We start from the raw sequence: 228,409 nt of genomic DNA on the forward strand, positions 1-228,409 counted from the left end.
TGCCGTCGGCTCCGGTGATGCCGTCGGCTCCGGTGACCGCGGTGCAGAGCACGTAGGCCGGCCGGGTGGCCGTCGGCTTGTTGGTGAAGGTGATCGTCCGGCCCGCCAGCGGCGCACCCGAGGCGTCGACCAGCTTGGCCCGCACGTACCCGTTCTTCGCCGGGATCCCCTCGCCGGCGACGTAGGACGGCWGACCCGGCAGGATCTTCGTCGCCTGCTGGCTCACGTTCTGGGTGAACGAGGCCGAGGTGCTGTTCGCGAACACCGTGTCACCGGAGTAGACCGCGGTGATCGCGTGCGCCCCACCGGTCAGGCCCGACACSGTCGCGGTGGCCACCTGCTCGCCACCGACCGTGCTGATCGTGCCGGTACCCAGGACGGTCGAGCCCTCCTTGAAGGTGACCGAACCGGTCGGCTCACCCTGGGCCGGAAGGGACTCCGACACCGTCGCCTTCAGCGTCACCGGGCTCCCGAAGGTGACCGGGTTGGCCGAGGACGAGACCCCGGTCACCGTGGGCACCCGACCCACCGACACCGAGGTCTGACCCTCGGCGCCGGCGAAGTTGAAGTTGCCCACGTACTCGGCCCGGACGGTGTGCCCGTTCGGGGTCAGCGTGCTGGACACGAACTCGGCCGTGGCCGTGTTGCCCGAGGACGCCGGGGTCAAGCTGTTCGAGCCGAGCAGGACGTCGCCCTCCCAGAACCGGACCACGCCCGACGGCTTGCCGGTCGCCGGGGCGACCGCGCTCACCGTCGCGGTGAACGTCACCGGAGCGTTGTAGGCCGGCGTGGCGGCGTCCGTCGACAGCGACAGCGAGGTCGCGGCCTGGTTGACCGTCTGACCCATGCCCTGGTCGAGCAGGCCCGAGCTGCCGGCGAACCGGGTCTCGCCGCTGTAGACGGCCTTGACCTTGTACGTGCCCGGCGTCAGCCCGATGAACGAGGTGCTCGTGGCCGACCCGTCGACCAGCGTGCGCGCGCCCCCGACCGGGAGGCCGTTGACCGTGAACTGGACGGTGCCGGTCGGGACCCCGGCACCCGGGGCGACCGGGGCCACCACCGCGGTGAACGTCGCTCCCTGACCCGTGAGGGCCGGGTTGTTCGACGAGGTCACCACCGTGGTGGTCTGCGCCTTCTTCACCGTCTGCGCCGCCGACCCGTTGCTGGTCTGGAAGCTGCCGTCGCCGCTGTACGTCGCGGTGATGGCGTGCTGGCCGACCGCCAGGTCGTCGGTGGTGAAGGTGGCCTGGTACGCCGAGCTCAGCGGCACCGTCGCCAGCACGGTGGAGCCGTCGGTGAAGACGACCTCGCCGGTCGGGGCGCCTGCGCCCGGGGCCAGGACCGACACCGCGGCGGTGAAGGTGACCGGCTGGCCGAACACCGAGGTCGGGACGTTGCTGGACAGCACCGTCTTGGTGGCGGCCTTGTTGACGACCTGGGTGTCGCTGTCGGAGCTGGTGGTGAAGTTCAGGTCACCCGACAGGTACGTCGCGACGACCGAGTGCGAACCCACCGACAGCGAGCTGATCGAGGCCGTCGCCGCGCCGCCGACCGTGTCGACGTACAGGTCCTGGCCGCCGTTGTTGACGCCGCCGTCGATCCGGAACCGGATCGTGCCCTCCGGGCCACCGGTCGCCGGAGCGTCCGGGATGACCTCGGCGTGCAGGGTCACGGCCTGACCGAACACCGACGGGTTCGGCGAGGTGGTCAGGGCCGTCGTGGTGTGCGCCGGCGCGATGGCCTGGGTCAGCGACTTGTTGGAGCCGCCGAACCGCGAGTCGCCGAGGTAGTTCGCGGCGATCTGGTGGCTGTACACCTTCAGGTTGGTCACCGGCGAGGTGGCCTGGCCACCGACCAGGTTCACCGGGGCGCCGAGCGCGTCGCCGTCGACCGTGAACTGCACCTGACCGGTCGGGGTGCCGGCGCCCGGGGCGACCGGAGCCACCACGGCGGTGTAGGTCAGCGGCTGGCCGGAGACCGCGGCCGGGTCCGAGCTGGTCAGCGCCAGGCTCGTGTTCGCCTTGTTCACGCCGTGGGTCAGCGGCGCCGACGAGCTGGTGTTGAAGTCGGCGCTGCCGTTGTAGACGGCGACGACGTCGTGGTTGCCCGGCTGCAGGTTGCTGACCGTCAGCGACGCGGTGTCACCCGACAGCGCGACGGCCGTGCCGAAGGGCTGACCGTCGACGTTGAACTGCACGCCCCCGGTCGGGTTGCCCGCGCCCGGCGCCTGCGCCGCCACCTGGGCCGTGAAGGTCACGGCCTGACCGCTGACCGTGCCGCCGTTGGGCGACCGGGTCAGCGTGGTGAGGACGTCGGCCTTGCCGACGACCTGCGTCCTGCTCGCCGAGGTCTGGCCGGAGATGTTGGAGTCACCGGAGTAGACCGCCACGACGGTGTGGCTGCCCGTGCTCAGGCTGTCGGTCGGCTGCGAGGTCACGGTGCCGCTGCCCACGTCGACCGGAGACCCGAAGTCCTGGCCGTCGACCTTGAACTGGACGGTTCCGGTCGGCGTGGAGCTGCCGGTCACCGCGGCCACGGTCGCCGTGAAGCTGGTCGGCTGACCGTGCACCACCGGCCCCGGCTGCGCCAGCGTGGCGGTCGACGCGTTCTTCTGCACGTCGAACGGCACGTTGATCGTCTTCGCCGCCCAGAACGAGGTGCCGGCGTACGTGACGCTCAGGGTGGCACCGGAGCGCGGCGGGCCGGCGATCGGCAGGTTCACCGAGATCTGGCCCTGCGCGTTGCTGGTGCCGGTCACCGAACCACCGCCGGTCAGCGCCACGCTCAGCGTGAACCCGGACAGCGGCGCGTTGGCGTTGTTCGGGTCGGTGAGCGTGAAGGAGAGCGGCACGGTGGTGTTCTGCGGCGCCGACGTCGGGCCGGTGTAGGTGAACGCCACCGTGTTCTGGATGGTGATGTTGGCCGTGTTCGTCACGGTGTTGTTGCCGCAGAACAGCGTGCCCGTCCGGTTGCGGATGTCCGTCTGCACCTTGTACGCGCCGTTCGGCAGCGTGTGGGTGTCGACGGTGTACAGCGCCGCACCGGTACCGGACTTCGTCTGGTTGAAGACCGCGGTGTTGGCCGAGTTGAACAGCCGGACCTGCGTCTGCGGGGCCGAGCCCGAGATGCACGCGGAACCGTCGGTCGCTCCGGTCTCGTTCATCGTGAGGATGCCGCCCACCGTGGCCCCGTTGCTCGGGGTCGTGATGGTCGCACCTGCCGGGGCAGCCACGAGGGCGAGCCCCAGGGCCGTGGCGGTAGCCGCTGACGCGGCGATCAATCTACGCACGTTGATTCCTTTTCTCCGGGTAGCGCCGGTCACTTGATCGTGCTTCCGGTGTCGGACGAGCCCAGGTAGTTCGCGCTGCCCGCGTAGGTGGCCTTGTAGCCGCCGGCGAGGGTGAGGGCGAGGAGCTGGGGCAGGGCGTTGCAACCGGCGACACCGGCGCTGTCGGTCGTGCTGGTGCAGACCGTGGTGGTGCCGATGGTGAACACGACCGGCTGACCGGCCAGCGGACCGGCCGGGGTGGTGAGCCTGGCCTGCAGCCAGCCCAGGTTCAGCCCCAGGCCACCGGTCAGCTTGACCAGTGCTGCGTCGGCCTTGAGGGTGGTCGCCTGCTTGGCCACCGTCACCGTCGTCGGCGCCGAGGTGCTGCCGGCGAACGCGGTGGCACCCGAGTACACCGCCTTGACGGTGTGCGTGCCGGCACCGAACGCCGTGGTGAACGACGCCTTCGCGGTGCTACCCACCGCCGCGGCCGGGACCGTCGCGAGCGTGGTGCCGCCCTCGACGAACGCGATCGTGCCGGTCGGGGCACCCAGCGCGTTGGACGCCGGGGTCACCGTCGCCGTGAACGTCACCGAGCCGCCGTACGTGGTCGACGCGCTCGACGCGGTCAGCGCCGTGCTGGTCGCCATCAGGCCGACCTGCTGGGTGAGCGTCGCCGACCCCGGGACGAAGTGCCGGTCACCGGAGTAGACGGCCGTGACCGCGTGGTCACCCGGGGTGAGGGTGGCGACCGACGGGCTGGTGGCCTCGCCGGCGCCGTTCACCGCCACGGCACCGCCGACCGGGGAGCCGTCGACCCGGAACTGGACGAAGCCGCCCGGGGTCCCGGTGCCGTCGCTGGCCGGGCTGACGGTCGCGTGGAACGTGACCGCCTGGCCCTGGTCGCTGTGCGCGTCCGACGAGGTCAGTGCGACCGTCGCGGAGGCCGCGTGCACCTCCTGGGTGAGCACGTCTCCGCTCAGGGCGTAGCCGCCGACCGGGACGTAGGCCGCGATCACGGAGTGGTCGCCCGGCTCCGGGGAGCCGAAGGTCGCGCTCTCGGCGTTGCCGTCGGCGTCGAGCTCGACCGGAGCGCCCATCTCGGCGCCGTCGACGGAGAACTGCACCGCACCGGTCGGGGCGCTGCCGTCCTCGGCCACGACGTGCGCGGTGAACCCGATGAGCTCGCCGAAGGTCGACGGGTTCTTCGAGGAGGCCACCGTGGTGGTGGTCGCCACCACCGAGGTCGCCTGGATCACCTTCTGCTCGACGGCGTCGGAACCGCTGGCGATGAAGTCCACGTCCCCGCCGTAGGACGCCGTGACGTCGTACGTGCCGGGCGCGAGCGTGTCGATCTGCAGGGTCGCCTGGTTGGTGCCGTCGACCTGCTCGAGGGCGGCCGCACCGATGCTGGTGCCGTTGGCGAAGAACTGCACGTTGCCGGTCGGCGAGCCGGAGCCCGGAGCCTCGGCGGCCACGGTCGCGGTGATCGTCACCGTCTGGTCCTCGACCTGGGGCGAGGGACCGCTGATGACCGAGGTGGTGGTGTCCGCCCGGGTGACGAGCTGGCTCTTGGAGGCCGAGCCCGACTTGTAGCGGTTGCTGCCCGGGTAGCTCACGGCCAGGGTGTGGTTGCCCGCACCGAGGTGGGTGAGCGCCGGGAAGGTGGCCACCCCGCCGGTCAGGTCGACCGGGTCGCCGAAGGCGGCGCCGTCGACGAGCAGCTGCACCGCACCGGCCGGCACGCCGACGCTCGGGCTCTGGGCCGCGACGGTGGCGGTCACGTTGACCGACTCACCGCTCACCGACACCTGCGGCGACCGGGTCAGCGTGACGTCCACGTCCGCCTTGGCGACGTGCACCAGGGACGGCGCCGACGCGCTGACGGAGTAGTGCTCGTCACCGGAGTAGGTGGCCACGATGCTGCGGTCGCCGAAGTCCAGGTCACCGGTCTCCAGCGAGGCGTTGCCGCTGGCGTCCAGCCCGACCTCGCCGAGCACGGTGCTGCCGTCGGTGAAGACGACCGAGCCGGTCAGCGGGTCGCTGCCCGCGTCGTGCCCGACGTGCGCCGACAGGGTCACCGGCTGGCCGGCGACCGCGGTGGCGTCCGAGGTGGTCAGCGTGGTGGTGCTGGCCGACCGCGGGGCGCGGATGCGGAACTGCGTGGCACCCGTGCTGCCGACGTACACGGTGCCGGAGGGTGCGTAGGTGGCGCTCACGTTGTGGAACCCGAGATCACCCGTGACGTAGGCGGCGCTGGTCGCGGTGCCGTTCGAGAGCGCGACCGGCGCACCGAAGTTGGCGCCGTCGACCTGGAACTGGACCGTGCCCGGCAGGTTCACCGCGGCGTCCGGGGTGACGGTGGCGACGAACGTGACCGGCTCGTTGGCGTCCTGGGTGCCCGGGTTCGCCACGACACCGGTCGTGGTGAGCACCTGGTCCACCGCGAAGGGCGCGCTGGCCGAAGCCGCGTCGATGGTGGAACCACCCGCGAACGAGGCCGTGATCGTCGCCGTCCGCTTGCCACCGGTGACCGGGAGCGTCGCCGTGGCGACGCCCTGCGCGTTCGTGGTGGCGTCGACGGACGCGCCGCCGGACAGGCTGAACGTGACCGTCCTGCCGGCTGCCAGGCCCGAGCTCGCGGGGACCGCGAGCTGCGCCGACACCGTGACCGACGAGCCGGAGTCACCAGCGGTGGCACCGGTGTAGGCGATCGAGGAGCACGTGTTCGGGGCGACCACGACCGTGGTGGCGCCGATGGCGCCCGGGGTGCTGAGGAAGACGCCCCAGCTGGCGCGCGCCGGCTGGGCGCCGGTCTTGTTCAGGTTGTCGCTGGCGACTCCGGTCGGCAGCGAGACGGAGAAGGATCCGCCGGCGCCGGTGGTCGCCGTCGCGGTCGCACCCTGGCCCGCAGCGATCTGCGACTGGTCCAGGCGCGCGGTCACGGTGACCCCGGCTCCTGCGCCGGCCACGGTGCCGCTGAGCGCGACGTTGTTGGCGCAGCTGTAGACGGCGGGGGCGGAGATCGCGTTGCCGGACGGCAGCACCGCCGAGGTCAGCGTGCTGGTCCGGGTGTAGACCGGGCCCTCGTTCAGCGGCTGGCGCCAGATGAACTTGGCCTCGTTGCCGTACTGCGGGGACCAGTAGGACTCGCGGTAGAGGCCGTTGGCGTCGCCCTGGACGATCTTCTTGACCGGGAGGTTCGCGTTGCCCGCGGCGTTGACCGTCGTGCTGGTCACGTTCACCGGGCTGTTGCTGAACGTGCGCGGCCCGCCGCTGTTCGCCGAGTTGTACGGCGTGCTGGCCGAGCCGACGACCGGCGCGGTGTAGGAGTAGCCGCCGTTGTAGGCCATCCCGGCGCTGGCGGTCCAGCCGTCACCGGCGTTGAGCGGGAAGTCGAACATCTTCCAGCCGGTGCCGGTGGGCGTGTAGGTCATGTCGATGCTGATGTCGACGCTGACCGTGATGCCCGCGTTGGCGGTCGCGGTCATGTCCATGTGCTGGTAGTCCTGCAGCAGCGCGAGGTCGGAGACGCGGACGTACCGGGTACCGGTGATGCCCTGCGTGCCGGACTTGTTCTTGCAGCCCGAGACGGTCGCGGAGCTGCCGCCGTTCACGGCGGGGCCGGAGCAGCCGTCGATCGAGCCGGTGACGTTGAGCTTGTAGGCGTCCTGGCCCAGGAACGTCTGCCGGCCGACCACCTCGTAGCTGATCGTCTCGTTGACGTTCATGTTGGTGCCGTTGGGGTCGTAGTCGTTCATGACGTCGGTGTAGGTCCACTTGGACCCGGTCTGCCAGACGGGCACGTTGTCGCCGGACGCCGTCGACTGCGCCGCGGTCGCGGCGGGTACGCCGGCGACCACGGTCAGGACGGATCCGGCGACCAGCGCCAGGACGGTGGCGACCGAGAGACGCGCCCCCACGCGTCCTCCTGCCGCCGTTCGATGTGTGCTGCCTACGCGCATTACCAAGCCCCTCGTGGGTGAGCAGTGACGTGTGACGGCGGACACACATGTGCCCGCGCGGGGCGATGTCTAGCAGTCGAAAACCGGCGGTCACCACAAAGGAACTGAAACTTGTCCGCGGCTAGGTAATCGCGGTTACGCAAGCCGAAACGGGCATTCTCGGACCATGTGGACGGCGGCTGAGCGGCGATAGAACTCGTTCTCGTTTTCCGGGCCCGTAAAAGAAAGTTGCGACTGGTCCACGACCGGTCTAGTCTCTCGATGGAACGAAACCGTTCCGTTTCATCGCAGGAAAGGGGGGCCCACATCGTGATGACGAGCCTCACCAGGAACCGCCCTCGCGTGGAGGGCCAGCGCGAGGACGAGATCCTCGACGCCTGCGTCGAGCTGATCACCGAGGTCGGCTACGACCGGCTCACCATGGACGCGGTCGCCAAGCGCGCCCGCGCCAGCAAGGCCACGCTGTACCGCCGCTGGGAGACCAAGGCCAGCCTCGTCGTCGAGGCGCTCGTCCGGGCCAAGTCCTCCCCGCACATCGGCGACCACGACACCGGCACCCTCCGCTCCGACCTGCTCTCGACGTTCTGCGGGCACGACGGGCTCAACAAGGCCGGCACCGTGGTGATGGGCTCCGTGCTCACCGCCGTGGCCACCGACCCGGAGTTCGCCACCCTGTTCCGGGAGAAGTTCGTCGCCCCCAAGATCGCCGTCACCCAGGCGATCTACCAGCGCGCGCGGGAACGCGGCGAGATCGGCGCCGACGTCGACCTCGAGGTCATCGGACCCGCACTCGCCGGGATCCTGCTGCACCGCAGCTTCGTCCTCGGCATCCCTCCCGACGACGCGACCATCGAACGCGTCGTCGACCACGTGATCCTCCCGGCCGTCCAGCACCCCTCGTGCGACCGGGACCAGTAAAGGCAAGGAAGACCTCATGACCGACACCTCCGCAACCCAGGCGGACACCACCGGGACCGACCCGCAGTCCCAGAACGGTGGGCACACCCACCTCGGATGGGCGCTCGTGCTCATCTGCGTCGCCCAGCTCATGGTGGTGCTGGACAGCACCATCGCGAACATCGCGCTGCCGTTCATCGGCAAGGACCTCGACATCTCGGCCGGCAGCCTGCAGTGGGTCGTCACCGGCTACGCCCTCGCCTTCGGCGGTCTGCTGCTCCTCGGCGGCCGGCTCGGCGACCTCTACGGCCGACGCCGGATCTTCATGACCGGTGTCACGATCTTCGCCATCGCCAGCGGCCTCGGCGGCCTCGCCCAGAACGAGCTGATGCTGCTGGGCTCCCGGGGCCTCCAGGGCCTCGGCGCCGCGCTGGCCTCCCCCACCGCGCTCGCGCTGATCACCACCAACTTCCCGGCCGGCCCGCGCCGCACCCGCGCCTTCTCGGTGTACGCCGCCATGTCCGGCATCGGTGCCGCGATCGGCCTGCTCCTCGGCGGCTGGCTCACCGGCCTGACCCCGACGCTGTTCGGTGTCGACATCGACGGCTGGCGGCTCACCTTCCTCATCAACGTCCCGATCGGCCTGGCGGCGGCGTACTTCGCGCCGAAGCTCCTCGCCGAGTCCGAGTCACACCCCGGCGAGCTCGACCTGCCCGGCGCGATCACCGGCACCTTCGGCCTGATCTCCCTGGTCTACGGCATCAGCCGCGCCGGCCAGCAGCAGTACGGCTGGAGCGACCCGGGCACGATCATCTTCCTCGCCCTCGGCCTCGGCCTCCTCGCGCTCTTCATCACCGTCGAGCGCCGGGTGGAGCACCCGCTGCTCCCGTTGCGGATCCTCACCAACCGGACCCGCGCGACCGCGTTCGTCACGATGATGATCGTTCCCGCGGCGATGTTCTCGATGTTCTTCTTCCTCTCGCTGTTCGTCCAGAACGTGATGGGCTACACCCCGCTGCAGGCCGGCCTCGCCTTCCTGCCGTTCCCGTTCGCGATGGTGATCGGCGCGACGATCGCGTCCAAGCTGATGGCCAGGCTGGACCCGCGCTTCCTCGCCGGGACCGGCACGTTCCTGGCCGGTGTCGCGCTGTTCAACTTCAGCCGCATCAACGTCGACGACTCGCCCGTCAACCTGCTCCGGCAGATCGGCGCGCAGGCCAAGGACCCGACCACCACCGTCTACCTCGGCGACACCGTGAACTACTGGACCGCGATCTTCCCGTTCATCGCCCTGATGGCGTTCGGCATGGCGCTGACCTTCATCCCGATGACGCTCTCGGCCGTCCACGGCGTCGACCAGCGCGACTCCGGCATCGGCTCCGGCGTGCTCAACACCATGCAGCAGGTCGGTGGTGCGCTCGGCCTCGCGACCCTGTCGACGATCGCGGTGCACTTCACCAACGACAAGTTCGCCGACCTCGGTGCGGCGATCGCGAAGGTCGGCGGCGGCGCCGTGCCGGAGAACGTCAAGGAGGCCTCCGGCCACATCCTCGGGCAGGCCGCGTTCACGACCGGCGGCACGATGGCCTTCCTGGTCGGCGCCTTCATGATCTGGACGGCCTCGCTGATCGTGTGGATCTTCCTCAACGTGTCCCACGAGGAGCTCGCGACCGACGGCGCCGACGCCCCCGAGGGCGTGCACGTGGGCTGAGATCCTCCAGCCCTGGTTGACGAAACCGGTCTCGAGACAGGCCTTCGGCCTTCCTCAACCACCGGAGAGCGCGGAGGCGCTGGTTCTCACGAGAGCCAGCGCCTCCCGTGCGTATCCGGGGGTCGCGCCGGCCAGACCGCAGGCCGGGGTGAGGACCAGCCGCGGCGCGACCTCCTCGGGGTCGAAGCCCAGCATGTCCAGCAGCCGCAGCACCTTCTCCACGACCTGGCGGTCGGCTCCGCGGCGTACCGGGTCGACGGAGTCGACGACGCCGAGCAGCACCCGCTCCCCCGCGTCCAGCGCCGTGCCGAGCTCGTCGTACGACGCCGCCGCGAGCACCGCGAGGTCGAGCGAGACCGCCTGCGCGCCGGCCCCGCGCAGCAGGCCGATCGGGACGTCCGCGGCACAGCAGTGCGCGACCGGGACGGCACCGGACGCCAGCACCGCGTCGAACACCCAGCCCAGCGCCTCGGAGGCGCGCGGGAGGTCCACCGAGCGGTGCCGGCCGAAGCCGGACGCGGTCGGGACCTGGGCCGCCAGGACGGCCGGGAGCGCGGGCTCGTCCACCTGGACCAGCAGTCGTGCCCCGGGCACCCGGCGCTTCACGTCGGCGAGGTGCACGCGCAGCCCCTCGGCCAGCGCCTGGGCGAGCTCGCGCCGGGCCCCGAAGTCGGCGAGCAGCCGGTCGCCGCGTGGGCGTTCGACGGTCGCGGCGAGCGTCCACGGCCCGGCGACCTGGACCTTGAGCTCGCCCTCGTAGCCCTGGGTCTGCTCCTCGAGCACGTCCAGGTCCTGGGCCAGCAGCGAACGCGCGCGCCGGTGGTCGATCCCCGGCGCGTCGGTCAGCCGCCATCCCGCGGGCTGCAGGTCGAAGCCGAGCTCCGCGACCACGGCGAGCGTGCGCCCGGTCATCGCGGCGACCGCCCCGCGGGCCGGCAGCTCCGGCAGGTACGGCAGGTCCGGCAGCTCGCCGAGCACCGTCCTGAGCGCCTCGGCGAAGTCCTCGCCCGGCATCGAACCCACCCCGGTCGCGACAGTCACCCCGTGACCTTACGGCCCGGTCCCATCCGTCCGGCCCCCGGCACCGAATCCCTGCTGTGCCCCGACTCCCGCGTCCCACCGTCCTCGGTGCTGCCCACGCCTTCGCCGGCGTCCTGGCCGCCTCTCTCGGGATGGCCGCGGCGCACCTGACCGCCGCCCTGACCGACCCGCAGTCCTCCCCCGTGCTCGCGGTCGGCAGCACCGTCATCGACGCCACGCCGACCCCGGTCAAGGAGTGGGCGGTCCGCAACTTCGGCACCGCCGACAAGACCATCCTGATCGGCAACGTGCTGGTGGTGACGCTGCTGCTGGCGGCCCTCTCCGGCGTCGTCGCCGCCCGCCGGCTCTCCGTCGGGGTGGCGATCCAGGTCGGGCTGGTGGCGCTCGCCGCCACCGCCGCGCTGCGCCGGCCGGACGCGGCGCTGAGCGACGTGCGGCCCGCCCTGGTCGCCGCGGTGGTCGGTCCGCTCACCCTGATGTTCCTGGTCCGGTCGCTGCGTCGCGCGGGAGGACAACCCGACGCAGCGGCTCCCTCGAGCGGCGGGCCCGGCAGCTCGCGCCGAGGGTTCCTGATCGGCTCCGGCCTCGCGCTCCTCGGCGCGGCGGCGGCGGCCGGAGCCGGTCAGTGGATCGTGCGGGCCCGCGCCCGCATCTCCGACATCGTCCTGCCGACCGCCGCGGCCCCCCTGCCCCCGCTCCCGGCGGGGCTGGAGGAGCAGCACCCCGGGATCTCCCCGTTCCGGACGCCCAACCGGGACTTCTACCGCGTCGACACCAAGCTCGCCGTCCCGCTCGTCGACCAGAACTCGTGGCGGCTGCACGTCGACGGGATGGTCGACCGCGAGCTCTCCTTCACCTACGACGAGCTGATGGCGATGGCCGTCGAGGAGCACGACATCACCCTGACCTGCGTCTCGAACACCGTCGGCGGCAAGCTCGTCGGCGCCGCCCGCTGGCTCGGCCTCCCGGTGAAGGTCCTGCTCGACCGCGCCGGGGTGTCCCCGGACGCGGACCAGGTGCTGTCCACCGACGTCGAGGGCTTCCGGATCAGCACGCCGATCCAGGCGCTCACCGACGGCCGGCCGGCCCTGGTCGCGATCGGGATGAACGGCCAGGCCCTGCCCCGCGCGCACGGCTTCCCGGCCCGGCTGGTGACCCCCGGGCTCTACGGCTTCGTCGGCGCCACCAAGTGGCTCGAGCGGCTCACCGTCACGACGTACGACGCGGAGCGGGCGTACTGGACGAAGCGCGGCTGGGCGACCGACGCCCCGATCAAGATCTCCAGCCGGATCGACACCCCGCGACCGCTGGCCGACCTGAAGGCGGGACGGACCGCGATCGGCGGCGTCGCCTGGGCGCAGCACCGCGGGATCTCCGGTGTCGAGGTGCGTATCGACGGCGGCCCGTGGCAGCCCGCGACCCTCGGCCCGGACGCCGGCGTCGACTACTGGCGGCAGTGGTACCTCGCCTGGGACGCGAAGCCGGGTGCGCACATGATCGCGGTCCGCGCGACCGGCCTCGACGGGACCGTGCAGACCCCGGTCCGCGCCAACTCGTTCCCGGACGGCTCCAGCGGCGTCCAGGAGATCGCCGTCACGGTCTCCTGAGAAAAAAGCTCGTGGCGGCCCCATCCGCCCGGGCCGTGGCTCCGAATCACTCCCGACAGAGCACCACCGCCCGAAGCACATCGGAAGGCCTCCTCCATGAACTCGCACCTGATCCGCCGCACCGGCGCCCTCGCCACGGTCGCCGCCGTCCTCGCCCTCGGCCTGAGCGCCTGCGGCAGCGACGACACCGACACCAAGTCGGCCGCCGACCCGACCCCCTCGACCGCCGCCGACGCGATGACCAACGCCGGCGCCGACACCTTCGGCGCGGGCTGCAAGCTGATCCCGGCCGACGGCAAGGGCTCGTTCAACGGCATGGCGACCGACCCGGTCGCCACCGCGGCGAGCAACAACCCGCTGCTGAAGACCCTCGTCTCGGCCGTCGGTGTCGCCGGTCTCGGCGACACCCTGAACTCCGCCGACGCGATCACCGTCTTCGCCCCGACCGACGACGCGTTCGCCAAGATCCCGAAGGCCACCCTGGACAAGGTCCTGGCCGACAAGCCGACCCTGACCAAGATCCTGACCCACCACGTGGTCGCAGGGAAGCTGTCGCCGGAGCAGGTCGCCGGCACGCACAAGACCCTCGCCGGGGACACGATCACCGTCACCGGCGACGCCATGGACGGGGTCAAGGTCGACAATGCCGGCGGTCCTGCCACCGTGCTCTGCGGCAACATCCCGACCGCGAACGCGACCGTCTACGTCGTCGACTCTGTCCTGATGCCGGCGTCCTGACCCAGACTGGTCACGACGTACACAGAGAAGGACCTGAACCGTGTCGCACCTCAGCCCCGTTCCCTCCGGCGCCCCGGCGTCGGGGGGAACGGGCACGAGCACCCTCGCCGACCTGCTCCGGCAGGCCGCCCGAGGCGATGAGAGCGCCTTCGCCCGGCTCTACGACGAGACCTCGGCGCGGGTCTTCGGACTGGTGCTGCGGGTCGTCCGTGACCGGGCCCAGGCAGAAGAGGTCACCCAGGAGGTCTACCTCCAGGTCTGGCGCACCGCGAGCCGGTACGACGAGACCAAGGGCAGTGCCCTCTCCTGGCTGATGACCCTCGCCCACCGCCGGGCCGTGGACCGGGTCCGCGCCGCGGAGGCCGTCAGCCGCCAGGACACCGCGTACCACCGCGGTAGCCACCAGGTCGACCACGACGCCACCGCCGAGGCGGTGGAGGCGTCGATGGAGGCCAGGAGGGTCAGGTCCGCGCTCGCGGAGCTGACCGTCGTCCAGCGCGAGGCGCTGGAGCTCGCCTACTTCGGGGGGTACACCCACACCGAGGTCGCCACCCTGCTCGACCTACCGGTCGGCACAGCCAAGACCCGCATCCGCGATGGACTCATCCGGCTGCGTGACGCGATGGGAGTTGGGTCGTGAACACATCCGGGACCCCTCACGAGATCCACGCCCTCTCCGGCGCCTACGCGGTCGACGCGCTCGACGCCGACGAGCGGGAGCGCTTCGAGGAGCACCTCGCCGCGTGTGCCGAGTGCCGCGCCGAGGTGGCCAGCCTGACCGAGGCCGCCACCCTGCTCGGTGAGCTCGCCACCGCGACGCCCGCACCGGCGCTCCGCGACCGGGTGCTCGCCGACATCAAGACCGTCCGGCCGCTGCCCCCGCTCGGCCAGACCGACGGGCCCACCGACGGGCCCACCGACGGGCCCACCGACCGGCCCACCGACGGGCCCACCGACGAGCTCGCCGCCCGGCGGCGCCCGCGCTGGACGCGGGTCCTGGCGGCCGCTGCCGCCGTGGCCGTGATCGCCGGCGGTGGCGCCGTGGTGCTGCAGCAGGTCAACGGCTCCGACAGCTCGGAGACGCTGAGCGCCGCGGACCGGATCGTCCGTGCCGCGGACGCGAAGCGGGTCGTGCTGGACCTGCCGAACGGAGGCCGGGCGACGGTCTACCGCTCGGTCTCCCAGGGCAAGGCCGCGCTCGTCACCCGCGACATGCCCCCGGCACCCAGCGGCAGCGTGTACCAGCTCTGGCTCCAGAAGGACGGCGTGATGGTGCCGGCCGGTCTGATGCCGCGGGCGGCCGACCAGGCCGTCGTGCTCGACGGCAACGCCGACGACGCCACGGCTGTCGGCATCACGGTCGAACCGGCCGGAGGCTCCGAGCACCCGACCACCGCCCCGGTCGCGGTGTTCGCCTTCGAGCAACCGGCATGAGCCCGCGCCCCCGGAACGTCGCTGTGATCGGCAGCGGCGTGGCTGGCCTGACGGCCGCCTACGTGATCTCGGCCGACGCCGAGGTGACCCTGTTCGAGGCCGACGGCCGCCTCGGCGGGCACGCGGACACGCACACCGTGCCGACGCCCGCGGGACCGGTCGCGATCGACACCGGGTTCATCGTGCACAACGAGAAGACCTACCCGACGCTGCTGCGGCTCTTCGCCGAGCTCGACGTCCCGACGCAGCCCTCGGACATGTCGATGTCGGTCCGCTCCGACCAGGCCCACGGCGGCCGAGGGCTGGAGTGGGCGGGAGCGCTCGGGCCCGCCGGGCTGTTCCCGACCTGGCGCAACGCCGCGCGGCCGGCGTACCTGCGGATGCTGCTGGAGATCCCCCGCTTCCACCGCCGCGCGCGGCGGCTGCTGGCGACCTCGGAGGCCGAGGGCGACCAGACCCTGGCGGAGTTCCTGGCCGCCGGACGCTTCACGGCGTACTTCCGGGAGCACTTCATGGCGCCGCTGGTCGCCTGCGTCTGGTCCTGCGACCCGGCGATCGCGCTGGAGTACCCGGCCCGCTACCTGTTCTCGTTCCTGGAGCACCACGGCATGCTCGGCGTCTTCGGGTCGCCGCAGTGGCGGACCGTCACCGGCGGCTCCCAGGTGTACGTCGACCGCGTCGCCGGGACCCTCCGTGCCCGCGGCGGCACCGTGCTCCTCGACACCAAGGTCACCTCGCTCGCCGAGACGGCCGACGGCGTCGAGATCACCGACGGCAACGGGGTGGTGCACCGTTTCGACGCCGTCGTCGTCGCCACGCACCCGGACCAGGCGCTCGGGATCCTCGCCGAGCCGACCGACCTGCAGCGCGAGCTGCTCACCGCGATGCCGTACTCGCAGAACACCGCCCAGCTGCACACCGACAGCACGGTGATGCCGCGCCACCGGCGGGCCTGGGCGTCCTGGAACCAGTGGGACCGTCCCGGGGAGCGGGCGGTCACCGTCACCTACGACATGACCCGGCTGATGCGGCTGCCGGTCGCCGAGGACGGCACCCGGTACTTCGTCACCCTGGGCGCCGCCGACCTCGTCGACCCGGACCAGGTGATCGCGCACCGCGACTACGCCCACCCGATCTACAACCCGACCTCGGTCGCGGCCCAGCGCCGGCTGCCGGAGATCGACTCCGGGCGGCTCGTCTTCGCCGGCGCCTGGCACGGCTGGGGCTTCCACGAGGACGGGGCCTGGTCGGGGGCCCGGGCGGCCGAGCGGCTCGGCTTCTCCTGGCCGACCGCTCCGGACCGTGCCCGTCGCGACGACGACGTGACCACGCCGCGGATCTACGACAGCGTCGTCCGGCACACCCGGCGGACCCCGCTCAAGCACCGGTTCCGGAACCGCACGCACCTGTGGCTCGTCGACCTCGACGCGCTCCCCGACCACGGGGTGCTGGCGCGCTTCGAGGCCCGCGACCACCTGGGAGACCCGGCCCGTCCGATCCGCGAGAACGTCGAGGCGTTCCTGGCCGGTGAAGGCATCCGCGTCACCGGTGGCCGGATCCTGATGGCCGCCAACGCCCGGGCCCTGGGCTACTGCTTCAACCCGATCAGCGTGTTCTGGTGCTTCGACGCCGCCGGCGACCTCGCCGCCACCGTCGTGGAGGTGCACAACACCTACGGCGACCGGCACGCCTACCTGGTCCACCCCGACGAGGCCGGCCGGGCGCGGGTCGCCAAGCAGATGTACGTCTCGCCGTTCCACGGCGTCGACGGACACTACGAGCTCGTCGTCCCCGTCCCCGGCGACGACCTCACGATCTGCGTCCGCCTGATCACCGCCGCCGGCGAGGTGTTCGACGCCTCGCTGCGGGGTACCGCGAGCGCGTCCGGCCCGCTCCGGTCCGCCCCGGCGGCAATCCGGGGGGCCGTCCTGATCCGAATGCACGGTGTCTGGCTCTGGGCCCGCAGGTTGCGGGTCCGACCCCGCCCGCCGCACGCGCAGCCCGAGATCCAAGAAGGTGTCCGATGACCTCCACGCTCGTCACTCCGGTCCAGGACCGGTGGGCCGACATCAGCCCGCTGCGCAACGGCCCGAAGGCGGCCGTCTCGGCCGCGATCGCCCGGCGGATCTTCCTCCGGGTCACCGACCGCCTCGGCATCACGGTCTCCCTGGACGGGTCGCCCGCGGACCTGGTGATCCACCGTCCCGCCGAGTTCTTCAACCGGCTCGGGAACGACGGGCTGATCGGTTTCGGCGAGTCCTACATGACCGGGGCCTGGGACGCCGAGGACCTCGGCGCGACGCTGTCCGTGCTGTGCGCGGAGATCGGCGAGCTCGTCCCGGCCTGGATGCAGAAGCTGCGGGCGGCGTACGTCGCCCGGCCGCCGCGGCACCACACCGGCAGCGAGCAGAACACCCGCCGCAACATCGCGCACCACTACGACCTGTCGAACGACCTGTTCGCGACCTTCCTCGACCCGACGCTGAGCTACTCCTCGGCGATGTTCGACACCGACTCGGTGACCGACGGCCACCGCGTCACCCTGGCGCCGCCGGCCCCCGGCTCCGACCTCGAGGCCGCCCAGGGCCGCAAGATCGAGAGCATCCTGGACGCCGCCGGGGTCCGGGCCGGCAGCCGGGTCCTCGAGATCGGCACCGGCTGGGGCGAGCTCGCGATCCGGGCGGCGCGCCGAGGCGCGACCGTCCGCTCGGTGACGCTCTCCAGCGAGCAGCAGGCCCTGGCCCGTGCCCGGTTCGCCGACGCGGTCGCCGCCGAGGGGCTGCGTGCCGACCTCGTCCAGGTGGACCTGCTCGACTACCGGGCCGTCGAGGGGACCTACGACGCCGTCGTCTCGGTCGAGATGATCGAGGCGGTCGGCCGCGAGTACCTGCCGAGCTACTTCGGCGTCATCGACCGGGTCCTCGCGCCCGGCGGGACGGTCGCCCTCCAGGCGATCACGATGCCGCACCACCGGATGCTCGCGACCCGGCGGACGTGGACCTGGATCCACAAGTACATCTTCCCCGGCGGTTTCCTCCCCTCGACCGAGCAGCTGGACCAGGTCACCCGCGAGCACACCGCGCTGCGGCTGGCCGGACGGACGACTTTCGGCAGCCACTACGCCGAGACGCTGCGGCAGTGGGACGAGGCGTTCACGGCGGCGCACGACCGGGTCCTGGCGCTGGGCTTCGACGAGACCTTCCTGCGGATGTGGCACTTCTACCTGGAGTACTCCCGGGCCGGCTTCGCCTCGGGCTACATCGACGTCCAGCAGCTCACGTTCACGCGCGACTCCCTGGCCCTCGAGCCTGGCGAGATGGCGTGACGGACATGACCACCGCAACCTCTACCACCACCCCCGCCACCGGCGCCGCCCAGGAGATCGAGCGCGTCCTGCGTCCCTTCGCCGGCGGCGACCTCCCGGTCCGGCTGCGCGCCTGGGACGGCTCCGAGGCCGGGCCCGAGGACCCCGCGGTGCCGCTGGTCCTGCTGAACTCCCCGCAGGCGATCACCCGCCTGCTCTGGAACCCGGGCGAGCTCGGTGCCGCCCAGGCCTACGTGACCGGCGAGATCGACGTCGCCGGCGATCTCGACACGGCACTGAGCCACGTCTGGTCGGAAGTGTCGGCGCGCGGGCTGACGGGGGTCCGTCCCGGCCCGGCGTCGTTCGCGCGGGCTGCGCGCACGGCACTCCGGCTGGGCGCGCTCCGGGGGCGCCCGCCGGCTCCCGCCTCCCAGGCCCAGGTATCGGGCCGGCTGCACAGCCGGAGGCGGGACCGGCTGGCGATCAGCCACCACTACGACTTCTCCAACGAGTTCTACGCCGCGGTCCTCGACGAGCACATGGCGTACTCCTCGGCGTACTGGACCCGCGAGGACCAGACCCTGGAGGAAGCGCAGGCCGCCAAGCTGGACCTGGTCTGCCGCAAGGTCGGCCTGGCCCCGGGGAAGACCTTCCTCGACGTCGGCTGCGGCTGGGGCTCGCTCTCCCTGTACGCCGCCGAGCACTTCGGCGCCCGGGTCCTCGGCGTCACCATCGCCGAGGAGCAGAAGCGCTTCATCGACGACCGGATCGCCGAGCGCGGACTGCGGGACCGGGTCGAGATCCGGCTCTGCGACTACCGCGACGTCGCCTCGGCCGCCCCGGAGCCGTTCGACGCGGTCGCCTCGATCGAGATGGGCGAGCACGTCGGCCAGGCCAACTACCCGACGTACGTCGAGGTGCTGCACGACGCCGTCCGGCCGGGCGGCCGGGTGCTCGTCCAGCAGATGTCCCGCGCCGGCACCGGCGGAGGCGACCACCCCGGCGGGGGCCCGTTCATCGAGTCCTTCATCGCCCCCGACATGACGATGCGCCCCGTCGGCGAGACCGTCGACTTCCTGGAGGCCGGCGGCCTGGAGGTGCGCGACGTGCACGCCCTGCGCGAGCACTACGTGCGCACCGTGGACGCGTGGGTCGAGCGCTTCGAGGCCGCGGTCCCGCGGCTGCGCACGCTGGTCCCGGAGGAGTACCTGCGGGTCTGGCGGCTCTACCTGGTCGGCGGCCGGATGGCCTTCCGGGACGGCAGGATGGGGGTCGACCAGATCCTCGCGGTGCGCCCCGGCGCCCCGCACGACCTCCCGGCGGTGCGTCCCTGGTGACCGACTTCCTCGTCGTCACGGCGGCGGCCGCCGTCGTCTGCGTCCTCGCGATGGCGATCACCGCGTACGCCGCCCGCGTCACCGGCCGGGTCTCGGTCGTCGACGTCACCTGGGGAGTCGCCCTGGCGGCGGTCGCCCTGGTCTGCGCGCTCCTCGGCGAGGCCCCGGCCTGGCGGCGCTGGCTGCTGGTAGCCCTGGTCGCGCTCTGGGGCCTGCGGCTTTCCTGGCACATCCTGCGGCGGTCCTTCGGCCACGGCGAGGACCCGCGCTACACCGAGCTCCTCGGCTCCGGCCGCGGCGGCCCGCTGGTCCGGGTCTGGATCCCGCAGGGCGGCGCCATCTGGCTGGTCTCGATGCCGGTCCAGGTCGCGGCCGTCGCCGGGGACGGGCTCGACGCCGTCGTCGTCCTCGGCGTCGCCCTCTGGCTCCTCGGGGTCGTGTTCGAGTCCGTGGGGGACGCCCAGCTGGCGGCGTACAAGAGGGACCCCGACCGCGGCCCGGTGATGGACCGCGGCCTGTGGCGCTACACCCGGCACCCGAACTACTTCGGCGACGCCTGCGTCTGGTGGGGCATCTTCTTGGTCTGCGCCTCCGCCTGGCCCGGCGTCCTCACGATCCTCTCCCCCGTCGCGATGACCTACTTCCTCGTCTTCGCCACCGGCGCCAAGCTGCTGGAGAAGACGATGATGCAACGCCCCGGCTACCCCGAGTACGCCGCCCGCACCAGCATGTTCTTCCCCCTGCCTCCGAAGAACTGAGCGGAAAGGGGCCGACCCGCCCGCGGCGGCGTTCGGCCTCCAGCCCGATACTTACGCTTCCAGCCCGAAGCATCGGGCTGTCCGGGCGGAATCACCTCTCCCCTTGGGAAACCGACGCCGCTCACCGCTAACGAGCCGTGCCCGCGATCGTCCCGCTGCCGACCACCCGGGTCCCGTCGTACACCACGCACGCCTGGCCGGGGGCGATCCCCGACGCGGGGTCGAGCAGGGTCACCGAGAAGCCGTGCTCGCCGGGGAGCACGACCGCGCGGTGCTCCTCGCCGTGCGCGCGCAGCTGGACGGTGCACTCCAGCGGCGCGGTCGGCTCGGTGCCGCACCAGAGCGGCTTGACGCACTCCAGCCCGGTGACCGCCAGCTCGGCGCGGGTACCCACCGTGACGGTCCCGGTGACGGGCTCGATGTCGAGGACGTAGCGCGGCTTGCCGTCCGCGGCCGGGGTGCCGATCCGCAGGCCCTTGCGCTGGCCGATGGTGAACCGCCACGAGCCCGCGTGGCTGCCCAGCACCTCGCCGCTCCCGGACTCGACGATGTCGCCGCCCCGGTTCACCACGTGGCCGCGCTCGGTGAGCTTCTCGTCGAGCCAGCCGCCGGTGTCGCCGTCGCTGATGAAGCAGATGTCGTGGCTGTCCGGCTTGGCCGCCACCTGCAGGCCGCGGCGCTCCGCCTCGGCCCGGATCTCCGGCTTGGTGGTGTCGCCGAGCGGGAAGAGCGAGTGCGCGAGCTGGTCCTGGGTGAGCACCCCGAGCACGTAGGACTGGTCCTTGGCGCCGTCGACCGCCCGGTGCATCTCGATCAGCCCGTCCGCTCCGGTGCGGAGCTGGGCGTAGTGGCCGGTGACGACCGCGTCGAAGCCGAGCGCCAGCCCGCGCTCCAGTACGGCGGCGAACTTGATCTTCTCGTTGCAGCGCAGGCACGGGTTCGGCGTCCGGCCGTCGGCGTACTCGGCCAGGAAGTCCTCCACGACGTCCTCGTGGAAGCGGTCGGAGAGGTCCCAGACGTAGAAGGGGATCCCGATCACGTCGGCCGCGCGGCGGGCGTCGTTCGAGTCCTCGATCGTGCAGCAGCCGCGCGCGCCGGTTCGGTACGACTGCGGGTTGCGCGACAGCGCCAGGTGGATCCCGGTCACCTCGTGTCCGGCCTCGGCAGCCCGGGCGGCGGCGACGGCCGAGTCCACGCCGCCCGACATCGCGGCCAGGACCCTCACGAGGGCACGGACCTCGAGGTCTGGCCGGCGGCGCGGGCCCGCTCGACGACCGGCCCGATGGCGGCCACCAGCGCCTCCACGTCGTCCGGCGTGGAGGTGTGGCCGAGGGAGAACCGCAGCGAGGCGCGCGCCTGCTCGTCGTCGCAGCCCATCGCCAGCAGGACGTGCGAGGGCTGCGGGACGCCGGCGTTGCAGGCCGACCCGGTCGAGCACTCGATCCCGCGGGCGTCGAGGAGCATCAGCAGCGAGTCGCCCTCGCAGCCGGGGAAGGTCAGGTGGGCGTTGCCGGGGAGGCGGTGCGCGACGTCGGAGACCGGGTCCCCGTTGTACGACGCCTCCGGCACCACGCCGCGCACACCCGCGACCAGCTCGTCGCGCAGGGAGCTCAGCCGGACCGCCAGCTCGGACTGGTGCTTCACGGCCAGCTCGCACGCGGTCGCGAACCCCGCGATCGCGGGCGCGTCGATCGTGCCGGAACGGACGTCGCGCTCCTGGCCGCCGCCGTGCAGGAGCGCGGTCAGCTGGACCTCGCGCCGTACGAGCAGGGCGCCGACGCCGTAGGGGCCACCGATCTTGTGGCCGGTGATCGTCATCGCGTCCACGCCCGAGGCGGCGAAGTCGACCGGCACCTGCCCGATCGCCTGGACCGCGTCGGTGTGCACCGGGATGCCGTACCGGTGCGCGATCTCGACGACCTCGGCGATCGGCTGCACCGTGCCGACCTCGTTGTTGGCCCACATCACCGAGACCAGGGCGACGTCGTCGGGGTTCGTCTCGACGGCGGCCCGGAAGGCCTCGACGTCCAGGCGGCCCAGGCGGTCGACGCCGACGAGCTCGACGCGGGCGTCCTCCTCCTCGGCCAGCCAGTGCAGCGGGTCCAGGACGGCGTGGTGCTCGACGGTGGTGGCGAGGATCCGGGTCCGGGCCGGGTCCGCGGCGCGGCGCGACCAGAACAGGCCCTTGAGCGCGAGGTTGTCCGCCTCGGTCCCGCCGGAGGTGAAGACGACCTCGCCGGGACGGCAGCCCAGGGCCCGCGCGATGGTCTCGCGGGACTCCTCGACGACCCGGCGCGCGGCACGCCCGGAGGCGTGCAGCGAGTTGGCGTTGCCCACGCTGCCGAGCTGCGCGGTCATCGCCGCAGCGGCTTCGGCGAGGATCGGCGTGGTCGCCGCATGGTCGAGGTACACGGTCATGGCGGGTCCAGCCTACTTCCGTGGCCCTCGGGGGCGCCCGCGCAGGCGGTTCACCGGACGATCCGGGCGAGCAGCGCACGGTGGTCGGTGCCGTCCACCTCGGCCGTCGCGGTGCTCGCGACGTCGAAGTCGGCGCTGTGCAGCACGTGGTCGATGGCCATCAGCCCGACCGGGCTGCGGTACTTGGTGACCTGCCGGGTGGGCCAGGTCGGCTGCCAGCCGGCGTTCGCGGTGCGGGCGGCGTCGGCGAACCCGGCGTCGAGCAGGCGGCGTACCGGGCGGTGGTCGAGCGTGGCGTTGTAGTCACCGACGACGAGCCGCGGCCCGGCCTGGGCCCGCACGGCCCGGTCGAGGGCGTCCCAGTCGCGCTCCCAGCGCGCGGGACCGTGCAGCGGCTGGCTGGTGTGCACGGCGAACAGCGTGAACGGCTCCGACGCCGCCACCTGCACCCGCCAGGCGCCGTTGCGGACCGGGAGCCGGGTGACGCCGCTGAGCGGGTAGGCGGAGAAGACCATCGTCCCGGACGCGGTCACCGACGTGGAGCCGGCGGCGTGCGGCAGCAGGGCGTCGAGCCCGGCTGCGCGCAGCCGTTCGCGTGCGGACGGGGTCACCTCCTCCAGCACGAGCACGTCCACGCCGTGCTCGCGGGCGAGTGCCACCGCCCGGGCGGCGTCGGCCTCGCCGAAGCGCAGGTTGAGCGTCATCACGCTGAGGTCGGGCCGCCCGCCGGCGGCCAGGGCGGCGTGCGCGCCGGTGAAGGCGGGCGCGACGAGCAGGGAGTGGAACAGCAGGCCGGCGACGGCGACGGCCGCGGCCGTACCGAGACCGCGCCGCAGCCCGCCGGTGCTGCGCCGGCGCAGCAGGAGCAGGAGTACCGCGCTGAGGGCGTAGCCGAGCACGGCCAACGGCACCAGCGCGGTGAAGGCGACGAACCAGACGGCCGACGGCGTGGTCACCCGCATCAGGGTGAGAACGACCGAGCCGGTCAGGGCGCCGACCGCGATGCTCGCGGCGGCGACCCTGACCGGCCCAGAGGTCAGCACGGTGATGCTGCTCAGGTTCAGCAGGTCAGCCCTTGCGCTGGTTGATCTCCGAGGTGACGGCGGGGAGCACCGAGTGCAGGTCCCCGACCACACCGAAGTCGACCAGCTCGAAGATCGGCGCCTCTTCGTCCTTGTTGATCGCGATGATCGTCTTGGACGTCTGCATGCCGGCACGGTGCTGGATCGCACCGGAGATGCCCGCCGCGATGTAGAGCTGCGGGGACACGGTCTTGCCGGTCTGACCGATCTGGAAGGTGTGCGGCTTCCAGCCGGAGTCGACGGCCGCGCGCGAGGCGCCGACAGCGGCACCCAGCGAGTCGGCGAGAGCGTCGACCGACGAGAAGTCGCCACCGGTGCCACGGCCGCCCGAGACCACGATCGCGGCCTCGTTGAGCTCCGGGCGGCCCGAGGACTCACGCGGCTGCGAGGCCACGATCTGCGCCTTCTTGGCCGAGTCGGAGATGGTCGCCGCGAACTGCACGACCTCGCCCGCGCCCGCGGTCTCCTCCGGAGCGGCCGCGTTCGGCTTCACGGTGATGATCGGGGTGCCCTGGGTGACCTTCGCCTGGACGGTGAAGTTGCCCGCGAAGACGGACTGCGTGGTGACCGGCCCTGAATCCGGGCCGGCCTGCACGTCGACAGCGTCGGTGATCAGGCCCGACTCGAGCTTGACCGCGAGACGACCCGCGATCTCCTTGCCCTCCGCGGAGGAGGTGATCAGGACGGCGCCCGGGTTCGCCTGGGCGGCGATCTGCTGCAGGACCTCGGCCTTCGGGGCGACCAGGTAGCCCTTCACCTCGGTGTCGTCGACGACGTAGACCTTCTCGGCGCCGAACTTCTTGACGGTCTCGGCGACACCGGCGGCCTTGTCGGCGGCACCGATGAAGACGGCCGACGGCGAACCGAGGCGCTTGGCGATGGTCAGGAGCTCGTTGGTCGGCTTCTTCACCGCACCGTCGACGTGGTCGACGAGAACCAGAATCTCACTCATGTCTGCTGTTCCTTCCTGGCTCAGATGAACTTCTTGGCGGCGAGGAACTCGGCGAGCGCCTTGGCGCCCGAGCCGTCCTCGTCGGTCACGATCTCGCCGGCGGTGCGCGGCGGGCGGGCCTCGGTGGACTCGACGGCGGTCCACGCGGCCGAGAGGCCGACCTGACCGGCGTCCAGGCCCAGGTCGCCGAGCGACCAGGCGTCCAGCGGCTTCTTCTTCGCGGCCATGATGCCCTTGAAGGACGGGTAGCGGGCCTCGCCGGTCTGGTCGGTGACCGAGAGGACCAGCGGGGCGACCGCGCCGATGACCTCGGTGGCGGCGTCGCCGTCACGCTTGATCCGGAACTGGTTGCCCTGCGACTCCACGACCGAGGCGAACGTCACCTGGGGCAGGTCGAGACGCTCGGCCAGCATCGCCGGGACGACCGACATGGCGCCGTCGGTGGAGGCCATGCCGCAGACGACGACGTCGACGGAGCCGATCTTCGAGACGGCGGCGGCGAGCACCTTGGAGGTGGCCAGCGCGTCCGAACCGGCGATCGCGTCGTCGACCACGTGGACACCGCTGTCGGCACCCATCTGCAGGGCCTTGCGGATGGCGTCAGCGGCGCCCTCCGGGCCCACGCTCAGCGCGGTGACCGTCACGGAGTCCGGGTTCTCGTTCTTCTCCTTGAGCTGGAGAGCCTGCTCCACGGCGTACTCGTCCAGCTCGGACAGCAGGCCGGGAACGGCGACACGGTCGACCGTGTTGTCGGCCTCGAAGGCCTGGTCCGCGGTCGCGTCGGGTACGTATTTCACACAGACGACAATGTTCATGCTGGTCACGGCTCCGGGGAGCCCCTCCTGAATCAGAGTGTTGAGTTCGCAAGAGACTACTAGCGAGTTAGGTCTGCTCCCACACCGTCTCGCGTGGGTTCAGTCACAGCAGGAAAAGCCCCGGACCCGGGCCGTGAGGACCCCGGGGGGAAGCCACGAGGAGACCTTACGTCGGGGTCCCGAGCGCCCCGGTCAGCGACCCGGTCAGCGACCCGGTCAGCGGGCCGATCTCGGGGCGATCCAGCGCTGCGCGAGCCGGCCGAGCGCGAGCCAGCCGATGGCCGCGATCCCCCAGTTCACCACCGCGTCCTTGGTCTGGGCGTTCTCGCCGTGGAAGGCGAAGACGCCGTTGTCCGGGCTGAACGGCCCGTCGATGACCTTGGCGAAGTCCAGGACGAACTTGACCAGCACGTTGTCCGGGCTGACCACGTCCTGGGCGGCCACCAGGAAGGCGGCGAGCGCGAGCACGACCGAGAAGACCAGGCAGATCACCCGGACGACCTTCGCCAGCGTCGTCCGGATCTGGTCGATCTCCGCCTGCCGGGTCGTGGCGTGCTCGGGGAGCGGCTCGTCCGACTTCACAACTCTCGCCACGCCAGGCTCTCCTCGGGTGCGTCCGTCCGCAGCCGGTCGGCGCGGGACTGGGATGCAGGTTAAGGGATGGGTACCCGCCGCGTCCGGCTCAACGCCCGACGAACTGAGCCTTTCCGGGGCCGTTCTCGACGAACGAGCCCATCCCGATGCTGCGGTCCTCGGTCGCGAACAGGGCGGCGAACTGCTGCCGCTCGATCTCCAGGCCGGTCTCCAGGTCGACCTCGAGACCGCGGTCGATGGCCTCCTTGGCCGCGCGGACGGCGTACGTCGCCGCGTTCGCGAACTGGCTCGCCCAGGCGACCGCCTCGCCGTAGACGTCCTCGGCGGGGACGACCCGGTCGACCAGGCCGATCGCGAGCGCCTCGTCGGCCTTGACGAACCGGCCGGAGAAGATGATGTCCTTCGCCCGGCTCGGGCCGACCAGGCGGCTCAGCCGCTGCGTGCCGCCGGCGCCGGGGATGATCCCGAGGAGGATCTCCGGCTGGCCGAGGGTGGCGTTGTCGGCGGCGATCCGGATGTCCGCGCAGAGCGCCAGCTCGCAACCGCCGCCGAGGGCGTAGCCGTTGATCGCGGCCACGACGGGCTTGGGGATCCTGGCCACCGCGGTGAACGCGGAGGTCAGGCCGGAGGAGCGCTTGATCATGTCCGTGTAGGACATGTCGGCCATCTCCTTGACGTCGGCGCCGGCCGCGAAGACCCGCTCGCCGCCCCAGACGACGACCGCCTTGACGTCGTCGCGCTCGGTCGCCTCCGCGGCAGCGGCCCGGATCTCCTCCTGCATGGCGGCGTCGAGCGCGTTCATCTTCGGCCGGTCCAGCCGGATCGTGCCGACCCCGTCGGCGACCTCCAGACGCACGAACTCACCCATGTCAGACCTTTCCGTCGAAGCGTGTGAGGTGACCCTAGTGGGCCCCCTCAGAAGGTGATCCCACGGGCCGCGAACCGGGCCTTCACCGCGGCCGCCGCCTTCGCGCCGTCCCGCTCCAGCGCGGTCTGGTACGTCGCCTTCGCGGCCGCCGAGAACGACGTGTCCGGGGCGTACCGGAACTGCGAGGCCACCAGCGTGGTGTCCCAGGCGCGGGTGCCCTTGCGGAGCCCGACGTAGTCGCCGCGGATCTCCCAGAGCGCCTGCGACCAGATCTGCCCGTCGAAGTGCACCTCGCCGATCTTGTCGGCCACGGTCAGGCCGGCGGCGAAGCTGCGGATGCAGTGCGGCGCGTCGGTGTAGGAGGTCGAGTCCCAGTCCATCGGGCAGGCCGGGTTGGCCTTCACCGGCCAGCCGAGCTGCTGCGCGGCGTCCAGCCCGACGGTGACGCCGAAGTAGTCGCCCCACGCCTCGCCGATCGACCCGGCCTCCTCGCTCGCCCCGAAGCCCGGCACCTGGTCGGCGTGCACCGCGTGGCCGTACTCGTGCACGATCACCTCGGCGTCCTCGGCGTCGTCGACGCCGCCCTTGCCGAGCCGGATCCGGAAGGGCTTGTCGGTCTGGTAGGAGTTGTCGCCGCCGTACTGGTCGACCTTGACGTCGAACGGCCGGGCCAGGACGGCCGGCAGGGTGGAGCCGAAGCCGAGCGACTGCAGGTAGGTCTGGGCCCGGTCGACCCAGTAGTACGCCATCACCTGCTCGAACTGGTCCTGGCTGCGGTCGTAACGGAAGTCGTTGCTGGCGCTGTACGCCGGGGTGCCGGTCGCCGACGCCACCACGGCCCACTTCCCGCGCAGGTAGCCGGAGCCGTCGAGGTTCGCGAGCGGCGCGATCGTGTACGCGCTGGCCGGGACCGCGGCGGCGGAGTCGTCGTCGTCGGTGAGGGACTGGTCGCCGCTCGACTGCACCGGGTTCACCATGAAGATCCGCGCCGTCCCGGTCGACGGTCCGGACGGTTTCGCCGCGCCCGCCGGCTGCGGCGCTGCGATCGCCGTGAGCGCGAGCACGCTCGCGGCCGCGGCGGTGAGGACGGACGTGCTGACGGTGCGGGTCGATCTGGTCATGCGTGCCCCCTGGTCCGAGTAGGGGGGCGAGGAACCGCCCCCGGGCCATCCTGCGCGAGAAGTCGGCCCCGGCGCCAGGGGGCGGCGGCACCGGTCGGCGGTCCCTGCGATGATCGACCGCGTGGCGCACGAGATCTGGAAGTGGACCAGCCCCGAGCAGACCGCCCCGGTGTGGCCAGGGCGGAGCTGGCCGCTGGGCGCGACCTGGTCGGAGGAGTCCACCAACTTCGCGGTGAGCGCGCCCGCGGCGACCGCCATGTGGGTCTGCGTCTTCACCGACGACGAGGACGGCACCGAGCGCGAGACGGCGTACCAGCTCACCGAGCACTCCCTCGGGATCTGGTACGGCGCCGTCCCCGGGATCGCGCCCGGCACCCGGTACGGCTTCCGTGCCAACGGGCCGTGGCAGCCGTCCCAGGGGTTGCGGTTCAACCCGCGCAAGCTGCTGCTGGACCCCTACGGCCGGGCCGTCTCGGGCAGCGTCGTCCCCGGACCGGCGGTCTTCGCGCACGACCTCGAGCACCCGGAGAGCCCGAGCCAGCTCGACTCCGCGCCGTCGGTGCCGCGCAGCGTCGTGGTGCACGACCCCTTCGACTGGGGCCCGGACGGCGACCCGCCGCAGCGGCGCCGCTGGCGCGACACCGTCATCTACGAGCTGCACGTCAAGGGGTTCACCGCCCTGCACCGGGAGATCCCGGAGGAGCTGCGCGGCACCTACGCCGGCCTCGGCTCCCCCGAGGTGATCCGCTACCTGACCGAGCTCGGCGTCACCGCCGTCGAGCTGCTGCCGATCCACCAGTTCATCTCCGAGCCGCACCTCGCCGAGCTCGGGCTGAGCAACTACTGGGGCTACAACTCGATCGGCTTCTTCGCCCCGCACGGCGCGTACGCGGCCAGCGGCGACCGCGGCCAGCAGGTCACCGAGTTCAAGCAGATGGTGAAGAACTTCCACGCCGCCGGGATCGAAGTCATCCTCGACGTGGTCTACAACCACACCGCCGAGGCCGGCGCGCTCGGTCCGACGTACTCCTTCCGCGGTCTCGACGACCGCGGGACGTACCACCGGGTCGCGCCCGGCGACGGTGACGACGAGCTGCCGGCGCACGCCCGCTTCGACGACACCTACTGGGACGTGACCGGTTGCGGCAACACCGTCGCCGCGACCAACCCGCAGGCGCTCCGGCTGATCCTGGACTCGCTGCGCTACTGGGTCACCGAGATGCACGTCGACGGCTTCCGGTTCGACCTGCTCTCCGCGCTGACCCGCTCCGGCTACTCCGTCGACATGACCGGGCACCTGCTCACCACGATCGGCCAGGACCCGGCGCTGCGGCACGCCAAGCTGATCGCCGAGCCCTGGGACGCCTCCGGCGACGGCTACCGGGTCGGCGAGTACCCCCCGCCGTGGGTCGAGTGGAACGACCAGTTCCGCGACACCGTCCGCGACTTCTGGCGCGGCCACTCCGACGGCATCCGGACGATGGCCACCCGGCTGGCCGGCTCCTCCGACCTGTACGCCGACGACGGGCGGTCGCCGTACGCGTCGGTCAACTTCGTCACCGCTCACGACGGCTTCACGCTGCGCGACCTGGTCTCCTACGAGCACAAGCACAACGAGGCCAACGGCGAGGACAACCGCGACGGCACCGACAACAACCGGTCGCAGAACTGCGGCGTCGAGGGGCCGACCGACGACGCCGCCATCGTCGAGCGACGCCAGCGGATCGCGGCCAACCTGATGGTCACCCTCTGCCTCTCCAACGGCGTCCCGATGATCACCGCCGGTGACGAGCGCGGCCGCACCCAGGGCGGCAACAACAACCCGTACGCCCAGGACAACGAGATCTCCTGGGTCGACTGGAGCCCCGAGGACGCCTGGCTGGGGATGTGGGAGATCACCCGCGCCGCGCTGCGGATCCGCCGCGAGCACCCGGCGCTGCGCCAGCGGCACTGGTTCGAGGGCCGGCCCGCGATCCTGGGCGGCCCGAAGGACCTCGCCTGGATCCATCCCGAGGGCCGCGAGATGTCCGGCGACGACTGGCACGACGGCGACCTCCGCGTCGTCGGCATGTTCGTCTCCGGCGACCCCCTCCGCTCCCCCGGCCCCCGCGGCGAGCAGCAGCGCGACGCGTCGTTCCTGATCTGGTTCAACGGGTCCACCGAGGACTGCGAGGTCAGCCTCCCCGAGAACGCCTGGGTCCAGTCCGGCGAGGTCGTCCTCTCCACCGACTCCTCCCTCCCCCTCGGCACCGAGCTCCGTGCCGGGGAACGCTTCGTGCTCGGCGCGGAGTCTGTGGTGGTGCTGCAGCAGGGGTGAGGGGCGGCGGTTTCCCAAGGGAAGAGGGGAATCCGACAGAACAGCCCGAAGCATTGGGCTGGACGCGCATGTTTCGTACTGGACGTCAGCGCCGGCGCCGTCCGACCATCAGGAACTCCTGGACCCGATTCGCCGTCGCGGCCTGAGCGTAGAGGTCGTTCCAGATGAGCCGGATCATCCGCCAGCGGGTCACTTCACGGAGTCGGTCCTCCCGGACCTTCTCCCGAAAGACCGCATCCCCCGCCGACTCCCCCGGCCGGAGATAGCGCCCGTACTTGACCCGCCCGTCGAACTCGCCGAGCGCGCCGTACTCGGGCCAGGCGAAATCGCTGATGCCGACGAGATCGCCTCCGTCGTACACCGGGAACTGCAGCTCGGGTTTCGGAATGCCGTGCGCCCAGAACAGGTACCGCGCGCGCGACTCGCCCACGGATCCAGCTCCAGGAGAGGCGAGCCGCAGCGTGACCTGGAGCCGCGCCGTCCCCGGCCAGCCGCGCATGCCGTCGAACATGCCACGAAGCGAGTCCGGGTCGCACAGTCCGAGGCGGTACGCCGAGTCGAGCGCGACCATCCCGCTCTCGACGCTCGAGAGCGCCGCGGTCCCGAGAGCACATCTCGCGGGCCCCAGTACGGGCGAGCCGCCGATGGTCATGATGTCGCCTCCGCTCGACCCGTCGTGGTAGGCAACGTCCGTGTGTTTCCGGGACGCGCCGGCGCCGATTCGCGTGACGTGGACCCGGCGGAGATCGCTGCCCCACAGGCTCATCCCGTGCAGCGCCGCCCCGGACACGTGACTCAGCGCCACATCCCCGCCATGCGTCAGCATCACCGCATGCGCATGCAGGACGTGCCGCTCGAGGTCCGACAACCCTGTCCACCGATCGGCGGCGACGTACGCGCCGTGGCGGATCCTTTCGACGAGGCCCAGCGACAGCCAGTGCCGCAGGTCGCGATCGTGGTACCCGAATCCCAGTGCCTCTCGGCGTAGAAAGACACCGTGCTCGTGCAGTTCGAGTAGCTCGTGCATGCCTCGACGATCGCCGGGCCCCGGTCCGACCGCTGGAACGCCGACGAGCCATGTTGACAACCTGATCGGCGCGAGCGGTTGTGGATGGTCGCCCAGCCCAATACTGACGCTTCCGACCCGACGCATCGGGCTATCGGGTCGGATTCCCCTCTCCCCTTGGGAAACCGACCGCCCTACGCGAGCGTGACGAGGCCCAACTCCGCCACCGAGACCAACCCCGGGTGGCGGGGCAGGACGCGGACGGTGTAGCCGAAGGCACCGGGGCGGTCGAGGACGAGGTGGCCCTCGAAGCGGTGCCGGCCGCCCTCGTAGCTCTCGGCCAGGGCGAGCGGGGTGACGCGGATGTCGCGGAGGTGGTCCTCGCCCTTGACCCGGCCGTGGACGACCTCGACGGTCACGTCGTCCGGGGCGAGGGCGCCGAGGGAGACGAAGACCCGCAGGTCGAGGGCGCCGCCGACCGCAGGCGTCTCGGAGACGCCGGAGGACTCGACGTGGTCGATGCGGACCTCGTTCCAGCCGGCCCGGACCCGCTGCTTGAACGCCGCGAGGTCGCGGGCGCCAGCAAACGAGGAGTTGATCGCGTGCGCCGAGCCGGCGGCCGGGACGTAGAGCCGTTCGACGTAGTCGCGCAGCATCCGCGTGGAGAGCACCTTCGGGCCGAGCGACTTCAGGGTGTGGCGCACCATCTCGATCCAGCGCACCGGTACGCCGGAGGCGTCGGTGTCGTAGAACCGCGGCGCGACCTCGTTCTCGATCAGGTCGTACAGCGCGTTCGCCTCGATGTCGTCCCTGGCGTGCTCGTCGGCGATGCCGTCGGCGGACGGGATCGCCCAGCCGTTGTCGCCGTCGTACCACTCGTCCCACCAGCCGTCGAGGATGGACAGGTTGAGCGCGCCGTTCAGGGCGGCCTTCATCCCGGAGGTGCCGCACGCCTCGTACGGGCGCAGCGGGTTGTTGAGCCAGACGTCGCACCCCGGGTACAGCGGCTGCGCCATCGCGATGTCGTAGTTCGGCAGGAAGACGATCCGGTGCCGGACCGCGGCGTCGTCGGCGAACCGGACGATCTCCTGGATCAGCGCCTTGCCGCCGTCGTCGGCGGGGTGCGCCTTCCCGGCGATGACCAGCTGGACCGGTCGGTCCGGGTGGAGCAGGATCCGCTTGAGCCGCTCGGGGTCGCGCAGCATCAACGTCAGCCGCTTGTACGACGGCACCCGGCGCGCGAACCCGATCGTGAGCACGTCCGGGTCCAGGGCCGAGTCGATCCAGCCGAGCTCGGCCGGTGCCGCGCCGCGTCGTTCCCAGGACCGGCGGAGCCGCCCGCGGGCGTCGTCGACGAGCCGGCTGCGCAGCGCGCGCTTGGTCGCCCAGAGCTCGTCGGCGGGCACCTTGTCGACGACCGACCAGACCTGGTCGCCCACCTCGCCGTCACCCGTGGAGGAGACGTCGGCGCCGAGCCGTGCGGCGAGCTCGAAGACCTCGCGGGCCACCCAGGTCGGGGCGTGCACGCCGTTGGTGATCGACGCGATCGGCACCTCGTCGGCGTCGAACGCCGACCAGAGCCCGTTGAACATGTCGCGGCTGACGTGCCCGTGCAGCTCGGAGACCCCGTTGGCCCGCTGGGCGAGCCGGAAGCCCATGACGGCCATGTTGAAGACGCCCGGGTCGCCGCCGTCGTAGTCCTCCGCACCGAGGGCCAGGACGTCCTCGACGTCGATGCCGGGGACGGGGCTGTTCGCACCGAAGTACTGCGCGATCAGCTCGCGCGGGAACCGGTCGATCCCGGCGGGGACGGGGGTGTGCGTGGTGAACACGGTGCCGGCGCGGCTGACCTCGAGCGCGGCGGCGAAGTCGAGGTGCGGCCCGCCCTCGGCCACGCTGAGCTCGCGGATCCGCTCCAGTCCGAGGAAGCCGGCGTGACCCTCGTTGGTGTGGAACACCTCCGGCTCGGGGGCGCCGGTGATCCGGGACCAGGCCCGGAGCGCGCGCACGCCGCCGACGCCCAGGAGCAGCTCCTGACGGAGGCGGTGCTCGGCGGTGCCGCCGTACAGCCGGTCGGTGACCTCGCGCAGCGGCAGCGGGTTGGCCTCGACGTCGGAGTCGAGGAGCAGCAGCGGGACCCGGCCGACCTGCGCGACCCAGATCCGGGCGAGCAGCGGCTGGTCGCCGGGGACGGCGAGGGAGATCTGGGCGTGGCTGCCGTCGGCCTCGCGCAGCGGCGTGATCGGCAGGCCGTCGGGGTCGAGAACCGGGTAGGTCTCCTGCTGCCAGCCCTCGCGCGAGAGCGACTGCCGGAAGTAGCCGTGCCGGTACAGCAGCCCGACGCCGACGATCGGGATGCCGAGGTCGCTCGCGGTCTTGAGGTGGTCGCCGGCGAGGATGCCGAGACCGCCGGAGTACTGCGGGAGCACGGACGTGATCCCGTACTCGGGCGAGAAGTAGGCGATCGCGCGCGGCCGCTCGCCGCCGTCCGCGGGGAGCTTCTGGTACCAGCGGTCGCCGCGCAGGTACTCCCCCAGGTCGGCGTGCGTTGCGGCGAGCGACGCGAGGAACTCCGGGTCGGCGGCGAGCTCGTCGAGGCGCTCGGCACTCAGCGCGCCGAGCAGCTTGACCGGGTCGTGAGCGGCCGCCTCCCACGCGTCGGGGTCCATGGCCGCGAAGACGTCCTGGGTCGCGGGGTCCCACGACCAGCGCAGGTTCGTGACGAGCTCGAGGACCGGCGCCAGGGCGGCCGGGAGGACGGGACGGACGGTGAATCGTCGGATCGCTCGCACGGAACGACCGTAACCGAACTCGACTTGATCGTTCCAATTCCGTGCGCGGAAGTTCAACCGTCGACCAGCGAGACCTCCGCGGCGCGCCCGTCGTCCAGGTGCAGCACCGCGCTCTCCCGGCCGTCCAGGCTCCGGTGGGTCACCATCAGCACGGCGCGGGTGCCGTCGAGGAGGGTGTCGAGGACGCGGGCCTCGGTGGTGCGGTCGAGGGCGCTGGTGGCTTCGTCGAGGACGAGGAGCTCGGGGCGGCGGACCAGGGCGCGGGCGATGCTGAGGCGCTGCTGCTCGCCGCCGGAGAGCTCGGCGATCTCCTGGAGCCGGGCGTGCAGGCCGCCGGGGAGGGCACGGACGACGTCGTCGACGGAGGCGGCCCGGAGGGCGTCCCAGGCGTCGCCCTCGGTCAGGGTGCGGCCGGGCTGGAGCGACCAGGCGAGGTTCTCGAAGACCGTCCCCGGGACCAGCACGGTCTGCTGCGGGACGTACCCCAGGCGGGCCCGCCAGGCTGCCAGGTCGGTGCGCGGCAGACCGTCGACGAGCACCTGGCCGGCCTGCGGTGCCCGCAGTCCCAGTACGACGTCCAGCAGGGTGCTCTTGCCCGAGCCGCTCGCGCCGGTGATCGTGACCAGCCCGCGGGCCGGCACGTCGAGGTCGACGTCGCGGAGCACCTCCGATCCCGGTGCTCCGTCCTCGTCGTAGCTGACCCCGATCCCGCGCAGCGAGAGCAGCACCGGCGCGCGGCGCTTGCCGGCTCCCTCGACGACGACCGCGGCCGGGACCGCGCTCTCGGGGACGCGCTCGGGGTGGGCCAGCACCTCGGCGTGGAACTCCTCGAGCCGCTGGACGGCCGGCGAGTCGTTCGCGAAGGCCTGGGCCGAGCCGAGCAGCGTCTGGGCCGAGCCGAGGAGCCGGGTCGCGACGACGGCGAGGGTGGCCAGCTCGGCCAGGGAGAGCCCGGCCTCGCGGCCGAGCAGGATCATCGCGAGCACCGCGAACACGGCCGCGACGCCGAGCGTCGAGGAGATCGCGGTGCCGCGGGCGACGAACGCGCGACGGGTCTCCCGGACCCGGGCGGCCTCGGTGCCGACGAGGGTCGACCAGGCGCCGGCGGCGTCGTGGGCGCGCATCACCCGGACGGAGGCGAGCGAGTCGGTGAGTGCCGCGCCGAAGCCGGCGAGCCGGTCGGTCATGGTCCGGCCGAGCGCCGCGGCGCTGCGGGTCGACCGGGACGCGAGCGCGGCGACCACGACGACACCGCCGACCGCGATCAGCCCGATCACCGGGGCGAGCAGGACCGCGACGGCGCCGGTGGCGAGCAGGATGAGCGTCCCGACGATGAGCCGGAAGACCATCGCGAACGCGCTGTGCGCGCGCTCGACGTCGGTGGTGAGCTGCTGCACGACGTGGCTGCGCCGCTGGCCGGAGAGGTAGGACCACTCGGCGGCGTACAGGTCGTCGAGGAGGCCGAGCCGGAGCCGGTCGACGGTGGCGAGCCGGACGTCGGTGGCGAGCACCGCCGAGGCCCACTGGCCGAGGGCGCGGAGCAGGACGACGGCCACGACGAGCGCGAACGCCTCGGGCAGCGAGAGGTGCAGGTCGAACCCGGGCAGCGACAGGGAGTCCTCGCCGCCGAGCGCCTGGATGACCGGGACGATGAGGACGAGGCCGGCGGCTTCGAGGACCGCGACCACGAACTGCAGCGCGAGCAGCACGCCGATCCGGGCCGGTCCGACGGTCTGCACCATCAGGGCCAGGCAGCGGCGGGCGCGCGCGATCACGGCGCGGACCCCACCGTCGTGGGCTCCTCCGCGGCCGGAGCGGACGCCGGGGAGGAGTCCCGGCGGAACCAGGCCAGCACCCGGCGCCGGGTCCGGCCGAGCCGGGCCAGCAGCGCCTTCGGGACGCCGGTCCAGGCGCTCCCGGCCTCGACGCCGAAGACGACCTTCTCGGGGAGCAGGGTGGCGACCGCGGCGTGCGCGAGGTCGCGCGGGGTCGCGCTGGCGACGACCATGTAGCGCAGCTGCTGGAAGGTCTCACGTCCCGGCGCCGGGCCGTCGGGGTCGACCGGCCGGTCCTGGGCCCGGATCCCGACGGCGACGAGGCGCTCGGGGACGCGGTCGACCCGGGCGAGCACGTCTGCCGGCACCCCGGGGGGCAGCCCGAGGGAGCGGCGGGTCACGGCGAGGGTCTCGATCTCGAGCCGCCCGGGTGGGCGGGTGCGGCCCTCCCAGGTCTGCGGCATCCCGGCGAGCCGGTGCACGTCGACCAGGCTGCGCAGCCAGCGCCAGTGGTCCTTGGCGGCGTGCGAGGCCGAGTGCGGGAGGAGATCGACGTACCCGAGGGTCTCGACCTGGACGCCGCCGATGTCGACGCGCGCGCGGCGGTCCCAGACCTCGGCGAAGCCGGGCAGGCCGTCGAGGGTCGGGTCGAGCCGCCAGTGCAGGTCGATTTTGGAACCGGGGCCCTCGAAGGAGAGCGAGGCGCTGGACCGGAGCACGTGCCGCCAGGCCCAGGTGCCCGGCCGGAGCACCGCGGCGTCCGAGCGCAGCCGGTAGCCGAGAGCGCCCAGTGCGTCGGAGGTGGCCGCGACCTCGGCCGGGTCGACGAGCACGTCGAGATCACCGACCCCACGAGCCCCAGGGTCCCCAGTGGTCTGGACCGCCAGCGGCAGTCCCTTGAACACCAGCGACCGGATCCCGGCCCCGGTGAGCGCGGTCTGGACGTCGCCGATCTCGAGCACCTGGATCATCCGCCGACGGCGGTCGTGGTCGCGCAGCGCGGCCAGCGCGGCGCTCAGGTCGGGGTCGAGGGAGAGCGCCCCGGCGTGCTGCGCGAGCACGTCGACCACGCGGTGCCGCGCGACGACAGCCAGGACATCGCGGGTGCTTTCGGGCATTTCGACGGCCTCCGGTCGCCGCCCGCCCTCGACGACGAGCGCGGCGCGCACGAGGGCGCGGACCCGGTCGTGGGACCGGTCGTGGGACCGGTCGTGGGCCCGGTCGTGGGCGGGAGGGGCGGGAGGCACGCGAGAAGGGTAGGCAAGCTCGGGGGCCGGAGTACCGGAAAGTCCAAGTTCACCCGCGCGTCGCCCCGGCAGGTTGCGCGCGGGCAACGGGCGGGCAACGGCGGGCACCGCGTGACCTCGGTACGGACAGGTCGTTGATGTGGCCGAGAAGGGATCTACCGACAGGAGCACCAACATGATTGGTTCCGCCAAGGCCTACAGCGCACCTCGTCTCGAGACGCTCAGCCTCCGCGAGACCCGTGGCCTCGACATCAACATCGGCGGCGCGGTTCACGTGGGCATCGACCTGTTCCCGGGTCTGGGCAGCTGAAGCAGGCCTAGCCCTTATCGGGACACCTCCGGGTGTCCACCTGGGGCCGCACACCATGGGACTCGGACGCACGGTGCGTGGTTTCGTCCATCTCGGACGCAGGGACCAGTTCCGCCTCGTCGCGGCCTGGTCCCTGTTGGGTTTCTGCCGCCTTCTCATCCTGGTGGTCCCGTTCCGCGTCGTACGACGCCTGCTCGGCGACCACGAGGGCACCGGAGCCGCGAGCCGTGCCGCACCGGCCGCCGAGCGCCCCCTCACTGCGCAGGACTCCGCCCGGGCCCGCCGGATCGGCGTGGTCGTCGACGCGGCCGCCGAGCACACCCCGTGGAAGTCCGAGTGCTACCCGCGCGCCCTGACCGCCCGCGCGTTCCTGGTCGCGAGACGTATCCCACACCGGGTCTGTTTCGGCGTTCGCCGGGACGGGAGCGCGCTGGTGGCTCACGCTTGGGTCGTGGCCGGCGACAGCACGGTCACCGGCGCCACCACGAAGGTGTACGCCGAGGTGGGTTCGTTCGCGTGGAACCCCCGATGAACCGATGAACCAGATCCGAGGGACGCGGAGGGAGGAGCGGTCGTGAGCAGCTGGCGGCGCTACTCCTGCTACGGCCTCCTCATCGACAGCGAGATCCCGCTCCCGGACCTCGGGCCCGCCGCCCGGATCGACACCACCGCCGACGCCAGCGGCGCGGACGTCACGATCCGCCTCGGCACGCTCGACGCCGCCGAAGCGGCGGACCTCTCCCCGCTCGGCCTGTGGCGGCGCGGCGATGTCTGCGGGATCGAGGTCCCCGACGTCGGCCGCTACGAGGCCCGGCGCGGCACCGAGATCGTCGTCGACCCGCTCCCGGACGCGGACCCGAAGGCCGTCCGCGTCTTCCTGCTCGGCAGCGCGATGGGCGCGACGATGATGCTGCGCGGCGCGCTGGTGCTGCACGGCAACGCGTTCCGGATCGGGGACGCGTGCGCGGTCGTCGTCGGCCACTCCGGCGCCGGCAAGTCGACGCTGGCCGCGGAGTTCGACCGGCGCGGCTTCGACGTGCTGTCCGACGACGTGGTGCCGGTGGACGGCGCCGGGCTGGCGCTGCCCGGCTACCCGCGGATCAAGCTGTGGGAGGACGCGCTGGACCGGCTCGGGCGCTCCACCGCCGACCTCGAGCGGATCCACGACGCGCACGAGAAGTTCCAGGTCCCGCTCGAGCGCGGCGCCCTCGCGCCGCTGCCGCTGCGCTGGGTGTTCGTGCTGGAGAAGCACGCCGGCGACGATCTCCGGCTGGAGCCGGCGCACGGCGCGGTGGCGTTCTCGCTGCTGCACGAGCACACCTACCGCAACGACCTGGTCCTCGGCGACGGCGCCGCCGCGCACCTCCAGCAGTGCGCCGCCCTGCTCGGCCGGGCCCGCCTGACCCGGGTGCTGCGACCCGCTGCGACGATGACCGCCGAGTCCACGGCGGCGGCGATCCTCGCCCTCGTCGACGACGACCTCTCCCCCGCCCTCACGTCCCAGGAGACCGCATGACCGACAGCCCCCGCTACCTCCGCCGCCCGGACCTGCGGGCCGTCGAGATGGACGGCGAGCTGGTGATGATGGGCCTGGACCAGGGCGAGTACTACGGCCTGAAGGACGTCGCCGCGTCGCTGTGGAACCACCTCGCCGAGCCGCGCACCGTCGAGGAGCTGGCCGGCCTGGTGGCCGCCGAGTACGACGTCAGCACCGAGGTCTGCCGGCCCGACATCGAGTCCTTCCTCGCCGAGCTCGTCGGCAAGGACCTGGTGCGCACTTCCTGACCGGGACCTGCCTGCGGATTCAGTTGCGTCACGACTGACTCGCGGCGGATACTGCCGTCGATCCCACATTCGACGACGTATCCCGTCACGGAGGCACCCGATGAGCATCACCCAGGACATCCCGGCGGTCGGCGGGCCGGAGCTGCCGCAGGAGCGCCGCCTGGTCACCGAGATCCCCGGGCCCGCGTCGCGGGCGCTGCACGAGCGTCGTACCGCCGCCGTGGCCGCGGGCGTCGGGAGCGTGCTCCCGGTCTACGTCGCCGCCGCCGGCGGTGGCGTGGTCGTCGACGTCGACGGGAACTCGCTGATCGACCTCGCCTCCGGGATCGCGGTGACCACGGTCGGCAACGCCGCCCCGGAGGTCGTCTCGCGGGTCTCCGCGCAGGTCGCCGCGTTCACCCACACCTGCTTCATGGTCGCCCCGTACGACGGCTACGTGGAGGTCTGCGAGCGGCTCGCCGACCTCACCCCCGGCGAGCACGCGAAGAAGGCCGCCCTGTTCAATTCCGGCGCCGAGGCGGTGGAGAACGCGGTCAAGGTCGCCCGGGTGCACACCGGGCGCAGCGCGGTCGTCGTGGTCGACCACGCGTACCACGGCCGCACCAACCTGACGATGGCGATGACCGCGAAGAACATGCCCTACAAGCAGGGCTTCGGGCCGTTCGCCGGCGAGGTCTACCGGGCGCCGATGTCCTACCCGTTCCGCGACGGCCTGGACGGCCGGACCGCCGCGGCCCGGACGATCGACGTCGTCGACAAGCAGGTCGGCGCGGAGAACGTCGCCTGCCTGGTGATCGAGCCGGTGCTCGGCGAGGGCGGCTTCGTCGTCCCCGCGCCCGGCTACCTGGCGGCGCTCGCGGACTATTGCCGCGACCACGGGATCGTCTTCGTCGCCGACGAGATCCAGTCCGGGATGTGCCGCACCGGCGCCTGGTTCGCCTGCGAGCACGAGGGCGTGGTCCCGGACCTGGTCACCGTGGCCAAGGGCGTCGCCGGCGGGCTGCCGCTCGCGGCCGTGGTGGGACGCGCCGAGATGATGGACTCCGTGCACGCCGGCGGCCTCGGCGGCACGTACGGCGGGAACCCGGTCGCGTGCGCCGCGGCCCTCGGGGCGATCGCGACCATGGAGCAGCTCGACCTGAACGCCCGGGCCCGTGAGGTCGAGGCGCTCCTGACCGGCCGGCTGCGCGAGCTCGCGGCCACGTTCCCCCCGATCGGCGAGGTGCGGGGCCGCGGCGCGATGATCGCGATCGAGGTCGTCGAGCCCGGGACCACGAACCCGGACGCGGCGACGGCTTCGCGGCTGAGCGCGGGGTGCCACCAGGCCGGCGTGCTGACGCTGACCTGCGGCACCTACGGCAACATCCTGCGCTTCCTGCCGCCGCTGGTCGCGCCGGACGCCCTCCTCCACGAGGCCATGGACGTCCTCGCGGAGGTGGCCTCGACGGTCGGCTGACCCGGGCAGCCGGGCTCAGGCCGCGGCCGGCTCCGTGGGCGGAGCGGCGCCGCTGGTGGCGGAGCCCTCGCGCAGCGCCATGCCGATCAGCACCAGGACGACGCCGAGGACCGCGGCCATGAACGCCACGCCGAAGGCGACCACCGAGGTGAAGAGCGACGCCTGCAGGAACGAGCTGGTCATCGCCGTCGAGCGGTTCGGGTCGTCCTGGGCGAGCTCGGCGTAGGTCTTGCCGCCGGTGATCTTCTTGGTGTGCTTGTCGATCACCCGCGCCTGGCAGTACGCCGTGAACGGGCCCTTGACCTCCTTGTTCGGCAGGCAGGCGTCCTCGGACGTGGTGATCTTCTGGTCGGCGAGCGTGTTGCTCACCACGACGTAGACCACGATCCCGGCGACGACCATGACGGCGCCCACCACGATCGAGACGATCGATGCCAGCCTGCGCTTGTCCATCTCCGACTCCGTTCCTCAGCGGACCCGGCCGTCCGGACCCTGGGTCGAGCATCACCGGTGCAGCGGCGGACGGGGCTCACCCGGTTGGGGTGAATCCGGGTGGCACGGGGCCGCTGGAGCACCCCAGCGGCCCCGCTGTCCGCGGGGGTCCGGGGCTACAGGCCGTCGGTCGCGCTCAGCAGCGTCACCGAGCTGCCGTTGATGCGGATCTTCGCGGTCGCGGAGTTGTTGTTCTCGTTGGTCTCGGCCCACAGGTGCTGCCAGTCGGCGGTGACCCGCACCGTGTAGTCGCCGTTCGGGATGCCGGTGATGTCGATGGCCTGGTCCGGCAGCGTCGAGGGGTACGTGTCGGACCAGCCGACCGAGAGCCCGTGCTGGATGTTCGTCGCCTGCGGCTGGCCGACGTTGCAGATCGCCGGCGGCACGTAGACCGGGTTCGCCGGGGACGCCGGGTGCGCCGAGTTGCCCGGCCAGTTGCGGTAGGAGGTGTTGTCCTCGAAGCAGAAGCCGTGCTTCTCCCCGACCTCGAGCACCGTGCCGCTGGAGTTCAGCAGCTCGTAGCTGTCGAAGTCCTTGATGTGCCAGTGGTTGTGCCCGTCGCCGCCGAAGACAAAGGTGGCGGTCGGCGACGGCGGCAGCGTCGTGGTGCTGCCGTCGGTGTTCCGGACGAACTGGGTGCCGACCCAGTCGGTGCTCGACGAGGTCGACCGGACCCCGCGGATCTCCAGCGGTCCGTCACCGACGTTCGCGGTGACGGCGGGGAACTTCAGCAGCTTCTTGCCGGCGAACTGGCCGCTGGTCGGGAACGCGATGCTGAACAGCCGCAGCGTCCGCATGCCGACGTCGGGCAGCAGCGGCGTCCCGCCGCCGGTGTTCCCGTTGATCGTCACGGTGTCGCCGACCTGCGCGCGGGCCTTGAGCCAGGCGCGGCTGGTGCCGTGGCCGGACAGGACGTAGCCGCCGGCAGGGATCGCCATGTTGCCGACGCCGTCGGCGACCTGGGTGACCTTGCCGTTGACCACCGCGGCCTCGAAGCCGTACTGGTTGGTCCCCGTGCTCGCCCCGAACGCCGGGGTGTACATCACCAGGAAATTGCTCGCCCGGTAGACGTCCTGGCCGTCGACCGTGCGGGACGACCCGTCGATCGAGACCGTGGTGACGCCCGGCGCCGCGAGAACCGGACTGTTCGCGCCGCTCATGCCGATGACGACCGCGGTCGCCGCTGCGACGAGTGTCGCCAGCAGGCGCAGCCGTGCCTTGCGGGTAGTCGTGTCCCGTCCCATGGCCTTCCCCTCGCTCAGTGCCCCACCTCACCAACGTAGGAAGCCGGGCCGACAGGGACCTCCCCTGGGAGGGTGACTTCGCTACGCCATTTGGGGGTACGCCGTGCCCTGGTCCGCCCCGGCGCGGGTCACTGCTCCCGGATGCCCCAGGGTGCGCCGTACGCCGTCAGCAGGTCGAGGAACGGAACCGCGTCGAACGCCTCCGGCCCGAGGACGCCGGAGCCTGCCCACACCCCCGTAGCGAGCAGCTCCAGCGCCACGACCGGGTTGACCGCCGTCTGCCAGACGACGCACTGGTGCCCGTACTCGGTCATCGTCCACGTGTTGTCGACCACGTGGTACAGGTACGTCGACCGCGGCCCCGTCGGGTTGCCGTCGGCGTCCTTGCCCGTCCCGGTCACCCAGAGCCCGGCACAGGTCTTGCCGCGCATCCGCGGGCCGACGGTCGCCGGGTCCGGCAGCACCGCCGCGACCACGTCGCGCGGACTCACCTCGCAGTGCCCACCGGAAGCGGCCTTGACCCGGACCTTCTCGGTGCTGTCGAGGCCGAGGGTGTGCAGCACCCGGAGGATGTTGATGAACTCGTCGCCGAGGCCGTACTTGAAGGTGGCCCGCCGGCAGTCCACCCAGCGCGGCATCAGGAGCACCTCCTCGTGCTCCACGTTGACGCACTCGACCGGCCCGATGCCCTCGGGGAAGTCGAAGACCTCGGGCTCGCTGAACGGGGCGGTGGTGAACCAGCCGCGCCCGGCCTCCCAGATCACCGGCGGGTTCAGGCACTCCTCGATCGTGGTCCACATCGAGAACGACGGCGCGAAGATCTCGTTGCCGTCGTCGTCGGTCACCACCAGGTTCGCGCCGTCGCGGGTGCCGAGCTCGTCGATCTCGGCGAAGAGGTGGTCCGCGGCGTACCGGGCGAACACGTCGGAGAGACCCGGCTCGACGCCGATGCCGACCAGGGCGAGCCGGCCGGCGTCCACCCAGTCGTCGGCGACCGCGAACTGCTCGTCGCCGAGCTTCACCCCGCACTGCTCGTACGGCAGCTCGGGGTGCGGCTTCGACAACGACATCGCCATGTCGAGGTAGTCCGCGCCGGCGGCGAACGCGCCGGAGAAGACCGGCATCGTGAACACCGGGTCGACCGCGTTCATCACGTGGGTGATGCCGTGCTCGCGGCAGAGCGCCGAGACCGAGTCGGCGTCGGAGGCGTCGACCTGCGCGGCGACGAACCGGCCGTCGGCGGCGGCCGCCTTCTCCGCCCGCGCCAGGTCGTAGTCGGCGACCACGATCGCCTCGTAGAAGTCGCGCCGCGCGGCGATCGCCGTGAACGCGCCGCCGACGCCGCCGGCGCCGACCAGCAGGATCCTCATGGCAGAAACCCCGGCCCGTGAGCGTCGTCAGGTGCGGTGCATCGCAAGGCGGAGGAGCGCGGGCGTCCTTCAGCGGAGCGCAGCGGAGCGGACGTCGAGCGACGACAACGCAGCGAGGTGCCGTACATGGCGGCGCTCACTCGCCGATGTAGGACATCACGTGCTTAACCCGGGTGTAGTCCTCCAGGCCGTACATCGACAGGTCCTTGCCGTAGCCGGAGTGCTTGAAGCCGCCGTGCGGCATCTCGGAGACGAACGGGATGTGGGTGTTGATCCAGACGACCCCGAAGTCGAGGCCCTTCGACATCCGCATCGCGCGGGCGTGGTCCTTGGTCCAGACGCTGGAGGAGAGGCCGTACTCGACGCCGTTGGCCCAGCGCAGCGCCTCGGCCTCGTCGGTGAACTTCTGCACGGTCATCACCGGGCCGAAGATCTCCTGCTGGACCTGCTCGTCGTCCTGGCGCAGGCCGGAGAGCACGGTCGGGTCGTAGAAGTAGCCGGTGCTGCCGTTGCGGGACCCGCCGGTGACCAGGCTGGCGTGGTCCGGGAGCCGGTCCACCATCCCGGAGACCTTCTCGAGCTGGGCCTGGCTGTTGAGCGGGCCGTAGTAGGTGTCCTCGCTGTCCGGCATCCCGGTCGGCATCCCCTGGGCGGCCTCGGCCAGCGCCGCCACGAACTCGTCGTGGATCCCCGGCCCGACGAGGACCCGGGTGGCCGCGGTGCAGTCCTGGCCGGCGTTGAAGAGACCGGCTCCGGCGATCCCCTCGGCGGCCTTGGCGATGTCGGCGTCGTCGAAGACGATCACCGGCGCCTTGCCGCCGAGCTCGAGGTGGACCCGCTTGAGGTCGGTGGCCGCCGACCCGGCGACCTCCATGCCGGCCCGGACGGAGCCGGTGATCGCGACCATCTGCGGGATCTTGTGCTCGACCAGCGCGCGGCCGGTGTCGCGGTCACCGCAGACGACGTTGAGGACCCCCGGTGGCAGGAACTCCTGGCAGAGCTCGGCGAGCAGGGTCGAGCTGGCCGGGGTGGTGTCGCTCGGCTTGAGGACGACGGTGTTGCCGGCCGCGAGCGCCGGGGCGATCTTCCAGATCATCATCAGCAGCGGGTAGTTCCACGGGGTCACCTGGCCGACGACGCCGACCGGCTCGCGCCGGATCCAGGAGGTGTGGTCGGCCATGTACTCCCCCGACGAGCGGCCCTCGAGGACGCGGGCGGCGCCGGCGAAGAACCGGAAGTGGTCGGAGGCGTACGGCATCTCCTCGCTGAGCGTCAGGTGCAGCGGCTTGCCGGTGTCGCGGCACTCCACCGCGTTGATCTCGTCGGTGCGCGCCTCGATCGCGTCGGCGATCCGGAGCAGCGCGCTGGCGCGGTCCTGCGGCGTGGTGCTCCCCCACGACTCGAAGGCGGCGGCGGCCGCCCGGTAGGCCCGGTCGACGTCCTCCTCCGAGGACATCGGCGCCTGCGCGTAGACCTCCCCGGTGCTCGGGTCGACGACGTCGTACGTCGCTCCGTCGGCCGCACTCACGGCCTCGCCGTTGACGATGTTCGAGAAGGTCAGGTCAGACATGGGGCAAGTCAAACGACTCACCCGGGACCCGTCAAGCACTCACAACGAAATCCGTTGCACAGAGGTCGTCAATCTCTCGAAAGCAACCCTCAAATGCGCCGTCGGGTGCGGATTCACTTGCATCGGCTCGGGGCGCCTTGGCACACTGAGCCGCAGCGAGTGCCCGGCGCCGAGATCCGGCGCGGCCCGCGAGGGAGCAGATCGAGATGACCGACCAGAACACCAGCAGCGACGACGCGGCCCGCCAGCAGGCGGCCCGGGACCACCTCTGGATGCACTTCACCCGGCACTCGTCGTACGACAAGGCCGACATCCCCACCATCGTCCGCGGCGAGGGCGCCTACGTGTACGACGCGCACGGCCGCCGCTACCTCGACGGGCTGGCCGGTCTCTTCGTCGTCCAGGCCGGCCACGGCCGCACCGAGCTGGCCGAGGCCGCCGCCAAGCAGGCCGCCGAGCTCGCCTTCTTCCCGATCTGGTCCTACGCCCACCCGGGCGCGATGGACCTGGCGGCGCGCCTGGYCGGCTACGCGCCCGGCGACCTGAACCGGGTCTTCTTCACCACCGGCGGCGGTGAGGCCGTGGAGTCGGCCTGGAAGCTGGCGAAGAACTACTTCAAGCTCACCGGCAAGCCGACCAAGCACAAGGTGATCAGCCGCGCGATCGCCTACCACGGCACCCCGCAAGGGGCGCTGTCGATCACCGGCCTGCCCGGGATGAAGGCGCCGTTCGAGCCGCTGGTGCCGAGCACCTTCCGGGTCCCGAACACCAACCTCTACCGCGCGCCCGAGCAGTTCCAGGGCGGCCCGGGCGGTCCTTCCGCGGCCGACGCCGAGGCCTTCGGGATCTGGGCCGCGGACCGGATCGCGGAGATGATCGAGTACGAGGGCCCGGACACCGTGGCCGCGGTCTTCCTGGAGCCGGTGCAGAACTCCGGTGGCTGCTTCCCGCCGCCGCCGGGCTACTTCCAGCGGGTCCGCGAGATCTGCGACGAGTACGACGTGCTGCTGGTCTCCGACGAGGTGATCTGCGCGTTCGGCCGGCTCGGCCACATGTTCGGCGCCGACCGCTACGGCTACCAGCCCGACATCATCACCTGCGCCAAGGGCCTCACCTCGGGCTACTCCCCGCTGGGCGCGATGATCGCCACCGACCGCCTCTTCGAGCCGTTCAGCAAGGGGACGGAGTCGTTCATGCACGGCTACACCTTCGGCGGGCACCCGGTCTCCACCGCGGTGGCGATGGCGAACCTCGACATCTTCGAGCGCGAGCAGCTCAACGAGCACGTCCGCGACACCGAGGGCGCCTTCCGGGCGACCCTGGAGAAGCTGCTCGACCTCCCGCTGGTGGGCGACGTCCGCGGCGACGGGTACTTCTACGGGATCGAGCTGGTCAAGGACAAGGCGACGAAGACGACCTTCGACGACGCCGAGTCCGAGCGGCTGCTCCGCGGCTTCCTGTCCAAGGCGCTCTTCGACGCCGGCCTGTACTGCCGTGCCGACGACCGCGGCGACCCGGTGATCCAGCTGTCCCCGCCGCTGATCTGCGACCAGGAGCACTTCGACGAGATCGAGAGCATCCTGCGTTCGGTGCTGACCGAGGCCGAGAACCTGCTCTAGCCCGCCGGGTCGATGGCCCTTCTTGACTATGGGCAACCGCGGCCGGGGCCCGCGAGGATGCGAGGGAGTCGAGGGGGAACGCCCCCGCGACAGACGCGTGCGTCCGAGGGGGTGCAGTGAGCGTCGAGACCGCAGCACCCACGGGCTTGGTCGGGACCATCAGGTCCGCCGTGTCCGGGACGGGCGCGTCGATCGGGTCGGTGTTCCGCAACCGGAACCTGCGCCGGATCCAGCTCGCGTTCGCCGGGTCGAGCATCGGCGACTGGGCCTACTCCACGGCCGTGATCGTCTGGGCCTACGACGTCGGCGGCGCGAAGACGGTCGGCATCTGGGGCGCGATCCGGCTGCTGCTGATGGCGGTGGTCTCCCCGCTCGCCGCCGGGCTCGCGGACCGGCTCCCCCGCAAGCAGGTGATGATCGCCAGCGACCTGATCCGGGTGGTCCTGGTCTGCGCGGCGACCGCGTGCCTGTACGCCGGCACGCCGCCCGCGCCCGTGTTCGTGCTGGCCACCCTGGTCGCCCTGATCGGGTGCGCGTTCCGGCCGGCCGAGGCCGCGCTGATGCCGTCGCTGGTCGACGGCCCGGAACAGCTCACCGCGTCCAACGGGGTGTCGAGCACCATCGAGAGCCTGGCGTTCTTCGTCGGCCCCGCGCTCGGTGCGCTGATGATCGCGCTGACCGACGTCGAGACCGTCTTCCTGCTCAACGCCGCGACCTTCGGGCTGTCGGCCCTGCTCGTCCTCGGCGTCCGTCCGCTCCCGGGCGCCACCGCCGCGGACCCGGACGAGCCGGGCGACGAGCCAGGCGAAGGGCCCGGCGAAGGGCCCGGCGACGACGGGAAGCCCGGCGTGCTCGCGGAGATGCTGGCCGGGTTCTCGACGATCGGGCGCAGCGGCGACCTGCGGCTGGTCGCGTTCATCATCGCCGCGCAGACCCTGATCGCGGGCGCGTCGCTCGTGTTCACCGTCATCCTCGCCGTCGAGGTCTTCGCGACCGGGGCGGAAGGCGTCGGCTACGTGAACTCCCTCTTCGGGGTCGGAGCGGTCCTCGGCGGGCTGGTCGCGATCGCGAGCGCGCGGCGCAACCGGCAGGCCTCCGACCTGGCGTTCGGCACCCTGCTCTGGTCGCTGCCGCTGCTGCTGGTCGCCTGGCAGCCGGTCACCGCGGTGGTCGTCGTCACGATGTTCCTGCTCGGGCTGGGCAACCCGCTGGTCGACGTGGCCTTCTACACGATCGTGCAGCGCATCACCCCCGACGAGGTGCTGGGCCGGGTCTTCGGTGCGTTCGAGGGCGTGCTGATCGGGTCGATGGCGCTCGGCGCCGCGCTGATGCCCTGGGCCGTCGACCAGCTCGGGTTCAAGACCGCCCTGGCCGTGCTCGCGCTCGTCGTCGGCGTCCCGGTCCTGCTGCTGCTCCCGGCGACCCGCCGGCTCGACTCCCGGCTCCGCCCGCCCGAGGGCCTCGACCTTCTGCGCGGCGTCCCGCTGTTCTCCCCGCTCGGGCCGGCGACGCTCGAGTCGCTCGCGCGCCAGCTGGAGCGCACCACGGTGCGGCCCGGCGACGTGGTGCTCCGCGAGGGCGAGGACTCCGACCGCTTCTACGTCATCGAGTCCGGCGCGGTCGAGATCACCCAGGACGGCGCCGTCCTGCGGCAGGAGCACGCCGGTGACTTCTTCGGCGAGATCGGCCTGCTGCGCGACGTACCGCGCACGGCGACGGTCACCGCGACCGAGGAGACCGTGCTGGTCGCGCTGACCCGGAGCGTCTTCCTCGGTGCGCTCGCCGGCAGCGACGAGTCGCGGGTCGCCGCGGAGGACATCGTCTCTCGTAGGCTGGCCACATGACGGCTGCGGGCAGCTGCCGGTCGTGCGGTGCGGGAGGGCTCGCCGAGGGCGCGAAGTTCTGCCACGAGTGCGGCGCGCCCACGTCCGCCGCCTGCACCTCCTGCGGCGAGGTCCTCCTCGCCGGCGCGCGCTTCTGCAGCAGCTGCGGTGCGAGCCAACCGGTCGCGGCCGGGGCCGGGGCGGGCGCGACGGCCACCGCGCGACCCAGCGCCCAGCCCGTGCCCGTCGCCGCACGGCGGGTGACCAGCGTGCTCTTCGCCGACCTGGTCTCCTTCACGACGCTCTCGGAGTCGCGCGACACCGAGGACGTGCGCGAGCTCCTCTCCTCCTACTTCGAGGACTGCCGGCTGATCGTGGAGCGCTACGGCGGCACGATCGAGAAGTTCATCGGCGACGCCGTGATGGCCGTCTGGGGCGTGCCGACCGCCCACGAGGACGACGCCGAGCGGGCCGTGCGCGCGGCGCTCGAGCTGACCACGGCGGTCGAGGCGCTCGGCGAGCGCCAGGGCGCGCCCGGGCTCTCCATGCGCGCCGGCATCGTGACCGGCGAGGTGGCCGTCACCATCGGCGCCACCCACCAGGGCATGGTCGCCGGCGACGCCGTGAACACCGCCTCGCGGGTGCAGACCGCCGCGGTGCCGGGCCAGGTCTGGGTGGACGAGACCACCCGGCTGCTGACCTCCTCGGCGATCACCTACGTCGACGTCGGGTCCCACACACTGAAGGGCAAGGCCGAACCGGTCCCGCTGTGGGCCGTGCGGGCCGTGGTCGCGAGCATCGGCGGCGCCCAGCGGGCCGACGGCCTGGAGGCACCGCTGGTCGGACGGGACCGCGAGCTGCGGCTGGTCAAGGAGCTCTTCCACGGCGCCGCCGAGAGCGGCGGCCCCGCGCTCCTCGTCATCGACGGCGAGCCCGGCGTCGGCAAGTCCCGGCTCGCCTGGGAGTTCGAGAAGTACGTCGACGGCCTGACCCAGCTCACCTTCTGGCACAGCGGGAGGTGCGTCGCCTACGGCGAGGGGGTCGCCTTCTTCGCGCTCGCCGAAGCGTTCCGGGTCCGGCTCCAGGTGCTGGCCCGCGACGGCAGCGACGCCAGCGGTGACGAGCCCGAGGACCCCGAGACGGTGCTCGAGCGCGGCCTGGCCGGCCTCGAGCTCCCCGACGAGGAGCGCGTCTGGATGCGGCCCCGGATCGGCGCCCTGCTGGGGGTCGGGTCGGTCGGCACGTTCCCGCGCGAGGACCTGTTCTCGGCCTGGACCACCTTCCTCGAGCGGGTCTGCGCCTCCGAGCCCGACGGCCAGGTCGTGCTGGTCGTCGACGACGCCCAGCACGCGGACGAGGGCCTGCTGCAGTTCCTCGAGCACCTGCTGGTCGCCGGTTCGTTCCCCTGCCTGGTCGTGCTGCTGACCCGCCCCGGGCTGCTGGAGGAGCACCCGCGGCTGGCCACCAACCGGCGGGCCACCGTCGTACACCTGCCGAAGCTGACCGACGCCGACGCCTCGGCGCTGCTCTCGGGGCTGGTGGTCGGGCTCCCCGAGGAGGTCCGTCAGGGGCTGGTGGCCCGGTCCGAAGGCCTCCCCCTCTACGCGATCGAGACGGTCCGGTCCCTGATCGACCGGGACCTGGTCGTGCCGCGCGGCGGTCAGTACGTCCTGGCCGACCCGGACGCGCTCGACCTGACCACGATCGGCGCCCCGGCCTCGCTGCAGGCCCTGATCGCCGCCCGCCTCGACTCGCTCTCCGCCGACCAGCGGCTGGTCCTGGACCACGCCAGCGTGCTGGGGGTCTCGTTCCCGCGGGCGAACATCGAGGCGCTCTGCGCCGGCGTCGAGGACCTGGACGGCGTCCTGGCCGGGCTCGTCCGCCAGCAGCTGCTCGGCTACGTGTCCAGCCGGCTCTCCGCCGACTACGGCGAGTACCGCTTCGAGCAGACGGCGGTCCGGCAGGTGGCGTACGCGATGCTCGGCCGCCGCGACCGCAAGGCGCTGCACCTGGCGGTCGTCGCCCAGTACGAGGCCGAGGCCGACGCCGCCGGGGACCTGGCCCCGTTCATCGCCCAGCACTACCTGGACGCGATCGAGGCCGCCCCGGCCGACCCCGACGTCCCGCAGCTCAAGGAAGCCGCCATCGCCCAGCTGACGCGCGCGGCCAGTCGCGCCCGCGGCCTGGGCGCCCAGCAGGACGCGGCCGGCCACCTCCGGGCGGCCCTGCGGCTCTCCCCCGACCCCACCTCGACGGCACGGCTGCGCCTGCAGCTCGCCGACGCGCTGCTGATGGCCGGCGACTACGACGCCGTCGCCGAGCACGCGACCGCCGCCGCCGCCGCCTTCGACGCCGAGGGCGACGACGTGTCGGCCGGCCGCGCCGTCGGCCTGCACGGCATGGCCCTGGCCCGGCAGGGGGACGTCACCGAGGCCCAGGCGCTGGTGCTGCCGCGGTGGGAGGCGCTGTCCGGCCGGGCGGATGCCGCGCACGCCCTGCTCGGGCTCGCCTCCGCGATGACGGCGATCAAGACCTCCCTCGGGCAGAGCCCGCGGGAGTTCGCGGAGGCGCGGCTCCAGCTCGCCCTCCGGCTGGGAGACCAGCAGGAGTACTGCGCCGCGCTGACCCCGCTGGCCGGGCATTTCATCGTCGTCGGGCTGCCGTCGGTGTGGCGGACGCTCACCCAGGCCGCCGCCGACGTGGCGCGCGAGCACCACCAGCCGGCAGCCCTGGCCCGCGCCCTCGGCAACCTCGCGGCCGGCAACCTCGACGTCGACCTGCAGCAGGCGCTCGACCTGGCCCGGGAGACCCGCGCCGTCGCCCGCACGGTCGGCGACGACTCGATGCGGCGCAACGCCGACGTCAACGTCATGATCGCCGCGTTCGCGGCCGGCGAGTGGGCCCAGATCGACGCGGACGTCAGCGACGCCGAGGTGACCTCGCACCCGTACGTCGTCCCGATCTGGGCGGCCCTCGACGGCTTGATGCGCCAGGCCCGGGGACTCCCCGCCGCCGTCGGGCCGGAGATCCCGGACACCGAGGACGTCGGCCTGAACGCGTGGGGAGACCACGCCAAGGGCATCCACGCGCTCGGGGCCGGACAGCTCGGGCGGGCAGCCGAGCTCGAGCTGGCGGCGGTGCAGACCATCCACGGGCTCTCCGGCCTGAGCGACGACTTCCCGATCATGTTCCAGACCGGCGTCGAGACCGCCCTCGCCGCCGGTGACGACACCGCGCTGGCCACCCTGCTGGAGATGGTCCACTACGACGACGACACCGACCACAGCCTGTCGCGGGCGATCCGGGGGCACTGCGCCCGCACCCGCGGGCTGCTCGCCGTCCGCGCCGCGGACCCGGACGCGGCGGAGCCCGCCTTCCGGCAGGCGATCGAGCACTACCGGGCCTGGCGGTCCCTCCTGTACCAGCGCCGCAGCGAGGCCGACCTGGCCGTCCTCCTGGTCGCGACCGGGCGGCTGGAGCAGGCGACACCGCTCCTGGAGGAGGTCCGCGCCTGCTACGCCGAGCTCGGCGCCGCCGCCTGGTCGGCCGAGCTCGACGCCCGGCTGCCGGCGTCGGTCGCGCCCGGCGGCTGAGGGCGCACCGGCCGGGTACACCTAGGAGTCGAAGCCGAGCCCCAGCCGGGACATCGTCCGCAGCCAGAGGTTCTCCCGGCCGCCGTTCGCGTCCGCCTTCGCCAGCGACCAGCGGGTGGCCTGGATGCCGGCCCAGCGCAGCGGTTCGGGCGGGAACGGCAGCGGTCGCTCCCGGACCAGCCGCAGCGCGGTCCGCTCGGTCTCGGCGCCGGCGACCTGGTCGAGCGCGACCTCGGCGGCGAACCGGGTCGCGGCGACCCCGAGGCCGGTGAACCCCAGGGCGTAGGCCACCTCGCCGTCGTACGCGGTGCCGTGGAACGCGGTGAACCGGGTGCAGGTGTCGATGACGCCGCCCCACTGGTGGGTGAACCGCAGCCCCTCGAGCTGCGGGAAGGTCTCGGCGAAGTGCTCGGCGAGCAGCGCGAAGGTCTCCGGGCGCTGGTCGTGCTCGGGCCGCAGGCCGCTGGCGTAGTGGTAGATCGCGTCGTACCCGCCCCAGAGGATCCGGCCGTCCCGGGTGGTCCGGTAGTAGTGGAACTGGTTCGTGCGGTCGCCGATCCCCTCGCGGCCGGCCCAGCCGATCGCGGCACGCTGCTCGGCGCTCAGCGGCTCGGTCATCAGCGCGTAGTCGTAGACCGGGACCGTCATCAGCCGGAGCCGCCGCAGCAGCGGGCGGAACGCGTTCGTCGCCAGCACGACCCGGCGCGCCGACACGGTGCCGCCGGTGGTCCGGACCTGCATCCGGCCGCGCACGGTTCCATGCTCCGCGCGCCCGAGACGCAGCGCCCGGGTGCCCTCGTGGATCTTCACCCCCCGGCGCAGGCAGGCCCCGCGCAGCCCCCAGGCCAGCCGGGCCGGTTCCAGCACGGCGGAGTCCGGGTCGTGCAGCGCGCCGAGGTAGGTCGGCGAGTCCACCCGGGCCCGCACCTGGGCCGCGTCGAGCAGCGTCAGCCGGTGCCCGTACGCCGCGGCCTCGGCCTGCTCCTCGGCGAGCCCGGCCACCTGCTCGGGGAGGGTCGCGACGCTGAGCGCGCCGGCGTGCACGAAGTCGCAGTCGATGCCCTCCTCGGCGATCGTGCGCCCGATCGCCTCCAGGTTCTCCCGGCCCAGCCGGAGCAGCGTGCCGAGCTCGTCGGGCCAGCGGGACAGGCCGTTGCCGAAGCCGTGGGTCAGGCTGGCCTCGCAGAAGCCGCCGTTGCGCCCGCTGGCCGCGTGCCCGCAGGTCTCCGCCTCGATCAGGGTCACGTCCCGGCCGGGCTCGCGGGTGACCGCGAGCAGCGCCGTCCAGAGGCCGAGGTAGCCGCCGCCGACGACGAGCAGGTCGGTGCCGGTGTCGCCGGCGAGCGCCGGCAGCGGGTCCGGGCGGGCGGGGTCGTCGAGCCAGTACGGCACCGGCGAGGCGCCGGCCAGCGCCCGGGCTGCCCGGGCCGCGGGCTCCACGGCCGGGCTCATCGAGCGAGCGCCTTGGCCTGCCTGCGGTTGTTCCACTCGCCGCCGAGGACGATCATGATCGCGATCAGGAACATCAGCGAGCCGATGACGTTGACCTGCATCGGCACCCCGCGCTGGGAGACGCCCCAGACGTACATCGGGAAGGTGACCGTCTGGCCGGCGTTCAGGTTGGTGATGATGAAGTCGTCGAAGGACAGCGAGAAGCTCAGCAGCGCGGCCCCGAGGACGCCTGGCAGCACCAGCGGGAACGTCACCTTCCAGAACGTCTGCGACTCGGTCGCGTAGAGGTCCATCGCGGCCTGCTCCAGGTTGGCGTCGAGGCCGTTGAGGCGCGCCTTCACGGTGACGATCACGAACGACAGGCAGAACATCACGTGCGCCAGGAAGATCGTCCAGAAGCCCAGCGGGATGAAGTTGGTCGCCACGAAGAGCGCCAGCAGCGAGGAGCCCATCACGATCTCGGGCGAGGCCATCGGCAGGAAGATCACCAGGTTCGCCCCGGAGCGGCCCCGGAACCGGTGCCGGACCAGCGCGAACGCCGCCAGGGTGCCGATGATGGTCGCCGCGAGGGTGGCGAGCAGCCCGATCTCGATGCTGCGCGCGACCGCCGAGCACATCCCGGACGGCTTGCACGGGTGCAGCCAGTTGTTCAGCGTGAACTCCTGGAACCGGTACAGGTTCCGGGACTTGCTGTTGTCGTTGAAGCTCATCAGCAGGACGACCGCGATCGGGACGAACATGTAGACGAGGACGAGCAGCCCGAGGATCAGGATCAGGTGGTCGCTCAGCCAGAGCCGGAACCGGCCGAAGGTGCTCACACCAGGTCCTCCGTCCCGCTCTTGCGGACGTAGACCAGCACCATGCCGACGATCACGACCATGAGGATCACCGAGAGCGCGCCGGCCGCGGCGTAGTCCTGGTTGGTGGTGAACAAGTCCTGGATCACGTTGCCGACCATCCGCTGGTTCGGGCTGCCGAGCAGCGTGGCGTTGATGAAGTCGCCCGCCGCCGGGATGAAGGTGAGCAGCGTCCCCGCGACCACACCCGGCAGCGACAACGGCCAGGTGACCTTGAAGAAGGCCCGGATCGGCGAGGCGTAGAGGTCGCCGGCGGCCTCGATCAGGCGGTGGTCGATCTTCTCCAGGCTCGCGTAGAGCGGCAGCACCATGAACGGCAGGAAGTTGTAGGTCAGGCCGGCGATCACCGCGACCGGGGTGGCCAGCAGTCGGCCGTTCGCGCCGAGGAGGTGCACCGCCTGGAGCGCGTTCACGATCCAGCCGTCGTCGGCCAGGATCAGCTTCCAGGACAGCGTCCGGATCAGGAAGCTGGTGAAGAACGGCGCGATCACCAGGACCAGCAGCAGGTTGCGCCAGCGGCCGGCCTTGAAGGCGATCGCGTAGGCGAGCACGTAGCCGAGCACCAGGCAGATCAGCGTCGCCAGGCCGGCGTACCAGAGGGCACGGAGCAGCGGCTGCCAGTAGTCACGGAGCGCGTCCGGGAAGTTCTGCCAGTGGAAGGTGACCTTGTAGCCCTCCAGCACCGAGCCGGTCGGGTCGTACAGGCTGGTCGCCAGCAGCGAGTAGAACGGGATGACGAAGAAGATGCCGAGCCAGAGGGCCGCCGGCAGGATCAGCCAGTAGCCGGTGAGCTTGCGCCTCGGCGCCGGCGGCGGACTCGCCTGCGGGCTGGCCGTCGGGGTCGGGGTGACCGTGTCGGTGGCCACGGTCTACGCCTCCTCGATCCCGGCGTTCACGTCCTGGCTGGCGTCGAGAAGGAAGGCGAACTCGGGGCGCCAGGAGACGTCGACCCGGGTGCCGGGGGCGATGATGCTGCGGGTGCCGGTGTTCTGCTCGAACGCCATCAGCTCCTGGCCCCAGGGCATCCGCACCAGGTACTGGGTGCTGACCCCGACGAAGCTGACGTCGGTGACGTGGCCGCCGCTCATGTGGTTGCCGGGCGCGTCGATCGGCTCCCCCTCGGGGGCGATCATCACCTTCTCCGGGCGGATCCCGACCCAGCCGTCACCGTGGTCGGCGTGCGCCCGGTCGGCGGGGATCGAGACCATCGTCCCCTCCATGTCGACCTTGACCACGTCGCCGTCGCGGCCGGCGATCTTGCCGGCGATCAGGTTCGACTGGCCGAGGAAGTTCGCCACGAAGGTCGTCGCCGGGTTCTCGTAGAGCTCGGTCGGGCTGCCCATCTGCTCGATCACCCCGGCGTTCATCACCGCGATGGTGTCGGCCATCGTCATGGCCTCCTCCTGGTCGTGGGTGACGTGCACGAAGGTGAGGCCGACCTCGGTCTGGATCCGCTTGATCTCCAGCTGCATCGACCGGCGCAGCTTCAGGTCGAGCGCGCCGAGCGGCTCGTCGAGCAGGAGCACCTCCGGGCGGTTGATCAGCGCCCGGGCCAGCGCGACGCGCTGCTGCTGGCCGCCGGAGAGCTGCGCCGGCTTCTTGCGGGCCTGGCTGGTGAGCTCGACCAGGTCGAGCATCTCGCCGACCTGCTTCTCGACCTCCCGCGACCTGCGGCGGCGCAGCCCGAAGGCGACGTTCTCGTAGATGTCGAGGTGCGGGAAGAGCGCGTAGCTCTGGAACACGGTGTTGACCGGGCGCCGGTACGGCTTCTCGTAGGTCACGTCGAGGTCGCCGAGGTGGATCGACCCCGAGGTCGGCGTCTCCAGCCCGGCCACCATCCGCAGCGTCGTGGTCTTGCCGCAGCCCGAGGGGCCGAGCAGCGCGAAGAACGAGCCCTGCGGGACGACGAGGTCGAGCGCCTTCACCGCGGTGAACGTCGCGAACTCCTTGGTCAGCGCGGTCAACCGCAGGTCCCGCGACGCGGACGCCTGCCGTGCGGCGGCCTGTGCCTCAGCCACTTGTGACATCGGAGTACTCCTTGCCGTAGCGACGGTTCTGCTCCTCGTTGAGCGCCATGAACGTGTGCGTGACCGCGAGGGTCTTGTCGGTCGGGAAGATCAGCTCGTTGCTGACGAGGTCGGGGTTGACCTTCTCCATGGCCTGCTGGGCGCCCTTGACCGGGCAGATGTAGTAGACGTACGCCGCCAGCCGGGCCGCGACCTCGGGGTCGTAGTAGTAGTTGATCCACTGCTCGGCGTTCGCCTGGTGCCGGGCCAGGTTCGGGACGAGCATGTTGTCGGCCCAGATCATGTGACCCTCCTCGGGCGTCACGAAGACGATGTCCTCGCTCTCCGCCGCGGCCACGTCGCCGGACCAGGCCTCGCAGGCGAGGATGTTCCCGGCGGCCAGGTCCTGGATGTACTCGTTGCCGGTGAAGGCCCGGATCTGCCCGGCGCCGCGGGCCTTGCGCAGCGTGTCCAGTGCCGTCTCCCACTCGGCGTCGGTGAACTTCGCCGGGTCCGAGCCGTTCATCAGGAGCAGGAAGCCCATCGTGTCCCGCAGCTCGGTGAGCAGCGAGATGCGGCCACGGAGGTCGGAGCGGGTGAGCAGCTCGGTGAAGGACCGGACCTCCTTGACCTTCTTCTTGTTGTAGGCGATGCCGGTCAGGCCGCTCTGCCACGGGGCCGAGGACTTCCGCTCGGGGTCCCAGCCCACGTGCGCCAGCGAGTCGATCAGGTTGGCGTGCAGGTTCGGCACCTTGGCGGCGTCGAGAGGCTGGATCCAGCCGGACTGGATCATCCGGGCGGCCATCCAGTCGGTGAGCACGAAGAGGTCCCGGTCCGAGGACTGGCAGGCCCCGAGCTGGTTCTGCACCTTGGCGAAGAACTCGTTGTTGTCGTTGACGTCGGCGGTGTAGGAGACGTCGATGCCGGTCTGCTTCTGGAAGGTCTGCAGCGTGGTCGGCTCGTCCTCGTCCATGTAGCCGGGCCAGTTGGAGACGATCAGCCTCTTCTCCTGCGAGGAGAGGTCCGTGGCCGTGCAAGTCGCCGGGTCCTGGTGCTTGCTCGGTGTCCCGAACAGCGGAAGGACAGCCAAACTGCCGGCGGCGAACACCGCTCCGCCCGCAGCCCCCTTGAGAACCGTCCTCCGGCTGAGCCGAGAATCCTCTGCCACGAAACCTCCCCTGCGCTTTGCGACGCATCGTGACACGGCAATCAGCCCCGGACAAGGGATTCCGTCGTCACGATCTTGTTTCGCAACGAAAACCGGCACTGAAACTTGCCTGACGCGTCCGGAACCGCCACCATGGCGCCATGTCCGAGACCGAGCAGCACCAAGCCCGCCGGAACACCCCGCTGGACGACGTGTCCAAGGCGATCATCGAGCAGCTGCAGCAGGACGGCCGCCGCCCGTACGCCAAGATCGGCCAGGCCGTCGGGCTCTCCGAGGCCGCGGTCCGGCAGCGGGTCCAGCGGCTCATCGACTCCGGCGTGATGCAGATCGTCGCCGTCACCGATCCGATGGAGCTCGGCTTCGCCCGCCAGGCGATGATCGGGATCACCGTCGAGGGCCCGCTCGAGCCGGTCGCCGACGCGCTCGCGGAGATGGACGAGATCGAGTACGTCGTGATCACCGCGGGCGGTTTCGACGTCCTCGCCGAGGCGGTCTGCGAGAGCGACGCGCACCTGCTCGGCGTGCTCTCGAACCAGATCCGCGCCATCCCCGGCGTCCGCGCCACCGAGACCTTCGTCTACCTCAAGCTCCGCAAGCAGACCTACTCGTGGGGCGTGCGCTGAGCGTCTCGCTCTGGCAGGACACCCTCGGCGAGCCGGTCTCGCCGCGCAGGCCGCTGCCCGGCCCCGCGTCGTACGACGTCGCCGTGGTCGGCGCCGGCTACACCGGGCTCTGGACGGCCTACTACCTGCGCCGCGCCGACCCGCGGCTGCGGATCGCGGTGCTGGAGGCCGAGCACGCCGGCTTCGGGGCGTCGGGGCGCAACGGCGGCTGGTGCAGCGCGCTGTTCCCGACGTCGTGGTCGCGGCTGGTCGCCGCCTCCTCCCCCGCCGAGGCGCTGCGCCTGCACCGGACGATGGCCGGCACCGTCGAGGAGGTCGGCCGGGTCTGCGCGGAGGAGGGCATCGACGCCGGTTTCGTCCGCGGCGGCACCGTCACGCTGGCCCGGTCCGGGCCGCAGGTCACCCGGCTGCGCGCCGAGCTCGCCGAGGCGCACGGACGCGGCTTCACCGCGGAGGACCTGCGCTGGCTGGACGCCGGCGAGGCGGCCGACGTCCTGGTCGCGCGTGACGTCCGGGGGGCGCTGTTCACGCCGCACTGCGCCCGGATCCACCCGGCCCGGCTGGTCCGCGGCCTCGCCCGGGTCGTCGAGGCCGCCGGCGTGGACGTCTTCGAGCAGACCCCGGTCCGCGAGCTGCTCCCCCGCGCCGTGCGCACCGACGCCGGGACGGTGACCGCCGACGTCGTCGTCCGCGCCACCGAGGGCTGGACGGCCCGGCTGCCCGGGGCGCGCCGGGCGGTCGCGCCGGTGTACTCGCTGATGGTCGCCACCGAGCCGCTGCCGCCGTCGGCGTGGGACCGGATCGGACTGGCCGGACGAGCCACCTTCACCGACGGCCGGCACGTGATCGTCTACGGCCAGCGCACGGCCGACGACCGGATCGCCTTCGGCGGCCGCGGGGCGCCGTACCACCTCGGCTCCCGGATCGAGCCGCGGTTCGACGCCGAGCCCGCCGTCTTCGCGATGCTGCGCGACACCCTGCGCGACCTGCTCCCCGGGCTCGGGGCCGACGTGGCCTTCACGCACGCCTGGGGCGGCCCGCTCGGCATCGCCCGGGACTGGGCGGCCTCGGTGGGGCTCGACCGGCGTACCGGGCTGGCCTGGGCGGGCGGCTACGTCGGCGACGGCGTCGGCACCAGCAACCTGGCCGGCCGCACGCTCGCGGACCTGGTCACCGGCCGGGACAGCGACCTGGTCACGCTGCCCTGGGTGGGGCACCGCAGCCGCCGCTGGGAACCGGAGCCGCTGCGCTGGCTCGGGATCAACGCCGGCCTGCGGGCGATGCGCCTGGCCGACGCCGAGGAGCACCGCACCGGCCGCCCGAGCGTGGTCGCCCGGGCGATGTCACCCCTGGTTCACGGCTGAGGGCGCCTCGGGCGCTCCCGACACCCCGGCGGCCTCGGCCTCGGCGGCCTTCTTCGCCTTGAGCGCGGCCCGGGCCGGACCCGAGCCGGGGATGTAGCCGGCCCGCCGGGCCGGGTTCCCGGCCCAGATCTCGTAGGCGCCGGTGCTCTCCCGCAGGACCGAGTTGGCGGCCACGATGGTGCCCTGGCCGACGGTCAGGGTGCCGCGGGCGCTGAGCAGCACCGCGCCGGCGCCGAGGATCACGTCGTCCTCGAGGACGAAACCGCCGAAGTCCGGCTGCGGCTCGTCCCAGATGTCACCGCGGCCGAGCGTGACGCCGTGGAACAGGGTCACGTTCTTCCCGATCACCGTGCGTGCGTGGATCGTGATCGTCCCGATGTGCGGGATGTACGGCGGGTGCTCGGGGGCGTAGCTCCACGGCCCGATGGAGACGCCCCGCCAGCGCAGCCACTGGTGGATCGGGTACCCGATGAAGCGCTTCTGCTGCATCCGCAGCGCCCACATCGTGATCCGCTCCGGGGGACCCGTCGGAGACCGGAAGTTGCGTTCCATGGCCGGAAGGATAGGTCACCCGTTTGCAACCGTGGCCGGAGTTCGCAAGGGTTGAGCCATGGTCGGACGTATCCCGGTACTCGACGTGACCCCCGTGGTCCAGCACGGGCGCCGGCCGGCCAAGGCGGTCACGGGCGAGACGTTCGAGGTGACCGCGCTGGTCTTCCGCGAGGGCCACGACCAGCTCGGCGCCGAAGTCGTCCTCACCGCGCCCGACGGCAGCCGCCGCGCGCCGGTCCGGATGGCGCCGGTGGAGGGCGAGGTCGACCGGTACGCCGCCGAGGTCACGCCCGACGCCGAGGGCGACTGGACCTTCGCGGTCGAGTCCTGGAGCGACCCGCTGGCCACCTGGCTGCACGACGCCGGGATCAAGATCCGGGCCGGTGTCGACGTCGAGCTGATGTTCACCGAGGGCGTGCTGCTGCTGGAGCGGATCGACATCGGCGACGACACCGCGGCCGCCGCACGCGTCCGGGACGCGGTCACCGCGCTCGGCGACACCGACCGCCCGGTCGAGGCCCGGCTGGCGGCCGCCGAGGACCCGGCGCTGGTGGCCGTGCTGGCGGCGTACCCGGTGCGCGACCTGCTCACCGTCGAGGGCCCCTACCCGCTGCGGGTCGACCGGCCGCGGGCGCTCTTCGGCAGCTGGTACGAGTTCTTCCCGCGCTCTGAGGGGGCCGTGCGCAAGCCCGACGGCACCGTGGTCAGCGGCACGTTCAAGACCGCCGCCAAGCGGCTCGACGCGGTCGCCGCGATGGGCTTCGACGTCGTCTACCTGCCGCCGATCCACCCGATCGGCCAGGTCAACCGCAAGGGCCGCAACAACACCCTGACCCCCGAGCCCGGCGACGTCGGGTCCCCGTGGGCGATCGGCTCGGAGCACGGCGGCCACGACGCGGTCGCGCCGGAGCTCGGCACGCTGCGGGACTTCAAGGCCTTCGTGAAGCGGGCGACCGCGCTCGGCCTCGAGGTCGCGCTCGACCTCGCGCTGCAGGCCGCCCCCGACCACCCGTGGGTGGCCAAGCACCCGGAGTGGTTCACCACCCGCGCCGACGGGACCATCGCCTACGCCGAGAACCCCCCGAAGAAGTACCAGGACATCTACCCGGTCAACTTCGACAACGACCCCGAGGGCATCTACCGCGAGGTCCTCCGCGTCGTCCGGCACTGGATGAAGCAGGGCGTCCGGATCTTCCGGGTCGACAACCCGCACACCAAGCCGGTGGCGTTCTGGGAGCGGCTGCTCGACGAGGTCCACCGCACCGACCCCGACGTGCTGTTCCTCGCCGAGGCGTTCACCAAGCCGCCGATGATGCGGACGCTGGCCGAGATCGGCTTCCACCAGAGCTACACGTACTTCACCTGGCGCAACACCAAGCCCGAGGTGGAGTCCTACCTGCGCGAGGTCGCCCGCGACACCGGGCACGTGCTGCGGCCGAACTTCTTCGTCAACACCCCCGACATCCTGCACGAGTTCCTGCAGCACGGCGGGCCGGCGGCGTTCCGGATCCGGGCCACCCTGGCGGCCACCGGCTCCCCGAGCTGGGGCGTGTACGCCGGCTTCGAGCTCTACGAGCGGATGGCGGTCCGGCCCGGCAGCGAGGAGTACCTGGACTCCGAGAAGTACCAGGTCCGGGTGCGCGACTGGGCCACCGCCGAGGCCGAGGGACGCTCGCTGGCGCCGTACCTGACCCGGCTCAACGAGATCCGCCGGGCGCACCCGGCGCTGCAGCAGCTGCGCGACCTGACCGTGCACCGCAGCGACGACGACAGCATCGTGGTCTTCAGCAAGAGGGCCCGAGCGCTGCCTTCCTCATCGCCCGGCGACGACGTCGTGATCGTGGCCGTGAACCTCGACCCGTACGCCGCCCACGAGACGATGGTCCACCTCGACCTCGGCGCCCTCGGCCTGCCCGCGGACGCGCCGTTCGAGGTCCACGACGAGCTCACCGGCCAGGTCTGGTCGTGGGGAACCGACAACTACGTGCGCCTCGACCCGGCCGAGCAGGTCGCGCACGTCCTGACCGTGAGGGGGCCGCGTTGAGCACGTCCGAGGAGCGCGCAGCAGAGGTGGCGAGCCAGCCCGAGTGGTTCAAGACCGCCGTGTTCTACGAGGTCCTCGTCCGCTCGTTCAAGGACTCCGACGGCGACGGCGTCGGCGACTTCCGCGGCCTGACCGAGAAGCTCGACTACCTGCAGTGGCTCGGCGTCGACTGCCTCTGGATCCCGCCGTTCTTCACCTCGCCGCTGCGCGACGGCGGCTACGACGTGGCCGACTACACCGAGGTGCTCCCCGAGTGCGGCACCGTCGACGACTTCCACGCCTTCCTCGACGCGGCGCACAAGCGCGGCATCCGGGTGATCATCGACTTCGTCATGAACCACACCAGCGACGCGCACCCGTGGTTCCAGGCCAGCCGCGAGGACCCCGACGGCCCGTACGGCGACTTCTACGTCTGGTCCGACACCGACGATCTCTACTCCGACGCCCGGATCATCTTCGTCGACACCGAGCCGTCGAACTGGACCTGGGACCCGGTCCGCCAGCAGTACTTCTGGCACCGGTTCTTCTCCCACCAGCCCGACCTCAACTTCGACAACCCGAAGGTCCACGAGGCGATGCTGGACGCGATGTCCTTCTGGCTCGACATGGGCCTGGACGGGTTCCGCCTGGACGCGGTGCCCTACCTCTACGAGCGTCCCGGCACCAACGGCGAGAACCTGCCGGAGACGCACGACTTCCTCAAGATGGTGCGCCGCTTCGTCGACGAGAAGTACCCCGGCCGGGTCCTGCTGTGCGAGGCCAACCAGTGGCCGACCGACGTCGTGGAGTACTTCGGGCCCGAGGTGCAGCCGGACGGCCGGGTGCTCGGCACCGAGTGCCACATGGCGTTCCACTTCCCGGTGATGCCGCGCATCTTCATGGCGGTCCGGCGCGAGTCGCGCTACCCGATCTCGGAGATCATGGAGCAGACCCCGGAGATCCCCGAGAACTGCCAGTGGGGCATCTTCCTGCGCAACCACGACGAGCTGACCCTGGAGATGGTCACCGACGAGGACCGCGACTACATGTGGGCCGAGTACGCCACCGACCCGCGGATGAAGGCCAACATCGGGATCCGCCGCCGGCTCGCCCCGCTGCTCGACAACGACACCAACCGGATGGAGCTCTTCACCGCGCTGCTGCTGTCGCTGCCGGGCTCGCCCGTCCTGTACTACGGCGACGAGATCGGGATGGGCGACAACATCTGGCTCGGCGACCGCGACGGCGTCCGCACCCCGATGCAGTGGACCTCGGACCGCAACGCCGGCTTCTCGGTCGCGAACCCGGGCCGGCTGCACCTCCCCCTGGTTCAGGACCCGGTTTTCGGGTACCAGGCGGTCAACGTGGAAGCCGAGCTCGACAACTCCTCCTCGCTCCTGCACTGGACGAGGCGGATGGTGCACGCCCGCAAGCAGCACCCCTGCTTCGGCCTGGGCACCTTCTCCGACCTGGGCGGCAGCAACGCCTCGGTGCTCTCCTACGTGCGGGAGTACCAGTGGACCGACGACGACGGCGTGCAGCACAGCGACACCGTGCTCTGCGTGAACAACCTGTCCCGGTTCCCGCAGCCGGTCGAGCTCGACCTGCGGCGCTGGGAGGGCCTGGTGCCGGTCGAGCTGCTCGGCGGCGTCCGGTTCCCGGAGATCGGCGAGCTGCCGTACCTGCTCACCCTCGGCGGGTACGGCTTCTACTGGATCCGGCTCCCCGAAGCCGCCGGCAACACCGACGAGGAGGAGACCACGACGTGAGCGCACATCCGCAGCGGGAGGCCTTCCTGGCGAACCAGCGCTGGTTCGCGGGAAAGGGACGTGACTTCGAGATCACCGAGGTCACCGTGCTGGCCCGGCTGTCGGAGCAGGTGCGCCTCGAGCTCGTCGAGGTCCGCTACGCCGAGGGGTCGCCGGCGACCGAGACCTACCAGATGCCGGTGGTCGCCTACGCCGAGGCGCAGGACCGCCTCGGGCACGCGCTGGTCCGCGAGGGTCCAGGAGAGCGCGGGCCCGAGTGGACCTACGACGCGGTCCACGACCGGGACGCGATGGCGGTGTTCCTGGAGGCGTTCCACCACGGCCGCGACGTCGACGCCGTCGAGGTGCACCGCCTCGCCGGGCACGACCTCGACACGACCACGCACTCGACCGTCTTCGGCGGCGAGCAGAGCAACTCCTCGGTCGCCTTCGGCGACGACAGCCTGCTCAAGGTCTTCCGCAAGGTCACCCCGGGGACCAACCCGGACGTCGAGATCCACGAGGCGCTCACCCTCGCCGGCAACACCCACGTGGCGGCGCTCTACGGCTACCTGACCGCGCACGACGGCGAGCTGCACCTCGGCATGCTCCAGCAGTTCCTGCGCACCGCCAGCGACGGCTGGGGTCTCGCGCTGTCCAGCGCCCGCAACCTCTTCGCCGAGGGCGACCTGCACGCCGACGAGGTGGGCGGCGACTTCGCCGCCGAGGCGCACCGTCTCGGCGCGACCGTCGCCGAGATCCACGGCGTGCTCGCCGAGGCGTTCGGCACCAGCACCGTGGACGGCGGCTTCGTCGCCGACCAGATGTCCGCTCGGCTCGACGCCGCCGCGGTGGTCGTCCCCGCCCTGGCCGACCACGTGCCGGCACTGCGCCGCCGGTTCGAGCTGCTCCGCGCCCAAGGCGTGATCGGCGCGCAGCGGGTCCACGGCGACCTGCACCTCGGCCAGACGCTGCGCACCTCGCTGGGCTGGAAGCTGGTCGACTTCGAGGGCGAACCGGCCAAGCCGCTGAGCGAGCGCCGGCTGCCGGACTCGGCGTGGCGCGACGTCGCCGGCATGGTCCGCTCGTTCGACTACGCGGCCGCCTCGATGGCCCGCGACCTGGAGGCCGGCGAGTACGACGCCGCCCAGATCGACTACCGCGCCCACGAATGGGTCGAGCACAACGTGCGGGCGTTCCTCGACGGGTACGCCGAGCAGCGCGGCACCCCGATCACCCCGGACGAACGCGCGCTGCTGGACGCGTACGTCCTGGACAAGGCCGTCTACGAGGCGGCGTACGAGGCGCGGAACCGGCCGGACTGGCTCACGATCCCGCTGGCCGCGCTCGCGGACCTGGTGAAGCAGGAGGACTGACGTGCAGACCGCGGACTCCCTGGGCGAGATCGACCTCTACCTGATCGGCGAGGGCACCCACCACCGGTTGTGGGAGGCGCTCGGCGCGCACGTGCTGCCGGCCCCAGAAGATGGCCCAGAAAATGGCCCGGGAAGCGACCCGGAGCAAGGCCCGGAAGGAGGCGGGGTCCGGTTCAGCGTCTGGGCGCCGCACGCCCGCTCGGTCCGGCTCGTCGGCGACTTCAACGGCTGGGACCGCGCCACGATGCCGATGACCCGGCACGCCGACTCCGGGGTGTGGGAGCGGCTGGTCCCGGAGGCGGTGCCCGGGCAGCGCTACAAGTACCTGGTCGAGGGCGCCGACGGCGAGTGGCGCGACAAGGCCGACCCGATGGCCACCCACACGGCCGTCCCGCCGGAGACCCACTCGGTGATCTTCGCCAGCACCCACACCTGGTCCGACCAGGACTGGATGGCGAACCGCCCGGTCGACCTGAGCGACCGGCCGATGTCGGTCTACGAGGTCCACCTGGGCTCCTGGCGCAAGGGCCGCTCGTACGACGACCTGGCCCGCGAGCTCGTCGAGTACGTCGTGGACGCCGGGTTCACCCACGTCGAGCTCCTGCCCGTGATGGAGCACCCGTTCGGCGGGTCGTGGGGCTACCAGGTGACGTCGTACTACGCACCGACGGCGCGCTTCGGCGACCCGGACGGCTTCCGCCGGCTGGTCGACGCGCTGCACCGCGCCGGGATCGGCGTGATCCTCGACTGGGTGCCGGCGCACTTCCCCAAGGACGACTTCGCGCTCAGCCGGTTCGACGGGACCCCGCTGTACGAGGACCCGAACCCGAGCCGCGGCGAGCACCCGGACTGGGGCACGCTCGTCTTCGACTTCGGCCGCCTGGAGGTCCGCAATTTCCTGGTCGCGAACGCGCTCTACTGGCTCGAGGAGTTCCACGTCGACGGGCTGCGCGTCGACGCGGTCGCCTCGATGCTCTACCTGGACTACTCCCGCGAGCCCGGGACCTGGCAGCCGAACGTGCACGGCGGTCGGGAGAACCTGGAGGCGGTGGGCTTCCTGCGGGCGCTGAACGCGGCCGTCGCCGAGCGGGTCCCGGGCGCGCACGTGATCGCCGAGGAGTCGACGTCCTGGCCGGGCGTGACGGCACCCGCCGACCACGGCGGCCTCGGCTTCGGCTTCAAGTGGAACATGGGCTGGATGCACGACACGCTCGGCTACCTGGAGCGCGACCCGATGTACCGGTCGCACCACCACCACCAGCTCACCTTCAGCCTGGTCTACGCGTTCTCCGAGCGCTACGTGCTGCCGATCAGCCACGACGAGGTCGTGCACGGCAAGGGGTCGCTGCTGCGCAAGATGCCCGGCGACCGCTGGCAGCAGCTCGCCGGGGTGCGGGCCTTCCTGGCCTACCAGTGGGCGCACCCCGGCAAGCAGCTGCTCTTCATGGGCTCGGAGTTCGCCCAGGACAACGAGTGGTCCGAGGCCGGTGAGCTGGACTGGTGGCTCCTCGACCACGGCGACCACCAGGGCGTCCGCCGGCTCGTCGGCGACCTCAACGGGCGGTACCGGGAGACGGCGGCGCTGTGGGAGCAGGACATCACCGGGGCGGGGTTCAGCTGGCTGTCCGCCGACGACGCCGCCGCGAACGTGGTCGCGTTCGTCCGGTGGGCGCGCGACGGCCGGGCCCTGGTCTGCGTCTGCAACTTCTCCGGCCGCCCGCACGAGGACTACCGGCTGCCGCTCCCCTTCGCCGGCGACTGGCAGGAGGTCGTCAACACCGACGCCGGCCACTACGGCGGCTCCGACGTCGGGAACCTCGGCACCGTCCACGCCGAGCAGCAGCCGTACGGCGACCAGCCGGCCAGCGCCTCCCTGCGGCTTCCCCCGCTCGGCACGTTGTGGCTCGTCCCCGCCGCCGGGTGACGGACGCGCGCCCGATCCGTGGTCCGGGACCCTAGGCTGGCCCCGTGTCCGCTGAACTCGTCCCCGTCAGCCCCGGCGTGGTGCGCCTGACCTGGTCCGCCGAGCTGCAGGCCGAGGGCCTCGGCCCCACCGTGGAGGCGGTCCGGGTGGTGATCGAACAGGGCTTCGCGGCCGGCCACGAGCGGATCGAGACGCTGGTCGACCCGGCCGACGAGGCCGCCCAGCGGGTGGCCACCTTCTCCGGCCTGATGCGCGAGGGCGTCGCCCGCCGGGTCATCGAGGGCGCGGACCGGATCGTCTACGCCCGGCTCGCCGACGACACCCCCGTGGAGGAACCGATGGGCTTCCGCCGGCTGCTCAACTCGTTCCTGCCGCGCAAGCGCGCGATCAGCCAGATGCTGATCCGCGCCGACGGCGGCGGTGTCGGCGACGACGGCGGGGTACGGGTGCTGCTCTGCCAGCTGACCTACAAGAAGGACTGGGACCTGCCCGGCGGCGTCGTCGAGGTCTCCGAGTCCCCCCGGCTCGCGGTCTCCCGCGAGGTCGAGGAGGAGCTCGGGCTGAGCATCCCGGCGGGACCGCTGGTGCTCACCGACTGGCTGCCGCCGTGGGGCGGCTGGGACGACGCCGTCTGCCTGGTCTTCGACGGCGGCGTCCACGAGGAGTCGCTGGTCGACGGCATCGTCCGCGAGGCCCGCGAGATCCGGTCGGCCCGGTTCTGCACCCTCGAGGAGGTGCACGAGCTCTGCGCCGACTTCACCGCCCGCCGGATCGTCGCGGCGCTGCGCAACCTGTCCGACGCCCCCGGGCCGGCGTACACCGAGAGCGGTCGCTGATTCCCGTTGATTGGGGAGTTCCGGTCTGTCGAGTTGGGAGTTCCGGTGGGTCGAATCTTGCGGCCTCGCCGAAAACTCAACGCGCGCGAAGTCCCCACTGAACGCGCCGGAACTCCCCATTCAACGGGTCTGGGGAATCAGCCGAAGCGGCCGTTGACGTAGTCGGAGGTGCGCTCGTCGCGGGGGGCGTTGAAGACCTGGTCGGTGTCGCCGGCCTCGACGATGTGGCCGGGCTGGCCGGCGGAGGCGAGGAAGAACGCGCACTGGTCCGAGACCCGCTGGGCCTGCTGCATGTTGTGCGTGACGATCACGATCGTGACGTCGTCCTTGAGCTCGCGGATGGTCTCCTCGATCCGGTTCGTCGACGTCGGGTCCAGCGCCGAGCAGGGCTCGTCCATGAGCAGGACCTGCGGCCGGACGGCGAGCGACCGGGCGATGCAGAGCCGCTGCTGCTGGCCGCCGGAGAGCGCGCCGCCGGGCTCGCGGAGCCGGCTGCTGACCTCCTTCCAGAGGCCGGCCTTGGTCAGGCTCTCCTCGACCAGGTCGTCCCGCTCGCCCTGGCCGATCTTGCGGCCGGTGAGCTTGAGCCCGCTGACCACGTTGTCGTAGATCGACATCGCCGGGAACGGGTTCGGCTTCTGGAAGACCATCCCGACCTTGGCCCGCGCGTCGGTCAACCGCAGCGACCGGTCGTAGAGGTCCTGGCCGTCGAGCCGGACCTCGCCGGCCAGCGACGCGCCGCGGATCAGCTCGTGCATCCGGTTCAGCGTCCGCAGGAAGGTCGACTTGCCGCAGCCCGAGGGGCCGATCAGCGCGGTCACCTGCCGGGCCGGCATCTCCAGCGAGACCCGCTCGAGCACGTGGTGGTCGCCGAACCAGGCCGAGACCTCGACGGCCTCCAGCGTGGCCGCCGCGCTGCCGGCGAGCGGGGCGGAGTCCAGGCCGCGCACGACCATCGGCTCCTCCGGGGCGGCGCGGCGGCGGCCGACGGGAGGCTGCTCCGCGATCGCGGCGGCGACCGGGCTGAGCTCGGTGGTGTGGTCGGTCAGGTCAGTCATCTCGTTCTCTCTCACAGCAGGCGGATCACAGCAGGTTGGGCAGGAGCTGGGCGACCAGGCCGGCGACCTGGAAGCCGATGAAGCCGACGACCGGCACGGCGACGATCCAGGACTGCCAGCGCCCCCAGACCGAGCGGACCCAGACCATCCCGGCGACGACCAGGAGGAGGAGCTGGGACCAGAGCAGCAGCGGCAGCAGTGCCCCGGTGTCGCCGGACATCGCCTGCTCGCTCTTCGGCAGCATCGCCGGGGTGATCGGGCGGGCGCTGGCGGCGAAGACCGGGGAGACCAGCTCGGCGTCGACGCGGAGCGCGTCCGCGGGCAGGTACGGCGTCCCGTCACCGGTGATCAGGGTCAGCCGGCCGGCGTTCGGGTCCTTGATCGTGAGCCGGTCGCCGGCGTGCCGGATCCCGGTCACCTTGAACAGCCGGCTGCCCTGCCCGGTGGTCACCGCGATCTCGGCCCCGACCTCCAGGTCCTTGATCCCGCCGAACGGTCCGCCGTACGTCGCCTGGCGTCCCATGATCACCGACGTCCCCGGCTGACCGGGCAGCGGCGAGTCCCGCCGGTGCCCCGGCCCGCTCATCAGGACGCCGGAGGTGGTGCCCTCGGTGACGACCTCGCGCAGGTGCAGCGACGGGATGGTGAGCAGCGCGACCGGCGCGCCGAGCGCGAGCGGCTTGCCGTCCGCGTCGAGCTGGCCGGTCGGGGCGACCGCGTCGGCCAGCTGGCTCCGGAAGTCCTGGTAGAGGACGCTCTGGTCGCGCGCGTGCCGGACCGGCCCGAGGACGGCCATCTCGGCGACGAAGACGAGCAGCATGATCGTCAGCGCGGTGAGCACCGAGCCGGCGATCTCCCCGGCGAGGCGGCCGCGCCCGCCGGCCCCGGGAGCGTCGGCTCCCGGGGCGGCGGTCGTCGCGACCGTTGCCGTGGTCGGTGGCGGAGAGGTCAGGGTCACGCGATCTTCTTCGCGGCCGAGGTGGCGGAGCCGGTCAGGTAGCCCGCCTTCACGGTGGTGACCCGGCAGGAGATCTTCTTCCCCTTGTCGGCCTTCACCGTCTTGTAGGTGGACTTCGTCCTGCCGGCGAGCGGCTTGCCGTTGCGCAGCCACTGGTACTTGTACGACGTCGCCGCCGGCGACCAAGTGCCCTTGCCGCAGGTGAGCAGCTTGCCGACCTTGAGCTTGCCGAGGACGACCGGCTTGACCCGGGCGACCGGAGCGGCGCCGGCGGCGATCGTCACGGCCGCGCTGGACCGGGTGACGGCGTTCGGGGCCTTGGTCGAGGTGAGGTCGCAGCTGATCGAGGCGCCCAGCCAGGCGGCCGGGACGGCGACGGAGGCCGCGGTGACCCCGGTGCTGGCCCCGTTCTTCTTCCACAGGTAGGTCTGGATGCCGCCGGTGACCGCCGAGCAGGTCAGCGTGCCGCCGACCCGGGCCGAGCCGGAGATGCCGGTCGGTCCGGCGACGACGAACCCGGTCCTGGTGCCGGTCGAGGTGCCGTACGCGTTCAGGTCGGCGGGCTGGAAGACGGCGCTCAGCGTGCCGGCGCCGGCCGGGAGCACGGCGTTGTTCAGCGTCGCGGTGCCGGCGGAGACCGGTGCGGTGCCGACCACGGTGGCGCCGCTCTTGAACTGGACGTTGCCGGCCGCCGCCGACGGCGTCACGGTCGCGGTCAGGGTGACCGGGGTGCCCGACGCGATCGGGTCGGTGGCGCTGACGGCCAGGGCGGTCTGGGTCGCGGTCGAGGTCGGGTCCGAGGTGTAGGTGCCGTTGCCGGCGCCGGTGGTCGCGGTCCAGTGCGTGTCGATCCGGAACTCGCCGCTGACCTGGCCCATCGTGTCCAGGCACTGCAGCCGGATCGTGTAGGTGCCGCTCGGGGCGGTGACGCCGTTCTCGGTGAAGACGCCGTCCATGGTGCGTCCGGCCGGGGTGAACAGGTTGCCGTTCGGGCCCTGCACCTGGTTGTAGTTGGTGTTGCCGTTGACGATGCCGGGCTGGTCGTCGGTCATGGTCTGGCCGGTCACCAGGACCTGGACCGCGTCGGTGCCGGCCGCGCACTTCTGCCCGGACAACGTGCTGAAGTCCACCTGCGAGCCCTGGTTGCCGCTGGCCGGGTTGATCTTGAGCGGTCCGAGGACCGGGATGACGGCGGCGTGCGCCTGCGGCGCGAAGCCGAGGACGGCCAGCGGGAGCGCGGCCGCGGCGATCAGGGCCGGGAGCCGGCGGGACGTGATCTTCATCAGTTCTCCTCGTGAGGGTGGTGCAGGTGGGTGGGAGGGTCGGTGGTCAGGACGGGTCACGCTCGGGAGCGCCGGAAGAGCAGCACCCCGGTCGCGGCCAGGACGGCGACGCCGCCGCCGACCAGCCACCAGTTGGTGCCGTCCGCGGACGTGGACGCGTCGGGTTCCTGGACGCCGGCCAGCTCGGCGGCCCGCTTCTGGGCCTCCTTCTGGGCCGCCTTCTGGGCAGTCTCGAGCTCGGCCTGCGACGGCGCTCCGGCCGCACCGGGTGCCGCCTGGGCGCGCTGACCGCCGCCCGCCTTCGCGTCCGAGGGATCGCCCGACGGGGCCTTGGCGCCGTCGTCGCTGCCGGTGGTGACCGGTCCCTTGGCCGTGGTCAGCGGCGGCTCGGCCTTCCAGTGGTGCGGGTCGGTGAAGCGGATCGCGAAGACGTAGTTGCCGGTCCGCTTCTGCAGGTCAGCGGAGACGCAGCGGAGCTCGATCTTGTAGACGCCCGCGAGCGGGGCCGGGTGCGGCTGGGTCGTGATGATCTGCGCCATGGTGCTGACCAGCGGCATCCGGAACGCGCCCCGGGAGTCGACGCCGGCGTCACCGTTGCCGACCACCACGCCGCCCTCCTTGGGGAAGCCGTTGCCGTAGGCGAAGGCGACCACGTTCGTGCCGGGGAGCGGGCAGCCGCCCGTGGTGAGGATGTCGAACGGCGCGTTGTCGGTCCCGTGGTCCACCGACGGCCGGCCCTGCCAGACGTCGCCGGTGTCGGCGGCGGCGGGACCCGCCGGCCCGAGCAGCACGACCCCGAGGGTCGCGAGCACGACGGCGCCGGCGCCGGCCAGCGCCCGGGTCAGGCCGCGGACGAGCACCTGGTCGCTGTCGGGACGGCTGTCCGGGCTGGCCGGGGCCCGGTACTTGCCGCCGGTCTGGGCCTTCGCCTGCTTGCGGGCCAGGTAGCGCCGGCGGCCGACGTGCCAGCCCGCGCCGCCGAGCAGGAACAGCGCGATCACGAGCGCGATCAGCAGCCAGGGCCAGGCGGAGAACGAGGTGGTCGCGGTGGCGTCCTTCACGGTGATGTCCTTCAGCTTCGTGTCGATCAGGCGGGGGTGCACGCTGACGTGGGCCTTCATCGGCCCGGTCCCGAGCACGCCGTGGACGACCTGGCGGACCTGGACCGACCCGCCCGGCTGGATCTCCTTGATCGCCGGGGCGGTGGCGTCGATCGACGGGAGGCCGAGCGCGCGGGTCAGGCTGATGCCCTGGGTGGCGGACAGCCGCAGGTTGCCGGTGTTGGTGACGGTGTAGGAGACGGTGGTGTCGCCGCGGCCGAGCACCGAGCCCGGGCCGTCCCAGTCGGCCTTGAGGCCGGTGACGGTCAGCGCGGGAGTCAGGTCGCCGGGAACCCGGAGCAGGACCCGCAGGCCGACCCGGTGGTCGACCACGATGGTGCCGCCCTTCGGCTTGGGCTCCTTCGCGAGCAGCGACACGACGATGGCGCCGGCGTGGTCGCCGGGCTCGGCGTCGGCGGGGGTCCCGATCTGGAACGGCACGACGACCTCGGAACGGGCCGGGACGGTGATGCGGGTCTTCTGCGGCACGATCCACGAGCCCACGTCGGTCGGGGCCTCGTCGGAGGTCTGCACCGCGTACGCCGACCCGGTGGTCGTGGTCGCGTCCTTGCCGAAGAGCCGGACGGTGACCGGCTCGAAGCGCAGGTTGGAGATCGCCACGTAGTCGATCACCTTGCCGCGGGGCGGGATCTCGTACTCGAAGTAGGGGCGGGACGCGTCGCCGCCCTTCGCGGTGGCCGGACGGAGCCCGACGGAGATGCCGTTGTCGTCGGCGGTCGCGGCCGGGCCGAGCAGGACGAGCACTGCGGTCAGGCAGAGCCCCAGCAGGGCGGTCAGGCGCTTCATCGTGGATCTCTCTCGTCTCTCGATCTGCCGGCGGATCGGGGTTGCCCGGTGCGGACCGGGCAACCCCTCCCCGTCGTACGGGTGCTGCGGTGGAGCGGTGGAGCTGCCTCAGATCACGGTCAGCGTGAGGGTGGCGCCGTAGACGCCCGCCGGCACGTCGGTCGGGATGTTGAGGTCGAGGTGCGCACCCAGGCGCGCGGTGCCGTTGCCGGAGTTGTCCGGCGCGACGCCGAGCGTCCGGGAGGCCTTCAGGCCGACGGCCGAGCTGCCCGGGGTGCTGGAGGGGGTGGCCTCCGTGCCCGCGGCGACGGGGCTGCCGAGGACGAACGCCCCCTGCTGGTTGGCCGACAGGCCGACGGACGGGCCGCCGACGATGCTCGGGGTCCAGCCGAGGTTGAAGCCGTTCACCTCGTCGGTGCCGTGGGCGAAGTTGGTCACGATGCCCGACGCCGTCCAACCGGGGTCGCCGGCGCGGGTGTCGGTGATCTTGACCGGGTCCATCTCGCCGGAGGCGGTGAGCTTCTCGCCCGCCGCGTCCATGCTCGCGGTTCCGAGGTCGACGTTGCCGTCGGCGTTGCCGTCAGGGGCGCTGCCGGGGGTGGTGTCGATGACCATCGTCAGGGCACCCGCCGGCACCTCGACGATGACGTGCTCGGTCACGCTCGCGCCGGCGAACGCGGTCACGTTGTGCGTGACCGTGCTCGAGTCGGACGGGTCCACGGCGGCCGGGTTCGACGGCACGAAGCTCGCCGTCACCGAGTGCGGGCCGCCCGCGAGCGAGGTGGTGCTGAAGGTGGCGGTACCCGACGCGACCGGAGCCGAGCCGAGGGTCGCCGCACCGTCCTTGAACGTCACCGTGCCGGCAGCCGCCGGGGAGACGGTGGCGGTGAAGACCGCCGGCGCGTACTGCGCCGTCGGGCCGTTGCTCGACAGCGTGGTGCTGGTGCTGAGCTTCGACACGGTGTGGGTCAGCGTGTTCGACGACGACGCCGTGAAGTTGCCGGTCGGGGTGTAGTCCGCGGTGATGCCGTGCGAACCGACCGACAGGCTGCTCGTGGTGTACGTCGCCACGCCGCCGGCACCGACGGTGCTGGTGCCGAGGGTGGTCGCGCCGTCCTTGAACGTCACCGAACCGGTGGCGTTGCTGGGCGACACCGTCGCGGTCAGGGTGATACTGCCGCCGGCGACCGAGGTCGTCGGGCCGGACAGCACCGTGGTGCTGGCCGTCGGCGGGACCGCGGTGGCGTAGCTGCCGTTGAAGTTGCCGCCGGTGGCGGTCCAGGTGGTGACCGCCGTGAAGCGGCCCGTCTCCTGGCCGTTGCCGTCGAGGCACTGCAGGTTGTACTGGTAGCTGCCCGACGGCGAGGTGATCGCGTTGTCCGCGAACACCGACGCCATGGTGACGCCGCCCGGGACCGAGTCGTTGTTGCTCGGGTGGGCCACCAGGCTGTAGTCGGTGCTGCCGGTGATGATGCCCGGGTTGTCCTCGGTGAGGGTCTGACCGGTGATGATCACGTCGACGCTGGCGGTGCCGGCGGGGCACTTGACCCCGTTCGGCGTGCTGAACGTCATGGCGCTCGACTGGGTGCCGTTGAGCGGGCTGATGCTCAGCGCGCCCAGCACGTCGCCGGCCGCCGCGTTCGCGGCGCCGACGGAGACGAGTCCGGCAGTGGTGGTGGCGACCGCCGTGGCGGCCACGAGGCTGAGGAGCCTCCGCTTGTTACTCACGACCTGTGTTTCCTTTCGATGGGGGATCAGGTGTTGGTCGTTCCGTGGAGCAAGGCGCGTCAGTTGACCGAGAGGGTCGTGCTGCCGCAGGAGGCGATCGGCGCGAAGCCGAACTTCTTGATGACGTCGGAGCGCTGGCAGACCAGCGACGTGTTCACCGACGGGCTGCTGTCGGTGTCGACGAAGGCGAGGACCGCGAGCGGGTTCTGGCCGGCGCCGGCGTTGACGGTGGAGCGGGGCAGCACGTTGTAGACCGTGCGGGTGCCGGCGAAGTTCTCCGCCGGGACGCCCACGTCGCCGTAGGTGTCGTTGAGCACGATCGGGTACGAGACGGCCGGGTCGGTGGCAGCGGTCGACTTGATCGTGCCCATCACCGCGGCACCCTGGACGTCGGTCAGCGCGCCGCCCTTCTGGGCGATCCACTGCGCGATCGACACCGGGCCGATGGCGAAGTTATTCACCGCGCGGGAGTCGTGCTCCTGGATCGGGTTCGAGTTCGGGTCCGACGCCGGGCGACGCTGGGCGAGGTCGAACTGGTCGGTGACGCACGGGTACAGACCGGCGGTCAGGTCGGCCTCGGTGATGCCGACGAGGTTCAGCCAGTCCTTGCGGGTACCCGAACCGGCCTGCGGGATCAGCGCCTTGAAGTTGGTGGCGCTGGCCGGGTTGGTGTTGTTCTTGAAGTTGGAGAAGGTGCAGTGGTAGGCACCCTGCAGCTGGGCCTTGGTGAGCTGCTTGGCGACCAGGCTGGAGCTGGTCCGGACGAAGGTCAGGCCGTCGGTGGCCAGCGGCACGCCGTACACGCCGACGGTGCCGAGGTTCGAGGCGCCCGGGGCGCTGGAGGAGCGGGAGAAGTCGAGGCAGCCGAAGGTGGAGTCACCCGCGGTGAACGCGTCGCGCAGCGCCTTCTGGCCGTTCCCCGAGCCGTTGGCGCGGGCGCCGTGGCCGTAGACGGAGTTGTCCGGCGTCGGGTTGCCCGTGTAGGTGCAGTTCGAGCCGGCCGGGGTGTTGGCCGCGCTCCGGGAGGTGAAGCCCTGGGTGCTCTTGGCGTCCCACGAGGCGATCAGCTTCTTGGTGCTGTCGTTCGGGTCGACGACCACCTCGGAGAGGGCGTTCATGACGCCCTCGATGGTGTCCGAGCCCTCACCCTGCAGGGGACGGTCGTACGCGTTGCCCCCGCCCGGGACCACCGGGTCGGCGTTGGCGACACCGGTGCCGATGAGAGCTGCTGCCAGCCCCACGCCGAGGACGGCGAGAAGACGGCGCTTTGGTACCTTCATCAGAACTCCTTGTTTCGAGTTCGTCATGCGCGGGCGCACATGACGTCTCCGGAAGGCATCCACCGCCTGCCGGAAGTCTGGAATCGCTTCAGGGGACACGCGTCCCCCGCTTGAGCAGGAGGTGACGGACCAACGGCGTGGCCGCCTTCGTGGCCGCGACCCCGACACCGAGCACGAGAGCGGCGAGCAGGAGGTACCTTGCGCCCCCGGCCGGGGCTGACGGCGTCCGGCTGGACACGGGGACCACCGTTCCGGCAGCAGGCGCTCCGACGGGGACCGAGGTGCCGGGCTGACCGGCGCTGGTCACCGACGGGGCGCTTGTTGCGTTCCCGGTGCCCGAGCCCGCGGCGYCACCGCCCTTGCCCTTGTCCCCCGCCGCCGCCGGCGCTCCGCCGCGCGCCGCGATCAGGGTCGCGGCGGCCGCGGCCTGCTTGCGCATGGCGGCGGGCAGCGGCAGGTAGCCCTCCGGCAGCCTGCCGGGCGCRATGCCGGGCACCTGGCCCTGGGTGGTGATGTAGCGGAGCAGCCGCGAGTAGGCCTTCGCCTCCGGAGCGGTGAGCTTCGCCGGTGCGGTGACGGCGTACGAGACGCCGGTCAGCGGGTACGCCGCGTCGTCGCCCTCGTACGTCGGGTCCATCGCCTGCACGCCCGGCACCGCGGTGTTCTTCAGGCCCTTCAGGCCCGCCTGCAACGATGCGGTGGTCGGGGCGACGAACTCCCCCGAGCCGTTCTGCAGCGACGCCATCGGGAGCTGGTAGCGGGCCGCGGTGGCGGTGTCGACCAGCGCGAGGACCTGCCGCTCGCCGGAGAGCTGCAGCGGGTTCTTCTTCCACTGCTTGGGCGGGCTCGGGTCCCAGGTGCCGCGCTCGAGGGTGTCGCCGCGGGCGGCGGCCCGGCCGGCGTCGTGGAAGTCGGCCGCGTAGGCGAGGGCGTCCAGCGGGCAGGACGGGCTGTCCGGGTCGGGGCCCGGCCGGCAGCCGAGGTCGGCGCGCGGGAAGTCGTCGCGGTCCAGCGACATGCCCTGGTAGTTCGGGTTGACGACCATCCCCCACTTGTCGGGCTTGCCGGCCAGGAAGCGGCGGGCGTCGCGGTCGGACGCGATCCAGGCCCAGACCGCGCGGTTCGCGTCGGAGAGGCCGAGCGGGTTGGTGATCTGGCGGATCTTGAGGAACGCGAGGTCGCGGGCCCCGTCGGAGCCGACCTTGAACTCCGGGTTGAGGTCCCAGAACTCGGGGTCCTCGGTCAGCGTCAGCGGGTTGCCGGCCATCGCGTCGGGCCGGCTCAGCGCCGCCAGGTTGTAGGACTGGGTGAGCAGCTTGGCCACCAGGCGCTGGTTGAGGTTGAGGTGGAGCACCTTCGAGCCGCGCTGCTGCTGGACCGCGTCGGGGGCGTCCGAGCTGGGCTGGCGGTCGATGTTGACCGCGATGCCGATCCCGTTGATCCCGACCGGCGCGTAGGCGAGCTTGCGGCCGTCGGTGAGCGCGTCGGTCGGGATCGGGTCGTTGACGATCGACATCCACGGGTCGTCCTCGCGGGCCACCCGGTTGCGCGCCAGGCTGTCGCTGAGCTGGGAGTAGCCGAAGATCGACCCGGTCGCGTTGCACAGCGCCGGCTGCCAGCGGGTGACGGCCTCGACGATGTCCTCGTTGCCGAGCAGGCGCTGCTCCTCCCCCAGCGGGCAGGAGACGGCGAGCGGGTCGAAGCTGAGCTTGAACGCGATCCGGTTCTGCCAGTTCGACGCGCTCAGCGGCGAGGTGACCAGGCGGCGGTCCTCGGTCTGCTGGACCTCCTTGCCGTTGACCTCGACGTCGTCGCGGGGCACCACGACGAGCCAGCAGGACCGCGGCCCGCTGGACGTCTGCTGGCCGCAGCCCAGGCCCGGCGCCTCGCGCCCGGTCTGCACCTCGAAGTAGTCGGTGCCGGTGCCGTCGCCCGCGGTCCGGGCGTACGGGATCTCGTTGGTGCTGTACTGGTCGTAGAACTCGTTCTTGACCGCGTCGGTCGTCGTGCCGTTGACCGCCTCGAACGGGACCCGCACGGCTTCGAACACGCCCGGCGCCTGCCGGTAGGTCTCCTGCGGGTCGACCAGGTTCGCTCCGTAGCTGACCTGCCGGCTCGAGGAGTACGAGCCCCCGCGGGTGTCGTTGATCAGGCCGCCGAACTGGCAGGTCTCCCGGCGCGGACCGTCGGTGCCGCCCCAGCACTGCATCACCTGCAGGTAGTCGGTGTTGAAGTTTCCGGTGAGCTCGGTGGTCTGCCGGCCGCCCTTCCAGTCGAGCCGGACCACCTGGTTGCGCAGGTGGGTGCTCTGGCTGAGGGTCACCTTCAGGTCCGCGAACCGGCCGGTCCCGGACTCGGTGACGGCCCCGGACGCCCCGGACGCCGTGGACGCCGCGACGGCCGTGGTCGGCGTGCCGAGGGCGAGCAGCGGCAGGGCGAGCGCGCCCAGCACGAGGGCGCCGACGGTGACCCGGACCGAGGTCCCGCGGCGGCTCATGCCTTCCTCCGCGCCAGGACCTGCGCGAGCAGCGGCGGCAGCAGGATGACCAGCAGGAGCACCAGGCCCGCGGTGGCCATCAGCGCGACCTGCATCGAGGTCGAGAAGCCGGCGCCGAGGTTCTGCGGCGTGGCCGCCAGCGGCGTCGTGTCCGTGACCGGCCCACCCGCGACGGCGAGCCCGGTGTCCGGGTCGACGGCGGCGGCCGCCGGCGCCTCCCCGGGCGCGGGTGCCCCGGGTGAGCCCGTGGTGGTGCCGGTGGTGGTGGCGCCGGTGCCGGTGCCGGTGGTCCCGGTCGCGCCGCCGCCGGCCGTGGCGGTCGGCTTCTTGTTGCCGCCGGTGCCGGTCGAGCACTGGGTCGCGCCGATCTTGTCGCACGCCGGCGGGTACGGCGCCGAGGCCGCGAGCAGGTTCTTGCCGCTCGCCGAGAACGTGGGGTTGCGGCACTTCGAGATGTCGATCGACTGGACGTTGACGCCCGGGATCTTGCGCACCTGGGAGAGCCCCGCCTGGACCAGGTTGATCGGCAGCGGCGAGTAGCCGAGGTCGGGCGCCTGCCGCTGACCCTCGCAGAGGAAGTAGTAGGCGAAGGCGCCGAGGGTCTTGCCCTTGGCGGTGTTGAAGGACCCGGTCGCCTGCGTCGGCACGACCATGTAGCTGTAGCTGGACAGCGGGTAGGCGCGCTTGTCGGGGTTGTCGTAGACGCCGTCGAGGATCTGGGTCAGGTACGACGGCGACGACGGGGTGTTGTCGATCTGCGCCTTGAGCAGGCCGACCGCGACGTTCTGCGCCGTCGGCTCGACGTAGTAGCCGGACTTGTTGAGCAGCTTGACGACCGGGAACCCGGTGTTGAGCGCGTAGGAGTACTCGACGTAGGTGATCGTGCCGTCGTTCTGCGCCTGCGAGACGTAGCCGGAGACGCCGAGCGAGCCGGACTGCGCGGTGAAGCCGCTGCCGGAGACGACCGGGAAGCTCGAGGTGATGCCGCAGGGGGTCGGGCGGCCCGCCTTCTTGCAGTACGGGTCCCACAGCGACTGGTAGCGCTTGCTGAGCCAGGTGGTCAGCTGGGCCGTCGTACCGGATCCGTCGGAGCGGACCACCGGAACGATCCGGCGGGCGGGCAGCGCGAGCCCCGGGTTGTCCTTCTTGATCGCCGGGTCGTTCCACATCGTCGCCTGGCCGGTGAAGATCCGGGCGACGTTCTGGCCGGACAGGCGCAGGTTGGTGACCCGCTTGCCGGCGATCGACAGGTTGTACATGAACGAGGTGCCGCCGGCCACGATCGGCATGTAGGCGTACGACCGCTCCGGCGGGAGGTCCTTCACGCCGCCGTCGGTGAGCCCGTAGGGGATCTCCGAGACCGCGAAGTCGACGGTGCCGTTCTTGAACTGGTTGCGGCCGTCCGAGGAGCCGGTGCCCTGGTAGTTGACCTGCATGCCGTACTGGTTGACGTTGCGCCGCCACTGGTCCAGCGCGTTCTGCGACCAGGTCGAGCCGGCGCCCGAGATCGGCACGTAGTTGTTGTCCGCGGCCTGGGCCGGGGTGCTCGGGTGCAGCGCCACCGCGCCGATGAGTCCGACCGCCAGCACCGCCGCTCCCGCGCGCGCAGCGAACCGCTGGGCGTCCCGCGCCGAGCGCCTGGCGATGGCCTTGCGCTGGCGCTTGGTGAGCTGTCCCGGCCCGCGGCCGCCGATGACCCGGGCGATCACGAACAGCACCAGCACGAGCACGAGCAGGAACGCCGCGGCTCCGAACCCGCGGACGATCATCGTCTCCTGCGGGGACTTCACGGACATGAATGCCTGGAGCGGCAGCGACACTTGAGGGCCCTTTGCTGGGTTGGCGTTGGTGGCGTTGTTGAAGCCGGCGGTGAGCAGCACCGGCGAGGTCTCGCCGATGCCGCGGGCGGTGCCGAGGATCACCGCGGTGGTCAGGCCGGACCGGGTGGTCGGCAGCACGACGTGCCAGACGGTGCGCCACCGGCTGGAGCCGAGCGCGTACGACGCCTCCTTGAGGTGGCCCGGCACCAGGCGCAGCACCACGTCGGAGGCGCGGATGATGATCGGCAGCATCATCACGCTGAGGGCGAAGGCGGCCGCGTAGCCGGACTTCTCGTTGCCCAGGGTGATGATCCAGGTGGCGTAGATGAACAGACCGGCGATGATGCTCGGCAGCGCGGTCATCGCCTCGACGATGGTGCGCACGAACCGGGCGAACTTGCCCGGGAACTCGTTGAGGTAGATCGCGCAGAGCACGCCGAGCGGCACGGTGAGGATCAGCGCGATGGTGATCTGCTCGATCGTGCCGATGATCGCGTGCCGGATGCCGCCGACGCCGAGCGGGTCGAGCGGGCCGGCGTCGGACATGTCCTGGAGGTAGAAGTTCCAGTGCAGCATCGCCGGGATGCCGCGGTAGAGCGTGTAGCCGACGACCAGCACCAGCACCGCGAACAGCGAGGCGGCCAGCGTGCGGATCACCGCGGCCGCGAGGCGCGCCCGGACCACCTGGGCGCTCTCGTCGAAGGCGACCAGGGTGCCGTAGAGCACCAGGAACAGGGTGTAGCCGAGCGCGACGGCGGCGATCGGTCCGGTGATCGGCAGGACGCTGGTCAGCGCGGCCGTGGTGCAGACGGCTGCGGCGCCCGCGCCGCAGAGGGCCAGCACGTCGCTGCGCCGCACGGTGGAGAGGTTGCGCCGGGGCTGCGGCGCCGGGGCCGCGGCGGGCGGTCGGGGTGCCTGCGGCGCCGGGGCCGGGACCTCGGCGGTGGTGGTCGGATCGGGGATCGTGGTGGTCATCAGCTCTCCGCTCCCGAGCGGCTGCGCGCCACGATCGTCGAGGCCGCGAAGTTGATCGCGAGGGTCAGCACGAAGAGCGAGAGGCCGGCGGCGAAGAGCGCCGAGATGGAGAACGCCCCGGCCTCGCCGTACCGCAGGGCGATCAGCGAGGAGACCGTGCTGCCGCCGTTCTGGAAGATGTGCGGCTGGAAGCCGGGCACCACCGACAGGATCATGTAGATCGCGATGGTCTCGCCGAGCGCGCGGCCCAGGCCGAGCATCGAGCCGCCGATCATGCCGCCCTTGCCGAACGGCAGCACGACCGCGGTGATCATCCCCCACTTCGTCGCGCCCAGCCCGTACGCCGCCTCGCGCTCGCCGACCGGCGCCTGCGAGAAGGCCTCCCGCATCACCGCGCACATGATCGGCGTGACCATGAAGGCCACCACGATCCCGGCGATGAACGTCGAGGAGGTGAACACGGTCGCCTGGGTCAGTGCGCTGCCCTTCTGGTAGCCCGCGGAGTCGATGCCGAACCCGGGGATCCAGCCGAGGTGCTCGGAGAGCCACTGCGCGAGCGGGACGACCTTGTACTGGAGCAGGAAGAAGCCCCACAGGCCGTAGATGACGCTGGGGACCGCCGCCATCAGGTCGACCAGGCTGATGCAGGTCCGCTCGATCCGCGGCGGGCAGTACTCGGAGATGAACAGCGCGGTCGCGGTGGCCAGCGGGACGGCGATGGTGACGGCGACCAGGCCGACCAGGATCGTGCCGGTCAGCACGCCGGCGATGCCGAACTTGTGGGCGTCGGGCTGCCACTGGGTCTCGGTGAGGAAGTCGAAGCCGGCGATGTGCAGCGCGTCGAAGGCACGCAGGGCGAGGAAGCTGCCGACCAGCAGCATGATCACCAGCACCGCGACCGCGCTGGCCGTGGTGATCTGCAGGAAGGCGAAGTCGGATCCGGTCGGTCGCGACCTCAGCGATCGCTTCTGCTGCGGAGCACGGGGCTCCGTCCCGGCCACTTGCACCGCGGTCGACACACAAACCTGCCTCAGGGTCACGCTTCAAGACGGGTCCGAGTCCCGGGAGCGAAGGGCTGCTCCGGGGCAAACAGTGGAGTTCACGCAGGACCGGACAGCCGATTCCAGGTGAACGGCAAACGAATGCCCGTGGAGCAATCGACGATCCGAGCGGCAGATCGTGGAGGAACCTGTGGAAAGCCACCTTTTCGCCCTGGTGCTGCTTGCCCATGGCTAGCGCGACCAGGCGCTGCGGCTGCGGATCTGCGGGAGAGGTGACGATCAGCGTTGCAAATATCGAAGTTCGTCGATACGTTCGAGACATCGACAGTGGTCGATATCCTGCGAACCCAAGGAGCACCAGATGAGCACCACCCTCCCGGTCGTGATCGTCGGCGCCGGCCCGATCGGGCTGGCTGCCGCCGCGCACGCTCAGTCCCGCGGCCTGGCCACGACCGTCCTCGAGGCCGGCCCCCAGGCCGGTTCAGCCGTGCGCGCGTGGGGTCACGTCCGGCTGTTCTCGTCGTGGAACGAGCTGGTCGACAGCGCGGCCGAGAAGCTGCTCGCGCCGACCGGCTGGACCCGCCCCGAGGGCGCCGGCTACCCGACGGGCCGGGAGTGGGCCGACGAGTACCTGGCCCCGCTGGCGAGCGCGCTGGACGCGACCGACGAGGTCGAGGTCCGGTTCGACCACCGGGTCGTCGGCGTCGCCAAGCGCGGCCGGGACCGGATGGTCGACTCCGGCCGCGAGGAGGCTCCGTTCACGGTGCACGTCGAGGGCCCGGACGGCGCCTACCTGCTCGACGCCTCCGCGGTCGTCGACGCCTCCGGGACCTGGGGCGGGCCGAACCCGCTGGGAGCCGACGGCCTGCCCGCGCTCGGTGAGCGCGACCACGCCGCCCGGATCAGCTACGGCATCCCCGACTTCGAGGAGCCGGAGACCCGCACCCGGTACGCCGGCAAGCACGTCGTCCTCGCCGGCACCGGCGCCTCGGCCCAGAACACGCTGGTCGGCCTGACCGAGCTGGCTCGCGCGCACCCGGGCACGCGGGTCTCGTGGCTGGTCCGCCGCGGCGAGACCGGTGCCGCGTTCGGCGGCGGCGACAACGACCAGCTCGAGGCGCGCGGCGCGCTGGGCACCCGGGCCCGCCGGGCGGTGGAGAACGGGCCGGTCGACCCGGTCACCGGTTTCCGCACGGCCGAGGTCGCCGACGACCCCGCGCACCCCGGGTCGCTTCGCCTCACCGGCGTGGACGGGCGCAGCGTGGACGCGGTCGACGAAGTCGTCGTGGTGACCGGTTTCCGCCCCGACCTGTCGTGGCTGTCCGAGGTCCGCCTGGACCTCGACCCGGTGCTCTCCGCCCCGCGTCGGCTCGCCCCGCTGATCGACCCGAACGTCCACTCCTGCGGCACCGTCTACCCGCACGGCGCGGCGGAGCTGGAGCAGCCCGAGCACGGGCTCTACCTTGCCGGGATGAAGTCCTACGGCCGCGCACCGTCCTTCCTGGCGCTCACCGGCTTCGAGCAGACCCGCAGCATCGTCGCCGCGATCGCGGGCGACCACGAGGCGGCCGCCCGGGTCGAGCTGGTCCTGCCCGAGTCCGGAGTCTGCGGCGGCTCGGGCCTCTTCGACGGGCAGCCGAGCGAGGCCGCCGGCGGGGGCTGCTGCACCCCGGCCTCCGGCGACCTGCTCACCGTCGGCGCCAAGCCGACCTGCGGCTGAGGTGGCCGAACCGGCCGCCGGCCCGGAGACCGGCCCGGAAATCGGCCCGGAAACCAGCCCGGAGACCGGCCCGGAGACCGGCACTGTCCGGCGCGAGCACCACGGGCTCGCGCCGGACGCGCTGCGCCAGGTCGTCGCGGTCCTGTGCACCACGCAGATCATCTCGTGGGGCACGCTCTTCTACACGCTGCCGGTCCTCGCCCCGACGATCGCGCACGACACCGGCTGGTCGCCCACCCTGGTCGTCGCAGCCTTCACCGGGGCCCAGGTCTTCGCCGCCGCCGGCAGCATCCTGGTCGGACGCACGATCAACGCCCGCGGCCCACGCGCGGTGATGGCACTCGGCGCCGGGGTCGGCACCACCGGCCTGGTCGGCGTCGCCGTCGCACCGAACCTGGCGCTCTTCGCGGTCGCCTGGGCGGTCGCCGGCTCGGCGATGTCCGCCGTCCTCTACCCGCCCGCGTTCGCCGCGCTCACCGAGTGGGGCGGCGACCGGCGCGTCCGGGCGCTCACCGCGCTCACGCTCGTCGCCGGGTTCGCCTCGACCGTCTTCGCGCCGCTGGCCGGCTTCCTCGTCGACCCGCTCGGCTGGCGCACCACCTATCTGGTGATGGCCGCGGTGCTGGCGTCGACGGCACCCCTGCTCTGGCTGACCCTCGACCACCCCTGGCACGACCGTCGCACCCTGGTCGCCGCGGATCCCGGAGCGGAGCCGGAAGGGCCGACCTGGAAGAGCCCGCGGTTCCTCCGCCTGGTCGGTGCGATGAGCCTGGTCGGATTCAGCCAGTGGGCGGCCGTCTTCCTCCTGGTTCCGCTGCTGACCTCACGCGGCATGAGCACCGAGCTCGCCGCGATCGCCCTCGGGGTCGGCGGGATCGGCCAGGTCTGCGGCCGCCTCGCCTACGCGCGCATCGAACGCGCCTCCGGCGTCACGGCGCGCACCCGGCTCGTCTTCGCGAGCGTCGCGGCCACCACCCTGCTGCTCGCGCTGGTGCCCGGGCCGGACCCGGCGCTGTTCGTCCTCGCCTTCGCCGCCGGGATCGCCCGCGGCATCTACACGCTCGTCCAGGCGACCGCCGTCAGCGACCGCTGGGGAACCGCGTCGTACGCCAGCCTGAACGGCATCGTCTCCGCCACCCTCGTGCTCGCCGGGGCGGTCGCCCCGTGGGTCGGCACCGCGGTCGCCCGCGCCACGGACAGCTACGCCGTGGTGTTCGGGCTGCTCGCCGCGGTAGCGGCCGCCGGCATCGTGGCGCTGCCGCGCGGCGACTGAGCCGCGGCGGAGGTTCACCCGATGTTCACCTGGGCCGTTCGCGCCGAGACATCGACAAGTGTAAGTATTCACCTATGTCGAACTCTGCCCTCGAGCTCACGCCGGTCGAGACCGTGGCCTGCTGCTCGCCGCTCACCAAGGAGCCGCTGTCCGCGGACGCCTCCGAGCGGATCGCGCCGCTGCTGAAAGCCCTCGCCGACCCGGTCCGCCTCCGGCTGATGTCGCTGGTGGCCTCGCACGCCGACGGCGAGGCGTGCGTCTGCGACCTCAACGACGCCTTCGAGCTCTCCCAGCCGACGATCTCCCACCACCTCAAGGTCCTGCACGAGGTCGGTCTGCTCGACCGGTCCAAGCGCGGGGTCTGGGTGTACTACCGCGTCAAGGCCGAGGCCCTGACCGACCTCGCCCTGCTCCTCGGCGGAGTGGCCCGGTGACGCTCGGACGCCGGGTGGCGGCGGAATTCGTCGGGACCGCGTTCCTGGTCGCAGCCGTGATCGGCTCCGGCATCGCCGCGAGCCGGCTCTCCCCGGACGACATCGGGCTCCAGCTCCTCGAGAACAGCCTCATCACCGGCGCCGCGCTCGTCGCCCTCATCCTCGCGCTGCAACCGGTCTCCGCCGCGTTCAACCCCGTCGTCACGGTCGCCGAGGTGATCCTCGGCCTGGTGCGCAAGGAGGACGCCCTGCCGGTGATCGCGGCGCAGTTCGCGGGCGGGTTCCTCGGCGCCGTCGTGGCGAACCTGATGTTCGACCTGGACGCCGTCACCATCTCCACCCACGAACGCACCGGCAGCGACCTCTGGCTGGGCGAGGTCGTGGCCACGCTCGGACTGCTCCTGGTGATCTTCGGCTCCGTGCGCTCCGGCCGCACCGACACCGTCGCGTACGCCGTCGGCGGCTACATCACCGCCGCGTACTGGTTCACCAGCTCCACCAGCTTCGCCAACCCGGCCGTCACCGTGTCCCGGATCTTCTCCGACACCTTCGCCGGCATCGCCCCGTCCTCGGTCCCGGTGTTCGTGCTGATGCAGCTGGTGGGCGGCGCCCTCGCGGTCGTGGTCGTCCGGGCCCTCTATCCCCGCGAAACCCTGCACGCCCTCGACGCCACCCAGGAGACCGCAGCATGAGCACCGACACCACCCCCCGGAGCAAGCCCACCGTCCTGTTCGTCTGCGTCCACAACGCCGGGCGCTCGCAGATGGCCGCGGGCTTCCTCCGCCACCTGGCCGGCGACCGGATCGAGGTCCTGTCCGCCGGCTCCCAGCCCGCGGACCAGATCAACCCGGTCGCCGTGGCCGCGATGGCGGAGCTCGGCATCGACATCGCCGCCGAGCAGCCGAAGGTCCTCACCACCGAAGCCGTCCAGGAGTCCGACGTGGTCATCACGATGGGCTGCGGCGACGAGTGCCCCTTCTTCCCCGGCAAGCGGTACGAGGACTGGAAGCTCGACGACCCCGCCGGCCAGGGCATCGAGTCGGTGCGCCCGATCCGGGACGAGATCCGCCGCAGGATCGAGGCCCTCATCGCCTCGCTCGACGTCGCCGCCTGAGCGGGTCCCCTGCACGGCCCCCTGGCCGGCCTTCCGGCCGGAGAGCACGGTGAGCAGGACCCCGGCGAGGACCACCAGCCCGCCGAGGGCCTCGGCGGCGTTCGGCACCTGGTCCAGGAACAGCCAGGCGCTGGCCATCGCGACCGGTGGCGCGATCAGCACGAACGGCACCACCGAGGACGCCGGGTACCGGGCCAGCAGCCCGTTGAAGATCGAGTAGCCGACGAGCGAGGCCAGGCCCGCGGTGTAGATCGTGGAGAGCAGCGCGTGCCAGCCGAAGGCGTCCACCGCGCCGGCCACCGCGCCGGGTCCGTCGAGCACCAGGCTGAGCAGCACCAGCGGGACCGGGACGACCAGCGAGGACCAGACGGCCATCGACAGGCCGGAACCGGTCGCGTTGCCGGGCCGGGCGGCACTCGCGCTGCGGGAGATCACGTTGCCGATCCCCCAGGAGAGCGCCGCCGCGAGGCACAGCAGCAGTGCCCCGAGCGGGACGTGCCCGCCCCGACCGGCGCCGACGACCACCAGACCGGCCGCGCCGACGAGGATGCCGGCGAGCTGGCGGGCGGTCGGGCGCTCGTGCAGTGCGGTGGCGGCGATGAGGACCGTGAAGAGCACCTGGGCCTGCAGCACCAGCGCGGCCAGCCCGGGCGGCATCCCGGCGTGCATCGAGGTGTAGAGCAGCCCGAACTGCCCCAGCGACATGAAGAGGCCGACGCCGACGACCGAGCGCCACGGCGCGTCCGGGCGGGGCACCAGGAAGACGGCCGGCAGGACCACCGCCGTGAACCGCAGCGCCACGAAGATCAGCGGCGGGACGTCTCCCATCCCCCACTCGATCACCACGAAGTTGACACCCCAGATGGTGGCGACCAGCACCGCGAGAAGGGCGTGCGGGGCCGAGAGGCGGTGACTCATGCCGACCAGTCTGCGGAGCAGGATGATGAAGGTCCAGCGATATAATCTTCATGCTTCCATGTAATCTGCCTACATGATGGATCTCGCCGCCCTCCGGTCGCTCGAGGCGGTGCAGCAGCACGGCTCGGTGGTCGCCGCCGCCGAGGCGCTCGGCTTCACCCCCTCCGCCGTCTCCCAGCAGATCAAGCGCCTGGAGCGCCAGTCCGGGGTGACCCTCCTCGAGCGCGTCGGCCGCGGCGTCATCCTCAGCGGCCCGGGCCGGATCCTGGTCACCGAGGGCGCCCGGATCGCGGCCGACCTGGAGCGGCTGGAGACCGACCTGCACGCGCACGCGGGCGCCGTCGCCGGAGAGATCACCCTGGTCGGCTTCTCCACCGCGATGCGCGGCCTGATCGGCCCCGCGGTCGCGCAGGTCGCCGCCGCGCACCCGGCGCTGCGCGTCCGGCTCGCCGAGCTCGAGCCGTGGGACGCCGTCGAACAGGTCGCCACCGGTCAGGCCGACGTGGCCCTGGTGCACCGCTGGGGCGACGTCGTCCTGGAGATCCCCGACCACCTCGACCGCCGAGTCGTGCACCACGACGAGGCCGAGGTGATCGTCCACGAGGACCACCCGCTCGCCGGCCGGGGCCGGGTCACCCCGCACGACCTGGTCGCGGAGCGCTGGATCGCCACCCCGGCCGGGACGATCTGCCGGCAGTGGCTGAGCCGGATGTACGCCGGCACCGGCGGCCTCCCCCGGATCGAGCACACCGCGATGGAGTTCGCCTCGCACCTCCGGCTCGTCTCCGCCGGGCTGGGGATCGCGCTGGTCCCCCGGCTCGGCCGCGGCCCCCTGCCCGCGAACACGCGCGCGGTCCGCGTCCACGACCCGGTGCCGTCCCGGGAGACGCTCGCGGTCTGGCGGCACAGCCTCGGCCGCTCCCCCGCAGTCACCACGCTCGTCGACGTCCTGGAGCAGGCCGGCTCGGTCACGCCGTCTGGAGCACGTACCCCCGCTTGATCACCGTGCGCACCAGCGGCTGCTGGCCGGCGTGCCCGCTGAGCGACTCCCGCAGCCGGGCGACCGCGACCTCCGCGGTGTGCGGGTCGGCCGACTCCCCCGGCAGCACCTCCAGCAGCCGGTCGCGGCTGACCACCTCGCCGGGCCGGTGCGCCAGGCAGCGCAGGATGGCCAGCCCGTTCGGCGACAGCGGCAGCACGTCGTGGTCCAGCGTCGCCGCCGACGCGCGGACGTGCAGCACCCCCGACGGGGTCCGCACGCTGTGCGCCTCGTCGCCCAGGGTCAGGATCACCAGCCGGACCAGCGCACCCATCCGGGAGCGGTCCGGGAAGACGGGCGCGAACCCGGCGTTGACCAGCGGGTCCGCGGTGACCGGGCCGACCGCGGCGATCAGCAGCCGCTGCTGCGCGACCAGGTCGCGGACCACGTCGGTGACGCCTTGCCGGTCGAGCTCGGCCAGCCAGGCCGCGGCGGCCGGCGCCGAGGTGAACATCACCGCGTCGAAGCCGCCCGACGCGACCTGCAGGGCCGTCTCGGCGACCGCCTCCGGGTTGGCCGGCGGACCCCAGCGGTAGACCTCCAGCGGCACGACGGACGCTCCGGCCCCGGTGAGCATCGCCTCCAGGTGCGGGTCCCCGGCGCCGTGGTGCTGCACCGCGATCCGGGTGCCCTCGACGCCCTCGGCGAGCAGGAACTCGACGATCTCCGCGGACGTCTCCGACTCCGCGACCCAGTCCGCGACCAGGCCGGCCGCCTGGAGCGCGCCGCGCGCCTTCGGGCCCCGCGCGACGATCCGGACCTCCGCGAGGACGGCGAGCAGCTCGTCGTACAGGCCCGCGGTCTCCGCGGTCTCCATCCAGCCGCGGAACCCGATCCCGGTGGTGACCACGACGGTATCGACGGGGGCGTCCAGGATCTCGCGGGTGCGCGCCAGCAGGGTCTCCTCGTCGATGTGCGGGACGACGCCGAGGGTGGGCGCGACGGTCACGTCGGCGCCGCGGCGCACGAGCGCGCTGGCGAGCTCGTCGGAGCGCCGCTGCGCGGTGACCAGGATGCGGGTGCCGGCGAGGACCGGGGTGAGAGCGGTCATGTCAGGCCTCGTCGTCCTAGGCGACCAGGGCGGCCGGTGCCACCGGCACCGGGTGCACGTAGACGACGCCGCCCGCGATCCAGGTCCGGTAGACCGGCAGCCGTCCGGTCGGGTCGGTGAGGCACTCCCCGGTCCGCAGGTCGAAGACGTGCTTGTACATCGGCGACGCGACGGTGTCCCGGTGCCCGTCCTTGTCGGCGACCGAGCCTACGATGCCGCGCGCGATCACGTTCGCGTCGGCGAACGGGTCCCGGTGGCCGACCGCGTGCACGAACTCGCTGCCGTCCGGTCCGGTCACCCGGAACAGGGCCACCTGCTGGTCCTTCACCAGGACCGCGACCCCGCGCTCCGGGATCAGCTGGCGCTTCGTGCACACCGCGACCCAGTCGTTCGCTCCGGTCCTCGTCGTCATGCGGGCACCTCTTCCTCGTCGTCCTGCACCAGGGTCCGCGTGGCCAGCCGCGGTCCCGCGATCAGCGTCCCGCGCTCCGCGGCCGTCGCCGGGCGACGCTGCCCGCGCTCGGTCACGTACGCCAGGTCCGGGTCGCTCGCCTCCGGGTCGTTCACGAACGACACGAACTGGGCGAGCTTGTCGGGGTCGGCCAGCGTCGCCGCCCACTCGTCGCGGTAGCTGTCCACGTGCACCGCCATCGCCGCGTCCAGGTCCGCGCAGATGCCGAGCGAGTCCTCCATCACCACCTGGCGGATCGCCTCGATGCCGCCCTCGTGCGCCTCCACCCACGGAGCCGTCCGCTGCAGCCGGTCGGCGGTCCGGATGTAGTACATGAGGAACCGGTCGATGGTCCGCACCAGCGTCTCGGTGTCCAGGTCCTCGGCGAAGAGCCGGGCGTGCCGCGGGGTGAAGCCGCCGTTGCCGCCGACGTACAGGTTCCAGCCGTTGTCGGTGGCGATCACCCCGACGTCCTTGCCGCGCGCCTCGGCGCACTCCCGCGCGCACCCGGAGACGCCGAGCTTGATCTTGTGCGGCGCCCGCAGCCCGCGGTAGCGCAGCTCCAGGTCGACCGCCATCCCGACCGAGTCCTGCACGCCGTAGCGGCACCAGGTCGAGCCGACGCACGACTTCACCGTGCGCAGCGACTTGCCGTAGGCGTGCCCGGACTCGAAGCCGGCGTCCACCAGCCGCTTCCAGATCGCCGGCAGCTGCTCGAGCCGGGCGCCGAACAGGTCGATCCGCTGGCCGCCGGTGATCTTGGTGTAGAGCCCGAAGTCGGCCGCCACCTGGCCGATCGCGATCAGGCCCTCCGGGGTGATCTCGCCGGCCGGGACCCGCGGGACCACCGAGTAGGTGCCGTCCTTCTGCAGGTTGGCCATCACGTGGTCGTTGGTGTCCTGGAGCCGGGCCTGGTCGGTGTCCATCACGTGGCCGGTGCCGAGCGAGGCCAGGATCGAGGCCACCACCGGGCGGCAGATGTCGCAGCCGCGGCCGCTGCCGTGCTGGCCGATGATCTCGGAGAAGCTGCGCAGCCCGGTGACCGAGATGATGTCGAAGAGCTGGGCCCGGCTGAACGCGAAGTGCTCGCAGAGCGCGTTGCTGACCGTGACGCCGGCCTTCTCGAGCTCCGTGGTCATCAGCGACTTCACCAGCGGCAGGCAGGACCCGCAGGAGGTGCCCGCCTTGGTGCACGCCTTCACCCCGGCCAGGTCGGTGCAGCCGTCCTCGGTGACCGAGCAGCGGATCGTCCCGGCGGTCACGTTGTTGCACGAGCAGACGTTCGCCGCGTCCGGCAGCTCCCCGGTCACCGGCGCGCCGCCTCCCAGTGCCGATTCAGGGGGAAGCAGCCAGGCGTTCGGGTCCGAGCCCAGCTCCGCACCGACCATCGGCCGCAGCGCCGCGTACGCCGACGCGTCGCCGACGAGCACGCCGCCCAGCAGGGTGCGGGCGTCGTCGGAGACGACCAGCTTCTTGTAGACCCCGGCCACCGGGTCGGCGTACACGACCTCGAGGCTGCCGGGCGCCTCGGCGAAGGCGTCGCCGAAGGAGGCCACGTCCACGCCGAGGAGCTTGAGCTTGGTGCTGACGTCGGCGCCGGGGAAGGTCGCGTCCCCGCCGAGCAACCGGTCCACGACGACCTCGGCCATCGTGTAGCCCGGGCCGACCAGACCCCAGGTGCGCCCCTGGATGCAGGCGACCTCGCCGACGGCGTACACGTCCGCGGCGACGCTGAGGCAGCCGTCGTCGACGACGACCCCACCGTGCTCGCCGATCACCAGGCCGGCCTCGCGGGCGAGCTCGTCGCGCGGCCGGACCCCGGTCGCGAACACGACCACGTCGGCGTCCACCACGGTGCCGTCGGCGAACTCCATCGACGCGACCTCGCCGGTGCTGCCGGCGTGCAGCGCAGCCGACGCCGTCGCGGTGCGGACGTCGACACCCATCCCCTCGACGATCCGGCGCAGCGCCGCGCCGCCGCCCTCGTCGACCTGGAGCGGCATCAGCCGGTCGGCGAACTCGACCACCGTGGTGGCGACGTCCAGGCCGCGCAGCGCACCGGCCGCCTCCAGCCCGAGCAGGCCGCCGCCGACGACGACGCCGGTGGTGGTCAGGCCGCGCTCACGGCGGCCGTGCACCCAGGCCTCCAGGTCCTGCACGTCCTGGACGGTCCGGTAGACGAAGGCGCCCGGGAGGTCGGCGCCGCTGACCGGCGGCACGAAGGCCGACGACCCGGTGGCCAGCACCAGCGCGTCGAAGCCGCTGGTGCCGGCAGCGGTGGTGATCGTGCGGGCGGTGGTGTCCACCGCGGACACGGCGCTCCCGAGGTGCACCGTGACACGGGGGTCGGCGCCGAGGTCCTCCTCGCCCAGGGTGAGGTCGTCCGGCGTCTTCCCCGAGAAGTACGACGTGAGCGCGACCCGGTCGTAGGGGGCCCGCGGCTCCTCGCAGTAGAGGTCGACCTCCCAGATCTTCTCGGTGTCGCGGTCGAGCAGCGCCTCGACGAGGCGGTGGGCGACCATGCCACCGCCGACGACGACGAGCCGGCGGGGGGTGGCCAGCGGGTGAGTACTGGACATGGCGGGCACCTTATTTCCTCGATTCAACGGGCATGTTTCGCTCTGTTACAGGCGTGCTAACAGCTGCGGGCGCAGCGCCGGGATCGCTGGCGTTGAGCCAGTCGACGAGGCCGCAGACGACCTCCTTGCAGCCACCGCAGCCGGTCGTCGCGCGGGTCGCCCCGGCGACGGCGTCGACGGTGGCCGCGCCCTCCTCCCAGGCGGTGACGATCTGCTTCTTCGTCACCCCGGAGCACCGGCAGACGGTGGTCGAGCCCGGCATCCGCATCGGCGACGGCGACTCCTCGACGGCACCGCCGGCGCTCGCCGGGACGAGCAGCGCGAGCGGGTCGACCGGCAGCGGGGTGCGGCGGTCGTAGGCCAGGGTCAGCGCCGCGGAGACGTCGGGGAAACCCAGGCAGGTGACTCCGACGAGCTCGCTGTCGCCCCGCTCGTTCGGGCGCAGCACCAGGTCGGCGTGCCGGTTGCCGCCACCGTCGCTGACGCTGACGACGCGGTCGTGGTCGCCCGCCTGCGAGGCGCGCACGCCCATCGTGACCAGGTCGACGCCGGCGGCCTTGAGCTTCACCGGTTCCGCCCTCGGCGGTTGAGGAGGTTGCGCGGCAACCGTCCCGAAGCCCCCGAGGAGGCATCCGGCCAGGTCCTCGGCCTGGCGCCAGCCCGGCGCCAGCAGGCCGGACATCCCGCCGGGCGGCTGGGCGCAGTCGCCGACGGCGAACACGTGCGGGTCGGAGGTGCGCAGCTCCTCGTCGACGACGATGCCGCGGTCCACCGTGATCCCGGCCGCCGCGGCCAGGCCGGTCTCGGCCCGGATGCCGCAGGAGACGATCATCAGGTCGGCGGCGAGCAGCCGGTCGTCGGTGAGGCGGACGGCGACGATCTCGTCGTACGCGCTGATCACCTCGGCCACGCTGGTCCCGGTGACGACGTCGACGCCGAGCGAGCGGAGCCGCGCCGCGAGCATCCGTGCCGGCGGGCCGTCCAGCTGGGTGGCCATCAGGTGCGTGTCCAGGTCGACCACGGTGACCGGGACACCGCGTCGGCGCAGGCCGCAGGCGGCCTCCAGGCCGAGCAGGCCGCCGCCGAGGACGACCGCGTGCTTGGCGTTCATCGCCCGGGCTGCGACGTTGCGGGTGTCGTCCAGCGTGCGCAGCACGTGCACGTGCTTCGGGTCGCTCTGCCCGTCCGGCCGGGCGAGCCCGGGCAGCGGCGGCACGAACGCGCGGGCACCGGTGGCGAGGACCAGGTGGTCGTACGACGCGCGGCCGCCGTCCGAGAGCAGCACCTCCCTGGCGGCGGTGTCGATCGCGTCGGCGGCGACGCCGCGCCGGAACAGCACCCGGTCCGCGTCCGGCAGCGGCAGCCCGAGCGCGCGCAGGTCCGCGCGGCCGGCGAGCACCTCCGAGAGCAGGATCCGGTTGTACGGCTCGTACTCCTCCGCACCGATCAGCTCGATCTCGAACCGGCGGTCGGCGTCGCCGCGGACCAGCTCGTCGACGAAGCGGTGGCCGACCATGCCGGCCCCCACCACGACGACCTTCGTGCGGTCGGTCATACCAGCACCTCCTCGGTGAGCGGGGTGACGAGGTCGGCGCGCGCGAGCGTGACCGCGCAGACCTTGAACTCGGGCATCCCGGAGATCGGGTCGGTGGCGTCGTTGGTGACCGCGTTGGCCATCCCGTCGCCGGGCCAGTGGAACGGCATGAAGACCGTGTCGGGGCGGATCGTGGTGGTGATCCGCGCCCGGGCGATCGCGGTGCCGCGCACCGAGGTCACCGCGACGTCGTCGCCGTCGTCGATCTGGTGCAGCCGGGCGAGGTGCGGGTGCAGCTCGACGAACGGAGCCGGCGCGACCGCGTTCAGGGCCTCGACGCGGCGCGTCTGGGCGCCGGACTGGTACTGCGCGAGCACCCGGCCGGTGACCAGGTACACCGGGGCCTCCCGGCGCAGGTCGTCGGCCGGCGCGCCCGGCGACGTCGCGACCATCCGTGCCTTCCCGTCGGGGTGCGCGAACCGCCGGGCGAAGAGCCGCGGCGTGGGGTTCCCGCCGGCCGGGGCCGGCCAGTGGTGCGCCCGGCCCTCCCCGTCGGCGTCCTCGGCGTCCAGCAGTGCGTGCGAGAGACCCGAGTAGTCGGCCTTCCCGCCGGCGCTGGCCCGGGCGAGCTCGTCGAAGACGACGGCCGGTTCGGTGTCGAAGTGCACGGCGGAGCCGAGAGCGCGTGCCAGGTCGGCGAGGATCCGCAGCTCGCTGCGTGCCTGCCCCGGGGCGTCGAGGGCCTTGCGGCGGCGGAGCACCCGGCCTTCCAGGCTGGTCATGGTGCCCTCCTCCTCGGCCCACTGCGTGACCGGGAGCACGACGTCGGCGATCCGCGCGGTCTCGCTCGGCACGAAGTCGCAGACCACGAGCAGGTCGAGCGCCTCCAGCCGGCGGCGGACCGCGGTCGCGTCCGGGGCACTGACCAGGACGTTGGCACCGTGCACGAACAGCGCCCGGACCTCGGTGCCGAGCTTCGCGAGCAGCTGGACGGCCGGGACGCCCTTGCCGGGCAGGGTCTCCGGGTCGACGCCCCAGACGCCGGCGACGTGCGCGCGGGCGGCCGGGTCGTCGATCATCCGGTAGCCGGGGAGCTGGTCCGACTTCTGGCCGTGCTCGCGCCCGCCCTGCCCGTTGCCCTGGCCGGTCAGGCAGCCGTAGCCGCTGGCCGGGCGTCCCGGCAGGCCCAGCGCGAGGGCCAGGTTGATCGCCGCCGTCACCGTGTCGGTGCCGTCGGAGTGCTGCTCGGAACCGCGCCCGGACAGGATCATCGCGCCGCGGCCGCCCCGGGCCGGCGAGGCGGCGGCGAGGATCGCCACGGTCCGGCGCAGCTGTGCCTCCGGGACGCCGGTGATCGCGGCGACGCGTTCGGGCCACCAGAGCGCCACCGAGCGGCGCACCTCGTCCCAGCCCGTGGTCCGGGCGGCGAGGTAGGCCTCGTCGGTCAGACCCTCGGCGACGACGAGGTGCAGCAGACCCAGCAGCAGGGTCTGGTCGGTGCCGGGCAGCGGCTGCAGGTGCAGGCCCGCCGTGGAGTTCGACCCGGAATCGGTGAGCGAGGCGGTCGCGGACCGGCGCGGGTCGACGACGACCAGGCCGCCGCGCTCGCGCACCCCGGCGAGGTGCTGGACGAACGGCGGCATCGTGTCGGCCACGTTGCTGCCGAGCAGCAGCACCGCGTCGGCGGACCCGATGTCGGCGACCGGGAACGGCAGCCCGCGGTCGATGCCGAACGCGCGGTTGCCGGCCGCGGCGGCCGAGGACATGCAGAACCGGCCGTTGTAGTCGATGTGCCGGGTGCGGAGCACGGTCCGGGTGAACTTGCCGAGCTGGTAGGCCTTCTCGTTGGTCAGGCCGCCACCGCCGAAGACGCCGATGGTGTCGCGTCCGTGCGCCTCCTGGAGCGCGAGCACCCGCCGGGCGACGTACGCGAGGGCGTCCTGCCAGGTGGCCGGCTCGAGCTCGCCGGAGGCACCGCGGACCAGCGGCTCGGTGATCCGGTCGGGGGCCCGGAGCACCTCAGCGCTGGTCCAGCCCTTGTGGCACAACCCGCCCTTGCTGGTCGGGAACGCGCGCGGGGTGACCCGGAGATCGACGCTGCCATCGACGCTGACCCCCTCCTCGGTGGAGGGAGTCAGCGTCATCGCGCACTGCAGAGCGCAGTACGGGCAGTGGGTGGAGGTCACACGCGCGCCTTCGCCATCGTGGCCTTCGGACGGAGGTAGAAGAACCAGGTGACGACCATGCAGATCACGTAGAAGCCGGCGAAGACACCGAACGCGCTCTTGACCGCCTCGACCGGGTCGGACACCCACGGGGCGCCGAAGGTGATCGGGATCAGGAAGCCGCCCAGAGCACCGATCGCACCCACGATGCCGAGCACCGCGGAGGCCTCCTTGGTCGCCTTCGCCTCGGCGTCCTGGCGGGCCGTCGAGCCCTCGGGACCGGCGGACTTCGCGTAGGTCTTCCAGATCGCCGGGATCATCCGGTACGCCGACCCGTTGCCGATGCCGGTCGCGGCGAAGATGAACAGGAACGCCACCAGGAACCACGGGAACAGGTCGGAGTTGTGGTTCACCGCGTCCACCACGGCCGGCGGGAAGCCCGGGAACGAGCTCGGGTCCTTCGCCCACGCGGCCAGCTTCTCCGGCGGCGCCGTGGGGACGGTCTCCAGCCGGGTCAGGGTGAACAGCACGCCCAGGGTGCCGAGCAGCATCCCCACGAAGGAGGCGAGGGTGACCCGCGCGCCGCCGAGACGGTCCGCGAGCCAGCCGCCGAACGGACGGGCGATCGAGCCGACCAGGGCGCCGAGGAAGGCGTAGTAGGCGAAGTTGATGCCGATGGACTCCGTCGGGATCGGCGAGCGGAAGAAGTTGATCTTGATCAGCAGCGGCATCGCGGCGGAGAAGCCGATGAACGAGCCGAAGGTGCCGATGTAGAGGAACGCCATCACCCAGGTGTGCTGGTAGCGGACCACGGCCATCTGCTCGCGCGGCCGGCTGTAGGCGGCCCGCAGGTTGTTCATGAACCAGTAGGCGCAGAGCGCGGCGACCACCGCGAGGGCGGCGTACAGGTAGCCGGCCCGCTCCAGGACGATGCCGCTCTCGCTGGCCTTCACCAGCCCGAAGATGCCGGCGCCGCCGACGATCACCGGGAAGAAGAGCTGGACGACCGCGACGCCGGCGTTGCCGCCCGCGGCGTTGAGGCCGAGCGCGGCACCCTTCTTGTCGGACGGGTAGAAGAAGTTGATGCTCGCCATCGACGAGGCGAAGTTGCCGCCGCCGACACCCGCGGTCGCGGCGACCAGCACGAACACCCAGTACGGCGTGTCCGGCCGCTGCACGATGAAGGCGAAGAGCAGCGTCGGGACCAGCAGCAGCAGCGCGCTGACCACGGTCCAGTTCCGGCCGCCGAACTTCGGGACCGCGAAGGTGTACGGCAGCCGGAGCAGCGACCCGACCAGGTTCGGCACCGCGACCAGCCAGAAGAGCTGCTGCGGGGTGAAGTCGAACCCGGCCTTCGCGAGCATCGCGGCGCTCACGCTCCAGAACAGCCAGACCGAGAAGCCGAGGTGCTCGGCGAGGATCGAGAAGGCCAGGTTGCGGCGCGCGGTGGTGCGCCCGGTCGCCTCCCAGAAGGCCGGCTCCTCCGGCTCCCAGTGGTCGATCCAGCCGTTGCGCGGCGCCGCCGGGATCGGCGTCGCCGCTCCCGGTGCGGCCGGGGCGGCCGTGGTGGTCTCGGTGGCGGACATCGGGACTCCTTCGCATCACGGATCCGTGGCTGGATCGTGACCCGAAGGTGTCACCGGGATGTTTCGCGGCGATCACAAGCGCGATTGCCCGAAGGTAAAGGGTTTCTCGCAGTCGGGGTCAGCGGCCTGTGAGGTGCGTGCCTCGGCTCACACGGACGGGTTCCGGTCGTGAGATCCGCGTAACACCACGGCCTCCCGACGCGCTCAGAAGAGCGCGGAGGTGAGGTCCCGGCGGGCGCGCTGCACCCGCGGGTCGTCGTTCCCGACCGCACCGAAGAGCCCGATCAGGTGGGTGCGCGCCCGGTCCCGGTCCCCCTCGGAGGTGCGGCGGACCAGCTCGATCAGCCGGTTGAAGGCGTCGTCGACGTGGCCGCCGAGCAGGTCGAGGTCGGCCACCATCACCTGGGCGGCGACGTCGTCGGGCGCGGCGGCCGCGGCCGCCCGGGCGGCGTTCAGGTCCACGCCGTCGGTCCGGTGCAGCAGCTGGGCCATGGCCAGGCCGGCGGCGGCCTCGGCGTCGGCCGGGTTGGCGTCGACGAGCTTCTGGTACTCGGCGACCGCACCCGCGATGTCGCCGCGCTCCAGGGCGTCCTGCGCCGGGGCGTAGCGCGGGTCGAGCAGCGCCTCGCCGGTCTCCGCGTCGACCTCGCCACCGGCACGCGGCTGGTGCCGCCCGGTGAAGCCGCCCTGGGTGAGCTGGGCGAAGACCTGGTTGATCGCGGCCCGCAGGTCCTCGATCGGGGCCGCGTTCTGCAGCAGCGGGACCGGGCGGCCCTGCGCCACCAGGATCACCAGCGGGACCGACGGGATCTGCATCGCCTGGGCGATCTGCGGGGACGCGTCCACGTCGACCCGGCCGAGCAGGAACCGGCCCTCGAACTCGTTCGACAGCACCTGGAGGTCGTCGGCCAGCCGGACGCTCTCCGGCGAGCGGGCGCTGGAGAAGACCAGCAGCACGGCCGCGTTCATCGAGCTCTCCAGGACGGTCTGGAAGTTCTGCTCGTCGACCTGGACCGTGTACGCGCCGCTCACGCCGGCGGGCCCGCCCGGGGCTGCGCCGGGACTCGTTCCGGGCGCCTGCAGGCCGGAGAGGTCCACGGCGCCGGGACGGGAGAAGGGCTGCTGGGGCTGCTGCGTCATACGGCCCATTGTGTCGGACCGCCGTACAACCGGCCCATCCCGGGCCTACGGTGGTGGGCACGGGCCCCGCCCAGGACCGGAACCGGACCTGTACCGGACCTGTATCGGGCCCGCGCCTGCCGACGATGGGGGAATCGTGGCATCCAGCGAGAACAGCACGGCCGGACCGACGCGGGGGCGCCGGGCGGTGCGCCTCGCCCTGGGCACGACCCTCTTCCTGCTCACCGGGTACGCCGGCCGCGCGACCGTCCTGCACGACGGCGGCGCCAGCCTGGTCTGGCCGGCGATCGGGGTCGCGGCGCTCTGGCTCGGCAGCGGCAACCGCCGCACCTGGCCGGCCGACGTGACCGCCCTCGTGCTCGCCTCGGTGGTCATCTACCTGACCACCGGCGTCAGCGTGGCCTACACGGTCGTCTTCCTGGTGATGACCCTGGTCCAGCTCTTCGTCTTCATCGCGCTCGTCCGTCGCCAGGTGCCCGGGCTCTGGGGCTTCGGGGGCGCCGAGCCCCTCCAGCGGGTCGGCCAGCTCGGCCGGCTCGCGCTGGCGGCCGCACTCTCCGGCCTCGCCGCGACCGCCGTCGGCGGCCTCGTCGCCACGCTCGTCTCGGGTCGGCCCGATGCCGCCACCCTCGGCGTGCTCTGGGGCCGCAACGCGGTCGCGCTCGTGGTGGTCACGACCCTCGGCGTCCTGATCGGCCAGTCGCTCGCCGGCAGCGGCAGCATCGGCGGCGCGCTCCGGCGGACCGGGGCGGCCCTCCGGCCGGCGACCCCCGGCCGCCTGCTGGAGGCGCTGGCCCTGGTGGCGACCACTGTGCTGCTCTCCGTCGCCATCTTCGCCAGCGGCGCCGAGGTGGCCGAGGCGCTCGCGTTCCTGCTCCTGGTCACCTCGGTCTGGGCCGGCCTGCGCTTCTCCCCCGTCGCCGTCGCGCTCCAGGGCCTGGCCCAGGGCATCTTCGGGGTCGGCGCCACCCTCGCCGACGACGGCCCCTTCGCGGACATCTCCTCGGTGCACACCCGTGGCCTGGTCGCCCAGCTGTTCGTCGCGATGACCGTCCTGACCGGCCTGGCGCTGGCCTTCAACCGCGGCGAGCGCGACCGGGCCGACGTCCGGCTCGCCGAGGCCGAGCAGGCGTCAGCCGACCGCGCCCGGCTGCTCGACGCCGTGCTGGAGTCGATGACCGAGGGTCTCGTCGTCACCGAGGCCGGCGGGCGGGTGATCGTCCGCAACGGCGCCGCCCGGAGCCTGGTCGGGCTCGACCCGGACGCCGCGGAGGAGATCCTCCGGGCCGACGCGTACCACCTCTTCCACGCCAACGGCCTGCCGCTGCTCGACGAGGAGATGCCGGGCAGGCGTGCGCTGGCCGGCGAGGTGGTGCCGCCCGAGGACTTCCACGTCCGCAGCGAGGCGGTGCCGCAGGGGCGGGTCGTCGAGATCAGCGCCCATCCGCTGACCCAGAACGACCCGGACGCGCCGCGGCGCGCGATGGTCAACATCCGCGACGTCACCCTCGACCGGCAGCACAGCGACGCTCTGGCCTCGTTCGCCGGCGTGGTCGCGCACGACCTCTTCAACCCGCTCAGCGTGGTCGGCGGCTGGACCGAGGCACTCGAGGACGAGTTCGCCACCGGCAGCGTGCCGGGCGCGGTCGGGCTCCCCATGATCGCCCGGATCCACGAGGCGACCGCGCACATGCGGGTCCTGATCAGCGACCTGATGTCCTACACGGTGGCGCGCGACCAGTCGGTGCGGGCGCAGTCGGTCGACCTGACCGCGACGGTCCGCCAGCTCGCCCGGCTCCGGGCGGACAGCGCGAGCGCGCCGGTGATCGCTGTCGACGACGACCTGCGGGTCTGGGCCGACGAGGGCCTGGTCCGCCAGCTCTTCGACAACCTGCTCGGCAACGCGGTCAAGTACGTCGCGCCGGGCGTGCGCCCGGCGGTGGCCGTGACCGGACGCGAGGACGACCTGCACCGGCTGGTCGTCCGGGTGACCGACAACGGGATCGGGATCCCGGCGGGCCAGCGCGAGGAGGTGTTCAACTCCTTCCACCGCGCGCACCGCGACGGGTACCACGGCACCGGGCTGGGCCTGGCGATCTGCCGCCGGATCGTCGAGCGGCACGGCGGCACGATCCTCGTCGAGGAGGGCCCCAACGGGATCGGGACGACGTTCGTGCTCCAGCTGCCGGCGACCGCGGAGGCGTTCGCGCGCCGCGGCCTGTCCGTGCCGGTGGTGCAGCCGGAGGCCTGAGCCTCCCAGGGCTCAGAAGCGGGCGGGCTCCCGGTACTCGCCCCACTCAGCACGGAGCGCGTCGCAGATCTCACCGAGCGAGGCCTCCGCGCGGACGGCGTCGAGCATCGCCGGGATCATGTTGCCCTCGCCGCGGGAGACGTCGACCATCCGGCCGAGCGCCTCGTCGATGACGGCCTGGTCCCGGGCCGAGCGGCGGTCCTTCAGCACCCGGACCTGCTCGACCTCGACCTCGTGCGAGACCCGCAGGATCTCCAGGTCGGTGGTCACCGAGTCGAGGTGCACGTTGACGCCGACGACCTTCTTGTCGCCCTTCTCCAGCGCGGTCTGGTACTGGAAGGCGGCCTCGGCGATCTCGGACATGAACCAGCCGTCCTCGATGCCGCGGAGCAGGCCCTTCGTGATCGGGTTCTCGCCGGCGGCGGTCGCCCTCGCCAGGCCGGCGTGGTCGGCGGCGGTGAGCGTCGAACCGCCCATGGCGAGGATCCGGTCGAAGATCGCGTTCGCCTCGGCCTCGATCTTGTCGGTCAGCGCCTCGACGTACCAGGAACCGCCGAGCGGGTCGGCGACGTTGACGACGCCGGTCTCCTCCATGATCACCTGCTGGGTGCGCAGCGCGATCTCGGCGGCCTGCTCGCTCGGCAGGGCCAGGGTCTCGTCGAGCGCGTTGGTGTGCAGCGAGTTGGTCCCGCCGAGGACCGCGGCCAGCGCCTCGACGCCGGTGCGGACCACGTTGTTGTACGGCTGCTGCGCGGTCAGCGAGACACCGGCGGTCTGGGTGTGGAACCGCAGCCACTGCGCCTTCTCGGTCTGCGCGCCGTACACGTCGCGCATCCAGCGCGCCCAGATCCGGCGGGCGGCGCGGAACTTGGCGATCTCCTCGAAGAAGTCGAGGTGGCTGTCGAAGAAGAAGCTCAGGCCGGGGCCGAAGACGTCGACGTCGAGGCCGCGCGACAGCCCGAGCTCGACGTACCCGAAGCCGTCGGCGAGGGTGAACGCGAGCTCCTGCGCGGCCGTCGAGCCGGCTTCGCGGATGTGGTAGCCGGAGACCGAGAGCGGCTTGTAGTCCGGGATGTTCTCGGCGCAGTACTCCATCAGGTCGCCGATCAGGCGCAGGTGCGGCTCGGGGCCGAAGAGCCACTCCTTCTGCGCGATGTACTCCTTGAAGATGTCGGTCTGCAGGGTGCCGTTGAGGACACCGGTGTCGACTCCCTGGCGCTCGGCGGCGACGAGGTACATGCAGAAGATCGGCACCGCCGGCCCGCTGATCGTCATCGAGGTCGTGGTCTCGCCGAGCGGGATGCCGTCGAAGAGGATCTCCATGTCCGCGGCGGAGTCGATGGCGACGCCGCAGTGGCCGACCTCGCCGAGCGCCTTCGGGTCGTCGGAGTCGCGGCCCATCAGGGTCGGCATGTCGAAGGCGACCGAGAGGCCGCCGCCGCCGCGGCCGAGGATCATCTTGTAGCGCTCGTTGGTCTGGTGGGCGTTGCCGAAGCCGGCGAACTGCCGGATCGTCCAGGTGCGGCCGCGGTTGCCGGCCGGGTAGAGACCTCGGGTGAACGGGAACTCGCCGGGCCACTCGCCGTCGTCGGTGCCGTACGCCGGCTCGACCTCCATCCCGGAGAGGGTGGTGAAGTCGGCCTCGCGCTTGCGGGAGGCGGCGTAGCGCTCCTGCCAGCGCTCGCGCGCGTTCTGGGTACCGGTGTTCTCGTCCTGGCCGGAGGTTGAGCTCGTCGAAACCATGGCTAAATACTAGGACGTCCAACTAAATATTGCGAGAACGCCCGGGTGGCGCCGGTCACATCCGGCCTCAGAAGTCGCCCGCGGCGGAACGGACCGGGCGCAGCAGCTCGGAGAGCTCCTGCAGGCTGTCCTTGTCCAGGGTGCCGAGGCCGAAGTCCGCGGCCACGAGGTCGGCGGTCGCCTTCTCCACCAGGGCGCGACCCGCCGGCGTGATCTCGGCGAGCACGGCACGGCCGTCGTCGGGGTGCCGGCGACGCTCCACCAGGCCGGCCCGCTCCAGCCGGTCGATGATCGAGGTGATCGAGGTCGGGTGCACCTGCAGGCGCTCCCCCATCTTCCCGAGCGGCAGCGACCCGCGGGAGGAGAAGGTCAGCAGCACCAGCGCCTCGTAGCGGGCGAACGTCAGCCCGTGCGGCTTGAGGATCGCGTCGAGCCGGGCGAGGACGAGCTGCTGCACCCGCATCAGCGAGGTGACGGCGTGCATCTGCGGCACGCCGTCCCAGCGCAGCGCCCACTGCCGGGCGGCTTCGTCGATCGGGTCGAAGGGAAGCATCGGGTCCTCGGGCTCGTACGGCGTTCAGTTGACCTTCGGCCCGCGCAGGCCCGCGCGCTGGACGACCCGCTGGATCGCCAGGTCGCGCTGGTCCGGGCTGCCGACGAAGCGGATCTCGCGGAGCCCCTGGTCCTGGGCAGCGGACTCGAAGGTGAAGTGACCGTACCCGAGGACGCGACCCGACATCGGCTTGACCACCGTGATGTCGAGGATCCGCCCGAGCGGCATCGTGGCCAGCGACCGGGCCAGCACACCGTGCACCCGGAAGACCCGCATGTTGGTGATCACGAACCGGTCGACGTTCGCCGCCAGTGCCCGCCAGCCGCCCCAGGCGAGCAGGCCCAGGCCGAGCGCGAGCGGGACCCAGGCCAGGTCGATGTCGGTGAGCGGGAAGAGCACCAGGAGCGCGAGCCCGGCGAGCCCGATCAGCGCCGGGACGACATAGACGACCCAGTGCTTGCGGACCTCGTCGACGATGACCTCGCCCTCCTCGCGCAGCAGGTGCCGGCCGATCTCGGGATCGGTGAGGAAGCGCGGGAGCAGCGGCATCGCGGGCCGGGCCGGGTCAGGACTTGATCGCGTCGATGAAGTCGATGAGCGCGCCGAACAGCGAGGTCAGCGCCTCCCAGAGCGCGGCGGCGCCGTCCTTCGCGGTCTGCGCCAGGCCGCTCGGGTCGGTGAACATGTAGAAGCCGATGAACACCAGCACGAGGAGGACCGTGCCCTTCTTCAAGGCGCCTGCCATCGTGCTCTCCGTTCGTCCGTGCGGTCCGGGCACGGCCGAGTTCCGCACCCCGGGACTTTTGTACCTCGGAGGGCGGCCCGGATCGGGGAGGCGCGCCTGAGCCCGGCTCAGCCCGCCTTGAGCGCGTCGTAGAAAGCCCGCATCTCCGGGCCGATCCGGGCGAGCTCGACGTACGGGACGCCGGCGTGCGCGCCGTCCAGGTACGCGAACTCCATGCCGCCGCCCATCATCGAGCCGGCCTGGACGACCTCGACACCGGCCTCCCGCGCGGACTCGAGCGCGACCGCCATGTCGTCGACCTCGAAGCAGAGGTGGTGCAGCCCCGGCGGGGAGACCGCCAGGAACTCGGTGTAGATCGACGTCCCGCTGACCGGCTGGATGATCTCCAGCTGGAGGTCACCGGCGTACCCGAGCGAGACGTGCACCGTGAAGTCGGCCGGCTCCCCGCGCAGGGTGCAGGCGTCCGGCCCGAAGCGGATGTCCGGCAGCCGGGTCCAGGCACCGACTCCGAAGTTCGCCGACAGGAACCGCTCGGTCGCCTCGATGTCCTCGGTCACCCAGCACAGCTGGGTCACGGGTCCGGTCGCGATCGTCATCGGCGCTCCTGCCGTCGGGCCCGCGCGGTCAGTCCGGGAGCGGACGTTCCGTGTACGTCGCGAGCAGCTCGTCGGCGGCAGCGTACGGGTCGGACTCCCCCGCCACCACGCGTTCGGCCAGGTCGTCCAGCTCGGTCCGGGCGTGCACGTCGCCCCAGCGCTCGCGCAGCGCGGTGACCGCGATCGCCTCGATCTCCTCGCGCGCCCGCCGGGCACGCCGCCGGGCGAGGTCGCCGGAGGACTCCAGGTGCGCCCGGTGCTCCTCCAGCGCGTCCACGACGTCGGCGACGCCCTCGCCGGTCTGCGCGACCGTCTTGAGGATCGGCGGGTTCCAGGCGCCCTCGGGACGCTCGCTGAGCCCGAGCATCGAGCGGAGCTCGCGGCGGACCTGGTCGGCGCCGTCGCGGTCGGCCTTGTTGATCACGTACAGGTCGCCGATCTCCAGGATGCCGGCCTTGGCCGCCTGGATGCCGTCGCCCATCCCGGGCGCGAGCAGCACCACGGTGCTGTCGGCCATCGAGGCGATCTCGACCTCGCTCTGGCCCACGCCGACCGTCTCGACGAGGATCACCTCGCAGCCGGCGGCGTCGAGCACCCGCAGCGCCTGCGGGGCCGCCCAGGACAGGCCACCGAGGTGGCCGCGGGAGGCCATCGAGCGGATGTACACCTCGGGGTCGAGCGCGTGGTCCTGCATCCGGATCCGGTCACCGAGCAGCGCCCCGCCGGAGAACGGCGAGGACGGGTCCACGGCGAGGACGCCGACGCGCTTTCCGCGCTTGCGGAACTCCCCGACCAGCGCGTTGGTGGAGGTCGACTTGCCGACGCCGGGCGACCCGGTGAGACCGATGACGTGGGCGCCGCCCGCGCCGGTCTCCTTCTTCAGCCTCGCCAGGCCGGCCATCACCTCGCGCAGCAGCGGCGAGGCGTCCTCGACCAGCGAGATCAACCGGGCGACGGAACGGGCGTCCCCGGACCTGGCCTTCTCGACCAGTCCGGGGACGTCCGCGGCGATTCCTCTACGACTCATGGATTTCGAGACGGTCGCAGGACGACCTCCTCAACCTCTTCGCTCCGCTCAGGCCTTGGGGACGCGCACGATCAGGGCGTCGCCCTGGCCGCCGCCACCGCAGAGCGCGGCCGCACCGGTGCCGCCACCGCGGCGCTTGAGCTCGAGGGCGAGGTGCAGCACCACGCGGGCACCGGACATGCCGACCGGGTGGCCCAGCGCGATCGCGCCGCCGTTGACGTTGACCTTCGACTCGTCGAGGCCGAGCGCGCGGGTGGACTCGATGCCGACGGCGGCGAACGCCTCGTTGAACTCGATCAGGTCGAGGTCGGTCGGGGCGATGCCCTCCTTGTCGCAGGCCGCCTTGGTGGCGTTGGCCGGCTGCATCTGCAGGCTCGAGTCGGGGCCGGCGACCATGCCGTGCGCGCCGATCTCGGCGAGCCACTCCAGGCCCAGCTCCTCGGCCTTGGCCTTGCTCATCACGACCACGGCGCAGGCGCCGTCGGAGATCTGCGAGGCGGAACCGGCGGTGATGGTGCCGTCCTTGGCGAAGGCCGCGGGCAGCCGGCCGAGCGACTCGGCGGTGGTGTCGCCGCGGACGCCCTCGTCGGCGGAGACGACGATCGGGTCGCCCTTGCGCTGCGGGATCGTGACCGGCACGACCTCCTCGTCGAAGACGCCGTTCTTCCAGGCCTCGGCGGCCTTCTGGTGCGAGGCGGCGGCGAACGCGTCCTGCTCCTCGCGGGTGAGCTTCACGCCCTCGGCGTTGATCTGCTCGGTCAGGCCGCCCATGGCCTGCTGGGTGGCCTGGTCGTAGAGGGCGTCGTACGCCATCGAGTCGACGAGCTTGGTGTCGCCGAACTTGAAGCCGTCGCGGGAGCCCGGGAGCAGGTGCGGGGCCCGGGTCATCGACTCCATGCCGCCGGCGACGACGATCTCGTGCTCACCGGCGCGGATCAGCTGGTCGGCCATCGCGATCGCGTTGAGGCCGGAGAGGCAGACCTTGTTGATGGTGATCGACGGCATGCTCCACGGCAGACCGGCGGCGATGCCCGCGGCGCGGGCAGGGTTCTGGCCGGCACCGGCGAGGATGACCTGGCCCATGATCAGGTAGTCGACCTGGTCACCGGAGACGCCGGCCTTCTCGAGCGCGCCCTTGATGGCGACGCCGCCGAGCTCAGCGGCCGAGAGGCTCTTCAGGCCGCCCTGCAGACGGCCGATCGGCGTACGGGCGCCGGCGACGATGACGTTCACGGACATGCGGTCCTCCTGGAAAGAACAAACGGGGTCCTTACGACACTACCCACCGGTAGTGGCATCCGGCGAGGGGTCTCGTCCGCCGTCTCGTGTCGGGGTCGTCACACCCCGTTGTGACCCGCAACGGCCTGGTCGAAGATGGCGACCATGACTTCTGCACTGGACATCCCCGAGCACCTCTTCGTCTGCATCGACCACGTCGGCGTCGCCGTCCCGGACCTGGACGAGGCGATCAGCTTCTACGAGTCGGCCTTCGGCATGAAGGTCACCCACCAGGAGACGAACGAGGAGCAGGGTGTTCGCGAGGCGATGGTCGCGGTCGGCGACTCGGGCTCCTGCATCCAGCTGCTCGCCCCGCTGAACGAGAGCTCCACGATCGCCAAGTTCCTCGACCGCAGCGGCCCGGGCCTGCAGCAGCTCGCCTACCGCGTCACCGACCTCGACCAGGTCTCCGCGATCCTCCGCGAGCGCGGCCTCCGCCTGCTGTACGACGCCCCGAAGCGCGGCACCGCCGACAGCCGGATCAATTTCGTGCACCCGAAGGACGCCGGCGGCGTACTGGTCGAGCTCGTCGAACCCGCCAAGCACGGCGCGCACTGAGCGCGGAAAACCAAGGGAAGCCGTGAAACTGGCGCTTCCAGCCCGAAGTTTTGGGTCGAAGCGCCGGTTTCACACCAGAAGCCGAGGTTCCGCGGCCCGCCGCAACCACCCCGCGACCCGCCCCGCAACCGGCCCCGCACGCCGCCAGCAGCCTCGGCGCAACCTCGGCGAGTGCAGGGTGAGACGTCGGGCACAGCTCACCCCAACCAACGTGACTCACGGGTAACATCCGTGCCCGAGTCAGTCACGAACCCGGTACCGACCCAGAGCAGGAGCACCTGACGTGCAGCACATTCTCGACGCGATCACGGCCGGCGACACCTCCGCGGAGGACTTCGCCAACCTCGCCCTCCCCGAGTCGTACAAGGCGGCGACCGTCCACAAGGACGACGTCGACATGTTCGAGGGCCTGGAGAGCCGCGACAAGGACCCCCGCAAGTCGCTCCACATCGACGAGGTGGCGCTGCCCGAGCTCGGCCCGGGCGAGGCCCTGGTCGCGGTGATGGCCTCGGCGATCAACTACAACACCGTCTGGACCTCGATCTTCGAGCCGGTCTCGACCTTCGGGTTCCTTGAGCGCTACGGCCGGATGTCGCCGCTGTCCAAGCGGCACGACCTGCCGTACCACATCGTCGGCTCCGACCTGTCCGGCGTGGTGCTCAAGACCGGCCTCGGCGTGCACTCCTGGAAGCCCGGCGACGAGGTCGTCGCACACTGCCTGAGCGTGGAGCTGGAGAGCAGCGACGGCCACAACGACACGATGCTCGACCCCGAGCAGCGGATCTGGGGCTTCGAGACCAACTTCGGCGGCCTGGCGCACATCGCGCTGGTGAAGTCGAACCAGCTGATGCCGAAGCCCGACCACCTCACCTGGGAGGAGGCCGCCTCGCCGGGCCTGGTGAACTCCACCGCCTACCGCCAGCTGGTCTCCAAGAACGGTGGCGCCATGAAGCAGGGCGACAACGTCCTGATCTGGGGCGCCTCCGGCGGCCTCGGCGGCTTCGCGACCCAGTACGCGCTGAACGGCGGCGCCGTCCCGATCTGCGTGGTCTCCAACGAGGAGAAGGCCCAGATCGCCCGCAAGATGGGCGCGGAGCTGATCATCAACCGCTCCGAGGAGGGCTACAAGTTCTGGAAGGACGAGCACACCCAGGACCCCAAGGAGTGGAAGCGCTTCGGCTCCAAGATCCGTGAGCTCACCGGCGGCGAGGACATCGACATCGTCTTCGAGCACCCGGGCCGCGAGACCTTCGGCGCCTCGGTCTACGTCACCCGCAAGGGCGGCACCATCACCACCTGCGCCTCGACCTCGGGCTACATGCACGAGTACGACAACCGCTACCTGTGGATGAACCTCAAGCGGATCGTCTCCAGCCACTTCGCCAACTACCGCGAGTCGTGGGAGGCCAACCGCCTGGTCGCCAAGGGCATGATCCACCCGACCGTGTCGAAGTCCTACAGCCTCGACGAGGTCGGCCAGGCCGCCCTGGACGTCCACAAGAACGCCCACCAGGGCAAGGTCGGCGTGCTCTGCCTGGCCCCCGAGGAGGGCCTCGGCGTGCGCAACCACGAGCTGCGCGCCCAGCACATCGACAAGATCAACGTGTTCCGCGGCGTCTGACGCCCGAGACACTCCCGGGAAACACTCCCGAATGCTCCGTACGGGGTCGGAATCGCCTGCAGGACAGGCGATCCGGCCCCGTCGGCCTTTTTCCGCCCACCGGACGCCCGGGTTGGGTTTCGGCGACGGCATCGGACAGACTGTGCCGGGGAGTGAGAGTTCCACCTACTGCGAGGGAAACAATGACTGAAGACCGCGGCCTGTCCATCTTCGACGAGGACACCGACGGGGACGACCCCACCCAGGTGATCCCCCGGGTCGACCCGACGAAGCCGCCGACCGCCGGCGAGATCGCGGCGGCCTCGGGCGAGGACGACGTCCCCACCCAGGTCCCGGTCGCCGAGCGCGTCTCGGCCCCGCCCGCCCCGGCGAAGCCGGTCGAGCAGCCGGCGGCTGCCGCGAAGCCCGCCGACAAGCCTGCGGAGAAGCCCGCCGCGCCCGCGGCCCCGGCGGCCGAGAAGCCCGCCGCGCCCGCGAAGCCGGTCGAGAAGAAGCCGGTCGTCGTCGCCGAGCCCGCCCCGGCCGCTCCGGCTCCAGCGGTCCCCGCGGCCGTCGCCCCGGCCAGCCCGGCGGTCCCGGCAAGCCCGGCCAGCCCGGCTCCCAAGCACGTGCAGCCGGTCGCGGCGCAGACCGTCGTCCCGGCGGTCGCGGCGGTCAGCCTGCCGCTGGTCCGCCGCGGCGGCTACGACAAGGACGCCGTCGACAAGCTGGTCCGCACCCTGAGCGCCGAGAAGGCCGGCCTGCTGGCCAGCCTCAACGAGGCACACGAGAAGCTGCGCGCCGCGGAGACCGCCAACGCCCAGCTGCACGCGCGTGCCAGCGAGGTCGAGTCGCCGTCGTACGCCGGCCTGGGCGGCAAGGCGAGCGCGATGCTGCGCCTGGCCGAGGAGCAGGCCGAGGACGTGCGCTCGGAGGCGGGCGCCCAGGCGGCCGCCATCATCGAGCAGGCCAAGCGTGACGCCGCCGCGATCACCGCACGCGCGGAGAGCGACGCCGACGACATGCGCGTCGTCCAGCTCACCGAGCTCGACGAGCTGCGTGCCCGGACGATGGCCGAGATCGACGCGGAGCGGCGCCGGCAGCGTGCCGACGCCGACGACTACCTGGCCGCCGCGCGCCGCGAGGCCGACCAGGTCAAGCTGGCCGCCGAGCAGGAGACCACCGCGGCCCGCACCACGACGGCCCGCGAGGTCGAGAAGCTGCGCTCGGCCGCCGACCGCGAGGTCCAGGAGGCACGTCGCGCGCTGGCCGTGGAGAAGGAGCGCCTGGCGCGCGAGGCCGCCGATCACCACGGCACCGCCCTCGCCGAGACCCAGCGCCTGGTCGCCGACGCGGAGGCACGCGCCAATGCCGCGGAGGACCGCGCCCGCGAAGCCACCACGGCCGCGAACAACCACCAGGAGCAGGCGACGCTCGACGCCGAGGCGCTGCTGACCAAGGCCCGCCGCGAGGCCGAGCAGATGGTGAGCGCCGCGCGCAAGGAGGCCGAGAGCCTCCGCGCCGCCGGTCACGCCGACCACGAGCGCGAGCTGTCCTCGATCACCGCCGAGGTCGACCGGCTCTCCAAGCGGCGCGACGCGATCGTCGCCCAGCTCGGGGCGCTCAAGGACGTCGTCCAGGGCTTCGGCGAGGAGTGACCGCGCAGCGCGCCTGACCGCGTGCTCGACCGAGGGCCGGACCCGCTGGGGTCCGGCCCTCAGTCGTTCCGCTCGCCGAGCTTGACCACGACGACCCCGGCGAGCACGAGCGCGGCGCCCGCGAACTGCACCGGGGCGGGGATCTCGTCGCGGAGCAGCCAGGCGAAGACGAGCGCGAAGAGCACCTCGAGGAGCGCGACGAACGAGGCAAGCCGGGAGCCGAGTCGGCGGGACGCGGCGATCCCGGTGACGTAGGCGACCGCGGCGGCGACGATGCCGAGCCCGGCGACCGGGACCCAGACCGGCACGGTGCCGACGGCGTACGCGACGTCCGCACCGCTGGCCTCCAGGCGGACCACGCCGACCAGCCCGGCGAGCAGCAGCACGACGGTGCCGACGACCAGTCCCCCGGCGGCGAGGACGAGTGGCGGGAGGTCGCTCTCCTCGGCGGAGAGCACGAAGTAGACCGCGGCCCCGGCCATCGCGCCGAGCGACCACAGGATGCCCGGGAGGCTGACGTCGGCGCCGGAGAGCAGGTCGAGGACGAGCACCAGGCCGACGGCGGCGAGCGCGGCGCCGAGCGCGGTCAGCCGGGTCGGCCGGTGGCCGTGCCGGAACCACAGCCAGCCGAGCACGGCGACGGGCGCGGTGTACTCGATGAGCAGGGCCGGTCCGACCTGCATGTGCCGGACGGCGTTGAAGTAGGCGAGCTGGCAGCCGGCGACCGCGACGACGCCGTACACGGTGATCGTGCGCAGGTGCCGGCGCAGCAGCGACCAGCGGCCGTCGAGGACGACCAGGGCCGGCCAGAGGAGCACGAGCGCGGCCACGGCGACGCGGACGGTGACGGCCCCCGCCGCGCTCCAGCCGGCCGCCATCAGGCCGCCGGCCAGCGCCCCGGAGAGACCGAAGGAGGCTGCCGAGACGACCGCGAGACCGAGGCCCGGGAGCGAGGTCGCCGGCCGGACCGCCGCCCTCGTCCGGGTTCCCCTGCCGTCATGGGTCAACGTCGCCATGGTCCATGACACTACGGATCGCGCTGGTAAGGTGTCAACATGGTTTTCGCCCATGACACCGAGGCGGCACTGCTCGCCGCCGTCGAGCTGGCGAACTCCGGCCTCGAGCCGGACACCCTGACCGCCGTGGAGGACCTGGACTCGTTCTTCGAGAGGCACTCCTACACCGGCTCCCACCGCCGCACCCGGGCCGAGCTGGACGAGGTGCGCGACCTGCGCTCCGGTCTGCGCGCGCTGTTCACCAGCAGCCGCGACGACGCCGTCGCCCGGGTCAACACCATGCTCGCCGAGACCGGCGCCGTCCCCCAGCTCGTCCGGCACGGCGGCCACGACTGGCACGTGCACGCCACCGGTGCCGAGCAGCCGCTGGCGACCCGGATCGTCGTCGAGACCGCCATGGCGATGATCGACGTGATCCGCGCGGACGAGATGTCCCGCTTCGGCGTCTGCGCCGACGCCGACTGCGAGGGCGTGGTCCTGGACCTGTCCCGCAACCGCTCCAAGCGGTTCTGCTCGGTCACCTGCGGCAACCGCAACGCCGTCGCCGCCTATCGCAGCCGCCGGCACGGCGTCTGAGCGGCCCGCCCCCGCTCAGGGAGCCAGGAACCGCCGCAGCACCTCGACGAAGACGTCCGGCTGCTCGGAGTGCACCCAGTGGCCGGCGTTCTTGACCGTCACCCGCCGGTTCCGCGGGAACCAGCGGTCCATCGCCGGCGCGTACTCCTCGGAGACGTAGTCCGAGCGTTGCCCGGCCAGCCACAGCACCGGCCCCGGGTACGGCGCGGTGCCGGCCAGCTCGTCCTCGGGCCAGCCGCCGATCACCGGGAGGTCGCGGCGGAGCCCGGCCAGGTTGGCCTGCCAGCGCCAGCCGCCGTCCGCGCCCGCCTCCCGGCGCAGGTTCTGCAGCAGGAACGACCGCACCGTCGGGTTCGGCACCGCCTCGGCGAGCCCGGCCTCGGCATCGGCGCGCTCGTCCAGCCGGTCCAGGTCGAGCCCGCTCATCGCCTCGATGTAGCCGGCGAACTCGCCGACCTTCCGGTAGCCGACGGGGGCGATGTCGACGACGCAGAGCCGCTCGACCAGGTCGGGGTGGCGCAGCGCGAGCACCATCGCGACCTTGCCACCCAGGGAGTGGCCGACGAGCGCGACCGGGTCACCGGCGGCCTGATCCGCGACGGCCGCGGCGATCCGGTCCGCCACCTCGAAGAAGTCGAACCGCTCGGTCCACGCCGACCGGCCGTGGTCCGGCAGGTCGAGCAGCAGGACCTGGTGCTCGTCGGCGAGGGTCTTGGCGATCTGGGTCCAGTTCCGGCCCTGGCCGAACAGGCCGTGCAGGAAGACGACCCGGCTGCCGCTCTCCCCGTAGGAGGCGGTGTTCAGCAGCGGAGCACGGTCGGGCACGCCGCCAGCCTAGGGCGTGGCTCGCGCCCGATCGCCGGTCGGACCCCGGTCAACACCTGAGCCGCAGCCGGGCCAGACCAGGCACGACGATGCTTGCCCCTCCCAGGGAGCCGCCGGAGCATGAGGGACATGACCGAGACCGGCAACCGCACCGGGCCCGTGCCCGGCGCGGGCGTCAGCGTCGGCGTCGCGTGCGTCGCGACGGTGATGCTGATGCTCGACATCAGCGTCGTCAACACCGCTCTGCAGGACATCGCCGCGGGCCTGGACACCGGGCTGAGCGGCCTGCAGTGGGTGATCGACGCCTACACGCTGCCGCTGGCCGCCGTCGTCCTCACCGYCGGCTCGGTCGCCGACAAGTTCGGCCGCAAGCGGCTGTTCGTGATCGGCATGATCGTCTTCACCCTCGCCTCGGCGGCCTGCGGCGCTGCCCCGGGGATCGAGGCGCTGGTGGCCTCCCGCGCCGTCCAGGGTCTCGGGGCCGCGGTGCTGTTCGCGACCGCGCTGGCCCTGATCTCGGAGGCAACGCCGACCCCGGAGCAGCGGGCGAAGGCGCTCGGCATCTTCGGCGCCGCGATCGGCGCGTCGTTCGCGATCGGCCCCTTCGTCGGGGGCGCTCTCACCGAGTGGCTCGGCTGGCGGTCGATCTTCTGGATCAACGTCCCGATCGGCATCGCCGTACTGGTGCTGTCGACCCGCGTGGTGGAGAGCCGCGACCCGTACGCCCGCCGGGTCGACGTCCCGGGCCAGCTCGCCCTGATCGGTGGTCTGTTCCTGCTGGTCTTCGCGCTGCTGCGCGGCAACCAGGACGGCTGGGGCAGCACCAAGGTGGTGCTCTCCCTGGTCGGCGCGGGCCTCCTGCTGCTCGCCTTCGTGGCGATCGAGCACTTCTCCCGCGAGCCGATGCTGCCACTGCCGCTGTTCCGGCACGCCCGGTTCACCGGACCGCAGGTGCTCGTCTTCGGGATCGCGGCCTCCTTCTTCGCCGCCTTCCTCTACGCCACGCTCTACCTGCAGGGGGTCGTCGGGCTGTCTCCCATCGAGACCGGCCTGGCCTACCTGCCCTCGACCTTCCTCGTCTTCGTGGTCTCCGGCGCCTCCGCGGCGCTGATGACCCGGATCGCGCCGGCGATCCTCGCCTCCACCGGGCTCGTCCTGGTCGCCGTCGGCCTGATGGTCTTCACCTGGACCACCCACGCCGACTCCGGCTGGGCCGCGACCCTGCCCGGCCTGCTGATCGCCGGCGTGGGCACGGGCCTGGTGAACCCGTCCGGGAGCTCGCTGGCGCTGGACGCGCTGCCGCCGTCGCAGAGCGGCCTCGCCTCCGGCGCGAACGACACCTTCCGGCAGACCGGCGTGGCGGTCGGGATCGCCTGGCTGGGGACCTTCGTGCCCGCGGCCGGACCGTTCGGCACCGACCCGGTGGTCTACGTCGACGGCATGCACGACGCCTTCCGGGCGGGTGCGGTGCTGGCGCTGGTCTGCGCCGTCGGGACGGCGCTGCTGCTGGTCCGCCGGGCGCCCCGGACCGAACCGGTCGCCGAGCCCGTCTGAGCGGTCCCGGGAGCGCCCCGGAAGTGCCCGGAAGTGGCCCGGAAGTGGCCCGGAAGCGCCCGGGAAGTCGGGACGCCGGGCCCTGCCGCCCGGGACGCCGGGCCCGGCACCGTCGGTCAGGTCAACTCCCTGACCGAAAGGAACCCGCCATGACGGCGACCACCACCACCCCGCGGAGCGCCGCCGGCACCCCGACCCGCCCGCAGCACACCACCACCGGCCGCGGCTGGGCCCGGGCCGGCGCCCTGGCCGGCCTGACCGGCCTGATCGGCATCGGCGCCTCCACCGCCGTCGACGCCGTGTACGACGCCAAGATCGCCGGCGACGCCCCGGCCATCGTCGAGAAGCTCGCCGACCAGACGGCGCCGCTGCTGGTGATGCACACCGCGATCCTGCTCGCGACGGTCCTGATGATCCCGTTCGCGGCCGGCGTGAAGCGCCGGCTGGCCGCGCAGACCCCGGCGGGCAGCCTGCTCCCGGACGTGGCCGCCTTCGGCCTCGTGCTGGTCTCCGTCGCCGGCCTGATGGGCACCGCGCTCGACACCGAGTTCATCTTCGGCGTCAACGACCCGGACGCGCACCTGGTGCCCGAGGTCGGCGTGCTCTACGGCCACTGGGTCGGCACCGTCCCGTGGCTGTGGGTCGGCGCGGGCGTCGCCGGGGTCGCGATCGCGATCGCCGCGCTGCGGCTCGGCGCCGCCCCGCGGTGGATCGGCTGGGTCGGCGCCGTCCTCGGCGGCCTCACCCTGCTGTTCGGGATCTCGCCGCTGCAGTACATGGCCGGCTTCACCGGCCCGCTGCTGGTCCTGCTGCTCGGCCTCGGCTTCGCCTTCGGCGACCGCGACGAGCTGTCCTGACCGGGCAGCGAGAAGTCAGCCCGAAAGTCGAGCGAGGAACCGTGTCCCCGATCTACGCTGCGCCGATGGCCACCCAGACGGTGCCTCCGCAGACCGGACCGGCGGAGCCGGACCTCCCCGCTCAGGGCATGCCCCGGGTGGCGACCGCGATCGCGGTCGTCGCCTGGGGCACCGCCGTGCTCGCCGGCGTGCTCACGATCGCCGCGCGTCCGCCCGTGGACGTCGGCACCTGGTTCTTCTTCGTCGACGCGATGGTCGCCGTCGTCTACGGCACCACCGCCTGGGCGATCCTCTCCCGCCGCAACCACCCGGTGCCGTGGATCCTCGCGGTCACCGCGATCGGTGGCGGGCTCGCCGCGCTCGGCTACGCGTGGGCCGTCTTCGTCGCCCGCAACGGCGGCTTCCCCGAGCTGGAACAGCTGGTGCGGCTCCAGAACACCGCCTGGGTCCCCGGCACGCTCGCCCTCTTCCTGGTCGTCCCCTGGCTGGTCCGTGACCACCCGCTCGGCTGGGAACGGCTCGGCCTCGGCGCCGGCATCGCGCTGATCGCGGTCACCGAGTACGAGCGCTACGCCCGCGACGGCGCCTGGGACCGGACGATGTTCACCGCGACCGTCGTGCTCGGGGTCGTGACCGCCGCGGTCGTCGAGTGGCGGCACCGGTTCGGCCCGGCCGCCGAGCGCAACGGGCTCGGCTGGCTCGCCGTCGGCACCCTGGTGATGGCGCTCTCCTTCGTCCCGCTGACGCTGCCGGTGGGCTTCGACGAGCAGGGCCGCCCGACCGTCGACCTGTTCGGCGGCTCGGTGGACTTCCTGGACGTGCTCAACCTGACCCCGGCGCTGCACCTGGCCGCGCAGGCGGTCTTCCCGGCGGCGATCCTGGTCGCGGTCCTACGGGGCCGGATGTGGGGCCTGGACCTCGCCGTCAGCCGGGCGACCCTCGCCGCTGTCCTCACCCTCGGCCTGGTCCTCACCTACCTGGCCGTCAACCTGCTGGTCGCGCACTTCGTCCCCGGCGACGGCCTGCCCCAGCTCGCCGGCGCGGCCGCGATCGCCGTCGCGGTCCAGCCGGCCCGGCTCCGGGTGGAGGCACGGGTGAACACGCTCGTGTACGGCGCCGCCTCGACCGACCCGACCCGGCTGGTGCTCGGCCTGGGCAGCAAGCTCGGCGTCGAGGGCGACCTCGACGACCTGTTCGCCGGCCTCGCCCGCGACCTCGGCACCGGCCTGCGGCTGGAGTCGGTCACCGTCCGGGCCGAAGGGATCGACGACGTCCGCTGGGGAACCCCGACCTCGGCCCCGACCACGGTGCCGCTGCTGCACCGCGGCCAGGCGGTCGGCACCATCGAGGTCACCGCGCCGGCCGGCGAGATCCTCGGCGCCCGCGGCGAACGCCTCGTCGCCGACTTCGGCGCGGTCGCCGCGGCGGCGCTCGTGGTCCGCGCGCAGGCCCACGAGGTCGACCGCGCCCGCGCCCGGCTGACCCGCGCCCGGCTGGAGGAGCGCCGGGTGATCCGGCGGGAGATCCACGACGGGCTCGGGCCGTCGCTGGCCGGGCTCCGCCTGGGCCTCCAGGGCGCGCGCAACCTGCTCGGCCGCGACGACGAGGCGGCAGCCAGGATCCTGGAGCAGCTCCAGCTCGACCTCGACCAGCGCGTCGCGGAGGTCCGGACCCTGTCGCACAGCCTGCTCCCGCCGGTCCTCGACGAGCTCGGCCTGGCCCCTGCCCTGGAGGAGCTCTCCGCCCGGTACGCCGAGAACGGCGTCGTCGTCGGCATCCGGGCCGACGTGCCGGACGGCCTGCCCGCCGCCGTCGCCGTGGCGGCGTACGGGATCACCAGCGAGGCGCTGGTGAACGCCCACCGGCACGGTGCGGCCGGCCGCTGCCGGGTCGTCGCGCTCGTCCAGCATGATTCCCTCGTGGTCACGATCGAGGACGACGGCACCGGGATCGCGGCCGACGCGGTGCCCGGGGTCGGCACCCAGGCGATGCGCGAGCGCGCCGAGGAGCTGGGCGGCCGGGTCGAGGTCGGCCCGCGCCCGGGCGGCGGCACGGTCGTGCGCGCCGACCTCCCGCTGGTGGTGGCCGGTGACTGAGCCCGGCTCCGCGGAGATCCGCGTCCTCGTCGTCGACGACCACCCCGTCTTCCGGCTCGGGATGAGCGCCCTGCTCGGCTCCCTGGCCGGCGTCACCGTCGTGGGCGACGCCGAGGACGCCGAAGCCGCGCACGCCGCCGTCGACGCGCACCGCCCCGACGTCGTGCTGATGGACCTGCACCTGGGCGAGGACTCCGGCATCGAGGCGACCCGCGACGTCGTCCGCCGGCACCCCGACGTCGCCGTGCTGGTGATCACGATGCAGGAGGACGACGAGTCCGTGGTCGCCTCGATCCGGGCCGGCGCCCGCGGCTACCTGCTCAAGGGCGCGTCGCCGGACGAGGTCGAGCGGGCGCTGCGCGCGGTCGCGAACGGCGAGATGATCCTCGGCCCGAAGGTCGCCGCCCGGGCGATGGCGGCGGTGACGTCGGGTCGGACCGCCGCCCGGGTCCCCTTCCCCGAGCTCACCGACCGCGAGCGCGAGGTCCTCGACCTGGTCGCGCGCGGGTACGACAACACCACGATCTCCCGCCGGCTGGTGCTCAGCCCCAAGACCGTCCGCAACCACGTCGCCAACGTGCTCAACAAGATCGGCGCACCGGACCGGTCCGCCGCGATCGTCGTGGCCCGCGAGGGCGGCCTCGGCGCCGACTGAGACGTCCGGGAACGCCGAAGCCGCCGCCCCGGTCCGGGACGGCGGCTTCGGTGAGCGTCGCACGACGTCAGCTGTAGTCGTGGAAGCCCTTCTTGGTCTTGCGGCCCAGGTGGCCGTCGGCGACGACCTTCTCCAGCGAGGCGGCCGGCGCGAAACCGGGCTCCTTGAACTCGGCGAAGAGCTCCTTCTGGATGGCCAGCGACACGTCGTTGCCGACCACGTCGAGGAGCTGGAACGGGCCCATCGGGAAGCCGGCCTCGGCCTTGATGGCGTCGTCGATCACGGACAGCTCGACACCGGACTCGGCGAGCAGGCAGGCGTCGTTGAGGTACGGGAACAGCAGCGCGTTGACGATGAAGCCGGAGCGGTCGGCGCAGGACACCGCCACCTTGCCGACCTTGGCGCACAGCGCGAGCGTGGTCTCGTTGACGTCGGCGCCGGTGGCCGGCGCGGTGACGACCTCGACCAGCTTCATCACGGTGGCCGGGTTGAAGAAGTGCATCCCGATGACCGACTCCGGCCGCGAGGTGGCGTCGGCGAGCTGGGTGATCGGCAGCGAGGAGGTGGTGGTCGCCAGGATCGCGCCCTGCTTGATGATCCGGTCGAAGTCGCGGAACAGCTCGAGCTTGAGGTCGAGGTCCTCGGCGATCGCCTCGACGACGATGTCGACGTCGGCGAGCGCCTCGCGGGTGGTCGCACCGGTCAGGCGGCCGAGCACGGCCTCCTTGGTGGCCTCGTCGGAGCGGCCCTTCTCGATCAGCTTGTCCAGGCCCTTGGTGATGCCGCCGATGACGCCGGCGATCTTGTCCTCGCCGCGGCCGACGAAGACGACGTCGTACCCGGCCTGGGCGAAGACCTGGACGATGCCGGAGGCCATCGTGCCGGTGCCGACGACGCCGACCTTCTTGATGTCGTGGCGCAGCTGCGGCTGGTCGTCGGCCGAGGGGGTCTCGTCGTCGGCGATGACCTCGCCGTTGGCGTAGGTGTAGAACCCGCGACCGTCGGACTTCCCCGTGCGGCCCTCGCCGACCAGCGCGGTCAGCAGGTCGGCCGGCTTGTGCAGGTTGTCACCGGTCTCGGCGTACCGGGCGGCGAGCTGGTCGTGGACCGTGTCCAGGCCGAGCTCGTCGAGCACGGTCAGCGGGCCCTTCGGGTAGCCGCAGCCGAAGCGCATGGCCGCGTCGATGTCCGCGCGCGAGGCGTACTTCTGCTCGTACATCCGGACGGCGTGGTTCAGGTACGGGAGGACCAGCGTGGCGCTGATCTGCTCGTTCGTGGCTGCGGTCTCAGTCATGGCCGCGATTTTGCCATCTAACTTACTGACGAGTAAGGGTTCTTCCACCCCTCGAAATGCCAGAACCGTCACATTGACAGCGCGCTCAGCCGCCGAGCAGATCCTCCCCCGCCGCCCGGCGGGCCCGGACGTCCTCCAGCGCGGCCAGGAACAGCCGCGTACGCCGCTCCGCCGACTGCCGCCGGACCACGGCGCCGACCACCCGGTTGAACCGGTCGAAGGCCCGCTGACGGCGCCCGGACCACGGCAGACCCATCGCCGTGCGCAGCTCGGGCGGCAGGTAGCCGGTGACCAGCCAGGCGCGCAGCCGCAGCAGCGGCCCCGGGACCCGGCGGTCCAGGTACTCCAGCCGGATGATCCGGTGCAGGAACGCGCCGACGGACGGATCGATCCGGGCCTGCGCGAGCCCGGCACGCCAGTAGGCCTCGAAGGCCTCCCGGTCCGCCGGCCAGAGCTCGGCCGGCATCTGCAGCATCGCCCCGAAGATGACGCCCTGGCGGTAGAACTCCGCGCGCTCCGCCCCGGCCAGCGGACCGAAGGCGTGCTCCCGGGACTCCTCGAAGCCGCGGTAGAGGCAGGCCGCCACCCAGCGCTGCAGCTCCGGGTCGAACGCGCTGTACGCCGGCGTGGCCCCCGGCGCGCTGCGGACCCGGGCGTGCGAGGTGTTCACCGCGTTCCGGTACGCCGCCCGCTCGTCGGCACTGCCGAGGACCGCGACCGCGAGGAACGCGACCGTGGTCCGGCGCCGACGGGACGGGTTGCCGAAGAGGCTCCCCTCGACGACCGGACTGTCCTTGACGCCGTACCCGACCTCGGGCCGGCTCAGCTGCATCACCACGTTGGCCGTGCCGCTCAGCGCGGTGAAGATCGACGCCCCCTGTGCGAGCAGGGAGGTGTCGAGATCGTCGAGCGCGCCCACCGCCATGCGCCGAGGATAGGGCGCTCGATAGTCTCCGCGGGTGAGACTCGTCGTTGCGCGCTGCCAGGTCGACTACGCCGGGCGGCTGTCCGCCCACCTGCCGATGGCGACGCGGGTGCTCATGCTCAAGGCCGACGGCTCGGTCCTGGTGCACTCCGACGGCGGCTCCTACAAGCCGCTGAACTGGATGAGCCCGCCCTGCACCGTCAAGGAGGGCACCAGCGAGGACGGCCGGATCGAGTGGGTGGTGACGTCGAAGACCGACGACACGCTGCGGATCCTGGTCGACGAGATCCTGCACGACACCTCGCACGACCTGGGCGTCGACCCCGGGCTGCAGAAGGACGGCGTCGAGAAGCACCTCCAGGAGCTCCTCGCCGACCACCCGGCCACCCTCGGCGAGGGCCTCACGCTGGTCCGCCGCGAGTTCCCCACCGCGATCGGCCCGGTCGACCTGATGTGCCGCGACGCCGGCGGCCGCTCGGTGGCCGTCGAGATCAAGCGCCGCGGCGAGATCGACGGGGTCGAGCAGCTCACCCGCTACCTCGAGCTCCTCAACCGCGACCCGCTGCTGACCGGCAAGGGCGAGGTCAAGGGCATCTTCGCCGCCCAGGAGATCAAGCCCCAGGCCCGCGTCCTGGCCGAGGACCGCGGCATCGCCTGCGCCGTCGTCGACTACGACGCCCTGCGCGGCCTGGACGATCCGACCGAACGGCTGTTCTGAGGTTCTCCACAGGGCGAGCACTGATGCAGGTGTCCACAGGAGGCCACGGTCCCGCTGGCGGGTCGCACTCCGCGCCCCCTACCGTGAACGGCATGACCAGCGACCCCATCCCTGAGCGTCGGCTCGCCCGGCTCGAGAACGACCGCGACGCCCTCTACGACCTGGTCCGGGTCTTCCGGGTGGAGACGCGCGCACAGTTCGCGAAGATCGACCGACGTCTCGACCGGATCATCGGCCGTCTCGACAAGCACGACGTCCGTCTTGACCAGCACGACGCGCGGTTCGACCGGATCGACGCGCGGTTCGACCGGATCGACGCGCGGTTCGACCAGCACGACGCGCGGTTCGAGCAGCACGACGCGCGGTTCGACCAGCACGACGCGCGGTTCGACCGGATCGACACGCGGTTCGACCGGATCGACGGCACGCTGACCGAGATCCTGCGCCGGCTCCCCGAGTCCGCCTGACGCTCTCAGCCCACCAGCGGCAGACTCATCCGGAACGTCGTCCCGGCCTCGTCCGACTTCACCACGCTGATCATGCCGCGGTGGGCCTCCAGGATCGCCAGCGTGATCGTGAGGCCGAGCCCGGCGCCCGGCACCTGCTGGGCGATGGCCGTGCCCGAGCGGTAGAGCCGCTCGAAGATCCGGTTCGGGTCCTGCTCGCCGATGCCGATCCCCGAGTCCGCGACCTCGATCTCGGCGAACGTGTCCGCGAGCCGCAGTGACACGTGCACGTGGCCACCGGCGGGGGTGAACTTCAGCGCGTTCGACATCAGGTTGTCGATCGCCTGCCCGAGCCGGTCACGGTCGGCGTCCACCGGAACCGGGAAGCCCGGCACCTCCATGCTGAGCTCGATGTCGACCTCCTCGGCCCGCGGGCGGGCCGCGTCGACCGCGTCGCGCACCACCGGCTCGAGGTCCAGCAGCTCGGGACGGATCGCGAGCCCGCTCTCCTCGATCGCGACCAGCGTCAACAGGTCGTCGACGAGCCGGAGCTCGCGCTCCGCGCTGCGGGCGATCACCGAGAGGAACCGGCGTCCCTGCGGGCTCAGCGGCTCCAGGTCCGCGAGCAGCTCGCTGTAGCCCAGCATCGAGGTCAGCGGCGTCCGGAGCTCGTGGGAGACGGTCGCGAAGAACTCGTCCTTGACCCGGTCGGTCTCCTCCTGCATCCGCCGCCGTTCGCTGATGTCGCGCACGGCAGCCGAGACGAGCAGGCCCTCCTCGGTCTCCAGCGGCGCCAGCGAGATCTCCACCGGGAACTCGCTACCGTCCTTGCGCCGGGCGAACAGGTCGCCGGCCAGGCCCATCGGCCGGGTGCGCGGGCCCGCCACGTAGCCGGAGCGGAAGGCGACGTGCATCCCGGCGAACCGCTCCGGGACGAGGATCTCGACCGACTGCCCGACAAGCTCGCCGCGGTTGTACCCGAACTTCTCCTCCACCTGGGCGTTGACCAGGACGATCGTGCCGGTGTTGTCGACGATGACCATGGCGTCCGGGGCGGCTTCGAGCAGGCCGCGGAAGAGCCGCTCCTCGCGCCGTTTGGCGGTGACGTCCCGGACCGCGGCGGAGATCAGCAGCCCCTGGTCGGTCTCCAGCGGGGCCAGCGAGATCTCCACCGGGAACTCGCTGCCGTCACGGCGGCGGGCGCGGAGATCGAGCCCGCTTCCCATCGACCGCACGTGCGGCTCGTGCAGGTACTCGGAGCGGTGCTTGCGGTGCAGCTCGTGCAGCGACGCCGGGACCAGGACCTCGACCGGCTGGCCGAGCAGCTCACCGCGGGAGTAGCCGAAGACGCGCTCGGTCTGGGCGTTGACCAGCTGGATGATGCCGCGGGAGTCGATGACGACCATCGCGTCCGGGGCAGCCTCGAGGAGCCCGCCCAGATCGGACGGGCGCCGTCCTGCATCCTGGTCCGCGCTCACGACGCACGCTCCCTCGTCCTCGCCGCCGGGGCTCCCCTCCCGGCGCGACCATGCTAGTGAGCGAAGGTCGGTTCGCGGGGCTGATTGTCCTAGTTGTCGCAGTTGAGTCGCGGGACGGTGCGACCGGACCAGACCGGTCAGACCGCCAGGCCGTTGGCCTTCCTGATCGCCGTGACGATCCCGGCCATCGCCTGGGTGAGGCTGAAGTCCTTGGGCGTGAAGACCGCGGCGACGCCCAGCTCGACGAGCTTCTTGCCGTCGGAATCGGGGATGATGCCGCCGACGATCACGGGGATGTCGGAGATTCCCTGGGCCTTCATCAGGTCGAGCACGTCCGGCACCAGCTCCATGTGGGAGCCGGAGAGGATCGACAGGCCGACGCAGTGCACGTCCTCGGCCACGGCGGCCGCGACGATCTGCTCGGGGGTCAGCCGGATGCCCTGGTAGATGACCTCGAAGCCGGCGTCACGGGCGCGGACCGCGACCTGCTCGGCACCGTTGGAGTGACCGTCCAGGCCGGGCTTGCCGACGAGCAGCCGGAGCCGCCCACCGGCGGCACCGGCGAGCTCGTCACCGGTCGCCTTCACGGCGTCCCGTACGGCGGTCAGCTCGGCGCCCGCCTCGACGACGCCCACGGCACCGGCGACCCCGGTCGGGGCGCGGAACTCGCCGAAGACCTCGCGGAGCGTGCCGGCCCACTCCCCGGTGGTGGCGCCCGCCCGGGCGGCGTCCAGGGTCGCGGCCATCAGGTTGACGTCGGTCTTCGCGTCCGCGGCCAGCTTGGCCAGGGCGGCGGCGACCGCGGCCTCGTCGCGCTCGGCCTTCCACGAGGTCAGCGACGCGATCGCGGTGCGCTCGGCCTCCGGGTCGGCGGTCTGGATGGCACCGTCGAGGTCGGCGGTCAGCGGCGACTCGGCGGTGGTCTCGAACTTGTTCAGGCCGACGACGATCTCCTCGCCGCTCTCGATCCGGGCCCGCCGGGCGGCGTGGCTGGAGACCAGCTCCTGCTTCATGTAACCGGAGTCGACGGCCGCGACGGCGCCGCCCATGGCCTGGATCCGGTCCATCTCGGCCCGGGCGTCGGCGATGAGCTGGTTGACCTTGGCCTCGACGACGTGCGAGCCGTCGAAGATGTCGTCGTACTCCAGCAGGTCGGACTCGAAGGCCAGCACCTGCTGCAGCCGCAGCGACCACTGCTGGTCCCACGGACGCGGCAGGCCGAGCGCCTCGTTCCAGGCCGGCAGCTGCACGGCGCGGGCGCGGGCGTTCTTGCTCAGCGTCACGCCCAGCATCTCCAGGACGATCCGCTGGACGTTGTTCTCGGGCTGCGCCTCGGTGAGGCCGAGCGAGTTCACCTGGACGCCGTACCGGAACCGGCGCATCTTCTCGTCGGTGACGCCGTAGCGCTCCCGGGTGATCTCGTCCCACAGCTCGACGAAGGCGCGCATCTTGCACATCTCCTCGACGAACCGGACGCCGGCGTTGACGAAGAACGAGATCCGCCCCACCACCTTCTCGAAGTCCTCGTCCGAGACCTGGCCGGCGTCCTTGACCGCGTCGAGGACCGCGATCGCGGTGCACAGCGCGAACGCCAGCTCCTGCGTCGGGGTCGCGCCGGCCTCCTGCAGGTGGTAGCTGCAGATGTTGATCGGGTTCCACTTCGGGATGTTGTTGACCGTGTACGCGATTGTGTCCGCGGTCAGGCGCAGGGAGTGCTCCGGCGGGAAGACGTAGGTCCCGCGGCTCAGGTACTCCTTGATGATGTCGTTCTGGGTGGTGCCGGCGAGGCGGGCGTGCACGTCCTGCGGCGCCACGTCCGGGTTCTGTTCTTCGGCGACCACCTGGTACAGCGCGAGCAGCCACATCGCGGTGGCGTTGATCGTCATCGAGGTGTTCATCTCGACGAGCGGGATGTCCTCGAAGAGCCGGCGCATCTCGCCGAGGTGCTGGATCGGGACGCCGACCTTGCCGACCTCACCGCGGGCCAGTGGCGAGTCCGGGTCGTACCCGGTCTGGGTGGGCAGGTCGAAGGCGACCGAGAGACCGGTCTGCCCCTTGGCCAGGTTGCCCCGGTAGAGCTTGTTGGACTCCGCGGCCGAGCTGTGGCCGGCGTAGGTGCGCATCACCCACGGGCGGTCCTTCACCGGGGCAGGGGTGGTCGACTTGTCGCTCATGGGGCGAGCCTAGAGCGACTTTGCTACTCCCCGGTAGGCGTTGTGGACTGTCTCACGCGTCCGGTTCGTCACACCTGTGGTTGCCCGGTGCCACGCAGCCGTACGACGTCCGCCCCGACCGCGCTCAGGGTCTCGGCGAACGCCGGGTAGCCGCGGTCGACGTGCTGGGACTCCCCCACCACCGTGACGCCCTGCCCGGCCAGTCCGGCGAGCACCAGCGCCGCCCCGGCCCGGATGTCGTGCGCGATCACGGGCGCGCCGGACAGCTCGGCCAGCCCACGCACCACCGCGTGGTGGCCGTCGGTGTGCACGTCGGCCCCGAGCCGGGCGAGCTCCTGGGCGAACATGAAGCGGGACTCGAAGACGTTCTCGGTGATCATCGCGGTGCCCTCGCTGACCGCGGCCAGCGCCATCGCGAACGGTTGCAGGTCGGTCGGGAACCCGGGGTACGGCAGCGTCACGACGTCGAAGGACCGGAGCCGCCGCTCGGCCAGGACCGAGAAGCCGGCGTCGTCGACGTCGACCTGGGCGCCGGCGTCGGCGAGCTTGTCCAGGACCAGGTCGAGGTGCCCGCCGACGCCGCCGGCGACCCGGATCCGGCCACCGGCGATGGCCGGCGCGAACGCCCAGGTACCCGCCTGGATCCGGTCGGTGACGGTGACGTGGTCGACCGGGTGCAGCCGATCCACACCTTCGATGGTCAGCATCGACGTCCCGATCCCGTCGATCCGGGCGCCCATCGCGACCAGCATCTCGCAGAGGTCCACGATCTCCGGCTCGCGCGCGGCGTTGTCGAGCACGCTCGTCCCGGTGGCCAGCACGGCCGCCATCACCAGGTTCTCGGTGGCTCCGACCGACGGGAAGTCCAGCCACATCGGCGCCCCCCGGAGCTCGCCGTCGACCTCCGCGACGACCTGGCCGTGCTCCACGCGCACCGACGCGCCAAGCTCGCGCAGGCCGGCCATGTGCATGTCCAGGCCGCGCGACCCGATCGCGTCACCGCCGGGCAGCGCCACGCTGGCCCGGTGGCAGCGGGCGACCAGCGGGCCGAGGACCGCGATCGACGCGCGCAGCCGCCGCACCAGCTCGTACGGCGCTTCCCAGGCGAGCTCGTCGGGCACGGTGATCGTGGCGACGCCGCTGATCTGCTCCCGCGTCGGATCGGCGCCGACCGGGTGCTGCAGGTCGACCTCGCAGCCGAGCCGGACGAGCAGCTCGCCCATCACGGCGACGTCGAGGATGTCGGGGACGTTGCGGATGACGCTGGTCCCGGGCGCCAGCAGCGCGGCGGCCATCAGCTTGAGGGCGGAGTTCTTCGCGCCGCCGACGTGGACGGTTCCGTCCAGGGGCCGCACCAGCGGACCCTGCGAGGTGACCCGGAAGCTCTCCACGGGTCGAGGCTACCGAGCGCCCGAGCTTGCTCGAGGCCGAGTGGGCGAGAACCCGTTGAGGAGCGGAGCGACGATCACGGGTCGAGGCTACCGAGCGCCCGAGCTTGCTCGAGGCCGAGTGGGCGAGAACCCGTTGAGGAGCGGAGCGACGATCACGAGTCGCCACCCTAGACCCCGTCAGCCGCCCGCGCGCAGCCCACTAGGCTGGCCGCATGGTCAACCTCACCCGCATCTACACCCGCACCGGTGACGCCGGTGAGACCCGGCTCGGCGACATGAGCAAGACCACCAAGACCGACCTGCGGCTGCAGGCTTACGCGACCGTCGACGAGGCCAACGCCCACCTGGGCGTCGCGGTGGCGGTCGGCGGGCTCGATGACGACGTCGTCGCCGTCCTGCACCACGTCCAGAACGATCTCTTCGACGTCGGTGCCGACTTCTGCACCCCCGTCGTGGAGGACCCCGAGTACCCGCCGTTGCGGATCGAGCAGGCCTACGTCGACCGGCTCGAGGCGTGGTGCGACCACTACAACGCCGACCTGCCGGCACTGCGCTCGTTCATCCTCAACGGGGGCACCCCCGCCGCGGCGCAGCTGCACGTGGTCCGGACGGTGGTCCGGCGCGCCGAGCGCGAGGCCTGGGCGGCGTGGTCCGAGCACGGGGCGACGATGAACAAGCTCGCGATCACCTACCTGAACCGGCTCAGCGACCTGGTCTTCATCCTCGCGCGGTACGCGAACCGCGCGGAGGGCGACGTGCTGTGGGTGCCCGGAGGAGAGCGCGGAGGAGAACGCGGTGGCGAGCGCTAGTCAGCGTCGGTTCTGGTCCCAGTCGGTCCCCGGCGGGGCCGCCTCCAGCCAGGCGGAGAAGCCCGTGAGGGCGGAGACGCTCATCGCCATCTCGACCTGACCGGCCGGGGTCTCGCAGACGACGACCCGGTGGCCGCCGTACAGGGCGAACGCCTCGGCGCCGTCGGGGTCACGCTGGCCGGTGATCTCGAGGTCCGCTCGCGCCCAGTGCCGTCCCGGTCGCGGGGACGGGGAGAAGATCCGGAACCACTCGAGCGAGTCGTCGTGGTACCGGCCGAGCCCGAGAACCCATCCACGCCCGGCCTCGGAGGACCGGACGCGGACGGAGAGCTCGAACGTGCCGCCGTTGCGGGAAAGGACCCGGCGGCGGACCACCAGGACAGCGCCGTACAGGACGACGAGGAGCAGCACGGCACCGGCAATGTCCAACAGCCACTGCCATGCCGCCATCTATCCCTCGTCCCCAGGTGCTCCGTCGTGGTGGTCAGTGAAGCGTACTCAGCGCCCGTGCGCCTTCTCGACCGCACGGATCCGGGCCTCGGCCCAGGCGGCGGCGAGAGCCTCGCGGTGGACGCCGTCGTTCTCGCCGGCCTTGTGCGCCCGCTCGAGGTCGGCCTTGGCCTTCTCGAGGTCGATGTCGTGCGCCATCTCCGCGTGCTCGGCGAGCACCGAGACGCGGTCGGCGGCGACCGAGAGGAAGCCGGCGTCCACGGCCGCGACCCAGGTCTCGCCGTTGCTGGTGGTGACGTCGATGACGCCGTCCACCATCAGCGAGAGCAGCGGGGCGTGGCCCGGCAGGATGCCGACGTCACCCTCGGTCGTGCGCGCGATCAGCATGGTCGCCTCGCCGGACCACACGAGGCGGTCCGCCGCGACGAGCTCGACCTGCAGAACCTCTGCCATCGTCAGAGGCTCTTCTGGATCTCGGCCCACTTCTGCTCGACGTCGTCCAGACCGCCGCACATGAAGAACGCCTGCTCGGCCACGTGGTCGTACTCACCGTCGGCGATCTTGTTGAACGCCTCGATGGTGTCGGCCACGGGGACCGTCGAACCCTCGATGCCGGTGAACTGCTTGGCCACGTAGGTGTTCTGCGACAGGAACCGCTGGATACGACGCGCGCGGGACACGATGATCTTGTCCTCTTCGGAGAGCTCGTCGACACCGAGGATCGCGATGATGTCCTGGAGCTCCTTGTTGCGCTGCAGGATCTGCTTGACGCGGATCGCGCAGTCGTAGTGCGCCTGACCGATGTACTGCGGGTCGAGGATCCGCGAGGTCGAGGTCAGCGGGTCCACGGCCGGGTAGATACCCAGCGACGCGATCTCACGGGAGAGCTCGGTCGTCGCGTCGAGGTGCGCGAACGTGGTGGCCGGGGCCGGGTCGGTGTAGTCGTCCGCGGGGACGTAGATCGCCTGCAGCGAGGTGATCGAGTGACCGCGGGTCGAGGTGATCCGCTCCTGGAGCACACCCATCTCGTCAGCCAGGTTCGGCTGGTAGCCCACCGCGGACGGCATCCGGCCGAGCAGGGTGGAGACCTCGGAACCGGCCTGCGTGAACCGGAAGATGTTGTCGATGAACAGGAGCACGTCCTGGCCCTGCACGTCGCGGAAGTACTCCGCCATGGTCAGCGCGGAGAGCGCGACGCGCAGACGCGTGCCCGGCGGCTCGTCCATCTGGCCGAAGACCAGGGCGACCTTGTCGAAGACGCCGGCCTCCTGCATCTCGACGATCAGGTCGTTGCCCTCACGGGTGCGCTCGCCCACGCCGGCGAACACGGACACACCGCTGTGGTCCTTCGCGACTCGGGCGATCATCTCCTGGATCAGAACGGTCTTGCCGACACCGGCACCACCGAACAGACCGATCTTGCCGCCCTGGACGTACGGGGTCAGCAGGTCGATGACCTTGATGCCGGTCTCGAACATCTGGGTCTTGGACTCCAGCTGGTCGAACGCCGGCGCCTTGCGGTGGATGCCCCAGCGCTCGGCCGGCTCGAAGGTCTCGCCGACCTCGAGGTTGAGCACGTCACCGGTGGTGTTGAACACCTTGCCGAGGGTCACGTCGCCGACGGGGACCGTGATCGGCCCGCCGGTGTCGCGCACCTGGGAACCGCGGACGACGCCGTCGGTCGGCTTCAGCGAGATGGCGCGGACCATGCCGTCGCCGATGTGCTGGGCGACCTCGAGCGGCAGCGTGGTGGTCTCGCCGCCGAGCGTGATGTCGACCTCGAGCTTGTTGTAGATCTCGGGCATCTCGTCGGTCGCGAACTCGATGTCCACGACGGGGCCGATGACCCGGGCGACGCGGCCGGTGCCGCCCGCCTTGTTCTCAGCGGTCTCGTTGATGGTGGCAGTCATCTCTCTCACTCACTTCCAGCCTGGGCGTCGGCAAGGGCGTTGACGCCACCGACGATCTCGCTGATTTCCTGGGTAATGCCGGCCTGGCGGGCCTGGTTGGCGATGCGGGTGTACTTCTTGATCAGCTCTTCGGCGTTGTCCGTCGCGGACTTCATCGCCTTCTGCCGGGCAGCCAGCTCGGAAGCGGCGGCCTGCAGGAGCGCGGCGAAGATCCGGCTGGTCACGTACTTCGGCAGCAGCGCGTCGAGGACGTCGGCGGCCGACGGCTCGAACTCGTACAGCGGAAGGACCTCACCCTCGGCCGGGGCCTCGGTGCCCTCGACGACCTCGAGCGGGAGCAGCCGCAGCGCGGTGGGCTCCTGGACGAGCATCGACTTGAACCGGGTGTAGACGACGTGGACCTCGTCGGTCGAGTCCGCCTCCTGCTCGGCGACGAACGCCGCGATCAGGGTGTCGGCGATCTCTCGCGCGTCGTCGTACGAGGGCTGGTCGGAGTAACCGGCCCACGACTTCTCCACCGGACGGGCGCGGAACTTGAAGTACGCCGCGGCCTTCCGGCCCGAGGTGTAGACGGTGACGTCCTTGCCCTCGGCCTTGAGCTTCTCGATCAGCCGCTCGGTCTCCTTGAGCACGCTCGAGGAGTACGCACCGGCCAGGCCGCGGTCGCTGGTGATCACCAGGACCGAGGCGTGGTCGGCGTGCTCCGGCTCGGTGACCAGCGCGTGGTCGACGTTCGAGAACGTCGCCACCGCCGAGACCGCCCGGGTCAGCTCGCGGCTGTACGGAGCCGCGGCCTGCGCCCGCTGCTGCGCCTTGATGATCCGGGACGCAGCGATGAGCTCCATCGCACGCGTGATCTTCTTCATCGACTCCGTCGACTTGATCCGCGCGCGGTACTCGCGCACAGAGAGGGCCATGGTCAGCCCCGCTTCTGCTTGACGATCTGCTCCTGCTCGACGTCCTCGGCCTCGAGGGCCTCGTGGACCTCCTTGCCGGCCTTGATCGACTGGCCTTCCGAGGTCTCGAACTGGTCGAGGAAGGAGTTGTAGGCGGCCTCGAGCGACTGCTCGGTCCCGTCCTCGAACTTCTGGGTCTCCGCGATGGTGCTCAGGATCTGGGCGTGCGAGAGACGCAGGTAGTCGAGGAACTCGTTCTCGAACCGGAGCACGTCCTCGGTCGGGACGGCGTCCAGGCGACCGGTGGTGCCGATCCACAGCGAGACGGTCATCTCCTCCAGCGGGTACGGCGAGTACGCCGGCTGCTTGAGGAGCGCCATCAGGCGCTGACCACGGGCCAGCTGCTGGCGCGACGCGGCGTCGAGGTCCGAGGCGAACATCGCGAACGCCTCCATCGCGCGGAACTGCGCGAGGTCGACCTTGAGCGAACCGGTGACGGCCTTCATCGCCTTGGTCATGGCCGAACCACCGACGCGGGAGACCGAGATGCCGACGTCGATGGCCGGGCGCTGGTTGGCCGCGAACAGGTCGGACTGCAGGAAGATCTGACCGTCGGTGATCGAGATGACGTTGGTCGGGATGAACGCCGAGACGTCGTTGGCCTTGGTCTCGATGATCGGCAGACCCGTCATCGAACCGGCGCCGAGCTCGTCGGAGAGCTTCGCGCAACGCTCCAGCAGGCGGGAGTGCAGGTAGAAGACGTCACCCGGGTACGCCTCGCGGCCCGGCGGGCGGCGGAGCAGCAGCGACACGGCGCGGTAGGCCTCGGCCTGCTTGGTCAGGTCGTCGAACACGATGAGGACGTGCTTGCCGTCGTACATCCAGTGCTGGCCGATGGCCGAGCCGGTGTACGGCGCGAGGTACTTGAAGCCCGCGCTGTCCGAGGCCGGGGAGGCGACGATGGTGGTGTACTCGAGCGCACCGGCCTCCTCGAGGGCGCCTCGCACCGAGGCGATGGTCGAGCCCTTCTGACCGATCGCGACGTAGATGCAGCGGACCTGCTTGTTCGGGTCGCCGGTCTCCCAGTTCTGCTTCTGGTTGATGATCGTGTCGATCGCGACCGTGGTCTTGCCGGTCGCGCGGTCGCCGATGATCAGCTGGCGCTGGCCGCGGCCGATCGGGGTCATCGCGTCGATCGCCTTGATGCCGGTGGCGAGCGGCTCGTGGACCGACTTGCGCGCCATGACGCCGGGCGCCTGCAGCTCGAGGGCGCGGCGGCCGTCGGTGGCGATGTCGCCGAGACCGTCGATCGCGTTGCCGAGCGGGTCCACCACGCGGCCGAGGTAGCCGTCGCCGACCGGGACGGAGAGGATCTCGCCGGTACGGCGGACCGTCTGGCCTTCCTCGATCTTGTCGAAGTCACCGAGGATGACGACGCCGATCTCGCGGGTGTCGAGGTTCAGCGCGATACCGAGGGTGCCGTCCTCGAACTCGAGGAGCTCGTTGGCCATGCACGACGGCAGGCCGGAGACGCGGGCGATGCCGTCCGCGGCCTCGGCAACGGTGCCGACCTCTTCCTTGCTGGCGGCCTCGGGCTTGTAATCAGCCACGAAGCGCTGCAGCGCGTCCCGGATCTCGTCCGGACGGATCGAAAGCTCCGTCATTTCCTGGTCCCTACTCTCTGTGCTTCAACGGTTGCAGTTCGGGTGAGCCGGAGACCGGCCCGGATTCAGCTCGGTGTGTTCGGTCAGCCGGCGAGGCGGCGACGGGCGTCGTCGAGCCGGCTCGCGACGCTGCCGTCGATGACGTCGTCACCGATCTCGACGCGCATGCCACCGACGAGCTCGGGCTCGACGCTGACGTTCAGGTGCACCGGGCGGCCGTACTGGCTGCTCAGCGCGTCCTGGAGGCGCTGGCGGTCCGCGTCGGTCAGGTCGCGGGCGACCCGGACCTTGGCGACGCCCTCGCCGCGCACCGCGGCGACGACCTTCTGGTACTCGGTCAGCGCGGCGACCACGGTGCGGTGGCTGCCGTTGAGCGCGAGCACCGTCAGGCGCACCGTGGCCGGCAGTGCCTTGCCGTCGAGCAGGCCGTGCAGCAGGGCTGCCTTGTCCTGCTCGGTCCGGGCCGGGTCGGAGAGCGCACCGCGCAGGTCGGTGTTCCCGTCGACCAGCTGGGCGACGGTGAACAGCTCGTCGGCGAGCCGGGCGGCGTCGGCCTCGGTCGACTTCGCCACGGCGACGACGCCGAGGTTCTCCAGGACGTCCGCCAGGTCGCGGGTGGCCGTCCAGCGCAGCGACACCGCCTCGGCGACGATGTCCAGGCCGGTGGCCGAGATCTTGCCGTCGAAGAGCTGGCGGATCAGACCCGCCTTGGCGGCGGCGTCGGTGGACTGGTCGGTGGCCACGCGCCGCAGGCCGGGCTCGGCCCGGAGCACGGCGGCGACCCCGATCAGGTCCTCACCCACGGTGGCGACCGTCGCCCCGGCGGCTGCGTCCAGCTTGGTACGCAGTCCCGCCTGGGCGTCGGCCGAAGCGCCTCGCAGCAACATCAGTTGGCTCCCTCGAGCTCAGCCAGGAAACGGTCGACGACGCGCGAGGAGCGCTCGTCGTCGTCCAGGCTCTCCCCGACGATACGACCGGCGAGCGACGTCGCCAGCGAGCCGACCTCGGCCCGGAGCGAGGTGACCGCCTGCTGACGCTCGGCCTCGATCTGGGTCTTGCCGTGCTCCACGATCCGGGCAGCCTCGGCCTGGGCCTGCTCCCGGAGCTCGGCGACGATCGCGGCACCCTGCTCGCGCGCTTCCTCGCGGATGCGTGCGGCCTCGTGCCGGGCGTCGGCGAGCTGCGTCTCGAGCTGGGCGAGCTTGGCGTCCGCCTCGGCCTGCTTGGTCGCAGCAGCCTCGATGCCGCCCTCGATCGCGGCGGTGCGCTCGGCGTACGCCTTCTCGAAGTTGGGCACCACGATCTTCGTGATGAGCCACAGCAGGATCAGCACCACGACGACACCGAGGATGACCTCGGCCAGGTGCGGTACCAGCGGGTTCGGCTCTTCGGCCTTCTCCGCTGCCGCTAGGACAATTGTCTTGAACATGAGTGCTCCAGGCCCTTCCGGACTCAGGGCTTGAGGACGAAGGCGAGCGCCAGGGAGATGATGAAGAACTGCTCCGCGAGCACGAAGCCGAAGATCGCGATGGTCTGCAGACGCGACTGGGCCTCAGGCTGGCGCGCGACGCCCGTGACGTACGCAGCGAAGATCAGACCGACACCGATGGCCGGGCCGATCGCAGCCAGGCCGAGGCCGATCATGTTCAGGGTGCCACCCATGGGGGTTTCCTTTCGGTTGGTGACGCGCGGTGCGTCGGTGTTGAGCTCGAGTGAGTTGAGTTGTGTGGATCAGTGCTCGTCGGCGATCGCGGTACCGATGTACATCGCGGAGAGCAGCGTGAAGACGTAGGCCTGCAGGAACATGACCAGCATGTCCAGGAAGCTGACGCCGATCGCGAGGATGAACGAGACGGTGCCGGCGGGAACGCCGACGATGTGCGGTTCGTAGTGCAGGATCAGGTACTCGGCGCCGAGCGAGAACAGGATCACCAGCAGGTGGCCCGCGAACATGGTCGCGAAGAGACGCAGCGCCAGCGTGAACGGCCGCACGATGATGTTGGAGAAGAACTCCAGGGGCACCAGGGCGATCAGGATCGGGCCGGTGATGCCGGTCGGCACGGTCTGGTGCTTGAGGTAGCCGAAGAACCCGTGCTTGCGGATGCCGACCCCGTTGTAGACCAACCAGGTGAGCAGCGCGAGCGCGGTGGTGTACCCGATGTGCGACATCGTCGGGAACTGGATCACCGGGATGATGCCGAAGAAGTTGTTGATCAGGATGAACAGGAACAGCGTGAACAGGTACGGCACGAACCGCATGTAGTCGTGCGAGCCGATGGTGTCGCGCGCGATCGAGTTCCGCACGAAGTCGTAGACGTACTCACCGGCGAACTGCAGCCGGCCCGGGACGACCGCGGACTTGCGCGACATCGCGTAGAAGAGGCCGAAGGCGATGACGCCGGAGAGCACGACGAGGACCATCGGCTTGGTGACGGCACTGTCGAAGATGCCAGGCAGGTTGAAGTCCGCCGGACCCGGGGTGTGGAACTCCTCGGTCCTGATTCCGACGCTGAGCGAACTCACGCTGTCTCCTGTCTTTGTGGCTGAAAGGGGGTCGAACTCGAACGATCGACCGGGGTCCGGCGCCGTTGCAGGGCAAGGCGCACCGGGGACGGGGCGGACGATATCAGGCGGGGATCGTCATCTCGCACCCGGCCCATCAGGCGGTTCGGCGGCGTCCGGCGACAAGGCGGACATGTCGAACAGCGGGAGCTTCTCGCGCCGGACCAGGACCGCGAACATCGTGGTCCAGACGACGGTGACGGCGATGACGGCGAACGCCGCGGCGGTCACCTGGTCCCCGTCGGTCGCCCGGGAGAGCACGGCCAGGGTGAGCAGCAGCACGATCCCCTGGGCGGTGAAGACGACCAGCGCGGCGAGCAGCGCCGCCACCGGGGCGACGGTCGCGACCTTGAGGACGACCCAGGTGCCGATCGCGAGGACCAGGATCGTGGAGATCCCGCCGACGAGGGCACCGGCACCGGCCTCGCTGCCCCAGATGAGGTAGCCGGCGGCGACCGAGACGACCGCGGCGGCCAGACCCCAGAGAGCGGCCCCGACGAGCACCCGGAGCCCACTGCCCGGAGCAGTGTCCGGCGGTGTGGCAGATGTCGTCATGGCGGCCTCAGCGGGGGTCGTGGTGGAGCGGCGACTAGGTGCTTGTGAAAACTAGCACAAGGTTCCGGGACCCGCGAAATCGGGGTCCGCTCCCCGGCTCAGACGGTCGCGCCGGGCCGCTGCAGCCGCGGTACGACGAAGGTCAGCACCGACGTCATCACCGCCCAGGCCAGCACCAGGACGATCGACCAGACGCTCGCGTAGAGGGTGATCACCACGGCACCGAACGCGATCAGCGCGGCCCACAGCCACATGATCACCACCGCACGCCGCTGGCTGTGCCCGAACTCCAGCAGCCGGTGGTGCAGGTGCTCCTTGTCCGGGTGGTAGAACGCCTGACCGCGCCGGGTGCGCCGGACCACGGCGAGCACCAGGTCCGCGAACGGGACCACGAGCATCGAGATCGGCAGCAGGATCGGCAGCAGGAACACCAGGCTGTTGCCGGTCGGGAAGTCGCCGTTCGTGCTGAGCTGGACGGCCGCGAACTGCCCGGTCAGCGTGAGCGTCGACCCGGAGAGGACCAGTCCGAGGAGCATCGACCCGGAGTCGCCCATGAAGATCCGCGCCGGGTAGAAGTTGTGCGGCAGGAAGCCCACGCAGGCGCCCGCGAGCAGCGAGCAGAGCAGCGCCGCCGTGATGGCGAGCGACAGGCCGTTGGTGTCGGCGAGCCGGTAGGAGAAGACGAAGAAGGCGATCGCGCCGATGCAGACCATCCCGCTGGCCAGGCCGTCGAGCCCGTCGACGAAGTTCACCGCGTTCACCGTGCCGACGATGAGGAAGATCGAGACCAGCATCGCCTGCGTGGGGTCCAGCGAGAACTGCCCGACGCCCGGGATCACGAGCGAGTAGAGCTGCACGCCGTTGAGCACCAGGTAACCCGCCGCCACCACCTGACCGCCGAGCTTGGTGAGCGCGTCCAGCTCGAAGATGTCGTCCAGGACGCCGACCGCGCAGATGATCGCGCCGCCGGTGAGCACCACGCCGGCGTCGTGGAAGACCTGCGGCTGGGACAGGCTCAGGAACGGCAGCTGGTGGGCCAGCAGGAACCCGGCACCCAGACCGCCGAGCATGGCCACGCCCCCGAAGTACGGGATCGGGATCGCGTGCACGTCCCGGTCACGGACCTGGGCGACGGCGCCGAGCCGCATCGCGAACTCCCGGGCGAACACGCACAGCAGGTAGCTGACCACCGCTGCGGCGAGGAACACCAGGAGGTACTCACGCACCTGTCGCGGGCCCTTCGGGCTCGGTCCCGCCCAGATCCGCACCCAGCTCCTCGAGCGGGCTGCCGCCGACGGTGTCGGCGTCCTCGGTCACGGTGAGGTCGTCGAGCGCGACCGCGGCACCGGCCAGCACCGTGCGCAGCTCGGCGACCGGGATCGCCCCGGCCCGGAGCACACGCGGCTGGGAGCCGGTGCAGTCCACGATCGTCGAGGGCCGGTCGTCCAGGGTCGGCCCGCCGTCCAGGACGACGGCGACCTTCTCCCCCAGCATCTCCGCGGCGCCGTCGGCGTCGGTCGCGGCCGGCGACCCGGTCGTGTTCGCCGAGCTGACCGCGAGCGGGCCGGTACGCGACAGCAGCTCCAGCGCGACCGGGTCGTGCGGCATCCGGACCGCGACGGTGCCGCGGGTCTCGCCGAGGTCCCACTGCAGCGAGGACTGCTGCCGGACGACGATGGTGAGCGGGCCGGGCCAGTAGTGCTCGACGAGCACCCGCGCCCAGGGGGCCACCTCGCTGCCGAGGGCGTCCAGCGTCGCCGCCGTGCCGACCAGCACCGGCGGCGGCATCTCGCGGCCGCGGCCCTTGGCCGCGAGCAGGCGGCGTACGGCGGCAGGATCGAAGGCGTCGGCGCCGACGCCGTACACGGTGTCGGTGGGCAGGACGACGAGCTCGCCGGCGCGGATGGCGGTCGTCGCCGCGCTCAGTCCGGCTTCGAGCTGGTCGGGGTCAGCGGCGTCGTAGCGGGTGGGCACAACGCTCATCGTGCCAGCCGGGCCGTCAGGTAGCGCGGACGACCTGCCAGGTCGAGATGGTCGCGTACGTCGGTCCAGCGGCCGGCCCGCGCGAAGACCGCCGGCGCGGACTCGCCCTGGAGGTCGGCGTGCTCGGCCCCCACGACGCCGCCGGGACGGAGCAGCCGGGCCGCGACCCGCTCCAGCACCCGGATCGCGTCGAGCCCGTCGGCCCCGGAGAACAGCGCCAGGTGCGGGTCGTGCTCGCGGGCCTCCCGGTCGACGCCCTCGAACTCGGTGAGCGGGATGTACGGCGGGTTGCAGACGACCACGTCGACGCAGCCGTCGAGGTCGGCGAACGCGTCCGCCATGTCGCCCTCGCGCAGGTCGACACCGGTGCCGGCGAGGTTGCGGAGCGCCCAGGTGAACGCGTCCGGGTCCAGCTCGACGGCGTGCACCCGCGCGGCGGCGACCTCGCCGGCGACGCTGGCCGCGATCGCGCCGGACCCGGTGCACAGGTCGACGACGACGGGGACCTCGCCGGTGGCCGCGATCCCCCGGGCCGCCTCGATCGCCCAGCCGGCGAGCAGCTCGGTCTCCGGGCGCGGGGTGAAGACGCCGGGCCCGACCTGCAGGTCGACGTACCGGAAACCGGTCTCGCCGGTCAGGTGCTGGAGCGGCTCCCGCGCGGCGCGCCGGGCGACCAGCGCCTCGAACCGCTCCCGGGACTGCTCCGCGACCGGGCCGTGCACGGCGAGCGCGCCCCGGCCGAGGCCGAGCACGTGTGCGAGCAGCACTTCGGCGTCGTTCCCGGGACTGGGCACGCCGGCATCGGCGAGCGCTCCGGTGGCGCCGCGGAGGAGGTCGCGGACCTCAGTCACCGAGCGCCTCGAGCCGTGCGGTCATGTCGGCCTGCACGCAGGAGTCGATGACCGGTTCCAGTGCGCCGTCGAGCACCTGGTCGAGGTTGTAGGACTTGTAGCCGGTGCGGTGGTCGGAGATCCGGTTCTCCGGGAAGTTGTAGGTACGGATCCGCTCGGAGCGGTCGACCGTCCGGACCTGGGACTTGCGGGCGTCCGACGCCTCCGCGCTGGCGGCCTCCTCGGCGGCGGCGAGCAGCCGGGCGCGCAGGATGCGGAGCGCCTGCTCCTTGTTCTGCAGCTGCGACTTCTCGTTCTGGCAGCTGACCACGATCCCCGTGGGCAGGTGCGTGATCCGGACGGCGGAGTCGGTCGTGTTCACGCTCTGGCCGCCCGGCCCGCTGGACCGGAAGACGTCGATGCGCAGGTCGTTCTCGTCGATCGAGACGTCGACCTGCTCGGCCTCGGGCAGGACGAGCACCCCGGCCGCCGAGGTGTGCACGCGGCCCTGGCTCTCGGTCACCGGCACCCGCTGGACCCGGTGCACGCCGCCCTCGAACTTGAGCAGCGCGTACGGCGCCTCGCCGGGCGCCGGCGTCCCCTTGGCCTTGACCGCGACGGTGACCGACTTGTAGCCGCCGAGGTCGGAGGGGGTCGAGTCGAGGACCTCGGTGGTCCAGCCGCGGGTCTCGGCGTACCGGGTGTACATCCGCAGCAGGTCCCCGGCGAAGAGCGCCGACTCCTCGCCGCCCTCGCCCGACTTCACCTCGAGCAGGGCGTCCTTGCTGTCGGAGGGGTCGCGCGGGATGAGCAGCTGGCGCAGCCGCTCGCCGACCTGGACGCGGCGCTCGTCGAGCTCGACGGCCTCGGCCGCGAACGACTCGCTTCCGTCCGGATCCTCCGACGCGAGCTCGCGGGCGGCCCCGGCGTCGTCCCCGAGCTGCAGCCAGTCGCGGTAGGTGCGCACGATCGCGGAGAGCTCGGCGTACCGCTGGTTGAGCTTCCGCGCGCGGGACTGGTCGGAGTGCACGGCCGGGTCCGCGAGCGCGGTCTCCAGCTCCGCGTGCTCCGCGATGAGCCCTTCGACCGCCTCGAACATCCCGACCTCCTGCTGCTGGTGACCTATCCCGACACGCAAGAACGCCGGTCACCGCAGCAGCGCTGCGGGACCGGCGTTCCAGGGGGCTACTTCGAGGCAGCCTTGGCGTAACGGGCCTCGAACCGGGCCACGCGGCCGCCGGTGTCGAGGATCTTCTGCTTGCCCGTGTAGAACGGGTGGCAGTTGGAGCACACGTCCGCGTGGATCTTGCCCTCGGGGGCGGTGCTGCGGGTGTTGAAGGTGTTGCCGCAGGTGCAGGTCACCTCGGTCACCAGGTAGTCCGGGTGGACGTCCTTCTTCATGAGCTTTCCTCTCGGTCTTCGAGCCGCCGGGTCGTCCGCGGGTGCGGACGTGAACCGGAGCCAACCAATGATTGTGCCAGCAGGGCCTTCAACCAGGAAATCGGCTGCGGTATTCCGGTCTCGCTAGCTGTCCTCGCCGAGCACGGCCGCGACCCGGGAGGCGAGCTCGCGGGGGCTGAACGGCTTCACGACGTAGTCGTCGGCGCCGGCGTCGAAGCCCTGCTCGACGTCGGACTCCTGGGCCCGCGCGGTGAGCATGATGATCGGGACGCCGGACATGGCCGGGTTGTCCCGCAGCGCGCGGGCGGCGTCCAGCCCGCTCATCCCGGGCATCATCACGTCGAGGATGACCAGGTCGGGCTTGTCGGCGAGGCACGCCTCGACCGCGGCGGAGCCGTCCGCCACGGGCAGGACCTCGTGGCCGGCGTGCCGGAGCTTGAAGACGACCAGCTCCCGGATGTCCGCGTCGTCGTCGGCGATCACGATCCGCGCCATGGCCGGTCCCCCTTGTTGTTCCATACCCCATCGCCAGGCCCCCACCCCGGGGACCCGCGTCCGCGCCAGCATATCGACGCGCCGCGCCCGGTCGGCAGGAAAACCAACTTTCCTTCCGCCCGGACGCCGGACGATCAGCCCTCCTGGGCCCCCGGCGTCGGCGTGGTCTTCTGCACCTGCATCAGGAACTCGAGGTTGTTCTGCGACTTCTTCAGCCGTTCGAGGAGCAGCTCGAGGGCCTGCTGGCTGTCGAGACCGGAGAGCACCCGGCGCAGCTTCCAGATGATGGCGAGCTCCTCCTTGCTCAGCAGCAGCTCCTCGCGCCGGGTCCCGGACTGCACGGCGTCGATCGCCGGGAAGATCCGCTTGTCCGCGAAGTCGCGGCGCAGCCGGAGCTCCATGTTTCCGGTGCCCTTGAACTCCTCGAAGATCACCTCGTCCATCTTGGAGCCGCTCTCGATGAGCGCGGTGGCCAGGATGGTGAGCGAGCCGCCGTYCTCGATGTTGCGCGCCGCCCCGAAGAACTTCTTCGGCGGGTACAGCGCGGCCGAGTCGACGCCGCCGGACAGGATCCGGCCGCTCGCCGGGGCGGCCAGGTTGTAGGCACGGCCGAGGCGGGTGATCCCGTCGAGCAGCACGACCACGTCGTGGCCGAGCTCGACCAGGCGCTTGGCCCGCTCGATGGCGAGCTCCGCGGCGGTGGTGTGGTCGCTGGCCGGGCGGTCGAAGGTCGAGCTGATCACCTCGCCCTTGACCGAGCGCTCGAAGTCGGTGACCTCCTCGGGCCGCTCGTCGACCAGGACGACCATGAGGTGGACCTCGGGGTTGTTGGTCGTGATCGAGTTCGCGATCGACTGCATGATCATCGTCTTGCCGGCCTTCGCCGGGGACACGATCAGGCCGCGCTGGCCCTTGCCGATCGGCGCGGCGATGTCGATCACCCGGCCGATCAGGTTGGTCGAGGTGGTCTCCATCCGCAGCCGCTCGGACGGGTACAGCGGGGTCAGCTTGCTGAACTCGACGCGACCCTTGGACTCCTCGGGGTCGGCGCCGTTGACGGTGTCCAGCTTGACCAGCGGGTTGAACTTCTCCTTGCGGTCGCCCTCCCGCGGCTGCCGTACCTGACCGGTGATCGCGTCACCGCGGCGCAGTCCGTACTTGCGGACCATGGAGAGCGAGACGTAGACGTCGTCGGTGCCGGGCAGGTAGCCGCTGGTGCGCACGAACGCGTAGTTGTCGAGCACGTCGAGGATGCCGGCGCAGGGCGCGAGCACGTCGTCCTCGAGGATCTGCAGGTCGGGCTCGTTGCGGTTGCGCGCGGCGCCGCCACCACCGCTGCCGCCCTGCCCGGCGGTGGCGCCACCGGTCACGGGCTGCGCCGGGCGGTCGCGGTCACGACCACGACGGCGCCGGTTGCGACGGCTGCCGCCTTCCTCGCCGGCCTGCTGGTGCTGCTGCTCGGACTGCTTGTCCTGCTGCTGCCTGTCCTGCTGCTTGTCCTGCTGCTGGTTGCCCCTGTCCTGCTTGTTGTCCTGCTTGTCCTGCTGGGGCTTCTCGGCCTGCGCCTTCTTCTCCGGCCGCTCGGCCCGGGCCTCCGGCGCCTTCGCCGCGCGCGGCTGCTCGGCACGCGGCTGCTCGGCACGCGGCTGCTCCTCGCGCGGCTGCTCCGCACGCGGCTGCTGCTCACGCTGCTCGGCGCGAGCGCCGCCTCCCTGGCCGCCTCCTTGGGCCGCCTTGATCGCCGCGACCAGGTCGGCCTTCTTCATCCCGGTGGCCTTGATGCCCAGGCCACCGGCCACCTTCTTCAGCTCCGGCAGCAGCATGCTGTTGAGCCCACCCGACGAGCGCTTTCCGGCGCCGCCGGCGGCGGCTTCGGGGGCGGCAGAGGTGTCGGTGGTTTCGGTCATGCGGGGTCCTTCCCCAGGCGGGGCCGAATGTCTGATGAGTCGGCTCGGTGCGGTGGACCGGTCCGGACGGCCCCGTCCGCCCACGCAGCGCGTAGGAGGGTGCGGAGGATGATCCGGATCGGGGGACGCGTCAGGGTGTCGCGCCGATCTTCTCGATCAGCGGTGCGATCTCACTGGACGCGTTTCCACGTTAGCACTGCGCACCGGGTCAGGGTGTGACAACCCGGACACCGATGTGATCCACGTCGCGCACCGCGCTCGCCCAGCCTTCCGGCGTCGCGGCGAGCAGCGCCTCCGCGTCGCCGGTGGTCAGCACCAGGACCGTCGGACCGGCGCCGGAGATGACCGCGGCGTGGCCCTCGGCGCGGAGCCGGGTGACCAGCTCGTACGACGCCGGCATCGCTCGCGCCCGGAACGACTGGTGCAGGAAGTCCTCGGTCGCCCGGTGCAGCCGGTGCGGCGCCGAACCCAGCGCGGCGACGAGCAGCGCGGCTCGCCCGGCGTTCGCCGCGGCGACCGCGTGCGGGACCTGGTCCGGGAGCAGCCCGCGGGCGGCCTCGGTGCTGACGCCCGTGGGCGGCACGAAGACCACCGCCCGGACCGCGGCGGCGATCGGCGCCTGGTCGGCCCACACGTCGTCCTCGTCCTGACCGCACACCACGAACCCGCCGAACAGCGCCGGCGCCACGTTGTCGGGGTGCCCCTCGATCCCGTTGGCGAGGACGAGCAGCGCGCCGTCGTCCAGCACCGAGCCCTCCGTCAGCAGCGCACGTGCCAGCGCCAGGCCGCCGACGATCGCCGCGGACGAGGAACCGAGACCGCGGGACTGCGGGATCGCGTTCTCGAACCGGAGCCGCAGACCCGGCTGCGGGACGCCCGCGTGCTCGAACGCGCGCCGCATCGAGCGCACGACCAGGTGGCGCTCGTCGCGCGGCAGATCGGCTGCCCCCTCCCCCACGACCTCGACCTCGAGCACGCCGGGGCCGGCGATCTCGGCGGTGAGCTGGTCGTGCAGGTCGAGCGCGAGGCCCAGGCAGTCGAAGCCGGGGCCGAGGTTCGCGCTCGTGGCCGGGACGGCGACCGAGACCGGGCCGCTGACGAAGGGGCCCCCGGAAACCGGCGCCATCACTCCAGCCCGGCGGCGCGGGCGGCCGAGACGACGTCCGCGTCGACCACCGTGTCCACCAGGTCGGTGAAGGTGGAGAGTGCGGTGTCGATGTCCTTGAGGCCGTGCCCGGTCACCGTGACCACGACGGTCTTCCCGGCCAGGTCGGCACCCTCGGCGTGCTCGATCAGCAGACCGGCGACACCGGCCGCCGACGCCGGCTCGACGAAGACGCCGTCACGGGCGGCGAGGTCACGCTGCGCGACGAGGATCTGGTCGTCCTCGACCTTGCGGAACCGGCCGCCGGACTCCGTCGCCGCGGCCATCGCCAGGTCCCAGGAGGCCGGGTTGCCGATCCGGATCGCCGAGGCGACCGTCTCCGGGTCCGGCACCGGGGCGCCGAGCACGAGCGGCGCGGCACCGGCCGCCTGCCAGCCGCGCATCACGGGGGTCCGGGTGGCGTCACCGGAGTCGACGTACTCCTTGTAGCCCTTCCAGTACGCCGAGATGTTGCCGGCGTTGCCGGTCGGCAGCACGTGCACGTCCGGGGCGTCGCCGAGGAAGTCGACGATCTCGAAGGAGGCGGTCTTCTGGCCCTCCAGACGCATCGGGTTGACCGAGTTCACCAGCGCGACCGGGTAGTTCTCGGCGAGCGCGCGGGAGATCCGCAGGCAGTCGTCGAAGTTGCCCTTGACCATGATCACCTGGGCGCCGTGCAGGATCGCCTGCGCGAGCTTGCCGGCCGAGATCTTGCCCTGCGGCACGAGCACGAGCGGCTTGATCCCGGCGTTGGCGGCGTACGCGGCCATCGACGCGGAGGTGTTGCCGGTCGAGGCGCAGACGACGGCCTTGGCGCCCTGGCCGACGGCCACCGACAGCGCGACCGTCATGCCGCGGTCCTTGAACGAGCCGGTCGGGTTGTTGCCCTCCACCTTGAGCCAGACCTCGGCCCCGGTGAGGCCGGACAGCCAGCCCGAGCGCACCATCGGGGTGCCGCCCTCACGCAGCGTGATGGTCGGCGTCCCCTCGGGGATGTCCAGGCGGTCGCGGTACTCCTCGATCACACCGAGCCACTGGTGGGTGGTCATTGCTCGCCGGCTCCTTCTACACGCATGACGCTGGACACCTCGCGGACGAACGCCATCCGGCGGATCGTCTCGACCGTCGCGGCCAGGTCGGCGTCGCTCGCGGTGTGCGAGACGACGACCAGCTGCGCGTCGTCGCCGCGGCCCTCCTGGCGGACGGTCTGGATGGAGACGTCGTGCTCGGCGAACGCCTGCGCGACAGCGGCCAGCACGCCGGCCTTGTCGTCGACGTCGATCTGCACGTGGTACCGGGTCTCGGTGCGGCCCATCGCCAGCACCGGCAGGTCGGCGTATGCCGACTCGCCCGCGCCGCGGACGTCACCGAGCCGGTTGCGGGCCACGGTGACCAGGTCGCCGAGGACCGCGCTCGCCGTCGGCGCACCGCCGGCGCCGGGGCCGTAGAACATCAGCTGGCCGGCGGCCTCGCTCTCGACGAAGACCGCGTTGTACGCCTCGCGGACACTGGCCAGCGGGTGGCTCCGCGGGATCATCGCCGGGTGCACCCGGGCCGAGACGGCCGGGCCGTCCGGGGTCTCCTCGAGCGCGCAGATCGCGAGCAGCTTGACCACGCTGCCCATCTCGCGGGCCGAGGCGACGTCGCTGGCGGTGACCTCCGCGATGCCCTCGCGGTAGACGTCGGCGGCGGTGACCCGGGTGTGGAACGCCAGGCTGGCCAGGATCGCGGCCTTGGCGGCGGCGTCGAAGCCCTCGACGTCCGCCGTCGGGTCGGCCTCGGCGTAGCCCAGTGCCTGGGCCTCCTCGAGCGCCTCGGTGAACCCGGCGCCGGAGGAGTCCATCTTGTCGAGGATGAAGTTGGTGGTGCCGTTGACGATGCCGAGCACCCGGGTGACCTTGTCCCCGGCCAGCGACTCGCGCAGCGGCCGCAGGATCGGGATCGCACCCGCCACGGCGGCCTCGTAGTAGAGGTCGCGGCCGGCGGCCTCGGCGGCGGCGAAGAGGGTCGCGCCGTCCTCGGCGAGGAGCGCCTTGTTGGCCGTCACGACGGAGGCCCCGGCGCCGAGCCCGGCCAGGATCAGCTCGCGGGCCGGCTCGATCCCCCCGATCACCTCGACCACCACGTCGACGTCGTCGCGGGTGACCAGGGCGTGCGCGTCGGTGGTGAACAGCGCCGCCGGCAGGTGGGCGTCGCGCTCCAGGCCGAGCCGGCGCACGGCGATGCCGGCGAGCTCGACCGGGGCTCCCACCCGGGCGGTCAGGTCGTCGGCCTGCTCCTGGATCAGCCGGGCCACCTGGGTACCCACGACTCCGCAACCCAGCAGGGCCACGCGGATCGGACTGGCCTTGTCACCCTCGGCATCGGTGCTCACGCGGCTCAGTCTCCCATCCGCGCGCCGGGATCGACGTCGAGTCTCAGCAGGTCGTCCTCGGTCTCGCGGCGCACGACCACGCGGGCGCCCCCGTCCCGGACGGCGACCACCGGCGGGCGCACCGCGTGGTTGTAATTGGACGCCATCGACCGGCAGTAGGCACCGGTGCCGGGAACGGCGACCAGGTCGCCCGGGCCGACGTCGCCGGGAAGGAACTCGTCCTTGACGACGATGTCACCGGCCTCGCAGTGCTTGCCGACGATGCGCGACATCAGGATCGGCGCGTCCGAGGTCCGGCTGGCCAGGGTCGCGGAGTAGTCGGCGTCGTACAGGGCGGTGCGGATGTTGTCGCTCATCCCGCCGTCGACCGAGACGTAGGTCCGCACGGCGCCGCCGTCGAGCTCGACGGCCTTGACGGTGCCGACCTCGTAGACGGTGCACATCGCCGGGCCGACGATCGCGCGGCCGGGCTCGATGGAGAGCCGCGGGACGGCGAGGTCGCGGGCCTTGCACTCCTCGGTGACGATCCTGGTCAGCTCGTGGGCGAGCTGCGCGGGGTCCGCAGGGTCGTCCTGGGTGGTGTAGGCGATGCCGAAGCCGCCGCCGAGGTCCATCTCGGGCATGACCACGCCGACCTCGTCGGAGACCTGGGCGTGCAGCGCGAGCACCCGGCGGGCCGCCACCTCGAAGCCGGCGGAGTCGAAGATCTGCGAGCCGATGTGGCTGTGCAGGCCGAGCAGCTCCAGGCCGGGTGCGGCGACGATGTCGCGGACCGCCTCGAGGGCGTCGCCGCTGCTGATCGAGAAGCCGAACTTCTGGTCCTCGTGCGCGGTGGCGATGTACTCGTGGGTGTGCGCCTCGACGCCTGCGGTCACCCGGACGAGCACCTTCGCGACGGCGCCCAGGTCGCTGGTGATCCGGGCGAGCCGCTCGACCTCGTGGAAGGAGTCCACGATGATCCGGCCGACCCCGAGCTCGACGGCCCGGACCAGCTCGGCCTCGGACTTGTTGTTGCCGTGGAAGCCGATCCGCTCCGCCGGGACTCCGGCGCGTACGGCGACGCCGAGCTCACCGCCCGAGCAGACGTCGAGGAAGAGGCCCTCCTCGGCGACCCAGCGGGCCACCGTGGTGCAGAGGAACGCCTTGCCGGCGTAGTACACGTCGTAGCCGCTGAACGCGTCCCGGAAGGCGCGGGCGCGGGCCCGGAAGTCGGCCTCGTCCAGCACGTACGCCGGCGACCCGTGCTCGCGGACCAGGTCGGTGACCAGGACGCCGCCGACCTCGAGGACGCCGTCGACCTTGCGCGCTGTCCCGGACCAGAGCTGCGGGACGAGCGCGTTGACGTCGGCAGGGTCGCGCAGCCAGGCGGGACCGCGGACCGGGACGGCGGCGTGGGCCCAGCCTGCTTCGTGTGCACGCACGGTCCGGCTCACATCCGCTCGGGCGCCGAGACGCCGAGCAGGTCGAGGCCGTTGGCGATCACGGTGCGTGCCGCGACCACGAGCACGAGCCGGGCCTGGTTCAGCGGGCCGACCGGCTCGTCGCCCTGCGGCAGCATCCGGCACTCCTTGGTGTCGTACCACTTGTTGAACACCGACGTGGTGTCCTCCAGGTAGCGCGCGATCCGGTGCGGCTGGCGCAGCTCGGCGGCCGAAGCGACCACCCGCGGGAACTCGGCGAGCGCGCGGAGCAGCTCGCCCTCCCGCTCGTGGGAGAGCAGTGCCGGGTCGAAGGACTCGGGAAGGGTGACGCCCAGGTCGGCGGCGTTCTCCATCATCCGGCAGGTGCGGGCGTGCCCGTACTGCACGTAGTAGACCGGGTTGTCGTTCGAGGCCTTGGTGATCTCGGCGACGTCGAGAACCAGTGGCGAGTCCGCCGGGTACCGGGCCAGCGAGTAGCGCAGCGCGTCGACGCCGATCTCCTCGGCGAGCTCGTCCAGCGTGACGATCGTGCCGGCCCGCTTGGACAGCTTGAGCTCCGCGCCGCCGCTGAGGATCTTCACGAGCTGGCCGATCATCACGTCCAGGGTCTTGTCCGGGTCGTCGCCGACGCAGGCCGCCATCGCGCGCAGCCGGCCGACGTACCCGTGGTGGTCGGCGCCGAGCAGGTAGATGCAGTGGTCGAACCCGCGGGCGCGCTTGTTCAGGTAGTAAGCCGTGTCCGAGGCGAAGTAGGTCAGCTCGCCGTCGGACTTGATGAGCACGCGGTCCTTGTCGTCACCGAAGTCCGTGGTGCGCATCCACAGCGCGCCGTCGAGCTCGTAGACGTGGCCGAGCTCCTCGAGGTGCCGCAGGGTGTCGGGCACCGAGCCGGACTCGTGCAGCGAGATCTCGGAGAACCAGACGTCGAAGTGGGTGTTGAACGTGGCGAGCTGCTGCTGCTGCTCGGCGAGCTGGATCTCGTAGCCCTTGGCCCGCACGGCCGCGCGCCGCTCGTCGGCGGGCAGCGCGAAGATGCCCGGACTGGCCGCCTCGACGGCCTTCGCGAGGTCGTCGATGTAGCTGCCGGCGTAGCCGTCCTCCGGCTTCGGCTGCCCGAGCGCCGAGGCGATGATCGAGTCCGCGAAGTGGTTCATCTGGACGCCGCGGTCGTTGATGTAGAACTCCCGGGTGACCTCGGCCCCGGCAGCGGCCAGCACCCGCCCGATCGCGTCACCGAGGACCGCCCAGCGGGTGTGCCCGAGGTGCAGCGGGCCGGTGGGGTTGGCCGAGATGAACTCGACGTTGATGCGCTGCCCGGCGAGGGTGTCGGTGTGCCCGTACGCCGCACCGGCGGCGACCACCTCGGCCGCCACCTGGCCCTGGGCGCCGGCCTCGACGGTGATGTTGAGGAAGCCCGGGCCGGCGATCTCGACCGCGCTGATGCCGTCCGCCTCGCGCAGCCGGGCGGCGAGCAGCTCGCCGAGGGCTCGCGGGTTGGTGCCGGCGACCTTCGCGAGCTGGAGCGCCACGTTGGTGGCGTAGTCGCCGTGGCCCTTCTGCCGCGGGCGCTCGATCGTCACCGTGTCCGGGACGCCGTCGGGCAGGGTCAGCTCGCCGCTGTCGACGAGCGCGGTGAGGACGTCGACGACGGTGGTCGAGAGCTGCTCAGGATTCACCGGGCAAGCCTATCGGCGGGTACCGGTTTCCTTCCCCCGGGTTTCGCCCGGTAGTGTTCGGCATCGCGTCACCGCCCTCGGCCCCCGGGCCCCGGCAACGACGCATTGCCTCCGTAGCTCAGGGGATAGAGCACTGGTTTCCGGTACCAGGTGTCGCAGGTTCGAATCCTGCCGGAGGCGCAGGAGAGGAAGGGTCTCTGATCAGCAGCGATGCTGATCGGAGGCCCTTCTTGCGTTTCCCAGCCATCGCCTTCGGGTCCGGATCTTCGAAGTCGCAGGTCGGGCTCGTCGTGCGGGCGGTCCAGGCCGTCGGCCTGGACCGCGGGGCAGTTCGACATCGAGCGCCCGTGCACACCCCCAGGGAGGTTAGGTAAGGTGAGCCTTACCTAACCTCTGAGGAGTTCTCCCATGCGTACCTCCCGCCTCCTGGCCGCGGTCACCGCGGCGGCCGCCGCGGTCACCGTCCTTGCCGCCTGCGGCAGCTCGGCCGACGACGACAAGGCCGCCGGCACCACCAGCTCCACCGACCGGTTCCCGGTCACCGTCGAGCACGTCTACGGCGCGACCACGATCGAGTCCAAGCCCCAGCGCGTCGCGACCGTCGCGTGGGCGAACCACGAGGTCCCGCTGGCCCTCGGCGTGGTCCCGGTCGGGATGAGCAAGGCGACCTGGGGCGACGACGACGACGACGGCGTCCTCCCCTGGGTCGAGGACAAGCTGACGGAGCTCGGCGCCAAGACCCCGGTGCTCTTCGACGAGACCGACGGCATCGACTTCGAGGCCGTCGCCGACACCCACCCCGACGTCATCCTCGCGGCGTACTCCGGCCTCACCCAGGAGGAGTACGAGACGCTCAGCAAGATCGCGCCCACGGTCGCCTACCCGAAGCTGGCCTGGGGCACCTCGGTCCAGGACATGATCCGGCTCGACAGCCGGGCGATCGGCCTGGCCGACGAGGGCGAGAAGCTCGTCGCAGACCTCGACAAGCAGACCGAGGAGACGTTCGCGAAGTACCCGCAGCTGGCCGGCAAGTCGATCATCTTCACCTACCTCGACCCCAAGGACCTCAGCCAGATCGGCTACTACACCACCCACGACACCCGCCCCGGCTTCCTGCACGCGCTCGGCATGGGCGTGCCGAAGGTGGTCGCCGACGGCTCCGCGAAGTCCGAGGGGTTCTACGAGACGATCAGTTCCGAGAAGGCCGACGAGCTCGACGACGCGGACATCCTCGTGACCTACGGCCCGGCCGACGGCAGCATCCAGAAGGCGGCGAAGGCCGACCCGCTGCTCTCGAAGGTTCGCGCGGTCCAGGACGGCTCGATCGCCCTCCTCGAGGACTCGACCCCGCTGGCCGCGTCGGCGAACCCGTCGCCGCTCTCGATCGGCTGGGGCCTGGACAAGTACCTGGCTCTGCTCGCCGCCGCGGCCGACAAGGTCCAGTGAGCACGACCGCCCTGTCGCGCAGCACGTCGGACGCCGCCGCCCCGCGGCGGCGTCCGGCGGCCGCGCGCCCGGCCCTCCTCGTCGCGGCGGTCCTCGTCGTCGCGGTGCTCGTCGTCCTCTCGGTCGGCGTCGGCGTCCTGGCGGTCAGCCCTGCCGATGTCCTGCACGGGCTCACCGGGAACGCCGACGGGAACGCCGACGGGATCGCCAGGGCGGCGGTCCAGAAGCGGTTCCCGCGCACCCTGCTCGCGCTGCTCGTCGGTGCCGCCCTCGGCGTCGCCGGCGCCGTGATGCAGGCGGTCACCCGCAACCCGCTCGCCGACCCCGGCCTGCTCGGGATCTCCCAGGGCGCTTCCTTCGCGGTGGTCGTCGGGATCACCTGGTTCGGGCTGCACTCCCCCAGCGCCACGATCTGGGTGGCGACGGCCGGATCCGCGGCCGCGGCCGTGCTCGTCCACACGATCGGCTCGCTCGGTCGCGGAGGAGCCACCCCGCTCAAGCTCGCGCTCGCGGGCGCGGCGACCGCGGCCGCGCTCACCTCGCTGGTCAGCGCCGTCCTGCTGCCCCGGCTCGACGTGATGAACGAGTTCCGGTTCTGGCAGGTCGGCGGCGTCGGCGGGGCGTCGTACGACCGGATCCTGCAGGTGCTCCCCTTCCTCGTCGGCGGGGCGCTGCTCTGCGGGTTCTGCACCCGCGGCCTGAACTCCCTGCTGCTCGGCGACGACGTCGCCGCCGGGCTCGGCGAGAACGTCACCCGCACCCGGCTGCTCGCCGCGACCGGCTCGGTCGTCCTGTGCGGTGCCGCCACCGCGGTCGCCGGCCCGATCGCGTTCGTCGGCCTGGTCGTGCCGACCCTGTGCCGCCTGGTCGTCGGCAGCGACCAGCGCTGGGTGCTGCCCTGCTCGGCCGTCGTGGGTGCCGGCCTCCTGGTCGCCGCGGACGTGGTCGGCCGGGTCGTCGCCCGTCCCAGCGAGGTCGACGTCGGGATCGTCACCGCCCTGCTCGGCGCCCCCGTCTTCATCGCCATCGTCCGCCGCCAGAAGGTGCGTGCCCTGTGAGCCCTGTGACTGCTCCCGTACGGCGCCCGCTCGCCGCGACCGCCGCTGACCAGGACCGGGTCGCGCGCGGCCGCCGCGCCCGCGGCCGCCGCCGTCTCGCCGCCTGCGGGGCACTCGCCGCCGCCACCGCCGCCGTCTTCCTGGTCAGCCTGATGGTGGGCCACACCTTCTACGGTCCGGGCGACGTCCTCCGGGTGCTCAGCGGCCAGGTCGTCCCGGGCGCCTCCTTCACCGTCGGCGAGCTCAGGCTCCCCCGCGCCAGCACGGGCGCCCTCGCCGGCGCGGCCTTCGGCATCGCCGGGGTGACCTTCCAGACGATGCTGCGCAACGCGCTCGCCTCCCCCGACGTCATCGGGATCAGCTCGGGGGCGAGCGCCGCGGCCGTCTACGCGATCGTCGTCCTCTCGGTCAGCGAGGCCGTCGTCTCCGCGATGGCGGTCATCGCCGCTCTGCTGACGGCCGTGGCCATCTACCTGCTCGCCTCCCGCGACGGTGTCGCCGGGGCGCGGCTCGTCCTGATCGGCATCGGGATCAACGCGATGCTGCACAGCGTCATCTCCTACCTCCTCCTGCGGGCGGCGCAGTGGGACCTGCAGACGGCGATGCGGTGGCTCACCGGCAGCATCAACGGCGCGACCTGGGACGAGGTCGTCCCGCTCGCGCTCGCCGTCGCCGTGCTCGTCCCGCTGCTGCTCGGCCGGAGCCGGCACCTGGGGGCGATGCAGATCGGCGACGACACCGCGACCGTCCTCGGCGTCCGTGTCGAGCGCACCCGGCCGGTGATCATCCTGACGGCCGTCGCGCTGATCGCCTTCGCGACCGCGGCCGCGGGCCCGATCGCGTTCGTCGCGTTCCTCGCCGGGCCGATCGCGGCCCGCCTCGTCGGGCAGGGCGGATCGCTGCTGGTCCCGGCCGCACTGGTCGGCGCGCTGCTCGTGCTCGGCGCCGACCTGATCGGCCAGTGGGCGTTCGACACCCGCTACCCGGTCGGCGTGATCACCGGCGCCCTCGGTGCGCCGTACCTGCTCTACCTGCTCGTCCGCTCGAACAGCACCGGAGGCACCCTGTGACCGTCCAGCACACCCTCGCCGTCGAGAACGTCAGCCTCGGGTACGCCGACCGCCTGGTCGTCGACGCGCTCGACCTCGCCGTCCCGCCCGGCCAGGTCACCGCGATCGTCGGTGCGAACGCGTGCGGCAAGTCCACGCTGCTCCGGGCGCTCTCCCGGCTCCTGGCGCCACGGCAGGGGCGGGTCGTCCTCGACGGCAAGGACCTGCACCGACTGCCCTCCAAAGAGGTGGCCCGCACCCTCGGCCTGCTGCCGCAGTCGCCGGTCGCGCCGGAGGGGATCGCGGTCGCCGACCTGGTCGCGCGCGGCCGGCACCCGTACTTCGGCTTCCTGTCCCGCTGGACCGCCGAGGACGACGCCGCCGTGGCAGCCGCGCTCACGCTCACCGACACCCTCGACCTCGCGGACCGATCCGTCGACGAGCTGTCCGGCGGCCAGCGACAGCGGGTCTGGATCGCGATGGCGCTTGCCCAGCAGACCGAGATCCTGCTCCTCGACGAGCCGACCACGTTCCTCGACGTGAGCCACCAGGTCGACGTCCTGGACCTGCTCACCGACCTCAACCGGGAACGCGGGACCACCATCGTGATGGTGCTGCACGAGCTCAACCTCGCCGCCCGGTACGCCGACCACCTGGTCGCGCTCGACGCCGGCAAGGTGCATGCCGCCGGCCGTCCCGCGGAGATCATGACGCCGGCGCTGGTCGAGAAGGTCTTCGGCATGCGCAGCCGGGTCGTGCCCGACCCCGTCAGCGGGCGCCCGATGGTGGTGCCGATCGGCCGGCACTTCGCCGAGGGCACCTGACCTGCGGTCCTCGACCGGAGCCCTCGGCACCGCTACGTTGCGTACGACCCCGCCCGAGGAGGCCGTCATGACGTTCCGCGAAGCAGTCCGCTCCGTGCTCCGCCGGTACGCGGTCTTCTCCGGCCGGGCCCGGCGCAGCGAGTTCTGGTACTGGTACCTGGCTCTGGTCATCGCGGCGTTCGCGATCGGCTTCCTCTCGGAGGTGTCGTACGACGTCGCACTGGTGCTCTCGGTGGTCTTCCTCCTCGGCGTGGCCGTTCCGACCCTGGCCGTCGCCGCCCGCCGGCTGCACGACATCGGCGCCTCGGCCTGGTGGCTGCTCCTCGCCCTGCTCCCGGTCGCGGGCGGCCTCGTGCTCCTCGTCCTCTACCTGTTCGACAGCAAGCCCGGGACGAACGCGTACGGCCCGAACCCGAAAGCGGTCGTCGAGGCCTAGCGCCGGTCACAGCCCGGTGGTAGCAAGGGAGCCCGGGCGAGACGAGGAGGCTCCGATGAGCACGTCCGACCTGCTGGCCGGCCACCGCTGGGTCTCCGACGGCGGCCTGGAGACCGACCTGATCTTCCACCGCGGCGTCGACCTGCCCGAGTTCGCGTCGTTCCCGCTGGTCGAGCAGCCCGACGGTGCCGCGCTGCTCGAGTCCTACTACCGCGACTACGCGGCGATCGCCCTCACCGCGGGCGCCGGCCTGCTGCTGGAGTCCCCGACCTGGCGGGCGAACCCCGACTGGGCCCTGCTCCTCGGGTACGACGCCGCCGCGCTCGACCGGGTCAACCGGGCCGCGGTCGCGCTGGTCCGACGGGTCGCCGGCGAGACCGAGGTCCCGACCCGGGTCAGCGGCGTCGTCGGGCCGCGCGGCGACGGTTACGTCGCGGGCGGGGCCGACCCCGACGAGGCGGCCGCCTACCACGCCCGCCAGGTGCACGCGTTCGCCGCGGCGGGCGCCGACCTGGTGCACGCGATGACGATGACCGAGCCCGCCGAGGCGATCGGCGTCGTCCGCGCCGCCCGGGACGCCGGCCTGCCGGTCGCGGTCTCGTTCACGGTGGAGACCGACGGCAGGCTCCCTGACGGCAGCACCCTCGGGACCGCGATCGCGGCGGTCGACGCCGACGGCCCGCCGGACTGGTACGGCGTGAACTGCGCCCACCCGACCCACCTGGCGCCCGGCCTCGACGGCGGCCCCTGGCAGGAGCGGCTGGCGTTCTTCCGGCCGAACGCCTCGACGCTGTCGCACACCGAGCTCGACGAGGCCGAGGAGCTCGACCCCGGCGACGTCGACCTGCTCACCAGCGCCACCGCGTCACTGCACGCCCAGCTGCCGCCGTTCACGGTGCTCGGCGGCTGCTGCGGCACCGATCGCCGCCACGTGGCCGCCCTCTGGGACGTCGGGTAGGCCCGACGTCGGCCCGGACCGGGGTCCGGGCCGACGTGACCCGCGGGTCAGAACTTGATGACGCGCCGGACGCTGGTCCCGATCACGGGCCCGCTGCCGAGGTACTTCAGGACGAAGACCTGGCGCCCCTTCGGCTGGCGGCGGAGCAGGACCGAGGCCTTGCCGCCCACGAGGCTGACCGTGCGCAGCACCTTGCCGTTGCGGATCACCTGGACGCGGCCGCCGACGGTGGCGACGCCCGACGCACGGACGGCCAGGACGAACTTGACCGTGCGGAGCTTCTTCACCGAGCTGAGCGTGGCCGCGGAGTACACCTTCACGATGCCCGTGGGCACCGAGACCGCCGATCCCGGTGAGAGTCCGGCCTTCGCGCCGGTGACCTGGACCGAGATCGCCTTGCCGACGACCCCGGCACCGACGGCGTACGCCGGGCCGACGGCCCCCGGGATCGGGACCCCGTTGGCTAGCCACTGGTAGGTCGTGGTCGCATCGGCGGGGTTCCACGTCGGCGTCGTCGCCGTGAGCAAATTGCCGACCACCGCCGAGCCGAGGATCGTCGGCCTGGCCACGTTCGCGACGACGGCCGCGGGAGCCGCCGCCACCGCGGCGGTCTGCGCCGACGTGGCCGTACCCGCGTCGTAGCCTGCCTTCGACGCCGTCACCGTCACCGTCACCGTCTTCCCAAGGTCGCCGGCGACCGGGGTGTAGGTGCTGGCGTTGGTGCCGACGGTGGACCCGCCGGCCTTCCAGACGTAGCCGTAGGTGAGTCCGGTGGCGGGGTTCCAGGACCCGTTCGTCGCGGTCAGCGGCGTCCCGACCCGGGGCGTCCCGGAAATGGTCGGGAGCGCCGTGTTCTGCACGGTCGGGTTCGCCACCGGCGCGCCGTACACCAGGTTCGAGCCGAGCGTCGTGGTGGCGCCGAGAGTCGTCTGCACCGCGACCGCTCCGGCCGCGCTCGACGCCATCGTGCCGCCGCCCACGCCGGTGGCGAACCGGGCGCCGGAGGTGCACTGCTCGTCGAGCCCGCCGGTCTGCCCCGGGACGGTGACCAGGTAGCTCCCGGTAGTGAGACCGGTGATCGCGAACGTGCCGTCGGGGTTGGTCCAGTTCGACCGGGTCACCAGGGAGCCGTCCTGGGTGAAGGCCTGGATCCGGCACTCGAGGCCTGCCCCGTTGCCGTCGACGAGCTTGCCGACGATCTTCCCGCCGGTCTGCATGGTCGCGTTGACCCCTGCGGCGGTCCCGCCGAGAGTGACGTTGACGTTGCTCGCCGCGCCGGTGCCCTGCTGCTCCGGGACGTTGTTGTAGAACTGCGCCGCGGCCGTGGCCGTGCCGCTGCTCCGGCCGAACTCGACGCGGTAGCTACCGGCCAGCAGTCCCTTGACCTCGTACGCCGCGGTGTCGCCGATCCCGTCCTGCGTCCAGACGGTGTCGCCGGACGCCTTGTCGACGACGCGGATCTTGTAGTCCTGGTAGTCGTCCATCCCGGGCTGGAGGTTGACGGTCCCGGTGATCTTCCCGCCGATGTCGAGGGCGGCGTTGATGTTCGAGGTGGTCGCGCCTGCGGCCACGACCACGTTCGCTCCGGCGGCGACGGTGCGGGCGTTGTTGTTGTAGCACTCGAAGGCGTAGTCACCGGCGCCGTAGTCGCTGAAGCAGACCTTGTACGTGCCGGCCGGGATCAGCACCTCGTAGGTGCCGGCGTCGACGTTCGACCCGTCGACGTAGTCCCACGACGAGCTGCCGGCGTCCCAGGCGTAGGCGGCGACGTCGATGTCGCTGAGCGGCGCACCTCCGACGGCAGCCGTGACGGTGCCGGTGATCTTGCCCTTGGCGACGAGCGAGGCGTTGATGCCGGACGTGATCGCGGTCCCGGTGATCGTCACGTCCTGGGCCGTCTGGACGGAGGCGGCGTTGTTGTAGCACTCGCGGGCGTAGGTCGAGGAGTCGAAGCAGACCCGGTACTGCCCGGGCGCGGCGTAGACCCGGTAGGCGCCGGACGCGTCGGTCGAGGCGTAGGAGAAGTCCTCCCAGTAGGCGTCGGTGGCGTTGTAGCGCAGCAGGCTGACGTCGACGTTCTCCAGGGCTGCACCGCCGGTGACCGCGGTGACGGTTCCCGAGATCGAGCCGTTCGCGGCGAGGACCGCGTTGATGTTCGGCGTCGTCGCCGAGCCGGTGACCGTCACCGGGTTCGCGAGGTCGACGGTCGCCTTGTCGTTGTAGCACTCGGGTCGGTGGGCGTTGCTGGCCTGCTCGAAGCACACCCGGTAGGTCCCGGGCGCGAGGTCGAGCCGGTAGGTGCCGTCCACCTCCGTGGAGGCGTCCATCGCCCACTCGGGGCTGCCGTCCCCGTCCGCGTCCGGGAGGTACGCCGTGACCAGCACGCCGGGGAGCGCGGTCCCGCCGTCGGCCCCGGTCACGGTCCCGGTGATCGCGCCGTTGCGGGTCAGCTCCGCGTTGCGGACGACGCTGCCCGCGGAAGCCACCGTGAACGCGTCGGCGCTCTGCCGGTCGGGCTTGTTGTCGTAGCACTCGCGCGCGTAGAACCCGTCCGCGTCGTCGAAGCAGAGCTTGTACTGCCCGGGCGGGACGCTGAGGGCGTAGCCACCGGACGCGTTCGTCTGCGCGTCGTCGTAGTAGTAGAAGTAGTCGTCGACGGCGTCGTACTGGTACGCCGTCGCGACCGCGCCGACCAGCACGACGCCCCCGTCCGACCCGGTCAGCGTCCCGCTGACCGTGCCGTTGGCGGCGAACGCCGGGACCTGGATCCCCAGGACAGCGAGCCCGAGGACGAGCGCCCCCAGCACGATCCGGCGAGCGGTGCGCCGGGACCGGCCGGTCAGGTGTCCGGACTTGCGGGCAGGCAGCAGTGTGTTCATCGAGTTCCCCACATCTCGGCCGGGGTGCAGTCCGGCGACGACGGCAGTGGCGACACCGTAGTGACGGTGCGGACCGCCCACAATCGGTCCGCGCCACCGGCGGGAACTGGTCTGGTCAGGCTCCCGACACCCGCGTCGCCGACCCCCGGGACGGTGGTAGAAGCGCGGCCGTGCCCCGGTCCGGACCGGTCTGCGCACCCGCTCGGGCAGACTGGGCCCCATGCCGACCCGGGTCGCCTCCGCGAACGTCCTCTACACGCTCGGCTGGCGCGACGCCCGCGAGGCGCTGCGCCAGGTGCTCGCCGAAGGTCCCGACCTGGTCGGGCTCCAGGAGTGCTACGCCAACCGGATCCCGCTGCTCCGCGAGACCGGCACCGTGCGGACCGTGCCCGGGGTGCCGGTCACCCTGCCGCGGCGGCGGCCGCCCACCTACCACTGGGTCAGCTCGCTCGCCTGCGGCAACGTCGTCGGCGCCCGGGCCGACCGCTTCGACCTGCTCGAGGCCAAGGCCGTCGTGCTGAGCGGGTTCGGCAGGTCCGACCGCCCGGACCGCGCCTTCGGCACCGAGCCGCCTCGCCTGGTCACCGTCGGCGTCTTCGCGGACCGGCTCGGCCCTCGCACCGTCGCGATGATGAGCTACCACCTGGCGCCCGGCGTCGAGCACCTCGGCGCGTACATCGAGGACCGCCCCCGGCTGCGCGCCCGGCACGAGCAGGAGGTCGCCCGGCTCCAGGTGCTCGTCGCCGAGCACCAGCGGGCCGGCCACGTCGTCTACGCCGTCGGCGACTCGAACTTCCACCTGCAGCGCCTGGCAGGCCTGACGTCGTCGTGGGAGGGCCGCGAGGACGAGCCCGGCACGATCGGCTCGGCGACCCGCAAGCTCGACGACGTGCACGGCCCCGGCCGGGCGACCGCGGTCCGGCTGCTCACCACCCCGTCGGACCACCGTGCCGTGATCGCCGACCGGGACGACTGAGCAGAAAAGATCCGCTCCGGGTGTCGAGGACCAGCCGTGCCGTTCGTCGTACGGGTGAGAGCACACCCGACCCGAGAGGGACAGACATGACCGAGCAGCGCGGAACGAAGACGCCCCAGGCGAAGGGCCCCGCCTCCTACTTCCCGTCGATCGAGCGCAATTACGGGCGGCCGGTCGCCGAGTGGATCGACCTCATCGACCGCAGCCCGCTGGCACGGCACGGCGAGCTGGTCGCCTGGCTCAAGGCCGAGCACGGCCTCGGGCACGGCCACGCGAACGCGCTGGTCGCGCACGCGCTGAAGGGCTGACGCGGTCAGTCCGAGGGCGGGATGTTCTGGTTGTGCCGGAACACGTTGTCCGGGTCCCAGACGCGCTTGATCTTCCGCAACCGGTCGTACTTCTCCGGCCCGTACGCCGACTCGACCCGGGTCAGGCCCTCGTCGCCGATGAAGTTCAGGTACACCTGCCCGGTCGTCCACGGCTTCAGCGCCGCCGCGATCTGCCGGGTCTTGTCGATGTTGGCCTGGTCCTGCGCCGGGTCCGGCGGCCACATCGACAGGTAGTGCATGTTGAACGGCGCCGCCCGGTTGCCGAACGCCATGTCGCCGTCGGCCACGTCCTCGATCGCGCCGCCGCCGGCGACCACGATCATCTGGGTCAGCGGCGAGACCGGCGGCTGGACGTTGTCGACGAAGGCGTCGATCGCTGCGTCGGGGAACTCGGAGAGGAAGTCACCGGACCAGTAGTTGTGCATCCCCTTCGGGTTCGGCGCGTCGAGCAGCTGCTGGACCGCGACGTACGGCATCGGGCCGACCAGGTTCGCCGCGGGCGGCCCGAACGACGTCAGCGGTGCCAGGACGCGCTCGCCCTCGGCCACGTCGCCGACGTAGAGCAGCACCACGCCGACCGCCGGCATCCCCCGCGCCGGCTCCGGCACGAAGTCCGCGGGCGGAGCCGTGATCAGGGCGACGCCGCTGCCGACCTCCCGGGGTGCGGTGAGCATGAAGTCGCGCCAGTTGCGGAGCACCTCCTTGGCCTGGAAGCCCGGGTAGAGCAGCATCCCGCCGAGCACGACCGGCCCGACCGGGTGCAGGGCGAAGGTGAACTCGGTGACGACGCCGAAGTTGCCGCCGCCCCCGCGCAGCGCCCAGAACAGGTCGGGGTGCGACTCCAGCGAGGCCGTGACCACGTCCCCCGCGGCGGTCACCACCTCGGCCGACACCAGGCTGTCGCAGGTGAAGCCGTAGGTGCGTTCCAGCCAGCCGCTGCCGCTGCCGAGCGCCAGTCCGCCGACGCCGGTCGTGCTGACCCTGCCGCCGGTGACCGCCAGGCCGTGCTCCTGGGTGGCGGCGTCGACCGCGCCCCAGGTGGCTCCCCCGCCGACCCGGGCCCGGCGGGCCTCCGGGTCGACCTCGACGTGGTCGAGACCGCGCAGGTCGACGCAGACGCCGCCGTCGACGACCGCGGACCCGGTGACGCCGTGCCCGCCGCCGTAGACCGAGACGACGAGGCCGTCGGCGCGTGCCCCGGTGATCGCGGCCGCCACGTCCTCGGCGCTGCGGCAGCGCATGATGCGCTCGGGCTTGCGGTCGATCATCCCGTTGAAGACCGAGCGGGCCTCGTCGTACCCGGCGTCGACCGGGGTGATGACCTCTCCGGAGAACTGCGCTGCCATGGTGCCTCCTCGACGACGGATCCGGTTCCCGACTCTTCGCCCGGCCCTGCCGTTCCGCAACGCCCGGCCTAGCCCAGTGCAGGTCCCCGCCGCGTGTCCCGCCCCGGCCTGGCTCGTTGGGGAGTCATGCGCCGCCCCCTCCTCGCGCTGCTCGCAGCCGCCGCGTCCGCCGCCCTCGCACTCCCGCTCGCCTCGCCCGCGATCGCGACGGAGCAGCCCCGGCCCGGGTCGCCCGCCTTCCTCGCGCGGGACCTGCAGAACATCACCGACTCCTACGGCCGGATCCTCGGCCCGGGCGGCCAGGTCGCGAACCCGGCGTACGTGCCGTCGCTGCTCACCCAGGTCCCGCTCACCTACGTCACCCAGATGCTGGCCCAGCTCGCCACCCCGACCCGGCTCGCGCTCACCGCCGGCGCGCTGGTCCCGGGCTGGAACGTCGGCAACCCGCTGCGCGCCGGCTGGAACGGCAGCCGCGGCACCTCGCAGCGCGTCGCCTTCCTCAACCGGTACGGCGCCCAGCTGCGCGGGACCGTCTACGCGCCGAGGCCGGGCGCCAAGGACCCGTACACCGGCGCCCCGCTGACGAGCCCCTACCCGGGCGTGGTGATCACGCCGGGCTCGATCCAGGGCTCGGAGGGGATGTACGTCTGGCTCGCCCAGGACCTCGCCGAGCGCGGGTACGTGGTGCTCACCTACGACGTCCAGGGCGAGGGCACCAGCGAGACGCTGCCGCACACCGCCGGCGGCGAGCTGCCGTTCTGCAACCCGCTCGCGGCTCCGGTCGACGGGAACATGCTCGGCTGCCCGGGCGTGCCGTTCCAGCAGGCCGCCAACTTCACCACCGGGACCAGCGACGCGCTCGACTACTTCCTCTCCCCGGCCAACCCGTACGCCGCCCTCCTCGACCGCACGCCCGACAGCAGGACCGTCACGCCGGGCCGCACCTCGAAGGTCGCGATCATCGGCCACTCGCTGGGCGCCGCCGCCGTCTCCGAGGTCCAGGCGACCGACCCCCGGGTCGAGGCCGTCGTCGCGCTCGACAAGCTGCGCGGCGGCACCGCCGGCCCCGTCCCCGCGGTGCCGGCGCTCGCCGTCCAGTCCGAGTACTTCCTGCTGCCCTCGCTCGCGACCTCCACCCCGGACCCGGGTCAGGAGCGCGCCACCGGGTACGACGCCTGGGTCGCCGCCGGCAAGGACGCCCTGCTGGTCGTGCCACGCGCCTCGACGCACCTGGAGTACACCGACATCCCGCTGGTGCTGCCGGCCAGCCGCTACGGCCAGGCGCTGACCAGCGTCTACGTGCAGGCGTTCCTCGACCGCTATCTCAAGCACACCGGGAGCGACGCGTCGCTGGTCGGTACGACGTTCCGCTACCTGGAGCCGCGCGGCAACAAGGTGTGGGCTCCGGTCACCCTCGACCGGGACGGAAACCTGAGCGTCTACTACTGCTCGGCGTACTCGATCCACTCCGGCGCGGACTCGTCCGGGCCGCTCCTCACCGACGGCGACCTCAACGGGGTCGGCTGCGGCGCCTGAGGCGGCTACGACACGACGAGACCAAACTCTCATCCCGCAGGCTGCATCCGGCACCCTCGCGGACTAGCCTAGTCAGCGGCGTCATGCCGGACGCCGACCCAGCACGCAGCGGAAGAGGCGAATCACGGCGTGGCAGAGCCCACTGAAGGCGCAGAGTTCGGAGCCAACGAATGGCTCGTCGACGAGATGTACGAGCAGTACCAGAAGGACCCCGGGAGCGTTGATCCCGCCTGGGCGGCCTTCTTCGCGGGGAAGAACGGTGCCGTCGCGGTAGCGGCCGCCGCTCCCGCGACGCCGACTCCGACGGCAGCACCGGTCGCTGCACCGGTCTCCGCACCGGTCGCTGCACCGGTCGCTGCACCGGCGCCGACGCCCGTGGTGAACCCGTCTGTCGCGCCGACGCCCTCGGCCGCCGTCGACCCGGCCCGCGCCGCCACGGCGACGGCCTCCGGTCCGGTCGCCACCGCCACCGCCGCCGCCCCGGTCCCGAAGGAGCCGGCGAAGCCGCAGGCCGCGCAGGCCTCGGACGAGCCGACCTACACGGTGCTGCGCGGCATCCCGGCCGCCACCGCGAAGAACATGGACATCTCGCTCGCGGTCCCGACCGCGACGAGCGTGCGCAACATCCCGGTGAAGCTGCTCTGGGACAACCGCATCGTCATCAACAACCACCTCAAGCGCGCCCGTGGCGGCAAGGTCTCGTTCACGCACCTCATCGGCTACGCGATCGTGAAGGCGATCCGGACGCTGCCGGAGATGAACAACACCTTCGCCGAGGTCGACGGCAAGCCGACCATGGTCACGCCGGCGCACATCAACCTCGGCCTCGCGATCGACCAGCAGAAGCCCGACGGCACCCGCCAGCTGGTGGCGCCGTCGATCAAGGGCTGCGAGTCGATGGACTTCGCCCAGTTCTGGACGGCGTACGAGGAGATCGTGCGCAAGGCCAAGGACAACAAGCTGACCATGGAGGACTACTCCGGCACGACCGTCAGCCTCACCAACGTCGGCGGCCTCGGCACCAACCACTCGGTGCCGCGCCTGATGCAGGGCCAGGCCGCGATCATCGGCGTCGGCTCGATGGACTACCCGCCGGAGGCGCAGGGCGCCTCGGAGGAGACCATCACCCGCAACGCGATCAGCCGCATCATGACGATGACGTCGACCTACGACCACCGCGTCATCCAGGGGGCGCAGTCCGGCGAGTTCCTCGGCCGGGTGCACAAGCTCCTCCTCGGCGAGGACGGCTTCTACGACGACATCTTCCGCGCGCTCCGGATCCCCTACGAGCCGATCCGCTGGGCCGTCGACGTCTCCGCCAACCACGACGAGGACGTCAGCAAGCAGGCCCGGATCCTCGAGCTGATCCACTCCTACCGGGTCCGCGGCCACCTGATGGCCGACACCGACCCGCTGGAGTACAAGCAGCGCAGCCACCCCGACCTCGAGGTGGAGTCGCACGGCCTGACGCTCTGGGACCTCGACCGCGAGTTCGCCACCGGCGAGTTCGGCGGCGAGCGCCGGTTCATGAAGCTGCGCAACGTGCTCGGCATCCTGCGCGACTCGTACTGCCGCACGGTCGGCATCGAGTACATGCACATCATGGACCCCGAGCAGCGCCGCTGGATCCAGGAGCGGGTCGAGCAGCCGCACCAGAAGCCGCCTCGCGAGGAGCAGCTCCGGATCCTGCTCAAGCTCAACCAGGCCGAGGCGTTCGAGACCTTCCTGCAGACGAAGTTCGTCGGCCAGAAGCGGTTCAGCCTCGAGGGCGGCGAGACCACCGTCCCCGTCGTCGACGAGATCTGCGAGGCGGCCGCCGAGGCCGGCCTCGACGAGGTCACCATCGGCATGGCCCACCGCGGCCGGCTGAACATGCTCGCCAACATCGTCGGCAAGTCCTACAACCAGATCTTCCGCGAGTTCGAGGGCAACATCGACCCGCGCACGGTCCAGGGCTCGGGCGACGTGAAGTACCACCTCGGCGCCGAGGGTGAGTTCACCGCCGGCTCCGGCGCGAACATCAAGGTCTCGATCGCGGCGAACCCGTCGCACCTGGAGACCGTCGACCCGGTCCTCGAGGGCATCGCGCGGGCGAAGCAGGACGTGCTCAACCGCGGCGCCGAGTACCCGGTGCTGCCGCTGCTCGTGCACGGCGACGCCGCGTTCGCCGGTCAGGGCGTCGTCGCGGAGACGCTGAACCTCTCGCAGCTGCGCGGCTACCGCACGGGCGGCACCATCCACGTGGTCGTGAACAACCAGGTCGGCTTCACCACCTCGCCGGCGTCGTCGCGCTCGTCGCTGTACTGCACCGACGTCGCCCGGATGGTGCAGGCGCCGATCTTCCACGTGAACGGCGACGACCCGGAGGCGTGCATCCGCGTCGCCCGGCTCGCCTTCGAGTACCGCCAGGCGTTCAACAAGGACGTCGTCATCGACCTGGTCTGCTACCGCCGCCGCGGGCACAACGAGGGCGACGACCCGTCGTACACGCAGCCGCTGATGTACGACCTGATCGAGCAGAAGCGCTCGGTCCGCAAGCTGTACACCGAGTCGCTGATCGGTCGTGGTGACATCACGATCGAGGAGGCCGAGCAGGTGCTGGCCAACTACCAGCAGCAGCTGGAGCGGGTCTTCACCGAGGTCCGTGAGGCCGACACCAAGCCGGACTCGTGGACGACCGTGCCGGACTACCCGGACAAGCTCGCCGGCGAGGCGACCACCGCGATCCCGGTCGAGACGATGAAGCGGATCTCGGACGCCTACATCACCCCGCCGGACGGCTTCACCGTGCACCCGAAGGTCCTCCCCCAGCTGCAGCGCCGCGCCGCCGCGATCCTGGAGGGGCCGATCGACTGGGGCACCGGCGAGATCCTCGCCTTCGGCTCGCTGCTGATGGACGGCCGTCCGGTCCGCCTGGCCGGCCAGGACTCGCGCCGCGGCACCTTCGTGCAGCGGTTCGCGACGATCATCGACCGCAAGAACGCCAACGAGTGGACGCCGCTGGCCGGCCTCGCCGAGGACCAGGCGCCGTTCCACGTCTACGACTCGCTGCTCAGCGAGTACGCCGCCCTCGGGTTCGAGTACGGCTACTCGGTGGCGCGTCCGGACGCGCTGGTGCTGTGGGAGGCGCAGTTCGGCGACTTCGTCAACGGCGCCCAGATCGTCACCGACGAGTACATCACCGCCGGCCAGACCAAGTGGGGTCAGCAGTCCGGCGTCGTGATGTTGCTGCCGCACGGCTACGAGGGCCAGGGCCCGGACCACTCCTCGGCCCGGATCGAGCGGTTCCTGCAGATGGCCGCGGACGACGCGTTCGTGGTGGCGCAGCCGTCGACTCCGGCCAGCCACTTCCACCTGCTCCGCCGGCACGCGCTCGGCGAGGAGCACAAGCCGCTGATCATCTTCACCCCGAAGTCGATGCTCAAGCGCAAGGAGGCGGCCTCGCAGCCCGAGGCGTTCACGCACGGCTCGTTCACCCCGGTCGCGGGCGACAGCATCGTGGATCCGGAGAAGGTCACCACCGTGCTGCTCTGCAGCGGCCGGATCACCTGGGACCTGATGGTCGAGCGCGGCAAGCGCCAGGGCGACGACCCCACGACCGCGATCGTCCGGATCGAGCAGCTGTACCCGCGCCCGGTCGAGGAGCTGAAGGCCGAGCTCGGCCGGTTCCCGAACCTGCGCCAGGTCCGCTGGGTCCAGGACGAGCCGGTGAACATGGGTCCGGCCCCGCACTTCCGGCTCAACCTGTTCGACGAGCTCGACCAGGACGTCGCGATCATCGCGCGCCCGGAGTCGTCCTCGCCGTCCGTCGGCCAGCACTCGCGCCACGTCGAGGAGCAGAAGGCGCTCGTCGACCAGGCGTTCGCCTGATCGGTCCCGATCGAAGTCGAATCCGGCGTGTCGAGACCCGGTGAGACGAAAGGCCAACCGCATGTACTTCACCGACCGCGGTATCGAGGAGCTCGAGAAGCGCCGGGGTGACGAAGAGGTCACCCTGGCGTGGCTCGCCGACCAGCTGCGCGACTTCGTCGACGTGCACCCCGACTTCGAGGTGCCGATCGAGCGGTTCGCCACCTGGCTGGCGCGGGTCGACGACCCCGACGACGACTGAGCGGGAACCGTCGGTGCGCCCGGCGTCACTGCGACGGCGTCTGGTCCTGGTGCGTCCTGGTGCGCAACTGAACTCGTCTCGAGCGTAAGCACCGGGCCCCGTCCGCAGTCTCCCTGTCGAGGAGCGGCACGGGTTGCTCCACGACGAAAGGCCGATGCTGATGCCCCTCCGTCTCTCGAGCGCTCTCCTGGTCGTTGCCGTCGCTACGGCCGCGGCACTTGCAGGAGCCTTCCCGGCCGGCGCCCCGGCGCACGCGGACACACTGGTCGCGGCGTGCACCAACTCCACGGCGGACGCCACCACGATCAGGAGCCAGATCGCCGCCAGCGCCGTCGGCGACACCGTCCTCATCCGAGGGCGCTGCCTGGTCAACCAGACGATCGTGCTGAGCGGCGGCCGGACGTACGCCGGGGAGGGAGTTCCGGCCGACACCCAGACCAGCGGCGCCACCCTGGTCCAGGCGCCCGGGACCTCAATGCCGGCGCTGCTGGCCTCAGACAGCTGGGACCTGGACGCGACCTGGGGCGGGGAGCGGATCACCGTGCGCAACCTGGCTCTCGAGGGCAACGGCAATGCCGCGACTTCCGGACTGCTGATCCGTTCCTGGGCGACCACCGTCCGGGACATGCAGATCAAGGGATTCGGGCGGGACGCGATCCAGCTCAGCAACCCGGGCAAGAACGGGACAGCACTGGGCAGCACGCTCGTGGGCGGCCGGATCGTCGACAACTTCCTCGAGAACTCCGGCCGGAGCGCGGTATGGGTGGAGGAGCCCAGCGCGAACAAGATCACGGACTGGCAACTGATGGACAACATCGTGGCCACGACCGGGGACGACGCCTTCCATCTCGCAGACGCCGCCGGCTGGATGGTGGAGCGGAACCACCTCTACGGGATCGGCAAGAACGCGATCTGGGCGAACCGCACGTTCGCGACGTCGATCAACGACAACTACGTCGAGGACTTCGGGCGCGCGGCCACGGACGCCACCACGTACTACGGCATCTGGGCCTCGCTGGCAGGTGACAGCGGCACGGTCATCAGCGACAACCGGATCTTCAACAGCGGTATCACCAGTGCAACGCCGGGCTACGTCTTCCTCGCGGTCACCGGGAACTACGGCAACGGCACCGCGTCGGTCCAGGGCAACCTGCTGCGCGGGCCGGCCTCGACGGTGAGCACGAACCTGACCGGGCTGTCGTACACGAAGGGCACCGGCACCGCGGTCTCGGTCATGAGCGGGACCAACGTGGTCGACCGGATGAGCAGCGGCAAGGCGAAGGTCGCTCCCGACGTGACCGCCCTGACCGGCTACTGAGCGGCGTTCTCGGGAGGTGAGGGATCTGACAGAGACGTCTGTCAGAACTTGTTCTAGGATCTGCGCATGACCGTGCAGTGGATCTCCTCCCCCACCTCCGGGGACGTCACCTACCCCGAAGCACCCTGGGACATGACCGGCCAGCTCTGGCTGTCCCTCTTCAAGGTGCGGGAGGGCGACCACCCCGACCGCGAGCCCGGCGTGTACGGCGTCGCGCTGGTCAAGTACGAGGAGCCCAGCCCGCTCACGTACGGCGAGCTCCTGGTCGCCCGGCCGGTCGACGGGTCGGTCAACATCACCGACATCTGGGTCGACTCGATCCAGTCGGTGCACGGCGGCCGCGACCTGTGGGCGATCCCGAAGGACCTCTGCGACTTCACCTTCACCTCGACCCGCGAGTCCCTGGTCACCCGGACGGCCTGGACCGCCTCGCTCGACGGCGTCCCGATCGTCTCGGCCCGGTTCAGCGACGTCTCGCACGCCGTCCCGCGGCTGCCGTTCAAGGGCAAGACCTGGCAGCAGCGGTCCACCGGCGAGGAGGTCACCGCCGCCCTGGTCGGTTCCTCCAAGGCCGCGCCGTGCCGCTCGCACTGGGAGTTCAACCCCGACGGCGCGCTCGGCTGGCTGGCCGGCAAGCGCTCGTTCGCCTCGTTCCGCCAGGCCGACTTCCGGATGTCCTTCGGCTGAGTCGAGCACCGACGCAAGAGGCCCCGCCCGCAGCGAGCTGCGGGCGGGGCCTCTTCGTTCGTCCTGGGCGGCGTCAGGCCGGGAGGTCGTCCCCGTCGGCCGGCGCGGCCGCGGCCGGGGGCGTGACCGGCGGCACCGGCGAGTCCTGGCCGGCGCGACGCGCCGCGTCCCGGATCTCGAACAGGTCCGTGGCCAGGCCGCCGACGGTCTTGGCGATGTCGGCGACGGCACCGACCACGATCTGGGTTCCCTGACCCACCGCGTGGGTGACCGCCTCGACGCCGTCCTGGAGCGCGTCCTTGCGGATCTCTGCCTTGCTGATGTGGTCCTTCATGCCGACCAGTCTGGGCACCCGGCCCCTCGACGGCAACGTGAGGCCCATCTCAGGCGGCTTCGACGTACTCCGCGGCCTCGGGCTCCGGCGCGGACTTCGCCCGGGTCGGCAGCGCGAGCCGGCAGATCTTCCGCGCCACGGTGAAGAGCTGCTTGGAGAGTCGGCCGGTGTTGTACTCGATGCCGTACTTCTCGCAGAGCGCCTTCACCTCGACCGCGGCCTCCGGGTAGCGCCGAGCCGGGATGTCCGGGTACAGGTGGTGCTCGATCTGGTGCGACAGGTTGCCGGACAGGATGTGGAAGAGCTTGCCGCCGGTGATGTTCGCCGAGCCGAGCAGCTGCCGGTAGTACCAGTGGCCGCGGGTCTCGTTCTCGCACTCCTCCTCGGTGAAGGTGGCGACCCCGGCCGGGAAGTGGCCGCAGAAGATGATGTTGAACGCCCAGATGTTGCGCACGATGTTCGCCACCGCGTTGCCGGCCAGGGTGCTCAGGAAGAACGGGCCGGTCAGGGCCGGGAAGAGCAGGTAGTCCTTGAGGACCTGCTTGCTCACCTTGCGGATGATCGGCCGGCCGACCTTCTTCGTCTCGGCCCAGCTGCGCTCACCGGTCTTGATCTTCTCGACCTCGAGGTCGTGCAGGGCCACGCCCTCTTCGAAGAAGAGCATCAGCAGGACGGCGTAGAGCGGGTTGCCCAGGTAGTACGGGCGCCACTTCTGGTCCTCGTCCATCCGGAGGATGCCGTAGCCGATGTCCCGGTCCTTGCCGAGGATGTTCGTGTAGGTGTGGTGGATGTAGTTGTGGCCGTACTTCCAGTTCTCGCCCGGGGCCATCGTGTCCCAGTCGTAGATCCGCGAGTTCAGCTTCGGGTCGCCCATCCAGTCGTACTGGCCGTGCATCACGTTGTGGCCGATCTCCATGTTCTCCAGGATCTTGGAGACGCTGAGCGCGGCGACGGCGAGCGGCCACGCCGGCGGCAGGTAGAACAGCGCCCGGCCGGCGATCTCGAACTGCTGCTGGCGCTTGACGATCTTGCGGATGTACGCCGCGTCCTCCTCACCGAGGTCGGCCAGGATCCGCTGCCGGATCGCGTCCAGCTCGTCGCCGAACTCCTCGAGCTGCTCGGCGGTCAGGTTCGGGATCTTCGGGTCGCTGGCGGCGACCGTCGCGCGGGGCTTGCCGCTCTTGGTGGTCATCGTGTTGCTCATGGTTGTCTCCCTTGCGGATCAGAGGTCGACGGAGCAGTCGCCCACGGGCGCGCTCACGCAGATTCGGACTTCTTCGTCGGGCAGCGAGGACTGCTCGCCGGTCAGGACGTTGCGGACGGTGCCCGCGGTCTTGGTCTTGGTGCAGGAGAAGCAGATCCCCATCCGGCAGCCGAACTCCGGCTTCAGGCCGAGCGCCTCGGCCTGCTCCAGCAGGGTCTGCCCGGTGTTCGCGGCGGCCTCCCCCGAGCGGGTGAAGCTCACGTCGCCCTCGGCAGCGCCGATCGGAGCAGCCGGTGGCTTGAAGAACTCGACCCGCAGCCGGGGGTTGTCGTCGCCGTAGGCCGCCCGCACCAGCTCGATCAGCCCGGCGGGCCCGCAGGCCCAGGTGTCGGTGTCCCTGAAGTCCGGGACGCGCCGACGCAGCTCGAACTCGCTGAAGGTCTGGTCGCCGTGGCGCAGGTGCACCTCGACGTGGTTGTCGCCGGCGGCGATCGCGGCCAGCTCCTCGGCGAAGATCTGGTCCTCGGCCGAGCGGGCGAAGTGCAGGAAGGTGACCTTGCGGTTCGCGCGGCCGTCGTACCCGTCGCGGAGCAGCGTGCGGACCTGCGACATCACCGGGGTGATGCCCGAGCCGCCGCTGATCATCAGCAGGTGGTTGTTGGTCGGGGTGGCCGCGCTCTCGTGGATCGTGAACTCGCCGTCGGCCTGGCTCAGGTGCAGCATCTGGCCGGGCCGGGCGTGGTTGACCAGAAACTTCGACACCTGGCCCTCGTCGTTGGCGCGGACGGTGAGCGTGAACCGCTCGCCGGGGAGCGAGGCGGCCGAGGAGATCGAGAAGCAGCGGGTCATCCGCCGGGCGGAACCGGGCAGCTCCACGCCGACCTGGACGTACTGGCCGGCGCGGTGGCCGCGCCAGGTGCTGGTCGGCTGCAGGGTCAGCGTGGCGACCGGCGCCGAGCCGACGGCGTCCGGGTTCTCGCGGTGGACGGACACGACGCGGGCTCGAACCTCGGTGGCCGCCCACATCGGGTTGAACATCTCGAGGTAGCGGTCCACACCGTGCGGTGCGGTCAACGCGGCGACGGCCTTGGAGCCGAGGAGCTTGGTGGCGATGCCCATCTGGGGCCTCCTTTCAGTGAACGTGCGTACACTGAAACTATGAAGGCAGTGCTGGAGACGGGTCAAGCGAGGGTCGACGTGACGCCGAACACGGTGTACGTCCGTTCACTGAAAATCACGGGGCCTGACCTCGGTACGCTGACGCCCGTGACCGAGATCCCCACGGAGACCCGCAGCGTGAAGAAGGAGCGCACCCGGCGTGCGATCCTCGACGCCGCGCTGCGCCTCACCGAGGACACCGGGCTGGCCGGCCTGTCGCTGCGCCAGGTCGCCAAGGAGGTCGGCATCGTGCCGACCGCCTTCTACCGGCACTTCGCCTCGATCGACGAGCTCGGCCTCGCCCTGGTCGAGGAGTCCTTCGGCTCGCTGCGCGCGATGATCCGCGACGTCCGCCGCGGCGACCCGTCGCTCAGCGACGTCGTCGACCGGTCGGTCGATGTGCTCGTGGAGCACGTCCGCGAGGAGCGCGCCCACTTCGGGTTCATCGCCCGCGAGCGGACCGGCGGTTCCGCGGTCGTCCGCGACGCGGTTCGCCGCGAGTTCCAGCTCTTCGAGCGCGAGCTCGCCACCGACCTGGCCCGGCTGCCGATGGACCACTGGTCCTCGGAGGACCTGCGGATCCTGTCGAACCTGATCGTCGGAGCGATGATCACCACGGCCGAGGAGATCCTGCGCGCCGACGCCCGGGACCTGACCGAGATCAGGCACCGGGCGCGGACGCAGCTGATGATGACGATCGTCGGCGCCGTCAACTGGCGCTCGAAGAATTCCGGCTGAGGATCAGCCGGCCGGGACAGCCTCGGCGTCGTCGAGCAGGTCGTCGATCTCGTCGTCCCCGATCGGCGCGACGGGCCCACCCGTCTGCGGCAGCCGGCCGGGCAGCAGGACCGCCAGGACGATGACGACCACGGAGAGAACCGCACTCAGGGCGAACGCCCACTGCATGCCGCCGACGTAGGCGCTGGTCCCGGAGGCTCCGCCCTTGGCCAGCGACTCACCGCGGGCGGTGAGGACGGCCACCGAGAGCGCCGCGCCCATCGCGCCCGCGACCTGCTGGAGCGTGCCGAGCAGCGAGCTCGCGTGCGAGTACAGCTGCGGCGGGACCGCACCGAGGCCGAGGGTGAACACCGGGGTGAAGACGCAGGCCAGGCTGATCATGAGCAGGATGTGCGCCCCGAGGATCAGGGCGTACGGCGTACTCGTGCCGACCTGGGTGAACAGGCCGAGCGCGATCGTGATCCCGATCGAGCCGGGGATCACCAGCGGGCGGCCGCCGACGCGGTCGAACGCCTTGCCGACCGTGGGGCCGAGCAGACCCATCGCCAGACCGCCCGGCATCATCAGCAGGCCGGTCTGCAGGGGCGTCAGGCCGCGCACGTCCTGGAGGTACAGCGGGATCAGCAGCATCGATCCGAGGAAGCCCATGAACGCGAACGCCATCAGCACCAGGGCCTTCGCGTACGTCGGGTGCGTCAGCGTGCGCAGGTCCAGCAGTGGCGACCCGCCCCGCTGCAGCGACACCTGCCGCCACACGAAGAGCGCGAGGACCACGGCCGCACCGCCGATGAGCAGGTACGGCGAAACCGCCGCGTCGTCCTTGCCGATCAGGCTCAGCCCGTAGACCAGGCCACCGAAGCCGATCGCGGAGAGCACCACGCTCACCACGTCGATCGAGCCCGCGGTCGGCTCCCCGACGTTCTTGAGCCGGCGCAGGCCGGCCAGGCCGATCAGGGCGGCGATCGGAAGCACCAGACCGAACATCCAGCGCCACGACAGCGTGGAGAGGATCAGGCCGGAGACGGCCGGGCCGAGCGCCGGTGCGACCGACATCGCCAGGGTGACGTTGCCCATCACCCGGCCGCGGTCGGTCTCCGGGACGACGTTCATCAGCGTCGTCATCAGCAGCGGCATCATCACCGCGGTGCCGGTCGCCTGGATCACCCGGGCCACGATCAGCAGCCAGAACATCGAGGCCGGCGTCACCGCGGCCAGCAGCGTGCCGGTGCAGAAAACGGCCATCGCCAGGCCGAAAGCCTGTCGCGTGGTCACCCGCTGGAGGAACCAGCCGGTCACCGGGATGACCACCGCCATCGTGAGCATGAACGCGGTGGTGAGCCACTGGGCCGCACCGTTGCCGACCCCGAAGTGCTCCTTCAGGTCGGGGATCGCGTTGATCATGATCGTCTCGTTGAGAATCACGATGAAGGTGGCCGCGACGAGCCAGCGGAGCACGGCCATGTCCGCGGGACTGGTCCGGGCACCGGTAGCCGGGGCGGCAGCGGACGTGCCGGGGGCGTGTGACATGAGGTAAGTCCTTCGTAGGTCGGGGGCGGGCCGAGAAAACTCCGCCCGGAGAACCGTTCTCATCCCTACGACGAACGACTCCGGCCGAGTACGACACCGGCTACGCAAAAAAGAACCTAGAGGCCGGCACCGACATTCCTCGAACGGTTTTCCGGTCCAGGCCAGTGCGGAAATCGGTTGCGGGCTCAGCGGGGCCGGATGACGATCTCCGGCACGGTCGCGTCGGCGGGCAGGTCCAGGACGTGCAGGATCGTGTCCACCACCGTGTCGGGGCGGAGCCAGCGGGAGGCGTCGTACGTGCGGCCCTCCTGCTCGTGCACCTTCTCCTGCATCGGGGTCGCGGTGCGGCTCGGGAACACCGTCGTGACCCGGACACCGTGCTCGGCCTCCTCGGCCCGCAGCGCGTCGGCCAGCGCGCGTAGCCCGAATTTCGACGCCGCGTACGCCGCCCAGCCCGCGTACGCCGCCAGTCCGGCCGACGAGTTCACGAAGACCACCGTCCCGCCGGCGGCGCGCAGCGCCGGCAGCAACGGCCCGGTCATCAGCGCCGGCGCGTTCAGGTTGACGGCGATCTGCCGCTCCCACTCCGCCACGCCCACCGAGGCGACCGGGTCGAGCTCGACCGTGCCGGCCATGTGCACCAGCGAGTCCAGCCGGTCGACGTCGAGGAGCTCGGCCCAGCGCCGTACCGCGGCGCCGTCGGCCAGGTCCACGTCCGCGCGGGTCACCCGGAGGACGCGGTCGCCGCGCTCCTCCAGCCGGTCGGCGAGGGCGAGCCCGATACCCGAGCGGGCTCCGGTGACCAGGTGGGTGCGCATCCGCGACCTACCGGGTGCTGTGCTCGTTGACGAACACGATCTTGCCGAACAGGTCGCCCTCGGCCATCGCCGCGAACCCGTCGCGCGCCTGGTCCATCGGCAGCTCGCGGTCGACCAGCGGCCGGGCCCCGGTCGCGTCGAGCATGCTCAGCAGGCTGGCCAGCTCGGTGGCGCTGCCCATCGTCGAGCCGATCACCTTCAGCTGCAGGAAGAAGATCCGGGTCAGCTCGGCGTCGTCGAGGTTCGGGCCGGAAGTGGTGCCCGAGATGACGATCGCACCTCCCGGTCGCAGCGCCCGGATCGAGTGCGACCAGGTGGCGCGGCCGACGGTCTCCATCACGGCGTCGACCTTCACCGGCAGCCGGGCGCCGGACTCGAAGACCTCGTGGGCGCCGATCTCCAGCGCGCGGGCGCGCTTGGCCTCGTCCCGGCTGGTGGCGAGCACCTTCAGGCCGGCGGCCCGGGCCAGGATGATCAGCGCGGTCGCGACGCCGCCGCCGGCGCCTTGCACCAGGACGGTGTCGCCGGCCTTGAGGTTGCCCTGCGTGAACAGCATCCGGTACGCCGTCAGCCAGGCCGTCGGCAGCGTGGCCGCCTCGGCGAAGGAGAGCGAGGCCGGCTTGGGGATCAGGTTCGCCCGGGGTACCACGACGTAGTCGGCGAACGTGCCCTGGTAGCGCTCGGAGAGGATCGACCGCTTCGGATCCAGGGTCTGGTCGCCGGTCCACGACGGGTCGTTGACGATCGCGTGCACGACGACCTCGTTGCCGTCCTCGTCGTACCCGGCGGCGTCGCAGCCGAGGATCATCGGCAGCGCCTCCTCGCGCAGGCCGACACCGCGCAGCGACCAGAGGTCGTGGTGGTTCAGCGACGCAGCCCTGACCTGGACCTTGGCCCAGCCGGCGGGCACCTCGGGATCCGGGCGTTCGCCGACCACCAGGCCGGACAGAGGGTCGTCGGAGGAGAACTTCTCGGCATACACAGCGAACACGTGGTCACAGCTCCCAGTCGAGGACGAACGGCGTCAGGCGTGGTTCGAGGCTACCTACGGGCGACGCCGTCGCGTCGCGCCGCCTCCGCGACCGCGCTGGCGACCGACGGCCCGACCCGCGGGTCGAACGGCGACGGGATGATGTAGTCCTCGCGGAGGTCGTCGCCGACGATCGCGGCGAGCGCCTGGGCGGCGGCCAGCTTCATGCCCTCGGTGATCGCGGTCGCGCGGGCGTCGAAGGCGCCCCGGAAGATGCCCGGGAAGGCGAGCACGTTGTTGATCTGGTTCGGGAAGTCCGAGCGGCCGGTGGCGACCACGCGCGCGTACTTGTGAGCCACGTCCGGGTGCACCTCCGGCGTCGGGTTCGCGAGGCCGAAGATGATCGCCTCCTCAGCCATCGACGCCACGACCTCCTCCGGGACGGTGCCGCCGGACAGGCCGATGTAGACGTCCGCGCCCTCCATCACGGCGGCGAGCGAGCCCCACCGGCCGGTGGTGTCCGCGGTGTCGGCCGCGAGCGCGCGCTTGCTGGGGTTCATGTCGGTGCGGTCGCGGTGCAGCACGCCGGCCCGGTCGAGCACCGCGATGTCGCGGTAGCCGGCGGCGAGCAGGATCCGGGTGACGGCGACACCCGCGGCACCGGCGCCGGAGACGACGATCCGGACGGTGTCGTGGTACTTGCCGGTCAGCGCCATCGCGTTCTCCAGCGCGGCCAGCGTGACCACGGCGGTGCCGTGCTGGTCGTCGTGGAAGACCGGGATGTCGAGGCGCTGCTTCAGCCGCTCCTCGATCTCGAAGCACCGCGGCGCCGAGATGTCCTCGAGGTTGATGCCGCCGAAGCTCGGCGCCAGCCGCACGACGGTCTCGATGATCTCGTCGGTGTCGGTGGTGTCCAGGCAGATCGGGATCGCGTCGATCCCGCCGAACTGCTTGAACAGCACTGCCTTGCCCTCCATGACCGGCATCGCGGCCCGCGGGCCGATGTCGCCGAGGCCGAGCACCGCGGTCCCGTCGGTGACGACGGCGACGGTGTTCGCGGTCCAGGTGTAGTCGCCGTAGATCGACGGGTCCTCGGCGATCGCGGTGCAGACGTCGGCGACACCGGGGGTGTACGCCAGGGAGAGCTCGTCGGGGCCGTTCAGCGCCACGGTGGAGGCGATCTCCATCTTGCCGCCGGCGTGCAGCGCGAAGACGGGGTCGTGGGCGCGGGCCCCTTCGATCGGTGCAGGTTCCAGATCAGGCATTTGGTCAAATGCAACCATGAGGTTGGCTCTCTCGTGACATCGGGAAGCGGGACTGCGTCCTCGCTCAGGGCTGTGCGCAGGAAGCGGAAGGCGTGAGGCTGCTCGAACGCCGACCTTGCGTGAGCCGGTGGAGTGCCGTACCGAGGGGGTGACCCAGCGCCCATCGTCTCACAGACACCACGGCGTCCCCAGGGGCAAGGGGTGAATGTGGCGTATCAGACACGTGAACGTACCCGGCCCGGCCGCGGCCAGATCCGGAACCGCACGACGCCGCGGATGCTGCGGTCCGGGAGGGCGCCGCGGTGGCGGGAGTCGACCCCCTGGTCCCGGTTGTCCCCGAGCAGGAACCAGCCGGGTTCGCCGGCCCCGGTGCTCTGCCGGTACGCCGCGCGCTTGACCACCAGGGCGCCGTCCGGGAAGTCGGCGACGACGACGTCGCCCGGGTCCGGCGTACGGCGGTAGTCGACGACCAGCCGGTCCCCCGACCGCAGCGTCGGCTCCATCGACGGTCCGCTCACCACGGCGAGACCCCAACGACGGCTCGGTTCCACGCGGAGTAGTGTCGCAGGTGCTTTGCCAATCCCAGTGATCCACCAGAGAGGACCGAGGATGTTCGCGCGACTGTTCGCACCCACCGTCGAGGTTTCCGCCCACTGCGACCTGCCGTGCGGTGTCTACGACCCGGCTCAGGCCCGCATCGAGGCGGAGTCGATCAAGGCGCTCATCGCCAAGGTCGCCGACAACGACGACCCCGACTTCCGCACCCGTGCGATCCAGATCAAGGAGCAGCGCTCCGAGCTGGTCAAGCACCACCTCTGGGTGCTGTGGACCGACTACTTCAAGCCCCCGCACTTCGAGAAGTACCCGCAGCTGCACACGCTGGTGAACGAGGCCACCAAGCTCGCCGGTGCCGGCGGCACCAAGGGCTCGCTGGACGCCGAGGTCGCCGACCAGCTGCTCGCCAAGATCGACGAGATCGCCACGATCTTCTGGGAGACCAAGAAGGCCTGAACGCAGTGAAGGCCTTCGCCGTCTGCCGCACGCCTGAGCTCGCGAGGACGTGACCGGGACCAAGAAGGCCTGACTGGTCTTCCCCGGCACTTCCCGAACGGGACCACACCTGTCACAGGTGTGGTCCCGTCTCGCATTTCCGACGAACCCTCTTGTGGTCGCCGGTACCCGGGCATAGCGTCGAAAGTTGGTCGAAAACGGCTTGTTTCCGACCAATCACATCGGGAGGGTCAGATGAAGCAGCAGAAGCATCATCTCGGGATCACCGCGCTCGCCGGACTACTCGTCGCAGGCGGCACCGCGCTCAGCGTCCTCACCCCGACGGCCCAGGCCGCCCCGGCAGGAACCTCGACGAACTACCTCGTGCTCTACCAGGAGGGCGCATCCAGCTCGGGCGCCGCCACCGCGGTCGCCAAGGCGGGCGGGTCCGTCGTCGCCAACTACAGCCAGATCGGCGTCGTCGTAGCCCGGTCGGCCAGCAGCGGGTTCGCTGCCGCGATGAGCAGGACGGCCAAGGTCAGCGGGGTCTCCTCGACGGCCGGCTTCGGCGTCCGCGACGTCGCGGACAACCTCGGCTCCGACAGCGCAGCGGCCGCGGCCGACCTCGTCCCGCTGAACGGCACCGACACCCTCTCCGGCCTCCAGTGGGACATGGCCCAGATCAACGCGCCCCAGGCCCAGGCGGTCAACCCCGGCAGCAGCTCCGTGGTCGTCGGTGACATCGACACCGGCCTGGACTACACCCACCCCGACCTCGCCCCGAACGTCGACTTCAGCCGCAGCGTCGACTGCACCAGCGGAGCACCGAACACCAACCCGGCCGCCTGGATGGACGACAACGGCCACGGCACCCACACCGCGGGCACGATCGCCGCGGCCGCCAACGGGATCGGCATCGTCGGGGTCGCCCCGGGTGTCAAGATCGCCGGCATCAAGGCCGGCAACGCCGACGGGTTCTTCTTCCCCGAGGCCGTCATCTGCTCGTTCATCTGGGCCGGCACGCACGGCATCCCGGTGACGAACAACAGCTACTTCGCCGACCCCTGGCTGTACAACTGCAAGAACGACCCGGCCCAGCGGGCGATCTGGCAGGCCGAGCGGCGCGCGATCAAGTTCTCCCAGCAGCAGGGCAGCATCGTCGTCTCCGCCAGCGGCAACGAGGCCGACGACCTATCGCACCCGACCCAGGACGCCACCAGCCCGGACGACACCAACCCGGTGCTGCGCGACATCTCCAACGCCTGCGCCGTCGTTCCCGTCGAGGTGCCCGGCGTGGTCGGCGTCGGTGCGACCGGCAACCTGCGGCTGAAGTCGTTCTACTCCTCCTACGGCGTCTCGGCCGTCGACGTCGCGGCCCCCGGCGGCGACTCGATCCTGCAGCTCACGGCCGACGCCCCGAACGGGCGGGTGCTGTCGACCTGGCCGGCGAGCCTGCTCACGGTCACCTGCCTGCCGGCCCGACGCGTGGTCGACCCCTCCGGCGCGACCTACTGCTACCAGCAGGGCACGTCGATGGCGAGCCCGCACGCGGCCGGCGTCGTGGCGCTGATGCTGAGCGTGCGACGTTCCACCAACGGTGTCGCCGCGAAGCTCGGGTCGACCGCCACCCGCCTGGCGTGCCCGGCGGACGTGTCGGCGTACGCGTTCTTCCCGTCGGTGAACAGCGGGGCGCCGCAGACCTGCCAGGGAGGCACCGGCCACAACAGCTGGTTCGGCTCCGGTGAGGTCGACGCGCTGAACGCGATCACGAAGTGACCGGCCCGGACGGGGTCGCTCCCACGGGAGCGACCCCGTTCGGCTTAGTCTCGGTCCCATGAAGCCAGACGCCGAGGTCCGCGTCCCTGCCGAGACGGCGTACGTCGCCGTGGTGAGGATGGCGACCGCCGGCATCGCGGCACGGCTCGACTTCACCCTCGACGACATCGAGGACCTGAGGATGGCGGTCAACGAGGCCTGCGCGATGGTGCTCGCCCGGGCCCGGCCGGAGGCGGACCTGATCGCGTCGTACCGGCTGTCGCCCGAGCGCATCGACGTCCGGATCGCCGCCGAGTCCGAGCAGGCCACGCCTCCGGACCCGGAGAGCTTCGCCTGGCAGGTGCTCTCGACCACCGCGCGGGACGTCCGCGCCGAGGCGGTCGACGGTCTGCTCGTCATCCACCTGGCCGTCGCCCGGGACCCGGCCCCGGCCTCCGGGACACCCGTCACGAGCCTGCGGGGCTGACGGGTGGACGATCCCACCGGTGACGGCACACCGCGGGAGCGCAGCGCCGCCCTCTTCGCGGTCCTGCGCGACCCCGCGACCGACGAGGCCGCCCAGTCCGAGGCGCGCGCCGCGCTGATCGAGCTGCACCTCCCGCTGGTCGAGCACTGCGCGCGCCGGTTCCTCAACCGCGGCGAGCCGCTCGACGACCTGGTCCAGGTCGGCACCATCGGGCTGATCAAGTCGGTCGACCGTTTCGACCTCGACCGCGGTGTCGAGTTCTCGACGTACGCGACCCCGACGATCCTCGGCGAGATCAAGCGACACTTCCGCGACAAGGGCTGGGCGATCCGGGTGCCGCGCCGGCTCCAAGAGCTGCGGATGGCGATCACCGCCGCCACCGCCGAGCTGAGCCAGCAGCTCGGCCGGTCCCCCACCCCGCGGGAGATCGCCGAGCAGATCGGCGTCGGCATCGACGAGGTCCTGGAGGGCATCGAGTCCGCGCACGCCTACTCCACGCTCTCCCTGGACGCCGGCGACGGCGCCGAGGGCTCGGCCGGCTCGATGCTGGAGACCCTCGGCGTGGACGACGAGGCGCTCGAGAACGTCGAGATCCGGGAGTCGCTGCGCCCGCTGCTGGAGGGGCTCCCGGCACGGGAGAAGCAGATCCTGCTGCTGCGCTTCTACCAGCAGAAGACCCAGTCCCAGATCGCCGAGGAGATCGGCATCTCGCAGATGCACGTCTCCCGGCTGCTCAGCAGGACGCTGGAGCAGCTCCGGTCCTCGATCGACTGAGTGCTCGACGGACGGCCGGGTCAGTCGTCCCGCTCGGACTCGTTCATCGCCTCGATGGTGCGCGGGTGCAGCATGCCGACCAGGACCACCACCGCCGGCACGGCGAGGGCCACCGAGGCCTGCCAGGTGCCGCCGGTCCCGAAGTTCCAGGCCAGGCCGAGCGCGATCAGCTGAGTGAGCATGACCGGGCCGCGGGCCCACACGCGCACGCGGGTCAGGCCCCAGGCGCAGGCAGCCATCGCGACGCCGAGGACGAGGAAGAACAGTGCGGTGGTCACGCCCATCACCGCGCGGCTGCCGGTGAGGTGGAACAGCTCGGCGACGCCGTACGCCGCGGCGACGACGCCCTCGGCGAGCACCACCCCGGCGGCCACCAGGAGCGGGACCGGGGCGCCGTGGCGGGTCAGGTCGGAGAGGGCGGGCACGACACGGAGGGTAGTCGCGCGCACCCAGCCGCTCGGAGGCGGGTGATTGAAAACCGGTCTTTTTGTGACCAAGGCGACCTGCGTGGGGTCTTGTGCCGGGCAGCAGATGTTGCGAGCATCTGTGGGTAACTGCGCCCGTCTCGGCGACGTAGTTGCGCCCCTCCCCCTGGACCCGATCGGTCCGGGGTTGGGCAAGACCTAGTGAACGCGTTCACACACCCTCCAGAACAGGAGTCCTTCGCCATGGATTGGCGTCACCGCTCTGCGTGCCTCGACGAGGACCCGGAGCTGTTCTTCCCCATCGGCAACACCGGGCCGGCCATCCTCCAGATCGAGGAGGCCAAGCAGGTGTGCCGTCGTTGCGACGTGCGCGAGCAGTGCCTCGCCTGGGCGCTCGAGGCGGGGCAGGACCACGGTGTGTGGGGCGGCCTGAGCGAGGACGAGCGCCGCGCCCTCAAGCGGCGCAACGCACGGGCCCGGGTCCGCACCGCCTGATCAGGCGCGTCCGGCGCTGAACCCCTCGGGACGGAACGCGAACGCGACCTCGGTGCCGGTCCCGTCCGCCCGTGGACCGATCGTGAGCGAGCCACCCAGCTCGGCCACCAGCGTCCGGACGATCGACAGGCCCAGGCTGCTCAGCCCTGCGGGGTCGAACCCCGCGGGCAGGCCGATCCCGTCGTCGACGACGCGGACCGACAGCACCCGGTCCTCCTCGCCGGCGAGCACCTCCACGGTCCCCGCGCGCTCGTCGGGGAACCCGTGCTCCATCGCGTTCTGCAGCACCTCGGTGATCACCATCGCCAGCGGCGTGGCGACCTCGGAGGCGACCGTGCCGAACGACCCGGTACGCCGCAGCCGGACCGACCCCTGGTGCGCCCCGACCTCGCTGACCAGCGCGATCAGCTGGTCGGCGACGGCGTCGAACTCCACCGCCTCCTCGTAGCTCTGGCTCAACGTCTCGTGGACCACGGCGATCGCGCCGACCCGGCGGACCGCCTCCTCGAGCGCCTCCCGCCCGCTCACCGACTCGATCCGGCGCGCCTGCAGGCGCAGCAGCGCCGCGACCGTCTGCAGGTTGTTCTTCACCCGGTGGTGGATCTCGCGGATGGTCGCGTCCTTGGTGACCAGCTCGCGGTCGCGGCTGCGGAGGTCGGTGACGTCGCGGAGCAGGATCAGGCCGCCGGTCTGCTCGCCGGTCGGCCGCAGCGGGATCGCCCGGACGATCACGGTCGCGTCGCCGTTGCCGATCTCGACGTCGCGCGGCACCCGGGCCCCGAGCACCGCCGAGATGGTCTCCTCGTCGGGACGCAGCGCCGGTGGCACCAGCGACCGGGTCACGTCGGCGAGGTCCTGGTCGGCGAGATCACCGGCGAGCCCGAGCTTGCGGAAGACCGAGAGCGCGTTCGGGCTCGCGTAGCTCACCTTGCCCGACGGACCGAGCAGGATGAATCCGTCGCCGACCCGGGGCGAGTCGGCGTGGTCCGAGCGCTGCCCCGGGTACGGGAAGGCGCCGTGCGCGATCATCTGGGTCAGCTCGCTGGCGGTCTGCAGGTAGGAGAGCTCCAGCCGGCTCGGGGTGCGCACGCCGTGCAGGTTCGTGTTCCGGCCGACCACGGCGATGACGCGGCCGTCGCGGCGTACCGGGATCGCCTCGACCCGCACCGGGACGTTGTCGCGCCACTCCGGGTCACCGTCCCGGGCGATCCGGCCGTCGCGCCAGGCCGCGTCCAGCAGGTGCCGCTTCCCGGCCGCGACGAACGTCCCGACCACGTCGTCGACCAGCGCGGTCGGCCCGGTCGTCGGCCGCATCTGGCCGCCGGCCCAGAACCCCGAGCCGTCCCGGTCGGGAAGCCACAGGACAAGGTCCGCGAAGGACAGGTCGGCGATGATCTGCCAATCCGCCTGGAGCAGTGCCAGCCAGGCCACGTCGTCGGAGGTGAGGTCGGTGTGGGCGCGGGCGAGCTCGGGGAGCGACAGCACGGAGCCAGCGTAGACGCCGCGCCGGGGACCGCCGCGGGACGGCCCGGAAAGGGCCCAACCGGGCGGTGAGACCCGGCGGTACCGGATGCAAGAATGGGCCATATGGCCTCGGGATTTTGGGAGCAGGTAGTCGCGGACGGGTTACGGGTCCCCCCGGACCGGTCGTTGGTCGAGATGACCGAGGACCTGACCCGGATGCTCGGCGACCCGGACCCCGACATCCGCGAGGGGATCGCGTTCCCGACGATGGCCACCTGGATCGACGAGGGCGTGTACGACGACCTGCTGGTCGGCCTCGGCGACGGGATGTGCCACGGCCTGGACGTCGGCCTGGGCGCCCGGGAGGGCGACACCGTCTTCCGGCGCAGCTTCTCCGCGCTGATCCTCACCGAGTGCATCGACCGGACCACGGTCGCCGGCCTGGGCGGCCCGGACGTGGTGATGCGCTGGGGCGACCGGGTGATGAGCTGGCTCTCCCGCGAGCAGGACCTGCGCGGCTTCGTCCCCGGCAAGGGCTGGGCGCACGCCGTCGCGCACGGGGCGGACGCGCTCGGGGCGCTGGCCCGGTCGCCGTACCTGGGCCGGCTGGAGCTGACCGTGGTCCTGGACGTGATCGCCGACCGGCTGCTCGCCGGCACCGACGCGTTCCTGGTCTGCGGCGAGGACGACCGGCTGGCCTTCGCGACCATGCACCTGCTGCGGCGCGACATCCTCGGCCTCGACGTGCTGGAGCCGTGGGTGGCCCGGCTCGCGGCCGGGGCGCGCACCCGCGGCAGCGCGACGGTGAACCCGTTCCGGGTCGCCGGCAACGTCCAGGGCTACCTGCGCAGCCTGCACCTGCAGCTCGCGCTCTCCCCCGCCGGGCCGACCGGTCACCCGGCCGTCCGCTCGGACCTGCTGCTGGTGCTGATGGAGCAGCTCCGCGCGACCAACCCGGCGTACTTCGCACCGCGACGCGCGCACTGACGCCCTCCCGCCGGGGGACCTGCGCTTGTAGCCTCACGCTCATGACGCAGGTTCCCGAGCAGGACGTCCAGACCGGTGCCGCCGTCGAGGCGCACGCGGGCCAGCACGCGGTCGAGGTCGCCCGGGCCCACGGGGTCTCCGCGCTCTACACGCTGTCCGGCGCGCACGTCTTCCCGATGTACGACGGCGCCGTGAAGGCCGAGCCGCCGATGCGGATCCTGGACGTCCGGCACGAGCAGACCGCCGCCTTCGCCGCCGAGGCCACCGGCAAGCTCACCCGGAAGCCGGGTCTGGCGGTGCTCACCGCGGGACCGGGCGTGACCAACGGCGTCAGCGCGGTCGCGCAGGCGCAGTTCGCCGGCTCGCCGATGGTGGTCGTCGGCGGACGCGCTCCGGCGAACCGCTGGGGCACCGGATCGCTCCAGGAGCTCGACCAGCCGCCGATCCTGGCGCCGGTCTCCAAGCTGGCCCGCACCCTGCACACCGCGGCCGACGTGGCGCCGGGGCTGCACGAGGCGTTCACGGTCGCCGGCTCCTCGCACCGCGGACCGGTCTTCGTCGACGTCCCGATGGACGAGTTCTTCAACAGCGCCAGCAGCGTCCGGCCGGCCGTCGCCGCCGCCGAGCCGGTGGCCCCGGACCCGGACGCGCTCGCCGCGATCGCCGGGCTGCTCGTCGCCGCGCGGCGGCCGGTCCTCGTCCTCGGCACCGACGTCTGGGCCGACGGGGCCGAGGAGGCCGCGCTGCGGCTGGTCGAGGAGCTCCGCATCCCGGCGATCACCAACGGGATGGGCCGCGGCGTGGTCCCCGGCGGGCACCCGCTGCTGGCGACCAAGGCCCGTGGCCAGGCACTCGGCACCGCCGACCTGGTCGTCGTGGCCGGAACCCCGCTGGACTTCCGGCTCTCCTACGGCGTCTTCGGCGGCAAGGACGGCGCACCGGTCGCGAAGACCGTGCACCTCGCCGACTCCCCCGGCCAGGTCTCCGCGCACGCCGAGCTCGCCGGGTCCGCCTCCGGCGACCTCACCCTGGTCCTGGACGGTCTGCGCGAGGCCGTCCTCCGCGCGCGGCACAAGCCGGACTGGGCGGAGTGGACCGAGGCGCTCGCCGCCACGGTGGCCGCGGCCACGGCGCGGGACGCCGAGCTCCTCGGCGCGACCGCCGACCCGATCCATCCGGCGCGGATCTACGGCGAGCTGGTGCCGCGGCTGGCCGAGGACGCGATCGTGATCGGCGACGGCGGCGACTTCGTCTCCTTCGCCGGCAAGTTCGTCGAGCCGAAGCGGCCCGGCGGCTGGCTCGACCCCGGCCCGTACGGCTGCCTCGGCGCGGGCCTCGGCGCCGCGATCGCAGCCCGGCTGCACCGGCCCTCGGCGCAGGTCGTCCTGCTGTACGGCGACGGCGCCGCCGGGATGTCGCTGATGGACGTCGACACCCTGGTCCGGCACGACCTGCCGGTGGTGATGATCTGCGGCAACAACTCCGCCTGGGGGCTGGAGAAGGGCCCGATGCAGATGCTCTACGGGTACGACGTCGCCGCCGACCTCGCGCCGCGGACCCGGTACGACGAGGTGGTGAAGGCCCTCGGCGGAGCCGGTGAGTGTGTCACCGACCCGGCGCAGATCGGTCCCGCGATCGACCGGGCGTTCGCGGCGAACGTGCCCTACTTCGTCAACGTGATCACCGACGTGAACGCGGCCTACCCGCGGAGCACGTTCGGCATCTGAGGGCTAGAGACGCCCGAGGAACCGCTCGACGTCGACGACCACCCGGGTGATCTCGCCGGTGCCGAGCAGCTTCTGCGACCCGGTGTCGCGGGCCTCGACGGCGAAGCGGACGAGGCGGCCGTCGGCGTAGGTGACGGTCGCGGTGACCGCGACCGCGGCCCCGACCCGGGAGGCGGCCAGGTGCTCGAGCGCGACCCGGGTCCCGACCGAGGTCGACCCGTCGGGCAGGTCGAGGACGGCGCAGGTGACCGCCTCGCACCAGGCGAGCAGCACCGGGGTGCCGAGCACCGCCAGACTGCCGGAGCCGACCGCCGCGGCGGTGTCGGCGTCGGAAACGACGAACTCCCGGGTCGTCGTACGACCCAGGAGTTCGGGAAGCTCTGAAGCGTCGGTCAACGTAGGACCTGACACTCAGGCGTTGGGGCGCTTGCCGACAGGGGATGCGGAGCATCCCCTGCATGACAGAGCGCGCCTGGYGCGGACCACGGGAAGCCCGACGCCGTCAGGCGTTGGGGCGCTTGCCGTGGTTCGCGCCCTTCTTCTTGCGCGCGCGGCGCTTGCGGCCGGTCTTGCCCATGTCGGTCCTCCTCGCAACTGCTCTGGTCCGCCCTCGATCGGCGGAGCAGCGGTCATCTTCTCACCGAACCCGGGCGCGGCACCAATCGGGCCCCTCCGTGGGCCGGTCAGCCGACGTCGGTGCCCGACTCGGAGATGGTGACCTGCACCTGCCGGATCCGGACCAGGACCTTCTCGCGGAGGCTGTCCGGGGCGTGCTCGGAGCAGGACCGCGCGACCAGCGCCTTCACGGTGCGCTCCAGGTCGTACTTGGCCAGGCACGGGCCGCACTCGTCGAGGTGCTGCTGGATGACCGCGCAGTCCGCCTGCTCGAGCTCGTTGTCGATGAACGTGAAGATCTGGTGGATGATCTTCGAACAGTCCTGGGAGTCGTGCGAGGAGGTCATGACCCCGAACCCTTCGTGCCGGAGGGGAGCAGGTCGTTGTCGCGCACGTAGTCCGAGAGCATCTCGCGCAGCTGGCGGCGGCCGCGGTGCAGCCGCGACATCACGGTTCCGATCGGGGTGTCCATGATCTCGGCGATCTCCTTGTACGGGAAGCCCTCGACGTCGGCGAGGTACACCGCGAGCCGGAAGTCCTCGGGCAGGCGCTGGAGCGCCTCCTTCACGTCCGAGTCCGGAAGGTGTTCGAGGGCTTCCATCTCCGCGGACTTCAGTCCGCTGGAGCTGTGCGACTCGGCGCGGGCGAGCTGCCAGTCCTCGACGTCCTCGGCCATCGACTGCTGCGGTTCCCGCTGCTTCTTGCGGTAGGTGTTGATGAAGGTGTTGGTGAGGATCCGGTACAGCCAGGCCTTGAGGTTCGTGCCGGGCTTGAACTGGTGGAACGCGGCGAACGCCTTCGCGAACGTCTCCTGGACGAGGTCCTCGGCGTCCTGCGGGTTGCGGGTCATCCGCATCGCGGCGGAGTAGAGCTGGTCCAGGAACGGCAGCGCGTCCTGCTCGAACCGGAGCTGGCGCTCCGCCTCGGTCTCGTTGGCTACGTCGACGCCTCCCTCGGCGGGAGCTGCAGCGCCGACCACGGTCTCAGGTGAGTCGGTCATCGTCCCCAACAGTAGCGAGACGTCCGGCGAAACGGCATCCTGCGTCGGTCGGTCGAGCACGGCCAGCACGGGAGCTCCTTCCTCGGACGGTGTCCCGGCGACCGGTCGGCCGCCGACGTGGGTTCCAACACCGGCACCCCGTCGCGGATTCCCGCGCCGCCGCGCAGTCCCGAGCGGACTAGCCCGTCACCTCGCGGACGATCCACTCCAGGACCGCCTCGGCGATCACGGCGAAGGCCTCCTGCTGGGTCAGCGGCGCCGAGCGCGGGACGCGGAGCGCGTGGTCGCCGGACGGGACGACGGCCAGGTCGACGTCGGCGGGGAACTCCGCGGGCGTGCCGAACGGGTCCCGCTCCCCCTGCACCACCAGGGTGGGCACCCCGGCACCCTCGAGCTCGTCGAGCCGCGACTTCTCCGGCTTGCCGGGCGGGTGCAGCGGGAACGCGAGCGCGAGAACGCCGGCGGCGCCCGCGCCCGCGGCGATCCGGCAGGCCGCCCGCGCACCGGCGCTGCGGCCGCCGAGGACCACCGGCGTGCGGGGTCGGAGGGCGGCGAGGACCGAGGTGTAGGCCTGGTCGATCAGGGCCGGGCGCGGGGCGAGCTTCTTGCCCACCACCCGCCACGGCATCTCGACGAGGACCACGGTGATGCCGTGGCGCGGGAGCGCCCCGGCGAGGGCCACCAGGTCGGCGGCCTCGATCCCGCCGCCGGCTCCGTGGGTGAGCACCAGGGTGACCTGCGGCTCCCGGGCCCGGTAGGTGACCAGCCGGGCGTCGCCCTGCGGTGTCGGTACGCGTCGGCTGGTGGACATCAGGCCCCTTCCAGGGGGATCGGCGCGATCAGCTCCGGACCGTTGTTCGCCACGTTGGAGACCAGGGTGGAGACCGGGTACGCCTCGAGCAGGCCCGGCGCCGCGGGTACCAGCAGGCCGAGCAGGTCGGCCCGGGCGTTGTTGGTCGGGTCCAGCCAGGCGTCGTACCGGTCCCGGGTGAGCATCAGCGGCATCCGGTCGTGGATCCGGCCGAGGTCGTCGGTGGCGTCGGTCGTGATCACCGTGCAGGTCCACCGCCAGCGCAGCGGGTCGTCGGCGTCGCGGTCGGGGTCGCGCCAGAGCTCGTAGAGCCCGGCCATCGCCAGGATCCCGCCGTCGCGGGGCCGGATGAAGAAAGGTTGCTTGCGCGGCTTGCCGGACTTCGTCAGCTCGTCGGTCTCGTACCACTCGTAGTAGCCGTCGGCGGGAAGGATCGCGCGCCGCTTCTCGAACGCCCGCCGGTACGCCGGCTTCTCGGCGACCGTCTCCATCCGGGCGTTGATCATCCGGCTGCCGATCTTCGGGTCCTTGGCCCACGACGGCACCAACCCCCAGGTCAGCACCCGGGCCTGCCGCTCGGCCGGCAGCTCCTCGCCGTCCGGGCCCCCCTCGTCAGTGGCAGCCTTGCGGGGCGGCCGCTCGACGATCCCGTAGACCTCCTTGGTCGGCGCGACGTTGTAGTCGGCCTCGAGTCTGGGCAGGTCGGCGGTGCGCAGCTCGAACTCCTCGACGAGATCCTCGGGATCCACGCTGGACGCGTACCGACCGCACATGCGGACAGGCTAGCGAGGAGGACGGACGCCGACGGGGACTAAGTCCTCGCCAATTCGTCGAGCAGCGCCACGCTCGCGGCGTGGTTGTCGGGCAGGCCCTCGATCCAGACGCGGGCCGGCAGGTCCCCGATCGGGGTGCTGCCGCTGATCAGGTCGCGCAGCACCGCGACCCGGTTGCCCAGGGTCTCCGAGCGCTCGGCGAGCACCAGGAGCCGGCTCGGCCCGGCTTCGCCGATGGTCTCGGACCCGGCGAACACGAGGCGGGCGCGGTCGGCGAGCCGCGCCATCGCGAGCGCGCGCCCCATCCCGGCAATGTCGCGCAGGTCGGCCGGTTGGTCGATGACGATCAGCACGTGCTCCACCGCAGTGGTGGACTCCTCCGCCGCCCGGAGCACCTCGGCGACCCGGGTGCGGACGTGGGCCAGCGTGGCCAGGCCGGTCAGCGGGTTCTCGCAGGAGACCTGGTGGAGGAAGCTCAGCGTCTCGTCGCTCCACGCGACGCTGAGCGCCTCCGTCGACTCGAAGTCGGGCTCGCGCCGGACCACCAGGTCGAAGGTGGACCGGAGCCCGTGAAGGGCCTCGGAGAGGTCGATCCCGTCACGGGCCAGGTCGCGGCCCACCACAGCACACGCAGCGTGGACCTCGGCGCCGGCAACGAGAGCCTCCCCAATTGCCTCGAAGCGTGCGGGCAGCTGGCGCCGCAGGCGTTCGGGCATCTCCTGGCTCTTGTTGCTCGTGGTGACAGACCGGTTCGTCAAGGTTCCGAAGAGGCCCATCCCCACTCCTTCCGGGTCCTGCTGTTTGTGCGGGTTCGGCACCCCCGTGACCGAACTCGGGAGTGAAACGGCCCGCACCGAGGTTCATGACGCGGATCTGACGGAATTGTGCACGGATTTCCTCGGCCGTTCCTCCCTGCGCGGCCGAAGAAAGTGGAACGATGGGCGTCACCTCTAGTCGTCTGGTCCGTTATAGAGACAAATGACCGAAATTGACGTGCAGTCCCGCCGGGGGGACGCCAGTGATGCCGAGCTGATCTCCCGCGTGCGCGGGGGTGACGTCTCGGCGTACGGCGACCTCTTCGCACGGCACCGCGACGCCGCGACCCGGCTGGCCCGTCAGCTGGTCTCCCCCTCCGACGCCGACGACCTCGTCTCCGAGGGCTTCGCGAAGGTCCTCAACGTGCTCCTCGCCGGCGGCGGTCCCGACGTCGCCTTCCGCGCCTACCTGCTGACCGCGATCCGGCGCCTGCACGTCGACAAGATCCGCGCCACCGCCCGCGCCACCCCGACCGACGACCTCACCCCGTACGACGACGGCGAGCCGTTCTCGGACACTGTGATCGCCGGCTTCGAGGGAGCCGCCGCCGCGAAGGCGTTCGCCAGCCTGCCCGAGCGCTGGCAGCTGGTGCTCTGGCACCTGGAGATCGAGGGCCAGAAGCCGGCCGACGTGGCGCCGCTGCTCGGGATGAGCCCGAACGCCGTCTCCGCGCTGGCCTACCGGGCGCGCGAGGGCCTGCGCACGGCGTACCTGCAGATGCACACCGCGGACCTCGGCGGCGACGAGTGCCGCTGGACCCACGACCGGCTCGGCGCGTACGTCCGCAAGGGGCTCTCGCGCCGGGACGCGAACAAGGTGGAGACCCACCTCGAGACCTGCCTGAAGTGCACCGCCGCCTACCTCGAGCTGGCCGAGGTGAACTCCTCGCTGGCCGGCGTGATCGGCCCGATGGTCCTCGGCGCGGCGAGCGCCGGCTACCTGAGCGCCGCAGCCGCCAGCCAGAACACCGTGCTCGCCGCCGCCCTGCTGCGGATGAAGGACGCCGCGGCCGCCAACACCCAGGTCGTCGTCGGCGTCGTCGGTGTCACCGGCGTCGCCGGGATCACCGCCCTCGCGCTCGCACTGACCAACGGTGGCCAGTCCAACCCCGGCACCATCACCGCCGACCCGAGCCCCCCGTCGGTCTCCACGCCGGCCGCCCCGAACCCGGCGACCCCGAAGCCGACCCCGGAGCCGAAGCCCACCCAGGGCCCGTCCAGCCCGTCGTCGCCGATCACCACGTTCCCGTCCGCCGCCCAGCCGACGCCGGCCGGCTCCACGCCGGGCACGCCGTCGACCCCGAAGCCGACGCAGGCGCCGCAGACCCCGTCCACGCCGCCGACCACGCCCCCGACCGCCCCGCCGTCGACGCCGCCCACGCCTCCGCCGACCTCGTCGGACGTCAGCGCCCGGCTGGCGTTCCGCCCCGGCCTCGGCATCCTGGGCCAGCCGCAGACGGGCTCGCTCGGCAACGTCATGGCGACCGTGGACGGCATCCCGGCCGGGGAGACCTCGACGGTGACGATCCAGGTCGTCGGCGGCGTCCTCCAGCAGGTCGGCGACGGGTGCACCGGCGACGGCACCACCACGGTGACCTGCGAGGTCGCCCCGGACGACCCGGCGCTGAACTTCAAGGTGCTCGGCATCCCGGTCTCGGTCGCGGTCAACGCCGACGTGCCCGAGGACTTCCTCGACCCGAACATGACCAACAACCACGACAGCGTCCTGCTCGGCCTCCTGTGACCCGGGCTCGGTAGCCTGCGCAGGTGAACTCTCCGACGCTTGCGGACCTGTGGCCGGCGCCGTGCGCCCGCGGACCGGTGACGGCGCGGGTCGAGCTGCCCGGGTCGAAGTCGCTGACCAACCGCGAGCTCGTGCTGGCGGCGCTCGCCGACGGCCCCGGCAAGGTCGGGCGTGCGCTCCGCTCGCGGGACACCGAGCTGATGGCCCGGGCGCTGGGCGCACTCGGCTCCGCGGTGGACACGACCGGGTCCGACTGGTCGGTCACCCCGGGGATCTCCGGCACCGACACCAGCACCGTCGCGGTCGACTGCGGCCTGGCCGGCACGGTGATGCGGTTCGTGCCGCCGGTGGCGGCGCTGCGCGGCGGTCGCACCGACTTCGACGGCGACCCGCACGCCCGGACCCGGCCGATGGCCGAGGTGCTCGGCGCGTTGCGCGGCGTCGGCGTCGACGTGACCAGCCCGACCGGCACGCTGCCGTTCAGCGTGCACGGCACCGGGACGGTCCGCGGCGGGACCGTGGTGATCGACGCGTCGGCGTCGAGCCAGTTCGTCTCCGCGCTGCTGCTCGCCGGCCCGGCGTACGCCGCGGGCATCGACGTCCGCCACGACGGCGCGCCGGTGCCGTCGCTCCCGCACATCGAGATGACGGTGGCCTGCCTGCGCGCGCGCGGCGTCGAGGTCGACGACGGCACCCCGAACCGGTGGCGGGTCCATCCCGGCCCGGTCGCGGCGCGCGAGGTCGCCATCGAGCCGGACCTCTCCAACGCGGCGCCGTTCCTGATGCTCGCCCTCACTTCGGGCGGCACCGTCACGGTGCCCGGCTGGCCCGACGGGACCACCCAGGCCGGCGACGCGCTGCGCGACATCCTGGCCCGGATGGGCGCCGAGGTCACCCGGGACGCCGACGGCCTGACCGTCCGCGGGACCGGGTCGATCCACGGGATCGACGTCGACCTGCACGACGTCGGCGAGCTGGCTCCGGCGATCGCGGCCCTGGCCGCGCTGGCCGACGGCCCCTCGCACCTGCGCGGGATCGGGCACATCCGCGGCCACGAGACGGACCGGCTCGCCGCGCTCGCGACCGAGCTCGGCAACCTCGGCGCCGACGTGACCGAGCACGCCGACGGCCTCTCGCTGCGCCCGGCACCGCTGCACGGCGGCACGTTCCGGACCTACGCCGACCACCGGATGGCGCACGCCGCCGTCGTGGTGGGCTCGGCCGTCCCCGAGGTCCTCGTCGAGGACGTGGGCACCACCGCGAAGACCTTCCCCGGCTTCGAGCGGACCTGGTCGGCCCTCTTCGGCGAGGAGCAGCGCCCGGCATGAGCCCCCGCTACGACGAGCACGACCCGGAGTCCTACGAGCGGCCCCGGCGCCGCACTCGTCCGCGGACCAAGGAGCGCCCGACGTACGACGACGCGGTCCCGGCGGTGGTCACCACGGTCGACCGCGGCCGGCTGACCTGCCTGCTCGAGGACGGAACCCCGGTGATTGCCATGAAGGCCCGTCCGCTGGGTCGCAAGGGCGTCGTCGTCGGCGACCGGGTCCGCATCGTCGGCGACGTCACCGGCGCCCCGGGAAGCCTGGCCCGGATCGTCACCGTCGACGAGCGGGTGACCGTCCTGCGCCGCACCGCGGACGACACCGACCCGGTCGAACGGGTCCTGGTGTCGAACGCCGACCAGCTCGTCATCGTCGCCGCGCTGGCCGACCCCGAACCGCGGCCGCGGCTGATCGACCGGGCCCTGGTCGCGGCGTACGACGCCGGGATGGACCCCCTGCTCTGCCTGACCAAGTCCGACCTGGCCGACCCCGACACCCTGGTCTCGATCTACCGCCCGCTCGGGGTCCCGTACGTCGTCACCCAGCGCGGCGCCGACGTCTCCGCGGTCCGCGAACGGCTGGTCGGCCGCACCAGCGTCCTGGTCGGGCACAGCGGCGTCGGCAAGTCCACCCTCGTCAACGCCCTGGTACCGGACGCGATGCGCTCGACCGGCGTCGTGAACGCGGTCACCGGTCGCGGCCGGCACACCTCGACGAACGCGCTGATGCTGCCGCTCCCGGGAGCCGACGGCATCGTCGACGGCTGGATCGTCGACACCCCCGGCATCCGCTCCTTCGGCCTGGCGCACGTCGACCCCGACCACCTCATCGAGGCGTTCGGCGACCTGCACGAGCTGACCCGGGACTGCCCGCGGGGGTGCACCCACGGTTTCGGGGAGCCCGAGTGCGGGCTCGACGAGGCGGTCGGCGACCAGCGCGACCGGGTGGAGTCGTTCCGCCGGCTGCTGGCCGCGCGTGACCCGCGCGAGGGCGACTGAGGAACGTCTCCGAGCCTCAGTCCTCGGGCGTGTCCTCGGCCAGCCGGCGGCGCTCGGCGAGGTCGTGGACCTGACCGCCGCCGCGCTGCGCGTGCCGGGACGCGTCGTCGACCGTGCCGAGGAAGGCGAGCGCCTGGTCGTGGAGCTTGCCGTTGCTCGCCAGCGCGTTGCCGCCGTGCGGGCCGGGCTCGCCGTCCAGGGAGGTGAAGATGCCGCCGGCCTCGCGGACGATCACGTCCAGCGCGGCCATGTCGTAGAGCTCGAGCTCCGGCTCCGCGGCGATGTCGACCGCGCCCTCGGCCACGAGCATGTAGGACCAGAAGTCGCCGTACGCACGGGTGCGCCAGCAGCGCCGCGACAGCGCGAGGAAGTCGTCCAGCCGGCCGCGCTCCTCCCAGCCGTGCAGCGACGCGTAGGAGAGCGAGGCGTCCTCGATCCGGGACACGTCCGAGACCTGGCAGGCGGTGGCCCGCAGCAACGACTTGCCGGTCCAGGCGCCGCCGTCCTTCATCGCCCACCAGCGTCGGTTCAGCTGCGGCGCGGACACCACCCCGACGACGACCTCGTCGTCGACCATCAGCGAGATCAGCGTCGCCCACACGGGGACGCCGCGGACGAAGTTCTTGGTGCCGTCGATCGGGTCGACGACCCACCGGCGCTGGCTGTGGCCGGTGGCCCCGGACTCCTCACCGAGCACCGCGTCGCGGGGCCGGGCCCGGGAGAGCGTGCGCCGGATGCCGTCCTCGACCGCCTGGTCGGCGTCGGTCACCGGGGTCAGGTCCGGCTTGGTCATCACGTGCAGGTCGAGCGCCTTGAACCGCGCCGACGTGAGCGAGTCCGCGTCGTCCGCGAGGACGTGCGCGAGCCGGAGGTCGTCGGTGTAGTCGAGGGGCATGCGAGCAAGGTTAGTGCGCGCCGCCCCCACCCCCGGACCGCGGGCGGCTCAGGCCAGGACGAGGACCAGTCCGGCGACGCCGGGAAGGATGCCGAGCACCAGCCACGGCGAGGGCAGCTTCTGCCGGTGGATGAGCATCCCGCAGGCGACGGCGATGACGCCGAAGGCGGCCGCGATGACGCAGAGCCCGACGCGCGAACCGGTCGTCATGTCGTCGGGGAGAACCGCGGCCAGGACGATCCCGACCGACAGGTGGAAGATCGTGGTCGCCGCGAGGATCGACATCACCCAGCGCTGGACGTGGGTGAGGCTCACCGGGTCCTGCCGCCGCGGCGGCGCCGAGGGGTCGATCAGGTGGCGAGCCCGACGTACCGGCGGGGCCGCCGGTACGTCGGGTTCGAGGTCGTTCACGGGGATCGGGGTCAGCGGACCGCGAGCAGGTCCACGACGAAGATCAGCGTCTCGCCCGGCTTGATCGCGCCGCCGGCACCGCGGTCGCCGTAGCCCAGGTGCGGCGGGATCACGAGGGTGCGGCGGCCGCCGACCTTCATGCCCTGGACGCCCTGGTCCCAGCCGGCGATGACCTGGCCGACGCCGAGGCGGAAGTCCAGCGGGGCGCCCCGGTTGTAGGACGCGTCGAACTCCTCGCCGGTCGAGTGCGCGACACCGACGTAGTGCACCGACACGGTCTTCCCGGCGGTCGCCTCGTCACCCTCGCCGACCTTCTGGTCGGTGACCACCAGGTCGGCGGGCGGCGGGCCCTCAATGAAATCGATCTCAGGCTTCTCACTCATACCTCGACCCTACCCAGGCGTGGCAGGGGTCGCGAGACGTGGTGCCTGCCAAGGCGGAGGGGCGAAGGCGTCCTTCAGCGGAGCGCAGCGGAGCGGACGTCGAGGCCCGACAACGCCGGCAGGTGCCGCGTATCGCGGCTCCTGCTACGTCTGGTGGACGTAGGAGTCCAACTGGTCGCGCTCGAACTCGACCTGGTCGATGTGGCTCTTCACCACGTCGCCGATGCTGATCACGCCGACCAGGTGGCCGTCGTCGACGACCGGGAGGTGGCGGAACCGGCCCTCGGTCATCGTCGCGCGGACCTCGTCCAGCGAGTCGGCGGGCCCGCAGGTGCTGACCTGGGTCGTCATGATCTCGGAGACCCGCGCCCCCAGGAGTGCGTCGTTGCCGACCAGGTGGCGCACGACGTCGCGCTCGCTGACGATGCCGGACACGGTGGTGCCGTCGCTGCTCACCACGGCGGCACCGATGTTGTGCTCACCGAGCAGCGCGACCAGGTCCCGGACGCTGGCGTCCGGGGTGATGGTGATGGTCTCGTGGTTGGCCTTGGCGGCGATCACCTCACTGATCCTCATACCGCCGAATCTAGTGGGCGCGAGACACGATGCCAACGGTCTCGCCCTGCGCCGTCACGGTGTCGCCCGGGACGAGCTGGCGGCCACGCCGGGTCTCCGGCTCCCCGTTGACCCGGACCGCGCCGCCGGCGAGCAGCGCCTTGGCGTCGCTGCCGTCGTCGACCAGGTCGGCCAGCTTGAGCAGCTGGCCCAGTCGGATCGAGTCGTCCCGGATCTCCACCTCGCGCATGCGGCCCATCCTCTCAGGCCGGCGATCGGACCAGGGCTCGGACCAGGGCTCGGACCAGGGCTCGGACCAGGGCTCGGACCAGGCTCAGACCAGGGGTCAGACCAGGACCGTGGTGACCGCGTGGATCAGCACCCCGACCAAGCCGCCGACGATGGTGCCGTTGATCCGGATGAACTGGAGGTCCCGGCCGACGTGCAGCTCGATGCGCTCCGCCGCCTCCTCGCCGTCCCAGCGCTCGATGGTGTGCGTGATCACCCCGGTCAGCTCGCCGCCGTAGCGGCGTACCCCGAAGACGGCCGCGTCGGCGACCACCGCGTCGCAGCGCTCCTGCAGCGCCCGGTCGGTGGTGAGCCGGTGGCCGAACGCGACCAGCTCGGCCTGGGCCCGCGCGCGCAGCGGTCCGTCGTCGTCGGCGAGCGCGTCCAGGAGGGCACGCTTGAACGCGTCGAAGACCGCCATCCCGCTGGCCAGGAGCTGCGGGTGCTCGAGCAGCCGGACCTTCAGCCGCTCCGCCCGGGCCTGGGTCTCCGGTCTGGTGAGCAGGTCCTCGGCGAGCTGGTGCAGCAGGCTGTCGAGCGCGTGCCGGGCCCGGTGCTGGGGGTCCGCCCGGATGTCGGCGATCCAGCGGACCGCCTCCAGGTGGATCCGGTCGGTGACCACCTCGTTGAGCCGGTCGGGCGCCCACCAGGGGGCGCGCTCGCTGAGCACCTGGGCGAAGGTCTCCTGGTTGTGCACCAGCCAGTGGTGCCCCTCCTCCAGGGCCAGGTCGACGAGCCCGTGGTGCGCGTCGTCACTGAGCACCTCGGCGAGCAGGTTGCCGGCGATCGGGGCCACCGGTTCGGCGACGAGCCGCGGGATCAGCACCTCGGCGACGAGCGCCTCGACGTCGGCGTCGCGGAGCCGCCGGACACCGAGCGCGAGCAGCTGGGAGCCCTCGGCGACGACCCTGGCCGCGTTCGCCGGCTCGGCCACCCACTCCCCGGCCCGGGCCGAGATCCGCGCCTCGGCGAGCCGGCCGCGGATGATGTCCTCCTGGAGGAAGTTGTCGGCGAAGAAGTCCTCGAGGCTGCGCCCGAACTCGTCCTTCCGCTTCGGGATCAGCGCGGTGTGCGGGACGGGCAGTCCGAGCGGGTGCCGGAACAGCGCGGTCACCGCGAACCAGTCCGCGATCGCGCCGACCATGGACGCCTCCGCCCCCGCGTTCACGTAGCCCCAGAAGCCGCCCCGGTCGAGGGTCGCGACGTAGACCGCGGCCGCGAACAGGAGCAGGCCGAGGGCGACGGCGCGCATGCGCCGGAGCCGGCGCCGCCGCTCGGCGTCCGCGGCACCTTCGGGGAGGACCAGGTCGATGCTCATCGCACCGCGACGCTACCGAACGGCGAGACCGTTCGTCGCCCACGGGTTCCTGACCTACCCTCAGGTGTGCCCTCCCAGCTCCGGGGCGCCTCCGTGTGTGGGATCACGGCGGCGCTCGTCCTCGCTCTCGTCACCCTCGTCAACCCCGTCCCGGCCACCGCGCGCGCCGAGGACGGCCGCCACGAGAGCGCGCGCGCCGTGCTCCGCGCGGTCGGCGCCGCGTTCACCCCGGCGCGCCGCGCGCCCGGGACGCGGCTCCCCTACCGCGACGTCGGCCTGCTGCTCCGCGAGCTCCGGGCGGCCCGGCCGCACCTGAGCACCAGCGAGCGCGCGGCCGCGGACCGGTACCTGGCCGGCCCGGCCGCCACGGCCGCCTCCTCGACGTCGTGCACGAACTCCTTCCTCGGGCCCAGGACGCTGCCGACGGCGCACTTCTGCGTCCGGTACCTCGCCGGGGACGAGCAGCAGGCCCAGCTCACCGCGGACACCCTGGAGTACGTGTACGCGACGGAGATCGGCACGTTCGGCTTCCGCGCCCCGCTCAGCGACGGCGACGGCCGGCTCGACGTGAGCATCACCGACGACCTCGGCGGGCAGGGCATCTACGGCTACTGCAGCACCACCTCGTCGGCTGACCAGTCGCCGGCGTACTGCGCGCTCGACGACGACTTCTCCCCCAGCCAGTACGGCGCCCCGGCGATCAACTCGCTCCGGGTCACCGCCGCGCACGAGTTCTTCCACGCGATCCAGTTCGCCTACGACGCCGGCCAGGAGACCTGGGCCATGGAGGGCACCGCCGTCTGGGCCGAGGACGAGGTCTACCCGGCCATCAACGACTACCTGCAGTACCTGCGCTTCAGCCCGGTCCGCGAACCCGGTACGCCGATCGACTCGAACGGCACCTTCGAGCGCTACGGGATCGTGGTCTTCTGGAAGTTCCTGTCCGAGTACGTCGGCGACCGCGCCGTCATCCGGCGTTTCTGGCAGTACGCCGACGCCCCGGCCGGGCGCAACGCGCGCCAGGCGGTGGTGGCCGCGCTGGCGGCGTACGGGCGCTCGTTCGAGGCCGCGTTCGCCCGGTTCACCGCCTGGAACACTCTGCCGCCCGGAAGCTATCGCGACCGCGCGCTCTGGCCGGCGCCGGCGTTCGCCGGATCCGCCACCCTGCGCGCCGGCACGCCGCGGCTCAACGCCACCTTCCGGCTCGACCACCTCACCGGCACCGCCGTGCTGCTCCGCCCGGGGCCGCGGCTGCCGGTCCGCACCCGGCTGCGGGTCTACCTCAACGGCCCCGCGCGGAGCACCGCGCCGCAGGCGCTGGTCCAGCTCCGGATGCGCAACGGCACCGTCCGGTACTTCGGGGTGCCGCTGGACGCGGCCGGCAACGGCGGCCGCACCGTGCCCTTCGACCGGACGAAGGTCGCGTCCGCCGTGGTCACCCTGAGCAACGCCTCGCTCGCGGGGGCCGACGGCCAGCCGTTCCAGCTCGGTGCGAGGCTGGTGCGATGAGCACCCCCGCCGAGACCGGGCTGGCCCGCTGGCACGCCGCCGTCGAGAGCGGCGATCCGGCGGCCCTCCCCGCGCTGGTCGCCCCCGACGCCGTCTTCCGCTCGCCCGCGGTGCACTCCCCGCAGGAGGGCCGCGACCTGGTCGTCGCCTACCTCGGCGCCGCGTTCGTGGTCCTCGGCCCGGAGCTGGCCTACCACGACACCTGGACCCGCGAGTCCGACGCGGTGCTGCGGTTCACCACCGAGGTGGACGGGATGCAGGTCGAGGGCATCGACATGATCCGGTGGGACGACGACGGCCTGATCACCGAGTTCACGGTGATGGTCCGGCCGTTCAAGGCGCTGGAGGCCGTGATCGCGGCGATGGCGAAGCAGCTCTTCGGCTGAGCCCTGGCGAAATCAGCCGACCCAGAAGCCGCGGGAGCCGCCCCACCAACCCCCGAAGCCCATGTCCTCGCCCCGGGACGCGTTCGAGCCGCGGCCGCCGCGGGCGCCCAGGTAGCTGCCGACCACGGCGGCGCCGAGGTCGTCCAGCTCGGGGGCGACCACGCGGCCGTCGACCCGCTTGGCCATCGACTCGATGAACCGGGCCAGGCCCGGGTCGTCCCCGAGGCGGAAGAAGGTGGTCTGCGCGCCGAGGCGGCCGGCGTTGTCGAGCTCGCGGACGCTGTAGGCGATGGTCAGCGGGTGCGGCGGGTAGGCGAAGTAGACCTCGCCGTCCGGCTCCAGGTGCGAGGTCGGCTCGCCGTCGGTGACGATCAGCAGCACCGGCTGGGCGTTCGGGTGCTTGCGGAAGTGCCGGTTGGCCAGCAGCAGCGCGTGGTGCAGGTTCGTCCCCTTCGCCCACATCGCATCCAGCGCGGTGAGCTCCTCGATCTCCATCACCTGGGCGTGCCGGCCGAAGCCGATGAGCTGGAGGTGGTCGCCGCGGAACCGGCTGGTGATCAGCTGGTGCAGCGCCAGCGCGGTGCGCTTCATCGGCACCCAGCGGCCGTCCATCGCCATCGAGAACGAGGTGTCGACGAGCAGCGCGACGGCCGCCTGGGTGCGCGCCTCGGTCTCCATCACCTCGATGTCCTGCATCTGGAAGAGGCGGCCGCCGTCCGCACCCGCGTCGGGCGACTCGGCCCGGCGGCGTACGGCGTTGAGCACGGTCCGCGGGATGTCCCACGGCTCGGTGTCGCCGAACGCCCACTCCCGGGTCGCCCCGCTGCGCTCGCCGGCGGCACCGGCCTGACGCAGGTCGCGCTGGCCCTGCCGGCCGGACAGCCGGGTCGCCACGTCGCGCAGCAGCGCCTTGCCGAGCTGACGCATCGCCTTCGGCGAGAGCCGGAGCTGGCCGTCGGAGGTCCGCTTCAGGTAGCCGGAGTCGCGCAGCGCCCGCTCCAGGTCCTGCAGGGTGCGGGCGTCCACCGCGGCCTGGTCACCGAGCTGGCGGGCCAGCTTGTCGAGGTCGAGGTCGTCCATCCGGGCGCCGCCGTAGGACTGGGAGAGCTGTTCGGCGAGGTCGTCGAGCTCGGCGAGGTCCTGCAGGGCTCCGGTCCCATCGCCGAGCCCGAGGCCCTGCTCGCCGCTGAACTCCTCCGAGCCGCCCCAGTCCTCTCCCGGGCGCAACGCCTGCAGGTTGCCGTCGAGGCGGTTCAGGGATTCCATCAGCTCCGGGGAGCCGAACGCCTGCGCGGAGAGCTCCATCAGCTCCTGCCGCTGCTCGGGTGACATCGAGCTGAGCATCCGCTGCGCGGCCGCGGAGCGCTGCGCGAGCGCGTCGAGCAGCTCGTCGATGTTCTGCGGGTTCTCCGGGAAGAAGTCCCCGTGCTTGTCCATGAACTCGGCGAAGTCCTCCGGGGTGTCCATCCCCTGGCGGTTCTTCTCCAGCAGCTCGTTGAGATCGGAGAGCATCTCGTTGATCGCGGCCCGGTCGGCCTCGGTGGCCCCCTCGAGCGCCTGCTTCATGCCCTGGAACCGCTGGTCCAGGAGCTCGCGGCCGAGCAGATCCTTGATCTTCTCGTAGTCGGCCCGCGCCTCGGCGCTCTGCCAGTCGTACGACGCCAGCTCGCTCACCGCCGCGGCGGTCGAGGGCGGCAGCTCTTCCAGCTGCATCTCCCGGAACGCCCGGTCCGCGTCGTCGAGGTCGACGTCGCGGGCGAGCTGGCCGCGCTCGGCGAGGACGGCCCGGTCGAGCAGCTCGCGGACCTCGTCGAGGGTGCCGTTCAGGTTGTGCCGGGAGAGCAGCTCCTGGCGCTTGCGGGCCACCTCGCGGGCCAGGTCGTCGAGGCCGCGGCGGTCCTGCCCGCCGCGCCGCAGGAACTCCTGCATCGCGCGCTCCGGGGAGTACCCGGCCATCACGTCCTCGCCGATGTGCTCCAGCGCCTCGGCGAGGTCGACCGGCGGGGCGAGCGGGTCCGGCCCGCCGGCGTAGCGCCGGTAGACGGAGCGGTGCGGGTCCCGGCGATCAGCCATAGACGGTCTCCCCGTCGGTCGTCTCCTTGGCGACCTGGCGGGCCAGGTACAGGCCCTCCAGGGCGAGCTCGATGGCGCCGGCGCGGGTGCCGTCGGAGTCCGCGCCGAGCCGGTCGCAGACGTCGTCGTACAGCTCGGACTCACCGAGCGCGGGCAGGCCGGCGAGGAAGTCGCGGGCGGTGACGTGCTCGCCGGTGGTGACGCTGCCGCCGTTCTCCAGGGCGCTGACCAGCAGGCCCAGGTCGATGCCGGCCAGGTGGGCGCGGACGGTCTCCGCGGTGGCGAGCCGGAGCAGGTGGCCGAGGATCTCCTCCTCGCGGCCCTCCTCGCCGGTCTCGAACTCGATCTTGCCGCCGAGGACGTCGACCGCGGTCTGCAGGTCGACGACCCGCGCCACCGGCTCGTCCTCGCCCCGGACGCTGGCCCGGTGCAGCGCGGCCGCGGCGACCGTCTCGGCGCCGGCGATCGCGAACCGGGCGCTGACCCCGGACCGCTGGTCGACGGACTGGCTTTCCCGCAGCCCGCGGGTGAACCGGGCCAGGATCTCGACGAGGTGGTCGGGGACGTCGGCGACCAGGTGCGCCTCCTGCCGGATGACGGCGATCTCGTCGGCGATCCGGGTCGGGTAGTGCGTCCGCACCTCGGCGCCGAAGCGGTCCTTGAGCGGGGTGATGATCCGGCCGCGGTTGGTGTAGTCCTCGGGGTTGGCGCTGGCCACGACGAGCACGTCCAGCGGGAGCCGCAGCACGTAGCCGCGGATCTGGATGTCGCGCTCCTCCATCACGTTGAGCATCGCGACCTGGATCCGCTCGGCGAGGTCCGGCAGCTCGTTGATCGCGACGATGCCGCGGTGGCTGCGCGGGATCAGGCCGAAGTGGATGGTCTCCGGGTCACCGAGCGAGCGGCCCTCGGCGACCTTCATCGGGTCCACGTCGCCGATCAGGTCGGCGACGCTGGTGTCCGGGGTGGCGAGCTTCTCGGCGTACCGCTCCTCGCGGTGCCGCCAGGCCACCGGCAGCGCGTCGCCGAGCTCGGCCGCGCGGCGTCGGGACTCGTGGGTGATCGGCTCGTAGGGGTGCTCGCCGAGCTCGGCCCCGTCGATCACCGGGGTCCACTCGTCCAGCAGCCCGACCAGGCTGCGCAGCAGCCGGGTCTTGCCCTGGCCGCGCTCGCCGAGCAGGACGATGTCGTGGCCGGCGAGGAGGGCCCGCTCGACCTGCGGGATCACGGTGCTCTCGAAGCCGTGCAGCCCGGGCCAGGGATCCTGACCGGCGCGGAGCATGGCGAGCAGGTTGTCCCGGATCTCGGTGCGCAGGTCCTTCGCGACGTGGCCGGAGGCACGCAGCTCACCGAGAGTGGCGGGGGTGGGCGGGACGGAGTCGAATCGCGTCGAGGTCACCCTTGCAGGCTACTCAGCCCTCCTGAGTCCCCGGAGAAGATCCGGGATCCGGGCTGGCCGCGGGCGGACTGCTCCGGCACGATGGAGCGAACCGGCACAGGAGGTCGACGTGGACAAGGCCGTACTCAATTCGATGACCACCGCTGAGCAGCGCCTGGTGGCCGAGACCGCGAAGGCCGCGCTGGCCGACCTCGACGAGGAGGAGCTGCTCGCGCTGCACTCCCGGATCCGGCGGGCACGGTCCAAGTACGTCACCAGCTACCGGCGCAGTGCGGCTGGTGCGGTCGTCAAGCGCGGCGGACGTGGCTTCGCGTACCCGAAGAACAAGCGGGACCGCGACAAGGCCGAGGTCTTCGAGACCGCGCTGGCCCAGGTCAGCCGCGAGGTCGCCGCGCACGCCTCGCGAGCCGCCGCGGAACTCAAGGAGGAGCGGCTCGCCGCCGCCCGCCCCACGAAGGCACCCGCGAAGAAGGCCCCGAAGAAGGCCCCGGCGAAGGCCGCGCCCAAGGCCGGGCCCGCGACGGCCCGCACCAAGCGCCCGACGACGAAGACCTCCGGCGGCACCAAGCAGGTCGCAGGGCGCAGCGCCACCGGGGCGCGCCGCCAGGCCAAGCGCGACGCGTGACCGGACTCCCCCGCGCCGCCGCGTGCCCGTGCGGCAGCGGCACCCCGTACGACGTCTGCTGCGGTCCCCTGCACCGCCAGGAGCGGCAGGCCGCGACGCCGGAGGAGCTGATGCGTTCGCGCTACTCCGCATTCGCCGTCGGCGACGGCAACCACCTGTTCCGCACCTGGCACCCGCGCACCCGGCCCGAGGACGTCGACCCGGACCCGGGCACGACCTGGACCGGCCTGGAGGTGCTCGACGCGACCGAGGACGGCGACGAGGGCACCGTCGAGTTCCGGGCGTCCTGGACCTCGCCGGCCGGATCGGGCGTGCTGCACGAGCGCAGCCGGTTCACCCGGCGCGCGGGCCGGTGGGTCTACGTCGACGGGGAGTTCGGGGAGCCGAAGTGACAGCGTCGAGCGGTCAACTCAATGCACGGACCTTCGTGTGGTGCCGAGATCGCGAGAGGCCACTGGCGCTGAGCGTGTACGACAGCACGCTCAGCGAGATTCCTAGCGGAAGCAGGGCGACAACATTGTGGCGCAACTCGGCTCGATCGCAGGGGTCGTGGAAATCGAACTCAGCGTTGTGCGCACCCGGATACTCCGCGGTGGACGCGCAGTAGGTGTGAGCGTCGCCAGGCGTGGAAATGGTGATGTCCCTGGACAGTCCGTAGAGGCTCCAGCCGATGGAGGCAGCGACGGCTAGGCAAAGCCACAGAGTGCGCTTGCGCGGAGTCAAACCGAGTGCGGCCAAGAGCAGGCCAATGATCACCACAGCTACAGCTGCGTACGGCAGATAGATGATCCAGTCCCCGACCCAATTCGCGGCGCCATCGAGGGGAGACCGAGCAAGGGTCTTGACTGTCAACGGTCCTCCAACTTCCGCGAAGGCGAATGTAGCTCTCAGGGGCTCACCCACTACGACTGTCACGACGTCATCCAGTGGTTTCAATATGTCCTGCCCAATGCTGGTAAGCCTGACCGATCTCCGTGAAGAACAGTTCGCAATGGGAAAGCGGTTCGTACTTCCCGACAAACTCGTCGTCGCCGCCGAAGTTGTGGCCGAAGGTGGCGCCACTCACGATGCCGTGCGCGGCCACTCCTGGTCCGGGAGTGTTGACATAGACCGGTGAGCCCGAGTCGCCGGGTTGTGGGCACTTGCCCCAACCCTTTGTGGCTCGCGCGACGTGGCTGACCTTCTCCCCATCGCTTGACTTGTAGCTGGCGCTTGCGTCGGCGACCACGTAGCCGCCGTTGCCATCGGAGTCGACGGTGCGCCCGCATTGCACCCCGCGCTTCATGCCGGAGTAGCAGACAGCGGTTCCCTTTGCGGTCCATCGGTCGACGCCGACCACGGTTGTCGAGGTATCCGACGACGAGCCGCCAGTCCACATTCTGGGAGCGGCTGAGCGGTGAGTCGCGGCTCCTCCAGCGCCGATATTGGTGTCGAGAAGCGCCAGATCACCATCCGCACCGGCTGTCCCACTGCCGTCCTTGTAGGTGCTCGACACGGCACGACCCAGTGCGTAGTTGTACGTCTTGGTCGCGTTGGTCGTCGCGTCATTCCAACCCCCGGAAGGGCCAGTCGGAAAGCAGTGGCCGGCTGTGAGCATCCGAGCGGCGCCTGACGGCATCACCCAGGACCAAGCCGCCGTGCACAAGGCAGTGTTGAACACTCCGTTGCCGATCCACGCGCCCGCGTAGAACGGGGATGTATCGGCTTCGCGTCTCACGGGGTCGACCACGAGCGGCTCGGAGTCAATGACCGCAGCGTCGCCGTAAGCGGCGAAGACAGATTCCCTCAACTCGTCCGTCACCGGCTCGCTGGATGTAAGAACGACCTGATTGTGCTCGTAGTCATGCATCGCGGAGGAAATGTCCTCCAGCCCAGGCTGGTCGTAGACGTTCTCGACGATGTCATCCAGGGTGGCCTGGCTGTGGTCGACCTGCGCGAACGCAACATTGTTGACGTCAGCCGCGTCCAGGGCGATCGAAACGTCAGGCTCGACAGTCGGATCGGTGATCCCGACAACGACGTTGCCTGACTCGTCATCGACCCAGGCGCCGCCGGTCGATTCATCAGCCGCGGTTTCGGACACGACGTCGGAGATCGTCTCGAGGTCGTCAATGAGTTTCTGGTCGGGCGGCGATTCTTCGATTCCCTCGTCGAGTTCAACGATGTCGACCTTCGGCTGCTCCTCGTCCTCGGGGCGCTCTGGCTGGACGGTGAAGGCGGCGCCGGCCTCACCTGCCGAGGTGAGCGATCCATCGCTGGCGCGCACGTGCACCGTGTACTCGTGGCCGACCTCGAGAACTCCGTACGGAATCTCGACCGATGCTGTGCGCGGCCCAGCCGCGGGCTCGGAGGTGTTGGACCAGATCTCCTCAGCCCCCTCGGTGATCGACACGATCGCTTGGACGTTCCCGGTGTCAGGGTCGCTGATCCTCGCGGAGATCGTGGGGGTCACCGAGCCGACGACCGTGCCGACGCTCGGGTCGATCGTCAGGTCCGTCGGGGTCGAAGGCGGCGTGTTGTAGGTGACGATCAGCCGAGGCCAGTAGGTGTCGCCGGACGTGGTTCCGTTGACCGACCGGAACTGCCGGAAGCTACCGTTCGCCGTGGTGGTCGCGGCGCGGAGCTGGAATCCGTACTGACTCGCCGGCCCTCCCGACTGCCAGGCCGTCACGGACGGCAGCACATTCCAGGTGGCCCACCCGTGGGCTGCGCACGCGGACCCGGCCGGGCCACCGTGCGGGAGCCAGTACTGCGGCTCGTAGGAGGTGTCGATGGTCGGCTGCTTGGCCCATCGCAGCCGCCCGGAATCGTTGGTGTCGGTGCTCAGGTGCCACGCCGAGGTGATCCGGGACGCGACGGTCGTACCGTTGGTGCAGGACGGCGAACCGACCACGCGCGCCTTCAGCGTGGCACTGACCAGAGCCTTGTTCGCGAGATCGATGGTCGGGAAGTCGAGGTAGGTCCGCGCTACGGTCGCGCCCGAGTTCTGGGTCCCGGACCGCAGCGTGTCCCAACCCCACGTGGCGGTGCCTTCGGTGAAGCTGCCGTTGTCGATGAAGGTGTCACCGTTGTCGGTCGGGTCGACGGTCGTGTACGTCGGGTCGACCGTGACCGGAAAGGCCGTGTCCGGGTCTTCCAGGAAGCCGGCGTCCGGCTCCAGGGTAAGTGTCGCGGACGAACCCGAACGCTCCACGCTGACCTCGACCGGTTCTGTAGAGGCCGGCAGCCCGTCGGCTCCGAGATCGGCGTCCCACATCCGCGGCGCCGGTGCGCGCAGCGCCTCGTCCTCGGAGCTGCTGATCCGCAAGGCGCCGTCCGTGGCCTCAGCAATCCTGGTCCCGTCGAGCGCCACCGGGATCGGGATCTCCAGCGGCGTTCCGGCCTCCGGGCGATCCCTCAGGACGATGGAATGACTGAAGCCGTTCGGCAGGGCCGTCACGACGAGATCTCCGCCGTCCACCGCATTGCGGTAGGTGAGGGTGGCTCCATCGACCGTCGGCTCCGGAAGCTCGTCGACCCAGCCGAGGGAGACCGAGTCTCCCCCATTGCGCTCTACCTGCACGAACTCCTGATCACCACCCGGAGAGAACGAGATCTCGATCGGCGCCGCCTTGGGCACCCACCGGCCGTCGCGCTCGACCAGGGACGTGTCGATCTTGGTCCAGTCGCCATCGGACTCCTGGAACCGGACCGGACCCGAATCGAGCTCCGTGGTCACCGTGCCATCGGGATTCTGAAAGGTCTGACTCGAATCAGTCGTATCGTCCGGGATCAGGATCCGCCCCTCCGACCTGGATTCCGCGGGGGAGAAGGACGCGGCTTGAGGCGGTGATGCGGCGTACGAGACGCCGGCACCCGCGGCGGCCAGGGCGAGTGCGGCAACGGCCGCGCCGAAGCTCCCGAGAACAGAACGAGTCAAGACCAGATCCTTCGTCACGTGCACAGACAGGGCGGTTGGGACGCCGAAGGTCTATCTGAAAAGACGAGGGGGAATCCATTTGGATCCCCCGAAAGGACCGAATTTCTTGTCCGGAGCCTCGCTAGCCGAGCTCGCAGGTCTTCTTGATGTAGTCGCTGAGCGCGACCAGGTGCTTGCGCTCGGCCTCCGACAGGCCCTTGGTGCGGGCCCGGAAGTCGCCGCCGCTCTCGGAGTCGAGCACGCGGTGGACGAGCTCGACGAAGCCGGAGCGCGCGCTCGAGCCGATCCCCTGCGGGGTGCCGGTCTGCTGCAGCTTCTTGGCGGCCTTCACGCCGTCGGCCCAGTTCGTGGAGGCCGAGAACTTCTCGCCCTCGGAGCAGAACGAGGCGACCTTCGCGTCCTGCGGGATGCTCTGGCACCCCGCGAGGGCCCCGCTGAGGAGAAGGGTGGCCGCGGACAGGCCGACCACCGTTCCGAGACGCCTCATGCTGTGCTGCTCCGTTCGACCCGCGTTCCGGTCGTCAGGGCTGCCGACCGGGCCGGGTCACCGTACCGGAAGCAGCGGGTTGAGCAGGTGGATGACCGTCCCGAGGAGGCCGGACACCACGTTGATCAGACCACCGCTGCCGCTGTCGCCGCCCACGGTACCCGGCACCACCGGGCCCCAGGTCGAGACCACCGACTCGGGGACGTAGCCGTGCCGGATCCGCTGCGGGTGGTCGCCGACCGGCAGGTAGGCGACCTCCTGGCCGGTGTTGAAGTCGAGCACGGCGACCGAGTCCGAGCCGCTCAGCGAGATCCAGCAGGTGTCCTCGAGGCCCTCGGTGGTCCAGTAGGGCTTGAGGTAGTCGTGCCCGGTCGAGGCGGTGTCGAAGGTCTTGTACCCACCCGTCGTCCGGTTCACCAGGGCGGCGTAGTCGTCCATCGTTCCGGCCGCGCAGAGCGTGGTGCCGGCGTCGTTCATGGACAGGCCGTGGTGCGCCGAGTCGTTGACGTAGTTCTCCAGCGGCATGTCCGGCACCCGGTTCGGCAGGTTGATCAGCCGCGTCACCGCGCCGTACCGGGGCTCGGCGATGCCGCCGGCGGTGTAGGTGACCTTGCCGTCGATGTCCGGCGCCTGGGTGTCGAACTCGACGATGCCGTGGAAGTAGGACACCTGGAAGTAGAGGAACCGCTGGTCCGGGGCGACCGCCATCGGCCGCACCGCCGAGCTCATCCCCTCGTAGCCGGCCTCGGCGAGCTCCTTGCCCATGTCCCAGCGCGAGGCGATGGAGAAGTCGTCGTTGTTCACGATCTCGAACCAGCGGTCGCCCTTGAGGGCGTCGTGGAGCGGGCCGATCTTGATCGGGCCGATCGAGTGCTGGTCGCCCGGCAGGTACACCTTGCCGATCGAGGCGTGGTAGATCCGGGCGCCGTCGGGCGAGTAGTTGTTCTCGTGCGGCGTCTCACCGGACGGGAAGGTGCGCAGCCGGTCGCCCATCTTCACGACCTTGCCGCCGACGGTCTCGTCGACCATCGAGTACTCGATCACCTGGTTCTTGGTGGAGTCGCTGACCAGCAGCCGGCGACCGTCGGGCGAGACGCCCATGTGGTCGGTGCGGTAGCCGTCCATCTGCTGCTCCCGGACGATGCTGCCGATGCTGCCGCCGGGGCCTGCGGCGGCGGCCTTGGCGAGGTCGATCCAGACGACGTCGGCGAAGCTCGGCCGGGACACCGCGACGTACTTGCCGTCGTTGGTGGTGAACATGTCGTCGACGTACTGGTCGTGGCCCTCGCCGGGACCCTGCTGGATCAGGTAGTAGAACGCCAGCTGGTCCGGCTTCTTCTGGATGTCGGCGATCTCCTGCGCCTTGTCCGGGACGAAGTCGATGCCGGTCCGCAGCACCTTGCGGGTGCGGGCGTCGACGATCGTCGCCGTGCCCGCCCAGTTGTTGCCGACGAGCATCACGTCGCGCAGCCCGGCCGGGGCGGCGTGGGCGTCGTCGTGGGTCAGGTCGGACTCGGCGACCACCAGGCCGGCGGCGAGGAGGGCGGCTGCTGCGAGCAGGGCGGTACGGCGCATGCCCGGCTCAACGAGACGCGGAGTCTCGGGTCACGCTCAGCGCGCGACGATGACCGACGAACCGTGGCCGAAGAGGCCCTGGTTCGCGGTGATGCCCACCCGGGCGCCCTCGACCTGACGACCGTCGGCCTGTCCGCGCAGCTGCCAGGTGAGCTCGCAGACCTGGGCCAGCGCCTGGGCCGGGACGGCCTCGCCGAAGCAGGCCAGCCCGCCGGACGGGTTGACCGGGATCCGGCCGCCGATGGTGGTGTCACCGGCCCGGAGCAGCTGCTCGGCCTCGCCGCGCTTGCACAGCGCCAGGTCCTCGATCCAGTCCAGCTCGAGGGCGGTCGACAGGTCGTAGACCTCGGCCACGTCGACGTCCTCGGGGCCGATCCCGGCCTCCTCGTACGCCGCGTCCGCGATCGACTCCTTGAAGGTGCGCTCCGGGACCCCGACCGCGGCCGAGGAGTCGGTGCTCATCAGCGGCATGTCGATGACGGTGTTCGGGAAGGTCGGGGTGACCGTGGAGATCGCCTTGATCCGCACGTCGCTCAGCCCGTGCTTCCGGGCGTACTCGACCGAGCAGAGGATCACCGCGGCCGCGCCGTCGGAGGTGGCGCAGATGTCGAGCAGGTGCAGCGGGTCGGAGACGATCGCGCTGCTGAGCACGTCGGAGGCCGCGACCTCCTTGCGGTAGCGCGCGTAGGGGTTGTTCAGGCCGTGCCGGGCGTTCTTCACCTTGACCTGGGCGAAGTCCTCCTGGGTGGCGCCGTAGAGGTCCATCCGGCGGCGGGCGTAGAGCGCGAAGTAGCCCGGGTTCGTCATGCCCATGAGGCGGAAGCGCAGCCAGTCCGGGTCGTCCCAGCGCTCGCCGGCGTTCGGGGCCAGGAAGCCCTTCGGGGTGGTGTCGGCGCCGACGACCAGCGCGACCTCGGAGAGGCCGGCCAGGATCCGGGCGCGGGCGGTGTCGAGGGCCTGGGCGCCGGTCGCGCAGGCGGCGTACGAGGTGGCGACGCGGGCGCCGTTCCAGCCGAGCGCCTGGGCGAACGTGGCGCCGGCGACGTACCCGCCGTAGCCGTTGCGGACGGTCTCGCCGCCGACGATCAGGTCGACGTCGGTCCACGGGATCCCGGCGTCGGCCAGGGCCGCGCGGGCGGCGACGACGCCGTACTCGACGAAGTTCTTGCCCCACTTGCCCCAGGGGTGCATGCCGACCCCGGCGATGGCGACGTCGGTGCTGCCGTTGCTCATGCGTTCTCTCCTGCCGTCTTTCCGGCCACGGGGCGCCAGCGCCAGATCGTCCGGTCGCCGGTCTCGTCGGTGTAGAGCGTCTCGACGACCAGCTCGACCTCGTCGCCGACCTTGAGGTCGGTGACGCCGAAGCCGTCGGCCACCTGACCCAGGATCACCAGACCCTCGGGCAGCTCGACCGCGGCGAGCGCGAACGGGACGTAGGGGTCGGTCGCCGGGATGTACGGGGCCGGCGGCTGGTACTGGGCGTCGGTGTAGGACCAGACGCGGCCGCGGCGGGAGAGCTCGGTCTCGGCGAACTCGCTGCCGTCGCACGCCGGGTTCTTGCAGAAGCCGGTGGCCTTCGGGAAGAACACCGTCCCGCAGGACGTGCACTTCGAGCCGAGCAGCGCCGGCTCGGGGCCGGTCGTGAACCAGCCCTCGATGGCCGGGATCGTGGCGGTCATGACGTCCTTCCGACGAAAAGTAGAACAGGTTCTCACTATCTCATGCGCTCCGCGCACCGTCAGCAGGTGTGCCACAGTTCACGCGTGGAGGCGCTCGTCTGGGTCCTGGCCGTCGCCCTGGTCCTCGCCCTGGGCGCGGTGACCGCGCTCGCGCTGCGACTGCGGGAGACCCGCCGCCGGCTCGCCGAGGCCGAGGAGTCGCTGGCCGCCGTCGCCCGCGCTCCCGGCACCCCCGCCCAGCGCGTGGTCAGCGCCGGGCTCAGCGCCGGCACCGCGGTCCGCAGCGTCGTCGAGGCGGTCAACCGGGTCCGCGAGCAGGGCATCGGCGGCATGCTGCTGAGCAGCCTGGAGGACTTCAACCGGTGGGCCGCCGAGCAGCGCACCGCGATCGGGCGGATGGCCGCCGACGACGGCACCGTCTCGATCTTCTTCTCCGACATCGAGAACTCCACGCTGCTGAACACCCAGCTCGGCGACGCCCGCTGGCTCCGCGTCCTCACCGCGCACGACCAGCTGGTCGAGACCTACATCGAGAAGTACCGCGGCCTGATCGTGAAGACGCAGGGCGACGGCCACATGGTCGTCTTCAGCACCCCCGAGCTCGCCCTGCACGCCGCCCTCGACATCCAGCGCGCGCTCGGCGCCAACTGGAACCGGAGCCGGGAGCTGCGCCGGACCCCGATCCGGGTGCGCATCGGTATCCACAGCGGCACAGCGATCGAGCGTGACGGCGACTATTTCGGGCAGAATGTGGCACTCGCAGCGCGGGTCGCCTCCGAGGCGCAGGGCGGCGAGATCCTGGTCACCGGCGAGATCGCCGAGGCGCTCGCCGAGCTCTTCGACTTCACGCCGGCCGAGGCCGTCGAGCTCAAGGGCTTCGAGGGCCAGCACACCTTGTGGCACTGCGAGGGGAGCCGACGTTGAGGTGGAAGCTGGGTCGTCCCGACCTGCGGAAGTACGCCGACCACTTCGACGTGCCCGCCGCCGACGGCAGGCTCGGCGTCACCTTCCTCGGCGTGAGCACCCTGCTGATCGACGACGGCGAGTCCGCGATCCTCACCGACGGCTACTTCAGCCGGCCGCCCCTGCTCGCGGTGGCGCTCGGCCGGATCCGGCCCGAGGAGGACGTGATCGCGGCCTGCCTGGAGCGCGCGCTCGCCCACGGCGGCCCGACGATCCCGCGGATCGACGCCGTGGTCCCGGTGCACAGCCACTTCGACCACGCCCTCGACGCGGGCGTCGTGGCCCGCCGTACCGGGGCGGCGCTGGTCGGCGGCCTCTCGACCGCGAACATCGGCCGGGGCGCCGGGCTCTCCGAGGACCAGATCAACGTGCTGGCCCCCGGGTCCACCTGGACCGGCGGCGCCTGGACGCTCACCCTGGTCGAGGCGCGGCACTGCCCGCCGGACCGGTACCCGGGCACGATCGACGAGCCGGTGCGGCCGCCGGTCAAGGCAGCGGCGTACAAGTGCGGCGAGGCGTGGTCGATCCTGCTCCGGCACCGCGACGGCGCCAGCGCGCTGGTCCAGGGCAGCGCCGGCTTCGTGCCCGGCGCCCTGGTCGGCCGGCGCGCCGACATCGCCTATCTCGGCGTCGGCCAGCTCGGCCTGCAGCCCGAGGACTACCTGGTCGAGTACTGGGCGGAGACCGTCCGCGCCGTCGGCGCGCGTCGGGTCGTCCTGATCCACTGGGACGACTTCTTCTCCCCGCTCCCGATGGCGCCGACCGATCCGCCGCTGCGCGCCGTCCCGTACGCCGGCGACGACCTCGACGTCACCATGCGGGTGTTCACCCGGCTCGCCGAGCAGGACGGGGTCGCGCTCTCCTTCCCGACGGTCTGGCAGCGCGAGGACCCGTGGGCCTGACCAGCGGGATTCAACGGAGCAGGTAGCGGGCGAGGAGCGTGCCGTCCTGCTCGAGGAGGAGGGCGAGGTCGAGGTCGGCGTCGATCGGTTCACCGCGCAGGACCCGGGGGTGGACGCCGGCGATCAGGCGCGGGACCACGGTGAGGGTGAGCTCGTCGGCGGCACCGGAGGCGACCAGGTCGCGCAGCAGGCTCGGCCCGCCCTCCGACAGCACGTCGCGCAGCCCTCGCTCGACCAGGGCCGCCTTCACCGCGGGCAGGTCCACCGCGCTCTCGCCCGCGACGATCACCTGCTCCGCTCCCAGCACGCCCCGCGCGTCGTCGAGTCCCGGCGACGCGGCGCAGGTCGCGAGCAGCACCTTGCCGGGCTCGCAGCCGACGAGCTGCTCGGGGACGCTGCCGGAGTGCGAGACGACCACGATCGGCACCGCGGCCTCCCGGTACCCCTCGGTCCGGGCCGTGCCCGCCCCGACGAGGATCGCATCGCACTCGGCACGGAGCGCGTGGAAGACCACCTTGTCGACGGCGTTGTTGATGGAGCCGCTCCGGCCGCTCTCCCCGGTGGCGGCACCGTCGACCGTGCCGACCATGTTCACCCGCAGCCACGGCAGCCGCGGCGCGCGGTAGAGGTCGGCCAGGTCCGCCGGGGTGGCCCCGCCGGTCCGGCCGCCGAGCGCGTCGATCAGGATCCGCATCAGACCTCCTCCATCTCCCAGCGCACCACCCAGTACTGCACCCCGTACGGGGCATCGTCGTAGTCGACCTGCGCCCGGGCCACCCGGGTCGTGCGGGCCAGCCGGCGCCCGAGCGCGGCCAGCGTCGCCGCGTCGTCGCCCGCCCACAGCTCGGCCGCCAGGTCCAGGTCGAGCCCGGCCAGCGCGTCCAGGTCGCCCGCGGCCAGCGCCGCGCCGACCGCGGCGTCGAACCCGGCCGCCCGCGCGTCGAGGTGGCCCGGCGCCTTCTCGGTCCGGGTCGCCGAGCCGTTCGCGGCCACCAGGATCCCCGGGACCGCGGGATCGGTCCCGCCGAGCAGGTGGTCGACCACCCGCTGGCCCGGGCCGGACCCGGCGATCCCGGCCACCGGACCCTCCTCGGTCAGCCACCCGACCGCGTCGGCGACCGCCGCCCGCAGGTCCGCGACCGGGTCCTCGATCGACGCGTACCTCGGCAGCAGCGCCAGCGTGCTGGGCACCACGACCACCCTCATGCCAGCCCCCTGATCGCGCGCTGCGGCAACCGCCTGCCGGCGATCGTGTTCACCATGTCGACGGTCTGCCGGGTCTCGACGACCTCGTGCACCCGGTAGATCCGGGCGCCGGCGAGCGCGCTGACCGCGGTCGCGGCCAGGGTGCCGGTCAGCCGCTCCCCCACCGGCAGGTCGAGGCTCTCCCCGACGAAGTCCTTGTTGGACAGCGAGACCAGCACCGGCCACCCGGTGGCGACCATCTCGTCGAGGCGCCGGGTCAGCTCCAGCGAGTGGAAGGTGTTCTTCCCGAAGTCGTGCGCCGGGTCGATCACGATGCTCTCCCGCGACACCCCGGCCAGCGCGGCCCGCTCGGCGTACGCGACGGTGTCGGCGATCGCGCTCTTCACCACGTCGTCGTACTCGACCCGGAACGGCCGGGTGCGCGGCGTGGCGCCGCCGGTGTGCGTGCAGATGATCGCGGCGCCGTACTCGGCGGCCACGTCGACCAGCTCCGGGTCCGCGCCGCCCCAGGCGTCGTTGAGCACGTCGGCGCCGGCCTCGCAGACCGCGCGGCCCACCTCGGCGCGCCAGGTGTCGACCGAGATGACGAGGTCCGGGAACGTCTCCCGCACCCGGGCGACGAACCCGACGACGCGGTCCTTCTCCTCGGCGGCGTCGATGAAGGCGCCCGGCGCCGCCTTGATGCCGCCGATGTCGACGATCTCGGCCCCCTGCTCGGCCACCAGGGCGACCCGCTCGAACGCCTTGTCCTCGGCCCAGGTGGCGCCCTTGTCGTAGAAGGAGTCCGGGGTCCGGTTGACGATCGCCATCATCAGGGTGGCGTCGTCGGCGAACTCGTGCCGGCCGAGCTTGAGGGTCATCGTGCGCCTTCCAGGTACGCCGCCGCCGGGGCGCGTTCGGTGAGCGGGACGGCGCGGGTCAGCGGGCCGATCCCGCCGTCCACCGGGTGGTACTGCCGCAAGGTCACGGCGCCGTCGGAGGACGCTGCGGCGGCCGGCGTACCGGTGCGGGCCTGGACCGCCGCCAGGATCTGGGTGGCCATCGCGCCGAGGTCGCGCAGCGCCTGGTGCCGGTGCGCCCGCCGGCCGAGGTCGACCTGGGCGATCGCCCCGGCGCCGCGTTCGCGCAGCGTGTCGATGAGCGCGGTCGTCTCGACGGCGTACCCGGTCGGCACGCTCAGCGTGGCGAACAGCTCGCGGCGCACGGCCCACTCTCCGGCCAGCGGCTGCACCAACCCGGCGAGCTCGGGGAAGAGCAGGTTGAGCAGCGGGCGGGCGACCAGCTCGGTGACCCGGCCGCCCTCGTAGGCGGCGCTGTCGTCCACCGCACCGGCGCCGTCGTCCTGCAGCAGCGGCCGCTCGTAGAAGCCCTTGACCAGCACCACCTCGGGCCGGGTCAGCAGCGGCCCGAGCAGCCCGGGCACGAAGTGGGTGTCCCAGTCCAGCAGGTCCGCGTCCATGAAGACGAGCAGGTCGCCCGAGGTCACGAACAGCGACTTCCACATCGCCTCGCCCTTGCCGGGCACCGACCCGAGGTCGGGTCGGATCTCGGCGGACCGGTGCACGACCGCTCCGGCGTCGCTGGCGACCGCGTAGGTGTCGTCGGTCGAGTCGGAGTCGATCACCACGATCTCGTCGAGGAGGTCGGTCGTCTCCACCAGCGCCTCCCGGACCCGGGTGACGACGTCGCCGACGGTCGCGGCCTCGTTGCGCGCCGGGACGACCAGGCTCACGGACAGACCGGTGCCGGCCTTCGCCGCGACCAGGTCCGCGAGGGTGTGGTCACGCCACGAAGAGGTGTTCGTGGCGAACCAGGAGTCGACGGTGCCGGGCACGTAGCGAGGCTAGCGGGGGGCCGTGCGCCGCCAGCGGGCCGGTCAGGCCTCGAGCGCCCAGAGGCTGTCCGGCGCGACCGCGTCGACGAAGTCGGCGATCTCGTCGAGCGCCTGGTCCGCCTCCGGGAGCAGCCCGGCAGCGGCCTGGAAGACGTGCACCTGGTGGTCCCAGACCTGGAGCTCGACGTCGACGCCGGCGTCGGTGAGCGCCTGGGCCATCGAGACCGAGTCGGGGTAGACCATCTCGGCCGAGCTCGCCTGGATCAGGGACGGCGGCAGCTCGTGCAGCGCGGCGCGCGAGGGCGCCTCGGGGAGCACGACGGCCTCGCCGGCGCGGAGCGAGGCCCGCAGCACCACCTGGCCGAGGCCCTCGAAGCAGTGCGACGGGAACAGCGCGCAGGTCTCCGCCGACGGCGCGGCCACCTTCACGGTGCCGTCGAAGTCGATCAGCGGCGACATCGCGACCAGCCCGGCCGGCATCGGCAGGCCGGCCTGCTGCGCGGCCAGCGCCAGCTGGAAGGTCAGGTAGCCGCCGGCCGAGTCGCCCATCACGACGACCTTGGAGGCCGGCACGCCGGACTCGAGCACGTGCCGGTAGGCGTCGAGCGCGTCGGCGATCGAGGAGCTCACCGGGTGCTTGGGGAGCTGGCGGTACTCGACCGCGACCACCCGGGCACGGGTCCGCTCGGCGATCCGGGACATCAGCTGGCGGTGCAGGAAGCGACCGCCGACGACGAACGCGCCGCCGTGCAGGTAGACGACCACGCGGTCCTCGACCGACGGGGTGGACAGCACCTCCGCCTTGCAGTGCGGCAGGTCGATCCGCTCGTAGGTGGTCCCGGAGACCGGCTTCATCGCCAGGCCGACGTAGTCGACCAGGAAGTAGGGCCACGGCAGCAGCGGCACGTGGGACCAGAACCCGATGAACGGCTTCACGGTGCTGCGGAGCCCGTGGGCGAGCAGGTCCGAGCGGAATCCACCGCCTCCGAACCGGGTGACGCGCACCGGCTTCGGAGCGGGAACGACGCTGAGACGACCCCGCTCGCGCGGGAGCAGTCGTGTCTGGGCACCCATCGGGACACCTCGCTCGGGATCTGGGAGGACCTTGCTCCAGGACAGATCGACCAGGGCGGGCCGATCCTGACCGAAACTCGTTGAAATCTACACGGGGCGGGTGTCGAGATCTTGGTCCCGGAGCACAGGTCGAGGCGTTTTCTTGGGCTGGGCGAACACAAACCGGCGGTAGCTCCAGAACCGGAACGCGGTGCCGAGCGCCATCCCGACCACGTTCGCCGAGATGTTGTCGGCCAGCCGGCTGGTCAGGCCGAGCAGGTCGTGCGAGATCACCAGGGTGACCACGGAGAAGCCGAAGCCGATCACGTTGAACAGGACGAACAGGCCGATCTCGTGACGGCGGTCCCGGTCCGAGGATCCGCGCCAGGTGAAGGTCCGGTTCCCGACATAGGTGACCGCCATCGCGACAACCACCGCCACGGTGCGCGCGAACGCCGGGTCGATCGAGGCGAACGGCTGGTGGGAGCGGAAGAAGTTGAACGCCGCGACGTCGACGACGTACCCGACGCCGCCGACCAGGAGGAAGGTCAGCACCTCCCCGAACCGCCACAGCAGCACCCGGGCGAGCGCCTCGCGGGCGATCGAGCCGGACATCTTCGAGGTGCCGTCCACCCGGTCGGTGAAGGTGATCGGCACCTCCCGGATGCGCAGGCCGGCCTCCCGGGCCCGCCAGGTGTTCTCGATCTGGAAGGAGTAGCCCTCCGACTCCGACTCCAGCACCCGGATGGCGACCAGGGCGTCGCGCCGGAAGGCCTTGAACCCGGCCGTGTTGTCCCGGACCCCGGTGCGCAGCAGCGCCCGCACGTAGACGTTCCCGCCCCAGGACAGCAGCCGCCGGCGCCAGTCCCAGTTCTCGGTGCCGCCGCCGGCGACGTAGCGCGAACCGATCGCGACGTCGGCGTCGTCGAGCGCCCGGAAGAGCGCGTCCAGCCGCTCCGGCGGGTGCGAGAAGTCCGCGTCCATCTGGGCGACCCGGTCGTAGCCGCGGACCAGCGCCCAGCTGAACCCGGCCCGGTACGCCGCCCCGAGGCCGGACTTCCCGGCGCGCTCGAGCAGGTGCACCCGCGAGCCGAAGGCGCGGTGGCCGCGGACCAGCGCGGCGGTCCCGTCCGGGCTGCCGTCGTCGACGACCAGCACGTCGGCGTACGGGACGGCGGCGGCGAGGACGTCGAGCAGCCGGGTGATGTTCGCTGCCTCGTCGTACGTCGGCACCACGACGAGGCAGCGGCCGTCGACCGGCGGCGCGGTCACGGGAGCACCGTCCCGGCGCAGCGCCCGTCCTGGTCCACCGGGGGCCGGGCGAGGTCCCGGCGCAGGTAGACGGTCCGGCCGCAGACCTCGCCGATCACCCGGTACCGCTGCTCGATCACGGTCATCGCGCCGTGCTCGGCGAGCCGGGCGACCGTGCCGGGCCCCCGGACGACGACCCAGGTCGGCGCCGCGGAGCCGCCGAGCACGCCGCGGAGCCGGGCCATGTCGGGGTCGAGGGTGCGCGAGGGCAGGCTCCACAGGTAGGCGTACGGCGAGCTCATCCCGGTCGTGCGCAGGATGTCCGCGTCCCCGAACAGCGAGACCAGCGTGTCGCCGGGCCGGGCCGAGTCCTCGATCGCGTGGCCGACCGTCGAGCCGGGCGTCGGCGTGGGGTGCAGCACCACCACGGTGGCCGCGACCAGGGCGGAGGTGACGACCAGGCCGGCGAGCACCCGGAGCAGCCCGAGGGCGCGCAGCGACAGCGCCCCCGCGGCGAGCGCGACCACCGGGACCGACTCGATCAGGTAGTGCAGCCAGTAGCTGCCGCCGGCGACCACCGAGAACGTCACCCACGCACCCGTGGCGACCACCGCCCAGACGACCTCCGGGAACCGGCTGCGCCAGACCCCGCGGACGGCGAACGCCGCCAGGACCGCGGGCGCCAGGCTGAGCAGGAAGGCGAGCCAGAGCCGGTGCAGCCGGACGGCCGCGGTGTCCGACGTGCTCGCCGCGATCACCTTCGCGGCCTCGACCCGGAAGGGGTAGGTCGCCTCGTAGACCCCGGCCGGCGAGGTGCCGTGCGCCAGCGCGACCAGCATCACCGCGGCGTAGGCGAGCGCGCCGCCGAGCAGGGCGAGCACGGCGAGGTCGCGGAGCCGCCGGCCGCCGATCCGGTGCAGCCGCCAGGCCAGCAGCCAGCAGACCGTCGCGAACACGAGGACGTCGACCATGTTCTGCTTGACCAGGAGCGCGGCCACGGCGGTGAAGCCGGTGAGCAGCCCGGCACCGCGGGCCAGCAGCAGGTCCTCGGCCAGGACCGCCTCCACCGCGGCGCGGATCCCGAGCGCGACCAGCGGCAGCGCGAGCAGCTCGCCGTTGACGTCGATCGCCCCGTAGAGCGGGGTCACCAGCAGCGCGGCGGCGATGACCGCGGTCCAGCCGGCGGCCCGGCGGCCGAAGACCCGCAGCGAGGTCGAGGAGAGCAGGAGGACCGCGGCCGCGGCGGCCAGGATCCCGATGATCCGCAGGCTCAGCAGCCCGCCGGTGGCGTCGGCGACCTTGAAGATCGCGATCAGCAGCGGCGGCCGGTCGACCCAGTAGTCGCCGTACAGCGACGTCCCGCCGGCACGCCACTGGCCCGCCACCACCAGGAACCCGCCCTCGTCCGGGGAGCCGCCGCCGCGGATCTCGAGCAGGCGGACCAGGACCAGCGCGGCCAGCGCGATCGGCACGGAGTCCGGGTAGCGGCGCCGCCGCCGGGTGCGGGGGGCTGGAGCGGTCCCGAGCGAAGTCGTCACAGCACGAACATGACCCCAGTCCGCTGAACCAAACCTGAACGGAGCACCGCGGGGCGGTGACGGCTCTGACCCCGCCCCGGTCCCGCTCGGCTCCCGGCGGCTCATTCGGTCGCCGGCAGGCGCACGATCAGCCGGGCACCCCCTGCCGGCGCTTCCTCGGCGCGGACGTCGCCGCCGGCCCCCTCGACCACGGAACGCACGATGGCCAGGCCGAGGCCGGTGCCGCCGGCGTCGCGGTCCCGGGCGTCGTCGAGCCGGATGAACCGCTCGAAGACCGCCTCGCGCTGGTCGGAGGGGATCCCGTTGCCGTCGTCGTCGACCCGGAGCAGCACCCGGCCGTCCTTCTCCGCCAGGCTCACCCGGACCTCGCTGCGGGCGTGCCGGACCGCGTTGCTGAGCAGGTTGCCGACCACCTGGGCCAGCAGCAGCGGGTTGCCCCGGGTGCGGCCGGCGCCGACCGCGGAGGCGTCGATGGTGACGTGCGCGGGCGCCGTGGCCCGGGCGCGGGTCACCTCGGCCAGCACGAGGTCGTCGACGTCGACGTCCTCGACCGGCTGCTCGGCCGCGGACTCGACCCGGGCGAGCAGCAGCAGGGTGCTGACCAGGTCCTCCAGCCGCAGGCTCTCGGCGAGGACGTCGTCGGCGAGCCGCTGCACGTCGAACCGGTCCGGGTGAGCGCGGGCGACCTCGGCGCTCTGCCGGATCACCGCGAGCGGGGTGCGCAGCTCGTGGGAGGCGTCGGAGACGAACTGGCGCTGCCGCTCCTGACCCTCGTCGATCCGGTCGAGCATCTCGTTGAGGGTCCGGGCCAGGCGCGGGACCTCGTCGCTGCCGGCCGGCACCGCCAGGCGGCGGCGCAGGTGGGTCGCGGTGATGGTGCTGGCCTCCTCGCGCATCACCTCGACCGGGCGGAGTGCGCGGCCGACGCTGACCCAGACGACGACGGCGAGGGCGAGCACCACGAGGGTGACCGCGACCGCGAGCACGCCCGCGGCCTCCGCCCGGGTCTCGTCGCGGGTCTCGGTGGAGCGGCCGACGACGATCCGGTCGACGCCGGACGCGGCCCGGGCGGCGGCGCCGGCGTCGACGGCCACGAGGGTGAACTTGTCCTGGAGTCCGCCGACGACGGCCGTCCCGGTGACCCCGGTCCGGGTGCGGAGCGGTTCGCCGGTCAGCTCGGGCCGATCGCTGGCGACCACCGTTCCGTCGGGGCCGACGAGCTGGACCACGACGTCGTGGCGGCCGGTCGTGGCCGCCGCCGCCGGCTTCACCCCGCTCGCCAGCTGGGCGTCGATCGCCTGGGCGTCCTGGCGCGCCGAGGAGACCAGGCCCTGCCCGATGCTGTGCCCGATCGCGAGCACGACCAGGACCGAGCCGGCGACGGTCACCAGCAGGACGAAGAGGGTGGCGACGGCGGTGATCCGGACCCGCATCGAGGACGCGGCGCGCTCCAGCAGGCTCACCGGGTGCCGATCCGGTAGCCGAGCCCGCGGACCGTCGCGATGTCCTCGCGGTCGAAGGCGCGGTCGACCTTGCGGCGCAGCCGGGCGATGTACACCTCGACGATGTTCGGGTCACCCTCGAAGCCGTAGTCCCAGACGTTCTCCAGGATCTCCGCCTTGGTGACCACGGTCGTCGCCCGGCGCATCAGGAAGTGGAGCAGCGCGAACTCGCGCGCGGTGAGGTCGATGCCGACGTCGCCGCGCCGGACCTGCTTGGACGCCGGGTCGAGGACCAGGTCGCCGAGGACCAGGTTGGTCGGCCGCTCGGCGACTCCCCGGCGGAGCAGCGACCGGAGCCGGGCCAGCAGGACCTGGAAGGAGAACGGCTTGGTGACGTAGTCGTCGGCGCCGGTGTCGAGCGCCTCGACCTGGTCCCACTCGCCGTCCTTCGCGGTCAGCATCAGGATGGGCGTCCAGTTCTCCTCGGCACGGAGCGTCTCGCACACCTTGTAGCCGTTGAGGACCGGCAGCATGATGTCGAGCAGGATCGCGTCGTAGGCGTTCTCCTGGGCGTACCAGAGGCCCTCGCCCCCGTCGTGCGCGACGTCGACGGCGAACCCCTCGGCCTCGAGGCCGGTCCGCAGTGCCGCGGCGAGGCGCTTCTCGTCCTCGACGACCAGGATCCGCATGGGCCGAGTCTCACACGTCGGCACCCGCCGGTGCAGGCACGTTCAGCGGCGGTTCAGGCTGCGTGTTCGTCCAGCGCGTTCCTCCTGCGCCGCCGCCGCCGACCCGCCAGGATGTGCGCATGCGCCAGACGACCATCGACCTCGACGCGGTCTCGCTGCGGGCACTGCAGTGGGGACCGAAGGCGGGGCCGCTCGCGGTGCTGCTGCACGGCTTCCCGGACACCGCGCACACCTGGCGCCACCTCGGCCCGCAGCTGGCCGAGGACGGCTGGCGGGTGGTGGCGCCGTTCACCCGCGGCTACGCGCCCTCGACCGTGCCCTCCGACGGGAGCGGCCACGTGGCCGCCCTGATGGACGACGCGGTCGGCGTGCACCGGGCGCTCGGGGGCGACGAGCGCGCCGTCCTGGTCGGGCACGACTGGGGCGCGATCACCGCGAACGCGCTCGCGGCGCACGCCGACAGCCCGTTCGCCCGGGTGGCGTCGCTGGCGGTGCCGCCGTTCCTGTCCCTGCAGACGCCGCGCAGCCTGCGGTTCCTGCCGCGCCAGCTCCGCAACAGCTGGTACATCGCGTTCAACCAGCTCCCCCGCCTGCCCGAGCGTCGCGCCGAGGACCTGGTCCGCAAGCTCTGGGCCGACTGGTCCCCCGGGTACGACGCCGCCGCGGACCTGCCCGCCGTCCTGGAGGCGCTCGGCACCCCCGCCCACCGGCGCGCGGTCTTCGGGTACTACCGGAACCTGGTCCGGCCGTGGCCGCGGGTGCCGGAGCCGTACCGCCGCTGGCAGGGCGCGGAGATGCGGCTGCCGGTGGTCCCGACGCTCTACCTGCACGGCGACCAGGACGGCTGCCTCGATCCGCGGCTGGCGTCGCTGGTCGGACCGGGCCTCCCCGACGGCAGCGAGGTGCACGTCGTCGCGAACGCCGGACACTTCCTCCAGCTCGAGCAGCCCGAGGAGGTCGGGCGCCTGGTGCGGTCGTTCGTGGGGCCGTGAGCAGGTCCTGAACCCGGGTCCTGGGGTCCCCGGGACCTAGGTCACTGAAAATATGCCTGTATGGCCCGCTTTGTCCGTTTTGGGATACTCTCCTGGCGGGCAGGGAGGCCACACATGAGGCGTGCACGGAGCAGGAACGAGCGGGGAGCGATCGCTGTCGAAGCAGCGATCGTCGTGCCCCTGCTCGTCGTGCTCATGTTCGGCGTCGTCGAGATCGCCCTGATGATGCGCGACTCGGTCGCGGTCTCCAGCTCGGTCCGCACCGGCAGCCGGATCGCCTCGGCGTCCGCCGGGGCCGGTCCGGGCACCTGCCAGGCGAGCTCGAACCCACCGCCCTGCTCGCCGGCCACCGTGCCGGCGTTCGCGCAGGCGGCGGCGGACTCGATCCAGCGCGCCGGCAGCGCGATGCCGAAGGACAGCATCAGCTGGGTGATGATCTACGAGGCCAACACCGCCGGCTACCCGCTCCCGGCGGGCAACGCGAAGCTGGTCTGCCAGACCAACTGCGTCACCTACGTGTGGGACCAGGCGCTCGACCGGTTCCGCTACCAGTCGGGCACCTGGGCCTCGACCTCGGTCAACGCCTGCGTCAACGACCCGCTGCAGACCTCGGTCGGCGTCGCGATGCTCGCGCAGCACAAGTCCGTCACCGGGTTCATCGGCTCGGTGTCGCTCTCCGAGCGGTCGGTGATGCGGTTCGAGCCGCTGCCGACCGAGCAGTGCAAGGCGAACACGCACCAATGAGGTGGACCGGCAGGCGTCGCCGCGACGAGCGCGGCATCGCGTCGCTCCTCGTGGCCGTCTTCGCGGCCACCGCCTTCATGCCGCTGGCCGCGCTCGGGGTCGACGTCGCCCGCCTCTACCTCGAGGGCGAGCGGGTCCAGATCGCCGCCGACGCCGCCGCGCTCGCCGGGGTGACCTCGCTCCCCGGCGACATGGACTCCGCCACCTCCCAGGCGCTGACCGTCGCCGCCCGCAACGGTTTCGCCGACGGCGGCAACAACGGCAACATCGACGTGGTGGTCGAGACCGGCCAGCGGCGCACGCAGCTGAAGGTCACCATCACCTCCCGGATCCCGAACGCGTTCGGCAACACCTTCGGCATCGGCACGGGCACCGTCACCCGCGTCGCCGTGGCGGACTACAACGGCCCGGCGCCGATGGGCAGCCCGTGCAACACCCTCGGCAACGAGCCCGACGGCACCCCGGGCGCTCCCCCCGTCCTGAGCCAGCTGGCGGTCCCGACCGGCGCCTCCTGCCCGCGGTACCCGCAGTTCTGGAGCACGATCGAGGGCCCCGGCGTGTACAAGACCCAGGGCGACCGGTTCTCGACCCGGACCTGCAAGGGCAACGAGGACGGCTGCACCGGCTCGACCAACTCCGAGTTCCGGCCGGAGGGCTACGTCTACATCATCCGGGTCGCCCCGGAGGCCGTCGGCTCCACGATGAAGGTCCAGCTCTACGACCCGGCGTACGTGGCCACCGGCACCCGCTGCACGGTCGCGCCGACGGGCACGCTCCTCGGGCTCAACATGAACCCGTTCACCACCCTCGACGGCCTGACCCGGTACGCCCTCACCCTGTCCGGGCAGGCCCCGAACCAGTTCTGCGCCGGCGACGACCCGAACAGCGGCAACCGAGTCGGCTCGAGCGAGGTCGGCACCGTGACCTCGTTCGGGCTCCGCGCGCCGCAGGACAACCAGCGCCCCTTCGAGGCGACCCCGGTCGCCGGGTGCGCGCGCCAGTACCCCGGGTACACGACGTCGCAGGTGACCGCCAACGCGCTCACTCTCGGCAAGTCGGGCTACAACGCCTCCCTGGCGGCCGTCTTCCACGAGTGGGTGACCCTGTGCACCTTCACCCCGACCATCGCCGGCGACTACTACCTCCAGGTGCGCAGCAACGTCGCCCTCGGCGGCAGCTCCGACGGGGCCGGCGGCTACACCGGCAGCACCAAGGTCTACACCCAGAACGGCGACGACACCACGGTCAAGGGCAACGGCACCAACATGTTCGCGATCCGCGCGATCTCGACCCAGGCCAAGTCGGTCTCCGTCGCGGGCTGGGACCGGATGTCGATCTTCGCCAACAGCGACGCGGCCACGTCGACCTTCAACCTCATCCGGGTCCTGCCCGCGGCGGCGACCAAGGTCCTCGACTTCAGCTTCTTCGACGCCGGTGACGCCGCCTCCAACGGCACCATCAAGATCCTGCCCCCGGTCGAGACCGGCGGGTCGTTCACCGGGTGCACCGGGGCCGGCAAGGTCAACGGGACGTTGAGCAATTGCCAGATCACCGGGATCAACAGCACCAACGGCTGGGACGGCAAGACCCAGCACATCGAGGTGCCGATCCCGGCCGGGTACACCTGCAACGACGCCAGCGCCGGCGGCTGCTGGTTCCGCGTCCAGGTCAGCTTCGGCAGCGGCACGGTCACCGACGTGACCACCTGGAACGCCGAGGTCGTCGGCGAACCGGTCCGGCTGATCCAGTAGCGCCCACCAGGAACGGCACGCGGGGGTAGGTTCAGCGGGATGACCCGCACCGACGAGCCGCCTGCCCAGCGCCGGACGCAGGCACAGCGCCGCGCCGACAGCGAGCGCCGGCTCCTGGACGCCTCCGCCGAGCTGATCGTCGAGCAGGGACTGGAGAACACCTCGCTGGCCGACATCGGCCGGCGAGCCGGGGCCAGCCACGCGGCCGTGAACCACCGGTTCGGCTCCAAGGACGAGCTCGTCGACCGGCTCATCGACAAGGCCGCGCAGCGGTACAGCGAGATCGCCCGCGCGCGCATCGGCCACCTCGACGGCCTGGACGCGGTCCTCGAGCTCGGCGCCCTCTACCTCGACATGGTCGACGGGCCGGACCCGCTCGGCCGGGTCCACGTCGTGCTCTGGAGCGAGGCGATCGCGCACACCGCGGAGCGGCGGGCCGCGCACCTGGACTGGGACCGCCGGTTCCGGCGGGTGTACGCCGCGCTGCTCCGGGTGGGCATCGAGGAGGGCAGCGTGGATCCCCGGATCCACGTCGAGGAAGTCGCGCTGAGCATCGTCGGCACGGTCCGAGGGATCGCGATGCAGCTCCTCCTCGATCCCGACCACGCCGACCTGGCGGTGGCCCAGGCGACGTTGCGCGCGCTGGTCCACAGCGCCGTCGCCGCGCCGGCCGACGCCGCCGCGGAGCTCAGGCCGCCAGCATCCGGGTGAGGTGGTCGAGCACCGCCGACCGGGTCCGCGTGGTCGCGGTCTCCGGGTCCATCATCAGCTGCAGCGCGACCCCGCGGAGCAACCCGACCACGACCGTGGCCATCGCGTCCGGGTCCACGTCGTCGCGGACCGACCCGTCCGCGGCCGCGTCCCGGATCAGCTGGGCGAAGGCGGAGCGGAAGTAGCGGTCCCAGGTGACCCGGGAGGACCGCCGCTCGGAGGCCCGCGAGACCGCCTCCGTCCACACCACCAGGTGCACCCGGCCGAGCGGGTCCGGGGCCTGCACCAGGTCGAGGTACGTGTCCGCGACGATGCGCAGCGCCGCGAGCCCGCGGGTGCTGCCCACCGCGGTCACCGTCCGGCTGGTGAAGAGCCGCACGGCCTCGGTGTTGAGCCGCTCGACGAGCGCCTCCTTCGACCCGAACCGGTGGTGCACCAGGCCGTGGCTGTAGCCGGCGACCCGGCCGATCTCGGCCAGCGACGTGCCCTCGATGCCGCGCTCGACGACCAGGGCCGCGGCCGCGTCCAGCAACCGGCGCTCACTCTCGGCGCGACGCTCCGCCTGGGTGCGTCGCGGCCGGACCGCGGTCGTCGAGGTGCTCACGGGAGCGATTATTGACGGCAGAGCCTGCAGGGGGTCAGCCCGGGGGCGTCCGGACCGGCCGGACGGAGGTCGTCGCGCCCGGCGACCAGGTCGCAGTCCGCACGGTGCACGGTGGTGCCGTTGCCGGCGACGACCAGGACCGCACCGGCGTCGCGGGGACGCGGCGGCGCGGCGGCCGCCCGGACCCCGCCGTTGCCACCGTTGGCCCCGTTGCCGTTGGCGACCGGTGCCTGCTGGACCTGCTCGGCCATGGCGGTGTTGTGCGAGACCGCGTCGGCCAGCAGCAGCAGCGTCTCGGAGAGCTGGCGCTGGGCGTCCTTCTGGTCCGCGGCGATCCGGGCCAGCCAGGAGCTGAAGTAGAGGAAGCCGCCCGCGAAGGTGATGCCGAGACCGAGGATGCCGCCGGAGACGATGTAGGCGTTCTGGTCGTAGACGTACGGCGTGTGCGCGACGCCGTACCAGCCGAGCCCGATCACGATCAGGCCGGCCGGCAGCAGCACCGCGCCGGCGATGAAGAGCACCAGGTGCAGGGTCGCCTGCGGGTTGCTGCGCAGCGGGGCGGTGCCGTCGCGGCTGCCGGCCCGCGGCAGCACCTGCGGGGCGGGATGCGCCTGAACGGCGGGGATCGACTGCGTGTGCTGGATCGTCATGGGGTCATGCCTTCCTCAGGTCGGGGATGCCGGCCTTGAGGCCGTGGGTGCAGGCGGCTGCGCCGCCGCCGAACAGGACGCCGCCGGCGTTGCGCAGGTACCAGGCCACTCCCGCGGCGAGCAGCAGCCCGCCGAGGATCAGCCACATCGGCACGCTGCCCAACGGGGGCAGGCCCTTGACGTGCGCGGCCGGGTTGAACTGCGTGTTCGTGAGCGGGTTCTCGCCGCCGGTCGCCGCCGGCGGGATCTCCCCGGCGCTGGTGGGCACGTCGCCCGCGCCGGTCCCGGTGGTGCCGGTGCCGGTCCCGGTGGTGCCGGTCCCGGTGCCGGCGTCCGTGGCGGGGGTGTCGGTGCTGCCCCCGCTCATGTCGATCGCCGGGACGACGGTGGCCGCGGTCCGGGACTCGCCCAGGTGCAGCACCATCTTGGGGGCGATCGTGTTCAGCGAGAGCAGCAGGCCCTTGAGGATCGCGGCCTGGCCGGGGAGGTCCGGCAGGCCGTTGACGAGGGCGTCGAGCGGGAGGCTCGGCAGCAGCGCGCGCAGCGGCTTGAGGTCGATGGTGATCCGGAGGGCCTCGGCGTCGA

200 protein-coding genes, 1 tRNA gene and 1 pseudogene (1 of these 202 cut by a window edge) are annotated in these 228,409 nt (G+C 72.0%); 79 read left to right on the forward strand and 123 right to left on the reverse strand.

Features of this window, described 5'->3' with window-relative positions; all coding sequences use genetic code 11:
• Both AB4Y76_RS01740 and AB4Y76_RS01745 read right to left on the reverse strand, forming a co-directional pair.
• Positions 1-3,232, reverse strand: a 3,232-nt coding sequence (locus AB4Y76_RS01740; RefSeq protein WP_441921773.1) for a beta strand repeat-containing protein, incomplete at its 3' end; no start/stop codon positions are given.
• A gap of 86 nt (positions 3,233-3,318) precedes the next feature.
• Entirely contained in the window at positions 3,319-7,191 is a 3,873-nt protein-coding gene (locus AB4Y76_RS01745) for an Ig-like domain repeat protein (RefSeq protein WP_441921774.1), read from the reverse strand.
• A 384-nt stretch (positions 7,192-7,575) separates the two neighbouring features.
• Here AB4Y76_RS01745 and AB4Y76_RS01750 point away from each other — a divergent pair, with 384 nt between their 5' ends.
• Both AB4Y76_RS01750 and AB4Y76_RS01755 read left to right on the forward strand, forming a co-directional pair.
• Positions 7,576-8,151: a TetR/AcrR family transcriptional regulator gene (locus AB4Y76_RS01750; RefSeq protein ID WP_441921775.1), complete on the forward strand. Its 576-nt coding sequence runs from the start codon at positions 7,576-7,578 to the stop codon at positions 8,149-8,151.
• A gap of 16 nt (positions 8,152-8,167) precedes the next feature.
• Entirely contained in the window at positions 8,168-9,841 is a 1,674-nt protein-coding gene (locus tag AB4Y76_RS01755; protein ID WP_441921776.1) for an MFS transporter, read from the forward strand.
• Positions 9,842-9,895: 54 nt separating this feature from the next.
• On the opposite strand, the gene AB4Y76_RS01760 is transcribed toward AB4Y76_RS01755, so the two are convergent.
• Entirely contained in the window at positions 9,896-10,882 is a 987-nt protein-coding gene (locus tag AB4Y76_RS01760) for a methionine synthase (protein WP_441921777.1), read from the reverse strand.
• A 56-nt stretch (positions 10,883-10,938) separates the two neighbouring features.
• On the opposite strand from AB4Y76_RS01760, the gene AB4Y76_RS01765 reads away from it, so the two are divergent.
• The 8 genes from AB4Y76_RS01765 to AB4Y76_RS01800 all read left to right on the forward strand — a co-directional run bounded on the left by AB4Y76_RS01765 (position 10,939) and on the right by AB4Y76_RS01800 (position 20,060).
• Positions 10,939-12,489: a molybdopterin-dependent oxidoreductase gene (locus AB4Y76_RS01765; RefSeq protein WP_441921778.1), complete on the forward strand. Its 1,551-nt coding sequence runs from the start codon at positions 10,939-10,941 to the stop codon at positions 12,487-12,489.
• 96 nt (positions 12,490-12,585) lie between these two features.
• Entirely contained in the window at positions 12,586-13,227 is a 642-nt protein-coding gene (locus AB4Y76_RS01770) for a fasciclin domain-containing protein (protein ID WP_441921779.1), read from the forward strand.
• 40 nt (positions 13,228-13,267) lie between these two features.
• Positions 13,268-13,867 carry an ECF RNA polymerase sigma factor SigK gene (gene sigK / locus AB4Y76_RS01775; protein WP_441921780.1) on the forward strand — a complete coding sequence of 200 codons (600 nt, stop codon included), beginning with the start codon at positions 13,268-13,270 and terminating at the stop codon, positions 13,865-13,867.
• Complete coding sequence (locus AB4Y76_RS01780) at positions 13,864-14,661, forward strand: anti-sigma factor (protein ID WP_441921781.1); 798 nt, start codon at positions 13,864-13,866, stop codon at positions 14,659-14,661. Before sigK ends, AB4Y76_RS01780 begins: the two co-directional genes overlap by 4 nt.
• Positions 14,658-16,688, forward strand: a complete 2,031-nt coding sequence (locus AB4Y76_RS01785; protein ID WP_441921782.1) for an FAD-dependent oxidoreductase — start codon at positions 14,658-14,660, stop codon at positions 16,686-16,688. Before AB4Y76_RS01780 ends, AB4Y76_RS01785 begins: the two co-directional genes overlap by 4 nt.
• Positions 16,685-17,986: a class I SAM-dependent methyltransferase gene (locus AB4Y76_RS01790; protein WP_441921783.1), complete on the forward strand. Its 1,302-nt coding sequence runs from the start codon at positions 16,685-16,687 to the stop codon at positions 17,984-17,986. Before AB4Y76_RS01785 ends, AB4Y76_RS01790 begins: the two co-directional genes overlap by 4 nt.
• 5 nt (positions 17,987-17,991) lie before the next feature.
• Positions 17,992-19,302 carry a class I SAM-dependent methyltransferase gene (locus AB4Y76_RS01795; RefSeq protein ID WP_441921784.1) on the forward strand — a complete coding sequence of 437 codons (1,311 nt, stop codon included), beginning with the start codon at positions 17,992-17,994 and terminating at the stop codon, positions 19,300-19,302.
• A complete protein-coding gene (locus AB4Y76_RS01800) occupies positions 19,299-20,060 on the forward strand; it encodes a DUF1295 domain-containing protein (RefSeq protein WP_441921785.1) in 762 nt (253 codons plus the stop codon). Before AB4Y76_RS01795 ends, AB4Y76_RS01800 begins: the two co-directional genes overlap by 4 nt.
• 127 nt (positions 20,061-20,187) lie before the next feature.
• On the opposite strand, the gene mnmA is transcribed toward AB4Y76_RS01800, so the two are convergent.
• From mnmA to AB4Y76_RS01840, 8 genes are all read right to left on the reverse strand, one after another.
• Complete coding sequence (gene mnmA / locus AB4Y76_RS01805; protein WP_441921786.1) at positions 20,188-21,285, reverse strand: tRNA 2-thiouridine(34) synthase MnmA; 1,098 nt, start codon at positions 21,283-21,285, stop codon at positions 20,188-20,190.
• Positions 21,282-22,478 (reverse strand): cysteine desulfurase family protein, encoded by a 1,197-nt coding sequence (locus AB4Y76_RS01810; protein ID WP_441921787.1) that lies wholly within the window; start codon positions 22,476-22,478, stop codon positions 21,282-21,284. Before AB4Y76_RS01810 ends, mnmA begins: the two co-directional genes overlap by 4 nt.
• Positions 22,479-22,528: 50 nt before the next feature.
• On the reverse strand, positions 22,529-23,521 hold the full coding sequence (locus AB4Y76_RS01815) for an endonuclease/exonuclease/phosphatase family protein (RefSeq protein WP_441921788.1): 993 nt from the start codon (positions 23,519-23,521) through the stop codon (positions 22,529-22,531).
• Between the two features lie 25 nt (positions 23,522-23,546).
• Positions 23,547-24,512 carry an electron transfer flavoprotein subunit alpha/FixB family protein gene (locus tag AB4Y76_RS01820; protein ID WP_441921789.1) on the reverse strand — a complete coding sequence of 322 codons (966 nt, stop codon included), beginning with the start codon at positions 24,510-24,512 and terminating at the stop codon, positions 23,547-23,549.
• Between the two features lie 20 nt (positions 24,513-24,532).
• Positions 24,533-25,309, reverse strand: coding sequence for an electron transfer flavoprotein subunit beta/FixA family protein (locus tag AB4Y76_RS01825; protein ID WP_441921790.1), 777 nt, complete (start codon positions 25,307-25,309; stop codon positions 24,533-24,535).
• 234 nt (positions 25,310-25,543) lie between these two features.
• Positions 25,544-25,921, reverse strand: a complete 378-nt coding sequence (locus tag AB4Y76_RS01830; protein WP_441921791.1) for a hypothetical protein — start codon at positions 25,919-25,921, stop codon at positions 25,544-25,546.
• 88 nt (positions 25,922-26,009) lie between these two features.
• Positions 26,010-26,789: an enoyl-CoA hydratase/isomerase family protein gene (locus AB4Y76_RS01835; protein ID WP_441921792.1), complete on the reverse strand. Its 780-nt coding sequence runs from the start codon at positions 26,787-26,789 to the stop codon at positions 26,010-26,012.
• Between the two features lie 47 nt (positions 26,790-26,836).
• Entirely contained in the window at positions 26,837-27,910 is a 1,074-nt protein-coding gene (locus AB4Y76_RS01840) for a M36 family metallopeptidase (protein ID WP_441921793.1), read from the reverse strand.
• 121 nt (positions 27,911-28,031) lie between these two features.
• Between AB4Y76_RS01840 and glgX the strand changes: the two genes are divergently transcribed.
• On the forward strand, positions 28,032-30,227 hold the full coding sequence (glgX, locus tag AB4Y76_RS01845) for a glycogen debranching protein GlgX (protein WP_441921794.1): 2,196 nt from the start codon (positions 28,032-28,034) through the stop codon (positions 30,225-30,227).
• An 85-nt stretch (positions 30,228-30,312) separates the two neighbouring features.
• On the opposite strand, the gene AB4Y76_RS01850 is transcribed toward glgX, so the two are convergent.
• From AB4Y76_RS01850 to AB4Y76_RS01865, 4 genes are all read right to left on the reverse strand, one after another.
• The gene (locus AB4Y76_RS01850) at positions 30,313-31,254 is read right to left on the reverse strand and encodes a type IV toxin-antitoxin system AbiEi family antitoxin domain-containing protein (RefSeq protein ID WP_441921795.1); all 942 of its coding nucleotides are present in this window, start codon (positions 31,252-31,254) and stop codon (positions 30,313-30,315) included.
• A gap of 173 nt (positions 31,255-31,427) precedes the next feature.
• A complete protein-coding gene (gene glgP, locus AB4Y76_RS01855; protein WP_441921796.1) occupies positions 31,428-34,025 on the reverse strand; it encodes an alpha-glucan family phosphorylase in 2,598 nt (865 codons plus the stop codon).
• 53 nt (positions 34,026-34,078) lie between these two features.
• On the reverse strand, positions 34,079-35,800 hold the full coding sequence (locus tag AB4Y76_RS01860; protein WP_441921797.1) for an ATP-binding cassette domain-containing protein: 1,722 nt from the start codon (positions 35,798-35,800) through the stop codon (positions 34,079-34,081).
• Positions 35,797-37,047 carry a nucleotidyltransferase family protein gene (locus tag AB4Y76_RS01865; RefSeq protein WP_441921798.1) on the reverse strand — a complete coding sequence of 417 codons (1,251 nt, stop codon included), beginning with the start codon at positions 37,045-37,047 and terminating at the stop codon, positions 35,797-35,799. The genes AB4Y76_RS01860 and AB4Y76_RS01865 overlap by 4 nt, the downstream gene beginning before the upstream one ends.
• Positions 37,048-37,222: 175 nt before the next feature.
• Between AB4Y76_RS01865 and AB4Y76_RS01870 the strand changes: the two genes are divergently transcribed.
• The 5 genes from AB4Y76_RS01870 (at position 37,223) to gabT (ending at position 40,598) form a co-directional block, all read left to right on the forward strand.
• Entirely contained in the window at positions 37,223-37,357 is a 135-nt protein-coding gene (locus AB4Y76_RS01870) for a hypothetical protein (RefSeq protein WP_441921799.1), read from the forward strand.
• 55 nt (positions 37,358-37,412) lie between these two features.
• Positions 37,413-37,889: a lasso peptide biosynthesis B2 protein gene (locus tag AB4Y76_RS01875; RefSeq protein WP_441921800.1), complete on the forward strand. Its 477-nt coding sequence runs from the start codon at positions 37,413-37,415 to the stop codon at positions 37,887-37,889.
• Between the two features lie 42 nt (positions 37,890-37,931).
• Positions 37,932-38,873: a hypothetical protein gene (locus tag AB4Y76_RS01880; RefSeq protein ID WP_441921801.1), complete on the forward strand. Its 942-nt coding sequence runs from the start codon at positions 37,932-37,934 to the stop codon at positions 38,871-38,873.
• Positions 38,870-39,142, forward strand: coding sequence for a PqqD family protein (locus AB4Y76_RS01885; protein ID WP_441921802.1), 273 nt, complete (start codon positions 38,870-38,872; stop codon positions 39,140-39,142). The genes AB4Y76_RS01880 and AB4Y76_RS01885 overlap by 4 nt, the downstream gene beginning before the upstream one ends.
• Positions 39,143-39,242: 100 nt before the next feature.
• Complete coding sequence (gabT, locus tag AB4Y76_RS01890; RefSeq protein WP_441921803.1) at positions 39,243-40,598, forward strand: 4-aminobutyrate--2-oxoglutarate transaminase; 1,356 nt, start codon at positions 39,243-39,245, stop codon at positions 40,596-40,598.
• Positions 40,599-40,613: 15 nt separating this feature from the next.
• Here the strand turns inward: gabT and AB4Y76_RS01895 are convergent, their stop codons facing one another.
• From AB4Y76_RS01895 to AB4Y76_RS01910, 4 genes are all read right to left on the reverse strand, one after another.
• A complete protein-coding gene (locus AB4Y76_RS01895; RefSeq protein WP_441921804.1) occupies positions 40,614-41,051 on the reverse strand; it encodes an aromatic ring-opening dioxygenase LigA in 438 nt (145 codons plus the stop codon).
• A 155-nt stretch (positions 41,052-41,206) separates the two neighbouring features.
• Positions 41,207-42,334, reverse strand: a complete 1,128-nt coding sequence (locus tag AB4Y76_RS01900; protein ID WP_441921805.1) for a lysyl oxidase family protein — start codon at positions 42,332-42,334, stop codon at positions 41,207-41,209.
• 128 nt (positions 42,335-42,462) lie between these two features.
• On the reverse strand, positions 42,463-43,704 hold the full coding sequence (locus AB4Y76_RS01905) for a saccharopine dehydrogenase family protein (RefSeq protein WP_441921806.1): 1,242 nt from the start codon (positions 43,702-43,704) through the stop codon (positions 42,463-42,465).
• Between the two features lie 136 nt (positions 43,705-43,840).
• Positions 43,841-45,274 (reverse strand): gamma-aminobutyraldehyde dehydrogenase, encoded by a 1,434-nt coding sequence (locus tag AB4Y76_RS01910; RefSeq protein ID WP_441921807.1) that lies wholly within the window; start codon positions 45,272-45,274, stop codon positions 43,841-43,843.
• 206 nt (positions 45,275-45,480) lie between these two features.
• On the opposite strand from AB4Y76_RS01910, the gene AB4Y76_RS01915 reads away from it, so the two are divergent.
• The 3 genes from AB4Y76_RS01915 to AB4Y76_RS01925 all read left to right on the forward strand — a co-directional run bounded on the left by AB4Y76_RS01915 (position 45,481) and on the right by AB4Y76_RS01925 (position 52,309).
• Positions 45,481-46,893 (forward strand): aspartate aminotransferase family protein, encoded by a 1,413-nt coding sequence (locus AB4Y76_RS01915; protein ID WP_441921808.1) that lies wholly within the window; start codon positions 45,481-45,483, stop codon positions 46,891-46,893.
• Between the two features lie 116 nt (positions 46,894-47,009).
• A complete protein-coding gene (locus AB4Y76_RS01920) occupies positions 47,010-48,737 on the forward strand; it encodes an MFS transporter (RefSeq protein ID WP_441921809.1) in 1,728 nt (575 codons plus the stop codon).
• Positions 48,734-52,309 (forward strand): adenylate/guanylate cyclase domain-containing protein, encoded by a 3,576-nt coding sequence (locus tag AB4Y76_RS01925; RefSeq protein ID WP_441921810.1) that lies wholly within the window; start codon positions 48,734-48,736, stop codon positions 52,307-52,309. Before AB4Y76_RS01920 ends, AB4Y76_RS01925 begins: the two co-directional genes overlap by 4 nt.
• Before the next feature lie 21 nt (positions 52,310-52,330).
• On the opposite strand, the gene AB4Y76_RS01930 is transcribed toward AB4Y76_RS01925, so the two are convergent.
• The 5 genes from AB4Y76_RS01930 to AB4Y76_RS01950 are packed head-to-tail and all read right to left on the reverse strand — an operon-like array spanning position 52,331 to position 57,792.
• The gene (locus AB4Y76_RS01930; RefSeq protein ID WP_441921811.1) at positions 52,331-53,761 is read right to left on the reverse strand and encodes an NAD(P)/FAD-dependent oxidoreductase; all 1,431 of its coding nucleotides are present in this window, start codon (positions 53,759-53,761) and stop codon (positions 52,331-52,333) included.
• On the reverse strand, positions 53,758-54,579 hold the full coding sequence (locus tag AB4Y76_RS01935; protein ID WP_441921812.1) for an ABC transporter permease: 822 nt from the start codon (positions 54,577-54,579) through the stop codon (positions 53,758-53,760). Before AB4Y76_RS01935 ends, AB4Y76_RS01930 begins: the two co-directional genes overlap by 4 nt.
• Positions 54,576-55,484: an ABC transporter permease gene (locus AB4Y76_RS01940; RefSeq protein WP_441921813.1), complete on the reverse strand. Its 909-nt coding sequence runs from the start codon at positions 55,482-55,484 to the stop codon at positions 54,576-54,578. Before AB4Y76_RS01940 ends, AB4Y76_RS01935 begins: the two co-directional genes overlap by 4 nt.
• A gap of 3 nt (positions 55,485-55,487) precedes the next feature.
• A complete protein-coding gene (locus AB4Y76_RS01945; protein WP_441921814.1) occupies positions 55,488-56,636 on the reverse strand; it encodes an ABC transporter ATP-binding protein in 1,149 nt (382 codons plus the stop codon).
• On the reverse strand, positions 56,629-57,792 hold the full coding sequence (locus AB4Y76_RS01950; RefSeq protein ID WP_441921815.1) for an ABC transporter substrate-binding protein: 1,164 nt from the start codon (positions 57,790-57,792) through the stop codon (positions 56,629-56,631). The genes AB4Y76_RS01945 and AB4Y76_RS01950 overlap by 8 nt, the downstream gene beginning before the upstream one ends.
• 140 nt (positions 57,793-57,932) lie before the next feature.
• Between AB4Y76_RS01950 and AB4Y76_RS01955 the strand changes: the two genes are divergently transcribed.
• Positions 57,933-58,415, forward strand: coding sequence for an Lrp/AsnC family transcriptional regulator (locus tag AB4Y76_RS01955; RefSeq protein WP_441921816.1), 483 nt, complete (start codon positions 57,933-57,935; stop codon positions 58,413-58,415).
• Positions 58,400-59,779, forward strand: coding sequence for an NAD(P)/FAD-dependent oxidoreductase (locus tag AB4Y76_RS01960; RefSeq protein WP_441921817.1), 1,380 nt, complete (start codon positions 58,400-58,402; stop codon positions 59,777-59,779). Before AB4Y76_RS01955 ends, AB4Y76_RS01960 begins: the two co-directional genes overlap by 16 nt.
• Here the strand turns inward: AB4Y76_RS01960 and AB4Y76_RS01965 are convergent.
• Positions 59,759-60,331 (reverse strand): hypothetical protein, encoded by a 573-nt coding sequence (locus AB4Y76_RS01965; protein WP_441921818.1) that lies wholly within the window; start codon positions 60,329-60,331, stop codon positions 59,759-59,761. The genes AB4Y76_RS01960 and AB4Y76_RS01965 overlap by 21 nt on opposite strands.
• Positions 60,332-60,389: 58 nt before the next feature.
• On the opposite strand from AB4Y76_RS01965, the gene AB4Y76_RS01970 reads away from it, so the two are divergent.
• From AB4Y76_RS01970 to AB4Y76_RS01990, 5 genes are read left to right on the forward strand one after another with little or no spacing between them, the layout of a single operon-like run.
• Positions 60,390-62,375 carry an alpha-1,4-glucan--maltose-1-phosphate maltosyltransferase gene (locus AB4Y76_RS01970; RefSeq protein ID WP_441921819.1) on the forward strand — a complete coding sequence of 662 codons (1,986 nt, stop codon included), beginning with the start codon at positions 60,390-60,392 and terminating at the stop codon, positions 62,373-62,375.
• On the forward strand, positions 62,372-64,123 hold the full coding sequence (treS, locus tag AB4Y76_RS01975; protein ID WP_441921820.1) for a maltose alpha-D-glucosyltransferase: 1,752 nt from the start codon (positions 62,372-62,374) through the stop codon (positions 64,121-64,123). Before AB4Y76_RS01970 ends, treS begins: the two co-directional genes overlap by 4 nt.
• A complete protein-coding gene (locus AB4Y76_RS01980; RefSeq protein ID WP_441921821.1) occupies positions 64,120-65,478 on the forward strand; it encodes a maltokinase N-terminal cap-like domain-containing protein in 1,359 nt (452 codons plus the stop codon). Before treS ends, AB4Y76_RS01980 begins: the two co-directional genes overlap by 4 nt.
• A 1-nt stretch (position 65,479) precedes the next feature.
• Complete coding sequence (gene glgB, locus AB4Y76_RS01985; protein ID WP_441921822.1) at positions 65,480-67,402, forward strand: 1,4-alpha-glucan branching protein GlgB; 1,923 nt, start codon at positions 65,480-65,482, stop codon at positions 67,400-67,402.
• 44 nt (positions 67,403-67,446) lie between these two features.
• Positions 67,447-68,238, forward strand: coding sequence for an NUDIX hydrolase (locus AB4Y76_RS01990; protein ID WP_441921823.1), 792 nt, complete (start codon positions 67,447-67,449; stop codon positions 68,236-68,238).
• Positions 68,239-68,375: 137 nt separating this feature from the next.
• Here the strand turns inward: AB4Y76_RS01990 and pstB are convergent, their stop codons facing one another.
• From pstB to pstC, 9 genes are all read right to left on the reverse strand, one after another.
• On the reverse strand, positions 68,376-69,194 hold the full coding sequence (pstB, locus tag AB4Y76_RS01995) for a phosphate ABC transporter ATP-binding protein PstB (RefSeq protein WP_441922023.1): 819 nt from the start codon (positions 69,192-69,194) through the stop codon (positions 68,376-68,378).
• A gap of 127 nt (positions 69,195-69,321) precedes the next feature.
• The gene (locus tag AB4Y76_RS02000) at positions 69,322-70,254 is read right to left on the reverse strand and encodes a sortase domain-containing protein (RefSeq protein WP_441921824.1); all 933 of its coding nucleotides are present in this window, start codon (positions 70,252-70,254) and stop codon (positions 69,322-69,324) included.
• Entirely contained in the window at positions 70,251-71,537 is a 1,287-nt protein-coding gene (locus tag AB4Y76_RS02005) for an Ig-like domain-containing protein (protein WP_441921825.1), read from the reverse strand. Before AB4Y76_RS02005 ends, AB4Y76_RS02000 begins: the two co-directional genes overlap by 4 nt.
• Before the next feature lie 56 nt (positions 71,538-71,593).
• Positions 71,594-73,444 carry a WxL protein peptidoglycan domain-containing protein gene (locus AB4Y76_RS02010; protein ID WP_441921826.1) on the reverse strand — a complete coding sequence of 617 codons (1,851 nt, stop codon included), beginning with the start codon at positions 73,442-73,444 and terminating at the stop codon, positions 71,594-71,596.
• Between the two features lie 108 nt (positions 73,445-73,552).
• Positions 73,553-75,172, reverse strand: a complete 1,620-nt coding sequence (locus AB4Y76_RS02015; protein ID WP_441921827.1) for an Ig-like domain repeat protein — start codon at positions 75,170-75,172, stop codon at positions 73,553-73,555.
• A 59-nt stretch (positions 75,173-75,231) separates the two neighbouring features.
• Positions 75,232-76,452 carry a substrate-binding domain-containing protein gene (locus AB4Y76_RS02020; RefSeq protein WP_441921828.1) on the reverse strand — a complete coding sequence of 407 codons (1,221 nt, stop codon included), beginning with the start codon at positions 76,450-76,452 and terminating at the stop codon, positions 75,232-75,234.
• 88 nt (positions 76,453-76,540) lie between these two features.
• Positions 76,541-78,949: a hypothetical protein gene (locus tag AB4Y76_RS02025; protein ID WP_441921829.1), complete on the reverse strand. Its 2,409-nt coding sequence runs from the start codon at positions 78,947-78,949 to the stop codon at positions 76,541-76,543.
• Complete coding sequence (gene pstA, locus AB4Y76_RS02030; protein ID WP_441921830.1) at positions 78,946-81,744, reverse strand: phosphate ABC transporter permease PstA; 2,799 nt, start codon at positions 81,742-81,744, stop codon at positions 78,946-78,948. The genes AB4Y76_RS02025 and pstA overlap by 4 nt, the downstream gene beginning before the upstream one ends.
• Positions 81,744-82,763, reverse strand: a complete 1,020-nt coding sequence (gene pstC / locus AB4Y76_RS02035) for a phosphate ABC transporter permease subunit PstC (RefSeq protein ID WP_441921831.1) — start codon at positions 82,761-82,763, stop codon at positions 81,744-81,746. Before pstC ends, pstA begins: the two co-directional genes overlap by 1 nt.
• A gap of 343 nt (positions 82,764-83,106) precedes the next feature.
• Between pstC and AB4Y76_RS02040 the strand changes: the two genes are divergently transcribed.
• From AB4Y76_RS02040 to AB4Y76_RS02060, 5 genes are all read left to right on the forward strand, one after another.
• The gene (locus AB4Y76_RS02040) at positions 83,107-84,465 is read left to right on the forward strand and encodes an FAD-dependent oxidoreductase (protein ID WP_441921832.1); all 1,359 of its coding nucleotides are present in this window, start codon (positions 83,107-83,109) and stop codon (positions 84,463-84,465) included.
• 1 nt (position 84,466) lies between these two features.
• Entirely contained in the window at positions 84,467-85,738 is a 1,272-nt protein-coding gene (locus tag AB4Y76_RS02045) for an MFS transporter (protein WP_441921833.1), read from the forward strand.
• A gap of 74 nt (positions 85,739-85,812) precedes the next feature.
• Positions 85,813-86,172, forward strand: coding sequence for a metalloregulator ArsR/SmtB family transcription factor (locus tag AB4Y76_RS02050; protein ID WP_441921834.1), 360 nt, complete (start codon positions 85,813-85,815; stop codon positions 86,170-86,172).
• Entirely contained in the window at positions 86,169-86,864 is a 696-nt protein-coding gene (locus AB4Y76_RS02055) for an aquaporin (RefSeq protein ID WP_441921835.1), read from the forward strand. The genes AB4Y76_RS02050 and AB4Y76_RS02055 overlap by 4 nt, the downstream gene beginning before the upstream one ends.
• Positions 86,861-87,286 carry an arsenate reductase ArsC gene (locus AB4Y76_RS02060; protein WP_441922024.1) on the forward strand — a complete coding sequence of 142 codons (426 nt, stop codon included), beginning with the start codon at positions 86,861-86,863 and terminating at the stop codon, positions 87,284-87,286. Before AB4Y76_RS02055 ends, AB4Y76_RS02060 begins: the two co-directional genes overlap by 4 nt.
• A 57-nt stretch (positions 87,287-87,343) precedes the next feature.
• Here the strand turns inward: AB4Y76_RS02060 and AB4Y76_RS02065 are convergent.
• Positions 87,344-88,204, reverse strand: a pseudogene (locus AB4Y76_RS02065) (EamA family transporter); the annotation flags it as partial.
• A 73-nt stretch (positions 88,205-88,277) separates the two neighbouring features.
• Between AB4Y76_RS02065 and AB4Y76_RS02070 the strand changes: the two are divergent.
• Positions 88,278-89,204, forward strand: coding sequence for a LysR family transcriptional regulator (locus AB4Y76_RS02070; protein ID WP_441921836.1), 927 nt, complete (start codon positions 88,278-88,280; stop codon positions 89,202-89,204).
• Here AB4Y76_RS02070 and AB4Y76_RS02075 read toward each other — a convergent pair.
• From AB4Y76_RS02075 to AB4Y76_RS02105, 7 genes are all read right to left on the reverse strand, one after another.
• Positions 89,173-90,294: a uroporphyrinogen-III synthase gene (locus AB4Y76_RS02075; RefSeq protein WP_441921837.1), complete on the reverse strand. Its 1,122-nt coding sequence runs from the start codon at positions 90,292-90,294 to the stop codon at positions 89,173-89,175. The two genes, AB4Y76_RS02070 and AB4Y76_RS02075, sit on opposite strands and share 32 nt — an antisense overlap.
• Positions 90,295-90,310: 16 nt before the next feature.
• Complete coding sequence (gene nirD / locus AB4Y76_RS02080; protein ID WP_441921838.1) at positions 90,311-90,706, reverse strand: nitrite reductase small subunit NirD; 396 nt, start codon at positions 90,704-90,706, stop codon at positions 90,311-90,313.
• Entirely contained in the window at positions 90,703-93,324 is a 2,622-nt protein-coding gene (gene nirB, locus AB4Y76_RS02085; RefSeq protein ID WP_441921839.1) for a nitrite reductase large subunit NirB, read from the reverse strand. The genes nirD and nirB overlap by 4 nt, the downstream gene beginning before the upstream one ends.
• A 10-nt stretch (positions 93,325-93,334) precedes the next feature.
• On the reverse strand, positions 93,335-94,879 hold the full coding sequence (locus AB4Y76_RS02090) for an FAD-dependent oxidoreductase (RefSeq protein ID WP_441921840.1): 1,545 nt from the start codon (positions 94,877-94,879) through the stop codon (positions 93,335-93,337).
• Positions 94,876-97,044 (reverse strand): molybdopterin oxidoreductase family protein, encoded by a 2,169-nt coding sequence (locus tag AB4Y76_RS02095; protein ID WP_441921841.1) that lies wholly within the window; start codon positions 97,042-97,044, stop codon positions 94,876-94,878. The genes AB4Y76_RS02090 and AB4Y76_RS02095 overlap by 4 nt, the downstream gene beginning before the upstream one ends.
• Positions 97,041-98,609: an MFS transporter gene (locus tag AB4Y76_RS02100; RefSeq protein WP_441921842.1), complete on the reverse strand. Its 1,569-nt coding sequence runs from the start codon at positions 98,607-98,609 to the stop codon at positions 97,041-97,043. The genes AB4Y76_RS02095 and AB4Y76_RS02100 overlap by 4 nt, the downstream gene beginning before the upstream one ends.
• A gap of 204 nt (positions 98,610-98,813) precedes the next feature.
• Positions 98,814-99,749 carry a co-chaperone YbbN gene (locus AB4Y76_RS02105; protein WP_441921843.1) on the reverse strand — a complete coding sequence of 312 codons (936 nt, stop codon included), beginning with the start codon at positions 99,747-99,749 and terminating at the stop codon, positions 98,814-98,816.
• 136 nt (positions 99,750-99,885) lie between these two features.
• On the opposite strand from AB4Y76_RS02105, the gene AB4Y76_RS02110 reads away from it, so the two are divergent.
• Positions 99,886-102,000, forward strand: a complete 2,115-nt coding sequence (locus tag AB4Y76_RS02110) for an ATP-binding protein (protein ID WP_441921844.1) — start codon at positions 99,886-99,888, stop codon at positions 101,998-102,000.
• 12 nt (positions 102,001-102,012) lie between these two features.
• On the opposite strand, the gene AB4Y76_RS02115 is transcribed toward AB4Y76_RS02110, so the two are convergent.
• From AB4Y76_RS02115 to AB4Y76_RS02145, 7 genes are all read right to left on the reverse strand, one after another.
• Entirely contained in the window at positions 102,013-103,743 is a 1,731-nt protein-coding gene (locus AB4Y76_RS02115) for an acyl-CoA mutase large subunit family protein (RefSeq protein WP_441921845.1), read from the reverse strand.
• 67 nt (positions 103,744-103,810) lie between these two features.
• The gene (locus AB4Y76_RS02120; protein ID WP_441921846.1) at positions 103,811-104,296 is read right to left on the reverse strand and encodes a MarR family winged helix-turn-helix transcriptional regulator; all 486 of its coding nucleotides are present in this window, start codon (positions 104,294-104,296) and stop codon (positions 103,811-103,813) included.
• A 24-nt stretch (positions 104,297-104,320) separates the two neighbouring features.
• The gene (locus tag AB4Y76_RS02125; protein ID WP_441921847.1) at positions 104,321-104,845 is read right to left on the reverse strand and encodes a PH domain-containing protein; all 525 of its coding nucleotides are present in this window, start codon (positions 104,843-104,845) and stop codon (positions 104,321-104,323) included.
• 16 nt (positions 104,846-104,861) lie between these two features.
• Entirely contained in the window at positions 104,862-105,041 is a 180-nt protein-coding gene (locus AB4Y76_RS02130; RefSeq protein WP_441921848.1) for a hypothetical protein, read from the reverse strand.
• Positions 105,042-105,148: 107 nt separating this feature from the next.
• Complete coding sequence (locus tag AB4Y76_RS02135) at positions 105,149-105,637, reverse strand: VOC family protein (RefSeq protein ID WP_441921849.1); 489 nt, start codon at positions 105,635-105,637, stop codon at positions 105,149-105,151.
• Between the two features lie 28 nt (positions 105,638-105,665).
• On the reverse strand, positions 105,666-106,664 hold the full coding sequence (meaB, locus tag AB4Y76_RS02140) for a methylmalonyl Co-A mutase-associated GTPase MeaB (RefSeq protein ID WP_441921850.1): 999 nt from the start codon (positions 106,662-106,664) through the stop codon (positions 105,666-105,668).
• 48 nt (positions 106,665-106,712) lie between these two features.
• A complete protein-coding gene (locus tag AB4Y76_RS02145; protein ID WP_441921851.1) occupies positions 106,713-107,903 on the reverse strand; it encodes an acetyl-CoA C-acetyltransferase in 1,191 nt (396 codons plus the stop codon).
• A gap of 144 nt (positions 107,904-108,047) precedes the next feature.
• On the opposite strand from AB4Y76_RS02145, the gene mce reads away from it, so the two are divergent.
• From mce to AB4Y76_RS02160, 3 genes are all read left to right on the forward strand, one after another.
• Positions 108,048-108,500 (forward strand): methylmalonyl-CoA epimerase, encoded by a 453-nt coding sequence (gene mce / locus AB4Y76_RS02150; RefSeq protein WP_441921852.1) that lies wholly within the window; start codon positions 108,048-108,050, stop codon positions 108,498-108,500.
• Positions 108,501-108,783: 283 nt separating this feature from the next.
• Entirely contained in the window at positions 108,784-110,121 is a 1,338-nt protein-coding gene (gene ccrA / locus AB4Y76_RS02155; protein WP_441921853.1) for a crotonyl-CoA carboxylase/reductase, read from the forward strand.
• A gap of 182 nt (positions 110,122-110,303) precedes the next feature.
• The gene (locus AB4Y76_RS02160) at positions 110,304-111,758 is read left to right on the forward strand and encodes a hypothetical protein (RefSeq protein ID WP_441921854.1); all 1,455 of its coding nucleotides are present in this window, start codon (positions 110,304-110,306) and stop codon (positions 111,756-111,758) included.
• A 59-nt stretch (positions 111,759-111,817) separates the two neighbouring features.
• Here the strand turns inward: AB4Y76_RS02160 and AB4Y76_RS02165 are convergent, their stop codons facing one another.
• Positions 111,818-112,774, reverse strand: a complete 957-nt coding sequence (locus AB4Y76_RS02165) for an EamA family transporter (protein ID WP_441921855.1) — start codon at positions 112,772-112,774, stop codon at positions 111,818-111,820.
• 39 nt (positions 112,775-112,813) lie between these two features.
• On the opposite strand from AB4Y76_RS02165, the gene AB4Y76_RS02170 reads away from it, so the two are divergent.
• Complete coding sequence (locus tag AB4Y76_RS02170) at positions 112,814-113,350, forward strand: CGNR zinc finger domain-containing protein (RefSeq protein WP_441921856.1); 537 nt, start codon at positions 112,814-112,816, stop codon at positions 113,348-113,350.
• A gap of 15 nt (positions 113,351-113,365) precedes the next feature.
• Here AB4Y76_RS02170 and AB4Y76_RS02175 read toward each other — a convergent pair whose 3' ends face one another.
• The gene (locus tag AB4Y76_RS02175; RefSeq protein WP_441921857.1) at positions 113,366-114,175 is read right to left on the reverse strand and encodes an alpha/beta fold hydrolase; all 810 of its coding nucleotides are present in this window, start codon (positions 114,173-114,175) and stop codon (positions 113,366-113,368) included.
• A gap of 129 nt (positions 114,176-114,304) precedes the next feature.
• On the opposite strand from AB4Y76_RS02175, the gene AB4Y76_RS02180 reads away from it, so the two are divergent.
• The 4 genes from AB4Y76_RS02180 to AB4Y76_RS02195 all read left to right on the forward strand — a co-directional run bounded on the left by AB4Y76_RS02180 (position 114,305) and on the right by AB4Y76_RS02195 (position 119,337).
• Complete coding sequence (locus tag AB4Y76_RS02180; RefSeq protein ID WP_441921858.1) at positions 114,305-115,729, forward strand: MFS transporter; 1,425 nt, start codon at positions 114,305-114,307, stop codon at positions 115,727-115,729.
• 149 nt (positions 115,730-115,878) lie between these two features.
• Complete coding sequence (locus AB4Y76_RS02185; RefSeq protein ID WP_441921859.1) at positions 115,879-116,586, forward strand: hypothetical protein; 708 nt, start codon at positions 115,879-115,881, stop codon at positions 116,584-116,586.
• Between the two features lie 65 nt (positions 116,587-116,651).
• Positions 116,652-118,682 carry a histidine kinase gene (locus AB4Y76_RS02190; protein WP_441921860.1) on the forward strand — a complete coding sequence of 677 codons (2,031 nt, stop codon included), beginning with the start codon at positions 116,652-116,654 and terminating at the stop codon, positions 118,680-118,682.
• A complete protein-coding gene (locus AB4Y76_RS02195; protein WP_441921861.1) occupies positions 118,675-119,337 on the forward strand; it encodes a response regulator in 663 nt (220 codons plus the stop codon). Before AB4Y76_RS02190 ends, AB4Y76_RS02195 begins: the two co-directional genes overlap by 8 nt.
• A gap of 67 nt (positions 119,338-119,404) precedes the next feature.
• Here AB4Y76_RS02195 and AB4Y76_RS02200 read toward each other — a convergent pair whose 3' ends face one another.
• On the reverse strand, positions 119,405-120,631 hold the full coding sequence (locus AB4Y76_RS02200; protein ID WP_441921862.1) for a 3-hydroxyacyl-CoA dehydrogenase NAD-binding domain-containing protein: 1,227 nt from the start codon (positions 120,629-120,631) through the stop codon (positions 119,405-119,407).
• 85 nt (positions 120,632-120,716) lie between these two features.
• A complete protein-coding gene (locus AB4Y76_RS02205; protein WP_441921863.1) occupies positions 120,717-121,556 on the reverse strand; it encodes an oxygenase MpaB family protein in 840 nt (279 codons plus the stop codon).
• Positions 121,557-121,590: 34 nt separating this feature from the next.
• Between AB4Y76_RS02205 and nucS the strand changes: the two genes are divergently transcribed.
• Both nucS and AB4Y76_RS02215 read left to right on the forward strand, forming a co-directional pair.
• On the forward strand, positions 121,591-122,274 hold the full coding sequence (gene nucS / locus AB4Y76_RS02210) for an endonuclease NucS (RefSeq protein ID WP_441921864.1): 684 nt from the start codon (positions 121,591-121,593) through the stop codon (positions 122,272-122,274).
• A gap of 92 nt (positions 122,275-122,366) precedes the next feature.
• Positions 122,367-122,741 carry a hypothetical protein gene (locus AB4Y76_RS02215; protein WP_441921865.1) on the forward strand — a complete coding sequence of 125 codons (375 nt, stop codon included), beginning with the start codon at positions 122,367-122,369 and terminating at the stop codon, positions 122,739-122,741.
• A gap of 5 nt (positions 122,742-122,746) precedes the next feature.
• Here AB4Y76_RS02215 and AB4Y76_RS02220 read toward each other — a convergent pair whose 3' ends face one another.
• The 3 genes from AB4Y76_RS02220 to murA form a co-directional block, all read right to left on the reverse strand.
• Positions 122,747-124,198: a PAS domain S-box protein gene (locus AB4Y76_RS02220; protein WP_441921866.1), complete on the reverse strand. Its 1,452-nt coding sequence runs from the start codon at positions 124,196-124,198 to the stop codon at positions 122,747-122,749.
• Between the two features lie 137 nt (positions 124,199-124,335).
• Positions 124,336-126,372, reverse strand: a complete 2,037-nt coding sequence (locus AB4Y76_RS02225; RefSeq protein WP_441921867.1) for a protein meaA — start codon at positions 126,370-126,372, stop codon at positions 124,336-124,338.
• Between the two features lie 68 nt (positions 126,373-126,440).
• Positions 126,441-127,763 (reverse strand): UDP-N-acetylglucosamine 1-carboxyvinyltransferase, encoded by a 1,323-nt coding sequence (gene murA / locus AB4Y76_RS02230; protein ID WP_441921868.1) that lies wholly within the window; start codon positions 127,761-127,763, stop codon positions 126,441-126,443.
• A gap of 212 nt (positions 127,764-127,975) precedes the next feature.
• On the opposite strand from murA, the gene AB4Y76_RS02235 reads away from it, so the two are divergent.
• On the forward strand, positions 127,976-128,572 hold the full coding sequence (locus AB4Y76_RS02235; protein ID WP_441921869.1) for a cob(I)yrinic acid a,c-diamide adenosyltransferase: 597 nt from the start codon (positions 127,976-127,978) through the stop codon (positions 128,570-128,572).
• On the opposite strand, the gene AB4Y76_RS02240 is transcribed toward AB4Y76_RS02235, so the two are convergent.
• The 22 genes from AB4Y76_RS02240 to argS all read right to left on the reverse strand — a co-directional run bounded on the left by AB4Y76_RS02240 (position 128,573) and on the right by argS (position 149,840).
• Positions 128,573-129,022, reverse strand: coding sequence for a DUF2550 domain-containing protein (locus tag AB4Y76_RS02240; RefSeq protein WP_441921870.1), 450 nt, complete (start codon positions 129,020-129,022; stop codon positions 128,573-128,575).
• A gap of 48 nt (positions 129,023-129,070) precedes the next feature.
• Complete coding sequence (locus AB4Y76_RS02245; RefSeq protein ID WP_441921871.1) at positions 129,071-129,475, reverse strand: F0F1 ATP synthase subunit epsilon; 405 nt, start codon at positions 129,473-129,475, stop codon at positions 129,071-129,073.
• A 2-nt stretch (positions 129,476-129,477) separates the two neighbouring features.
• Positions 129,478-130,932, reverse strand: a complete 1,455-nt coding sequence (gene atpD, locus AB4Y76_RS02250; protein WP_441921872.1) for a F0F1 ATP synthase subunit beta — start codon at positions 130,930-130,932, stop codon at positions 129,478-129,480.
• Between the two features lie 5 nt (positions 130,933-130,937).
• A complete protein-coding gene (locus AB4Y76_RS02255) occupies positions 130,938-131,849 on the reverse strand; it encodes a F0F1 ATP synthase subunit gamma (RefSeq protein ID WP_441921873.1) in 912 nt (303 codons plus the stop codon).
• Between the two features lie 2 nt (positions 131,850-131,851).
• Entirely contained in the window at positions 131,852-133,492 is a 1,641-nt protein-coding gene (atpA, locus tag AB4Y76_RS02260; protein WP_441921874.1) for a F0F1 ATP synthase subunit alpha, read from the reverse strand.
• An 83-nt stretch (positions 133,493-133,575) separates the two neighbouring features.
• Positions 133,576-134,379, reverse strand: a complete 804-nt coding sequence (locus AB4Y76_RS02265; protein ID WP_441921875.1) for a F0F1 ATP synthase subunit delta — start codon at positions 134,377-134,379, stop codon at positions 133,576-133,578.
• Positions 134,379-134,921, reverse strand: a complete 543-nt coding sequence (locus AB4Y76_RS02270; protein ID WP_441921876.1) for a F0F1 ATP synthase subunit B — start codon at positions 134,919-134,921, stop codon at positions 134,379-134,381. Before AB4Y76_RS02270 ends, AB4Y76_RS02265 begins: the two co-directional genes overlap by 1 nt.
• 23 nt (positions 134,922-134,944) lie before the next feature.
• Positions 134,945-135,154 (reverse strand): F0F1 ATP synthase subunit C, encoded by a 210-nt coding sequence (locus AB4Y76_RS02275; protein ID WP_441921877.1) that lies wholly within the window; start codon positions 135,152-135,154, stop codon positions 134,945-134,947.
• Between the two features lie 69 nt (positions 135,155-135,223).
• Complete coding sequence (gene atpB / locus AB4Y76_RS02280; protein ID WP_441921878.1) at positions 135,224-136,015, reverse strand: F0F1 ATP synthase subunit A; 792 nt, start codon at positions 136,013-136,015, stop codon at positions 135,224-135,226.
• 117 nt (positions 136,016-136,132) lie between these two features.
• A complete protein-coding gene (locus AB4Y76_RS02285; RefSeq protein WP_441921879.1) occupies positions 136,133-136,609 on the reverse strand; it encodes a hypothetical protein in 477 nt (158 codons plus the stop codon).
• Between the two features lie 98 nt (positions 136,610-136,707).
• Entirely contained in the window at positions 136,708-137,835 is a 1,128-nt protein-coding gene (locus tag AB4Y76_RS02290) for a glycosyltransferase family 4 protein (protein ID WP_441921880.1), read from the reverse strand.
• Positions 137,828-138,592 carry an L-threonylcarbamoyladenylate synthase gene (locus tag AB4Y76_RS02295; RefSeq protein WP_441921881.1) on the reverse strand — a complete coding sequence of 255 codons (765 nt, stop codon included), beginning with the start codon at positions 138,590-138,592 and terminating at the stop codon, positions 137,828-137,830. The genes AB4Y76_RS02290 and AB4Y76_RS02295 overlap by 8 nt, the downstream gene beginning before the upstream one ends.
• The gene (gene prmC / locus AB4Y76_RS02300) at positions 138,589-139,443 is read right to left on the reverse strand and encodes a peptide chain release factor N(5)-glutamine methyltransferase (RefSeq protein ID WP_441921882.1); all 855 of its coding nucleotides are present in this window, start codon (positions 139,441-139,443) and stop codon (positions 138,589-138,591) included. Before prmC ends, AB4Y76_RS02295 begins: the two co-directional genes overlap by 4 nt.
• Complete coding sequence (gene prfA, locus AB4Y76_RS02305) at positions 139,436-140,521, reverse strand: peptide chain release factor 1 (protein WP_441921883.1); 1,086 nt, start codon at positions 140,519-140,521, stop codon at positions 139,436-139,438. The genes prmC and prfA overlap by 8 nt, the downstream gene beginning before the upstream one ends.
• Before the next feature lie 86 nt (positions 140,522-140,607).
• The gene (gene rpmE, locus AB4Y76_RS02310) at positions 140,608-140,823 is read right to left on the reverse strand and encodes a 50S ribosomal protein L31 (RefSeq protein ID WP_441921884.1); all 216 of its coding nucleotides are present in this window, start codon (positions 140,821-140,823) and stop codon (positions 140,608-140,610) included.
• A 123-nt stretch (positions 140,824-140,946) separates the two neighbouring features.
• On the reverse strand, positions 140,947-141,318 hold the full coding sequence (locus AB4Y76_RS02315; protein WP_441921885.1) for a response regulator transcription factor: 372 nt from the start codon (positions 141,316-141,318) through the stop codon (positions 140,947-140,949).
• A 134-nt stretch (positions 141,319-141,452) separates the two neighbouring features.
• Entirely contained in the window at positions 141,453-143,225 is a 1,773-nt protein-coding gene (rho, locus tag AB4Y76_RS02320; protein WP_441921886.1) for a transcription termination factor Rho, read from the reverse strand.
• 208 nt (positions 143,226-143,433) lie between these two features.
• Positions 143,434-144,351: a homoserine kinase gene (thrB, locus tag AB4Y76_RS02325; RefSeq protein ID WP_441921887.1), complete on the reverse strand. Its 918-nt coding sequence runs from the start codon at positions 144,349-144,351 to the stop codon at positions 143,434-143,436.
• Positions 144,351-145,418, reverse strand: a complete 1,068-nt coding sequence (gene thrC, locus AB4Y76_RS02330) for a threonine synthase (protein WP_441921888.1) — start codon at positions 145,416-145,418, stop codon at positions 144,351-144,353. The genes thrB and thrC overlap by 1 nt, the downstream gene beginning before the upstream one ends.
• Positions 145,415-146,743, reverse strand: coding sequence for a homoserine dehydrogenase (locus AB4Y76_RS02335; protein WP_441921889.1), 1,329 nt, complete (start codon positions 146,741-146,743; stop codon positions 145,415-145,417). Before AB4Y76_RS02335 ends, thrC begins: the two co-directional genes overlap by 4 nt.
• A gap of 5 nt (positions 146,744-146,748) precedes the next feature.
• Entirely contained in the window at positions 146,749-148,164 is a 1,416-nt protein-coding gene (lysA, locus tag AB4Y76_RS02340; RefSeq protein ID WP_441921890.1) for a diaminopimelate decarboxylase, read from the reverse strand.
• Positions 148,165-148,172: 8 nt separating this feature from the next.
• Positions 148,173-149,840, reverse strand: a complete 1,668-nt coding sequence (gene argS, locus AB4Y76_RS02345; protein ID WP_441921891.1) for an arginine--tRNA ligase — start codon at positions 149,838-149,840, stop codon at positions 148,173-148,175.
• A gap of 107 nt (positions 149,841-149,947) precedes the next feature.
• Between argS and AB4Y76_RS02350 the strand changes: the two genes are divergently transcribed.
• From AB4Y76_RS02350 to AB4Y76_RS02380, 7 genes are all read left to right on the forward strand, one after another.
• Positions 149,948-150,020, forward strand: a tRNA-Arg gene (locus tag AB4Y76_RS02350).
• A 228-nt stretch (positions 150,021-150,248) separates the two neighbouring features.
• Positions 150,249-151,286, forward strand: a complete 1,038-nt coding sequence (locus tag AB4Y76_RS02355; RefSeq protein ID WP_441921892.1) for an iron-siderophore ABC transporter substrate-binding protein — start codon at positions 150,249-150,251, stop codon at positions 151,284-151,286.
• Positions 151,283-152,344 carry a FecCD family ABC transporter permease gene (locus tag AB4Y76_RS02360; RefSeq protein ID WP_441921893.1) on the forward strand — a complete coding sequence of 354 codons (1,062 nt, stop codon included), beginning with the start codon at positions 151,283-151,285 and terminating at the stop codon, positions 152,342-152,344. Before AB4Y76_RS02355 ends, AB4Y76_RS02360 begins: the two co-directional genes overlap by 4 nt.
• Entirely contained in the window at positions 152,341-153,414 is a 1,074-nt protein-coding gene (locus AB4Y76_RS02365) for a FecCD family ABC transporter permease (protein ID WP_441921894.1), read from the forward strand. The genes AB4Y76_RS02360 and AB4Y76_RS02365 overlap by 4 nt, the downstream gene beginning before the upstream one ends.
• Positions 153,411-154,217 carry an ABC transporter ATP-binding protein gene (locus AB4Y76_RS02370; RefSeq protein ID WP_441921895.1) on the forward strand — a complete coding sequence of 269 codons (807 nt, stop codon included), beginning with the start codon at positions 153,411-153,413 and terminating at the stop codon, positions 154,215-154,217. The genes AB4Y76_RS02365 and AB4Y76_RS02370 overlap by 4 nt, the downstream gene beginning before the upstream one ends.
• A 67-nt stretch (positions 154,218-154,284) precedes the next feature.
• Positions 154,285-154,653 carry a DUF805 domain-containing protein gene (locus tag AB4Y76_RS02375; protein ID WP_441921896.1) on the forward strand — a complete coding sequence of 123 codons (369 nt, stop codon included), beginning with the start codon at positions 154,285-154,287 and terminating at the stop codon, positions 154,651-154,653.
• A 55-nt stretch (positions 154,654-154,708) separates the two neighbouring features.
• A complete protein-coding gene (locus AB4Y76_RS02380) occupies positions 154,709-155,611 on the forward strand; it encodes a homocysteine S-methyltransferase family protein (protein WP_441921897.1) in 903 nt (300 codons plus the stop codon).
• A gap of 47 nt (positions 155,612-155,658) precedes the next feature.
• On the opposite strand, the gene AB4Y76_RS02385 is transcribed toward AB4Y76_RS02380, so the two are convergent.
• On the reverse strand, positions 155,659-158,490 hold the full coding sequence (locus AB4Y76_RS02385) for an MSCRAMM family protein (RefSeq protein ID WP_441921898.1): 2,832 nt from the start codon (positions 158,488-158,490) through the stop codon (positions 155,659-155,661).
• A gap of 220 nt (positions 158,491-158,710) precedes the next feature.
• On the opposite strand from AB4Y76_RS02385, the gene AB4Y76_RS02390 reads away from it, so the two are divergent.
• Both AB4Y76_RS02390 and AB4Y76_RS02395 read left to right on the forward strand, forming a co-directional pair.
• On the forward strand, positions 158,711-159,466 hold the full coding sequence (locus tag AB4Y76_RS02390) for a hypothetical protein (RefSeq protein WP_441921899.1): 756 nt from the start codon (positions 158,711-158,713) through the stop codon (positions 159,464-159,466).
• 86 nt (positions 159,467-159,552) lie between these two features.
• Positions 159,553-159,774 (forward strand): DUF4287 domain-containing protein, encoded by a 222-nt coding sequence (locus AB4Y76_RS02395; RefSeq protein WP_441921900.1) that lies wholly within the window; start codon positions 159,553-159,555, stop codon positions 159,772-159,774.
• Positions 159,775-159,779: 5 nt separating this feature from the next.
• Here the strand turns inward: AB4Y76_RS02395 and AB4Y76_RS02400 are convergent, their stop codons facing one another.
• Positions 159,780-161,141, reverse strand: a complete 1,362-nt coding sequence (locus AB4Y76_RS02400) for an FAD-binding oxidoreductase (protein WP_441921901.1) — start codon at positions 161,139-161,141, stop codon at positions 159,780-159,782.
• Between the two features lie 126 nt (positions 161,142-161,267).
• Between AB4Y76_RS02400 and AB4Y76_RS02405 the strand changes: the two genes are divergently transcribed.
• The 5 genes from AB4Y76_RS02405 (at position 161,268) to AB4Y76_RS02425 (ending at position 168,793) form a co-directional block, all read left to right on the forward strand.
• Complete coding sequence (locus AB4Y76_RS02405; RefSeq protein ID WP_441921902.1) at positions 161,268-162,677, forward strand: alpha/beta hydrolase; 1,410 nt, start codon at positions 161,268-161,270, stop codon at positions 162,675-162,677.
• A gap of 186 nt (positions 162,678-162,863) precedes the next feature.
• The gene (locus AB4Y76_RS02410) at positions 162,864-166,547 is read left to right on the forward strand and encodes a multifunctional oxoglutarate decarboxylase/oxoglutarate dehydrogenase thiamine pyrophosphate-binding subunit/dihydrolipoyllysine-residue succinyltransferase subunit (protein WP_441922025.1); all 3,684 of its coding nucleotides are present in this window, start codon (positions 162,864-162,866) and stop codon (positions 166,545-166,547) included.
• Positions 166,548-166,608: 61 nt separating this feature from the next.
• Positions 166,609-166,788 carry a DUF6104 family protein gene (locus AB4Y76_RS02415; RefSeq protein WP_123226374.1) on the forward strand — a complete coding sequence of 60 codons (180 nt, stop codon included), beginning with the start codon at positions 166,609-166,611 and terminating at the stop codon, positions 166,786-166,788.
• Between the two features lie 160 nt (positions 166,789-166,948).
• Positions 166,949-168,106: a right-handed parallel beta-helix repeat-containing protein gene (locus tag AB4Y76_RS02420; RefSeq protein ID WP_441921903.1), complete on the forward strand. Its 1,158-nt coding sequence runs from the start codon at positions 166,949-166,951 to the stop codon at positions 168,104-168,106.
• Between the two features lie 66 nt (positions 168,107-168,172).
• On the forward strand, positions 168,173-168,793 hold the full coding sequence (locus AB4Y76_RS02425; protein WP_441921904.1) for a hypothetical protein: 621 nt from the start codon (positions 168,173-168,175) through the stop codon (positions 168,791-168,793).
• 73 nt (positions 168,794-168,866) lie between these two features.
• On the opposite strand, the gene AB4Y76_RS02430 is transcribed toward AB4Y76_RS02425, so the two are convergent.
• From AB4Y76_RS02430 to AB4Y76_RS02440, 3 genes are read right to left on the reverse strand one after another with little or no spacing between them, the layout of a single operon-like run.
• Complete coding sequence (locus AB4Y76_RS02430; RefSeq protein ID WP_441921905.1) at positions 168,867-169,127, reverse strand: hypothetical protein; 261 nt, start codon at positions 169,125-169,127, stop codon at positions 168,867-168,869.
• Positions 169,128-169,176: 49 nt separating this feature from the next.
• Complete coding sequence (locus AB4Y76_RS02435) at positions 169,177-170,331, reverse strand: fatty acid desaturase family protein (RefSeq protein WP_441921906.1); 1,155 nt, start codon at positions 170,329-170,331, stop codon at positions 169,177-169,179.
• A gap of 18 nt (positions 170,332-170,349) precedes the next feature.
• On the reverse strand, positions 170,350-171,450 hold the full coding sequence (locus tag AB4Y76_RS02440) for a ferredoxin reductase (protein WP_441921907.1): 1,101 nt from the start codon (positions 171,448-171,450) through the stop codon (positions 170,350-170,352).
• A 147-nt stretch (positions 171,451-171,597) separates the two neighbouring features.
• On the opposite strand from AB4Y76_RS02440, the gene AB4Y76_RS02445 reads away from it, so the two are divergent.
• A complete protein-coding gene (locus AB4Y76_RS02445) occupies positions 171,598-172,227 on the forward strand; it encodes a TetR family transcriptional regulator (RefSeq protein WP_441921908.1) in 630 nt (209 codons plus the stop codon).
• A gap of 3 nt (positions 172,228-172,230) precedes the next feature.
• Here AB4Y76_RS02445 and AB4Y76_RS02450 read toward each other — a convergent pair whose 3' ends face one another.
• The 5 genes from AB4Y76_RS02450 to AB4Y76_RS02470 all read right to left on the reverse strand — a co-directional run bounded on the left by AB4Y76_RS02450 (position 172,231) and on the right by AB4Y76_RS02470 (position 177,358).
• Positions 172,231-173,754, reverse strand: a complete 1,524-nt coding sequence (locus AB4Y76_RS02450) for an MDR family MFS transporter (protein ID WP_441921909.1) — start codon at positions 173,752-173,754, stop codon at positions 172,231-172,233.
• 185 nt (positions 173,755-173,939) lie between these two features.
• A complete protein-coding gene (locus AB4Y76_RS02455; protein ID WP_441921910.1) occupies positions 173,940-174,572 on the reverse strand; it encodes an SDR family oxidoreductase in 633 nt (210 codons plus the stop codon).
• A gap of 7 nt (positions 174,573-174,579) precedes the next feature.
• A complete protein-coding gene (locus tag AB4Y76_RS02460) occupies positions 174,580-175,563 on the reverse strand; it encodes a zinc-binding dehydrogenase (RefSeq protein ID WP_441921911.1) in 984 nt (327 codons plus the stop codon).
• Positions 175,564-175,613: 50 nt separating this feature from the next.
• Complete coding sequence (locus tag AB4Y76_RS02465; protein ID WP_441921912.1) at positions 175,614-176,807, reverse strand: NAD(P)-dependent malic enzyme; 1,194 nt, start codon at positions 176,805-176,807, stop codon at positions 175,614-175,616.
• 215 nt (positions 176,808-177,022) lie between these two features.
• Entirely contained in the window at positions 177,023-177,358 is a 336-nt protein-coding gene (locus AB4Y76_RS02470) for a S26 family signal peptidase (RefSeq protein ID WP_441921913.1), read from the reverse strand.
• A 58-nt stretch (positions 177,359-177,416) separates the two neighbouring features.
• Between AB4Y76_RS02470 and sodN the strand changes: the two genes are divergently transcribed.
• From sodN to AB4Y76_RS02490, 4 genes are all read left to right on the forward strand, one after another.
• Entirely contained in the window at positions 177,417-177,818 is a 402-nt protein-coding gene (gene sodN / locus AB4Y76_RS02475) for a superoxide dismutase, Ni (protein WP_441921914.1), read from the forward strand.
• A 234-nt stretch (positions 177,819-178,052) separates the two neighbouring features.
• Positions 178,053-179,573 carry a S8 family serine peptidase gene (locus AB4Y76_RS02480; RefSeq protein ID WP_441921915.1) on the forward strand — a complete coding sequence of 507 codons (1,521 nt, stop codon included), beginning with the start codon at positions 178,053-178,055 and terminating at the stop codon, positions 179,571-179,573.
• A 58-nt stretch (positions 179,574-179,631) separates the two neighbouring features.
• A complete protein-coding gene (locus AB4Y76_RS02485; protein ID WP_441921916.1) occupies positions 179,632-180,039 on the forward strand; it encodes an ATP-binding protein in 408 nt (135 codons plus the stop codon).
• Positions 180,040-180,042: 3 nt separating this feature from the next.
• Entirely contained in the window at positions 180,043-180,813 is a 771-nt protein-coding gene (locus tag AB4Y76_RS02490; protein WP_441921917.1) for an RNA polymerase sigma factor SigF, read from the forward strand.
• 20 nt (positions 180,814-180,833) lie between these two features.
• Here the strand turns inward: AB4Y76_RS02490 and AB4Y76_RS02495 are convergent, their stop codons facing one another.
• Positions 180,834-181,238, reverse strand: a complete 405-nt coding sequence (locus tag AB4Y76_RS02495) for a hypothetical protein (RefSeq protein WP_441921918.1) — start codon at positions 181,236-181,238, stop codon at positions 180,834-180,836.
• 243 nt (positions 181,239-181,481) lie between these two features.
• Between AB4Y76_RS02495 and AB4Y76_RS02500 the strand changes: the two genes are divergently transcribed.
• Positions 181,482-181,733, forward strand: coding sequence for a WhiB family transcriptional regulator (locus tag AB4Y76_RS02500; protein WP_027863177.1), 252 nt, complete (start codon positions 181,482-181,484; stop codon positions 181,731-181,733).
• Here the strand turns inward: AB4Y76_RS02500 and AB4Y76_RS02505 are convergent, their stop codons facing one another.
• On the reverse strand, positions 181,734-183,218 hold the full coding sequence (locus AB4Y76_RS02505) for a sensor histidine kinase (protein WP_441921919.1): 1,485 nt from the start codon (positions 183,216-183,218) through the stop codon (positions 181,734-181,736).
• Between the two features lie 174 nt (positions 183,219-183,392).
• Between AB4Y76_RS02505 and AB4Y76_RS02510 the strand changes: the two genes are divergently transcribed.
• The gene (locus AB4Y76_RS02510; protein WP_441921920.1) at positions 183,393-184,184 is read left to right on the forward strand and encodes a DUF2785 domain-containing protein; all 792 of its coding nucleotides are present in this window, start codon (positions 183,393-183,395) and stop codon (positions 184,182-184,184) included.
• Between the two features lie 41 nt (positions 184,185-184,225).
• On the forward strand, positions 184,226-185,911 hold the full coding sequence (locus tag AB4Y76_RS02515) for an acetolactate synthase (RefSeq protein ID WP_441921921.1): 1,686 nt from the start codon (positions 184,226-184,228) through the stop codon (positions 185,909-185,911).
• A gap of 3 nt (positions 185,912-185,914) precedes the next feature.
• On the opposite strand, the gene AB4Y76_RS02520 is transcribed toward AB4Y76_RS02515, so the two are convergent.
• From AB4Y76_RS02520 to AB4Y76_RS02550, 7 genes are all read right to left on the reverse strand, one after another.
• A complete protein-coding gene (locus AB4Y76_RS02520) occupies positions 185,915-186,307 on the reverse strand; it encodes a thioesterase family protein (RefSeq protein ID WP_441921922.1) in 393 nt (130 codons plus the stop codon).
• A 106-nt stretch (positions 186,308-186,413) separates the two neighbouring features.
• Positions 186,414-186,488 carry a 50S ribosomal protein bL37 gene (locus AB4Y76_RS02525; RefSeq protein ID WP_369759046.1) on the reverse strand — a complete coding sequence of 25 codons (75 nt, stop codon included), beginning with the start codon at positions 186,486-186,488 and terminating at the stop codon, positions 186,414-186,416.
• Positions 186,489-186,594: 106 nt separating this feature from the next.
• Complete coding sequence (rsrA, locus tag AB4Y76_RS02530; protein ID WP_441921923.1) at positions 186,595-186,873, reverse strand: mycothiol system anti-sigma-R factor; 279 nt, start codon at positions 186,871-186,873, stop codon at positions 186,595-186,597.
• Positions 186,870-187,526 (reverse strand): sigma-70 family RNA polymerase sigma factor, encoded by a 657-nt coding sequence (locus tag AB4Y76_RS02535; protein ID WP_441921924.1) that lies wholly within the window; start codon positions 187,524-187,526, stop codon positions 186,870-186,872. The genes rsrA and AB4Y76_RS02535 overlap by 4 nt, the downstream gene beginning before the upstream one ends.
• Before the next feature lie 178 nt (positions 187,527-187,704).
• A complete protein-coding gene (locus AB4Y76_RS02540; protein WP_441921925.1) occupies positions 187,705-188,337 on the reverse strand; it encodes an alpha/beta hydrolase family protein in 633 nt (210 codons plus the stop codon).
• Positions 188,337-189,110 carry an SOS response-associated peptidase gene (locus tag AB4Y76_RS02545; RefSeq protein WP_441921926.1) on the reverse strand — a complete coding sequence of 258 codons (774 nt, stop codon included), beginning with the start codon at positions 189,108-189,110 and terminating at the stop codon, positions 188,337-188,339. The genes AB4Y76_RS02540 and AB4Y76_RS02545 overlap by 1 nt, the downstream gene beginning before the upstream one ends.
• A gap of 38 nt (positions 189,111-189,148) precedes the next feature.
• Complete coding sequence (locus tag AB4Y76_RS02550; RefSeq protein ID WP_441921927.1) at positions 189,149-189,886, reverse strand: hypothetical protein; 738 nt, start codon at positions 189,884-189,886, stop codon at positions 189,149-189,151.
• A 202-nt stretch (positions 189,887-190,088) separates the two neighbouring features.
• Here AB4Y76_RS02550 and AB4Y76_RS02555 point away from each other — a divergent pair, with 202 nt between their 5' ends.
• From AB4Y76_RS02555 to rsgA, 3 genes are read left to right on the forward strand one after another with little or no spacing between them, the layout of a single operon-like run.
• Positions 190,089-191,669, forward strand: a complete 1,581-nt coding sequence (locus AB4Y76_RS02555; RefSeq protein WP_441921928.1) for a sigma-70 family RNA polymerase sigma factor — start codon at positions 190,089-190,091, stop codon at positions 191,667-191,669.
• A gap of 23 nt (positions 191,670-191,692) precedes the next feature.
• A complete protein-coding gene (gene aroA / locus AB4Y76_RS02560; protein ID WP_441921929.1) occupies positions 191,693-192,997 on the forward strand; it encodes a 3-phosphoshikimate 1-carboxyvinyltransferase in 1,305 nt (434 codons plus the stop codon).
• Positions 192,994-193,992, forward strand: coding sequence for a ribosome small subunit-dependent GTPase A (gene rsgA, locus AB4Y76_RS02565; RefSeq protein ID WP_441921930.1), 999 nt, complete (start codon positions 192,994-192,996; stop codon positions 193,990-193,992). Before aroA ends, rsgA begins: the two co-directional genes overlap by 4 nt.
• A 16-nt stretch (positions 193,993-194,008) precedes the next feature.
• On the opposite strand, the gene hisN is transcribed toward rsgA, so the two are convergent.
• From hisN to AB4Y76_RS02595, 6 genes are all read right to left on the reverse strand, one after another.
• The gene (hisN, locus tag AB4Y76_RS02570; protein WP_441921931.1) at positions 194,009-194,887 is read right to left on the reverse strand and encodes a histidinol-phosphatase; all 879 of its coding nucleotides are present in this window, start codon (positions 194,885-194,887) and stop codon (positions 194,009-194,011) included.
• 48 nt (positions 194,888-194,935) lie between these two features.
• On the reverse strand, positions 194,936-195,298 hold the full coding sequence (locus AB4Y76_RS02575; protein ID WP_441921932.1) for a hypothetical protein: 363 nt from the start codon (positions 195,296-195,298) through the stop codon (positions 194,936-194,938).
• Between the two features lie 11 nt (positions 195,299-195,309).
• A complete protein-coding gene (locus AB4Y76_RS02580; RefSeq protein WP_441921933.1) occupies positions 195,310-195,681 on the reverse strand; it encodes an FKBP-type peptidyl-prolyl cis-trans isomerase in 372 nt (123 codons plus the stop codon).
• Positions 195,682-195,825: 144 nt separating this feature from the next.
• Positions 195,826-196,257, reverse strand: coding sequence for a CBS domain-containing protein (locus tag AB4Y76_RS02585; RefSeq protein ID WP_441921934.1), 432 nt, complete (start codon positions 196,255-196,257; stop codon positions 195,826-195,828).
• A 10-nt stretch (positions 196,258-196,267) separates the two neighbouring features.
• A complete protein-coding gene (locus AB4Y76_RS02590; protein WP_441921935.1) occupies positions 196,268-196,486 on the reverse strand; it encodes an RNA-binding S4 domain-containing protein in 219 nt (72 codons plus the stop codon).
• Positions 196,487-196,582: 96 nt separating this feature from the next.
• Positions 196,583-197,842, reverse strand: a complete 1,260-nt coding sequence (locus tag AB4Y76_RS02595) for a DUF445 domain-containing protein (RefSeq protein ID WP_441921936.1) — start codon at positions 197,840-197,842, stop codon at positions 196,583-196,585.
• A 93-nt stretch (positions 197,843-197,935) separates the two neighbouring features.
• On the opposite strand from AB4Y76_RS02595, the gene AB4Y76_RS02600 reads away from it, so the two are divergent.
• Positions 197,936-199,351 (forward strand): MXAN_6640 family putative metalloprotease, encoded by a 1,416-nt coding sequence (locus AB4Y76_RS02600; protein ID WP_441921937.1) that lies wholly within the window; start codon positions 197,936-197,938, stop codon positions 199,349-199,351.
• On the forward strand, positions 199,348-199,737 hold the full coding sequence (locus tag AB4Y76_RS02605; RefSeq protein ID WP_441921938.1) for a nuclear transport factor 2 family protein: 390 nt from the start codon (positions 199,348-199,350) through the stop codon (positions 199,735-199,737). Before AB4Y76_RS02600 ends, AB4Y76_RS02605 begins: the two co-directional genes overlap by 4 nt.
• Before the next feature lie 12 nt (positions 199,738-199,749).
• Here AB4Y76_RS02605 and AB4Y76_RS02610 read toward each other — a convergent pair whose 3' ends face one another.
• Both AB4Y76_RS02610 and AB4Y76_RS02615 read right to left on the reverse strand, forming a co-directional pair.
• Positions 199,750-201,810: a VWA domain-containing protein gene (locus AB4Y76_RS02610; RefSeq protein ID WP_441921939.1), complete on the reverse strand. Its 2,061-nt coding sequence runs from the start codon at positions 201,808-201,810 to the stop codon at positions 199,750-199,752.
• A complete protein-coding gene (locus AB4Y76_RS02615) occupies positions 201,803-203,209 on the reverse strand; it encodes a magnesium chelatase (RefSeq protein WP_441921940.1) in 1,407 nt (468 codons plus the stop codon). Before AB4Y76_RS02615 ends, AB4Y76_RS02610 begins: the two co-directional genes overlap by 8 nt.
• Positions 203,210-203,318: 109 nt before the next feature.
• Here AB4Y76_RS02615 and AB4Y76_RS02620 point away from each other — a divergent pair, with 109 nt between their 5' ends.
• Together AB4Y76_RS02620 and AB4Y76_RS02625 are read left to right on the forward strand one after the other, a co-directional pair.
• Positions 203,319-203,834 (forward strand): hypothetical protein, encoded by a 516-nt coding sequence (locus AB4Y76_RS02620; protein ID WP_441921941.1) that lies wholly within the window; start codon positions 203,319-203,321, stop codon positions 203,832-203,834.
• Complete coding sequence (locus AB4Y76_RS02625) at positions 203,831-204,226, forward strand: YchJ family protein (RefSeq protein ID WP_441921942.1); 396 nt, start codon at positions 203,831-203,833, stop codon at positions 204,224-204,226. Before AB4Y76_RS02620 ends, AB4Y76_RS02625 begins: the two co-directional genes overlap by 4 nt.
• 13 nt (positions 204,227-204,239) lie before the next feature.
• On the opposite strand, the gene AB4Y76_RS02630 is transcribed toward AB4Y76_RS02625, so the two are convergent.
• The 6 genes from AB4Y76_RS02630 to AB4Y76_RS02655 form a co-directional block, all read right to left on the reverse strand.
• Positions 204,240-204,686, reverse strand: coding sequence for a hypothetical protein (locus AB4Y76_RS02630; RefSeq protein ID WP_441921943.1), 447 nt, complete (start codon positions 204,684-204,686; stop codon positions 204,240-204,242).
• A 67-nt stretch (positions 204,687-204,753) separates the two neighbouring features.
• On the reverse strand, positions 204,754-207,771 hold the full coding sequence (locus tag AB4Y76_RS02635; protein WP_441921944.1) for a hypothetical protein: 3,018 nt from the start codon (positions 207,769-207,771) through the stop codon (positions 204,754-204,756).
• 103 nt (positions 207,772-207,874) lie between these two features.
• Positions 207,875-208,240: a hypothetical protein gene (locus AB4Y76_RS02640; protein ID WP_441921945.1), complete on the reverse strand. Its 366-nt coding sequence runs from the start codon at positions 208,238-208,240 to the stop codon at positions 207,875-207,877.
• A 57-nt stretch (positions 208,241-208,297) separates the two neighbouring features.
• Positions 208,298-209,815, reverse strand: a complete 1,518-nt coding sequence (locus AB4Y76_RS02645) for a YncE family protein (protein ID WP_441921946.1) — start codon at positions 209,813-209,815, stop codon at positions 208,298-208,300.
• Between the two features lie 36 nt (positions 209,816-209,851).
• On the reverse strand, positions 209,852-211,048 hold the full coding sequence (locus AB4Y76_RS02650) for a lipid-transfer protein (protein WP_441921947.1): 1,197 nt from the start codon (positions 211,046-211,048) through the stop codon (positions 209,852-209,854).
• Positions 211,045-211,494 carry a Zn-ribbon domain-containing OB-fold protein gene (locus AB4Y76_RS02655; RefSeq protein WP_441921948.1) on the reverse strand — a complete coding sequence of 150 codons (450 nt, stop codon included), beginning with the start codon at positions 211,492-211,494 and terminating at the stop codon, positions 211,045-211,047. Before AB4Y76_RS02655 ends, AB4Y76_RS02650 begins: the two co-directional genes overlap by 4 nt.
• Before the next feature lie 84 nt (positions 211,495-211,578).
• Between AB4Y76_RS02655 and AB4Y76_RS02660 the strand changes: the two genes are divergently transcribed.
• The gene (locus tag AB4Y76_RS02660; RefSeq protein WP_441921949.1) at positions 211,579-212,418 is read left to right on the forward strand and encodes an adenylate/guanylate cyclase domain-containing protein; all 840 of its coding nucleotides are present in this window, start codon (positions 211,579-211,581) and stop codon (positions 212,416-212,418) included.
• A complete protein-coding gene (locus tag AB4Y76_RS02665; protein WP_441921950.1) occupies positions 212,415-213,359 on the forward strand; it encodes an MBL fold metallo-hydrolase in 945 nt (314 codons plus the stop codon). The genes AB4Y76_RS02660 and AB4Y76_RS02665 overlap by 4 nt, the downstream gene beginning before the upstream one ends.
• A 10-nt stretch (positions 213,360-213,369) precedes the next feature.
• Here the strand turns inward: AB4Y76_RS02665 and AB4Y76_RS02670 are convergent, their stop codons facing one another.
• The 9 genes from AB4Y76_RS02670 to AB4Y76_RS02710 all read right to left on the reverse strand — a co-directional run bounded on the left by AB4Y76_RS02670 (position 213,370) and on the right by AB4Y76_RS02710 (position 222,372).
• Entirely contained in the window at positions 213,370-214,053 is a 684-nt protein-coding gene (locus AB4Y76_RS02670; RefSeq protein ID WP_441921951.1) for a dihydrofolate reductase family protein, read from the reverse strand.
• A complete protein-coding gene (locus tag AB4Y76_RS02675; protein ID WP_441921952.1) occupies positions 214,053-214,565 on the reverse strand; it encodes a hypothetical protein in 513 nt (170 codons plus the stop codon). Before AB4Y76_RS02675 ends, AB4Y76_RS02670 begins: the two co-directional genes overlap by 1 nt.
• Positions 214,562-215,425, reverse strand: a complete 864-nt coding sequence (gene folP / locus AB4Y76_RS02680; RefSeq protein WP_441921953.1) for a dihydropteroate synthase — start codon at positions 215,423-215,425, stop codon at positions 214,562-214,564. The genes AB4Y76_RS02675 and folP overlap by 4 nt, the downstream gene beginning before the upstream one ends.
• Entirely contained in the window at positions 215,422-216,399 is a 978-nt protein-coding gene (locus tag AB4Y76_RS02685; RefSeq protein ID WP_441921954.1) for a glucosyl-3-phosphoglycerate synthase, read from the reverse strand. The genes folP and AB4Y76_RS02685 overlap by 4 nt, the downstream gene beginning before the upstream one ends.
• Before the next feature lie 42 nt (positions 216,400-216,441).
• Positions 216,442-217,473 carry an alpha/beta hydrolase gene (locus AB4Y76_RS02690; protein WP_441921955.1) on the reverse strand — a complete coding sequence of 344 codons (1,032 nt, stop codon included), beginning with the start codon at positions 217,471-217,473 and terminating at the stop codon, positions 216,442-216,444.
• An 87-nt stretch (positions 217,474-217,560) separates the two neighbouring features.
• A complete protein-coding gene (locus tag AB4Y76_RS02695; RefSeq protein WP_441921956.1) occupies positions 217,561-218,724 on the reverse strand; it encodes a glycosyltransferase in 1,164 nt (387 codons plus the stop codon).
• A complete protein-coding gene (locus tag AB4Y76_RS02700) occupies positions 218,721-220,241 on the reverse strand; it encodes a hypothetical protein (RefSeq protein WP_441921957.1) in 1,521 nt (506 codons plus the stop codon). Before AB4Y76_RS02700 ends, AB4Y76_RS02695 begins: the two co-directional genes overlap by 4 nt.
• Positions 220,242-220,342: 101 nt before the next feature.
• Positions 220,343-221,704, reverse strand: coding sequence for a HAMP domain-containing sensor histidine kinase (locus AB4Y76_RS02705; protein WP_441921958.1), 1,362 nt, complete (start codon positions 221,702-221,704; stop codon positions 220,343-220,345).
• Positions 221,701-222,372 (reverse strand): response regulator transcription factor, encoded by a 672-nt coding sequence (locus AB4Y76_RS02710; protein WP_441921959.1) that lies wholly within the window; start codon positions 222,370-222,372, stop codon positions 221,701-221,703. Before AB4Y76_RS02710 ends, AB4Y76_RS02705 begins: the two co-directional genes overlap by 4 nt.
• A 119-nt stretch (positions 222,373-222,491) precedes the next feature.
• Here AB4Y76_RS02710 and AB4Y76_RS02715 point away from each other — a divergent pair, with 119 nt between their 5' ends.
• The 4 genes from AB4Y76_RS02715 (at position 222,492) to AB4Y76_RS02730 (ending at position 226,570) form a co-directional block, all read left to right on the forward strand.
• A complete protein-coding gene (locus AB4Y76_RS02715) occupies positions 222,492-223,364 on the forward strand; it encodes an alpha/beta fold hydrolase (RefSeq protein WP_441921960.1) in 873 nt (290 codons plus the stop codon).
• A 114-nt stretch (positions 223,365-223,478) separates the two neighbouring features.
• Positions 223,479-224,108, forward strand: coding sequence for a TadE/TadG family type IV pilus assembly protein (locus AB4Y76_RS02720; protein WP_441921961.1), 630 nt, complete (start codon positions 223,479-223,481; stop codon positions 224,106-224,108).
• Positions 224,105-225,859, forward strand: coding sequence for a pilus assembly protein TadG-related protein (locus AB4Y76_RS02725; protein WP_441921962.1), 1,755 nt, complete (start codon positions 224,105-224,107; stop codon positions 225,857-225,859). The genes AB4Y76_RS02720 and AB4Y76_RS02725 overlap by 4 nt, the downstream gene beginning before the upstream one ends.
• A 39-nt stretch (positions 225,860-225,898) precedes the next feature.
• A complete protein-coding gene (locus tag AB4Y76_RS02730; RefSeq protein WP_441921963.1) occupies positions 225,899-226,570 on the forward strand; it encodes a TetR/AcrR family transcriptional regulator in 672 nt (223 codons plus the stop codon).
• Here the strand turns inward: AB4Y76_RS02730 and AB4Y76_RS02735 are convergent.
• The 3 genes in view from AB4Y76_RS02735 to AB4Y76_RS02745 are tightly spaced (at most 8 nt apart) and all read right to left on the reverse strand, a layout consistent with a single transcriptional unit that may run on beyond the window.
• The gene (locus AB4Y76_RS02735; protein WP_441921964.1) at positions 226,548-227,174 is read right to left on the reverse strand and encodes a TetR/AcrR family transcriptional regulator; all 627 of its coding nucleotides are present in this window, start codon (positions 227,172-227,174) and stop codon (positions 226,548-226,550) included. The two genes, AB4Y76_RS02730 and AB4Y76_RS02735, sit on opposite strands and share 23 nt — an antisense overlap.
• Before the next feature lie 8 nt (positions 227,175-227,182).
• On the reverse strand, positions 227,183-227,824 hold the full coding sequence (locus AB4Y76_RS02740) for a hypothetical protein (RefSeq protein ID WP_441921965.1): 642 nt from the start codon (positions 227,822-227,824) through the stop codon (positions 227,183-227,185).
• 4 nt (positions 227,825-227,828) lie between these two features.
• Positions 227,829-228,409: the 3' end of a hypothetical protein gene (locus AB4Y76_RS02745; RefSeq protein WP_441921966.1), read on the reverse strand. The gene runs 1,012 nt beyond the window's last position; the window shows 581 of its 1,593 coding nt (coding positions 1,013-1,593); the start codon falls outside the window, past its right edge; it ends in the stop codon at positions 227,829-227,831.

It is taken from the genome of Marmoricola sp. RAF53, from assembly GCF_052114005.1.
Lineage (GTDB): Bacteria > Actinomycetota > Actinomycetes > Propionibacteriales > Nocardioidaceae > Marmoricola.

Excerpts from the sequence above, each read along its gene's own strand:
- AB4Y76_RS01755 (WP_441921776.1), top strand. The coding sequence starts at position 8,168 with ATGACCGACACCTCCGCAACCCAGGCGGACACCACCGGGACCGACCCG.
- AB4Y76_RS01770 (WP_441921779.1), top strand. The coding sequence starts at position 12,586 with ATGAACTCGCACCTGATCCGCCGCACCGGCGCCCTCGCCACGGTCGCC.
- AB4Y76_RS01785 (WP_441921782.1), top strand. The coding sequence starts at position 14,658 with ATGAGCCCGCGCCCCCGGAACGTCGCTGTGATCGGCAGCGGCGTGGCT.
- AB4Y76_RS01790 (WP_441921783.1), top strand. The coding sequence starts at position 16,685 with ATGACCTCCACGCTCGTCACTCCGGTCCAGGACCGGTGGGCCGACATC.
- AB4Y76_RS01795 (WP_441921784.1), top strand. The coding sequence starts at position 17,992 with ATGACCACCGCAACCTCTACCACCACCCCCGCCACCGGCGCCGCCCAG.
- AB4Y76_RS01810 (WP_441921787.1), bottom strand. The coding sequence starts at position 22,478 with ATGACCGTGTACCTCGACCATGCGGCGACCACGCCGATCCTCGCCGAA.
- AB4Y76_RS01820 (WP_441921789.1), bottom strand. The coding sequence starts at position 24,512 with ATGAGTGAGATTCTGGTTCTCGTCGACCACGTCGACGGTGCGGTGAAG.
- AB4Y76_RS01835 (WP_441921792.1), bottom strand. The coding sequence starts at position 26,789 with ATGGGTGAGTTCGTGCGTCTGGAGGTCGCCGACGGGGTCGGCACGATC.
- AB4Y76_RS01840 (WP_441921793.1), bottom strand. The coding sequence starts at position 27,910 with ATGACCAGATCGACCCGCACCGTCAGCACGTCCGTCCTCACCGCCGCG.
- AB4Y76_RS01850 (WP_441921795.1), bottom strand. The coding sequence starts at position 31,254 with ATGCACGAGCTACTCGAACTGCACGAGCACGGTGTCTTTCTACGCCGA.
- AB4Y76_RS01870 (WP_441921799.1), top strand. The coding sequence starts at position 37,223 with ATGATTGGTTCCGCCAAGGCCTACAGCGCACCTCGTCTCGAGACGCTC.
- AB4Y76_RS01875 (WP_441921800.1), top strand. The coding sequence starts at position 37,413 with ATGGGACTCGGACGCACGGTGCGTGGTTTCGTCCATCTCGGACGCAGG.
- AB4Y76_RS01885 (WP_441921802.1), top strand. The coding sequence starts at position 38,870 with ATGACCGACAGCCCCCGCTACCTCCGCCGCCCGGACCTGCGGGCCGTC.
- gabT (WP_441921803.1), top strand. The coding sequence starts at position 39,243 with ATGAGCATCACCCAGGACATCCCGGCGGTCGGCGGGCCGGAGCTGCCG.
- AB4Y76_RS01895 (WP_441921804.1), bottom strand. The coding sequence starts at position 41,051 with ATGGACAAGCGCAGGCTGGCATCGATCGTCTCGATCGTGGTGGGCGCC.
- AB4Y76_RS01900 (WP_441921805.1), bottom strand. The coding sequence starts at position 42,334 with ATGGGACGGGACACGACTACCCGCAAGGCACGGCTGCGCCTGCTGGCG.
- AB4Y76_RS01905 (WP_441921806.1), bottom strand. The coding sequence starts at position 43,704 with ATGAGGATCCTGCTGGTCGGCGCCGGCGGCGTCGGCGGCGCGTTCACG.
- AB4Y76_RS01910 (WP_441921807.1), bottom strand. The coding sequence starts at position 45,274 with ATGTCTGACCTGACCTTCTCGAACATCGTCAACGGCGAGGCCGTGAGT.
- AB4Y76_RS01925 (WP_441921810.1), top strand. The coding sequence starts at position 48,734 with ATGACGGCTGCGGGCAGCTGCCGGTCGTGCGGTGCGGGAGGGCTCGCC.
- AB4Y76_RS01930 (WP_441921811.1), bottom strand. The coding sequence starts at position 53,761 with ATGAGCCCGGCCGTGGAGCCCGCGGCCCGGGCAGCCCGGGCGCTGGCC.
- AB4Y76_RS01955 (WP_441921816.1), top strand. The coding sequence starts at position 57,933 with ATGTCCGAGACCGAGCAGCACCAAGCCCGCCGGAACACCCCGCTGGAC.
- AB4Y76_RS01965 (WP_441921818.1), bottom strand. The coding sequence starts at position 60,331 with ATGGAACGCAACTTCCGGTCTCCGACGGGTCCCCCGGAGCGGATCACG.
- AB4Y76_RS01970 (WP_441921819.1), top strand. The coding sequence starts at position 60,390 with ATGGTCGGACGTATCCCGGTACTCGACGTGACCCCCGTGGTCCAGCAC.
- pstB (WP_441922023.1), bottom strand. The coding sequence starts at position 69,194 with ATGGTCGTGCGCGGCCTGGACTCCGCCCCGCTCGCCGGCAGCGCGGCG.
- AB4Y76_RS02005 (WP_441921825.1), bottom strand. The coding sequence starts at position 71,537 with ATGAAGATCACGTCCCGCCGGCTCCCGGCCCTGATCGCCGCGGCCGCG.
- AB4Y76_RS02010 (WP_441921826.1), bottom strand. The coding sequence starts at position 73,444 with ATGAAGCGCCTGACCGCCCTGCTGGGGCTCTGCCTGACCGCAGTGCTC.
- AB4Y76_RS02020 (WP_441921828.1), bottom strand. The coding sequence starts at position 76,452 with ATGAAGGTACCAAAGCGCCGTCTTCTCGCCGTCCTCGGCGTGGGGCTG.
- pstA (WP_441921830.1), bottom strand. The coding sequence starts at position 81,744 with ATGACCACCACGATCCCCGATCCGACCACCACCGCCGAGGTCCCGGCC.
- AB4Y76_RS02040 (WP_441921832.1), top strand. The coding sequence starts at position 83,107 with ATGAGCACCACCCTCCCGGTCGTGATCGTCGGCGCCGGCCCGATCGGG.
- AB4Y76_RS02050 (WP_441921834.1), top strand. The coding sequence starts at position 85,813 with ATGTCGAACTCTGCCCTCGAGCTCACGCCGGTCGAGACCGTGGCCTGC.
- AB4Y76_RS02060 (WP_441922024.1), top strand. The coding sequence starts at position 86,861 with ATGAGCACCGACACCACCCCCCGGAGCAAGCCCACCGTCCTGTTCGTC.
- AB4Y76_RS02070 (WP_441921836.1), top strand. The coding sequence starts at position 88,278 with ATGATGGATCTCGCCGCCCTCCGGTCGCTCGAGGCGGTGCAGCAGCAC.
- AB4Y76_RS02075 (WP_441921837.1), bottom strand. The coding sequence starts at position 90,294 with ATGACCGCTCTCACCCCGGTCCTCGCCGGCACCCGCATCCTGGTCACC.
- nirD (WP_441921838.1), bottom strand. The coding sequence starts at position 90,706 with ATGACGACGAGGACCGGAGCGAACGACTGGGTCGCGGTGTGCACGAAG.
- nirB (WP_441921839.1), bottom strand. The coding sequence starts at position 93,324 with ATGTCCAGTACTCACCCGCTGGCCACCCCCCGCCGGCTCGTCGTCGTC.
- AB4Y76_RS02090 (WP_441921840.1), bottom strand. The coding sequence starts at position 94,879 with ATGACCGACCGCACGAAGGTCGTCGTGGTGGGGGCCGGCATGGTCGGC.
- AB4Y76_RS02100 (WP_441921842.1), bottom strand. The coding sequence starts at position 98,609 with ATGTCCGCCACCGAGACCACCACGGCCGCCCCGGCCGCACCGGGAGCG.
- AB4Y76_RS02105 (WP_441921843.1), bottom strand. The coding sequence starts at position 99,749 with ATGACGCAGCAGCCCCAGCAGCCCTTCTCCCGTCCCGGCGCCGTGGAC.
- AB4Y76_RS02115 (WP_441921845.1), bottom strand. The coding sequence starts at position 103,743 with ATGGTTTCGACGAGCTCAACCTCCGGCCAGGACGAGAACACCGGTACC.
- AB4Y76_RS02120 (WP_441921846.1), bottom strand. The coding sequence starts at position 104,296 with ATGCTTCCCTTCGACCCGATCGACGAAGCCGCCCGGCAGTGGGCGCTG.
- AB4Y76_RS02125 (WP_441921847.1), bottom strand. The coding sequence starts at position 104,845 with ATGCCGCTGCTCCCGCGCTTCCTCACCGATCCCGAGATCGGCCGGCAC.
- AB4Y76_RS02130 (WP_441921848.1), bottom strand. The coding sequence starts at position 105,041 with ATGGCAGGCGCCTTGAAGAAGGGCACGGTCCTCCTCGTGCTGGTGTTC.
- AB4Y76_RS02135 (WP_441921849.1), bottom strand. The coding sequence starts at position 105,637 with ATGACGATCGCGACCGGACCCGTGACCCAGCTGTGCTGGGTGACCGAG.
- meaB (WP_441921850.1), bottom strand. The coding sequence starts at position 106,664 with ATGAGTCGTAGAGGAATCGCCGCGGACGTCCCCGGACTGGTCGAGAAG.
- AB4Y76_RS02145 (WP_441921851.1), bottom strand. The coding sequence starts at position 107,903 with ATGTCCGTGAACGTCATCGTCGCCGGCGCCCGTACGCCGATCGGCCGT.
- mce (WP_441921852.1), top strand. The coding sequence starts at position 108,048 with ATGACTTCTGCACTGGACATCCCCGAGCACCTCTTCGTCTGCATCGAC.
- AB4Y76_RS02160 (WP_441921854.1), top strand. The coding sequence starts at position 110,304 with ATGACTGAAGACCGCGGCCTGTCCATCTTCGACGAGGACACCGACGGG.
- AB4Y76_RS02165 (WP_441921855.1), bottom strand. The coding sequence starts at position 112,774 with ATGGCGACGTTGACCCATGACGGCAGGGGAACCCGGACGAGGGCGGCG.
- AB4Y76_RS02170 (WP_441921856.1), top strand. The coding sequence starts at position 112,814 with ATGGTTTTCGCCCATGACACCGAGGCGGCACTGCTCGCCGCCGTCGAG.
- AB4Y76_RS02185 (WP_441921859.1), top strand. The coding sequence starts at position 115,879 with ATGACGGCGACCACCACCACCCCGCGGAGCGCCGCCGGCACCCCGACC.
- AB4Y76_RS02190 (WP_441921860.1), top strand. The coding sequence starts at position 116,652 with ATGGCCACCCAGACGGTGCCTCCGCAGACCGGACCGGCGGAGCCGGAC.
- AB4Y76_RS02200 (WP_441921862.1), bottom strand. The coding sequence starts at position 120,631 with ATGACTGAGACCGCAGCCACGAACGAGCAGATCAGCGCCACGCTGGTC.
- AB4Y76_RS02205 (WP_441921863.1), bottom strand. The coding sequence starts at position 121,556 with ATGGCGGTGGGCGCGCTCGACGATCTCGACACCTCCCTGCTCGCACAG.
- AB4Y76_RS02215 (WP_441921865.1), top strand. The coding sequence starts at position 122,367 with ATGACCAGCGACCCCATCCCTGAGCGTCGGCTCGCCCGGCTCGAGAAC.
- AB4Y76_RS02225 (WP_441921867.1), bottom strand. The coding sequence starts at position 126,372 with ATGAGCGACAAGTCGACCACCCCTGCCCCGGTGAAGGACCGCCCGTGG.
- AB4Y76_RS02235 (WP_441921869.1), top strand. The coding sequence starts at position 127,976 with ATGGTCAACCTCACCCGCATCTACACCCGCACCGGTGACGCCGGTGAG.
- AB4Y76_RS02240 (WP_441921870.1), bottom strand. The coding sequence starts at position 129,022 with ATGGCGGCATGGCAGTGGCTGTTGGACATTGCCGGTGCCGTGCTGCTC.
- AB4Y76_RS02245 (WP_441921871.1), bottom strand. The coding sequence starts at position 129,475 with ATGGCAGAGGTTCTGCAGGTCGAGCTCGTCGCGGCGGACCGCCTCGTG.
- atpD (WP_441921872.1), bottom strand. The coding sequence starts at position 130,932 with ATGACTGCCACCATCAACGAGACCGCTGAGAACAAGGCGGGCGGCACC.
- AB4Y76_RS02255 (WP_441921873.1), bottom strand. The coding sequence starts at position 131,849 with ATGGCCCTCTCTGTGCGCGAGTACCGCGCGCGGATCAAGTCGACGGAG.
- atpA (WP_441921874.1), bottom strand. The coding sequence starts at position 133,492 with ATGACGGAGCTTTCGATCCGTCCGGACGAGATCCGGGACGCGCTGCAG.
- AB4Y76_RS02265 (WP_441921875.1), bottom strand. The coding sequence starts at position 134,379 with ATGTTGCTGCGAGGCGCTTCGGCCGACGCCCAGGCGGGACTGCGTACC.
- AB4Y76_RS02270 (WP_441921876.1), bottom strand. The coding sequence starts at position 134,921 with ATGTTCAAGACAATTGTCCTAGCGGCAGCGGAGAAGGCCGAAGAGCCG.
- AB4Y76_RS02275 (WP_441921877.1), bottom strand. The coding sequence starts at position 135,154 with ATGGGTGGCACCCTGAACATGATCGGCCTCGGCCTGGCTGCGATCGGC.
- AB4Y76_RS02285 (WP_441921879.1), bottom strand. The coding sequence starts at position 136,609 with ATGACGACATCTGCCACACCGCCGGACACTGCTCCGGGCAGTGGGCTC.
- AB4Y76_RS02295 (WP_441921881.1), bottom strand. The coding sequence starts at position 138,592 with ATGAGCGTTGTGCCCACCCGCTACGACGCCGCTGACCCCGACCAGCTC.
- prfA (WP_441921883.1), bottom strand. The coding sequence starts at position 140,521 with ATGTTCGAGGCGGTCGAAGGGCTCATCGCGGAGCACGCGGAGCTGGAG.
- rpmE (WP_441921884.1), bottom strand. The coding sequence starts at position 140,823 with ATGAAGAAGGACGTCCACCCGGACTACCTGGTGACCGAGGTGACCTGC.
- AB4Y76_RS02315 (WP_441921885.1), bottom strand. The coding sequence starts at position 141,318 with ATGGCGCGGATCGTGATCGCCGACGACGACGCGGACATCCGGGAGCTG.
- thrB (WP_441921887.1), bottom strand. The coding sequence starts at position 144,351 with ATGGCGCCGGTTTCCGGGGGCCCCTTCGTCAGCGGCCCGGTCTCGGTC.
- thrC (WP_441921888.1), bottom strand. The coding sequence starts at position 145,418 with ATGACCACCCACCAGTGGCTCGGTGTGATCGAGGAGTACCGCGACCGC.
- AB4Y76_RS02355 (WP_441921892.1), top strand. The coding sequence starts at position 150,249 with ATGCGTACCTCCCGCCTCCTGGCCGCGGTCACCGCGGCGGCCGCCGCG.
- AB4Y76_RS02375 (WP_441921896.1), top strand. The coding sequence starts at position 154,285 with ATGACGTTCCGCGAAGCAGTCCGCTCCGTGCTCCGCCGGTACGCGGTC.
- AB4Y76_RS02380 (WP_441921897.1), top strand. The coding sequence starts at position 154,709 with ATGAGCACGTCCGACCTGCTGGCCGGCCACCGCTGGGTCTCCGACGGC.
- AB4Y76_RS02385 (WP_441921898.1), bottom strand. The coding sequence starts at position 158,490 with ATGAACACACTGCTGCCTGCCCGCAAGTCCGGACACCTGACCGGCCGG.
- AB4Y76_RS02390 (WP_441921899.1), top strand. The coding sequence starts at position 158,711 with ATGCCGACCCGGGTCGCCTCCGCGAACGTCCTCTACACGCTCGGCTGG.
- AB4Y76_RS02395 (WP_441921900.1), top strand. The coding sequence starts at position 159,553 with ATGACCGAGCAGCGCGGAACGAAGACGCCCCAGGCGAAGGGCCCCGCC.
- AB4Y76_RS02400 (WP_441921901.1), bottom strand. The coding sequence starts at position 161,141 with ATGGCAGCGCAGTTCTCCGGAGAGGTCATCACCCCGGTCGACGCCGGG.
- AB4Y76_RS02405 (WP_441921902.1), top strand. The coding sequence starts at position 161,268 with ATGCGCCGCCCCCTCCTCGCGCTGCTCGCAGCCGCCGCGTCCGCCGCC.
- AB4Y76_RS02410 (WP_441922025.1), top strand. The coding sequence starts at position 162,864 with ATGTACGAGCAGTACCAGAAGGACCCCGGGAGCGTTGATCCCGCCTGG.
- AB4Y76_RS02415 (WP_123226374.1), top strand. The coding sequence starts at position 166,609 with ATGTACTTCACCGACCGCGGTATCGAGGAGCTCGAGAAGCGCCGGGGT.
- AB4Y76_RS02420 (WP_441921903.1), top strand. The coding sequence starts at position 166,949 with ATGCCCCTCCGTCTCTCGAGCGCTCTCCTGGTCGTTGCCGTCGCTACG.
- AB4Y76_RS02425 (WP_441921904.1), top strand. The coding sequence starts at position 168,173 with ATGACCGTGCAGTGGATCTCCTCCCCCACCTCCGGGGACGTCACCTAC.
- AB4Y76_RS02430 (WP_441921905.1), bottom strand. The coding sequence starts at position 169,127 with ATGAAGGACCACATCAGCAAGGCAGAGATCCGCAAGGACGCGCTCCAG.
- AB4Y76_RS02435 (WP_441921906.1), bottom strand. The coding sequence starts at position 170,331 with ATGAGCAACACGATGACCACCAAGAGCGGCAAGCCCCGCGCGACGGTC.
- AB4Y76_RS02440 (WP_441921907.1), bottom strand. The coding sequence starts at position 171,450 with ATGGGCATCGCCACCAAGCTCCTCGGCTCCAAGGCCGTCGCCGCGTTG.
- AB4Y76_RS02450 (WP_441921909.1), bottom strand. The coding sequence starts at position 173,754 with ATGTCACACGCCCCCGGCACGTCCGCTGCCGCCCCGGCTACCGGTGCC.
- AB4Y76_RS02455 (WP_441921910.1), bottom strand. The coding sequence starts at position 174,572 with ATGCGCACCCACCTGGTCACCGGAGCCCGCTCGGGTATCGGGCTCGCC.
- AB4Y76_RS02465 (WP_441921912.1), bottom strand. The coding sequence starts at position 176,807 with ATGCCTGATCTGGAACCTGCACCGATCGAAGGGGCCCGCGCCCACGAC.
- sodN (WP_441921914.1), top strand. The coding sequence starts at position 177,417 with ATGTTCGCGCGACTGTTCGCACCCACCGTCGAGGTTTCCGCCCACTGC.
- AB4Y76_RS02480 (WP_441921915.1), top strand. The coding sequence starts at position 178,053 with ATGAAGCAGCAGAAGCATCATCTCGGGATCACCGCGCTCGCCGGACTA.
- AB4Y76_RS02485 (WP_441921916.1), top strand. The coding sequence starts at position 179,632 with ATGAAGCCAGACGCCGAGGTCCGCGTCCCTGCCGAGACGGCGTACGTC.
- AB4Y76_RS02500 (WP_027863177.1), top strand. The coding sequence starts at position 181,482 with ATGGATTGGCGTCACCGCTCTGCGTGCCTCGACGAGGACCCGGAGCTG.
- AB4Y76_RS02510 (WP_441921920.1), top strand. The coding sequence starts at position 183,393 with ATGACCGAGGACCTGACCCGGATGCTCGGCGACCCGGACCCCGACATC.
- AB4Y76_RS02515 (WP_441921921.1), top strand. The coding sequence starts at position 184,226 with ATGACGCAGGTTCCCGAGCAGGACGTCCAGACCGGTGCCGCCGTCGAG.
- rsrA (WP_441921923.1), bottom strand. The coding sequence starts at position 186,873 with ATGACCTCCTCGCACGACTCCCAGGACTGTTCGAAGATCATCCACCAG.
- AB4Y76_RS02535 (WP_441921924.1), bottom strand. The coding sequence starts at position 187,526 with ATGACCGACTCACCTGAGACCGTGGTCGGCGCTGCAGCTCCCGCCGAG.
- AB4Y76_RS02540 (WP_441921925.1), bottom strand. The coding sequence starts at position 188,337 with ATGTCCACCAGCCGACGCGTACCGACACCGCAGGGCGACGCCCGGCTG.
- AB4Y76_RS02545 (WP_441921926.1), bottom strand. The coding sequence starts at position 189,110 with ATGTGCGGTCGGTACGCGTCCAGCGTGGATCCCGAGGATCTCGTCGAG.
- AB4Y76_RS02550 (WP_441921927.1), bottom strand. The coding sequence starts at position 189,886 with ATGGGCCTCTTCGGAACCTTGACGAACCGGTCTGTCACCACGAGCAAC.
- AB4Y76_RS02555 (WP_441921928.1), top strand. The coding sequence starts at position 190,089 with ATGACCGAAATTGACGTGCAGTCCCGCCGGGGGGACGCCAGTGATGCC.
- rsgA (WP_441921930.1), top strand. The coding sequence starts at position 192,994 with ATGAGCCCCCGCTACGACGAGCACGACCCGGAGTCCTACGAGCGGCCC.
- hisN (WP_441921931.1), bottom strand. The coding sequence starts at position 194,887 with ATGCCCCTCGACTACACCGACGACCTCCGGCTCGCGCACGTCCTCGCG.
- AB4Y76_RS02580 (WP_441921933.1), bottom strand. The coding sequence starts at position 195,681 with ATGAGTGAGAAGCCTGAGATCGATTTCATTGAGGGCCCGCCGCCCGCC.
- AB4Y76_RS02585 (WP_441921934.1), bottom strand. The coding sequence starts at position 196,257 with ATGAGGATCAGTGAGGTGATCGCCGCCAAGGCCAACCACGAGACCATC.
- AB4Y76_RS02590 (WP_441921935.1), bottom strand. The coding sequence starts at position 196,486 with ATGCGCGAGGTGGAGATCCGGGACGACTCGATCCGACTGGGCCAGCTG.
- AB4Y76_RS02595 (WP_441921936.1), bottom strand. The coding sequence starts at position 197,842 with ATGAGCATCGACCTGGTCCTCCCCGAAGGTGCCGCGGACGCCGAGCGG.
- AB4Y76_RS02605 (WP_441921938.1), top strand. The coding sequence starts at position 199,348 with ATGAGCACCCCCGCCGAGACCGGGCTGGCCCGCTGGCACGCCGCCGTC.
- AB4Y76_RS02610 (WP_441921939.1), bottom strand. The coding sequence starts at position 201,810 with ATGGCTGATCGCCGGGACCCGCACCGCTCCGTCTACCGGCGCTACGCC.
- AB4Y76_RS02640 (WP_441921945.1), bottom strand. The coding sequence starts at position 208,240 with ATGAGGCGTCTCGGAACGGTGGTCGGCCTGTCCGCGGCCACCCTTCTC.
- AB4Y76_RS02645 (WP_441921946.1), bottom strand. The coding sequence starts at position 209,815 with ATGCGCCGTACCGCCCTGCTCGCAGCAGCCGCCCTCCTCGCCGCCGGC.
- AB4Y76_RS02650 (WP_441921947.1), bottom strand. The coding sequence starts at position 211,048 with ATGAGCAACGGCAGCACCGACGTCGCCATCGCCGGGGTCGGCATGCAC.
- AB4Y76_RS02655 (WP_441921948.1), bottom strand. The coding sequence starts at position 211,494 with ATGACCGCCACGATCCCGGCCATCGAGGGCTGGTTCACGACCGGCCCC.
- AB4Y76_RS02670 (WP_441921951.1), bottom strand. The coding sequence starts at position 214,053 with ATGCGGATCCTGATCGACGCGCTCGGCGGCCGGACCGGCGGGGCCACC.
- AB4Y76_RS02675 (WP_441921952.1), bottom strand. The coding sequence starts at position 214,565 with ATGAGGGTGGTCGTGGTGCCCAGCACGCTGGCGCTGCTGCCGAGGTAC.
- folP (WP_441921953.1), bottom strand. The coding sequence starts at position 215,425 with ATGACCCTCAAGCTCGGCCGGCACGAGTTCGCCGACGACGCCACCCTG.
- AB4Y76_RS02690 (WP_441921955.1), bottom strand. The coding sequence starts at position 217,473 with ATGGGTGCCCAGACACGACTGCTCCCGCGCGAGCGGGGTCGTCTCAGC.
- AB4Y76_RS02710 (WP_441921959.1), bottom strand. The coding sequence starts at position 222,372 with ATGCGGATCCTGGTCGTCGAGGACGAGAAGCGCCTCGCCGCGGCACTG.
- AB4Y76_RS02715 (WP_441921960.1), top strand. The coding sequence starts at position 222,492 with ATGCGCCAGACGACCATCGACCTCGACGCGGTCTCGCTGCGGGCACTG.
- AB4Y76_RS02720 (WP_441921961.1), top strand. The coding sequence starts at position 223,479 with ATGAGGCGTGCACGGAGCAGGAACGAGCGGGGAGCGATCGCTGTCGAA.
- AB4Y76_RS02725 (WP_441921962.1), top strand. The coding sequence starts at position 224,105 with ATGAGGTGGACCGGCAGGCGTCGCCGCGACGAGCGCGGCATCGCGTCG.
- AB4Y76_RS02730 (WP_441921963.1), top strand. The coding sequence starts at position 225,899 with ATGACCCGCACCGACGAGCCGCCTGCCCAGCGCCGGACGCAGGCACAG.
- AB4Y76_RS02740 (WP_441921965.1), bottom strand. The coding sequence starts at position 227,824 with ATGACGATCCAGCACACGCAGTCGATCCCCGCCGTTCAGGCGCATCCC.